Origin of the sequence: Azospirillum sp. A29, assembly GCF_042604625.1 — a bacterium.
Lineage (GTDB): Bacteria > Pseudomonadota > Alphaproteobacteria > Azospirillales > Azospirillaceae > Azospirillum > Azospirillum palustre.
This window is the reverse complement of record NZ_CP170466.1, coordinates 844,545-1,065,655: the sequence shown is the minus strand read 5'-3', so window position 1 is coordinate 1,065,655 and position 221,111 is coordinate 844,545. Positions and strand designations below refer to the sequence as shown.

General features: G+C 67.5%; 218 protein-coding genes, 2 tRNA genes, 1 other RNA gene and 2 pseudogenes (2 of these 223 cut by a window edge). 117 read left to right on the top strand and 106 right to left on the bottom strand.

Annotated features, from left to right (window positions below; translation table 11 throughout):
• Positions 1-1,267, bottom strand: partial view of a flagellin gene (locus tag ABNQ38_RS19890; RefSeq protein ID WP_377809870.1) — the 5' portion only. Its footprint begins 596 nt before the window's first position; 1,267 of the gene's 1,863 nt are visible here — the first part of the coding sequence; it begins with the start codon at positions 1,265-1,267; the stop codon falls past the left edge of the window.
• Positions 1,268-1,633: 366 nt separating this feature from the next.
• Here ABNQ38_RS19890 and ABNQ38_RS19885 point away from each other — a divergent pair, with 366 nt between their 5' ends.
• Together ABNQ38_RS19885 and ABNQ38_RS19880 are read left to right on the top strand one after the other, a co-directional pair.
• The gene (locus ABNQ38_RS19885) at positions 1,634-2,101 is read left to right on the top strand and encodes a RidA family protein (RefSeq protein ID WP_098740384.1); all 468 of its coding nucleotides are present in this window, start codon (positions 1,634-1,636) and stop codon (positions 2,099-2,101) included.
• A gap of 107 nt (positions 2,102-2,208) precedes the next feature.
• Positions 2,209-3,372 (top strand): GNAT family N-acetyltransferase, encoded by a 1,164-nt coding sequence (locus ABNQ38_RS19880; RefSeq protein ID WP_377809869.1) that lies wholly within the window; start codon positions 2,209-2,211, stop codon positions 3,370-3,372.
• Between the two features lie 22 nt (positions 3,373-3,394).
• Here the strand turns inward: ABNQ38_RS19880 and ABNQ38_RS19875 are convergent, their stop codons facing one another.
• The 5 genes from ABNQ38_RS19875 to ABNQ38_RS19855 all read right to left on the bottom strand — a co-directional run bounded on the left by ABNQ38_RS19875 (position 3,395) and on the right by ABNQ38_RS19855 (position 9,632).
• Positions 3,395-4,507 carry a CaiB/BaiF CoA transferase family protein gene (locus ABNQ38_RS19875; RefSeq protein ID WP_377809868.1) on the bottom strand — a complete coding sequence of 371 codons (1,113 nt, stop codon included), beginning with the start codon at positions 4,505-4,507 and terminating at the stop codon, positions 3,395-3,397.
• Positions 4,508-4,556: 49 nt separating this feature from the next.
• A complete protein-coding gene (moaA, locus tag ABNQ38_RS19870) occupies positions 4,557-5,597 on the bottom strand; it encodes a GTP 3',8-cyclase MoaA (RefSeq protein ID WP_377809867.1) in 1,041 nt (346 codons plus the stop codon).
• Positions 5,598-5,730: 133 nt separating this feature from the next.
• Positions 5,731-7,785: a 4Fe-4S dicluster domain-containing protein gene (locus tag ABNQ38_RS19865; protein ID WP_377809866.1), complete on the bottom strand. Its 2,055-nt coding sequence runs from the start codon at positions 7,783-7,785 to the stop codon at positions 5,731-5,733.
• Positions 7,786-7,957: 172 nt separating this feature from the next.
• Complete coding sequence (locus tag ABNQ38_RS19860; protein WP_377809865.1) at positions 7,958-8,815, bottom strand: substrate-binding domain-containing protein; 858 nt, start codon at positions 8,813-8,815, stop codon at positions 7,958-7,960.
• Between the two features lie 115 nt (positions 8,816-8,930).
• Positions 8,931-9,632: an ABC transporter permease gene (locus ABNQ38_RS19855; protein ID WP_377809864.1), complete on the bottom strand. Its 702-nt coding sequence runs from the start codon at positions 9,630-9,632 to the stop codon at positions 8,931-8,933.
• An 86-nt stretch (positions 9,633-9,718) separates the two neighbouring features.
• Between ABNQ38_RS19855 and fdhD the strand changes: the two genes are divergently transcribed.
• The 11 genes from fdhD (at position 9,719) to ABNQ38_RS19800 (ending at position 19,274) form a co-directional block, all read left to right on the top strand.
• Positions 9,719-10,600: a formate dehydrogenase accessory sulfurtransferase FdhD gene (gene fdhD / locus ABNQ38_RS19850; RefSeq protein ID WP_377809863.1), complete on the top strand. Its 882-nt coding sequence runs from the start codon at positions 9,719-9,721 to the stop codon at positions 10,598-10,600.
• Positions 10,590-11,228 carry a molybdenum cofactor guanylyltransferase MobA gene (gene mobA, locus ABNQ38_RS19845; protein WP_377809862.1) on the top strand — a complete coding sequence of 213 codons (639 nt, stop codon included), beginning with the start codon at positions 10,590-10,592 and terminating at the stop codon, positions 11,226-11,228. The genes fdhD and mobA overlap by 11 nt, the downstream gene beginning before the upstream one ends.
• Positions 11,225-11,734: a DUF3305 domain-containing protein gene (locus ABNQ38_RS19840; RefSeq protein ID WP_377809861.1), complete on the top strand. Its 510-nt coding sequence runs from the start codon at positions 11,225-11,227 to the stop codon at positions 11,732-11,734. The genes mobA and ABNQ38_RS19840 overlap by 4 nt, the downstream gene beginning before the upstream one ends.
• The gene (locus ABNQ38_RS19835) at positions 11,731-12,258 is read left to right on the top strand and encodes a DUF3306 domain-containing protein (RefSeq protein WP_377809860.1); all 528 of its coding nucleotides are present in this window, start codon (positions 11,731-11,733) and stop codon (positions 12,256-12,258) included. Before ABNQ38_RS19840 ends, ABNQ38_RS19835 begins: the two co-directional genes overlap by 4 nt.
• Before the next feature lie 452 nt (positions 12,259-12,710).
• Positions 12,711-13,337, top strand: coding sequence for a molecular chaperone (locus ABNQ38_RS19830; protein ID WP_377809859.1), 627 nt, complete (start codon positions 12,711-12,713; stop codon positions 13,335-13,337).
• A gap of 16 nt (positions 13,338-13,353) precedes the next feature.
• Positions 13,354-13,605 (top strand): formate dehydrogenase, encoded by a 252-nt coding sequence (locus ABNQ38_RS19825; RefSeq protein ID WP_247873215.1) that lies wholly within the window; start codon positions 13,354-13,356, stop codon positions 13,603-13,605.
• Between the two features lie 13 nt (positions 13,606-13,618).
• Positions 13,619-16,519 (top strand): formate dehydrogenase subunit alpha, encoded by a 2,901-nt coding sequence (locus tag ABNQ38_RS19820; RefSeq protein ID WP_377809858.1) that lies wholly within the window; start codon positions 13,619-13,621, stop codon positions 16,517-16,519.
• Between the two features lie 18 nt (positions 16,520-16,537).
• Complete coding sequence (gene fdh3B, locus ABNQ38_RS19815) at positions 16,538-17,215, top strand: formate dehydrogenase FDH3 subunit beta (RefSeq protein ID WP_377809857.1); 678 nt, start codon at positions 16,538-16,540, stop codon at positions 17,213-17,215.
• 8 nt (positions 17,216-17,223) lie between these two features.
• Positions 17,224-17,412 carry a hypothetical protein gene (locus tag ABNQ38_RS19810; RefSeq protein WP_377809856.1) on the top strand — a complete coding sequence of 63 codons (189 nt, stop codon included), beginning with the start codon at positions 17,224-17,226 and terminating at the stop codon, positions 17,410-17,412.
• A 25-nt stretch (positions 17,413-17,437) separates the two neighbouring features.
• Positions 17,438-18,481: a formate dehydrogenase subunit gamma gene (locus ABNQ38_RS19805; protein WP_377809855.1), complete on the top strand. Its 1,044-nt coding sequence runs from the start codon at positions 17,438-17,440 to the stop codon at positions 18,479-18,481.
• 103 nt (positions 18,482-18,584) lie between these two features.
• A complete protein-coding gene (locus ABNQ38_RS19800) occupies positions 18,585-19,274 on the top strand; it encodes a class II aldolase/adducin family protein (protein ID WP_377809854.1) in 690 nt (229 codons plus the stop codon).
• Between the two features lie 23 nt (positions 19,275-19,297).
• Here the strand turns inward: ABNQ38_RS19800 and ABNQ38_RS19795 are convergent, their stop codons facing one another.
• The 10 genes from ABNQ38_RS19795 to ABNQ38_RS19750 form a co-directional block, all read right to left on the bottom strand.
• Positions 19,298-21,301, bottom strand: a complete 2,004-nt coding sequence (locus ABNQ38_RS19795) for a sensor histidine kinase (RefSeq protein WP_377809853.1) — start codon at positions 21,299-21,301, stop codon at positions 19,298-19,300.
• 199 nt (positions 21,302-21,500) lie between these two features.
• A complete protein-coding gene (locus tag ABNQ38_RS19790; protein WP_377809852.1) occupies positions 21,501-22,316 on the bottom strand; it encodes a DODA-type extradiol aromatic ring-opening family dioxygenase in 816 nt (271 codons plus the stop codon).
• Positions 22,317-22,478: 162 nt separating this feature from the next.
• Positions 22,479-22,958 (bottom strand): F0F1 ATP synthase subunit B, encoded by a 480-nt coding sequence (locus ABNQ38_RS19785; protein ID WP_377809851.1) that lies wholly within the window; start codon positions 22,956-22,958, stop codon positions 22,479-22,481.
• Positions 22,955-23,605, bottom strand: coding sequence for an ATPase (locus ABNQ38_RS19780; protein ID WP_377809850.1), 651 nt, complete (start codon positions 23,603-23,605; stop codon positions 22,955-22,957). The genes ABNQ38_RS19785 and ABNQ38_RS19780 overlap by 4 nt, the downstream gene beginning before the upstream one ends.
• Before the next feature lie 94 nt (positions 23,606-23,699).
• On the bottom strand, positions 23,700-23,924 hold the full coding sequence (locus ABNQ38_RS19775) for an ATP synthase subunit C family protein (protein ID WP_012973363.1): 225 nt from the start codon (positions 23,922-23,924) through the stop codon (positions 23,700-23,702).
• Positions 23,925-24,002: 78 nt separating this feature from the next.
• Positions 24,003-24,746, bottom strand: coding sequence for a F0F1 ATP synthase subunit A (locus ABNQ38_RS19770; RefSeq protein ID WP_098740366.1), 744 nt, complete (start codon positions 24,744-24,746; stop codon positions 24,003-24,005).
• A gap of 12 nt (positions 24,747-24,758) precedes the next feature.
• Complete coding sequence (locus ABNQ38_RS19765) at positions 24,759-25,127, bottom strand: AtpZ/AtpI family protein (protein ID WP_377809849.1); 369 nt, start codon at positions 25,125-25,127, stop codon at positions 24,759-24,761.
• A gap of 252 nt (positions 25,128-25,379) precedes the next feature.
• Positions 25,380-25,994 carry an SCO family protein gene (locus ABNQ38_RS19760; RefSeq protein ID WP_098740364.1) on the bottom strand — a complete coding sequence of 205 codons (615 nt, stop codon included), beginning with the start codon at positions 25,992-25,994 and terminating at the stop codon, positions 25,380-25,382.
• An 86-nt stretch (positions 25,995-26,080) separates the two neighbouring features.
• The gene (locus tag ABNQ38_RS19755; protein WP_377809848.1) at positions 26,081-28,303 is read right to left on the bottom strand and encodes a bacteriohemerythrin; all 2,223 of its coding nucleotides are present in this window, start codon (positions 28,301-28,303) and stop codon (positions 26,081-26,083) included.
• A 227-nt stretch (positions 28,304-28,530) separates the two neighbouring features.
• Complete coding sequence (locus ABNQ38_RS19750) at positions 28,531-29,286, bottom strand: PhoH family protein (RefSeq protein WP_377809847.1); 756 nt, start codon at positions 29,284-29,286, stop codon at positions 28,531-28,533.
• A gap of 833 nt (positions 29,287-30,119) precedes the next feature.
• Between ABNQ38_RS19750 and minC the strand changes: the two genes are divergently transcribed.
• The 8 genes and pseudogenes from minC to dgcA all read left to right on the top strand — a co-directional run bounded on the left by minC (position 30,120) and on the right by dgcA (position 38,427).
• Positions 30,120-30,887: a septum site-determining protein MinC gene (minC, locus tag ABNQ38_RS19745; protein WP_377809846.1), complete on the top strand. Its 768-nt coding sequence runs from the start codon at positions 30,120-30,122 to the stop codon at positions 30,885-30,887.
• A gap of 94 nt (positions 30,888-30,981) precedes the next feature.
• Entirely contained in the window at positions 30,982-31,797 is an 816-nt protein-coding gene (gene minD, locus ABNQ38_RS19740; RefSeq protein WP_014247062.1) for a septum site-determining protein MinD, read from the top strand.
• A pseudogene (gene minE / locus ABNQ38_RS19735) lies at positions 31,794-32,042 on the top strand (cell division topological specificity factor MinE); the annotation flags it as partial. The gene minD and the pseudogene minE, both read left to right, overlap by 4 nt.
• A 403-nt stretch (positions 32,043-32,445) precedes the next feature.
• On the top strand, positions 32,446-33,831 hold the full coding sequence (locus tag ABNQ38_RS19730; RefSeq protein WP_377809845.1) for a CRTAC1 family protein: 1,386 nt from the start codon (positions 32,446-32,448) through the stop codon (positions 33,829-33,831).
• A gap of 230 nt (positions 33,832-34,061) precedes the next feature.
• On the top strand, positions 34,062-34,586 hold the full coding sequence (locus tag ABNQ38_RS19725; protein ID WP_109450527.1) for a PAS domain-containing protein: 525 nt from the start codon (positions 34,062-34,064) through the stop codon (positions 34,584-34,586).
• Positions 34,561-35,919, top strand: a complete 1,359-nt coding sequence (locus tag ABNQ38_RS19720) for a methyl-accepting chemotaxis protein (RefSeq protein ID WP_377809844.1) — start codon at positions 34,561-34,563, stop codon at positions 35,917-35,919. Before ABNQ38_RS19725 ends, ABNQ38_RS19720 begins: the two co-directional genes overlap by 26 nt.
• Positions 35,920-36,297: 378 nt before the next feature.
• Positions 36,298-37,344, top strand: coding sequence for a methyl-accepting chemotaxis protein (locus ABNQ38_RS19715; protein WP_377809843.1), 1,047 nt, complete (start codon positions 36,298-36,300; stop codon positions 37,342-37,344).
• 90 nt (positions 37,345-37,434) lie between these two features.
• The gene (gene dgcA, locus ABNQ38_RS19710) at positions 37,435-38,427 is read left to right on the top strand and encodes an N-acetyl-D-Glu racemase DgcA (protein WP_377809842.1); all 993 of its coding nucleotides are present in this window, start codon (positions 37,435-37,437) and stop codon (positions 38,425-38,427) included.
• 28 nt (positions 38,428-38,455) lie between these two features.
• Here the strand turns inward: dgcA and ABNQ38_RS19705 are convergent, their stop codons facing one another.
• Positions 38,456-38,866 carry a 4a-hydroxytetrahydrobiopterin dehydratase gene (locus tag ABNQ38_RS19705; protein ID WP_377809841.1) on the bottom strand — a complete coding sequence of 137 codons (411 nt, stop codon included), beginning with the start codon at positions 38,864-38,866 and terminating at the stop codon, positions 38,456-38,458.
• Positions 38,867-39,021: 155 nt separating this feature from the next.
• Between ABNQ38_RS19705 and ABNQ38_RS19700 the strand changes: the two genes are divergently transcribed.
• A complete protein-coding gene (locus ABNQ38_RS19700) occupies positions 39,022-39,627 on the top strand; it encodes a uracil-DNA glycosylase family protein (protein ID WP_109450519.1) in 606 nt (201 codons plus the stop codon).
• Positions 39,628-39,647: 20 nt separating this feature from the next.
• Here ABNQ38_RS19700 and ABNQ38_RS19695 read toward each other — a convergent pair whose 3' ends face one another.
• Positions 39,648-40,307, bottom strand: coding sequence for a class I SAM-dependent methyltransferase (locus tag ABNQ38_RS19695; RefSeq protein ID WP_377809840.1), 660 nt, complete (start codon positions 40,305-40,307; stop codon positions 39,648-39,650).
• Between the two features lie 208 nt (positions 40,308-40,515).
• On the opposite strand from ABNQ38_RS19695, the gene ABNQ38_RS19690 reads away from it, so the two are divergent.
• Positions 40,516-41,295: a CHAP domain-containing protein gene (locus ABNQ38_RS19690; RefSeq protein ID WP_377809839.1), complete on the top strand. Its 780-nt coding sequence runs from the start codon at positions 40,516-40,518 to the stop codon at positions 41,293-41,295.
• A gap of 113 nt (positions 41,296-41,408) precedes the next feature.
• On the opposite strand, the gene ubiA is transcribed toward ABNQ38_RS19690, so the two are convergent.
• Positions 41,409-42,356 (bottom strand): 4-hydroxybenzoate octaprenyltransferase, encoded by a 948-nt coding sequence (gene ubiA / locus ABNQ38_RS19685; RefSeq protein WP_109050541.1) that lies wholly within the window; start codon positions 42,354-42,356, stop codon positions 41,409-41,411.
• A 220-nt stretch (positions 42,357-42,576) separates the two neighbouring features.
• On the opposite strand from ubiA, the gene ABNQ38_RS19680 reads away from it, so the two are divergent.
• The 3 genes from ABNQ38_RS19680 (at position 42,577) to ABNQ38_RS19670 (ending at position 45,332) form a co-directional block, all read left to right on the top strand.
• Entirely contained in the window at positions 42,577-42,960 is a 384-nt protein-coding gene (locus tag ABNQ38_RS19680; protein ID WP_377809838.1) for a response regulator, read from the top strand.
• 179 nt (positions 42,961-43,139) lie between these two features.
• Positions 43,140-43,919, top strand: a complete 780-nt coding sequence (locus ABNQ38_RS19675; RefSeq protein ID WP_377809837.1) for a 16S rRNA (uracil(1498)-N(3))-methyltransferase — start codon at positions 43,140-43,142, stop codon at positions 43,917-43,919.
• Positions 43,920-43,967: 48 nt separating this feature from the next.
• The gene (locus ABNQ38_RS19670; protein WP_377809836.1) at positions 43,968-45,332 is read left to right on the top strand and encodes a glutamate--cysteine ligase; all 1,365 of its coding nucleotides are present in this window, start codon (positions 43,968-43,970) and stop codon (positions 45,330-45,332) included.
• Between the two features lie 43 nt (positions 45,333-45,375).
• Here the strand turns inward: ABNQ38_RS19670 and fdxB are convergent, their stop codons facing one another.
• The 6 genes from fdxB to nifE are packed head-to-tail and all read right to left on the bottom strand — an operon-like array spanning position 45,376 to position 49,660.
• Complete coding sequence (fdxB, locus tag ABNQ38_RS19665; protein WP_377809835.1) at positions 45,376-45,669, bottom strand: ferredoxin III, nif-specific; 294 nt, start codon at positions 45,667-45,669, stop codon at positions 45,376-45,378.
• A gap of 56 nt (positions 45,670-45,725) precedes the next feature.
• Positions 45,726-45,926 (bottom strand): CCE_0567 family metalloprotein, encoded by a 201-nt coding sequence (locus tag ABNQ38_RS19660; RefSeq protein ID WP_377809834.1) that lies wholly within the window; start codon positions 45,924-45,926, stop codon positions 45,726-45,728.
• A gap of 32 nt (positions 45,927-45,958) precedes the next feature.
• Entirely contained in the window at positions 45,959-46,414 is a 456-nt protein-coding gene (locus tag ABNQ38_RS19655; RefSeq protein WP_377809833.1) for a NifX-associated nitrogen fixation protein, read from the bottom strand.
• A 2-nt stretch (positions 46,415-46,416) separates the two neighbouring features.
• Positions 46,417-46,815, bottom strand: coding sequence for a nitrogen fixation protein NifX (gene nifX / locus ABNQ38_RS19650; RefSeq protein WP_377809832.1), 399 nt, complete (start codon positions 46,813-46,815; stop codon positions 46,417-46,419).
• A 38-nt stretch (positions 46,816-46,853) separates the two neighbouring features.
• A complete protein-coding gene (gene nifN, locus ABNQ38_RS19645; RefSeq protein WP_377809831.1) occupies positions 46,854-48,236 on the bottom strand; it encodes a nitrogenase iron-molybdenum cofactor biosynthesis protein NifN in 1,383 nt (460 codons plus the stop codon).
• A gap of 5 nt (positions 48,237-48,241) precedes the next feature.
• On the bottom strand, positions 48,242-49,660 hold the full coding sequence (gene nifE / locus ABNQ38_RS19640) for a nitrogenase iron-molybdenum cofactor biosynthesis protein NifE (RefSeq protein WP_377809830.1): 1,419 nt from the start codon (positions 49,658-49,660) through the stop codon (positions 48,242-48,244).
• Positions 49,661-49,887: 227 nt separating this feature from the next.
• Between nifE and ABNQ38_RS19635 the strand changes: the two genes are divergently transcribed.
• The gene (locus ABNQ38_RS19635) at positions 49,888-50,415 is read left to right on the top strand and encodes a hypothetical protein (protein ID WP_377809829.1); all 528 of its coding nucleotides are present in this window, start codon (positions 49,888-49,890) and stop codon (positions 50,413-50,415) included.
• 168 nt (positions 50,416-50,583) lie between these two features.
• Here the strand turns inward: ABNQ38_RS19635 and nifK are convergent, their stop codons facing one another.
• The 3 genes from nifK to nifH all read right to left on the bottom strand — a co-directional run bounded on the left by nifK (position 50,584) and on the right by nifH (position 54,710).
• Complete coding sequence (nifK, locus tag ABNQ38_RS19630) at positions 50,584-52,143, bottom strand: nitrogenase molybdenum-iron protein subunit beta (RefSeq protein WP_377809828.1); 1,560 nt, start codon at positions 52,141-52,143, stop codon at positions 50,584-50,586.
• 31 nt (positions 52,144-52,174) lie between these two features.
• On the bottom strand, positions 52,175-53,614 hold the full coding sequence (gene nifD, locus ABNQ38_RS19625) for a nitrogenase molybdenum-iron protein alpha chain (RefSeq protein WP_098740340.1): 1,440 nt from the start codon (positions 53,612-53,614) through the stop codon (positions 52,175-52,177).
• 199 nt (positions 53,615-53,813) lie between these two features.
• The gene (nifH, locus tag ABNQ38_RS19620) at positions 53,814-54,710 is read right to left on the bottom strand and encodes a nitrogenase iron protein (protein WP_098740339.1); all 897 of its coding nucleotides are present in this window, start codon (positions 54,708-54,710) and stop codon (positions 53,814-53,816) included.
• A gap of 481 nt (positions 54,711-55,191) precedes the next feature.
• Here nifH and ABNQ38_RS19615 point away from each other — a divergent pair, with 481 nt between their 5' ends.
• The gene (locus tag ABNQ38_RS19615) at positions 55,192-56,058 is read left to right on the top strand and encodes a hypothetical protein (protein ID WP_377809827.1); all 867 of its coding nucleotides are present in this window, start codon (positions 55,192-55,194) and stop codon (positions 56,056-56,058) included.
• 118 nt (positions 56,059-56,176) lie between these two features.
• Here the strand turns inward: ABNQ38_RS19615 and ABNQ38_RS19610 are convergent, their stop codons facing one another.
• Positions 56,177-57,475 carry a hypothetical protein gene (locus ABNQ38_RS19610; RefSeq protein WP_377809826.1) on the bottom strand — a complete coding sequence of 433 codons (1,299 nt, stop codon included), beginning with the start codon at positions 57,473-57,475 and terminating at the stop codon, positions 56,177-56,179.
• Positions 57,476-57,660: 185 nt separating this feature from the next.
• On the opposite strand from ABNQ38_RS19610, the gene ABNQ38_RS19605 reads away from it, so the two are divergent.
• The 5 genes from ABNQ38_RS19605 to ABNQ38_RS19585 all read left to right on the top strand — a co-directional run bounded on the left by ABNQ38_RS19605 (position 57,661) and on the right by ABNQ38_RS19585 (position 61,629).
• Positions 57,661-58,551, top strand: a complete 891-nt coding sequence (locus ABNQ38_RS19605; protein ID WP_377809825.1) for an NAD(+)--dinitrogen-reductase ADP-D-ribosyltransferase — start codon at positions 57,661-57,663, stop codon at positions 58,549-58,551.
• A 76-nt stretch (positions 58,552-58,627) separates the two neighbouring features.
• Positions 58,628-59,536, top strand: a complete 909-nt coding sequence (draG, locus tag ABNQ38_RS19600) for an ADP-ribosyl-[dinitrogen reductase] hydrolase (RefSeq protein WP_377809824.1) — start codon at positions 58,628-58,630, stop codon at positions 59,534-59,536.
• A gap of 2 nt (positions 59,537-59,538) precedes the next feature.
• The gene (locus ABNQ38_RS19595; protein ID WP_377809823.1) at positions 59,539-59,958 is read left to right on the top strand and encodes an ArsC/Spx/MgsR family protein; all 420 of its coding nucleotides are present in this window, start codon (positions 59,539-59,541) and stop codon (positions 59,956-59,958) included.
• A gap of 130 nt (positions 59,959-60,088) precedes the next feature.
• Positions 60,089-60,859, top strand: a complete 771-nt coding sequence (locus ABNQ38_RS19590) for a class II glutamine amidotransferase (protein ID WP_377809822.1) — start codon at positions 60,089-60,091, stop codon at positions 60,857-60,859.
• Between the two features lie 146 nt (positions 60,860-61,005).
• Positions 61,006-61,629: an FMN-dependent NADH-azoreductase gene (locus ABNQ38_RS19585; RefSeq protein ID WP_109050556.1), complete on the top strand. Its 624-nt coding sequence runs from the start codon at positions 61,006-61,008 to the stop codon at positions 61,627-61,629.
• Between the two features lie 52 nt (positions 61,630-61,681).
• Here the strand turns inward: ABNQ38_RS19585 and ABNQ38_RS19580 are convergent, their stop codons facing one another.
• From ABNQ38_RS19580 to ABNQ38_RS19540, 9 genes are all read right to left on the bottom strand, one after another.
• Positions 61,682-63,190, bottom strand: coding sequence for an AMP nucleosidase (locus tag ABNQ38_RS19580; protein ID WP_377809821.1), 1,509 nt, complete (start codon positions 63,188-63,190; stop codon positions 61,682-61,684).
• Positions 63,191-63,310: 120 nt separating this feature from the next.
• Positions 63,311-64,645 (bottom strand): signal recognition particle-docking protein FtsY, encoded by a 1,335-nt coding sequence (gene ftsY / locus ABNQ38_RS19575; RefSeq protein ID WP_377809820.1) that lies wholly within the window; start codon positions 64,643-64,645, stop codon positions 63,311-63,313.
• Between the two features lie 22 nt (positions 64,646-64,667).
• Positions 64,668-65,936 (bottom strand): tRNA (N(6)-L-threonylcarbamoyladenosine(37)-C(2))-methylthiotransferase MtaB, encoded by a 1,269-nt coding sequence (mtaB, locus tag ABNQ38_RS19570; RefSeq protein WP_377809819.1) that lies wholly within the window; start codon positions 65,934-65,936, stop codon positions 64,668-64,670.
• Positions 65,926-66,207, bottom strand: a complete 282-nt coding sequence (locus ABNQ38_RS19565; RefSeq protein WP_377809818.1) for a DUF2442 domain-containing protein — start codon at positions 66,205-66,207, stop codon at positions 65,926-65,928. Before ABNQ38_RS19565 ends, mtaB begins: the two co-directional genes overlap by 11 nt.
• A gap of 4 nt (positions 66,208-66,211) precedes the next feature.
• Positions 66,212-66,472 carry a DUF4160 domain-containing protein gene (locus tag ABNQ38_RS19560; protein WP_174471694.1) on the bottom strand — a complete coding sequence of 87 codons (261 nt, stop codon included), beginning with the start codon at positions 66,470-66,472 and terminating at the stop codon, positions 66,212-66,214.
• A complete protein-coding gene (gene dapF, locus ABNQ38_RS19555) occupies positions 66,465-67,316 on the bottom strand; it encodes a diaminopimelate epimerase (RefSeq protein WP_377809817.1) in 852 nt (283 codons plus the stop codon). Before dapF ends, ABNQ38_RS19560 begins: the two co-directional genes overlap by 8 nt.
• Positions 67,317-67,407: 91 nt before the next feature.
• The gene (locus tag ABNQ38_RS19550; RefSeq protein ID WP_377809816.1) at positions 67,408-67,836 is read right to left on the bottom strand and encodes a GtrA family protein; all 429 of its coding nucleotides are present in this window, start codon (positions 67,834-67,836) and stop codon (positions 67,408-67,410) included.
• Complete coding sequence (locus tag ABNQ38_RS19545; RefSeq protein WP_377809815.1) at positions 67,836-68,909, bottom strand: glycosyltransferase family 2 protein; 1,074 nt, start codon at positions 68,907-68,909, stop codon at positions 67,836-67,838. Before ABNQ38_RS19545 ends, ABNQ38_RS19550 begins: the two co-directional genes overlap by 1 nt.
• 86 nt (positions 68,910-68,995) lie before the next feature.
• Complete coding sequence (locus ABNQ38_RS19540) at positions 68,996-70,636, bottom strand: hypothetical protein (RefSeq protein ID WP_377809814.1); 1,641 nt, start codon at positions 70,634-70,636, stop codon at positions 68,996-68,998.
• A 368-nt stretch (positions 70,637-71,004) separates the two neighbouring features.
• Between ABNQ38_RS19540 and leuD the strand changes: the two genes are divergently transcribed.
• The gene (gene leuD / locus ABNQ38_RS19535; protein ID WP_174471689.1) at positions 71,005-71,616 is read left to right on the top strand and encodes a 3-isopropylmalate dehydratase small subunit; all 612 of its coding nucleotides are present in this window, start codon (positions 71,005-71,007) and stop codon (positions 71,614-71,616) included.
• Positions 71,617-71,688: 72 nt separating this feature from the next.
• A complete protein-coding gene (gene leuB / locus ABNQ38_RS19530) occupies positions 71,689-72,804 on the top strand; it encodes a 3-isopropylmalate dehydrogenase (protein ID WP_377809813.1) in 1,116 nt (371 codons plus the stop codon).
• A gap of 105 nt (positions 72,805-72,909) precedes the next feature.
• On the opposite strand, the gene ABNQ38_RS19525 is transcribed toward leuB, so the two are convergent.
• Positions 72,910-73,200, bottom strand: a complete 291-nt coding sequence (locus ABNQ38_RS19525; RefSeq protein WP_109050568.1) for a general stress protein — start codon at positions 73,198-73,200, stop codon at positions 72,910-72,912.
• A 526-nt stretch (positions 73,201-73,726) separates the two neighbouring features.
• Between ABNQ38_RS19525 and ABNQ38_RS19520 the strand changes: the two genes are divergently transcribed.
• Together ABNQ38_RS19520 and ABNQ38_RS19515 are read left to right on the top strand one after the other, a co-directional pair.
• The gene (locus tag ABNQ38_RS19520; protein WP_377809812.1) at positions 73,727-74,122 is read left to right on the top strand and encodes a response regulator transcription factor; all 396 of its coding nucleotides are present in this window, start codon (positions 73,727-73,729) and stop codon (positions 74,120-74,122) included.
• A gap of 36 nt (positions 74,123-74,158) precedes the next feature.
• Complete coding sequence (locus ABNQ38_RS19515; RefSeq protein ID WP_377810101.1) at positions 74,159-75,580, top strand: hypothetical protein; 1,422 nt, start codon at positions 74,159-74,161, stop codon at positions 75,578-75,580.
• A 28-nt stretch (positions 75,581-75,608) separates the two neighbouring features.
• On the opposite strand, the gene ABNQ38_RS19510 is transcribed toward ABNQ38_RS19515, so the two are convergent.
• A complete protein-coding gene (locus tag ABNQ38_RS19510) occupies positions 75,609-76,478 on the bottom strand; it encodes an HpcH/HpaI aldolase/citrate lyase family protein (RefSeq protein WP_377809811.1) in 870 nt (289 codons plus the stop codon).
• A gap of 219 nt (positions 76,479-76,697) precedes the next feature.
• Here ABNQ38_RS19510 and pdxY point away from each other — a divergent pair, with 219 nt between their 5' ends.
• A complete protein-coding gene (gene pdxY / locus ABNQ38_RS19505) occupies positions 76,698-77,558 on the top strand; it encodes a pyridoxal kinase PdxY (RefSeq protein WP_377809810.1) in 861 nt (286 codons plus the stop codon).
• A 31-nt stretch (positions 77,559-77,589) separates the two neighbouring features.
• Here pdxY and ABNQ38_RS19500 read toward each other — a convergent pair whose 3' ends face one another.
• The gene (locus ABNQ38_RS19500; RefSeq protein WP_377809809.1) at positions 77,590-79,764 is read right to left on the bottom strand and encodes an ATP-binding protein; all 2,175 of its coding nucleotides are present in this window, start codon (positions 79,762-79,764) and stop codon (positions 77,590-77,592) included.
• A gap of 256 nt (positions 79,765-80,020) precedes the next feature.
• On the opposite strand from ABNQ38_RS19500, the gene zapE reads away from it, so the two are divergent.
• The 3 genes from zapE (at position 80,021) to ABNQ38_RS19485 (ending at position 83,931) form a co-directional block, all read left to right on the top strand.
• Positions 80,021-81,193 carry a cell division protein ZapE gene (gene zapE, locus ABNQ38_RS19495; protein WP_377809808.1) on the top strand — a complete coding sequence of 391 codons (1,173 nt, stop codon included), beginning with the start codon at positions 80,021-80,023 and terminating at the stop codon, positions 81,191-81,193.
• Positions 81,194-81,544: 351 nt separating this feature from the next.
• Positions 81,545-83,248 carry a methyl-accepting chemotaxis protein gene (locus tag ABNQ38_RS19490; protein WP_377809807.1) on the top strand — a complete coding sequence of 568 codons (1,704 nt, stop codon included), beginning with the start codon at positions 81,545-81,547 and terminating at the stop codon, positions 83,246-83,248.
• A gap of 221 nt (positions 83,249-83,469) precedes the next feature.
• Complete coding sequence (locus tag ABNQ38_RS19485) at positions 83,470-83,931, top strand: hypothetical protein (protein ID WP_377809806.1); 462 nt, start codon at positions 83,470-83,472, stop codon at positions 83,929-83,931.
• On the opposite strand, the gene lipA is transcribed toward ABNQ38_RS19485, so the two are convergent.
• From lipA to ABNQ38_RS19450, 7 genes are all read right to left on the bottom strand, one after another.
• The gene (gene lipA, locus ABNQ38_RS19480; protein ID WP_377809805.1) at positions 83,915-84,835 is read right to left on the bottom strand and encodes a lipoyl synthase; all 921 of its coding nucleotides are present in this window, start codon (positions 84,833-84,835) and stop codon (positions 83,915-83,917) included. The two genes, ABNQ38_RS19485 and lipA, sit on opposite strands and share 17 nt — an antisense overlap.
• A complete protein-coding gene (locus ABNQ38_RS19475; RefSeq protein ID WP_377809804.1) occupies positions 84,835-85,947 on the bottom strand; it encodes a 2,3-butanediol dehydrogenase in 1,113 nt (370 codons plus the stop codon). Before ABNQ38_RS19475 ends, lipA begins: the two co-directional genes overlap by 1 nt.
• A 52-nt stretch (positions 85,948-85,999) precedes the next feature.
• Positions 86,000-86,785 carry a glucose 1-dehydrogenase gene (locus ABNQ38_RS19470; protein WP_377809803.1) on the bottom strand — a complete coding sequence of 262 codons (786 nt, stop codon included), beginning with the start codon at positions 86,783-86,785 and terminating at the stop codon, positions 86,000-86,002.
• Between the two features lie 96 nt (positions 86,786-86,881).
• Complete coding sequence (locus ABNQ38_RS19465; protein WP_377809802.1) at positions 86,882-88,006, bottom strand: acetoin dehydrogenase dihydrolipoyllysine-residue acetyltransferase subunit; 1,125 nt, start codon at positions 88,004-88,006, stop codon at positions 86,882-86,884.
• 119 nt (positions 88,007-88,125) lie between these two features.
• Positions 88,126-89,157 carry an alpha-ketoacid dehydrogenase subunit beta gene (locus ABNQ38_RS19460; RefSeq protein ID WP_377809801.1) on the bottom strand — a complete coding sequence of 344 codons (1,032 nt, stop codon included), beginning with the start codon at positions 89,155-89,157 and terminating at the stop codon, positions 88,126-88,128.
• Positions 89,158-89,192: 35 nt separating this feature from the next.
• The gene (locus tag ABNQ38_RS19455) at positions 89,193-90,176 is read right to left on the bottom strand and encodes a thiamine pyrophosphate-dependent dehydrogenase E1 component subunit alpha (RefSeq protein ID WP_377809800.1); all 984 of its coding nucleotides are present in this window, start codon (positions 90,174-90,176) and stop codon (positions 89,193-89,195) included.
• A 32-nt stretch (positions 90,177-90,208) separates the two neighbouring features.
• On the bottom strand, positions 90,209-91,288 hold the full coding sequence (locus ABNQ38_RS19450) for an ATP-NAD kinase family protein (protein WP_377809799.1): 1,080 nt from the start codon (positions 91,286-91,288) through the stop codon (positions 90,209-90,211).
• A 345-nt stretch (positions 91,289-91,633) separates the two neighbouring features.
• On the opposite strand from ABNQ38_RS19450, the gene ABNQ38_RS19445 reads away from it, so the two are divergent.
• Positions 91,634-93,037, top strand: coding sequence for an FAD-linked oxidase C-terminal domain-containing protein (locus ABNQ38_RS19445; RefSeq protein ID WP_377809798.1), 1,404 nt, complete (start codon positions 91,634-91,636; stop codon positions 93,035-93,037).
• Positions 93,038-93,062: 25 nt separating this feature from the next.
• On the opposite strand, the gene ABNQ38_RS19440 is transcribed toward ABNQ38_RS19445, so the two are convergent.
• Entirely contained in the window at positions 93,063-93,542 is a 480-nt protein-coding gene (locus ABNQ38_RS19440) for a YaiI/YqxD family protein (protein WP_377809797.1), read from the bottom strand.
• A gap of 162 nt (positions 93,543-93,704) precedes the next feature.
• Between ABNQ38_RS19440 and ettA the strand changes: the two genes are divergently transcribed.
• Positions 93,705-95,381: an energy-dependent translational throttle protein EttA gene (gene ettA / locus ABNQ38_RS19435; protein ID WP_098740304.1), complete on the top strand. Its 1,677-nt coding sequence runs from the start codon at positions 93,705-93,707 to the stop codon at positions 95,379-95,381.
• Positions 95,382-95,475: 94 nt separating this feature from the next.
• Here ettA and ABNQ38_RS19430 read toward each other — a convergent pair whose 3' ends face one another.
• The 4 genes from ABNQ38_RS19430 to ABNQ38_RS19415 all read right to left on the bottom strand — a co-directional run bounded on the left by ABNQ38_RS19430 (position 95,476) and on the right by ABNQ38_RS19415 (position 98,936).
• Complete coding sequence (locus tag ABNQ38_RS19430; protein ID WP_377809796.1) at positions 95,476-96,660, bottom strand: YsnF/AvaK domain-containing protein; 1,185 nt, start codon at positions 96,658-96,660, stop codon at positions 95,476-95,478.
• A 5-nt stretch (positions 96,661-96,665) separates the two neighbouring features.
• Positions 96,666-97,118, bottom strand: coding sequence for a YsnF/AvaK domain-containing protein (locus ABNQ38_RS19425; protein WP_377809795.1), 453 nt, complete (start codon positions 97,116-97,118; stop codon positions 96,666-96,668).
• 19 nt (positions 97,119-97,137) lie between these two features.
• On the bottom strand, positions 97,138-97,278 hold the full coding sequence (locus ABNQ38_RS19420; protein WP_158280202.1) for a hypothetical protein: 141 nt from the start codon (positions 97,276-97,278) through the stop codon (positions 97,138-97,140).
• Between the two features lie 155 nt (positions 97,279-97,433).
• A complete protein-coding gene (locus ABNQ38_RS19415) occupies positions 97,434-98,936 on the bottom strand; it encodes a pentapeptide repeat-containing protein (RefSeq protein WP_377809794.1) in 1,503 nt (500 codons plus the stop codon).
• Between the two features lie 162 nt (positions 98,937-99,098).
• Between ABNQ38_RS19415 and ABNQ38_RS19410 the strand changes: the two genes are divergently transcribed.
• Entirely contained in the window at positions 99,099-100,382 is a 1,284-nt protein-coding gene (locus ABNQ38_RS19410) for an MFS transporter (protein ID WP_377809793.1), read from the top strand.
• A 61-nt stretch (positions 100,383-100,443) separates the two neighbouring features.
• Here ABNQ38_RS19410 and ABNQ38_RS19405 read toward each other — a convergent pair whose 3' ends face one another.
• Positions 100,444-101,118 carry a phospholipid-binding protein MlaC gene (locus ABNQ38_RS19405; RefSeq protein WP_377809792.1) on the bottom strand — a complete coding sequence of 225 codons (675 nt, stop codon included), beginning with the start codon at positions 101,116-101,118 and terminating at the stop codon, positions 100,444-100,446.
• Positions 101,119-101,275: 157 nt separating this feature from the next.
• Entirely contained in the window at positions 101,276-102,061 is a 786-nt protein-coding gene (locus ABNQ38_RS19400) for a VacJ family lipoprotein (protein WP_377809791.1), read from the bottom strand.
• Positions 102,062-102,516: 455 nt separating this feature from the next.
• Between ABNQ38_RS19400 and ABNQ38_RS19395 the strand changes: the two genes are divergently transcribed.
• The 9 genes from ABNQ38_RS19395 (at position 102,517) to ABNQ38_RS19355 (ending at position 111,536) form a co-directional block, all read left to right on the top strand.
• Positions 102,517-103,503, top strand: a complete 987-nt coding sequence (locus ABNQ38_RS19395; protein WP_377809790.1) for an ArsR/SmtB family transcription factor — start codon at positions 102,517-102,519, stop codon at positions 103,501-103,503.
• Positions 103,500-104,405: a methylenetetrahydrofolate reductase [NAD(P)H] gene (gene metF / locus ABNQ38_RS19390; protein WP_377809789.1), complete on the top strand. Its 906-nt coding sequence runs from the start codon at positions 103,500-103,502 to the stop codon at positions 104,403-104,405. The genes ABNQ38_RS19395 and metF overlap by 4 nt, the downstream gene beginning before the upstream one ends.
• 64 nt (positions 104,406-104,469) lie before the next feature.
• Positions 104,470-104,943 (top strand): DUF29 domain-containing protein, encoded by a 474-nt coding sequence (locus ABNQ38_RS19385; RefSeq protein ID WP_377809788.1) that lies wholly within the window; start codon positions 104,470-104,472, stop codon positions 104,941-104,943.
• A 57-nt stretch (positions 104,944-105,000) separates the two neighbouring features.
• Positions 105,001-108,492, top strand: a complete 3,492-nt coding sequence (gene metH, locus ABNQ38_RS19380; protein WP_377809787.1) for a methionine synthase — start codon at positions 105,001-105,003, stop codon at positions 108,490-108,492.
• A 67-nt stretch (positions 108,493-108,559) separates the two neighbouring features.
• Positions 108,560-108,892: a nucleotidyltransferase domain-containing protein gene (locus ABNQ38_RS19375; protein WP_377809786.1), complete on the top strand. Its 333-nt coding sequence runs from the start codon at positions 108,560-108,562 to the stop codon at positions 108,890-108,892.
• A 37-nt stretch (positions 108,893-108,929) separates the two neighbouring features.
• The gene (locus ABNQ38_RS19370; RefSeq protein WP_377809785.1) at positions 108,930-109,244 is read left to right on the top strand and encodes a HEPN domain-containing protein; all 315 of its coding nucleotides are present in this window, start codon (positions 108,930-108,932) and stop codon (positions 109,242-109,244) included.
• Positions 109,245-109,282: 38 nt separating this feature from the next.
• Complete coding sequence (locus tag ABNQ38_RS19365) at positions 109,283-109,786, top strand: thioesterase family protein (RefSeq protein ID WP_377809784.1); 504 nt, start codon at positions 109,283-109,285, stop codon at positions 109,784-109,786.
• A gap of 65 nt (positions 109,787-109,851) precedes the next feature.
• Positions 109,852-110,388, top strand: a complete 537-nt coding sequence (locus tag ABNQ38_RS19360) for a pentapeptide repeat-containing protein (protein WP_377809783.1) — start codon at positions 109,852-109,854, stop codon at positions 110,386-110,388.
• A gap of 119 nt (positions 110,389-110,507) precedes the next feature.
• The gene (locus ABNQ38_RS19355) at positions 110,508-111,536 is read left to right on the top strand and encodes a GGDEF domain-containing protein (RefSeq protein ID WP_377809782.1); all 1,029 of its coding nucleotides are present in this window, start codon (positions 110,508-110,510) and stop codon (positions 111,534-111,536) included.
• 22 nt (positions 111,537-111,558) lie between these two features.
• Here ABNQ38_RS19355 and ABNQ38_RS19350 read toward each other — a convergent pair whose 3' ends face one another.
• The 3 genes from ABNQ38_RS19350 to ABNQ38_RS19340 all read right to left on the bottom strand — a co-directional run bounded on the left by ABNQ38_RS19350 (position 111,559) and on the right by ABNQ38_RS19340 (position 115,365).
• Positions 111,559-112,638 carry an NAD(P)H-dependent flavin oxidoreductase gene (locus tag ABNQ38_RS19350; protein WP_377809781.1) on the bottom strand — a complete coding sequence of 360 codons (1,080 nt, stop codon included), beginning with the start codon at positions 112,636-112,638 and terminating at the stop codon, positions 111,559-111,561.
• Positions 112,639-112,750: 112 nt separating this feature from the next.
• Positions 112,751-114,373: an ABC-F family ATP-binding cassette domain-containing protein gene (locus ABNQ38_RS19345; RefSeq protein WP_377809780.1), complete on the bottom strand. Its 1,623-nt coding sequence runs from the start codon at positions 114,371-114,373 to the stop codon at positions 112,751-112,753.
• 104 nt (positions 114,374-114,477) lie between these two features.
• Entirely contained in the window at positions 114,478-115,365 is an 888-nt protein-coding gene (locus ABNQ38_RS19340; RefSeq protein ID WP_377809779.1) for a LysR family transcriptional regulator, read from the bottom strand.
• A 107-nt stretch (positions 115,366-115,472) separates the two neighbouring features.
• On the opposite strand from ABNQ38_RS19340, the gene ABNQ38_RS19335 reads away from it, so the two are divergent.
• Complete coding sequence (locus ABNQ38_RS19335; protein WP_377809778.1) at positions 115,473-116,702, top strand: MFS transporter; 1,230 nt, start codon at positions 115,473-115,475, stop codon at positions 116,700-116,702.
• Between the two features lie 60 nt (positions 116,703-116,762).
• Here ABNQ38_RS19335 and cysC read toward each other — a convergent pair whose 3' ends face one another.
• The 3 genes from cysC to ABNQ38_RS19320 are packed head-to-tail and all read right to left on the bottom strand — an operon-like array spanning position 116,763 to position 120,131.
• On the bottom strand, positions 116,763-118,631 hold the full coding sequence (gene cysC / locus ABNQ38_RS19330) for an adenylyl-sulfate kinase (RefSeq protein WP_377809777.1): 1,869 nt from the start codon (positions 118,629-118,631) through the stop codon (positions 116,763-116,765).
• Between the two features lies 1 nt (position 118,632).
• Positions 118,633-119,430: a sulfate adenylyltransferase subunit CysD gene (gene cysD, locus ABNQ38_RS19325; RefSeq protein ID WP_377809776.1), complete on the bottom strand. Its 798-nt coding sequence runs from the start codon at positions 119,428-119,430 to the stop codon at positions 118,633-118,635.
• Complete coding sequence (locus ABNQ38_RS19320) at positions 119,427-120,131, bottom strand: phosphoadenylyl-sulfate reductase (RefSeq protein ID WP_377809775.1); 705 nt, start codon at positions 120,129-120,131, stop codon at positions 119,427-119,429. The genes cysD and ABNQ38_RS19320 overlap by 4 nt, the downstream gene beginning before the upstream one ends.
• Before the next feature lie 262 nt (positions 120,132-120,393).
• Between ABNQ38_RS19320 and ABNQ38_RS19315 the strand changes: the two genes are divergently transcribed.
• The 4 genes from ABNQ38_RS19315 to ABNQ38_RS19300 all read left to right on the top strand — a co-directional run bounded on the left by ABNQ38_RS19315 (position 120,394) and on the right by ABNQ38_RS19300 (position 123,616).
• Positions 120,394-120,951 carry a bifunctional precorrin-2 dehydrogenase/sirohydrochlorin ferrochelatase gene (locus ABNQ38_RS19315; protein WP_377809774.1) on the top strand — a complete coding sequence of 186 codons (558 nt, stop codon included), beginning with the start codon at positions 120,394-120,396 and terminating at the stop codon, positions 120,949-120,951.
• A 141-nt stretch (positions 120,952-121,092) separates the two neighbouring features.
• Positions 121,093-121,380 carry a DUF2849 domain-containing protein gene (locus ABNQ38_RS19310; RefSeq protein WP_377809773.1) on the top strand — a complete coding sequence of 96 codons (288 nt, stop codon included), beginning with the start codon at positions 121,093-121,095 and terminating at the stop codon, positions 121,378-121,380.
• A 57-nt stretch (positions 121,381-121,437) separates the two neighbouring features.
• Positions 121,438-123,129 (top strand): nitrite/sulfite reductase, encoded by a 1,692-nt coding sequence (locus tag ABNQ38_RS19305; RefSeq protein ID WP_377809772.1) that lies wholly within the window; start codon positions 121,438-121,440, stop codon positions 123,127-123,129.
• Positions 123,116-123,616 (top strand): DUF934 domain-containing protein, encoded by a 501-nt coding sequence (locus ABNQ38_RS19300; protein ID WP_098740282.1) that lies wholly within the window; start codon positions 123,116-123,118, stop codon positions 123,614-123,616. Before ABNQ38_RS19305 ends, ABNQ38_RS19300 begins: the two co-directional genes overlap by 14 nt.
• An 84-nt stretch (positions 123,617-123,700) precedes the next feature.
• On the opposite strand, the gene ABNQ38_RS19295 is transcribed toward ABNQ38_RS19300, so the two are convergent.
• Positions 123,701-124,450: a calcium-binding protein gene (locus tag ABNQ38_RS19295; protein WP_377809771.1), complete on the bottom strand. Its 750-nt coding sequence runs from the start codon at positions 124,448-124,450 to the stop codon at positions 123,701-123,703.
• Between the two features lie 308 nt (positions 124,451-124,758).
• On the bottom strand, positions 124,759-125,394 hold the full coding sequence (locus ABNQ38_RS19290) for a DUF882 domain-containing protein (RefSeq protein WP_377809770.1): 636 nt from the start codon (positions 125,392-125,394) through the stop codon (positions 124,759-124,761).
• 559 nt (positions 125,395-125,953) lie between these two features.
• Here ABNQ38_RS19290 and ABNQ38_RS19285 point away from each other — a divergent pair.
• Positions 125,954-127,261, top strand: a complete 1,308-nt coding sequence (locus tag ABNQ38_RS19285) for a pentapeptide repeat-containing protein (protein ID WP_377809769.1) — start codon at positions 125,954-125,956, stop codon at positions 127,259-127,261.
• A gap of 42 nt (positions 127,262-127,303) precedes the next feature.
• Here ABNQ38_RS19285 and ABNQ38_RS19280 read toward each other — a convergent pair whose 3' ends face one another.
• From ABNQ38_RS19280 to ABNQ38_RS19270, 3 genes are all read right to left on the bottom strand, one after another.
• Positions 127,304-129,022 carry an ATP-binding protein gene (locus ABNQ38_RS19280; RefSeq protein ID WP_377809768.1) on the bottom strand — a complete coding sequence of 573 codons (1,719 nt, stop codon included), beginning with the start codon at positions 129,020-129,022 and terminating at the stop codon, positions 127,304-127,306.
• A 122-nt stretch (positions 129,023-129,144) separates the two neighbouring features.
• Positions 129,145-129,741: a response regulator transcription factor gene (locus ABNQ38_RS19275; protein WP_109050605.1), complete on the bottom strand. Its 597-nt coding sequence runs from the start codon at positions 129,739-129,741 to the stop codon at positions 129,145-129,147.
• Entirely contained in the window at positions 129,738-131,915 is a 2,178-nt protein-coding gene (locus tag ABNQ38_RS19270; protein ID WP_377809767.1) for a PAS domain S-box protein, read from the bottom strand. Before ABNQ38_RS19270 ends, ABNQ38_RS19275 begins: the two co-directional genes overlap by 4 nt.
• A gap of 176 nt (positions 131,916-132,091) precedes the next feature.
• Here ABNQ38_RS19270 and ABNQ38_RS19265 point away from each other — a divergent pair, with 176 nt between their 5' ends.
• The 12 genes from ABNQ38_RS19265 to ABNQ38_RS19210 all read left to right on the top strand — a co-directional run bounded on the left by ABNQ38_RS19265 (position 132,092) and on the right by ABNQ38_RS19210 (position 144,984).
• Entirely contained in the window at positions 132,092-133,114 is a 1,023-nt protein-coding gene (locus ABNQ38_RS19265) for a TRAP transporter substrate-binding protein (RefSeq protein ID WP_377809766.1), read from the top strand.
• Between the two features lie 296 nt (positions 133,115-133,410).
• Entirely contained in the window at positions 133,411-133,980 is a 570-nt protein-coding gene (locus ABNQ38_RS19260; protein WP_377809765.1) for a TRAP transporter small permease, read from the top strand.
• On the top strand, positions 133,977-135,275 hold the full coding sequence (locus ABNQ38_RS19255) for a TRAP transporter large permease (protein WP_109050609.1): 1,299 nt from the start codon (positions 133,977-133,979) through the stop codon (positions 135,273-135,275). Before ABNQ38_RS19260 ends, ABNQ38_RS19255 begins: the two co-directional genes overlap by 4 nt.
• 173 nt (positions 135,276-135,448) lie before the next feature.
• Positions 135,449-137,500, top strand: a complete 2,052-nt coding sequence (locus ABNQ38_RS19250) for a molybdopterin oxidoreductase family protein (RefSeq protein WP_377809764.1) — start codon at positions 135,449-135,451, stop codon at positions 137,498-137,500.
• A gap of 102 nt (positions 137,501-137,602) precedes the next feature.
• Positions 137,603-139,399: a single-stranded-DNA-specific exonuclease RecJ gene (gene recJ / locus ABNQ38_RS19245; RefSeq protein WP_377809763.1), complete on the top strand. Its 1,797-nt coding sequence runs from the start codon at positions 137,603-137,605 to the stop codon at positions 139,397-139,399.
• A 109-nt stretch (positions 139,400-139,508) separates the two neighbouring features.
• Positions 139,509-139,584 (top strand) — tRNA-Glu (locus ABNQ38_RS19240).
• 97 nt (positions 139,585-139,681) lie between these two features.
• A complete protein-coding gene (locus ABNQ38_RS19235; RefSeq protein WP_377809762.1) occupies positions 139,682-139,972 on the top strand; it encodes a type II toxin-antitoxin system RelE/ParE family toxin in 291 nt (96 codons plus the stop codon).
• Between the two features lie 27 nt (positions 139,973-139,999).
• Positions 140,000-140,284 carry an addiction module antidote protein gene (locus tag ABNQ38_RS19230; RefSeq protein WP_377809761.1) on the top strand — a complete coding sequence of 95 codons (285 nt, stop codon included), beginning with the start codon at positions 140,000-140,002 and terminating at the stop codon, positions 140,282-140,284.
• Positions 140,285-140,338: 54 nt separating this feature from the next.
• Positions 140,339-141,352 carry a tRNA dihydrouridine(20/20a) synthase DusA gene (gene dusA, locus ABNQ38_RS19225; protein WP_377809760.1) on the top strand — a complete coding sequence of 338 codons (1,014 nt, stop codon included), beginning with the start codon at positions 140,339-140,341 and terminating at the stop codon, positions 141,350-141,352.
• 185 nt (positions 141,353-141,537) lie between these two features.
• Complete coding sequence (thrC, locus tag ABNQ38_RS19220) at positions 141,538-142,959, top strand: threonine synthase (protein WP_377809759.1); 1,422 nt, start codon at positions 141,538-141,540, stop codon at positions 142,957-142,959.
• Complete coding sequence (locus ABNQ38_RS19215; protein ID WP_377809758.1) at positions 142,956-144,215, top strand: M16 family metallopeptidase; 1,260 nt, start codon at positions 142,956-142,958, stop codon at positions 144,213-144,215. Before thrC ends, ABNQ38_RS19215 begins: the two co-directional genes overlap by 4 nt.
• A gap of 178 nt (positions 144,216-144,393) precedes the next feature.
• Positions 144,394-144,984 carry a GNAT family N-acetyltransferase gene (locus tag ABNQ38_RS19210; RefSeq protein WP_377809757.1) on the top strand — a complete coding sequence of 197 codons (591 nt, stop codon included), beginning with the start codon at positions 144,394-144,396 and terminating at the stop codon, positions 144,982-144,984.
• A 30-nt stretch (positions 144,985-145,014) separates the two neighbouring features.
• On the opposite strand, the gene ABNQ38_RS19205 is transcribed toward ABNQ38_RS19210, so the two are convergent.
• The 6 genes from ABNQ38_RS19205 to efp all read right to left on the bottom strand — a co-directional run bounded on the left by ABNQ38_RS19205 (position 145,015) and on the right by efp (position 150,392).
• A complete protein-coding gene (locus ABNQ38_RS19205; RefSeq protein ID WP_377809756.1) occupies positions 145,015-145,284 on the bottom strand; it encodes a hypothetical protein in 270 nt (89 codons plus the stop codon).
• 68 nt (positions 145,285-145,352) lie between these two features.
• The gene (locus ABNQ38_RS19200) at positions 145,353-146,747 is read right to left on the bottom strand and encodes a peptidoglycan -binding protein (RefSeq protein ID WP_377809755.1); all 1,395 of its coding nucleotides are present in this window, start codon (positions 146,745-146,747) and stop codon (positions 145,353-145,355) included.
• Positions 146,748-146,783: 36 nt separating this feature from the next.
• Positions 146,784-147,977: a flagellar motor protein MotA gene (locus ABNQ38_RS19195; protein ID WP_098740267.1), complete on the bottom strand. Its 1,194-nt coding sequence runs from the start codon at positions 147,975-147,977 to the stop codon at positions 146,784-146,786.
• A gap of 51 nt (positions 147,978-148,028) precedes the next feature.
• Positions 148,029-148,811 carry an OmpA family protein gene (locus ABNQ38_RS19190; protein ID WP_377809754.1) on the bottom strand — a complete coding sequence of 261 codons (783 nt, stop codon included), beginning with the start codon at positions 148,809-148,811 and terminating at the stop codon, positions 148,029-148,031.
• A gap of 115 nt (positions 148,812-148,926) precedes the next feature.
• Complete coding sequence (locus ABNQ38_RS19185) at positions 148,927-149,724, bottom strand: inositol monophosphatase family protein (RefSeq protein ID WP_109048865.1); 798 nt, start codon at positions 149,722-149,724, stop codon at positions 148,927-148,929.
• Between the two features lie 101 nt (positions 149,725-149,825).
• Positions 149,826-150,392, bottom strand: a complete 567-nt coding sequence (gene efp / locus ABNQ38_RS19180) for an elongation factor P (RefSeq protein WP_109048864.1) — start codon at positions 150,390-150,392, stop codon at positions 149,826-149,828.
• Between the two features lie 369 nt (positions 150,393-150,761).
• Between efp and epmA the strand changes: the two genes are divergently transcribed.
• Positions 150,762-151,829 carry an EF-P lysine aminoacylase EpmA gene (epmA, locus tag ABNQ38_RS19175; RefSeq protein WP_377809753.1) on the top strand — a complete coding sequence of 356 codons (1,068 nt, stop codon included), beginning with the start codon at positions 150,762-150,764 and terminating at the stop codon, positions 151,827-151,829.
• A 66-nt stretch (positions 151,830-151,895) separates the two neighbouring features.
• Here the strand turns inward: epmA and ABNQ38_RS19170 are convergent, their stop codons facing one another.
• From ABNQ38_RS19170 to ABNQ38_RS19145, 6 genes are all read right to left on the bottom strand, one after another.
• Positions 151,896-153,224: an OmpP1/FadL family transporter gene (locus tag ABNQ38_RS19170; protein WP_377809752.1), complete on the bottom strand. Its 1,329-nt coding sequence runs from the start codon at positions 153,222-153,224 to the stop codon at positions 151,896-151,898.
• 257 nt (positions 153,225-153,481) lie between these two features.
• Positions 153,482-154,288 carry a TSUP family transporter gene (locus tag ABNQ38_RS19165; protein ID WP_098740261.1) on the bottom strand — a complete coding sequence of 269 codons (807 nt, stop codon included), beginning with the start codon at positions 154,286-154,288 and terminating at the stop codon, positions 153,482-153,484.
• A 145-nt stretch (positions 154,289-154,433) separates the two neighbouring features.
• Positions 154,434-155,105 (bottom strand): thiamine phosphate synthase, encoded by a 672-nt coding sequence (gene thiE / locus ABNQ38_RS19160; protein WP_377809751.1) that lies wholly within the window; start codon positions 155,103-155,105, stop codon positions 154,434-154,436.
• A gap of 3 nt (positions 155,106-155,108) precedes the next feature.
• Positions 155,109-156,038 carry a class I fructose-bisphosphate aldolase gene (locus ABNQ38_RS19155; protein ID WP_174471628.1) on the bottom strand — a complete coding sequence of 310 codons (930 nt, stop codon included), beginning with the start codon at positions 156,036-156,038 and terminating at the stop codon, positions 155,109-155,111.
• Positions 156,039-156,205: 167 nt separating this feature from the next.
• On the bottom strand, positions 156,206-156,442 hold the full coding sequence (locus ABNQ38_RS19150; RefSeq protein ID WP_377809750.1) for a hypothetical protein: 237 nt from the start codon (positions 156,440-156,442) through the stop codon (positions 156,206-156,208).
• Between the two features lie 110 nt (positions 156,443-156,552).
• Positions 156,553-157,002 (bottom strand): hypothetical protein, encoded by a 450-nt coding sequence (locus ABNQ38_RS19145; RefSeq protein ID WP_377809749.1) that lies wholly within the window; start codon positions 157,000-157,002, stop codon positions 156,553-156,555.
• A gap of 230 nt (positions 157,003-157,232) precedes the next feature.
• Here ABNQ38_RS19145 and ABNQ38_RS19140 point away from each other — a divergent pair, with 230 nt between their 5' ends.
• Positions 157,233-157,577 carry a type II toxin-antitoxin system HicB family antitoxin gene (locus ABNQ38_RS19140; protein ID WP_377809748.1) on the top strand — a complete coding sequence of 115 codons (345 nt, stop codon included), beginning with the start codon at positions 157,233-157,235 and terminating at the stop codon, positions 157,575-157,577.
• A 162-nt stretch (positions 157,578-157,739) separates the two neighbouring features.
• Positions 157,740-159,428, top strand: a complete 1,689-nt coding sequence (locus ABNQ38_RS19135) for a methyl-accepting chemotaxis protein (RefSeq protein ID WP_377809747.1) — start codon at positions 157,740-157,742, stop codon at positions 159,426-159,428.
• Between the two features lie 69 nt (positions 159,429-159,497).
• Here the strand turns inward: ABNQ38_RS19135 and gap are convergent, their stop codons facing one another.
• The gene (gap, locus tag ABNQ38_RS19130) at positions 159,498-160,505 is read right to left on the bottom strand and encodes a type I glyceraldehyde-3-phosphate dehydrogenase (RefSeq protein ID WP_200198011.1); all 1,008 of its coding nucleotides are present in this window, start codon (positions 160,503-160,505) and stop codon (positions 159,498-159,500) included.
• A 59-nt stretch (positions 160,506-160,564) separates the two neighbouring features.
• Positions 160,565-162,559 (bottom strand): transketolase, encoded by a 1,995-nt coding sequence (gene tkt, locus ABNQ38_RS19125; protein ID WP_377809746.1) that lies wholly within the window; start codon positions 162,557-162,559, stop codon positions 160,565-160,567.
• 398 nt (positions 162,560-162,957) lie between these two features.
• Here tkt and ABNQ38_RS19120 point away from each other — a divergent pair, with 398 nt between their 5' ends.
• The 19 genes and pseudogenes from ABNQ38_RS19120 (at position 162,958) to ftsH (ending at position 178,414) form a co-directional block, all read left to right on the top strand.
• Positions 162,958-163,182: a hypothetical protein gene (locus ABNQ38_RS19120; RefSeq protein WP_109448310.1), complete on the top strand. Its 225-nt coding sequence runs from the start codon at positions 162,958-162,960 to the stop codon at positions 163,180-163,182.
• A 4-nt stretch (positions 163,183-163,186) separates the two neighbouring features.
• Complete coding sequence (locus tag ABNQ38_RS19115; protein WP_098740243.1) at positions 163,187-163,495, top strand: cell division protein ZapA; 309 nt, start codon at positions 163,187-163,189, stop codon at positions 163,493-163,495.
• Positions 163,496-163,509: 14 nt separating this feature from the next.
• Positions 163,510-163,673, top strand: a non-coding RNA gene (ssrS, locus tag ABNQ38_RS19110) — 6S RNA.
• A gap of 65 nt (positions 163,674-163,738) precedes the next feature.
• Complete coding sequence (locus tag ABNQ38_RS19105) at positions 163,739-164,329, top strand: 5-formyltetrahydrofolate cyclo-ligase (RefSeq protein ID WP_377809745.1); 591 nt, start codon at positions 163,739-163,741, stop codon at positions 164,327-164,329.
• Between the two features lie 22 nt (positions 164,330-164,351).
• Positions 164,352-165,188, top strand: a complete 837-nt coding sequence (locus ABNQ38_RS19100) for a YmdB family metallophosphoesterase (RefSeq protein ID WP_377809744.1) — start codon at positions 164,352-164,354, stop codon at positions 165,186-165,188.
• Positions 165,189-165,361: 173 nt separating this feature from the next.
• Positions 165,362-166,114: a YebC/PmpR family DNA-binding transcriptional regulator gene (locus tag ABNQ38_RS19095; RefSeq protein ID WP_098740241.1), complete on the top strand. Its 753-nt coding sequence runs from the start codon at positions 165,362-165,364 to the stop codon at positions 166,112-166,114.
• Between the two features lie 81 nt (positions 166,115-166,195).
• Positions 166,196-166,663: pseudogene (gene ruvC / locus ABNQ38_RS19090) on the top strand (crossover junction endodeoxyribonuclease RuvC); the annotation flags it as partial.
• A gap of 6 nt (positions 166,664-166,669) precedes the next feature.
• Entirely contained in the window at positions 166,670-167,239 is a 570-nt protein-coding gene (locus ABNQ38_RS19085) for an endonuclease domain-containing protein (RefSeq protein ID WP_377810100.1), read from the top strand.
• Between the two features lie 3 nt (positions 167,240-167,242).
• Positions 167,243-167,869: a Holliday junction branch migration protein RuvA gene (gene ruvA / locus ABNQ38_RS19080; RefSeq protein WP_377809743.1), complete on the top strand. Its 627-nt coding sequence runs from the start codon at positions 167,243-167,245 to the stop codon at positions 167,867-167,869.
• Positions 167,866-168,939, top strand: coding sequence for a Holliday junction branch migration DNA helicase RuvB (gene ruvB / locus ABNQ38_RS19075; RefSeq protein WP_377809742.1), 1,074 nt, complete (start codon positions 167,866-167,868; stop codon positions 168,937-168,939). The genes ruvA and ruvB overlap by 4 nt, the downstream gene beginning before the upstream one ends.
• Positions 168,932-169,411: a tol-pal system-associated acyl-CoA thioesterase gene (ybgC, locus tag ABNQ38_RS19070; protein WP_377809741.1), complete on the top strand. Its 480-nt coding sequence runs from the start codon at positions 168,932-168,934 to the stop codon at positions 169,409-169,411. Before ruvB ends, ybgC begins: the two co-directional genes overlap by 8 nt.
• Positions 169,412-169,484: 73 nt before the next feature.
• Positions 169,485-170,219: a protein TolQ gene (gene tolQ / locus ABNQ38_RS19065; RefSeq protein ID WP_377809740.1), complete on the top strand. Its 735-nt coding sequence runs from the start codon at positions 169,485-169,487 to the stop codon at positions 170,217-170,219.
• A 3-nt stretch (positions 170,220-170,222) separates the two neighbouring features.
• Positions 170,223-170,705, top strand: coding sequence for a biopolymer transporter ExbD (locus ABNQ38_RS19060; RefSeq protein ID WP_085088826.1), 483 nt, complete (start codon positions 170,223-170,225; stop codon positions 170,703-170,705).
• A gap of 16 nt (positions 170,706-170,721) precedes the next feature.
• On the top strand, positions 170,722-171,960 hold the full coding sequence (locus tag ABNQ38_RS19055; protein ID WP_377809739.1) for a hypothetical protein: 1,239 nt from the start codon (positions 170,722-170,724) through the stop codon (positions 171,958-171,960).
• Between the two features lie 2 nt (positions 171,961-171,962).
• The gene (gene tolB / locus ABNQ38_RS19050; RefSeq protein WP_109051799.1) at positions 171,963-173,315 is read left to right on the top strand and encodes a Tol-Pal system beta propeller repeat protein TolB; all 1,353 of its coding nucleotides are present in this window, start codon (positions 171,963-171,965) and stop codon (positions 173,313-173,315) included.
• Between the two features lie 149 nt (positions 173,316-173,464).
• Positions 173,465-173,935 (top strand): peptidoglycan-associated lipoprotein Pal, encoded by a 471-nt coding sequence (pal, locus tag ABNQ38_RS19045; RefSeq protein WP_098740232.1) that lies wholly within the window; start codon positions 173,465-173,467, stop codon positions 173,933-173,935.
• 249 nt (positions 173,936-174,184) lie between these two features.
• Positions 174,185-175,039, top strand: a complete 855-nt coding sequence (gene ybgF, locus ABNQ38_RS19040) for a tol-pal system protein YbgF (RefSeq protein WP_377809738.1) — start codon at positions 174,185-174,187, stop codon at positions 175,037-175,039.
• On the top strand, positions 175,027-176,394 hold the full coding sequence (gene tilS / locus ABNQ38_RS19035) for a tRNA lysidine(34) synthetase TilS (protein ID WP_377809737.1): 1,368 nt from the start codon (positions 175,027-175,029) through the stop codon (positions 176,392-176,394). The genes ybgF and tilS overlap by 13 nt, the downstream gene beginning before the upstream one ends.
• An 82-nt stretch (positions 176,395-176,476) precedes the next feature.
• Entirely contained in the window at positions 176,477-178,414 is a 1,938-nt protein-coding gene (gene ftsH, locus ABNQ38_RS19030; RefSeq protein WP_377809736.1) for an ATP-dependent zinc metalloprotease FtsH, read from the top strand.
• A gap of 78 nt (positions 178,415-178,492) precedes the next feature.
• Here the strand turns inward: ftsH and ABNQ38_RS19025 are convergent, their stop codons facing one another.
• Positions 178,493-179,581, bottom strand: coding sequence for a hypothetical protein (locus ABNQ38_RS19025; protein ID WP_377810099.1), 1,089 nt, complete (start codon positions 179,579-179,581; stop codon positions 178,493-178,495).
• Positions 179,582-179,817: 236 nt separating this feature from the next.
• Positions 179,818-180,666, bottom strand: coding sequence for an enoyl-ACP reductase FabI (gene fabI / locus ABNQ38_RS19020; protein ID WP_377809735.1), 849 nt, complete (start codon positions 180,664-180,666; stop codon positions 179,818-179,820).
• A 118-nt stretch (positions 180,667-180,784) separates the two neighbouring features.
• Between fabI and ABNQ38_RS19015 the strand changes: the two genes are divergently transcribed.
• Positions 180,785-182,155 carry a YihY family inner membrane protein gene (locus tag ABNQ38_RS19015; RefSeq protein ID WP_377809734.1) on the top strand — a complete coding sequence of 457 codons (1,371 nt, stop codon included), beginning with the start codon at positions 180,785-180,787 and terminating at the stop codon, positions 182,153-182,155.
• 66 nt (positions 182,156-182,221) lie between these two features.
• Here the strand turns inward: ABNQ38_RS19015 and ABNQ38_RS19010 are convergent, their stop codons facing one another.
• Together ABNQ38_RS19010 and ABNQ38_RS19005 are read right to left on the bottom strand one after the other, a co-directional pair.
• Positions 182,222-183,181: a DnaJ C-terminal domain-containing protein gene (locus tag ABNQ38_RS19010; protein ID WP_377809733.1), complete on the bottom strand. Its 960-nt coding sequence runs from the start codon at positions 183,179-183,181 to the stop codon at positions 182,222-182,224.
• 51 nt (positions 183,182-183,232) lie between these two features.
• Positions 183,233-183,706: an RT0821/Lpp0805 family surface protein gene (locus ABNQ38_RS19005; RefSeq protein ID WP_098740225.1), complete on the bottom strand. Its 474-nt coding sequence runs from the start codon at positions 183,704-183,706 to the stop codon at positions 183,233-183,235.
• A 187-nt stretch (positions 183,707-183,893) separates the two neighbouring features.
• On the opposite strand from ABNQ38_RS19005, the gene pdxH reads away from it, so the two are divergent.
• From pdxH to ABNQ38_RS18980, 5 genes are all read left to right on the top strand, one after another.
• Positions 183,894-184,526 carry a pyridoxamine 5'-phosphate oxidase gene (pdxH, locus tag ABNQ38_RS19000; RefSeq protein ID WP_377809732.1) on the top strand — a complete coding sequence of 211 codons (633 nt, stop codon included), beginning with the start codon at positions 183,894-183,896 and terminating at the stop codon, positions 184,524-184,526.
• A gap of 99 nt (positions 184,527-184,625) precedes the next feature.
• Positions 184,626-185,549 carry a cation diffusion facilitator family transporter gene (locus ABNQ38_RS18995; protein WP_377809731.1) on the top strand — a complete coding sequence of 308 codons (924 nt, stop codon included), beginning with the start codon at positions 184,626-184,628 and terminating at the stop codon, positions 185,547-185,549.
• Positions 185,550-185,795: 246 nt separating this feature from the next.
• Positions 185,796-187,187, top strand: coding sequence for a methyl-accepting chemotaxis protein (locus tag ABNQ38_RS18990; RefSeq protein WP_377809730.1), 1,392 nt, complete (start codon positions 185,796-185,798; stop codon positions 187,185-187,187).
• Between the two features lie 104 nt (positions 187,188-187,291).
• A complete protein-coding gene (gene hypD / locus ABNQ38_RS18985; RefSeq protein ID WP_377809729.1) occupies positions 187,292-188,404 on the top strand; it encodes a hydrogenase formation protein HypD in 1,113 nt (370 codons plus the stop codon).
• Between the two features lie 220 nt (positions 188,405-188,624).
• The gene (locus tag ABNQ38_RS18980; RefSeq protein ID WP_098740221.1) at positions 188,625-189,446 is read left to right on the top strand and encodes a universal stress protein; all 822 of its coding nucleotides are present in this window, start codon (positions 188,625-188,627) and stop codon (positions 189,444-189,446) included.
• Between the two features lie 53 nt (positions 189,447-189,499).
• On the opposite strand, the gene ABNQ38_RS18975 is transcribed toward ABNQ38_RS18980, so the two are convergent.
• From ABNQ38_RS18975 to ABNQ38_RS18955, 5 genes are all read right to left on the bottom strand, one after another.
• Positions 189,500-191,185 (bottom strand): methyl-accepting chemotaxis protein, encoded by a 1,686-nt coding sequence (locus tag ABNQ38_RS18975; protein WP_377809728.1) that lies wholly within the window; start codon positions 191,183-191,185, stop codon positions 189,500-189,502.
• Positions 191,186-191,557: 372 nt separating this feature from the next.
• The gene (locus tag ABNQ38_RS18970; protein WP_377809727.1) at positions 191,558-192,040 is read right to left on the bottom strand and encodes a GNAT family N-acetyltransferase; all 483 of its coding nucleotides are present in this window, start codon (positions 192,038-192,040) and stop codon (positions 191,558-191,560) included.
• A 7-nt stretch (positions 192,041-192,047) separates the two neighbouring features.
• On the bottom strand, positions 192,048-192,458 hold the full coding sequence (locus ABNQ38_RS18965; protein WP_377809726.1) for a hypothetical protein: 411 nt from the start codon (positions 192,456-192,458) through the stop codon (positions 192,048-192,050).
• 56 nt (positions 192,459-192,514) lie between these two features.
• The gene (locus tag ABNQ38_RS18960; RefSeq protein ID WP_377809725.1) at positions 192,515-192,934 is read right to left on the bottom strand and encodes a hypothetical protein; all 420 of its coding nucleotides are present in this window, start codon (positions 192,932-192,934) and stop codon (positions 192,515-192,517) included.
• Between the two features lie 126 nt (positions 192,935-193,060).
• Positions 193,061-193,573: a ferritin-like domain-containing protein gene (locus ABNQ38_RS18955; protein ID WP_377809724.1), complete on the bottom strand. Its 513-nt coding sequence runs from the start codon at positions 193,571-193,573 to the stop codon at positions 193,061-193,063.
• A gap of 169 nt (positions 193,574-193,742) precedes the next feature.
• Here ABNQ38_RS18955 and ABNQ38_RS18950 point away from each other — a divergent pair, with 169 nt between their 5' ends.
• Entirely contained in the window at positions 193,743-193,973 is a 231-nt protein-coding gene (locus ABNQ38_RS18950; RefSeq protein WP_377809723.1) for a DUF6898 family protein, read from the top strand.
• Positions 193,974-194,369: 396 nt separating this feature from the next.
• Positions 194,370-194,897, top strand: coding sequence for a hypothetical protein (locus ABNQ38_RS18945; RefSeq protein WP_377809722.1), 528 nt, complete (start codon positions 194,370-194,372; stop codon positions 194,895-194,897).
• A gap of 128 nt (positions 194,898-195,025) precedes the next feature.
• On the opposite strand, the gene ABNQ38_RS18940 is transcribed toward ABNQ38_RS18945, so the two are convergent.
• Positions 195,026-195,469 (bottom strand): MucR family transcriptional regulator, encoded by a 444-nt coding sequence (locus ABNQ38_RS18940; RefSeq protein WP_014247241.1) that lies wholly within the window; start codon positions 195,467-195,469, stop codon positions 195,026-195,028.
• A gap of 585 nt (positions 195,470-196,054) precedes the next feature.
• Between ABNQ38_RS18940 and rpiB the strand changes: the two genes are divergently transcribed.
• The 3 genes from rpiB to nrdR all read left to right on the top strand — a co-directional run bounded on the left by rpiB (position 196,055) and on the right by nrdR (position 198,455).
• The gene (gene rpiB, locus ABNQ38_RS18935) at positions 196,055-196,492 is read left to right on the top strand and encodes a ribose 5-phosphate isomerase B (protein ID WP_109095413.1); all 438 of its coding nucleotides are present in this window, start codon (positions 196,055-196,057) and stop codon (positions 196,490-196,492) included.
• A gap of 159 nt (positions 196,493-196,651) precedes the next feature.
• Positions 196,652-197,953 carry a serine hydroxymethyltransferase gene (gene glyA / locus ABNQ38_RS18930; protein WP_098740214.1) on the top strand — a complete coding sequence of 434 codons (1,302 nt, stop codon included), beginning with the start codon at positions 196,652-196,654 and terminating at the stop codon, positions 197,951-197,953.
• Between the two features lie 34 nt (positions 197,954-197,987).
• Positions 197,988-198,455 carry a transcriptional regulator NrdR gene (gene nrdR / locus ABNQ38_RS18925; RefSeq protein ID WP_098740213.1) on the top strand — a complete coding sequence of 156 codons (468 nt, stop codon included), beginning with the start codon at positions 197,988-197,990 and terminating at the stop codon, positions 198,453-198,455.
• 58 nt (positions 198,456-198,513) lie between these two features.
• Here nrdR and ABNQ38_RS18920 read toward each other — a convergent pair whose 3' ends face one another.
• From ABNQ38_RS18920 to ABNQ38_RS18880, 9 genes are all read right to left on the bottom strand, one after another.
• Entirely contained in the window at positions 198,514-200,616 is a 2,103-nt protein-coding gene (locus ABNQ38_RS18920) for a sodium-translocating pyrophosphatase (RefSeq protein WP_377809721.1), read from the bottom strand.
• A gap of 245 nt (positions 200,617-200,861) precedes the next feature.
• Positions 200,862-201,320: a hypothetical protein gene (locus tag ABNQ38_RS18915; RefSeq protein ID WP_377809720.1), complete on the bottom strand. Its 459-nt coding sequence runs from the start codon at positions 201,318-201,320 to the stop codon at positions 200,862-200,864.
• A 91-nt stretch (positions 201,321-201,411) separates the two neighbouring features.
• The gene (gene thiL / locus ABNQ38_RS18910) at positions 201,412-202,404 is read right to left on the bottom strand and encodes a thiamine-phosphate kinase (RefSeq protein ID WP_377809719.1); all 993 of its coding nucleotides are present in this window, start codon (positions 202,402-202,404) and stop codon (positions 201,412-201,414) included.
• Between the two features lie 171 nt (positions 202,405-202,575).
• Positions 202,576-203,166, bottom strand: coding sequence for a transcription antitermination factor NusB (gene nusB, locus ABNQ38_RS18905; RefSeq protein WP_377809718.1), 591 nt, complete (start codon positions 203,164-203,166; stop codon positions 202,576-202,578).
• Positions 203,167-203,201: 35 nt separating this feature from the next.
• Positions 203,202-203,666 carry a 6,7-dimethyl-8-ribityllumazine synthase gene (gene ribH / locus ABNQ38_RS18900; protein WP_098740208.1) on the bottom strand — a complete coding sequence of 155 codons (465 nt, stop codon included), beginning with the start codon at positions 203,664-203,666 and terminating at the stop codon, positions 203,202-203,204.
• Between the two features lie 21 nt (positions 203,667-203,687).
• Positions 203,688-204,827 carry a 3,4-dihydroxy-2-butanone-4-phosphate synthase gene (gene ribB / locus ABNQ38_RS18895; protein ID WP_109051778.1) on the bottom strand — a complete coding sequence of 380 codons (1,140 nt, stop codon included), beginning with the start codon at positions 204,825-204,827 and terminating at the stop codon, positions 203,688-203,690.
• Positions 204,824-205,411, bottom strand: a complete 588-nt coding sequence (locus tag ABNQ38_RS18890; RefSeq protein WP_377809717.1) for a riboflavin synthase — start codon at positions 205,409-205,411, stop codon at positions 204,824-204,826. The genes ribB and ABNQ38_RS18890 overlap by 4 nt, the downstream gene beginning before the upstream one ends.
• A gap of 78 nt (positions 205,412-205,489) precedes the next feature.
• Entirely contained in the window at positions 205,490-206,593 is a 1,104-nt protein-coding gene (gene ribD / locus ABNQ38_RS18885) for a bifunctional diaminohydroxyphosphoribosylaminopyrimidine deaminase/5-amino-6-(5-phosphoribosylamino)uracil reductase RibD (RefSeq protein ID WP_377810098.1), read from the bottom strand.
• A gap of 65 nt (positions 206,594-206,658) precedes the next feature.
• Complete coding sequence (locus ABNQ38_RS18880; RefSeq protein ID WP_098740204.1) at positions 206,659-207,153, bottom strand: outer membrane protein assembly factor BamE; 495 nt, start codon at positions 207,151-207,153, stop codon at positions 206,659-206,661.
• A 156-nt stretch (positions 207,154-207,309) separates the two neighbouring features.
• Here ABNQ38_RS18880 and ABNQ38_RS18875 point away from each other — a divergent pair, with 156 nt between their 5' ends.
• From ABNQ38_RS18875 to ABNQ38_RS18840, 8 genes are all read left to right on the top strand, one after another.
• Positions 207,310-207,867 carry a ubiquinol-cytochrome C chaperone family protein gene (locus ABNQ38_RS18875; RefSeq protein ID WP_377809716.1) on the top strand — a complete coding sequence of 186 codons (558 nt, stop codon included), beginning with the start codon at positions 207,310-207,312 and terminating at the stop codon, positions 207,865-207,867.
• A 167-nt stretch (positions 207,868-208,034) separates the two neighbouring features.
• Positions 208,035-208,622: a YceD family protein gene (locus ABNQ38_RS18870; RefSeq protein WP_377809715.1), complete on the top strand. Its 588-nt coding sequence runs from the start codon at positions 208,035-208,037 to the stop codon at positions 208,620-208,622.
• A 190-nt stretch (positions 208,623-208,812) separates the two neighbouring features.
• A complete protein-coding gene (gene rpmF, locus ABNQ38_RS18865) occupies positions 208,813-209,001 on the top strand; it encodes a 50S ribosomal protein L32 (protein WP_012973646.1) in 189 nt (62 codons plus the stop codon).
• An 82-nt stretch (positions 209,002-209,083) separates the two neighbouring features.
• Positions 209,084-210,136, top strand: coding sequence for a phosphate acyltransferase PlsX (gene plsX / locus ABNQ38_RS18860; protein WP_377809714.1), 1,053 nt, complete (start codon positions 209,084-209,086; stop codon positions 210,134-210,136).
• Between the two features lie 3 nt (positions 210,137-210,139).
• Entirely contained in the window at positions 210,140-211,111 is a 972-nt protein-coding gene (locus ABNQ38_RS18855) for a beta-ketoacyl-ACP synthase III (RefSeq protein ID WP_377809713.1), read from the top strand.
• 157 nt (positions 211,112-211,268) lie between these two features.
• Positions 211,269-211,601: an integration host factor subunit alpha gene (locus ABNQ38_RS18850; RefSeq protein WP_098740199.1), complete on the top strand. Its 333-nt coding sequence runs from the start codon at positions 211,269-211,271 to the stop codon at positions 211,599-211,601.
• 103 nt (positions 211,602-211,704) lie between these two features.
• Positions 211,705-212,181 carry a MerR family transcriptional regulator gene (locus tag ABNQ38_RS18845; RefSeq protein ID WP_377809712.1) on the top strand — a complete coding sequence of 159 codons (477 nt, stop codon included), beginning with the start codon at positions 211,705-211,707 and terminating at the stop codon, positions 212,179-212,181.
• A gap of 94 nt (positions 212,182-212,275) precedes the next feature.
• Positions 212,276-212,352 (top strand) — tRNA-Pro (locus tag ABNQ38_RS18840).
• Between the two features lie 255 nt (positions 212,353-212,607).
• On the opposite strand, the gene ABNQ38_RS18835 is transcribed toward ABNQ38_RS18840, so the two are convergent.
• Entirely contained in the window at positions 212,608-213,006 is a 399-nt protein-coding gene (locus ABNQ38_RS18835) for a hypothetical protein (RefSeq protein WP_377809711.1), read from the bottom strand.
• A gap of 117 nt (positions 213,007-213,123) precedes the next feature.
• Between ABNQ38_RS18835 and ABNQ38_RS18830 the strand changes: the two genes are divergently transcribed.
• The 3 genes from ABNQ38_RS18830 to ABNQ38_RS18820 all read left to right on the top strand — a co-directional run bounded on the left by ABNQ38_RS18830 (position 213,124) and on the right by ABNQ38_RS18820 (position 214,818).
• Complete coding sequence (locus ABNQ38_RS18830; RefSeq protein ID WP_012973667.1) at positions 213,124-213,543, top strand: organic hydroperoxide resistance protein; 420 nt, start codon at positions 213,124-213,126, stop codon at positions 213,541-213,543.
• Between the two features lie 141 nt (positions 213,544-213,684).
• The gene (locus ABNQ38_RS18825; protein ID WP_377809710.1) at positions 213,685-214,143 is read left to right on the top strand and encodes a MarR family winged helix-turn-helix transcriptional regulator; all 459 of its coding nucleotides are present in this window, start codon (positions 213,685-213,687) and stop codon (positions 214,141-214,143) included.
• 72 nt (positions 214,144-214,215) lie between these two features.
• Positions 214,216-214,818 carry a GNAT family N-acetyltransferase gene (locus ABNQ38_RS18820; RefSeq protein ID WP_377809709.1) on the top strand — a complete coding sequence of 201 codons (603 nt, stop codon included), beginning with the start codon at positions 214,216-214,218 and terminating at the stop codon, positions 214,816-214,818.
• Here the strand turns inward: ABNQ38_RS18820 and ABNQ38_RS18815 are convergent.
• The 3 genes from ABNQ38_RS18815 to arsC all read right to left on the bottom strand — a co-directional run bounded on the left by ABNQ38_RS18815 (position 214,809) and on the right by arsC (position 217,278).
• A complete protein-coding gene (locus ABNQ38_RS18815) occupies positions 214,809-215,789 on the bottom strand; it encodes an alpha/beta fold hydrolase (protein WP_377809708.1) in 981 nt (326 codons plus the stop codon). The genes ABNQ38_RS18820 and ABNQ38_RS18815 overlap by 10 nt on opposite strands.
• 146 nt (positions 215,790-215,935) lie before the next feature.
• Complete coding sequence (gene prmB / locus ABNQ38_RS18810; RefSeq protein WP_377809707.1) at positions 215,936-216,868, bottom strand: 50S ribosomal protein L3 N(5)-glutamine methyltransferase; 933 nt, start codon at positions 216,866-216,868, stop codon at positions 215,936-215,938.
• A gap of 68 nt (positions 216,869-216,936) precedes the next feature.
• Positions 216,937-217,278 carry an arsenate reductase (glutaredoxin) gene (arsC, locus tag ABNQ38_RS18805; protein ID WP_377809706.1) on the bottom strand — a complete coding sequence of 114 codons (342 nt, stop codon included), beginning with the start codon at positions 217,276-217,278 and terminating at the stop codon, positions 216,937-216,939.
• Between the two features lie 224 nt (positions 217,279-217,502).
• Between arsC and serA the strand changes: the two genes are divergently transcribed.
• Positions 217,503-218,747: a phosphoglycerate dehydrogenase gene (gene serA, locus ABNQ38_RS18800; protein ID WP_377809705.1), complete on the top strand. Its 1,245-nt coding sequence runs from the start codon at positions 217,503-217,505 to the stop codon at positions 218,745-218,747.
• Positions 218,748-218,867: 120 nt separating this feature from the next.
• A complete protein-coding gene (locus tag ABNQ38_RS18795) occupies positions 218,868-219,590 on the top strand; it encodes a hypothetical protein (protein ID WP_377809704.1) in 723 nt (240 codons plus the stop codon).
• Between the two features lie 9 nt (positions 219,591-219,599).
• Here the strand turns inward: ABNQ38_RS18795 and ABNQ38_RS18790 are convergent, their stop codons facing one another.
• From ABNQ38_RS18790 to carA, 3 genes are all read right to left on the bottom strand, one after another.
• Entirely contained in the window at positions 219,600-219,962 is a 363-nt protein-coding gene (locus ABNQ38_RS18790; RefSeq protein WP_377809703.1) for an HNH endonuclease, read from the bottom strand.
• A gap of 79 nt (positions 219,963-220,041) precedes the next feature.
• Positions 220,042-220,914, bottom strand: coding sequence for an EamA family transporter (locus tag ABNQ38_RS18785; RefSeq protein ID WP_377809702.1), 873 nt, complete (start codon positions 220,912-220,914; stop codon positions 220,042-220,044).
• Between the two features lie 101 nt (positions 220,915-221,015).
• A protein-coding gene (gene carA / locus ABNQ38_RS18780; protein ID WP_376958762.1) for a glutamine-hydrolyzing carbamoyl-phosphate synthase small subunit crosses the window boundary here: on the bottom strand, positions 221,016-221,111 show its 3' end. 1,077 nt of this gene lie beyond the right edge of the window; only the last 96 of its 1,173 coding nucleotides appear in the window; the start codon falls outside the window, past its right edge; it ends in the stop codon at positions 221,016-221,018.

Genomic DNA, 221,111 nt, shown 5'->3' with positions numbered 1-221,111 from the left:
AGTTGGTGACCTGGATTTGCAGGTCGACCTTCTTCTCGATGGTCGAGACGCCGTTGCCCTGGTTGTTGGCCGATTCCAGCAGGCGGCGGTCGACCGTGAAGGACACGATGGTGCCCGACGCGAAGCTTTCCGAGATCTTCTTGGTCAGCGCGTTGGTGGCGCTGGTCGTCACCGTCATTTCGCGCACCGCGCCGGCCGTGGCGTTGCCGGTGAGGGTGATCGTGCCGGTTGCGGTGACGGTGGCGGAGGCGACGTCCTTGCCGACCAGGCGGCCGGTACCGGTGAGGGCCGTGCTGATCGAGGCCCTCAACTGGGTGGCCACCTGGGCCGAAGCGTTCTGGCCGACGGCGACGTCGCCCTTCGTCGCGGTGTAGCTGAAGGACTGACCTTCCACCGTGATGGTGAAGATATCGCCTTCTTCGATCGTCCCGCCCACATTCACCGTCGACACCTGCGCCGAACCGGTCTTGGCGGCCGTCGTCAGCTTCGCTTCGATGGTCTGGGTGTTGTCGAAGTAGGAGATCGTGCGGCTCTCGTCGCCGTCCGACACGATGAAGTCGCGGGAACGGCCGTTGGCGCCGCGCACCTCGATCTGGACGTCGGAGAAGCTGCCCAGCGAGCCGGACATCGTGCCCGACAGCTTCAGGCCAATGAAGCCGTGCGCATTCTCGGTCTTGGAGATGTCGGCGGTCTTGCCTTCGATCGAGCCGTCGCCCTTGACGCGGATCGAGTAGGTGTCGGCCGAGATGACGTTGGTAACGCGGGCGTTGTCGACACCGGTCATGCTGTTGACGGCGGCACGGGACGCACTGGTGCTGTCCATGCTCATGCCGTTGCCATTGATCAGGTTCTTGCCCTGATAGCCGCTGTCGGCAGCCAGCTTGTCGATCTGGTCCTTCAGCGTGTTGAACTGGCTGGCCAGCGCCTTGCGGGAGGCGACGGAGGCGGCGTCGTTGCCGAGTGCCGCGTAGGCGGCGGTGGTCAGGCCCTTGGCCTGGTCGACCAGCGAGTCGATCGAGGTCAGGCCCTTGTCGGCGGCCTGGATGGTGCTGATCGACTGGCCCATCGCGTCCTTGAGCGAGGACAGGTCGCCGGCGCGCTGGTTCAAACCCTTGGCGGCGAAGAAGGCGGTAGGACCATCGAGAGCCGAATTGATCTTGTTGCCCGTCGACAGGATGTTCTGCTTCTTGTCGATACCGGCCTGCGTGTTCTGCAGCTGCAGCAGGTTGGTGCGCATCGAAGCGGTCAGGGTCACATTTCCGGCCATGGTCCTAGTCTCCTTCTGAGGCTGTCCCCGCCCCTGGTCATTTGACCGGCGAGGCAACGTGCGTTTTCCTGACACCACTCTTTCAAGCGCCGTGCCAACTGCTCCGATGTGCCATAAGTGACTGAATTTGCTATGAAATAAAAATAGGTCGGCAAAAAGGGCAGGGTTGGGCCCAAAGGTTCGGGCCGGGCGTCCGAAAAACTTTCCCGGAATCTTTTGCCGATGACGGACGGTTCTGCCGGGATGCCGGGCGGCAAGAATCTTCCCACCGCCCCGCCGGCAAGGGCTATGGTCGGGCTCCAAACCACGTCCCAATCATCGAACGCATGGCCCGTCATGGGTCAAAGCAGGGAAGGGAGAAGCATCATGACCGGTCGGATCGACGCACGCCTGGCGGAGCTGGGCATCGAGTTGCCGCAGGCCGCCGCCCCGGTGGCCGCCTATGTGCCCTACACCCGTTCGGGCAACACCCTTTACATCTCGGGCCAGGTGACGGTCTGGAACGGCGAGCGCAAGTTCGTCGGCAAGGTCGGCCAGGACTTCACGGTAGAGCAGGGCAAGGACGCCGCGCGCCTGTGCGCGCTGAACATCCTGGCCCAGGCCAAGGCCGCGCTGGGCGGCGACCTCGACCGCGTCACCCGCGTGCTGCGGCTGGGCGGCTTCGTCAACTCCGGCCCTGACTTCCACGACCATCCGCTGGTCATCAACGGCGCGTCCGAGTTGATGCGCGACGTCTTCGGCGAGGCCGGCCAGCATGCCCGCGCCGCGGTCGGCGCCCCGTCGCTGCCCGGCAACGTCGCGGTCGAGGTCGATGCGATCATCGAGGTGGCCTGACGGCAGCGGCCCGATGGGCGCCGGGGCGATGGCCAGGGCGGTGGCGGTGCCTTGCTGTCTTGCGGCATGAAGCCTACCTCCTTGCCATCGCTCAAGGAGACGCATGCATGCCCGACGGCAACGATGCCATCACCGTCAAGGTTCTGACCGGGATCGACGAGGCGGACCAGCAGGGCTGGGACGCCTGCGCCGGTCCCGGCAACCCGTTCCTCTCCCACGCCTTCCTCCTGGCGCTGGAGGAATCGGGGTCGGCGACCGGCAAGTCCGGCTGGCAGCCCAGCCATCTCGCCGCCTTCGACGGGTCCGGCCGCATGGTCGGCGCGGTGCCGGCCTATCTGAAAAGCCATTCCTACGGCGAGTATGTGTTCGACCATGCCTGGGCCAATGCCTTCGAGCGGGCGGGCGGCAGCTATTACCCCAAGCTTCAGGTGGCGGTTCCCTTCACACCGGTGCCGGGTCCGCGGCTGCTGGTGGCGCCCGGACCGCAGTCCGAGGCCGTCGCCGATGCGCTGGTCGCGGCACTGGAGCAGGTGGTGGAGCGCTATGGCGTCTCCTCCGCCCACGTCACCTTCCCGGAGCGGGCCGATTGGGACCGGCTGGGCACGGCCGGGTGGCTGCAACGGCTTGGCGTGCAGTACCACTGGCACAACCGCGGCTACGGCAGTTTCGACGAGTTCCTGGAGGCGCTGAACTCCCGCAAGCGCAAGGCGATCCGCAAGGAGCGGCGCGAGGTCGCCGAAAGCAGCGTGCGGCTGCATACCCTGACCGGCGACGACCTGAAGCCGGAGCATTGGGATGCCTTCCACCGCTTCTATCTGGAGACCGCCGACCGCAAATGGGGCGGCGGCTATCTGAACCGCCGCTTCTTCGACCTGCTCGGCCGGACCATGGCCGACCGGGTGGTTCTGGTGATGTGCGAGGATGGCGGGGACTGGGTGGCCGGTGCGCTCAACCTGCTGGGCGACGATGCGCTGTATGGCCGCAACTGGGGCTCCGACGGGAGCTACCGCTTCCTGCATTTCGAGGCGTGCTATTACCGTGCGCTGGATTTCGCCATCGAGCGCGGGCTGGCGCGGGTCGAGGCCGGTGCGCAGGGCGAGCACAAGATCCAGCGCGGCTATCTGCCGGTGCCGACCTACAGCGCGCACTGGATCGCAGACCCCGGCTTTCGCCGCGCGGTGGACCGCTATCTCAAGCAGGAACGCCCGGCGGTGGAGGCGGAGATCGACGCGCTGGACGAGGAATTGTCGCCCTACCGGCGGGAGGGCTGAGCCCTAGCGGGAAGGCTGAGCCCTATTCCCAGGCGGCCAGCACCGCCGCGGCATCGCTCTCCTGCAAAGGCGCGCGTGCCGGCGGCGGGGCGCCGTCGACCCGCAGGCCCATCAGCGTCTCCACCAGCGGCTCCGGGCCGGACGAGACGCGGACCTGCCCGCGGGCGGCGATGTGCGGATGGTCGTGGACCTCCGCCAGTTCCGGCACGGCCTCGAAACAGCAGTCGACCGGATCGAGCAGGGCCTTCCAGTCCGTCAGCGTCCGGCTGGCGAACAGCGTCTCCAGCTCCGCCGTCAGGGCGGTCTGGGGCAGGGGATCCTCCTGCCGGGCGATCCAGTCGGGACGGCCGACCGCCTCGCAGAAGCCGGCCCAGAACTTGGCCTCCAGTGCCGACAGGGTGATGAAGCGGCCGTCGGCGGTGCGGTAGATGCGGTAGCAGGCGGCCCCGCCCGACAGCAGAGCCTCGCCGCGCTTCGGCAGGGTACCGCGCGCCGCCGCGGTGAGGGTCATGCCCTGCCAGCCCAGCACCGATTCCATGATCGACAGGTCGAGGAAACAGCCCTGTCCCGTCCGCTCCCGCCCCAGCAGCGCGCCCGCCACCGCCAGCGCCGTCTGCTGGGCCGAGGCGAAATCGGCGACCGGCAGATAGCTGATCACCGGCCGGTCCGGCAGTCCGGAGGCGTCCAGCCCGCCGCCGACCGCCATATAGTTCAGGTCGTGCCCGGCCCGCGTCGCATAGGGGCCGTCATAGCCCCAGCCCGACAGGCTGGCATGGACCAGCCGCGGGTTGATCTCCCGCAGCCGCCCGCGGCCCAGCCCCAGCTTGTCCATCACGCCCGGCCGGTAGCTCTCGATCAGCGCGTCGGCGTTCGCCAGCAGCCCTTCGAGCGCCGCGCGTCCCTCGGCCGATTTCAGGTCGATGCGGATGACGGTCTTGCCGGCGTTCAGCAGCTTGTAGGCGGCGGTGGTGCCGTCGCTGTCGGCGGGTCCGAGCCGGCGTAGCGGATCGCCCCCCGGCGGCTCCACCTTCACCACCGTGGCGCCCAGGTCGCCGAGAAGCTGTGCCGCATAGGGGCCGGGCAGATATTGCCCGAGGTCGATGACGCGCAGTCCGGTCAGGAAGGGCAGGGGCATGGCGGTGCTCGCTCTTGGTTGCTGATCGGACCTGCGGGATTTCAGTCCCTCACCCCCCGGTGACGCTCATGTGCCGCCCGACGGCCGGCCCCTGGTGGCGGCGGTCGATGATGAAGTCGTGGCCCTTGGGCTTGCGGGTGATCGCCTCGCGCACCGCGTCGATCAGCGGGCCGTCCTCGTCGCTGACGCGCAGCGGCGTGCGCAGGTCGGCGGCGTCCTCCTGGCCCAGGCACATGTAGAGCGTGCCGGTGCAGGTCAGCCGAACGCGGTTGCAGCTTTCGCAGAAATTATGGGTCAGCGGCGTGATGAAGCCGACGCGCTGGCCGGTCTCCTCCACCCGGACATAGCGGGCGGGGCCGCCGGTGCGGTGGTCGCTCTCGGTCAGGGTCCAGCGCGTCTGCAACTCGGCTTTCAGCATGGTCAGCGGCCAATACTGGTCGAGACGGGCGCCCTCGCCGATGTCGCCCATCGGCATCACCTCGATGAAGGTCAGGTCGAAGCCCTGCTCGCCGCACCACGCCACCATGCGGTGGATCTCGTCGTCGTTGACGCCCTTCAGCGCCACCGTGTTGATCTTGATCTTCAGCCCGGCGTCCTTCGCTGCCTGGATGCCGCCCAGGATCTTGTCCAGCTTGCCCCAGCGGGTGATGGCCTGGAACTTGTGCGGATCGAGCGTGTCGAGCGACACGTTGATCCGCCGCACCCCCGCCTCATACAGCCCGGCGGCATGCTTGAACAGCATGGTGCCGTTGGTGGTCAGCGTCAGTTCGTCCAGATCGCCCGACTTGACGTGGCGGCCCAGCGAATGAATCAGCCGCATCACGTCGCGCCGCACCAGCGGCTCGCCGCCGGTCAGCCGCAGCTTGCGCGTGCCCAGCTTGACGAAGGCGCTGCACAGCCGGTCCAGCTCCTCCAGCGTCAGCACCTCCGCCTTCGGCAGGAAGCTCATGTCCTCGGCCATGCAGTAGACGCAGCGAAGGTCGCAGCGGTCGGTCACCGACACGCGCAGATATTCCACCTTGCGGCCGAACGGATCGACCAGCGGAGCGACGGCGGCTGACGGCAAGGCTTCGGACACGGGGTTGGTCATCGCTGGACTCCAGGGGCGGCCGCTGACGGGCCACCACAGTATATGTTCGTCACACGTACGATGTGCAACGGTGACGGGAGCGTATTCCACATCACGGTATGCCGACTTTGACGGCGATCAAGGGGTCTCGGCGTCACATCAGCTTTTGCCGCACCGCCGCCGGTTGTGCCTGCCGTTGGGCTTCCTCGCGTTCGCGCAGGTCGTCGTCGGTGGTGCGCGGCACCGGCCGCTGACCCAGGGCGAAGGGCTCGTTGCCGCGTTCGAACTGGTCGCGGACCCGGCAGTCCTCGCACATGCGGATGCGGTTGGCGGCCTCCGGCGTGGCGAACATCCAGTGCTTGCCCGCCAGCGTCGTCACGATCTTCTCGATGGAGGATTTGGTGGCGAAGGGCTTGCCGCAGGACACGCAGCAGAAGGGCTCCTCCTCCTTCACCACCGCGGCACCGCGGGCCTGGTCGCGGAAGTCGATCTCCGGCACCAGGGAGATGACCTTCTCCGGGCAGGTGGTCTTGCACAGGCCGCACTGCACGCAGGCGTCCTGGGCGAAGGACAGCATCGGCTTGTCGGCATTGTCGAGCAGCGCGCCGGTCGGGCAGGCGCCGACGCAGGACAGGCACAGCGTGCAGCCCTCGACATCCACCGACACCCGGCCGAAGGGCGCGCCCGGCGGCAAGGGCAGAACCTCCACCGGAGCCGGGGCGGCCCTATGCAGATGGCGCAGCGCCAGCATGGTGACCGTGCGCTTCGGCCCCATCGGCAGGAACATCCCCGCCTCGACCGCGTCGGCCGGCAGGGCCCACAGCTCGTCCGCCACCGCGTCGGGATCGGCGGCGTCGATCGTCGCCACCCGGCCGGAGCCGTAGCCGAGTCCGCTGAAGGCGGCCTCCGCCAGCCCGATCTGCGAGGCGAGGCCGGCGGTCTCGCCTTCATTCTCCGGCCCGGTCAGCAGGCGGACATGGGTGCAGCCATAGGCCAGCGCCAGGGCGAACAGGTCGAAGCCGACCTGCGTCACCTCGTTCAGCGCGAAGGGCAGCACGCGGGCCGGCAGACCGCGGCCATGCCGCGCCATCATGCCGACCAGCGCGTCGCCATGGCGCGGATCGTGGAGCAGCAGCGCCGGAGCGGCGCCGCCGGCCTTGCGGTAGGTGGCCAGCAGCGTGCGCAGCCGCTCATAGACGGTGGCGGCCGGCGGCAGGGCGTAGGTCGCGGCACCGGTCGGGCAGACCGCGGCACATGATCCGCAGCCGGCGCAGACATGCGGGTCGATGGCGACATGGTCGCCGTTCGGCGTGATCGCCCCGGTCGGGCAGACGTCCAGGCAGCGGGTGCAGCCGGTCTTGCGGCTGCGCGAGTGGGCGCAGAGATCGGCCTTGAAGTCGACGAAGCGCGGCTTCTCGAACTCGCCGACCAGATCGGCGATGTCCAGCAGCGCCTTGGCGACCTGCGCCGGGCTGTTGGGGTCGGGCCGCAGATAGCCGTCGCGGCGCTTGTGGTCGGGGAACAGCGGCGTGCCGCCGGTCAAATCGAGGATCAGGTCGCAGCGGGCCGACGCTCCCTGCCGCACCGGCTCGAAGCCCAGAGCGCCGCGGGAGGAGGGCAGGGCCGGGGCATAGTCGTCCACCACGATCTCGAAGGCGCCGACCCAGCCGCGGGCGCTGCGGATTCGGCCGCGGAAGATCGCCGCGTCCATCACCGGCGGCGGCGGGATGTCCCTGGCACTGGTCAGCAGAACGGTGACGTCCAGCCGCTTTGCCAGTTCCCGGCCGGCCTCGATGGCGCGCTCGTCGTTGCCATAGACCAGACAGGTGCCCTGGGAGGTCAGGGTCAGCGCACCGGTGGGCGGGATCGGCAGGGCGGCCTCGGCCAGCAACGCCGCGATCTTGGGCAGCGCCTGGGCGCCCTCGTCCGACCAGCCGGCGCGCTCGCGGATGTTGGTGAAGGTCAGGGAGGTGTCGGGTGCCACTTCCGACGCGATCTCGGCAAACAGCGGCGCTTCCTGGGTGCAGGCGACCAGCAGCGGCTGTCCGGTGGCGACCGCCGCCTCGAAACGGTCGAGCTGCGCCCGGCAGAGCTGGGTGTGCACGGTGGGGGTGCCGCCCTCGCCGCAAGCCTTGCCCAGCGCCGTCCCGTCCAGCGCGATGCTGTGCGCACAATCGCAGACGAGCACCGTCCGTTCGCCGATCTTCATCGTCCCCAAAACTCCTGTCGCTTGGGGCTGACGCCCCTGGCCTGAGGACACTCATATGGGGGAATGCAGGGCGATGGGAATGGGAATCTTGTCAGGGGCGGTCCGGACAAACGCTGGCTGGACGGTTCCCGCGACCCTTCCGGACGGCAGGATCGCAGGAACGCACAACTCCTTACGCCCCGGGTTCGTTGGCGTTCGGGAAGAACAGCTGCTCGCCGTTGATCTGGTAGTCGGCGATGGCCTTCTGCCCCTCGGCGGAGACCAGCCAGTCGACGAAGGTCTGGCCGTCGGCCGCCTTGACGTGGGCGAACTTGGCCGGGTTGACCAGCATCACGCCATACTGGTTGAACAGGCGCTTGTCGCCCTCGACCAGCACCGTCAGCGGGCCGCGGTTCTTGAAATTCAGCCAGGTGCCGCGGTCGGTCAGGGCATAGCCGTTCATCGCGGCGGCGGTGTTCAGCGTCGGCCCCATGCCCTGGCCGATGGAGCGGTACCAGCCGCCCTCCGCCTTGGCCGGGTCGAGGTTGGCGGTCTTCCACAGCGACAGTTCGGCCTTGTGCGTGCCGCTGTCGTCGCCACGCGACACGAAGGGCGCCTTGGCCCCGGCGATCTTCGACAGCGACTGGGCGACGTCCTTGCTGCCCTTGACGCCGGCCGGGTCGCTGGACGGGCCGACGATGACGAAGTCGTTGTACATCACCGGCTTGCGCACGGTGGCGAAGCCCTCGGCGACGAACTTGTCCTCCGACGGCTTGTGGTGGACGAACAGCACGTCGGCGTCGCCGCGCTTGGCGAGGTCGATGGCCTGGCCGGTGCCCTTGGCGACGACCCGCACCTCGATCCCGGTCTTGGCGGTGAATTTCGGCAGGAGCGAGCCGAACAGGCCCGAATCCTCGGTCGAGGTGGTGGAGGCCACCGTGATGAAGCGATCGGCGGCCAATGCTGCCGACGGGGCGGCGGCCTGGACCAGACCGGCCACGGCCACGGCCACGGCGGCGGCAAAGCCCAGCACGAATGAACGGCGCAGCATCCCTCAACTCCTCCCATATCGTTGTTGCTTCGCTGACATAGCGCAGTCGGGCCGCGGGTGCAAAGGTCTGGCCGATCTTTTCCAATCCATGGCCGGGCGATTGCCGGGCCGGGGCTCAGGCCGGTCTGGCCGCCGTCTCCTTCAGCAGCGATGCCGTGAGGTTTACCGCCAGCGACAGGGTCATCAGCACCAGCCCCAGCCCCAGCGCCATCGGCAGGTCGCCCTTGCTGGTCTCCAGCGCGATGGCGGTGGTCATGACGCGGGTGACCTGCTCGATGTTGCCGCCGACGATCATCACCGCCCCGACCTCCGCCGAGGCGCGGCCGAAGCCGGCCAGCACCGTGGTGACGAGGCTCCAGCGCGCTTCCGCCAGCAGGGTGGTCAAGCGCCTCAGGGGACTCGCTCCGGTGACGCGCAGCAAATCGTCATACTCGACCAGCAGATCCTCCACCGTCTGGCGTGCAAGCGACGCGACGATGGGCACGATCATCACCGTCTGGGCGACGATCATCGCCGTCGGCGTGAACAGAAGGCCCAACACCCCGAACGGGCCGGAGCGCGACAGCAGCAGATAGACCACCAGCCCGACCACCACCGGCGGCAGGCCCATCATGGTGTTCAGCGCGACGGCGACGACACGGCGGCCGGGAAATCTGAGCGCCGCGACGGCGGCACCCAGCGGCAGGCCGATCAGCGTGGCGACGGCGACGGCGGACAGGCTGACCCGCAGCGACAGGCCGACGATCCGCATCAACGCGCCGTCCATCGACAGGATCATGGAAAAAGCCACGGCCAGGGCTTGGGAAAAATCCTGCATGAAGTCCAAATCACTGTTCGAATAGCTTCGGCGAGGGCTTGTCCGACGGACGCCGCTCGCCCACACTCGCGCGCATGAGCCCGACCATGAGCCTGAAGACCTTCACCATAGCGCCGGACCCGGCGAATCCCAAGCTGACCGAGCGCGTCCGCGGCCTGGACCAGGACGGCCGCGAGATCGAGACCGCCGTGACGGTCGAACGGCCGCTGACCCTGTACCTCAACGGCCAGGAGATCGTCACCATGATGACGATCGGCGACTATCCCGACTGTCTGGCCGTCGGCTATCTGCTGAACCAGAACATGCTGCGGCGCGACGACCGCATCACCGGCATCGACGTGGACGAGGAGACCGACACCGTCGTCGTCCGTACCGAGCGCGCGACCGATTTCGAGGCCAAGCTGAAGAAGAAGACGCTGACCTCCGGCTGCGCCCAGGGGACCGCCTTCGGCGACGTGATGGAAACCTTCGAATCCGTCCGTCTGCCGGCCGACGTGCGGCTGCGCACCTCGTGGATCTATGCGCTGTCGAAGCAGATCAACCTGCAGCCCAGCCTGTATCTGGAGGCCGGCGCCATCCATGGCAGCGTGCTGTGCCAGGAGGACAGGCCGCTGGTCTATATGGAGGATGTCGGCCGCCACAATGCGGTGGACAAGGTCGCCGGCTACATGCACCTGAACGGCATTTCCGCTTCGGACAAGATTTTCTACACCACCGGCCGCCTGACCTCCGAGATGGTCATCAAGACGGTGCAGATGGGCATTCCGATCCTGGTTTCGCGCTCCGGCTTCACCGCCTGGGGCGTGCAGCTGGCGCGGCAGGCCAACCTGACGCTGGTCGGCCGGGCCAAGGGCAGGCGCTTCATCGCGCTGGCCGGCACCGACCGGCTGGTGTTCGACACCGACGCCGCGGGAGCCGACGACGAGGATCGCCGGCATGGACGCAAGGGAAGCCGCGATGACGACTAATTCAACTCATCCCGACATCGGCGGTGTTCTGCTGGCCGGCGGCCTGTCGCGCCGGATGGGCGGCGGCGACAAGTGTCTGCGCCCGCTGGGCGACCGCAGCATCCTGGAGCGCATCGTCGCCACCGTCCGGCCGCAGGTCGGGCCGCTGGTGCTGAATGCCAACGGCGATCCGGCGCGCTTCGCCCATCTCCATTTGCCGGTGGCGGCCGATGTGGTGGAGGGCTATGCCGGCCCGCTCGCCGGCGTGCTGACCGGCATGGAGTGGATGCGCGGCACCGCCCCCGGCATCGGCTGGGTCGCCAGCTTCGCCACCGACGCGCCCTTCATCCCGCGCGACCTCATCACCCGCATGGTGGCGGCGCTGGAGCATGAGGGCGCCGACCTCGCCTGTGCCCGGTCGGGCGGGCAGGAGCATCCGGTCTTCGGGTTGTGGCCGATCCGCTTGGCCGGCGATCTGCGCCGCGCCATGGTGGAGGAGGGCGTCCGCAAGGTCGATGCCTGGACCGCCCGCCACCGGCTGGCCGTCGCCGACTTCGCCGTCGATCCTGTCGATCCCTTCTTCAACACCAACCGGCCGGAGGATCTGGCCGAGGCCGAACGCCTGCTGGCGTCGGGACATGCGTCATGACGGACAAGCCCGTTACCCAAGCCCTTGAGCGCATCGAGACCATGCCGCTGGGCATCGTGGTGGAGCGTCGCCGCGGCGTCACCGCCTGGGCCGACTGGAGCTGGCGCCCGGTCTCGGTCATTCCCGGCGCCGGCCCGGTCGAGCCGCCCGGCCGCCTGCTGATGGAGGGCGACGGCTGGAGCCACAGCCACGCCGCCACCCTGACGCTGGAGCTGTTCCGCACCGACACCGAGGGCTACCGCCTGAACCTGTCGCAGGACCCGCCGCGCCTGTGGGTCGTGATGCGTCCCGGTGGAGACGGAGAGGAGCTGGTGCCTTTCACGGTCACTGCGTCGGCCCATGAAGGGGAGGGCTATCAGATCGGGGCCGACGTGGTGGAGACGGTGCCGATGCCGGCGGAGGTGATCGCGCTGGTCCGCGACTTCGTCGAGCAGCACCATGTGGACGTCCCCTTCCACAAGCGCGAGCGCAAGCGCCACTTCGAGAAGGAGGAGGGGCGGCGGTGAGCGGCGAAGCCTTCCTGTCGCGCTGGTCGCGTCTGAAACGCACGGCGGTCAAGCCGGAGCCAGCCCCGCCGGAGGTGCCGCCGGCCGTTGCGCCGGTGGAGGAGGCTGCGGAGCTTCCCGTCACTGCCGTCGAGGGGAGCCCGACCGATGCTGCCTCACCGGAAGCCGGGACCGACGATCCGCTGAAGGATCTGCCGGCGATCGAGGACCTGACCGGCGAGTCCGACTTCACCCCCTTCCTGCGCGCCGAGATCCCGGAGGATCTGCATCGTCAGGCCCTGCGCAAGCTGTGGACTTCGGACCCGATCTACGCCAACGACGACGGGCTGAAGGACTACGCCGACGACTATGCCAGCCTGTTCACCGGCGGGGTGCCGGTGAAGACCCTCTACCGCGTCGGCAAGGGCTTCCTCGACACGCTGGACGAGGAGGCAGAGGGGGCCGAAGTCGAAGCTGAACTCGTCGTGGAGGACGCTCCCTCTTCCCAACCGCCAATCCCCTCTCCCCCCCGGGGAGAGGGTTAGGGTGAGGGGGACGCACAGCGAGACCTTATTTTTCCGCGCACAGTCCCCAATTCCCCATCTCTCCATGCCATGCATCCCCCTCACCCCGACCCTCTCCCCAGGGGGAGAGGGGGCTTGCCCTCAAAGCAAGTCCCCCCTCACAAATTCACTCCCGAAATGCGACGGATCGCTGCGCCGGCGCGGACCCCCTTAAAACAAAGGGGCGCTCTGTTACCGCGAGCATAGCGGCGCGATAAAGATTCATTTGTCCCCACTTCCGGGTGCGTCCTTGGTTGACAAAAGGATAGGTTCAGTCCTTCTATTGTCAGTCTGCGGATTGCTAAGCCACTGTAAGGCAACAGTTTTTCGCAGGTGCATCAAAAGGGGTGCAAGGGGCGGTTCCAAAAACGGCGCGCGGCGTGACCGCGGACGCCGACGCCCCTGTCTTGCGTTCCGGGAGGAGTTTGCGGCACGTGTCCAGCGCTGTCGATCACATCGTCCCCCCCGCGGTGGCGGAGGAAGAACTGTTCCGCGCGCAGGTCTATGCCCTGCTGGCGCGCCTGTTCGCGCGCCCGCCCGATGCGGCGTTCCTGGCCGCGCTGGGCGGGCTGGCAGGGGAGGGCGGCGAGTTCGGCGCGGCTCTCGACCGGCTGGCCGAAGCGGCACGCGACAGTGACCCGGCGGCGGTGGAGGAAGAGTTCACCACCCTCTTCATCGGCGTCGGCGGCAGCGAGCGCACCCCCTATGGATCCTTCTACCTGACCGGTTTCCTGAACGAGAAGCCGTTGGCGGAGCTGCGCGTCGCCATGGCGCGGCTGGGCATCGCCCGCGCCGACGGCGTGACGGAGCCGGAGGACCACATCGCCGCCCTGTGCGAGATGATGGCCGGCCTGATCGGCGGCGAGTTCGCGCCGGAGGACGGCGACACCGTCGGTCTCGATGGGCAGCGGGCCTTCTTCGACCGCCACATCGGTTCCTGGGCCGGGCGGTTCTTCGCGGATTTGGAGACCTCGCCGTCGGCCCGCTTCTATCGGGCGGTCGGTGCGGTCGGACGGAGTTTTCTGGCGGTCGAGGCGCGCGCCTTCGACCTTGCGGCCTGAAGTGAGGAGCGAAGCCATGACGCGGAACGCGGTCAAAGCCACTGATGAAGCTGTCAAACAGGGCAAGGATACGCAGGGCACGGACAAGGGGCTCGCCCGTCGTGACCTGTTCCGCGCCGCCGGCCTCGGCGTCGGCGCGCTGGGTGCCGTTGCGGCCGGCGTGACCGCCACCGGCGGAACGGCCGAGGCCGCGCCGGCAGAGACGACCTCCACGGGCTACCGTGAGACCGACCATGTCCGGAAGGTCTACGAAGTCAGCCGCTTCTAAGAGGAACGCCCCGATGCTCATCAAGAAAAGCTCGGCCACCTCCGGCGGCCGCCACCTCGCCCGTACGCTCACGCAGACGCTGGCCACCGCCACCGGCGTCACGGTCGACCGCCGCGCCTTCCTGCGCACTTCCGGCATCGCCGCCGGCGGCGCCGCGCTGGCCTCCGCCATGCCCTTCGGCATGGTGAAGAAGGCCGACGCCGCCACCGCGGCGGCCGTCGCCGGGGCGCCGGTCAAGCAGGTCAAGTCGGTCTGTACCCATTGCTCGGTCGGCTGCACCGTGGTGGCCGAGGTGCAGAACGGCGTCTGGATCGGGCAGGAGCCCGGCTTCGACAGCCCGATCAACCTCGGTTCGCACTGCGCCAAGGGCGCCTCGGTGCGCGAGCACGCCCATGGCGAGCGCCGCCTGCGCTATCCGATGAAGATGGTCGACGGCAAGTGGACCCGGATCGGCTGGGACCAGGCCATCGAGGAGGTCGGCTCCAAGCTGCTGTCGATCCGCGAGCAGTCCGGCCCGGATTCGGTGTTCTGGCTCGGCTCGGCCAAGCACAGCAACGAGCAGGCCTATCTGTTCCGCAAGTTCGCCGCACTCTGGGGCACCAACAACGTCGACCATCAGGCGCGCATCTGCCACTCCACCACCGTGGCCGGCGTGGCGAACGTCTGGGGCTACGGCGCCATGACGAACAGCTACAACGACATCCAGAAGTCGAAGGCGCTGTTCTTCATCGGCTCCAACGCCGCCGAGGCGCACCCCGTCGCCATGATGCATGTGCTGAAGGCGAAGGAGCAGAACGCCGCTCCGCTGATCGTCGCCGATCCGCGCTTCACCCGCACCGCCGCCCACGCCAACGAATATATCCGCTTCCGTCCCGGCACCGACGTGGCGCTGGTCTGGGGCATCCTCTGGCACGTTCTGCAGAACGGCTGGGAGGACAAGGACTACATCGCCAAGCGCGTCTACGGCTTCGACGACATCCGCGCCGAGGTCGCCAAATGGACGCCGGAAGAGGTGGAGCGCGTCACCGGCGTTCCGGGCTCGCAGCTGCACCGCGTCGCCCGCACGCTGGCTTCCAACCGTCCGGGCACGCTGGTCTGGTGCATGGGCGGCACCCAGCACCACATCGGCAACAACAACACCCGCGCCTATTGCGTGCTTCAGCTGGCGCTGGGCAATGTCGGCGTGTCGGGCGGCGGGACCAACATCTTCCGCGGCCACGACAACGTCCAGGGCGCGACCGATTTCGGCGTCACCTCGGACAGCCTGCCCGGCTATTACGGCCTGGCCGAGGGCGCATGGCGCCACTGGGCGCGCGTCTGGGATCTCCCCTATGACAGCATCCTGAAGCGCTTCGGCTCCAAGGCGCTGATGGAGAGCACCGGCATCCCGGTGTCGCGCTGGTTCGATGGCGTGCTGGAAGCCAAGGAAAATCTGGACCAGCCGAACCCGGTCAAGGGCATGGTCTTCTGGGGCCACGCGCCGAACAGCCAGGTCCGTCTGCCCGACATGAAGAAGGCGATGGAGAAGCTGGAGCTGCTGGTCGTCGTCGATCCGTACCCGACGATGACGGCGGTGCTGCCCGACCGCAAGGACAACTTCTACCTGCTGCCGGCCGCGACCCAGTTCGAGACCTCCGGCTCCGCCACCGCGTCCAACCGCTCGGTCCAGTGGCGCGACAAGATCATGGAGCCGCTGTTCGAATCGAAGACCGACCACGAGATCATGTATCTCTTCGCGAAGAAGTTCGGCTTCGCGGAGGATCTGGTCAAGAACGTGAAGGTCAACGGCAACGAGCCGTCGGTCGAGGACATCACCCGCGAATGGAACCGCGGTATGTGGTCGGTCGGCTATACCGGCCAGTCGCCGGAGCGCCTCAAGCTGCACATGCAGCATCAGGGCACCTTCGACAAGACGACGCTGCGCGCCGTCGGCGGCCCGTGCGACGGCGATTATTTCGGCCTGCCCTGGCCGTGCTGGGGCACGCCGGAGATGAAGCATCCGGGCTCCGCCAACCTTTATGACACCTCGCTGCCGGTGGCCGAGGGCGGCGGCGCCTTCCGCGCCCGCTTCGGCGTCGAGCGCAACGGCGTGACGCTGCTGGCCGAGGGTTCCTATCCGGAAGGGTCGGAGATCAAGGACGGCTATCCGGAAGTCACCATGGCGATGCTCCAGAAGCTGGGCTTCGACGCCGACCTGACGCCCGAGGAACTGGCGGTCATCCAGAAGATCGGCGGCGACAAGATCGGCGCGGTGTCCTGGACCACCGACCTCTCCGGCGGCATCCAGCGCGTGGCGATCAAGCATGGCCTGAACCCGCCGGGCAACGCCAAGGCCCGCTGCGTCGCCTGGAACTTCCCGGACCCGGTTCCGATCCACCGCGAGCCGCTCTACACCCCGCGCCGCGATCTGGTCGCCAGCTATCCGACCTACAAGGACACCAAGTCCTGGCGCGTGCCGACGCTCTACAAGTCCATCCAGGACCGCGACGTGTCGAAGGAGTATCCGATCATCCTCACTTCCGGCCGTCTGGTCGAATATGAGGGCGGCGGCGACGAGACACGCTCCAACCCCTGGCTGGCCGAGCTGCAGCAGGACATGTTCGTCGAGATCAACCCGTTCGACGCCAACAATGCCGGAGTCAAGGACGGCCAGCTGGTCTGGGTCGAGGGTCCGGAAAAGGGCAGGGTGAAGGTCAAGGCCATGGTGACCGAGCGTGTCGGCCGCGGCGTCGCCTTCATGCCCTTCCATTTCGGCGGCGTGTATCAGGGGCAGGATCTGCGCTCCAAATACCCGGCCGGGGCCGACCCGATCGTGCTGGGCGAGGCCGCCAACACGGCGACCACCTACGGCTACGATTCGGTAACCCAGATGCAGGAAACCAAGACCACCCTTTGCCGCATCCAGGCGGCCTGACGCGCAGGAGTTTGAACCATGGCCCGGATGAAATTCCTGTGCGACGCCGAGCGCTGCATCGAGTGCAACGCCTGCGTCACCGCCTGCAAGAACGAGCATGAGATCCCCTGGGGCATCAACCGCCGCCGTGTCGTGACCATCAACGACGGCAAGCCGGGGGAGCGGACGATCTCGGTCGCCTGCATGCATTGCTCCGACGCGCCGTGCAAGGCGGTCTGCCCGGTCGACTGCTTCTACCAGACCGACGAAGGCGTGGTCCTGCACAACAAGGATCTGTGCATCGGCTGCGGCTATTGCTTCTACGCCTGCCCGTTCGGCGCGCCGCAGTATCCGCAAGCCGGCAACTTCGGCACCCGCGGCAAGATGGACAAGTGCACCTTCTGCTCCGGCGGTCCCGAGACCGACAATTCGGAGGCCGAGTTCAAGAAGTACGGCCGCAACCGTCTGGCCGAGGGCAAGCTGCCGCTCTGCGCCGAGATGTGCTCAACCAAGGCGCTGCTGGCCGGCGATGCCGACAAGGTGTCGGACATCTACCGCGAGCGCGTCGCCGCCCGCGGCTTCGGTTCCGGCGCCTGGGGCTGGGGCACCGCCTACCAGACCAAGTCGGGCCAGGAGCGCGGCCAGCCCGGCGGCTCGCTGTTCCAGGGCACCGGCGGTCCGGCCGGCGGGGGCCCCGTGCAGAAGCAGGGGCTGTGACGGTGGCCTTGAGCATCGTTCGGACGGCTCTGCTGGCGTTTGGTGCCGTCGTCCTGCTGGCCGGCTGCCAGGAGGACGGGGCGCCGCGCCCGGTCCATCTGGACAAGGGCGTCTACCGGGGCGCGGCCGACACGCCGTTGAGCGCCGAACAGGTGCGGGCGCTGCAACAGCGCACCGCCTATCAAGGTGTGCGATAGGGAGCGTCCGATGGAAGGTCATCGCATGAAGACGGCTGCCGCCGCTCTGCTGCTCGGGATCGGGCTTGCCGGCGGTTTCGCGCTGCCGGCCGCCGCCCAGTCCAGCGTCCGGATCGGCGGGCCGGCGGCGGAGCAGCAGGTCGACCGCGACGGGCCGATGGTGCCGACCCAGATCCCGGGCCAGAGCCGCGGCGACAGCTGGCACGCCATCCGCCTGGGTGAGCAGGGCACCGTCTCGATTCCCAACAAGCAGGCCGGCGTGCTGATCCAGTCGGAAGGCGAGGCGTGGCGCGCGGTGCGCAACGGTCCGCTCAGCCAGTACGGGTCCTGGGTGCTTGGCGGCATCCTGGCCCTGCTGGTTCTGTTCTTCCTGGTCCGCGGCCGCATCCGCATCGATGGCGAGAAGACCGGCCGTACCATCCAGCGCTTCAACGCCTTCGAGCGCGGCGTGCATTGGATGACAGCCGGCAGCTTCGTCGTGCTCGCCATTTCCGGCCTGAATGTGCTGTACGGCCGGCACACGCTGCTGCCGCTGATCGGGCCGGAGCCCTTCGCCGCGCTGACCCATTACGGCAAGCTGGCGCACAACTACCTGGGCTTCGCCTTCATCCTGGGGGTGGCGCTGATCTTCGTCCTGTGGGTGCACCACAACATCCCGTCGCGCCATGATCTGACCTGGTTCCTGAAGGCGGGCGGCCTGTTCTCCAAGGGCGTCCACCCGCCGGCGCACAAGTTCAACGGTGGCCAGAAGGTGATCTTCTGGTCCACCGTCGTCGGCGGTGCGGCGTTGGGCTTCACCGGCGTGCAGCTGATCTTCCCCTTCAGCTTTGCCACGCTGGAGGAGATGCAGCTCTACCAGCTGGCCCATGCCGCGATTGCCGTGATCATGATCGCCATCATCCTGGCGCACATCTACATCGGCTCCGTCGGCATGGAGGGCGCCTTCGACGCCATGGGCGACGGGCAGGTCGAACTGCAATGGGCGCGCGAGCACCATTCTCTGTGGGTCGAGGACGTGACCGGCGAAAAGGTGCGCCACGGAAATCACCACGGGACGCCGGCGGAGTAGGGCAGGGGCGGGGGGATAGTCCACGGTTCCCTCCGCTCCCCCCTTGACCCTGTCGGCACTCCATGGCCCCTTGGGCGCTCCCGCTTTTCCGGACGCTCCCGCCATGACCAGCCATCTTTCCGAACGTCAGGCCGTCATCGACGGTTGCCTCGCCATGAACCGGTTGGGCATCAACCAGGGCATGTCGGGCAACCTGTCGCACCGGATCGACGGCGGCTTCCTGGTCACGCCGACCAGCACGCCCTATGACGCGATGACCCCGGCCGACATCGTCGAGATGGGATTCGACGGCACCTATCTCGGCGACCGCCGGCCCTCGTCGGAATGGCGCATCCATCGCGACATCCTGCGGGCGCGGCCGGACGTGACGGTTGTCCTCCATGCCCATCCGGCCTTCGCCACCGCGCTGGCGGTGCATGGCCGCGGCATCCCGTCCTTCCATTACATGGTGGCGCTGGCCGGCGGCGATTCGATCCGCTGCGCCCCTTACGCCACCTTCGGTACGCAGGAGCTGTCCGATCACGCCCTGGCGGCGCTGGACGGGCGGCTCGCCTGCCTGCTGGCCAATCACGGCATGATCGTGCTGGGGAGCAACGTGGCGGGGGTTCTGGCGCTCGCGGTCGAGGTCGAGACGCTGGCCCGCCAGTATCTCTATGCCCAGCAGTTTGGCGAGCCGGTGATCCTGCCGCCCGAAGAGATCGCACGGGTGGCGGAGAAGATGCGGCGGATGAAATACGGCCAGCCGATCGACGACAATGACGCGCCCGAGGATACGGCGCGCCCGCGCTCCTGATCGGTTGCTGCGATCCTTCGGCCTTATGGGCCGATCTGTGTCATCGAGGTGGTGGTGGCCAGATGCCCGGCCGGCTTGAGGGCGGCGACCCGCAGCAGCGGCTTGGCATTGCCGACCGCCTCGACCTGAAGCGGGCGTTCTTCGGCCGGCGGTTCATAGACGGCGGGCAGGGCGATGGCGATGCGGGTGCCCAGGCCGGGCTCGCTCGCCACCTCGATGTCGCCGCCCAGCATGGCGGTGTAATGGCCGACCAGCGTCAGCCCCAGCCCGGCGCCGCGCGGCTTGCCCTGGCCGCGGGTCGCCACGGCTCCATTGCCGGCGCCCTGGACGAAGGGCTGGAACAGCCGGCCGGTCTGCGCGGTGGCAAAGCCGCGGCCGGTGTCGGCGACGGTGAAACGGTACCAGCGGGCGCCGTCGCGCTCCATCCGCTCGGCCGACAGGGTGACGGTGCCGTCCTGGGTGAACTTGCAGGCGTTGTCCAGCAGGTTCAGCAGCGTCTGCCGCACCTTGGTGAAATCCGAATGCATCTGGCCGAGCGCGGACGGCGCCGACAGCTCGAGCGCGTTGCCATAGAGATCGGCGGCCGGCATCGACCGCTCGCGCGCTTCGGTCAGCAGCCGGTTGACGTCGAAATCCTGCAAGCAGACATCCATTGCCCCGGCTTCGACCTTGGCATAATCGAGGATGGCGTCGACCAGACCGGTCAACTGCTCGCCGGTCCACTGGATGTGTTCGACGTCGGTCGCCAGCTCGTCGACGCCCAGCCGGTGCAGATCGGTCATCAGCGCCTGGGTCGCGTTGACGATCTCGGTCAGCGGACCGTGCAGTTCATGGCCCATGTTGACGAGGAAATCGCTCTTGGCCCGGCTGGCGGCGTCGGCCATCGCCTTCTCGCGCAGCAGGCGGGTGTGCTCGACCTCCGCCTCGCGGCGCTCGCGTTCGGTATCCTCGGCGGTGCAGCGCAGGGCCTCCACCGCGCGGGCCATCGTGGCGATCTCGTCCTGCCCGGTCAGCGCCGGCAGCGTCAGGTCGGTGCGGCCGGCGGCCAGCGCCGTCATCGCGGTCGCCATCGTCTTCACCGGACCGGCGACGCTGCGCTGGACAAGCCACAGCGCCACGAGCCCGGCCAACAGGACCAGCCCGCCGATCCACAGCGCGACGCTGGTGTAGCCCGACAAGCCGTTGGTCAGCGTGCCGCGCAGCGCCTGGGTTCCGGCCTCCGCCCGGCGGCGGATCTCGCCCAGATTGGCGGCGATGCCGGCGGCGTTGGCCGCCATCGCCTCGGCGCGCAGATTGTCCTCCTCGACCACCGAGCCTTCGATGGCGGACAGAACGCCGCCGGCCTTCGCCAGCAGGGCGGTGACCTCGTCGATCGACTGCTTGGTGCCGGGGACCCACAGATAGCGGTTCATCTCAGCCAGCCGATCCCGGGCGGCGGCAAGCTGGGTGCGCATCGCCTCCGCATCCTGCGGATCGCGGCGGTCGACGTAGCGGGTCAGATGCTCCTGCATCAGCAGGGTGGCGATGGCTGCATCGCTGGCGAGTGCGGTCGAATCGACGCCGCCGGCATTCTTGAGCTGGTCGAGCTTGCGGCGGGTTTCAGCGACCAACGGTTCCAGAACGCCGGTCATCTGGCCGTTGCGGTCGCTGCGCAGCGCGATCAGCTTCTGCACCGCCGCCCAGTAATCCTCCAGCGCGGCGCGGGCCTTGTCGACGCCCTGGCGATCCGCGGTTTCGACCACGGTCTTGGACAGCGCGTCGAGCCGGTCGCGCAGCGTGTCGTGCCGCCAGGAGGCGTCGAGAAGACTCTGGTCGTCGCCGTAGGTCAGATGGTCGCGCACGGCGACTTCCATGTCGCGCAGGCTGACGTCGGCGTCGGCTGCCACCTGCGACAGGTCGGCGCGGCCGGAGAAGGCGCCGATGTCGCGCGACACCGCGTAGAACCAGCCGAGCCCGACCAGGGCCAGCAGGACCACCAGCCCGAGGGCGATGCCGAAGCCAGCGCCCACCCGCGCCGACACGGTCATATCGCGGAATCGGGTCCGGCGGCCGCTCCGGGACAGAATGCCGTTCCGCTTCACACCGACTCCCGCTCGCGCTGTGCCTGACGATTCCCGCATCCGACCGGCCACAACCATTGAGCGGGCCGGTCGCCGCGCGCGCGGATTGTAGCTTGGCTATCCCCCCAGGCAAACAGACAAGTGTGCGACGGAGTACCGCCAAAGGTCAGGCGGCATCGGCCTCTGCGTCAGCCCCGGCCTCGATTTGCGCGCTGGTGAAGGCGTAGGCGTGCATGCCCAGGCTGCCGTGTTCGAAGCCGGCATGCAGCCGTTCGGTCTTCGGCCGCGGCCCGGCGGCCCCCAGCGCCACCGGCAGCGGCAGGAAATGCTCGTCGGTCGGGTGGGCGCGGCGGGCGTCCGGGCTGGCGTCCAGCCAATTGCCAACTGCATCGGCGTCGCCGGCCTCCAGCGTCCTGTCCAGCCAGCCGGCGAAGCCTGTGGCCCAGGGGGCGGCGCTGTTGCCGCCGAAGCGGAACTCCCGCAGGTTATGGACGGCGCCGCCGCTGGCGAGGATCAGGACGCCGTCGCGCCGCAGCGGCTCCAGCAGGCGGCCGAGCGCGATGTGGTCGGCGGCGCTGCGGTGGGGCATCACCGACAGCTGCGCCACCGGGATGTCGGCCTCCGGATACATCAGCATCAGCGGCACCCAGGCGCCATGGTCGAGCCCCTGCGACGGATCGACCACGGCACCGGTAATCTCCGCCACCCGGGCGGCCAGCGCCGGAGCGCCGGGAGCGGCATAGCGCATGCGGTAGAGTTCGTCCGGGAAGCCATAGAAATCGTGGATGGTCTCGGGCGCCGTCGCCCCGCTGACCGCCGGCACCCGCGTGGTCCAATGGGCGGAGACCGCCAGGATGGCGCTCGGCCGGCCGAGCTTGCGGCCCAGCCCGGCGAGGAAATCGCGGCCGGCGCTGGTCTCTAGGATCAGCGTGGGGGCGCCGTGGGAAACGAAGACGGAGGGGAAGGGGGCGGTGTCGGACATCGGTGAACGGAACTCCGGCCGGGCGATGGGGGAGGGCGGTGGAGAATTACGGGGCCGTTCCATTCGACCAAAGAAAAACCCCGGCGCCAAGGCCGGGGTTTTTCTAAAGTCCGTTGCTCACGCCGCAACAATCGATGCGACGGAGCTGGGTAGGCGTACCGATCAGTGCAGGTGCTTCGGCAGTTCGCCGATCGACTGCTCGATCAGCTTGTCGGCCTGGGCCGGGGGCAGGCCGCCGGCCAGGACGCGCCGGCTGGCGCCGATGGCGACGTCGACGGTCAGGTTGCGGACCTCGGCCAACGCCGCGGCTTCCGCCTGGGCGATGCGGTCCATGGCCTGGGCCTCGCGACGCTTCAGCGACGCTTCCAGGTCGGAACCGGCCTGAGCCTGCAGACGGGCGGCTTCCTCACGGGCGTGGGCCAGGAGAGCCTCCGCATCCTTCCGGGCGTCGGCCAGACGGCTCTGGTAGCCGTTCAGCAGGGCCTGGGCGTCCTTGTGAAGACGCTCGGCCTCGTCCAGTTCGGAGCGGATGCGCTCGGCGCGGCCGTCCAGAGCGGTGCCGATGGTGGCGGACGCCTTCTTCCAGACCAGGGCCATGAAGATGACGAAGGCGACGAAGACCCAAAATTCAGGTGCGTTCATCCCCGGCGCTCCTCAAGCACGGCCGCGACGGCGGCGTCCGCCTGGGCCTGATCGACGTCGACGCCGGCCAGACGGCCGGTGATGTCGCGAACGATGCCGGCCGACTCGGCGCGGATGTTGGCCAGGGCCTGTTCCTTCGCCGCGGCGATGGAGGCCTCGGCGGTGCGCAGGCGTTCGGTGATGTCGGCGTTCAGCTGGGCCTGACGGGCCTGATTGTTCGCCTCGATCCCGGCGGCGGCCTGGGCGATGACGCCCTGTGCCTCGGCGCGGGCGCCGGCGAGGGACTTCTCGACCTGGGCCAGGATGGCCTCGGCCTCTTCCTTCAGCTGGGCGGCCTTCGCCAGATCGCGCGAGATGCGCTCCTGACGCGCTTCCAGAACCTCGGCCACGCGCGGGAGCGCCTTCTTGGACATGAGGTAGTAGAGAACGCCGAAGGTCAGAGCCAGCCAGAAGATCTGGGTCGGGAAATTGGCGGGATTGAGCTGCGGCAGGCCGCCGGAAGCGTGCTCGCCGCCGTGCGCCGCGTTCGGAGCGTGCTCCGCCGCGGCCGCCAGGACGGTGCCGGCCATCGTGGTGAGGGTAGCGAGCGAAGCGCCCGCCACGCCCGACCAGCGGGCCAGCCGGCCTTTGGCCAACAGGTTCGGCATGATCGGTCCCCCTAGGCAAAGGAGCGGCGCCGAAACTTCGATGAAGAAGCCCGGCGCCGCGTCAGAGCTGTTTTTTTTGAAAGCCGCTCTGGCCTTAGGCGAACAGGATCAGGAAGGCGATCAGCAGGGCGAACAGCGCGACGGCTTCCGTCAGCGCGAAGCCCAGAATGCCGATCGGGAAGACCTTCGGCTGGACGGCCGGGTTGCGGGCGATCGAGCCGATCAGCGTCGAGAAGATGTTGCCGATACCCAGGCCGACACCGGCGAGGGCGATAACGGCAAGACCGGCACCGATGAACTTGGCGGCTTGAGGATCCATAGTACTCTCTTCCTCTAGGTAAGGGTGAACTTGTTGGAACTGTTGGTGGACTTAGGTCCGACGACTGTCAGGCGCTGCTTAGTGCAGTTCCAGGGCGTCGCGGATGTACAGGCAGGTCAGGATCGAGAAGACGTAGGCTTGCAGGAAAGCCACCAGGAACTCGAAACCGGTCAGGGCGACGTTGATCGCCAGCGGGATGAGGCCGGTGACGAAGCCCAGCGCGCCGAGACCGCTGATCATCATGACCGTGAAGCCGGCAAAGACCTTCAGCATCGTGTGACCGGCCATCATGTTGGCGAACAGTCGGATCGAGAGGCTGACGGGGCGCATCACGTAGGAGATCACCTCGATCGGGATGAGGATCGGGGCGAGCGCGATCGGAGCGCCATGCGGCATGAAGAAGGAGAAGAAGTGCAGGCCATGCTTCAGCAGGGCCAGGATGGTCACGAACACGAACACCGTCGCCGCCAGCGCGAACGTCACGATGATGTGGCTGGTGAAGGTGAAGGTGTACGGGATCATGCCGATCATGTTGCCGATCAGCACGAACATGAAGATCGAGAACACGAACGGGAAATAGGGCTTGGCGTCGTGGCCGGCGTTGTCGCGCACCAGATTCGCGACGAACTCGTAGAACATCTCGGCCAGCGACTGCAGACGGCCCGGAACCATCGACTTGTTCGCCACGCCCATGACCAGCAGGGCGTAGATCGCCGCCACGGCCACGACCATGAAGAAGGCCGAGTTCGTGAAGGACACGTCGTAGCCGCCGAGCACGATCTGGAACAACGGGTTGATTTGGAACTGGTGCAGCGGATCCAAGGTCGTCCTCGCTCAGTGTGCGTCGCCGTCTTGGCGCTCGTTATCGTCCCCAGGGGGCCGGCGGTAGCCGGCGGCGATGCCGAAGCCGGTGACGGCCCGGTAGACGTTCAGCACTCCCGCCGCAGACCCCAGGAAGAACATGACGATCAGTCCCCAGGGCGCGGTGCCGAGCCAGCGATCGAGCAGAAGCCCGCCGCCGACGCCGACGATCATGGCGGCAACCAACTCCGTCCCGATGCGCCAGGCGGTGCCGAGAGCGCCCTGCGGCGGACGGTGGTATTTACTACCGGGTCCGCCCGACCAGCCGCGTTGTCCCTCACGCGCCTTCCGCAACCGGGCTTCGAGGTCATCCAAGGGATCGGGGGGCGATTTGTCGGTCATTCCGCCTCTCAATCACGCTTGGCTCGCAGCCATGCGAAAGCGGCGAGACCATACGGTCGGGGCGTTACCCTGTCAAGTCGCAAAACCTGTGGTGTAAGTCATTGAAAAGAATAGAAAAGAGCGGAAAAGTCATCGTTTTTGCCGCGCTGCGGCGCGTTGTCCCGCTCCAGCATGCGAAAAAACCCGGTGGTATGACCGCTTTTCAGGGTTTTTTCGCCGCTTTTCACCCGGTCCGCGGCCGGTCCGCCCCCCTCAGCCCGCGATGCGCCCGGACAGATCCTGCACGATCTTGTCGGCACCGGTGCCGCCCGGATACACCCCGACGAATTTCCCGTCGGGACCCATCAGGTAAATAAAGCTAGAGTGATCCATCAGGTACTCGTCCGGTTTTCCGTCCTTTTGCGGCGCCTTGGCATAATAGACGCGGTAGGCGCGCGCGGCGTCCCGGACCTGCTCCGGCGTGCCGGTCAACCCGACCATCCGCGGGTGGAACAGCGCCACATAGTCCTTCATGTGCGCCACAGTGTCGCGGTCCGGGTCGATTGTGATGAAAACCGGCCGGACCTGCTCCGCTTTCGGCCCCAGCTGGTCGAGCGCCTGGGTCATCACCCCCAGTTCGGTCGGACAGACGTCGGGGCAATAGGTATAGCCGAAATAGATCAGCATATACTTGCCGCGGAAGTCGGCGTCCGTGACCGTCTTGCCCTGATGGTCAGTCAGGGTGAAGGGACCGCCGATGGGAACGGCGGACTTCGTGCCGCTCTCCACCGTGGTGGTGGCGCTGCGCACCTGCCACCAGGCGATACCGGCGGACACGGCGATGGCGAGGACGGAGGCGGCGGCGATGCGCAGGAGTCGTGTCTTCATGGTCCGTCAGGAATGGGGCTGCCCGCCGCCCAGGTCAAGAGGTGAGGTCAAGAGACGAGGCATCATCGCGTAGCGTCCCGTGCCGCTCAGGCCGCACGCGCAGCGACAGTTCCGCCCTGTGCCCCGCTCTTTGCCGCCAGATGCTCGCCGATGCGTTTGTCGGCGCGCTGGATGTGCTCGAACAGCCATTCGCGCACCAGCGCCAGCAGTTCGTCCGCCACGGAGTCGCCGGCGTCCAGGCGGCGGCGCAACTCACCGGCACGGGCACGCAGAGCCTCGTGCTGCGCCTTGTGGGCCCTGGCATCGGGATAGCCGCACCGCTCCATCAGCCGTTCCTCCTCCTCGAAATGCAGGGCGGTGTAAGCGAGGAGCCGACCAACGGCATCGCCCGGCGCCTGGGCCGACGCCCGGCGGTCGCCGCCGCTCCGGCCGGCCTGTCCGGCCAGGGATGCCGCTTCGTTCATCAAGGCGATCAGAGTCATGTGGTCGGTGTCGATGCCCTCCTCGCCCACCACCAGGGCATCGGTCCAGGGCATGAAGATCGCGGACCCTTCCGAGTTTCCGGCCGAATCTCCGCGGGACGGCGTGTTGTGCAGATCGGCGAGCGGGGCGGCGTTGATCGCCCCGACATTGACCAGGAAGGAATCGACCATGCCGCGCAGTCCCTGAGCCTGCCGCGACAGCCCGCCCGCGGCGTCGAGCAGGGCGTCGGCCGACCGTTCGGTCTCGCGGGCGGCGTCGGACACGGCGTCGATGCTGGTGGAGACCTGACGGGTGCCATCCGCCGCCTCGCCGGCGCTGCGAGCGATCTCGCCGGTTGCCGCACCCTGCTGCTGGACCGCGGCGGCGATGGAGGTGCCGATCTCGTCGCTGCGGGCGACGATGGAGCCGATCTCGCGGATCGCCGTCACCGCGGCGCGCGTGGCCTCCTGCACGTCGGCGATGTGGCGGGCGATCTCCTCGGTCGCCTTGGCGGTCTGGTTGGCCAGGGTCTTCACCTCGCCCGCTACCACGGCGAATCCCTTGCCCATCTCGCCGGCGCGGGCGGCCTCGATGGTGGCATTGAGGGCCAGCAGGTTGGTCTGGCCGGCGATGCCGGCGATCAGGTCGGCCACCTCGCCGATCTTCTGGGCGGCCTGGCCAAGCCCGTCGATCCGCTCGCCCGCCTTGTGCGACGCCTCCACCGCCTGGGTGGAGATGGTCGAGGAGGTCACCACCTGCTCGCCGATCACCGCGATCGAGCCGGTCAGCTGCTCCGCCGCCGAGGCGACGGTCTGCACGCTGCTGGACGCCTGCTGCGATGCGCTGGCGACGGAGGTCGCCTCGCGCCGGTTGCGGTCGGCGGTTGCGGACAGGGCGCGGGCGGTGGTTTCCAGCGTGGCGACGGCGGCGCCGACGGTGCGGATCGTCTCGGCGATGGTGGCGTCGAAGCGGTCGGTCAGGCGCTTCAGGGCACCGGCGCGCTGTTCGGTGACCCGATGCTCGATCTTCTGCCGTTCCCAGTGTCGGGCGAGGTCGATCTGCTGGACGCGGAAGATCTCGACGGTGCGGGCCATGACGCCGATCTCGTCGCCGCGGCCCAGCCCGGGAACCGCGACCGCGCTGTCGCCGCCGGCCAGATCCTCCATGACGCGGCCCAGCCCGTCCAGCGGCCGGACGATGGCCCGGCTGACCAGCAGGGCCAGCAGCACGGCGGCCAGCCCGATCAGCAGCCCGGTTCCGGCCAGCCGCAGCGTGGCCTCGCGGAACGCAACGTCGACATCGTCGATGTAGATGCCGGAGCCGATCAGCCAGCCCCAGGGGGCGAAGCCCTTGACGTAGGACAGCTTCGCCACCGGTTGCGCCGACCCCGGCTTCGGCCAGAGATAGTCGACGAATCCGGCGCCCTCGGCCTTCACCACCCGGACGAACTCCTGGAACAGCAGCTTGCCGTTGGGATCGGCGTTGCGCGACACGTCGGTGCCGTCCAGTTCCGGCTTGATCGGGTGCATGATCATGCGCAGCGCGAGGTCGGTGATGAAGAAATACTCCTCGCCGTCGTGCCGCAGGGACTTCAGCGCCGCCTTGGCCTGCGTCTGGGCCTGGACGCGGGGCAGGGTGCCGGCGCGTTCCTGCGCCTCGAAATGGGCGATCAGGCTGTGGGCGACCTCGACGACGTTGCGGGTCTTGTCCTGGCGGTCGGCCATCATCTCGGCCCGCAGGCTCATCAGGCTGACCGCGGCGACCAGGGCCAGCCCAAGGCCGGCTGCGGCCAGGATCAGGGCGATCTTGCCCTTGATGCTGATGCGTTCGAACAAGGCAACGGTCACGGCGGCGGTCCCCTCCGGCAACGAAACGGGGATATCCCCAAATTTTTCAGGACTTTTGCCGTGCCGCAGCCGAAGGTCAAGATTATTGTTCGTGTATCCTATGTTCTGCTCAACGAAATGTCATAATTGCAACCATAGCAGGGTGTGTCCGGCGAACTCAGCCGATACGGCTCGCACGAGGAGCGGCGACCGCTCCTCGCACGCAAGCCGCCGCTGAATTATGCCGCTCAGAGCACCGTCAGCATGCTGGCGACCAGCGGATGGCGGACGATGTCCTTTTCGGTCAGTCGGGCGACGGCGATGCCCTCCACCGCCTCCAGCCGGCGGGCGATATCGGCCAGCCCGGACAGATTGTCCAGCAGGTCGGTCTGGTCGGGGTCGCCGGTCACAACCATGGTGGAATGCCAGCCCAGCCGGGTCAGCAGCATCTTGATCTGGGCATAGGTGCAGTTCTGCGCCTCGTCGATCACCACGAAGGCGTTGTTCAGGGTGCGGCCGCGCATGTAGCCGACCGGGGCGATCTCGATGGTGCCGTCGGCCATCATGGTACGCAGCCGCTTGGAGCCCAGACGGTCGGTCAGCGCGTCGTAGAGCGGGCGCAGGAAGGGCGCCATCTTCTCGTGCATGTCGCCGGGCAGGTAGCCGATGCTCTCCCCCGCCTCGATGGCCGGGCGGGACAGGACGATGCGGTCGACGCTGCCCGATTCCAGGGCCTCCACCGCCGACGAGATGGCGATGTAGGTCTTGCCGGTCCCCGCCGGGCCCAGCGCCACCACCAGATTGTGCGTCTTGATGGCGTCCATCAGGAGCTTCTGGTTGGGGTTCTGCGGCTTCACCTTGCGGAGATAGCTCTGGTCGCGGCGATCCTCGCTCCCACCGAGCGGGTCCCAGCCGAAGGCGGCGGGGGCGTTCATACCGGGGAACAGCGGGTGGACGGTGGAGTCGCCCGCGTCAGCGATGCCTTTGCTCGAACGCTTGGCCATGTCGCATCTCCTCGAATGGTGGGGGTGGAGCCGATTTCCGCAAGCAAGACGTCTGGGCACAAAAAAACCTCCCGCAGGGGGAGGTTCGACCGGTCGCATGGGTGCGTGCTGATGAGTGCTTCGCCGGGGGCTGCTGCCGGGCGCCGTGCCGGATCCCAACATGCCGAATTCGGACATGCCCGATCCGGACATACGGCTGCGGGCCGACTGGGAGGGTGTTCGGTGGGCGAAGCAAGGTGCAAGAGAACCTCGTCGTCGTTGGAAGCCACGCAACCTGACTGTACCGCTCATAACGCGCCGCGTCAGGCAAAATTGCGGCCGACGCAAAATATTCATACCAGATGTGGTGTGGGTGCCGCAGGAAAGCCGCCAGAGCGGGTTTGGTAACCCTTTCCGCCGAGCCGGTCCGGCCGGTGGCTTAGCCTTCCGACTGAGACGGCCGAAAGGCTTTGCCGCTGCCGCGGGCTTTCATTACTATGGTCGACCACGGGGGAAATCGAAAGACATGTTGCAACCCTGGCCTGTCCCCTTCCGGGGCGGGCTGCGATCTCAGGTCGTCGTGCCTGACGTCCCCGGACGTCGTGGCCGCCGATGGCCGGAGACGGCGGGTGTTTGCCGAAGGGCAGGCGGCGGCACGGCTTCGGATTGTCACCCGTGCCGGCGGGGAATCTCTTGAATCCGACCGGTGTGGACGGCTAGAAGGCGCTGATTGGCTGGCTCGATGCCGGGACTGCGCAACGGCGGTTCCGGGGCGGGACCGGGCACTCGGGTGAGCCGGATGCGGTGAACCCGATGCACGGCACGGGACGGCAGGAACGAACGGGAAGGCTACGGTGAGCAGCGCCAGTCAGGTCGCCGAACGGGATGTGCCGTTCCAGTTGCGTGGCAACTCCTTCACCATGATGGTGCTGAAGGTTTTCGCCCCGACATCGCCGAATTTCTTCACCCAGCTGAACGTCAAGGTGCGGCAGGCGCCCAACTTCTTCCACAACGCGCCGGTCGTGCTGGACTTCGACGATCTGCCGGAAAGCATCGTCTTCGATCTGGGCGCCTTCGTGGCGCAGGTGCAGGCGCTGCATCTGCTGCCGGTCGGCTTCCAGGGAGGGCCGCAACCGGTGCGCGAGGCGGCGATGGCCGTCGGGCTGACGCCGATGCCGTCGGGCCGCGCCGCCAAGCTGGAAGAGGTGGTGAAGGCTCCCGATCCGCGCCAGTTGGATCAGCAGAGCCCGATCCCGGCGCCGCAGGTGCTGATCGAGGTCGTCCACCGTCCGACGCAGGTGGTGACGGAGCCGGTGCGCTCCGGCATGCGGGTCTATGCCGAGAAGACCGACCTGATCGTCACCAGTTCCGTTTCTCCGGGGGCGGAGCTGCTGGCCGACGGCAACATCCATGTCTATGGCGCGCTGCGCGGCCGGGCGCTGGCCGGTTTCTCCGGCGACACCAACGCCCGTATCTTCTGCCACAGCCTGGAGGCCGAAGTGCTATCGGTCGCAGGCAATTATCGCGTCAGCGAAGACATCGGCAGTGACTTTTATAAGAAAGCCGTGCAGGTTTTCCTGCGCGACGGCGTCCTCAGCATGGATCTGCTGAAGACCGCCTGAGGAGTGTAGCGGCGGAATCTTGTCCGGAGGCGGCAATCTTCGGACGGTGTTCGGTATCGGTGACGGCAACTTTGGGATTATGGGAGAGGCTCCGTTGAGCAAGATCATCGTCATGACCTCCGGCAAGGGCGGTGTCGGCAAGACGACCTCGTCCGCGGCCTTTGCAACCGGGCTGGCGCTTCGCGGCTTCAAGACGGTCGTCATCGATTTCGACGTTGGCCTGCGCAACCTGGACCTGGTGATGGGTTGCGAGCGCCGGGTGGTCTTCGACTTCATCAACGTCATCAACGGCGAAGCGAAGCTGAACCAGGCGCTGATCAAGGACAAGCGGATCGAGAACCTCTACATCCTCCCGACCTCGCAGACGCGCGACAAGGACGCGCTGACCCGCGAGGGCGTGGAGAAGGTGCTGAACGAACTGTCCAAGGACTTCGACTACATCCTGTGCGACAGCCCGGCCGGCATCGAGCGCGGCGCCCTGATGTCGCTCTATTTCGCCGACCACGCGATCATCGTCACCAACCCGGAAGTCTCGTCGGTGCGCGACAGCGACCGCATCCTGGGCGTGCTGAACTCGCGCTCCCGCCGGGCGGAGCAGGGGCTGGAGCCGGTGACGCAGCAGCTGCTGCTGACCCGCTACGACCCGGAGCGCGTCGAGAAGGGCGAGATGCTGAAGGTCGACGACGTGCTGGAGATCCTGGCGATCCCGCTGCTCGGCGTCATTCCGGAAAGCCAGGCTGTGCTGCGCGCCTCCAACGTCGGCATGCCGGTGATCCTGGACGAGGTTTCCAACGCCGGTCTGGCCTATTCGGATGCGGTCGGCCGCTTCCTGGGCGAAGACATCGAACACCGCTTCGTCACCCCCCAGAAGAAGGGCCTGTTCAGCCGGCTCCTGCGGAGGAGCGCATGAGCATCTTCAACTTCTTCCGCGCGGCCCCCCGCGCGTCGGCCGTCCAGGCCAAGGAGCGTCTGCAGATCGTCATGGCGCACGAGCGCGCCGGGCGCAGCGGCCCCGACTATCTGCCGATGCTCCAGCAGGAACTGCTGGCGGTCATCGCCAAATACGTCAACATCGACGAGAACAAGGTCGAGGTGAAGCTGGACCGCGGCGGCGACTGCTCGACGCTGGAGGTCAATATCGAGCTTCCGGCGCGCGAGCAGGCCAAGGCCGCCGCGGCGGCCAAGCCGGCGGAGAAGTCGGCCGGCAACGACGCCGGCGCGGCCAAGCGCCCAGCCGGCGGCGCCGTCGGCAATGGCGGCGCGAAGAAGCGCATCTGAAGCCAACCCGTCGTTCGAACGGTTCAAGCCCCTCCGGCGTCCTCACGCCGGAGGGGTTTTTCGTTCCGGGCCGGGCGCCGTCCGCCGCGGATTCGGGATGCGGCATCGGACATAGGCCGTCCCTGATCCTCCGTCCGGGTTTACGGCCGGGCGGGGACGGGGTATCAACAGGGATACGCCGCACGAAAGCCCAATGGCTCCAAAGGTCTGTCCTGAACGGCCTTCCTTGAACGGACAGTTGGGCGACGGGGTGGACCGACCACGGGACAAGAGGCTGCCGATGTTCCTCGATTGCTCGTCGCTGATCGCCGAGAACCCGCCGCGGCCGTCGAACGGGATTGCGGTCACGGACATCGACGGCGACGGCGCCTTCGAGCTGGTCGTGGCCGGCTACCGCTCCGCCAATCTCGTCCTGAAATGGGTCGATGGCCGTCTGGTCGACATCGCCAACCCGCTGCTCGCCGATCCCGCCGGCCCGGCGCTGGGGCTGGCCGCCGCCGACATCGACGGCGATGGGCGGGAGGAGCTGTACATCGTCAATTCCGACCGCGCCACCGGAGCCAAGGACATGGCCGACCGGCTGTTCGCCTGCTTCGGCAATCATTGGCTCGACCTGTTCGCGCAGGCCGAAAATGCCGGGGCGGCCAACCACACCGCCGCGGGCGCGGTGGCGGCGATCGACCGCTGGGGCCATGGCCGCTATGGCTTCCTGGTGGCGACCGACGGCGGTCCCTTGCGCCTGTACGAGCTGACCCGGCGCGGCCGGCTGGAGGATGGCGCGGAGGAGGCGGGGCTCGACTCCATCGGTGCCGCGCGCGGCGTCACGGTTCTGCCCATCGTGTCCGATCATATGGATGTGGTGACGGTCAACGACGGCGGTCCCAACCAGCTGTTCCGCAACCTGGGCGACGGCAATTTCGAGGAGATCGCCGAGGAGCGCGGCATCGCCGATTCGCGTCCGTCCGGCCGTGCGGTCGCGGCGCTGGATGTCGATGGCGACGGGCTGTTCGATCTGGTCGTCGGCACCTGGGACGGGGCGCAGCGCCATTTCCACCAGCGCATGGGCGGCGCCTTCGTCGAATCGGCCGGGGCCGACCTGTCGATGCCCGGCCGCATCTTCACCGTCGTCGCCGCCGATTTCGACAATGACGGCTATGAGGAGCTGTTCTTCCACGCCCATGGCGAGCCCAACCGCCTGTTCGGCTGGCGCAACGACCAGTGGCAGGAGCTGGAGCTTGGCGACGCGGCCGAGCCGAAGGGGCTGGGCACCGGTGCGGTCGCGGCCGACATCGACGGCGACGGGCGCCTGGAGCTGGTGCTGGCGCACGGCGACAGCCATGGCGTCCACGACGGAGCGGGGCAGCCGCTGTCCATCTACCGCCCGGCGGCCTCCAACAATGGCTGGCTGCGTGTCCAGCCGCTGACCCCCTTCGGTGCTCCGGCCCGCGGCGCGGTCGTCATCCTGACCGCCGGCGGCCGGCGCCAGCGCCGGGCGGTCTGCGCCGGGTCCGGCTATCTGTGCCAGGGCGAACCGGTCGCCCATTTCGGGCTGGGGCCGCTGCACGAGGTGGAGCAGGTCGAGGTGCGCTGGCCCGACGGCACCGTGGTGACGGTGGACAACCCGCCGGCCGACCGGTCGCTGACTGTGCCCTATCCGCCGGAATGAGCGGAATTTCATCCATCCGGATGATGGTCACCCAAATATTTCGGCCTCGCAATGGGTAGGGTCTTTCCTGTCGCCTTCCGTCACATTAGAGTGCATTTCGTTGCGGCTCCCGTATTGCGGGATATCGTGCGGCATGCCGATCCGGACATATTCCGTTCCTGCCGCCGAAACCTGCTGCAATCGGGCGCTTGAGACCGTGCGGGTTTGGGAAGCGGGAGACCGGAAGGCACATGGCACGACGCGACGTCCCCCTGACGGGGGTGGAACGCTTCTTCGACCCGGATGAAGTCATCGTCTCCAAAACCGACCTGAAGGGGCGGATCACCTACGCGAACCGGGTGTTCCAGCGGGTCGCCGGCTATGACGAGGCCGACCTGATGGGGGCGCCCCATTCCATCGTCCGCCATCCGGACATGCCGCGCTGCGTCTTCAAGCTGCTGTGGGACACGCTGGCGGCGGGGAAGGAGATCTTCGCCTATGTGGTCAACCGTGCCCGCAACGGCGACCATTACTGGGTCTTCGCCCATGTCACCCCCAGTTTCGACGCCGAAGGGCGGGTGATCGGCTACCATTCCTCCCGCCGGGTGCCGGAACGGGCGGCCCTGGACAAGGTCATCCCGCTCTACCGCCAGCTTCTGGACATCGAGAACAGCCATGCCGACCGCAAGCAGGGGATGGAGGCGGGCTTCGCCGCCGTCCTCGCCCTGCTGGCGGAGAAGGGGATCGGGTATGACGAATTCGTCTTCTCCCTCTAAGCCGTCCTCCTCTGGGCCGTCCTCGTCCGGGTCATCGTCGCTGGCGCGGGCCGGCGGGCTGGCCGTGCTGGCTGGCGTGGCACTGGCGGCGCTGCTGGCTGCCGATCTGCTGCAAATGGGCGGGCTGGCTCTGCGCGCCGGTCTGGCGGTGGCCGGTCTGGCGGCGCTGGGCGGGGCGCTGCTGTTCCTGCGCCGTGCCGGCGCGGCAGTCGATCGGCTGACGCGGGTGAACCGCGCCGTCGCCGCCGGAGATTTCGAGGCGCGGGTGATTGGCATCCGCGAGGGCGGGGCGCTGGGTGAGCTGATGCACGCCACCAACGACGCCATCGATCGCACCGACGCCTTCGTGCGCGAGGCGACCGCCTCGATGCATGCGGTGTCGGAACACAAGTATTTCCGCCGCATCGTGCTGCGCGGCATGCAGGGCGGCTTCCTGCACGCCAGCCGCACCATCAATGCGGCGACGGAGAGCATCTCGCAGAAGGTTGCCGGCTTCGCCGGCGTGACCCAGCGTTTCGAAGGCCAGATCCAGAGCGTGTGCAGCGAGGTTGCCGATACCGCCCACCGGTTGGAGGTCTCCGCCCGGACCATGGAGACGGACGCGACACAGGCCACCGGCAAGGCGTCGTCGGTCGCGGCCTCCGCCGCGCAGACCGGCAGCAATGTCGGCAGTGTCGCCGCCGCGACGGAGGAGCTGTCCGCCTCCATCGCCGACATCTCCCGCCAGATCGGCGATGTCGCCCGTGTCGCCGAGACCGCGGTCGGCGAGGCCGAACGCTCCAACGCGCTGGTCGGCACCCTGTCCGGTGCGGCGCGCACGGTCGGCGACGTCGTCACCCTGATCAACGACATCGCCAGCCAGACCAACCTGTTGGCCCTGAACGCCACCATCGAGGCGGCGCGTGCCGGCGAGGCGGGCAAGGGCTTTGCCGTGGTGGCGCAGGAGGTGAAGCGGCTGGCCGATCAGACCGCCAAGGCCACCGGCGACATCGCCGCGCAGATCTCGGCCATCCAGTCCTCCACCGACGAGGCGGTGACCTCCATCGTCGGCATCGGCCACACCATCCAGTCGATCAACCGGATCGCCGCCGGCATCAGTGCCGGGATCGAGCAGCAGGGCTCCGCCGTGCGCGAGATCGTCGTGAACATGGAGCAGGCCGCCGCCGGCACCCGCGCGGTGTCCGACGACATCCGCGACGTCACCGACGCCGCCGGCCGCACCAGCGGCACCGCGCACGAGGTGTTCGCGGCATCGGGGCGCATGGCCGCGGAGGCGGACCGCCTGACCCGGGAAGTCCAGCATTTCCTGGACGAGATGCACCGCGTCGCCTGAGGGGGATGCTGCGGTGCATCGGTGCGCGCCGCATCAACTGCCCGGCGAATGTGCACGGAATGTGGATGGCCTTTTTGCAATGCGGAATTGATCTGGCGTTTGGCGGCACGGATAAGAATTTTTATTGCGAATTCGTGGCAAATTCGTGTTACGTCTCCGCAACAAGACTGCCGCGCCTATGGCAAGTTCGCAACCTGTTGAGCAACCGGACGCCAGTATGCCTGCTGTTTCAGCAGCTTAACCTTAAGCTAACCCTGATGAGACAGGTGACGGACTGTCGGCTGCGGCCAAGTGCCGCGGAATCCGTGAGGGCAGGCCGCTTACGGAGCGCCGGTGACCGTTGGCACGGCTTTTGATTTGGAGACTGCAGGGACGGTCATGACGGGGGACAAGACGATGAGCATGGCGGGCACCGATCTGTTCGAGCTGTCGCGTGGCGTGCTGGATGTTGCGTCGAAGAAGGTGTCCTTGATCGAGGACATCACCCGGCGCACCAAGATGCTGGCCATGAACGCCCTGATCGAGGCGGCACGGGCCGGCGACGCCGGGCGCGGCTTCGCCGTCGTCGCCAACGAGGTGTCGGAGATCTCGACCCAGGTCAACAGCATCACCAAGGAACTGCGGTCGGAAATCGTCGCCCGCGTCGATCACCTGACCACCACCGGCAGCGCCATGGTGCAGGAGATGCACGGCAAGCGGCTGGCCGACCTCTCGCTGAACATGATCGAGATCATCGACCGCAACCTGTATGAGCGGTCCTGCGACGTGCGCTGGTGGGCGACCGACAGCGCGGTGGTCGATTGCGCCGCCGATCCGACGGAGGAGGCGCGCCGCCATGCCTCGCGCCGGCTGGGCGTGATCCTGGAATCTTACACCGTCTATCTCGACCTCTGGATCGCCGACCGCAACGGCACCGTCATCGCCAACGGCCGGCCCGACCGCTATCCCGGCGCGCGCGGCGCCAACGTGTCGGACGAGCCGTGGTTCCGCCAGGCGCTGGCCACCCGCAACGGTGGCGAGTTCACCGTCGGCGACGTCGCCCGCAACCGCAGCCTGGACGACCGCGTCGTCGCCACCTACGCCACCGCCATCCGCCGCGACGGCGAGGCAGACGGCGACGCCATCGGCGTGCTCGGCATCTTCTTCGACTGGGAGCCGCAGGCCGCCGCGGTGGTCGAGGGTGTGCGGCTGGAGGCCGGCGAGCGCGAGAAGTCGCGGTGCCTGCTGCTCGACGCCCGCCATCGCATCATCGCATCCTCCGACGGCCGCGGCATGCTGACCGAGACGGTGCCGCTGCGTCGCGCCGCCGGCACCATGGGCCATTACATCGACGACAAGAACCGTCTGGTCGGCTACGCCCTGACGCCGGGTTACGAGACCTACAAGGGGCTGGGCTGGTACGGCGTCATCCTTCAGGAACGCTGAGGCCGCCAAGCCGTTCGCTTCAAGCCTGTCGCCTTATGGGACGGGGCCGGGATACACTCCCGGCCCTGTTCCGTTTCGGGGTTGCAGAGCATGTCCGCCCAACAGCTGACCGTCCGTCGCGAGAGTTTCCCCATCCGCGGCGCCTTCCGCATCTCGCGCGGGGCCAAGACCGAAGCCGCGGTGGTGGTGGCGGAGGTGACTGACGGTCCCCACCGCGGCCGCGGTGAATGCGTGCCCTACGCCCGCTATGGCGAAAGCGTCGACGGGGTCGCCGCCGCGCTGGAGGCGATGGCCGGTGTGGTTGCCGGCGGTCTCGACCGCGTGGCGCTGGGCCGGCTGATGCCGCCGGGTGCCGCCCGCAACGCGCTGGACTGTGCGCTGTGGGACCTGGAGGCCAAGCGCGGCGGCGTGCCGGCCTGGACACTCGCCGGGTTGGCCCAGCCGCCGGGGCCGCTCGTCACCTGCTACACGCTGAGCGTCGACGAGCCCGCCGCGATGGCCGCCGCGGCGCGGGAACGGGCGCCGCGTCATCCGCTGCTGAAGATGAAGCTGACGGGAGAGGGCGATCTCGACCGTGTCGCCGCCGTCCGTGCCGCCGCTCCCGCCGCCCGGCTGGTGGTCGACGCTAACGAGGGCTGGACGCTGGAGCAGCTGCACAGCTTTGCCCCGGTGCTGGCCGGGCTGGGCGTCGAGATGATCGAGCAGCCGCTGCCCGCCGGCCAGGACGAGGCGTTGCGCGGGGTCGATTGTCCGGTGCCGCTCGGCGCCGACGAATCCTGCCACGGGCTGGAATCGCTGGAGCGGTTGAGCGGGCTGTATCGGGTGGTGAACGTCAAGCTGGACAAGACCGGCGGCCTGACCGAGGCGCTGGCGATGACCGCCGCCGCCCACGCCATGGGCTTCGAGGTGATGGTCGGCTGCATGGTGGCGACGTCGCTGGCGATGGCGCCGGCCATGCTGGTGGGGCAGGGGGCGCGCTATGTCGACCTCGACGGCCCGCTGCTGCTCGCCCGCGACCGCGAGCCGGGGCTGGTCTATGACGGCGCGGTGGTGCAGCCGCCGGACGCGGAGTTGTGGGGGTAGGGCAAGGCCTTGCCCCCACCCGTGCTCCTCACGCCCCCTGCACATAGGGCGGCGGCGGGGTCCCGACCGATGCCGGCACATAGGGCGCGTCGGCCAGCCCGTTGACCTTCGCCGCCATGACGAAGTCGTTTTCGTGCAAGCCCTTGATCTTGTGGGTCCAGAAGGCGACGGAGCAGTGGCCCCAGCCGTAACGGATCTCCGCATGGTGGCCTTCCGCCTCGCACAGGTTGCCCACCTGATTGGCGAAGGCCTGGGCCTGGGCGAAGTCGGGGAATTTGAAGTCGCGCTCGATGCGGTCGGGGCCTTCCTTCAGGACCCAGCCCGGCACCTGCACCAGATAGGAGGCGGCCATCGCGCGGTCCATCGGCGGAATCCCGCCGCGGCAGGGTTCGCAGGTCTTGGCCGCGAGTTCCTGCGTCGTCGGCGCCTGTGGTGTCATCCCGGTCTCTCCCCTGTTGGTGGCCTTGGCTGGTGGTCTGCGCTAGAAGCGTACCGGCTAGAAGCTTGGGTTCCGGGCGGTGCTTCGGCAAGTCCGGCGCCCTATCTGCGCTCTCGCGATGCACTTTTGCCAGATGCACTATTGGAACCGATCCGATGACAGACCTGCGCACCGACATGCCTTTCGCCGACTACCAGTATCCGACCAAGCCGGTGGACGGGCCGCGGCTCGCCATCGTCGGCGAGGCGCCGGGGGCAGAGGAGGCGCGGCAGGGCACCCCCTTCGTCGGGCGCAGCGGCAAGCTGCTGGACGAATCGCTGGCCGCCGTCGGCATCGAGCGGGCGGAATGTCTCGTCGCCAACGTCTTCCGCTACCAGCCGCCCGGCAACAAGGTGGGGCACTTCTTCTCTTCGCGCGCCCGCGCCCGCAAGGAGGGGCGGGAGATCGACGAGAGCTGGGGCGCCTTCGGCACGTCGGACCGGCTGCTCGCCGAGTTCGCCGGCGAGATCGAGCATCTGCGTGCCACCCTGGCCGACTACCGCCCGTCGGTGATCGTGGCGCTCGGCCGGACGCCCACCTGGGCGTTGACCGGGGAGAACGGCATCCTGCAACTGCGCGGCACGGTGCTGCCCTGCCGCCTGCTGGATGGGGTTGAGGTGGTGCCGACCTTCCACCCCAGCTATCTGCTGCGCGGCCAGCTGGTGGAGCAGCCGACCTTCCTGGCCGACCTGCGGCTGGCCGTGTCGCGTCTCAATCGTTAGTAGGGATCAGGCGTTAGGCATCAAGCGTCAGGCAACAGGCGCCAGATGGCGGTTTCGCGCGCCTCCCGGTCCTCCAGCTCCAGCGAGGTCGGGACGGTGTAGGCCGCCAGCTTCTCGATGCCGCTTGCCGGGAAATAGGCGCGGCCGGGATCGCCCAGCAGCACCAGCGTTCCGGTGGCGGCGATCCCGCGCAGCCATGCGGTGACCCGCTCCGCCATCGGCCGCTCGTAACAGACGTCGCCGGCCAGGACCACGTCGATGCCCGGCAGCGGCCGGCCGACCAGATCGGCGCTGACCGGCTTGACCTCCACCCCGTTGGCTTCGGCGTTCAGCGCGATGGCGGCCAGCGAGAAGCGGTCAATGTCGCAGGACTGGACCCGCGCCGCCCCCGCCTTCATCGCGGCGATGCCGACCAGCCCGGTGCCTGCGGCAAAATCGAGCACCGACCTGCCGGCCACCAGCTCCGGCCGGTCGAGCACCAGCCGCGCCACAGCCTGTCCCCCCGGCCAAGCGAAAGCCCAGTATGGCGGTGGCAAATTCGTGGCGGCCAAGGTCTCCTCGGTTGCCTGCCAGAGTGGAGTGACTTCAGTGGCAAGATGAAGCTGGATTTCCGGCAACAGCAGCGTGGTCGTCAGCGTCGTGTTATCGCGGACGAAATCTGGCGGGGATGCATTGTTCATACGAGGTTTCCCAAGGGGCTCCGCTGTTGGGAGGAAGGCTGGCGGTGGCTTATGAATGTTACATAATTCAAACGGTGTAGACACAGCCGCGAACCCGTGTTACCCGTTTCCACCAGGGGAAAACAGAGGGATTGGGGGAGTCATGCGGCAGAGGGGAACCGCCATCGGCCTTTCGTTTGCGGCTTTGATCGCGCTGAGCCCCCTTACCGTGTCGACGGCTGCCGCACAAGACGGCGATTGCGTTCGGACGGTCCGCTCCATCTCCGACTTCACCATACGCGGCGACGCCTGGACCTGGTGGGATCATGCCGCCGGCCAGTATGACCGCGAACACCGCCCGGCCATCGGCTCCGTCCTCGTCTTCAAGCGCACCGGCCACATGCGCCGCGGTCACGTTTCGCTGGTCAGCGCGGTGATCGACCGCCGCACCATCGAGGTCGACCACAGCTGGATCGACGGCGACGGTCTGCGCCGCGGCATGCGGGTGGTCGACGTGTCCCGCAACAACGACTGGTCCGCCGTCCGCGTCTGGCACGAGCCGACCGACCAGATGGGTCTGCGCGTCTACGCCGCCTACGGCTTCATCCTGCCGGAAGGCGAGTCCGATGATTCGCGTGGCGGCCGGATGCTCGATGCCGGCGACCGCGGCATGGACCAGGGCTTCGCCAGCAGCCCGCGCGGCCGTGCCAAGGCCAACGGCCCGCGCATGATGGAAGCCTCCCTGCATCCGCAGAAGAACCTCAGCGTTTCGGTCCCCGGCCGCAAGCCGCAGACCCTGGCCACGACCGCCGTCGCCTCCCAGACGCCGCAGAAGCCGCAGCGCATCGACGTTGCCGTGCTGCCGTCGCGCAAGCCGGCCAGCGCGCAGTCCGCCCCGGTCACGGTCGCCGAGCTTTCCGGCCCCGGCAGCCACCGCACCGTCGCCCCCGGCCGCAAGCCCGGCTCCGGCAACGCCGTCGCCCAGCTGGCCGACACCAGCGAACGCTGAGCGGCATAGCGTCAGGTTTTCAGGAAGGGCGGGGCTTGGCTCCGCCCTTTTCGTTTGCCCTCTTGCCTGTGCCGGTATGCCGGCATCGCGGCCCACACCGGCAGAGCGCCTGCTCAGATCTTCCCCGCCAGGATGGCCGCAAGCACCAGCCAGCCGAACCAGCGGTTGGACTTGAACTTGTCCAGGCAATCGCCCTGGTCGTCCGGCCGCCAGGTCGCGACCTGCCAGGCCAGCTGCAGTGCCGCCAGCGACAGCACCGGCAGGAACAGCCCGCCCAAGCCTGCCAGACGACCGGCGATGCCGATGCCGACATAGGTCAGGGTGTAGAAGCCATAAATCCAGATCTTGCTCTGGTCGCCCAGGCGCAGCGCGGTGGACTTCACGCCGATGCGGGCATCGTCCTCCTTGTCCTGATGGGCGTAGATGGTGTCATAGCCCAGCGTCCAGGCGACGCCCGTCACATAGAGCGCCAACGCCGGCCAGCCGACATCGTTCTGAACCGTGGCCCAGCCCATCAGGGCGCCCCAGTTGAAGGTCAGCCCCAGGAAAGCCTGCGGCCACCAGGTGATGCGCTTCATCAGCGGGTAGGTGAAGACCAGCAGCAGCGACAGCACCCCCAGCCCGATGGCCGTCGTCCCCAACTGGACCAGGATCAGCAGCGACACCAGAAGCTGGGCGACGAGGAAGGCCAGGGCCTGACGCACCGTCACCTGACCCGACGGGATCGGGCGGGAACGGGTGCGCTCCACCATCGCGTCGAATTTGCGGTCGAGGATGTCGTTGACGGTGCAGCCGGCGCCGCGCATCAGCACCGCGCCGACGCCGAACAGCGCCATCAGCCACAGCAGCGTCGGCCAGTCACGGAAGGGCTGCGGCATGGCCAGCGCCACGCTCCACCAGCAGGGGAACAGCAGCAGCCATGTCCCGATGGGACGGTCGAGTCGCGCCAGCGTGACATAAGGGCGCACGCGGGGCGGGAGCTTCCGCGCGATCCAGCCGTCCTGGCGGATGTCGGTGAAGCCGGACTCGGGCAGAGTGGGGCCGGTGGAGGCAGTGGGCATGACGGCGGCGGTTTCGCTGTGCTATGAGAATGTCTGAACAGCCTGTCAGGGCCATGATTCAGGCGAAGGTATCGGGCTGTCATCCGTGCGGCAAGCGCGGTGCGGCAAATCACCCGAGCCCAAGCTATGGAAAATTGCAGCCTGTGATCTTGCGCTCGCCAAAATCGTACCAATACTGTTTCTTTGTCATAACCTCAGCGGCCTGCAATCGCAAATGGACATGAGCACAACACCGGACCGTTTCGCCGTCGTCATCGACGACGAGTCGATCATTCTGGCCGGGATGGAGATCATGCTGGACACCTGGGGCTATCAGGTGCTTGCCGCCGAGGATGTGGAAACCGTCCTGGCGAAGCTGCCCGGCTGCCCGCTGCCCAACGTGATCCTGTCCGACTACCGGCTGCGCGACGGCTGGTCGGGCATCACCGCCGTGCGGGCGGTGCGCGAGGCCTGTGGCGTCACTGTGCCTGCGATCATCCTGACCGGCGACACCGGGACCGAACTGATGGCCGCGGCCAAGGCGGACCAGATCCGCATCCTGCACAAGCCTGTTCAGCCCAACGACCTGCGCCGGCAGATCGACTCCCTGATCGCCGTCGGCTGAGGCCGGTCTCCAGCCTGGGTTCGGCCTGTGCATCCGCGTCCGCTTGAAGGTTCATTGCGTCCATCGTGAAGCGCATGACCCTTCGTCGCTGAGTTCGACGGCCGGATCCGCGCTTCAAATCTGGTCCGGTTTCACGCGATCCGCTCTATAGTCTCCACCGCCCCGCGGAGACGAATGCCATGGCCGACCCGATCAAGACCCGCCTTTTTGTCGACAGCCCGCTGGCCGAAGGCCAGTCGGTCGGGCTCGACCATGAGCGCGCCCATTTCCTCCGTCACGTCCTGCGGCTGGATCGCGGCGACTCCGTCGCGGTGTTCAACGGCCGCGACGGCGAATGGCGGGCGGTCATCGACGGTTTCGGCAAGGGCTGGTGCTCGCTGACCGTGGCGGAGCAGCGGCGGGAGCAGGACACCACCCCCGACCTGTGGCTGGTCTTCGCCCCTCTGAAGAAGGGCCGCATCGACTTCGTCGCGGAAAAAGCGACGGAGATGGGGGTGTCCCGCCTGTGGCCGGTCTTCACCCGGCGAACCGACCCCAACCGCGTCAACCTCGACCGGCTGCGCGCCAACGCGGTGGAGGCGGCCGAGCAGTGCGAACGCCTCAGCGTGCCGGAGATGGGCGAGGCGGTGCCGCTGGACCGCGCGCTGGCCGGCTGGCCGGCCGACCGCAGGCTCTATCTGTGCGCGGAGGCCGGGGCCGCCCGTCCGGTCGCCGAGGTGCTGCGCGATGCGCCGCCGGGGCCGGCCGCCTTGCTGGTCGGGCCGGAGGGTGGCTTCGACCAGTCGGAACTTGACGAAATCACCAAACTTCCCTTTGTTGTTCCGGTGGGATTGGGTCCGCGCATCCTGCGGGCCGACACGGCGGTGGTGGCGGCGTTGGCTTGCTGGCAGTCCTTGGCCGGGGATTGGACTGCCGGGGGAAGCGACCGGCGTCCGCCTTTCCGCGCGCCGATCCCGTAACCGGCCGTCACCCGGCCGATCCTCCGTCCACTTCCCGCGAGAGACTTCATGTCCGCACCCCCGACAACGCGCGGCGAACCCATCACCGACCGCCGCCAGCTTGCGGCCTATCTCGAATCCGGCTGCAAGCCGGCACCCGACTGGCGCATCGGGACCGAGCACGAGAAATTCGCCTACCGCACCTCCGACCTGCGGCCGCTGCCCTATGACGGGCCGGACGGCATCCGCGAGCTGCTGACCCGCATGACCCGCTTCGGCTGGCAGCCGGTGGAGGAGAAGGGCAACATCATCGCGTTGGTCCAGGACATGGCCAACATCACGCTGGAGCCCGGCGGGCAGGTCGAACTGTCCGGTGCCCCGCTGGAGACCCTGCACCAGACCTGTGCCGAGGTGCATCGCCACCTGCGCCAGGTGAAGGAGGTCGGGGGCGAGCTGGGCATCGCCATGATGGGGCTGGGCTTCCAGCCGAAATGGACGCGCGACGACATCCCCTGGATGCCGAAGGGCCGCTACAAGATCATGCGCGACTACATGCCGAAGGTCGGCTCGCTCGGCCTCGACATGATGATGCGGACCTGTACGGTGCAGGTGAACCTCGACTTCGCCTCCGAAGCCGACATGGTCAAGAAGTTCCGCGTGTCGCTGGCGCTCCAGCCCATCGCCACCGCCCTGTTCGCCATGTCCCCCTTCACCGAGGGCAAGCCGAACGGCTTCCAGAGCTTCCGCAGCCACATCTGGACCGACACCGATCCGGACCGCACCGGCGACATCCCCTTCGTGTTCGAGGACGGCTTCGGCTTCGAACGCTATGTCGACTATCTGCTCGACACGCCGATGTACTTCGTCTACCGCGACGGCACCTACATCGACGCGGCCGGCCAGTCCTTCCGCGATTTCCTCGACGGCAAGCTGCCGGCGCTGCCGGGCGAACTGCCGCTGATCACCGACTGGGCCGACCACACCACCACGGCCTTCCCGGAAGCGCGTCTGAAGAAGTATCTGGAGATGCGCGGCGCCGACGGCGGCCCGTGGCGCAGCCTGTGCGCCCTGCCGGCCCTGTGGGTCGGACTGCTCTACGATCAGGTGGCGCTGGATGCCGCCTGGGATCTGGTGAAGGACTGGACGACGGCGGAGCGGGCGCATCTGCGCGCCGAGGTGCCGCGGTCCGGCCTGCGCACGACGTTCCGTACTGGGACGGTGCGGAACGTGGCGCTGGAGATGCTGGCGATTGCCCGCGACGGTCTGGCCCGCCGCGCCCGCAACGACAATTGGGGCGACGACGAGACCCACTTCCTCGACACGCTTCAGGTCGTCGCCGAGACCGGCCGCAGCCCCGCCGACGAGCTTCTGGAGAAGTTCAACGGTCCCTGGGGCGGCAGCGTCGATCCGGTGTTCAAGGAATACGCGTACTGAGAAGGGTGGGGGCTGGCGCCTGTGCGTCAGCCCCCACCCGTGTTTACGCCGCCACCGGCGCATGGGTGATGCAGCTCTTCGAGCAGACCTTGGAGCAGCTTTCGCAGCCGATGCAGTTGGCCGCTTCCTTGACCGTCATGATCTTCTTCTCGGCCTCGTCGTCGAAGGCGTCGACGATGTCGCCATCCTCGGTCAGGCCGATCATGTCGAGCACGTCGCGACCGCACACCTTGAAGCAGCGGCCGCAGCCGATGCACTGTTTCCGGTCGATGGATTGGACGAATTTCGGGGTCCAGCTCTGACCACCGCGGGTGGTGCCGGTCAGGAACTCAGCCATGGGAATGCTCCTCTCGGGAAAGGGTGCGCCTAAGCTTTTCGTTGGAAATGGAGGGGTTACGCCGTCTCCAGCGCCTTCAGCGCCGCCCGCTTCTCGGTCAGGGTCTTGAAGGCGTCATAGGTTTCCTGTGCCACCGTCAGGATGGTCTGCCAATTCTGCGGAAGCTCTTCCGACAGGTCGTGCAGATCCATCTTCTTCTGGGTGGCGCGGGCGTTCAGCTTTTTGATCTCGTCCTTCAGGGCGTCGATCTCGCTCATGGTCGTGGTCCCATGTGGCAAAGGTCCGGGGCTCAGAGATTCGCGACGTCGGGATATTCCCGGATCAGCGCCACGGCGTCCTCGACCAGCTTGGCGCCGTCGGCGGCGAGCTTTTCGATGGTGGGGAAGCCGAAACGGTGGACGTCGCGCAGCGACTTCGACACCACCACCAGCCGGCCGGTGGTCAGGATCATGCGGCCGAAGCCCTCGTGGCTCATCTTCATCATCGGCGAGGCCATCAGGCCGGTCTGCTTCTCCACCATCAGCCCGACCGCCTTGTAGAACAGCTCCAGCCGCCACAGCGTGTCCGGGTCGGGATCGCCGATGATCGGGATGGCGGCGCGCGCCTCCTTGTCCAGCACGAAGGGGGCGAGCAGAGCCTCGTCGGGCTTGCCCTCCCAGGCGCCATAGCTGTCCTCGGCACGGAACAGCAGGACCAGCGTCTTCACGAACTGGTCGGCGACGGACACTTCAGCCACCTCTGACATGCTCAGACCTCCTCCTCGTCGAAATGGAATTCGGGCGTTTCGCCCATCGCCTTGCGCAGCCAGGGCGGCGGATTGCCGTTCAGCGTCTGGACCAGCCGGTCGAGCAGGGCGGGGATGGTGTCGGTGGCCTCGACCTTCACCGGATGGATCTTCTTCGCCACCACGCGGGCGGCGGCCGTTGCGCCGATGGCCGACAGATAGACGATGGCGACGTCGGCCAGCGCCTCCAGCTTCGGCACCAGCTTGTCCTCGTTGCCGTCCTCGAACATCGAGCCGCCGAATTGGAAGGTCTCCAGAAAGGCATGACCCTGGCGGTCGACCCGATAAACGGCGATGTTCTTGGCCCAGCCGAAATGCGCATCGACGTGCTGCATGTCCTGGGTGCAGAAAGCGACCTTCATCGATCCTCCTTTGGTCGGGCGTGGGTCCTGCACCACGCTCAGACGGCGTTGCATCCGCATGATCCGCCTCCACAGCCGTGGGATTCCCCGTGGTCGTGGCTCTCGTGCCCGTGCTCGTGGTCCATCTCGCGGGCGAGGAACAGGTTGCCGATGTCGCACAGCAGCTCCCGCGTGCCGCGATAGCCGACCTGGACGCGCAGGCCGGCCCCCAGCCGGTCGAACAGCGGCAGGCCCATGCGGTGCAGCGCCACGCCGATCCGCGCCGCCCCCTGCCGCCCGTGCGAGTTGGAGACGATCAGGTCGGCGTCGCGGGCCAGCGTCTCCACGTCGGAATGATCGCCGACCATGATGGTGGCGGCCTTCAGCCGCTCCAGCACCGGGCTTTGCGTCGGCGACACCGCGGCGATCACCTCGGCCCCCATATCGGCAAGGAAGCCGGTGACGGCATAGAGCAGGTCGGGCTCCAGCGCGACGGCGATGCGCTTGCGGCTGTAGAAGAAATGCCCGTCCAGCATGGTGTCGACCAAGCTTTCGCGCTGGCGCCGCAGCCGGGCGGGCGCCGGCTTGCCCGACAGCTCCGTCAGCAGCCGGACCAGCTTGTCCGTCGCCTCCAGCCCGGTCAGGCGGTTGAAGAAATGGCTGGGCACGTCGGTCTTCAGCTCCAGCGCGTTGCCGGCCACCCGCATATGCTCGCCGACCACGATGGTGACGGCCGAAGCCCCCATGGCGCGGATCTGATCGACCGTCACGCCGCCCAGCGAGGTGGCGGTGAAGTCGGCCGGCTGGCGGCCCGCCATCGACAGCGACAGGTCGGGCAGGAAGATCGGCGACAGGCCGAAGCCCTCGATGATGTCGCGCAGCTCTTCCACGTCGCCGGGTGACAGGTGGCAGCCGGCCAGCACATTGACCTGGGTCGGGATGCGCACCGGCGACGGTTCGACCAGCCGCTCGACCATCGCGGTGACCGCGGCGGCGAAGCCGTCCTCGAAACCGCCGGCGAAGTCGGGGGTGTTGGCGAAGACCAGTGCGGTGTCGGCCAGATCGGGGTTGCGCTGGCGGAACAGCGTGTATTGCCCGCCCATGTCCTCGCCCTTGGTCTCGGTGACGCCGGTGGTGGCGACGCCGATTATGGCGGGCTGGTTGCGCTCGACGATGGTGCGGATCGCCTGCTCCAGATTGTCGTAGCCGCCGAGGATGGTGGCGACCTGATCCATCGCCGTGGTCTGCAGCGGGATCGCCTCGCGGAAATGGCGCACCAGCAGGACCAGCCCGAAGGCGGTGCAGCCCTGCGAGCCATGGAACAGCGGCAGGCAACGGTCGACGCCGAGATAGGCCAGAGCCGCCCCCAGCGGCTGGCTCATCTTCAGCGGGTTGGTGGAGGCGGCCTTGGCGGCGGAAGGGAAGCGCTGGATGTGGGACATCGCCGTCACTCCGCCGCCATGGAGGATGCCAGCAGGGCGGAGGACGGGCCGGACTCCCAGGGCGCCGGCTGGCGAACCTGACGCCAGATCGGATTCGACAGCGTCTTGTCGATCTCCTCGCAGAGATTGACGATGCCGTCATAGCCGGCATAGGCATGGTGGCGCTCCTGGTTGATGTCGAGCCAGGGAACCTTGGCCTTCAGCGAGATGAACTGCGAGCGGCCGCCGGACATCATGATGTCGGCCTGATCGTCGGCCAGCATCCTGTAGATGTCGCGCGGCTTCAGATCGTCCCACTGGTGGAACTCCTCGCCCTTCATCTTCTTGATGCGCTCCTTGTCCTCCTTGGTCGATTTCTTGGTGGAGGTGCCGAGGATGGTCAGCCCGGCCCCCTCCAGCGCGCTGACCATCGACCAGCTCTTGACGCCGCCGGTGAAGAGGAGGACGCGCTTGCCGTCGAAGCGCGGCTTGTAGGGTTCCAGCCGGCGCCAGACCCGGCTTTCTTCCCGCGCGATCACGCCCTCCGCCCGGTCGATCAGGCCCTTGTCGGCGCCGCGCTCCACCAGCATGCGGGTCATGGTGCGCAGCGTGTCCGACATGTCGGAGACGCCGTAGAAGGACCCCTCGAAATAGGGGATGCCGTAGCGCTCCTCCATCTTGCGGCCGACATTCACCAGCGCCTGGCTGCACACCATCATGGTGACGCGGGCGCGATGGGCCTGGGCGACCTCCTTGTAGCGGCCGTCGCCGGAAATGCAGGACAGCAGGCGGATGCCGATCTCGTCCAGCAGCGGCTTGACCAGCCACAGCTCGCCGGCGAGGTTGTATTCGCCGATGATGCAGACGTCGGTCGGGGTGGTGTAATCCGGCTCCACCGTGCCGATGACATGCTCCAGCAGGGCTTCGCCGGCCAGTTTGTTGCCGAGATTCTTCGATCCGACGAAGCCCGGTGCCTCGACCGGGATCACCGGCTTGCCCAGCTTCTGCGCCGCGAACTTGCAGACCGCGGCGATGTCGTCGCCGGTCATCGCGGGCACGCAGGTCTGATAGACGAAGACGGCCGGCGGGTCGTATTGCTGAACGATCTCCTTGATGGCGCGGTAGAGCTTCTTCTCGCCGCCGCCGATGACGTCCAGTTCCGACAGATCGGTGGTGAAGCCGGTGCGGTAGAGCTGCGAGCCCGAGGATTTGGAGCCGCGGTTGTCCCAGCCGTTGCCGAGGCAGGCGATGGGGCCATGGACCAGATGGGCGGCGTCGGCGATCGGCTGGAGCACGATCATCGCCCCGTCATAGGCGCAGCCGCCGGCTGCCGCCCCCGGTTTCAGCGACTTGGTGCAGCCCTTCTTCTTCTCCTTCGCCGACTTGGCCTGGTTGGTCGCGCAGCCCGGTTCGTTGAAGACATCCTGGATCTTGTCCTGGAGCATGCCCGCTCTCCCATCCTGGCGCCGGAAATGGCTTTGCATCGGTGTGATGCAGGGGGCGTGCCAGTGATTAAGTCTTTGGCAAACAACGATTGTCTGGTTTTCCAACCCTGTCCGATAGCTGACAATCGGCGACTCCGCTCCGGGGGCTTGTCGGGTGTCGCACATGTCGCGCAGGGGGTGGGGAGGGCCGGCCGTATCAGGACGGTTCGAACGGGTGGAAAACAACGATGCGACGGATCGGCAGGCGCTGGCGATATGCGGCCGCGATGATGGCGGCGCTGGCGGCAGTCCCCGCCGCGGCGGCACAGGACGGCGCGGTGATCCGGCTGGCCCAGGAACCGGGGGGTGAGATCGGCGTCGCATGCCGTTTCCTCGACCTCGACCGACGCCCGGTTCCACCGGAGGCCGGGATGCTGTGCGATGCCGCCGCCGATCTCGTCGGCTGGAAGGCCGGCGGTTACGGCAAGGCGGTGGTTCGCCTCGGCCTGCGCGCGGTAACGCCCGATGCCGAACCGGCGGAGACGCCGCCTGCCGTCGATGGCCCGATCCTGCTGGTCGTCCTCGAAGGCCGCCAGGACTGGACCGACGGCGCCCACCACCGCCTGCTGCTGCGCGCCCGTCCGGTCCGCGACGGCATGGCCGTCCCGTCGGTCGGACTGCCGCCGGCTTCGATCGAGCTGGGCGGCGAAGGCTGGCAGGCGGCGGCCGACCGTGCACTGGAGCGGGTGGTCGGCTTCGCGCTGCGGGATGGCTGACCCATGAACAAAAGAAACATATCGACAAAAGAAACCCGGAGCGCGCCGTTGCCGACGCTCTCCGGGCTGGGGAGGTTGCCGCCGGGCTGGGGGATGGAAATCCCGGCCCGGCGGTTTGGCTGAACCGATGCCTTTAAAACGAAACCTGAAGCGCCGGCGGCGTGCCGGTCAGCGGATCAGGTCGAACGAGTAGTCGGTCTGGCCGACGATGTTGGTGTTGGCGTCGATGTCTTCGAAGATCCGGTCCAGGATCCGCACCAGCACGTTCAGCGCGCCCTGGTAGCCCCAGGTCGGGTAGCGGTGGTGGTGATGGCGGTCGAAGATCGGGTAGGTCAGGCGGATCAGCGGAACCTTGGTGTCGCGCTCCAGATACTTGCCGTAGCTGTTGCCGATGATGTAGTCCACCTTGTCGGTGAAGATCAGCGAGCGCAGGTGCCACAGATCCTTGCCGCCATGGGCTTTGCCCGAGGCGCCGAAGGGCGAGCCGTCCAGCACCTTCTGGACCTGCTTCTCCCACTTCTTGGAGCCCGACGTCGACAGGATGTGCACCGGCTCCGCACCCAGCTCCAGCAGGAACTTGGACATGCCCAGGCAGAAGTCCGGGTCGCCGTAAACGGCGAAGCGCTTGCCGTGCATGTGGGTGTGGCTGTCGGCGATGGCGTCGACCAGACGGCCGCGCTCCAGCTTGAGGCTAGCCGGGACCGGCTTGCCCGACAGTTCGGCGAGCTTCAGCAGCAGCTCGTCGGTGCCGGTGACGCCCATCGGGTAGTTGAACTTGGCGACTTCCTGGCCCTTCTCCTTGCAGAACTGCAGGGTCTGGGTCGTGTTGTACTCCTGCATGGAGATGGTGGCCTTGGCGTGCAGGGCCTCCTTGGTCTCCTCGATGGTGGTGCCGCCGTCATACATGCGGTACTCGCCATCCATCGGCGTGTCGAAATTGTCGGACACGTCGGACAGGATTTGCAGCTTCACGCCGAATTCGCCGGCGATGCGCTTCAGTTCGCGGTTGTTGCCGACCGCGAAACCGTCGAAGCCGGGGATCAGGTTGATCTGCTCGGTCTTGGGCGTGTCGAAATTCTCCAACGTGCCCCAGAAGTTGGTCAGGATGCCCTTGATCATGTTGTCGTAGCCGACGATGTGGCTGCCGACGAAGGCCGGGGTGTGGGCGTAGGGCACCGGGAAGTCGGCCGGAACGCTGTCCTTGTTCTTCGCGTTGGCGATGAAACCCTGGAGATCGTCGCCGATCACCTCGGCCATGCAGGTCGTCATCACCGCGATCATCTTCGGCTTGTAGAGCGCATAGGCGTTCGCCAGGCCGTCGATCATGTTGTTCAGGCCGCCGAACACCGCCGCGTCTTCCGTCATCGACGAGGAGACCGCGCTGTTCGGCTCCTTGAAGTGGCGGGTCAGGTGGGTGCGGTAATAGGCGACGCAGCCCTGGGAGCCATGGACGAAGGGCAGGGTGCCTTCGAAGCCCTGGGCGGCGAACATCGCGCCGATCGGCTGGCAGGCCTTGGTCGGGTTGATGACGACCGCTTCACGGGCGAAGTTCTTCGCCTTGTACTCTTCGGACTTAGTCCATTCGGAAACGCGGGCGACTTCCTCGTCCGAATGGCCGTACTCGAACTCGGTCTTCTTCTTCTCGAACATCGCCGCGTATTCGGGCTGCCGGAAGAGGGTGTAGTGGTCGAGGACCTTGTCGGCGCTCTGCGAAAGCTTGTCGGTCATTCTCAAATTCTCCTGTTCCAGAGGCCGATGGTCAGAACGGGGCCTTCATCACGCCCCAGACGGGGTTGTTGATGGCCAGGTCCATGTCGCGGGCGAAGATCGCGAAGCCGTCATAGCCGTGGTACGGGCCGGAATAATCCCAGCTGTGCATCTGGCGGAACGGCAGGCCCATCTTCTGGAACACGTACTTTTCCTTGATGCCCGACGCGACGAGGTCGGGACGCATCGCCTCGACGAACTTCTCCAGTTCGAACGCGGTGACGTCGTCGTAGATCAGCGTGCCTTCCTTCACATAGTGCTGCGTGCGCTGATAGTCGTCGTTGTGGGCGAACTCGTAGCCGGTGCCGGTGATCTCCATGCCCAGGTCATGGTAGGCATCGACGACGTGGCGGGGACGCAGGCCGCCGACGTAGATCATGACCTTCTTGCCTTCGAGCCGCGGCTTGTACTTGGCGATGACCGCATCGACCATCGGCTGGTAGCGGGCGATGACCTTCTCGGCGTTCTCCTTGATCTTGTCGTCGAAGAGAGCGGCGATCTTGCGCAGGGATTCGGCGATCTGGCTCGGGCCGAAGAAGTTGTATTCCATCCACGGAATATTGAACTTCTCTTCCATGTGGCGCGCGATGTAGTTCATCGAGCGGTAGCAGTGGATCAGGTTGACCTTGGCCTTCGGCGTGTTCTCCAGCTCGGCGAGCGTGCCGTCGCCCGACCACTGGGCGATCACGCGCAGGCCGATCTCCTCCAGCAGGATGCGGGACGACCAGGCGTCGCCGCCGATGTTGTAGTCGCCGATGATGGTGACGTCATAGGGGGTGGAGACGAAGCCGGCCTTGGGCTCCGTCTTCTCGAACACCCAGTCGCGGATGGCGTCGTTGGCGATGTGGTGGCCCAGCGACTGGGACACGCCGCGGAAGCCTTCGCAGCGCACGGGGATGACCGGCTTGCCGATTTCCGCCGACTTGGCGCGGGCGACAGCCTCGATGTCGTCGCCGATCAGGCCGATCGGGCATTCCGACTGGATCGAGATGCCGTTCACCAGCGGGAACAGCTCGTTGATTTCCTCGATGACCTTGTGCAGCTTCTTGTCGCCGCCGAAGACGATGTCCTTCTCCTGGAAGTCGGAGGTGAAGTGCATCGTGCCCCAGCTGTCCACACCGGTGTCGCCGATGTAGTAGTTGCGGCGGCCGGACCAGGAGTAGTAGCCGCAGCCGACCGGACCGTGGGAGATGTGGATCATGTCCTTGATCGGACCCCACACCACGCCCTTGGAGCCGGCATAGGCGCAGCCGCGGATGGTCATGACGCCGGGGATGGACTTGACGTTCGACTTGACGCCGCAGTCCTTGGCCTCGGCCTCCAGCACGTTCAGGTGCTTGGCGCGGCGCTTGCGGGATTTTTCGGGATAGGCTTCGAGGACTTCGTTGACGAGGTTCTTGACGTCGACCGTGGTGTTCTCGGACAGGCTCATAGCCGGCCTCCTGCTTGAATATTCCGCGCCACTTCAGCGCGTGACCGAGCCCCTCCCTCCCACGCCGTCGCCCCTGGGCATGCCCATCGGGGATGTCTTGGGTCGGCGTTGTGCGGGGCTGGGGATGGGGCCAGTGTTCAGGCGGTCCCCCCTGCACGGCGGCAGGGGGGCCGGTAGGCAACCGTCGCTACGCCTGGGGTCAGGCGCCGGCCTTCGCCGCTTCCTTGGCGGCCAGCTCGGCGAGCTGCTGCTCCTCGGTCTTCATGATGCCGAAGTCCATCAGCATCTCTTCCAGCTCTTCCATGGTGATCGGGGTGGGGATGCAACCCTGGCCGGAATTCGCATGGATCTTGTTGGCGAGCGCGCGGTATTCGCCGGCCTGCTTGCTGTCCGGGGCGTACTCGATGACCGTCATGCGGCGCAGCTCGGCGTGCTGGACGATGTTGTCGCGCGGCACGAAGTGGATCAGCTTGGAGCCCAGGCGCTTGGCCAGCGCGTCGGCCAGATCCCATTCCTTGTCCGTCTGGCGCTCGTTGCAGATCAGGCCGCCGAGACGGACGCCGCCGCTGTGCGCGTACTTCAGGATGCCCTTGGCGATGTTGTTGGCGGCGTAGAGCGCCATCATCTCGCCGGACATGACGATGTAGATTTCCTGGGCCTTGTTCTCGCGGATCGGCATGGCGAAGCCGCCGCACACCACGTCGCCCAGCACGTCGTAGGACACATAGTCCACGTCGTCATAGGCGCCGTTCTCTTCCAGGAAGTTGATCGAGGTGATGACGCCGCGGCCGGCGCAGCCGACCCCCGGCTCCGGACCGCCGGACTCGACGCACTTGATGTTCTTGTAGCCGATCTTGAGGACGTCCTCGAGCTCCAGATCCTCGACCGAGCCGGCCTCGGCGGCCAGATGCAGGACGGTGTCCTGGGCCTTTGCGTGCAGGATCAGGCGGGTCGAGTCGGCCTTCGGGTCGCAGCCGACGATCAGGATCTTCTGATCCAGCTCGACCAGCGCGGCCAGCGTGTTCTGAGAGGTGGTGGACTTGCCGATACCGCCCTTGCCGTAAAAGGCGATCTGACGCAGAGGCGCTTTGGCCATGTGGGTCGCTCCTGTGCTTGGGTCGTGGAGGTTTGCTTCGATCCGGTGCGGCCGGTTCGTGGCCGCTTCGGATTTCATGGATTGCACGACCCGTGCCAGAATGTGGTTATTCAATAAGTAATTGATAAATATAAGATTATTTAAGGGTGTGAAGGGTGCGGGGGTTTGTCGTGGTCCCGACACACACGACAAAGCCCGACATTTTGTCGGGACTCTCGCGAAGGCCGGACGCCTGTGGGGCGAAGAGGCGATCACTGGCGGATTTGATGGCCTTGCGACGGATGCGACATCGGTTGTGATGGCGGCAATACCTCGTGAATTACGGAGCTATCCTTCCGCATGCCTATATCCCGGCTATGGGGATGGATGGTCCCTGCAACTGAATCACACATGACTGTGCACGCAAAACGTGAAAAAACATTCCCGGGCGGCGATCTGTCCGCGCACGAGAATGGACACGTCTGGGGTGGAAGGGGCAGTTATGGCGAATGGAATCGGCATCGACATTGTCATCATCAAGAAGAACGGCACCGCCGACGTTGGCGCCAGTGCTTTTGCGGAGGTCGCGGAAACGATGTGCTTCGCGTTGCGCCGTCTGGGGGCCGATGCGGAGATCGTCGTCAACAAAATCAAGCGCCAGCGGCGCGCCATCATTCTGGGCGCCATCGACCTGACGCCGGAGGAAGGCAGCCGCTTGCCGGACACGTGCATCCTTTACAATCTGGAACAGATCCGCACGCTGCACCCGCGCAACGCCCATTACTTGGATCTGCTGCGCCGATGCCCGGTTTGGGACTACAGCCTCCGCAACATTGCCGATCTGGCCGGGCTGGGCATCCATGCGCGCCATGTTCCCATCGGGCATATGGACGAGATGAGCCGGATCCCGAACAGCCCATCCCCCAGCATCGATGTGCTGTTCTATGGTGCCGTGAACCAGCGCCGCAGCGCGATCCTCGACGCGCTGGGCAGGCGTGGCCTGACCGTGGTCAGCCTTGAACATTATTACGGGGCTCTCCGCGACCAATTCGTCGCCGACGCGAAGCTGATTCTGAACCTGCATTACTATGAGGCGGGCATTTTCGAGAACGTGCGCGTCTCCCATATGCTGTCGAACCGCAAGGCGGTGCTGACCGAACGCCATCCCGACACCGAGATAGACCCCGACCTGCTGGGCGGCCTTGCCTTCGCCCCTTACGAAGGGCTGGTCGAGGCGGCCTGCGGGCTGATTGCCGATGACGCGCGGCGGGAATCCCTGGCGGAAGCGGGATGGCGGTGCATGCGGCGACGCGACGCGGTGGAAACCATGCGGGGGGTGGTGGAGGGGTTGGAACTTGCGTACGTTTAGATCCGATCGCCGAACATAAGGCCATGGCGCCTTGAAGAGCGGTCGCTCATTCCCCGCCGTGCCTTTCGCGAACCGGCCGACATGCCGCGGTGGAAGCCAGCTGCAGATACCGTGCGTGTCAGCCGTTGTGCGCCAGCGCCTCGCTGGCCATAACCAGATGCATGGCCAGTTCCTCCACCGCCTCGTCGCGGTTCATGTCGTAGAGCAGCTGGGCCAGCAGACGGCCGCGCGCCAACAGCCGGCGGGCGAGGGCAGGATCGGCGGGCTTCGCCAGCAGCGCCTCGACCAGACGCTCGCCGGTTAGGCGGGCCAGCGCATCGCAGCGGTCGACCAAGCGCTGCTTCAGCGTGTCCACGGCAGCCGGGCGGCCGGCGTGGGTCAGGTCGGCGCAGAAGTGATGCAGGCTGCGCAGTTGCCGCAGCAATGCCGCGAACAGCAGATCGTCCAGCTCGCCGCCGGCCGCGGCCTTGCCGACAAGGTCGAACAATGTGTCGGAAAGGCGCCATGCCGCCGACAGCCAGTCGTTCATCGCCTTGCGGTCGGCCGGCTCGACGAAGGGGCCGGACTCCTCTTTCGTCTCCTCCTGGTCGTCCAGGTTGCGCAGCGCGATGACGATCAGCCCGTCGGCCTGGGCCAGGGTGGCGAGGCTGGCATGCAGCGTCTTCAGCCCGCGGTCGGCGACGAACCCCTCGATAGCCTCGGTGGCGCGGCGCAGGGAATAGCGGGCCAGCCGCCGCGATTGATAAATGACGTCCTGCAAGGCGCCGGCACCCCCCAGCGCCTCCAGCGCCATCCGCCGCACCTCGAAACGCAGCAGGGCGCGGGCCAGCCGGTCGATGCCGCCGACGTCGATGGGTCGGCTGTCCCTGGTCAGTGCGTCGGCGGTGGCGCGGGCATCGGTCCCGATGGCAACGACGACGGCCTGGAGATGGCCCTTGCCGGCGCCGCGCATCCGGCCGACCAGTGCCCGCATCGCTTCGGCAAGGTCGACGGCGCCCGGCAGGCTGTCCTCATGGTCGGTGCGGCCGGCCACCAGCCGGTCGATCAGGTGGTCGCGCACCCCCGGCAACAGCACGTCGGTGACGATCTGCCCGATCGGCCGCAGCAGCGCGTCGACCATCTGCCCCTGCGGCTTGCCGACCAATGCCGGCAACGGGTTGACCGGCTTGGGCACCAGACGCGGCCGGTGCGGTTCCAGGATTTCCAGCACCGTGTCGCCGCGCAGGGGGGTGATCGTCCCGCGCAGAAGCTGGGCCAACCGCAAGGCGGTCCGGGCCTCCGCCACGCCGCGCGGCGGACCGCCGGCGGGCAGGGTTTCGGCGGGCGTGCGGGCAGGCACCTGGGCAGGCACTTGGGTGGGCAGCGGCGGAGTGCGCCGGCGCCGGCTGTCGTCGTACTTGGTCGGCCAGAAGGCCATGCGGGTGCCGCCGGATCGTAAGCGTCGCTGTACAGAGTATGGGGACGGATCGTTCGGCTTCAAATGGACAATGTTGCGACATGCGGCGACACGCCTTCGCCGGTTGCGTCGGTGAAGGCTTGGCACGCGCCGGCTTATGCAATATCCATATAAGAAGTAATGATATTCAGGCGGAGCGGATCGGCGTGGCGGACGGGGTGGTGACGAGCGATGCGAAGGGGCGGGCACCGGAGCCCGGCATGCCACCCGATTCGCCGCTGGCGTTGCACGCCCACCGCACCAACCTCGTCAATGTGCCGGCCGCCGCCCTGTGCGGCGAAGCCTACAATGACGAACCGCGGCGCCTGCGCATCGGCGCCACCCGCAGCGAACATGCCGCCTTGTTCGAAGCGCTGGACGAGTGCCGCGACGCGCTGACGGCCTCCGATATCTTCCAGCGCCATATGGCCGGGGTGTTCGGGGTGAATCCCGACTTCTCCGGGGCCGAGGGGCCGGACGGCCGGCGGCGTTTCCGCGCCAGCTACCTGCGTCTGCTGAAAGGCTGGATGTTCGACAGCAATCGGGCGGAAGGGGCGGTTCTGAAGGGCTGGGTGGAGAGCCGCTTCGGCCTGCTGCCGACCTTCCATGGCGAGCCGATCCGCCGCTTCGCCTCCGAGGCCTGGGCGGCCTACGGCGAGCAGAAGCAGTCGACCCGCTTCCACAACAACAACATCCACCTGCAGCTCGACCTTCTGTACGAGTTTTGCCAGTGGACGATCCGCCGCGGCTGGCCCGACGCGCCGATGCCCAACTGGGCCTCGCACATCCGGCTCTACCGCGGCGTCAACGATTTCGAGGAGCACCACATCGTTGCCCGGCCGGACAAGCGCACCGCGGTGCTGCGGCTGAACAACCTGTGTTCCTTTTCCATCCACCGCGACATCGCCGGCCAGTTCGGCGACTACATCCTCGATGCGTGGGTGCCGCTGTCCAAGGTCGTCTTCTTCCGCGACATCCTGCCGCGCTACCCTTTCCAGGGAGAAGGAGAATATCTGGTGATCGGCGGGGACTATCGCGTGGGTGTGTCGCTTCTCTGACAACCTCACGTCCGGCGGCGGCTTGCGGGCCGTCCGCGGGATGCACCAGGAAGGGACGGACCCTGTGCCCGACGGCATGACCGATCCGACGAGTCTGACGCCTGACATCCGCTCCAGGGCGCTCGGCGCCTATCTCGGCCTCGCCTGCGGCGATGCGCTGGGGGCGACGGTGGAGTTCCTGACCAAGGGCGAGATCGCCCACCAGTATGGCGTCCACAAGCACATCAAGGGCGGCGGCTGGCTGAAGCTGGCGGCTGGACAGGTGACCGACGACACCGAGATGTCGCTCCATCTCGGCCGCGCCATCCTGTCCGGGCCGGAGTGGGAGGCCCGCCGCGCCGCCGAGGAGTTCGCCATCTGGCTGAAATCGGTGCCGGTCGATGTCGGCGACACGACACGCCGCGGTATCCGCCGCTTCATCATGAACGGCACGCTGGAGGAGCCGGAGTCGGAATACCATGCCGGCAACGGGGCGGCGATGCGCAACCTGCCAGTGGCGCTGGCGACGCTGGGCGACGATGCCGCCTTCGAGCGCTGGTCGGTCGAGCAGTCGCACATCACCCACTGCAACCAGCTGTCCGATTCCGCGGTGATCGCGCTGGGCCGGATGGTGCGGCGGCTGGTGCTGGGCGGCGGCATCGTCGCCGCGCGGGAGGAGGCGAATGCCCTGATCGCCAGGCATCGCCAGTTCAAGTTCGAACCCTATCGCGGCCTGTCGACAGCCTTCATTGTCGATACGATGCAGACCGTCTTTCACTATTACTTCCAGACCGATTCGGTCGAATCCTGCGTGGTGGAGACGGTCAACCAGGGCGGCGATGCCGACACCACCGGCGCCATCGCCGGCATGCTGGCCGGGGCCACCTATGGCGTGGAGTCGATCCCGCCGCGCTGGCTGCGCAAGCTGGACCGCGAGGTCCATGATGAGATCTGTCAGCAAACCGACGCGCTGCTGGCCCGCGCGCCGCTGTTCGGAGGGAAATGACCATGGCCGACGTGATCTTCTTCGAAAAGCCCGGCTGCGGCGGCAATGCCCGGCAGAAGGCCCTGCTGGAGCAGGCCGGCCATCGTGTGCTCGCCCGCGACCTGCTGAGCGAGCCCTGGACGCCCCAGACGCTCCGCCCCTTCTTCGGCGACCGTCCAGTGGCCGACTGGTTCAACCGCGCCGCTCCCGCGGTAAAAAGCGGCGAGGTGGTGCCCGAGACACTGGACGAGGCCGCGGCGCTGGCCGCGATGGTCGAACGCCCGCTGCTGATCCGCCGTCCGCTGATGCAGGTCGGCGACCGCCGCGACTGCGGGTTCGAGACCGACCGGGTCGATGCCTGGATCGGGCTTGGCGAATTCAGGACGGAGGGGACGATGGACGGGTGCCTGCGGCCGGACATGCCGCCGTGCCCGAGGCCGTAAGGCTCAAGACCGCAAAACCCAAAACCCTGACTTGCACGTCGCCTCCGGCCATGTCCGCGCGTGACCTTGCGCACGGCCTGTCGTAGCTTGTCGCTCCCTAGGGCGACGACAAGCGGCAGACGAGGACATCATGTGCGAACTCCTGGGCATGAGCGCCAACGTGCCCACGGACATCTGCTTCAGCTTCGCCGGCCTGATGCGCCGCGGCGGGCAGACCGGGCCGCACCGCGACGGCTGGGGCATCGCCTTCTATGAAGGGAAGGGCTGCCGCACCTTCCACGATCCGGCCCCCAGTGCCGAGTCGGAGATTGCCCGGCTGGTCAGCCGATATTCGATCAAGTCCTGCACGGTGATCTCGCACATCCGCCGCGCCAACCGCGGCCGGGTGTCGCTGGAGAACACCCACCCCTTCACCCGCGAGCTGTGGGGGCGGATGTGGACCTTCGCCCACAACGGCCAGCTGAAGGGCATCAAGGATCGCATCCTGACCTTCTACGAGCCGGTCGGCAGCACCGACAGCGAGCATGCCTTCTGCTGGCTGCTCGACCAGATCCGCATGCAGTATCCGGAGCCGCCGAAGACGACCACCGGGCTGATGAAGCTGATCCGCCATCTGGCCGCCGATCTGGGCACGCTGGGCGTCTTCAACATGCTGCTCAGCGACGGGCGGTATCTGTGGTGCCACTGCGCCACCAACCTCGCCTGGCTGACCCGCAAGGCTCCCTTCGGTGCCGCGACCCTGCTCGATGCCGACATGAGCGTCGATTTTTCCCAGGAGACGACGCCCAACGACGTCGTCACCGTCATCGCCACCCGGCCGCTGACCAGGAACGAGGCCTGGACGGTAATGCAGCCGGGCCAGATGGCAGTCTTCCGCAGCGGGGCGCTGGTGACGCGCTGATCCGGTTGAAGTCGGTCGATTGTTGCTTCTCCGGAGACGATCTATCGCGCAGAACCCGGCTTAACCGCTGGAAAAGTTAGGGGCATCTTGGGCGTCAGAACCCGGCCGGAGAAGACGGCCGCAACAACCAAGAGGCTCCTTCCGTCATGACCACGATCCTGCATGTCGACTCCAGCCCGCTCGGCACCTTCTCCGTCACCCGCCAGCTGACCGCCTCCATCGTCGAGGCTCTGGTGAAGGCGGACCCGGCCGCCACCGTCGTCACCCGCGACGTCGCCGCCAACCCGCCGGCCCATCTCGACGGCGAACTGCTGCCGGTCCTCAAGCTCGGCGTTGTGGATGGGCTGAGCGAGCGTCAGCGCGAAGAGCTGGCCCTGACCAATGTCCTGCTCGACGAGTTCCTGGCCGCCGACGTCGTCGTGGTCGGCGCGCCGATGTACAACTTCTCCGTCCCGACCCAGCTGAAGGCCTGGATCGACCGCCTCGCCCAGGCCGGCCGCACCTTCCGCTACACCGAGAAGGGTCCCGAGGGTCTGGCCGGCGGCAAGCGCGTGATCGTGGCCTCGGGCCGTGGCGGCGTCTATTCGACCAACCCGGCGCTGGCCGGTCTGGACCATCAGGAGGCTTATCTGCGCTCGGTGTTCGGCTTCTTCGGCATCACCGACGTGACCTTCATCCGCGCCGAGGGCGTGAGCATGGGTCCGGAAGCCAAGGACAAGGCGCTGGCCGCCGCGACCAAGGAAATCGAGAGCCTGCTGGCCGCCGCCTGAAACCTGAGGCTAAGACTAAGATAGGGGCGGGTCTCACACCCGCCCCCATTCGTTACTGGAACGCCACTTCCGCCAAGCTGCGCAGCTTGCGGGAGTGCAGCGTTTCCATCCCATGCTCGCGCAGCAGTTCCATCGCCAGCACGCCGATCTTCAGATGCTGGTCGACCCGCTCGCGATAGAAGCGGTCGGCCATGCCCGGCAGCTTCAACTGCCCATGCATCGGCTTGTCCGACACGCACAGCAACGTCCCGTACGGCACGCGGAAGCGGAAGCCGTTGGCGGCGATCGTCGCGCTTTCCATGTCCAGCGCGATGGCGCGGCTCTGGCTGAACCGCATCAGCGGCTCGCGGTGGTCGCGCAGTTCCCAGTTCCGGTTGTCGATGGTCGCCACCGTGCCGGTGCGCATGATGCTCTTCAGGTCGAAGCCCGACAGCCCGGTCACCCGCTCCACCGACGTTTCCAGTGCGCGTTGAACCTCCGCCAGGGCCGGCACCGGCACCCATAAGGGCAGGTCGGCGTCCAGCACATGGTCCTCGCGGACATAGCCGTGCGCCAGCACGTAATCGCCCAGCCGCTGGGTGTGCCGCAGCCCGGCGCAGTGGCCCAGCATCAGCCAGGCATGCGGGCGCAGCACCGCGATGTGGTCGGTGATCGTCTTGGCGTTCGACGGACCGACGCCGATGTTCACCAGCGTGATGCCGTTGCCGTCCGGCCGTTTCAGGTGGTAGGCCGGCATCTGCGGCATGCGCATCAGCTTGGCCGCCGGGGCATCCACCGTGCCGCCCAGATTCTGGTTGGTGGTGACGATGTCGCCGGGCTCGACGAAGCTGTCATACTGCGCGCGGTAGGCTGCCAGATCGGCGTCGCCGGTCGGCTCCATGATCTCCCGCGACAGCCGGATGAACTCGTCGACATAGAACTGGTAGTTGGTGAACAGGACGAAGTTCTGGAAATGCTCCGGCGCGGTCGCCGTGTAATGGCGCAGCCGGTGCAGTGAGAAATCCACCCGGGGAGCGGTGAACAGAGCCAGCGGCTTCACCGCGTCCGGTCCGCCGTCGAAGGTGCCGTTGACGATGGTGTCGTCCATCCGCGCCAGATCGGGCAGGTCGAACAGGTCCGGCAGCTTGGTCAGCCGGTCGGGCGGCAGGTCGCCTTCCACATACATGCCGTTGGGAAAGGCAAAGTGGATCGGGATCGCCTCCTCGCTGACGCCGACCTCCAGCGGGACGCCGTGGTTGCGCAGCAGAAGCGTGAACTGCTCCAGCAGATAGCGTTCGAACAGGTCGGGCCGCGTCACCGTAGTGGAATGGACGCCGACCCCCTCGACGAAGCCGTAGGACAGCCGGGTATCGACACCGGCCCCCGACACGGCGGTCAGCCGCACATAGGGGTAGTAGGCCCGGTTCCGCCCGCCTTCCTCATCGCCCTGTGTATAGGCGGCGAAGCGGTCGCGCAGGTAGGCGGTGTTGCGCTCGTAAATGTCGCGCACGCAGGCCAGTGCTGCTTTGGCATCGGTGAAGCGCCCGGCCGAACCGGGCTGGAACGGGGCTTTATCAGTCATGTCGACAAAGATGGGGTACGAACGACCGGCTGGGAAGGCCGAATTTCGGCCAACCCCCGGTGCTTACCCATTCAGGCCGATCCAGGGCCAGTCAGGCCCCGTCGGAGAGGCCCCCGCCGGTCAGTCGGCGCTCAAGCCCATCAGCGACTTGGCGAAGGCATCGGCATCGAACGGCCGCAGGTCGTAGACGCCCTCGCCGACGCCGATGGCGTGGACGGGAATCTTGAACTTCTCGGCCAGCGAAACCAGGACGCCGCCACGGGCGGAGCCGTCCAGCTTGGTCAGGATCAGGCCGTTGACGTTGACCATGTCGCGGAAGATCTCGACCTGGCTGTGCGCGTTCTGGCCGGTGGTGGCGTCCAGCGTCAGCAGGGTGGTGTGCGGCGCCGTCTCGTCCAGCTTCTTGATGACGCGGACGATCTTGCGCAGCTCTTCCATCAGGCCGGTCTTGTTCTGCAGCCGGCCGGCGGTGTCGACCAGCAGCACGTCGACGCCTTCGGCCTTCGCCCGCTCCAGCGCGTCATAGGCAAGTCCGGCGGCATCCGCCCCGGTGTCGCGGGCGACAACCGGGCAGCCGGTGCGCTCGCCCCAGATCTTCAGCTGGCTGACCGCGGCGGCGCGGAAGGTGTCGCCGGCGGCCAGCATCACGCTTTTGCCTTCCGCCTTGAACTGCCGGGCCAGCTTGCCGATGGTCGTGGTCTTGCCGGTGCCGTTGACGCCGACGACCAGGATGACATGCGGTTTCAGCGCCGGGTCCAGCACCAGCGGCTTGGCGACGGGGGTGACGATCTTCGACACCTCGGCCGCCAGGGTGGTCTTGACCTCCTCCGGCGAGACCTCCTTGCCGAAGCGGGTGCGCGCCAGCTCCGCCGTCACCTTCGCCGCGGTGGCCGGGCCGAGGTCGGCGGTGATCAGCAGCTCCTCCAGCTCCTCCAGCGCCTCGTCGTCGAGCTTGCGCTTGGTGAAGATGCTGGTGATGCCGTCGGTCAGCTTGGACGAGGACTTGGACAGCCCTTCCTTCAGCTTGGCGAACCAGCCCTTCCTGGTCGGCGGCGCTTCCTCGGCGACCGCAGGCTCAGCCATGGCAACAGGAGTCGGGGCCGGCGGTAGTTCCGGAACGGGCTCCGGCTCCGGCACCGGGGCAGGGGTGACCGGTGCGGGCGGTTCGACCGGCGCGGCGGGCGCCGTGACCGGCGGCGGGGTCACCCGAATCGGTTCGACCGGTGCCGGCTGCATGGGGCGAGGTTCGGCGGCCGGCGGGGCTGGCGCCAGTTCCGGCAACGGTTCGGCTTCCGGCTTGGGCGCAGGTGCGGCGGCAGGCGGCTCCGGCGCCTTTTCCGGCTCCGGTTCCGGCGCGGTGGTGGAAGACTCCAGGGTGACCGATTCGTCCTTTGCCGCCTCGTCCTTGGGCGCGGTCTCTTCGGGCTTCTTGCGGCCGAACCAGCGGAAAATCATGGAGTGTCCACTATAAGAGGGGTCAGAGCGGGGTGCCCGTCAGCACGCCGTCCTTGATGCCGGTGATGGCGGCGGGCACCAGCGAGCCGGGCGGGAAGGTCCGGCCCAGGCGGATCGCGGCGAAATGCTCGGTGCGGCCCAGATCGTCCTTCTCCACCAGCACCGTGGCGGTGCGTCCGACCAGTCCTGCCAGGGTACGAGCCTCCGCCGCTTCGCCGACGGCGCGCAGACGGGCGGCGCGTTCCTTGCGGACGGCGCCGTCGACCTGCGGCATGCGGGCGGCCGGCGTGCCGGGGCGCGGGCTGTAGGGGAAGACATGCAGCCAGGTCAGGCCGCACTCCTCCACCAGCCGCATGGTGTTCTCGAACATCTCCTCGGTCTCCGTCGGGAAACCGGCGATGAAGTCGGCACCGAAAACCACGTCGGGGCGGACCGAACGGACCCGCTCGCAGAAGGCGATGGAATCGGCGCGGCCATGGCGGCGCTTCATCCGCTTCAGCACCATGTCGTCACCGGCCTGGAGCGACAGGTGCAGGTGCGGCATCAGGCGCGGCTCATTCTCGATCAGGCGCCAGAGATCGTCGTCCATCTCGATGCAGTCGATGGAGGACAGGCGCAGCCGCGACAGTTCCGGCACCAGCGCCAGCAGCCGGCGCACCATCTGCCCCAGCGACGGCGAGCCCGGCAGGTCCGGGCCGTAGCTGGTGATGTCGACGCCGGACAGCACCACCTCGTTGTAGCCGGCCTTCACCAGAGCCTGGACCTGCTCGACGATGCCGCCGATGGGAACCGAGCGCGACGGACCGCGGCCATAGGGGATGATGCAGAAGGTGCAGCGGTGGTCGCAGCCCTGCTGGACCTGGACGAAGGCGCGGGCGCGGTCCTCGAACCCGCCGATCAGGTGACCGGCGGTCTCCTTGACCGACATGATGTCGTTGACCAGCACCTTCTCGGCCGGTGGCAGGCCCCAGCTTTCCGGCTGGAGCTTTTCCTGGTTGCCCAGCACCTGATCGACCTCCGGCATCGCCGCGAAGCGCTGCGGGTCGATCTGCGCGGCGCAGCCGGTGACGACGATGCGGGCGTCCGGCCGCTCGCGGCGCAGCTTGCGGATGGTCTGCCGCGCCTGCCGTTCGGCTTCCGACGTCACGGCGCAGGTGTTGACGATCACCACGTCGTCCAGCCCGGCGCTGCGCACATGGTTGCGCATCACCTCGGACTCGTAGGTGTTCAGGCGGCAGCCGAAGGTGACGATCTCGGGGCCATCGGTCTTCAGGACGACATCATCGGGCATGCTGAGCCCCTCCTATACCGGGCAGCGGCGCACCGGTAACCGACGAATAAAGAACGGCGGGATCGAGATCGGCCCCGTTTGGCCAGACCACAGTTCCAAGCTCCGGGTCGACGCGAACTGCAGCGAAGGTCTCAGGGTCGCGCAGCACGGCAAACACTCCGGTGAAAGGAACCAGGGCGGACACATCGACACTACCCTCCGCACCATCCTCGAATCGGAGGTGCAGGCGGTAGCCGTCGAGCGGCTTGGCGGCGACAATATCCTTCAGCATCGGTTCATTCCAGAGGAGCAATCTGAGTCAGAGGCGCATGCAAGCGTGCCAGTTCCCAGTCGTTCTTCAACTCTTCCCTATGTAGGGCAGCCCACTCCATGACAAGCCCCAAAGCTCTCGGGGAAAGTTCGCCTTCCATGATCCCAAGCGTTGTGATGTCGATCGCGGCTTTCTGGTTGCCATACCGGACATGGAAATGCGGAGGCGCGTGATCGTTGTAATACATGGCTATGATGATGCCGAAAAATCGGCAGATTTCAGGCATCGACCTGTCCGCCAGAAACCAGTTCCGCCGACAGCCGGCCGCTGAAGGTGAGCGCCACCGGGCCGGTCATCAGGACGCGGTCGTCCTCGGTCCATTCGATGGTCAGGGTGCCGCCGTCCAGGATGATGTCGGCCTTGCGGTCGGTCAGTCCACGGCGCACCGCGGCGACCAGCGTGGCGCAGGAGCCCGACCCGCAGGCCTGGGTGATGCCGGCGCCACGCTCCCACACCCGCATGCGGATGGCGGTGGGCGACAGTACCTGGGCGAATTCGATGTTGGCGCGCTCGGGGAAGGCCGGGTGGTTCTCGAAAACCGGGCCGACCTCGTCCAGCGGCACCGCTTCAGCATCGTCTACGAAGAAGACGGCGTGCGGGTTGCCCATGTTCACCGCGACCGGGGCGGCGAAACCGCCATGCTCCACCGTCTCCACCCGCAGCGTGTCGGTGGGGGCGGCCAGCGGAATGGCGCTCCAGTCCAGCCGGGGCGCGCCCATGTCGACGGTGATGCGGCCATTGTCGGCGCGGCTTGCATGCAGCAGACCCGCGGCGGTCTGGAAGCTGGCACGGTCGCGCCCGCTCTCTTCCATCAGCAACCAGCCGACGCAGCGCGACGCGTTGCCGCAGGCGGCGGCCTCGCTGCCGTCGGCGTTGCGGATGCGCATGAAGGCGTCGGCGCCCGGCGCGTCGGTCTTCTCCAGTACGATGAACTGGTCGCATCCGACGCCCATCCGGCGGTCGGCGATGGCGCGCACCTCCGCGCCCGAGGGGCGGTAGGATTCGGAACGGGCGTCGATCACGACGAAGTCGTTGCCGAGGCCGTGCATCTTCAGGAATTCGCGGGTCATGGCCGCCGTTATATGGCGAGCTGCGGGGATAAGTCCATAAGGCGCCGCGCAAGGCAGAATCGCGGGCGCCGTCAAAGGGCGCGGCCCTTTGCTACGCCCCCTTGAACACCAGATGCTTCGATGCCGCGAAGTTGAAGAACATGCCGGCGATGGAGCCGGCGGCCACCGCCAGGAACGGGTGATCGGCGACCATCTGCACGCTCGATTCCAGCCCGACCGACACGCCGTAATTCACCACGCCGCCGATGGCGTTGGCGGCGATGAACTTGGCCCACTGGCGGTGCAGCGGTTCGTCCGCAGCGCCGCGGAAGGTGAAGGCACGGTTCAGCGCCCAGGTCGCAGTCGCCGCTGCGAAGAAGGACGGGACGCGGGCGGCGAAGAACTGGAGGCCCAGCGCCAGGCCGGCGTAGAGCACGACCGTGTCCACCACCAGCCCGACGATGCCGACCGCGCCGAACTTGGCGAACTGCACCCCCAGCCGCCCAAGCCGGCTGTCCAGAAATCCCGCGACCGATGCCATCACCGGCGCCCGTCCTCGCAGGTGCCGGCCCCGCGCTCCGCCGCCAGCGGTCGGTGGTGGCCCGGTGCGCGCAGCGACAGGTAGCTCATGCGCTTGGCCTCGCGGCGGCCATGGGTGACGGTGTCGAGGATCAGGCCGCAGGTCAGGCTGAGGAAGGCCAGCAGCATCAGCCCGGTGGCGAGCAGGGCGGTGGGGAAGCGCGGAACCAGCCCGGTTTGGAAATATGTCGCGATCACCGGCACGCCCAGGATCACCGACAGCAGCGCCAGCAGCCCGAAGGCGGCGGAGAAGAAGGGCAGCGGCCGCTCTTCCTTCACCAGGATGATGATGGTGCGCAGGATGCGGATGCCGTCGCGGATGGTGTTCAGCTTGCTGTGCGACCCGGGCGGACGGTCCTTGTAGGGGGTCTTCACCTCGGCAATCGGCATGCGCAGCTCCAGCGCATGGACCGTCAGCTCCGTTTCGGTCTCGAAACCGCTGGCCAGCGCCGGGAAGGACTTCACGAAGCGGCGGGAGAAGACGCGGTAGCCGGACAGCATGTCGCCGATGCGGCTGCCGAAGATCTTGGCGACCATGCCGGTCAGCACGAGGTTGCCGAAGCGGTGGCCGGGGCGGTAGGCGGCGACGATCTCCGTCACCCGCGCGCCGTTGACCATGTCCAGCTGCTCGTCCCACAGGCGACTGACCAGTTCCGGCGCGCTGGCGGCGTGATAGGTGTCGTCGCCGTCGACCAGCACATACACGTCCGCCTCGATGTCGGCGAACATGCGGCGCATGACGTTGCCCTTGCCCTGCAACGGCTCGCTCCGGACCACGGCGCCCGCGGCACGCGCGACCTCCACCGTCCTGTCCTTCGAATTGTTGTCGTAGACATAGACGATGGCGTCGGGCAGGGCCGCGCGGAAGTCCTGCACCACCTTGCCGATCGCCGCCTCCTCGTTATAGCAGGGGATCAGCACCGCGATGGTGGGGGCCGGGCCGACCGCCGCGGCCGCCGAAGGCGTTCCGGAAGCGCCGGCATCCGGGGTGAAGGCGGGGCGGTCGGCAGGGCGGCCGAGGGTCGATACGGTCATGGCGCTGGCTTCTGGCTGGAGACGGGACAGATCGGGCTGTCGGCAGATCGGACTGTCTGCGGCGATAAACAGCACAAACGCCGCGATTATTCCACTGTCTCCCTTTTGCCGCCCTCGCGGTCAACGGCGCATAGGTTCAGGGCCTCACCCAGATTGTTGGGGATCGGCCGGCAGCGCTGCGGGTCGAGCCGCAGGCCGAGCAGCTCCGCGGCCTTCGCCGCGCCGGGCGTGTCGGGGATCGTGCTCAGCATCAGGAAGGGGCCGCGGTGGGAGGCCACCTTGTCCTTCAGGATGGCGAGATAGCCGTTGCCGACGGAATCCGGCTGCAGGAAGTTCGACTGGATGCGCACGAAGGTGACCCGCGCCGGGAAGGACGGGATGACGTGCGAGATGGCCCAGTAGCCGGCCATCAGCACCATGGTGTCGTCCGGATCCGCGATGGCCGGGACGTCCGCCTCGACCCAGCGGTCATCGGTGCCCGTTGGCCAGGCGACGCGCCCCCAGTCGGCCGGCTGCACCGTCAGCTGCACCACGGCCAGCAGCGCCACCGCCAGCCCGATGCGCAGCCGGCGGGCCAGCGGCAGCAGCCCGACCGCCATCACCAGCGCCAGCGGCGCCAGCATCTCCAGCGGCACCAGATAGCGGTAGATGCAGAACATCGCCACCCACAGCGCGTAGGTGACGGTCATCGCCGTCAGCAGGAGCCGCGTCGCCGGCACGGCGGTCAGCCACTCGTTCCGCTTTCCCAACATTCCCGTGGCGACCGCGCAGACGACTCCGACCGGGACCAGAACGAACAGCGCCAGCACCCGCAGGTCGAAGAACGGCACCTCGCCCACCGTCAGGGGGGAGAAGGTGAAGACGAAGGGGAAGAACAGCCGCTGCCACAGGCCGGGCGGGAAGAAGCTGACATTGACGTAGTCGGACAGCGCGGCGAAGGGCGACTTGAAGATGTGGTTCATGTGCGGGAAGACCGGGTTCCCGTAATCGTGCCAGAGATGCGCCATCCAGACGCCGCCGCCCAGCCCCAGCCCAACCAGCACGCCGATGCCGAAGAAGAAGGCCAGCCACAGGCGGCGCCACGGCCGGGCCGGCAATGCCAGGAATCCCAGGCACAGCCCGACCGCATAGATCACCGTCGGGTTCTTCAGCCCCATCGCCGCCCCGGCCAGCAGCCCGGCCGCCGCGACCCGCGCGAAGCTGGGCAGCGGCCGGCCGTCGAGGATGCCGGGAAGGCTGCCGGCAATGACCGCCGCAGCGCCCAGCACGCCCAGGCTGACCACATTGTCCTGGAAGGTGGTGCCGATCAGACCCAGCGTTCCGCCGCCCAGCCCGCCTGCGACTGCCAACGCCATGGCGGTCAGCGTCCGTTTCAGGGCCGGAACGTTCCGGAGAGAAAATGATGCCAGCAGATACAGCAGCGACAGGTTGATGCCCTGAAGCGTCCCCCACACGAATCCGGCCGCCCGCGCCGGCAGATGGGTCGCCAGCCAATAGAAGGGCACGTCCAGGAAGGGGCTATAGAAGGTCGGCATCTGGGCGGCCAGCAGATCGCGCCCGATCCGCCCGGTCAGCATCGCGTAGCCGTTGTACCAGTGGTAATTCCGCAGGTCCCAGTTCGCATCCATCCCGAAGGCCAGCGTCAGCAGCCCATAGGCCGGCGGCGCCAGCAGCAGGAAGGCGATGCCGATCAGGCGGGCGCTGCGGTCGTCGTCATGTGTCGGCATCGGATCGGGTGGGCCTTCGTTGGTTCGGGTGGGCCGTACGGGTGGGCATGTCGGCTTGCTGGGCGACTTGGTAGGCGGGCGAGGCGTCCGCCGCAAGGGGTGGTCGCCCATCCGCCGCCCGATGAACAACGGGGGCCTCGGCGCTATTCCCGCCCCGCGATCCCCAGCGATCGCAATCGGGCCTGACCGCGACGATCTGCAACCCTGCGCGCAACAATGATGCGTGCCGGTGCATTCGCGCATGCCTGTTCGCTCGTTGCGTGCCGGGAAAAGGGCAAGCTTCCTCTGGCAATGGCTTGTTCGGTCTGCTATTCACCACGCTCTGCATGCGCACGCTTGCGCTTTCTTGCGCGACAGGATTTCTGGCGATGGAAAAGTTCACGGTTCTCACCGGCGTTGCGGCGCCGCTGCCGATGATCAACGTCGACACCGACATGATCATCCCGAAGCAGTTCCTGAAGACCATCAAGCGGACGGGGCTTGGCAAGCATCTGTTCGACGAGATGCGTTACACCCCGGACGGGCAGGAGATCCCGGACTTCGTCCTGAACAAGCCGGCCTACCGCAAGTCCAGCATCATGGTGGCGGGCGACAATTTCGGCTGCGGCTCGTCGCGCGAGCATGCGCCGTGGGCGCTGGCCGATTTCGGCATCCGCTGCATCATCGCCCCCAGCTTCGCCGACATCTTCTACAACAACTGTTTCAAGAACGGCATCCTGCCGATCAAGTTGCCGAAGGAGCAGGTCGACCTGCTGCTCGACGACGCGTCGCGCGGGTCGAACGCCGTCATCACGGTCGACCTTGAGAAGCAGACCATCACCGGCCCGGATGGCGGCACCATCTCCTTCGAGCTGGACCCCTTCCGCAAGCATTGCCTGCTGAACGGCCTGGACGACATCGGCCTGACCCTGCAGCAGTCGGCCCATATCGACGGGTACGAGGGCAAGCAGCGCGCGGGCCAGCCGTGGATGTGGGGCTGAGCGCCTCCATCCTCCCCCGATCCTCTTCAACTTCTGTCTTCTTGACGTCTGACATTTGGGAGTGCGCCCGCCATGGCCGCCAATAAGAAGCTTCTGTTCCTCCCCGGCGACGGTATCGGCCCGGAGGTGATGCGCCAGGTTCGCCGGGTCGTCGACTGGATGGACCGCAAGCGCAAGATCACCTTCGACGTGTCCGAAGGGCTGGTCGGCGGCGCGGCCATCGACGCCCATGGCGTTCCGCTGTCCGACGCCACCCTGGCCGAGGCGCTGGCGGTGGACGCGGTGATGCTGGGCGCCGTCGGCGGTCCGAAGTGGGACAACCCGACCGACTACACCAAGCGTCCGGAAGCCGGCCTGCTGACCCTGCGCAAGGAACTGGGCCTGTTCGCCAACCTGCGCCCGGCTGTGGTGTTCGACGCGCTGGTCGATGCCTCGACCCTGAAGGCCGACGTCATCCGCGGGCTGGACATCCTGATCGTGCGCGAGCTGACCGGCGGCGTCTATTTCGGTGAGCCGCGCGGCATCACCGAGATCGGCGACGGCGAGCGCCGCGGCGTCAACACCCAGGTCTACACCACGTCGGAAATCCGCCGCGTCGCCCGCGTCGCGTTCGAGCTGGCCCGCAAGCGCGGCAACAAGCTCTGCTCGATGGAAAAGGCGAACGTCATGGAGTCCGGCCTGCTGTGGCGGCAGGAAGTGACCCGGCTGCACCAGGAAGAGTTCCAGGGCGTCGAGCTGAGCCACATGTACGCCGACAACGGCGCCATGCAGCTGCTGAAGAACCCGAAGCAGTTCGACGTGATCGTCACCGACAACCTGTTCGGCGACATCCTGTCGGACGAGGCGGCGATGATGACCGGCTCGCTCGGCATGCTGCCGTCGGCCTCGCTGGGTGCCCCGGATGCCGAGGGTAACCGCAAGGCGCTCTACGAGCCGGTGCACGGGTCCGCCCCGGACATCGCCGGCCGCGATCTGGCCAACCCGTGTGCCACGCTGCTGTCCTTCGCGATGTGCCTGCGCTACTCGTTCAACCTGGACGAGGATGCCAAGCTGATCGAGCGAGCCATCCAGAACGTGCTGGGCGGCGGCATGCGCACGTCCGACATCATGGCTCCGGGCATGGCGCGCTGCTCCACCACCGTGATGGGCGACTCGATCCTGCGCGAGCTGGACAAGCTGGCCTCCTGACCGGTCACCCGGCAGCACTGTTGATTGCGCTGAAAGAAAAGGTCCCCGTCCGCAAGGACGGGGGCCTTTTCATCTGCACGATACCCAACTCTTCACTCTCCCCGGTCAATCGCCTCCGGCCGGCCGGTCGGCCGTGCGGCCGCCATGGCTTGCCTGCCCGCCCTTGCGGCCGGCTTCGGCCGCCAGGGACGGGTTCTTGGAGAAGCTGCGCGAGGATGCGGGCACGCTGCGCCCGCCCTTGCGTCCCGCCTCTGCCGCGAGTTCCGGATTCTTTGAAAAGCTGCGTTTGTCAGCCGGTACGCTTTCACCGCCTTTGCTGGCGATCTGGCGTTGCCGATCCGGGTCCATCGACGCGAAGCCGCGGCCCGACGTACGATTGCTCTCTTTCGAGGCCATAACCAACCTCCGACTGTGCCTTGCTGAATCGACAACCAATCGGCCGGAGGGTGGTTCCCACTTCGACTTATAAAAACTGTCCTTATGGCCTGTGGAGTGAGGCGCCGGTTTGCCGGAGCCTGCTTTTCGATCTACGGAAAGATTGTGCTGAGCTATTTTTTTTCACGTATGGGAGGCAGTTCAAGGAATTTATCGCGCCTGAGGTGATGTGGAGTGAATTAATGCGGGCACAGGTGATGCGGACGCCAAGAAACAGTGGGAGAAATTATTTCTTGGTCTTGAAAAGATAACTTTGAATTATAGAAGCAACTCTGTGGCATTGAATTGCTCTTTATCGTAGATGACGCGTATGTTTGGTGGAAAAATTCCAATATCTTATACCACAATTATTCGGAATATCTAAAAGTCCAAAGTATTTTTTGGATTATCGATGGTTATATTAAGAAAGTGGCAATGCATGTCGGAGCCTGATTGCGGATACGACGGATTTCATGCCGGGCCGGCTCCATGTGGACAGGAGGGGAAAATGCCAACCGTGCTTGTGGTTGACGATGATCTCACTCTGCGTTTGACGCTGCGTCGCCTCCTTGAAAAAGCCGGGGTGGAGGTTGTCGAAGCCGAGGATGGCCAGGAGGCCATGCGCCTGTTCCGGGCAAATCGGCCGGATCTGGTGATCTGCGATCTGGTGATGCCGTTTGCCGATGGTCTCCAGACCATCATGCGCATGCGGCGGTTGGCGCCTGCGGTCAAGATCATCGCCATTTCCAATGGCGGACGCAGCAAGGCAATGGACCTGCTGGCGGTCGCCCGGCAAATGGGCGCCGATCATGCGTTGGCGAAGCCGATTGAACGCAGCCACATCGATCTTATCGTCGATTTCTGCGGCCGCGGATCCGGTGGTCCCGCGCCGCGCACCCCCTGACGCGCCGGGAGTGGCGGGAGGAGTTGCGGTATCGTGATGCTGACGATCTCCTCCATGGGGCGTCTGCTGCGCCGGTGGTTCAGCCAGACCGGAGCAGCCGGTTCTTCGCCGAACGCTGCCGGCCGCCCCAGCGGTGCCGGCAGACCGCCACCGGCATCGGCGCTGGAGAACGGAGAGGAGCTGCGCGCCTTGGAACAGCGGCTGTGGCGGCTGCTGATGCAACCGGCGATCGCCTCGACTGGCCGGGTTCACCTGCTCGATCTCGGCTTGATGCGGGATCGCCTGGGAACCGGCTGGCCTGCTCTGCGCCCGCGGGTTCTGGCTGCCGCGGATGCGATCATCGACCGTTGTCTCACCCGCAACGACATCCGCTTCAAAACAGAGAGCGACGATTTCATCCTGGTATTCGCGACGCTCGACCGGCACGCCGCTGACTTGGTCTGCGCAAGGATCGCACAGGAACTGTTGCAGCTTTTTCTCGGTGACGACCGGGCGGCCGACCTGCGGATCTCGACCGCCGTTGGTGTGGCGGACGGGCAAATTCAGTTCGAGCATGCTCTTGCCAAGGTTCTGCTGGCGCAAGCGCGGCCGGACTCTGCGGCCGTCCAGTCGGCCGACGGTTCTCCGATGATGTCCGGCCTAGGCATTCACGCTGACGACGGTGGCGGCAAGGTTCGGCCTGTCCTGCGTCAGTTGCAGCTCTCCCCCGAGGATGCTGGCCAGTTCGGCATTCGTTACCGGCCGGTCTGGGACATCGGCAAACTGGTCATCTCGACCTATATGGGCACGCCGGTACGCATCTTTCCCGACGGTTCCTTCCTGGAAGGGACGGCGGCGCTGAATTCATTGACGGATCCCATGGAAATCCTGCGGCTCGATGCGGACGCGCTGGTCGAATCCGTGGAAATCCTGAACGGGCTGTTCCGCAACAGGTCGCGGCTGATGATGTCGGTGCCTGTCTGCTTCGAGACGCTTGCGGCCCGCCGCACCCGGCTTCCCTTCCTGGAGATCTGCCAGTCGATTCCCGACTATCTGCGCCGCTTTCTCATCTTCGAGCTCCTGCGCTTCCCGCCTGGGGTGCCGACCGGGCGGCTCAACGAACTGTTGCATGAGGTCAGGCCCTATTGCCGTTGGACCTTCATGCGGATCGAGTTCAAGTTGCAGAGCTTTTCCGGATTTTCCGGCAACGGTCTGAGCGGGATCACCATGGCGATGCCGGCAGACCGCTCGGCCGAAGCCCGGTTGATGGAGGAGATGAACGGCATCGTCACCGCGGCGGAACGCGCCGGCCTGATGATCTGCGTCACCGGGCTGTCGACTGCCAGCATGGTGGTGGCGGCGCGGGCATCGGGGGTCAGGCTGGTCGCCGGAAACCGCATCGGCCCGCCGCAAGACCGGCCGCGGTCGATGATCCGCTTCGACTGGCCCGACCTGTACCGCGATGGGGAGGAAGGGTGAAACTGTCGGTCAGACGGTTCGGCCCGCCTCAGAGCGCGTCGATCGCCTCGGCCAGCGTCACCAGCCGGCGGGCGTTCTCGACATGCAGGTTCTCCACCAGCTTGCCGTCGACCAGCACCACCCCCTTGCCGGCGGCTGCCGCCTCCGCATGGGCGGCGATGATGCGGTGGGCCTGGGCGATCTCATCGGCGTCGGGGGCGAAGGCGGCATTGCAGGCGGCAATCGTCTTGGGGTGGATCAGCGTCTTGCCGTCGAAGCCCAGCTCGCGCCCCTGCCGGCAGGAGGCGGCGAAGCCGTCGTCGTCGTTCAGGTCCAGATGCACGCCATCCAGCACCGCCAGCCCATAGGCCCGCGCCGCCAGCAGGCACAGCCCCAGGCTGGTGATCATCGGCAGCCGCTGCGCCGTGTGGGCGGCGTGCAGGTCCTTGGCGAGGTCCGAGGTGCCGAGCACAAGCCCGCCGACGGCGGGGGAGGCGCCGGCGATCTCCTTGGCGTTCAGGATGCCGAGCGGCGTCTCCATCATGCACCAGATGGTCTGTCCGGCCGGCGCCCCGGCTGCATGCAGCACCGCCTCGGCCTGCCGCACCGCGTCGGCACTCTCCACCTTCGGCAGCAGCACGGCATCGGCGCCGCTGGCCGCCGCCATGCGCAGATCGTCATAGCCCCAGGGCGTGTTCAGCCCGTTGACCCGAACGATCAGTTCCCGCCCGCCATAGCCGCCGGCGGCCAGCGCGCCGGCGATGGTGTCGCGCGCCGTCGCCTTGGCATCCGGGGCGACCGCATCTTCCAGATCCAGGATCAGCCCGTCCGCCGGCAGGCTGCGCCCCTTCTCCAGGGCGCGGGCGTTCGAGCCCGGCATGTAGAGCACGCTGCGGCGGGGGCGGACTGTGGTGGCCATGGCGGTATCCCGGAAATGCGGATGATGGAAGGGGCCAGCTTTAGCCGCGCGCCCTGATCCTGTCCATGAGTCGTGTCCATGGGGCGACACCCGTGTGCCACACGGCCGCAGCATCCGCGTTTGCCGGGATTGGCGCATGGCAGCCATGCCACGGTCCCCGCCCGTTGCCGCGGAGTCGGCGGCTTTACGCCCGGCGGAGCGTCGCTTACGCTTGCGTCCATGAAAAGCGTCCTCACCATCCAATCGCACGTCGCCTATGGCTATGTCGGCAACCGCGCCGCGGTGTTTCCGCTGCAGCGGCTGGGGATCGACGCCACGGCGGTGAACACCGTCCAGTTCTCCAACCACACCGGCTATGGCGCCTGGACCGGGCAGGTCTTCACGGCCGAGCATATCGCCGACATCGTCGACGGCATCGCCGCCCGCGGCGTGCTGCCGGCGCAGGATGCGGTGCTGTCCGGCTATATGGGCGCGGTCGAGCTGGGGCAGGTCATCGTCGAGACGGCGGCGCGGGTGAAGGCCGCCAATCCCAAGGCGATCTACTGCTGCGATCCGGTGATGGGCGACGTCGGCCGCGGCTTCTTCGTGCGGCCCGGCCTGCCGGAGTTCATCCGCGACCATGCGGTTCCCGCCGCCGACCTGATGACGCCGAACCAGTTCGAGCTGGAATATCTGACCGACCGCAAGGTAGCGACGCTGGACGACGCGCTGGCCGCCACCGCCGCGCTGCGCGCCCGCGGGCCGCGCCTTGTCCTGGTCACCAGCCTGACCCGCAGTGATGCCGATCCCGACAGCATCGAGATGCTGGTGGACAGCGCCGACGGCGCCTGGCTGGTGTCGACGCCGCGCCTGACCTTCGACCCGCCGCCCAACGGGTCGGGCGACGCGGTGGCGGCCCTGTTCCTTGCCCATTACCTGACCGCCTTCGACCCGGCCGATGCGCTGGAAAAGGCCGCGGCGGCGATCTTCGCCATCTTCGAGACGACGCAACGGGTGGGCACGCGCGAGCTTCAGCTGATCGCCGCGCAGGACGACTTCGTCAATCCGCCCCGGCGTTTCTCCGCAACGCGCCTGAGGTAAAACGGCCCGAGGCCGCCTGCGTAAAACCGCCTCAGGCCGCCGGAGCCGGGTCGTGGCTGCCGATGCGGCTGGGCTGTTGGATCACCCGTCCGGCCGGCAGCCGCACCGTCATGGTGGTGCCGGCGCCCGGCGTGCTGCGGCAGGTCAGCGTGCCGCCATGCAGGCCGACGAAATTCTTCGAGATCGACAGGCCCAGTCCGGTGCCCTCGTAGCGGCGGTTGGCGGCATTCTCCGCCTGACGGAAGGGCTGGAACAGGTCGGCCATGAAGTCGGGCGGGATGCCGATCCCGGTGTCGGCGACGGCCAGTGCGAAGCCGCGATCCGGTTCCATCCCGGCCGTTATGGTGATGCTGCCGCCGCCGGGCGTGAATTTCACCGCGTTGGACAGCAGGTTCAGGATCACCTGCTTGAAGGCACGGCGGTCGACCCAGAGAGTTGCGATGGCGGCCGTCACCTCGTTGCGGATGGCGACTCCGCTGGAGGCGGCGCGGTCGCGCACCATCATCAGGCATTGGCCGACCGCCTCATGCACCTCCACCGCCTCCTCGCACAGCTCGAACTGGCCGGCTTCCAGCTTCGACATGTCCAGCACGGTGTTGACGATGTCCAGCAAATGCCGGCCGCTGTCGTGGATGTCGGTGATGCAGGACTTCTGCCGCTCGTTGACGGTGCCGAAGAATTCGCTGTCCAGCACCTCGGCGAAGCCGATGATGGCGTTCAGCGGGGTGCGCAGCTCGTGGCTCATGTTGGCCAGGAATTCGCTCTTCGCCCGGTTCGCCAGTTCGGCCTGGGTCTTGGAGGCGATCAGCTCCGCCTCCTGCTGCTTGCGGCGCGTCATGTCGCGGATGACGCCGACATGGATGCGCGGTTCGTCCGGACGCACAGCACCGGTCCCGCCGCCCAGCCGCAGGTCGCTGACGGTGAAGCCGACCGGAAAGGCATGGCCGTCGTGGCGCAGCGCGGTCAGGTCGCGGTCGTTGGCGCCGCCGCGCCCGTCGGGGATCAGCGCCTCGATCGGCTGGCCGATCATCTCCCGCTCCGGCACGGCGAACATCATCTCGGCTGCGCGGTTGAAGGTGACGATGCGCCCGGCGGTGTCGAAGGTCACAACCGCATCCAGCATCGAATCGAGAATGCCGCGGATGCGGCGCGAGGCGCGGGCCAGCCGGGCCTGATCCTCGTCCCGCCGGGCATGCTGGCGGATGACGAAGGCGGTCAGCAAGGCGATGGCGATGGTCATCACCGTGCCGATGGAGGTCCAGGCCGCCGTGTCGCGCCGCCATTCGGCCAGCGCCGCCGCCACCGGCAGGGTCGCGACGATCACGAAGGGATAGCCCTGCACCCGCCGCACGCTGACCAGACTGTCGGTGCTGCCCCCAGGTCCGGGCGCCGCGTCGCGTATGGTGGCCTCGTCATGGGTGGCAAGCGCAGTCCACACCGCCGGCCAGTCGGTCAGCCGTCCCGGTCCGCCGTGATTTCCACCATGCCCCTGCGGCCGTTCCAGCAGGATGGTGCCATCCCCCAGCGCCAGGATCACGCTGCCCTTGCGGTCGATATCGCGCGATTCCAACGTCGCCGCCAGACGTGTCGGATCGACCATGGCGACCAGCACGCCGCGGAAGCCGCCGTCGGTATCCAGCCAGCGCCTGCTGAACGGGATGATCTGCGTGCCGGGCCGCACCCGGCTGGTGATGGCGGCTCTGACATGCAGATCCTGGCCGCCGTCACGCGGCCCGGTGAAATAGGCGCGGTCGGACAACGGAACCGTCGGCAGCGGCAGTTCGGCCGAATGATGGAGGGCGAGGCCGTCGCCGTCGACCACCACCAGATCGGCCAGTTCGGCAAAATTGTCGCGCCGCTGGCGCAAATGGTCGTGGATCGCCGTGCTGCCGCGGCGGGGGCCGTCGGGAAGCGTGTCGAGTGCGAAGGACAGGTCGCGCAGCAGCTGGTCCACCGCGAAAGCCGTCCGTAGCGTCTGCGATTCCAGCATGCGGGCAAGATCGCGGGTCGCCCGCTCCCCGGCATCCAGCGCCTCGCGCCGGCCCTGGAGGATGCCGTAGCCGATCAGCGTGTTCACCACCAGGATGAAGGCGAGGCCGGACGCGGTCATCAGGAAGCGCACCGATCCCAGCCGGCCACGCAACGCTCCCGCCAGACCGGCGGTGGAGCGGGGCGGCGGCGGGGAGGCGGACCCGGGAACGGGCATCGGCGTCGTGATTTCCTGTGGCGGTTGCGGCCGGACGGCCTGCCCTGATTGATCGCGCCGACATCTTAAAGAAAGTGTAACCAAACGGAAATACTGGGTTTTCCACTGCGCGCAGATGTCGCGCCGCTCATGGCGCGCAACTTGAGTGTGGGCGCGATCCTGCCATTCCTTGACGGTCCTCCCGTCGGCGGTTGCCGTAACTGGCGCCATCCGTTAGGTAAGGAGCCATCTTGGCAGCCGGATCGCGCATATCCCCATGACCGACGGACCGCTTTCGCTCTACCGCGCCCGCCGCGGCAGCGGCACTCTTCGCCCCGATCCCGACCAGGAACTGGCGGCGGAGAAGTTCCAAAGCCTGTATCAGGCGTTGAAGGGCTATCGGCCGCAGCCCGTCGGCGACGACAAGCCGGCAGGGGGAGGGTGGCTGGAGCGCTTTGGTCTGGGTCGCCGCCGCGCCGCGCCGCCGCCGCCGGACATCGCCTCCACCGCGCCGCAGGGGCTGTACATCTACGGCAGCGTCGGCCGCGGCAAGTCGATGCTGATGGACCTGTTCTACGAGACCGCCCCGGTCAACAAGAAGCGGCGCGTCCATTTCCACGAATTCATGCTGGAGATCCACCAGCGCATCCACGATCACCGTCAATCCGGCAAAGGCAAGGGCGACGGCCCGGACGAGGCGCTGCCCGAACTGGCCCGCGCGCTGGCCGACGAGGCGTGGCTGCTCTGCTTCGACGAGTTCCACGTCACCAACATCGTCGACGCGATGATTTTGGGCCGGTTGTTCACCAACCTGTTCGACCTTGGCGTGGTGGTGGTGGCGACCTCCAACTGGCCGCCGGACATGCTGTACAAGGATGGTCTCCAGCGCGAGCTGTTCCTGCCCTTCATCGCCCTGCTGAAGGAGAAGCTCGACATCCTGTCGCTGGACGGCCCGACCGACTACCGGCTGGACCGGCTGAAAGGCGTGCCGATCTACCATCACCCGCTGGGTCCGGCCTCGGACGCCGCCCTTGCGAAGGCCTTCTCCGACCTGACCGGCGGTGCGGCGGGCGAGCCTTGCAGCCTCACGGTTCAGGGACGGCGGGTGGACATCGCGCGTGCCGCCAAATGCGTGGCCCGGGTCGATTTCTGGGACCTGTGCGGCAAGCCGCTGGGGGCGGCCGACTATCTGGCGATCGCCACCCATTTCCACACGGTGCTGATCGACCATGTGCCCACGATGAAGGACGAGCTGCGCAACGAGGCCAAGCGCTTCATGACGCTGATCGACGCGCTGTACGAGCACAAGGTCAACGTCGTCATCGCCGCGGAGGGGCCGCCCGAGCGCCTCTACCCGGAAGGCACCCACGCTTTCGAGTTCGAGCGCACGGTCAGCCGCCTGATGGAGATGCAGAGCGAGGACTATCTGCAACGGCAGCATTTGACCTGATTGCGGCGCCGGATCAGTTCTCTCGGCCGGGTTTCGCCGCCTTGTCCGGGCTGTCCAGGGCTGGACAAGGCGGCGATATTTTCCTTGCTTGGGCAAATAAAAGAATGTCTCAGCAAGGATAATATAAAAATGCTCCTCCGATAAATTGATATAGGTAGAATTATCGTAAGCACGATAGGGGAGAGTAAGGTACGCCTCGGCGTTGTTAGGTTGTCTTTTGACAATGAACATTTCATTGTTATAACATTTATCTGGGAAACCCATTATTGATTGGTGTGGCCAAAGACTTACCGTAATTCCAAAGCGGGTATCTTGATCCTGCTTGGGATTGCGGCCTTTGGGGGGTGGTGGATGTTGGTATGGTTCAGCAACCAGAAGATGATCGTCAAGATTCTCGCGCCGGTAATTCTGCTGCTGATTTTCATGACGGCGATTGCGGTGACGGCGCTCCAGCGGCTGGAACTGGTTCAACGGGTCTCGGAGTATGCGCTGACCGTCGAGGCGGCGCGTCGTGCGACCATTCTCGACGTCGGCCGCCATCTCAATGCGGCGACCGTGGCTGAAAAGAACGCCATCATCGAAAAGAGCGTCGATGAAATGCGGCGCTTCTCCACCATGTTCAACGAAGCAATGGCGCTGGCCGACAAGGCCATCGCCGACCTCGCCCTCACCGCGGACAGCGACATCCGCCGTGAAACCGGCGTGAAGATCAAGGCGCTGGTCGATGCCTACCGGCAGAACGCTCTCAAGGTCATCGAGTTGACCCTGCAGGCCAAGGATGACGAGGCGTTCGCCCTCAGTTCCGGCGAAGGCGAAGGCGCGAAGGCGCGCCACGCGGCGTCGACCCTGATCGACGAGCGGGTCGAAGTGAACCGCAAGGGTGTCGAGAAGGCCGTACAGGAAGCCAGTGCCGCCGCGGAGCAGACCCGGACCGTCGTTCTGGTGCTGTCCATCGCCGGCATCCTGCTGGGGCTTGGGTTGTCCTTGGCCGTCGTGGTGCTGATGATCACCCGTCCGATGACGCGCATCATCGCGTCGATGACCCGCGTGTCGCAGGGCGAGCTGGACTTCGCCATCGATGGAACGGAGCGCCGCGACGAGGTCGGCACGCTGGCCCGCACCCTGGACGTCTTCAAGAGCAGCGCCCTCGAAGTGCGGCGCCTGACCGCCGAGCAGGAGGCCCAGAAGGCGCGCGCGGACGCGGAACGCAAGGCGGAGATGCGCCAACTTGCCGACCGGTTCGAAGGCAGCGTCAGCGCCATCGTCCAGAATGTGTCGTCGTCCGCCATCCAAATGCAGGGGGCTGCCGGAACCCTGTCCTCGACCGCGACCCAGTCGACCGCGCAGGCGACCGCCGTCGCGGCGGCGTCGGAGCAGTCAAGCGCCAACGTGCAGACGGTCGCCGCGGCGACCGAGGAACTGGCCGCCTCGATCCTGGAGATCGGGCGCCAGGTGTCGAACCAGAGCGCCATTTCGGCAACCGCGGTGCAGGAAGCCGACCGCACCAACGCCAGCATGCAGCTTCTGGTCGAAACCGCCAACCAGATCGGTGCCGTGGTCGATCTCATCAACTCCATCGCCGGACAGACCAACCTGCTGGCGCTGAATGCCACCATCGAGGCCGCCCGCGCCGGCGAGGCCGGCAAGGGCTTTGCCGTGGTCGCCAGCGAGGTGAAGGCTCTGGCCAGCCAGACGGCGAAGGCCACCGACGAAATCCAGACGAAGGTCAAGCAGATCCAGGGCGCCACCTCCGGTGCGCGGGAAGCGGTTGCCGGCATTGCCGGGATCATCGGCCGGATGAGCGAAATCTCGTCGGCCATCGCCGCTGCCATCGAAGAGCAGAATGCGGCGACCGCCGAGATTTCCAACAATGTCGCCCAGGCGGCGCGCGGCAGCGAGCAGGTGTCCACCAACATCGTCGGCGTGACCAGGGCAGCCACCGAAACCGGTGCCGCCGCCGATCAGGTTCTGAGCACCGCCAACGGACTGGCGAAGGAGGCGGATCGGCTGAAGGCGGAGGTCGGCAACTTCATCGCCATCGTCCGCGCCGCCTGACCGTACCCGCATCCGCACCCGCGTTCGTTGTCCTCAACCCTCCCGTCGAACCGGCCCGGCATCATTGTTGGTCCGGACCGGCGGGCGGATTTTCTTCGTCTCCGGATTGTGGCTGCTACGGCCCAGAAACCTTTTTTGCGAATCCTGCGCCGGGAATGGATGACTTCCTCTGGCTTGGCTGTTCATGCCAGGTAACGTCATTCCAGGGCGGGGCATCCACGATGAAGACGCGTTTAGTTGTGCTCGGCTGCCTGCTGGCGGCCGCGATGGCCGGCTGCACCCCAACTCCGAATTTACAGACGAGGACGACCACTTTTATGCCGGCAAGCGACGCTGGAAAACGCTGTGTCGCCCAGTGCCAGCAGACGAAGCAGCTATGCAACGCCGCGGTCGAATTGGGGTATCAGACCTGCATGGCCGAAGGGCTGACCCGTGCGCATGCGGCATATTACGAGTACAAGAAACATCTCCCCAAAGGCGCGAAGCATGAAAGGCGAATTGGGGACTTTGAAAGTGAAATTCATTGCTACCGATTGAGCAGCTGTTCCCAGGATTACGATGAGTGTTTTGTGAGCTGCGGCGGTCGCATGGAGATGCAGACCTATTGTGTCAGCAATTGCAAGCTGATGAAGCCGCCGCAGTCGGATGGGTCCAAGGTGGGGCCGGTCAGGGTGGTGCAGTAATCGCCGCCCGCCGCCGCAGCTCTTCGAAATCGCGGCCGGCATGGTGGGAGGAGCGGGTCAGCGGCGTCGCCGACACCATCAGGAACCCCTTCGCCCGCGCCACCGTACCGTAGCGCTCGAACTCGTCGGGCGTGACGTGGCGGGCGACCGGATGGTGGGTGGGGGTGGGGCGGAGATACTGGCCGATGGTCAGGAAATCGACGCCAGCCGCCCGCAGATCGTCCATCACCTGCAACACCTCCGCCGGCTCTTCGCCCAGCCCGACCATGATGCCGGACTTGGTGAAGATGGTCGGGTCGCGCTCCTTCACCCGCTCCAGCAGGCGGAGCGAGCCGTAATAGCGCGCCCCCGGCCGCACATCGGCATAGAGCCGCGGCACGGTCTCCAGATTGTGGTTGTAGACGTCGGGGCGGGCATCGGCGACCGCCTCCACCGCCCCCGGCTTGTTGCGGAAATCGGGGGTCAGCACCTCCACCGTCGTGGCCGGCGCGGTCTCGCGCAGGCGGCGGATGCAGCGGGCGAAATGCGCGGCCCCGCCGTCGGGCAGATCGTCGCGGTCGACCGAGGTGATGACGACATGGGCGAGGCCCAGTTCGCCCACCGCCCCGGCCAGCCGGTCCGGCTCGTGGGGGTCGAGCGCATCCGGCCGGCCGGTGGCGACGTTGCAGAAGGCGCAGGCCCGCGTGCAGACGCTGCCCAGGATCATCACCGTGGCGTGCCGCTTGCTCCAGCATTCGCCGATGTTGGGGCAGGCAGCCTCCTCGCAGACCGTGTTCAGGCCGTGACGGCGGACGAGCGACCGGGTGTCCTCGAACGCCACACCGGCAGGGGCGCGGGCACGGAGCCAGGCCGGCTTTTCGGCCCGGTGTTCCGGGCGGGGGGCATGCAGCGCGGGCAGGGCCATCAGTGGACAAGCTCCGGCTGTTCGGCTGCCGCGGCGATTGTCTGCGGCTGCACGATGATCTTCACGTTGCGGTCCTTGTGGGCGACCAGTTCCTCGAAGCCGCCGCTGACAATGTCAGTCAGGGTAATGCGGCCGGTGATCAGCGGCTGCACGTCGATGCGGCCGTCCGCGATGAAGCGGATGACGTCGGCGAACTCGCCATTGTAGGCCAGCGAGCCGATGACCTGCTTCTCGGTGGCGACGATCTCGAAGAAGTTGAAGGCGCTGGGTTCCTCGAAGATGCCGACCAGCACCGTCTTGCCGGCCTTGCGGATGACGTCGATGGCGAGCTTCGCCGTGTCACGATGGCCGATGCACTCGAACGACACGTCGGCACCGTAGCCGCCGGTCAGCGCCTTGACCTCCGCCACCGCGTCGCACTCCTTGGGGTCGAGCACGATGGAGGCGCCGACCTCCAGCGCCTTGGCCTTGCGGGCGGCCGACATCTCCAGAACGATGATCCGGCCGGCGCCGGCCGCCTTCGCGCACATGATGGTGCAGAGGCCGATGGTGCCGGCGCCGACCACCACCACCGTCTCGCCGACGATGCTGCCGGCCTTCTTCACCGCATGCATGCCGACCGCCAGCGGCTCGATCAGCGCGCCGGCCTCGGTCGGGAAGCCGTCGGGCAGCTTGTAGAGCAGTTCGGCCGGGACATTGACGAGGCTGGCGAAGGCGCCGTTGTTCATCAGGCCGGTGAAGGCCAGCTTCTCGCAGATGTTGTACATGCCGTGCTTGCAGTAATAGCACTCGCCGCAATGCTGGCAGGCGTCGGCCGCCACGCGGTCGCCGACGCTGAACCCGGTGACGCCCTCGCCCAGCGTCGCGATCTCACCGCTGAACTCGTGGCCGAGGATGCACTGGCCCTTCAGGCCGGTCAGCGGGTGGGGCGTGTCGACGGGGATGAAGACCGGCCCGGCGACATACTCATGCAGGTCGGACCCGCAGATGCCGCACCAATGCACCTTGATCTGCACCCATCCCGCGGGCGGAGCGCCCGGCAACGGCACGTCTTCGACCCGGATGTCCTTGCGGCCATGCCAGACGGCGGCCTTCATCGAAGTGGCACTCATGGTGTTGTCCTCCGGTTTTATCGTTATGGGCTTGGGCACACGGCCGGGACGGTCAGGCGAACACCATCCCGCCATCGACCAGCAGGGACTGGCCGGTCATGAAGTCGCTGTCGGACGAGGCGAGGAAGCGGGCGACGCCGACCAGATCGTCGGGACGCGACGGCCGGCCCAGCACGGCGCCGGCGGCGAACATGTCGAAGGCCTCGTTCTCCGACTTGGTGATGCCGGTATCGCGGAAGCCCTGGTCGATGATCTTCCACATCTCGGTCGCCACCACGCCGGGGCAGATGGCGTTGGCGGTGATGCCGTCCTTGCCGAAGCCGCGGGCGGCGGCCTGGGTCAGGGCCACGACGGCGAACTTGCTGGCGGAGTAGTGGGCCAGCGGCTCGTAGCCCTGCTTGCCGGCGATGGAGGCGGTGTTGACGATCTTGCCGCCGCCGCCCTGTTTGCGGAAGGTCTTGATGGCTTCCTGCATGCCGATCAGCACGCCCAGCGCGTTGACGTCGTTGACCGTGTGCCAATCGTCCTCGGTGATGTCGAGGAAGGGCTTGGTCTGGGCGATGCCGGCATTGTTGAAGAGGACGTCGAGCCGGCCGTGGGTCTTCACCGTCTCGTCGATCATGCGGCGGACGGCGGTTCGGTCGCGGACATCGACCGTCACGGCGATGGCGCTGCCGCCGGCCGCACGGATGGCTTCGGCGACCTGTTGGGCGTCGGCCGCGTTGCGGTCGGCGATGGTCAGCTTGGCACCGTCGGCGGCCAGCGCGCGGGCAATGGTGGCGCCGATGCCGCGGCCGGCACCGGTGACGATGATGCACTGGTCCTTGAGATCGGGCATGAACGGTCTCCTGCCGGCGCGCTGGCGGACAGCCTTGCGCGCCGGTGGCGAGGGGTTCGGGAACCGGGAAAAGGGGCGGGAAGGGGGCTGGCCTCCTCAGTCCGCCTTGGCGATGTGGTCCTTCAGCAGCGCGTTCACTTTGCCGGCCGCCTCCATCTGCACCATGTGGCCGGCGCCGGGGATGACGGCGACCTGGGCCGTGTTCGCCAGTGCCTGGGCGTGGTCGGCGGGGATGACGCGGTCTTCCTCGCCCCATACGACCAGCGTCGGCGTCCTGGCGTCCGCAATCCCGGAAGCGAGCACGCTGGCCTGCCGGCCCTCGGCGAACAGCGAGGCCGACAGCGCCCGCAGCGCCTCGTCCACGCCGTCCAGCCGCTTGTACTTCAGGAGGTCGTCAACCATCTGGCGGCTGACAAGGCCACGGTCGGCGAACAGCGTCTCCAGGACCGGTTTCAGGTCGCGGCGCGATGTCGCACCGACGAAACCCTGGATGTAGCCATGGTCGATCTGCTCGCCGAGGCCGGCCGACGCGATCAGCGACAGCGACGCCACCCGCCCCGGCGCGTCGAGCGCCGTGCGCATCGACACCGCCCCGCCCATGGAATGGCCGACGAAATGGGCGCGCTCCACCCCGACCGTATCGAGGAAGCCCAGCACAGCCTTCGACAGGCCGGACAGGCTGGGGTCGGCGATCTGCTTGTTCGACTGGCCGTGGCCGGGCAGGTCGAGCGCATAGACGGTGGCCTTCTCCGCCAGCGCGTCGATGGTGAACAGCCAGTTGTCGAGATCGCCGCCGAAGCCGTGGACGAGCAGGACGGTCGGCCCGGCCTCGCCGCGCTTGGCATAGCGGATGGTGCCGGCCGGCGTTTCCGCGGTGTGGTATTGCGGACCCGCCTCGGCCTCGCCGTCGTCTTCGCTGGCCGGGACGGCATAGGCGCTGATGAAGGCGTCGATGTCGTCGTCGGGCACATCGGGTTCGGCCAGCACGGCGATCAGCGCCTTGACCGGATAGACGGTGCCGGCTTCGCCCAGCACCCGGCGCAGCACGCCGGTTTCGCCCGCCTCGACCACATTGGTGATCTTGTCGGTCTCGACCTCCAGCAGTTCATCGCCGATGGAGATGGTGGATCCCGGCTGCTTCAGCCAGCCGGTGACCTTGCCCTCCGACATGGACAGGCCCCATTTCGGCATGACGATGGGCTTGATGCGCTCGTTCAACATGGAACTCGGTCTCCTGGGGAATGCTTTTTTGATTGGCGCACACCCCTCCCGTCACTCCCGCTGAGGCGGGAATCAGGGAGAGGGGTGGCTTGTGCGTGCTGTGTGGTGACGCCGGTCCGTTACGCCGCGATGCTGCGCGCCCCCTTGGGCGACAGGGTGCGCTTCACGGCGCTGGCGATGCTGTCGGCGCTGGGGACGTAGAGATCCTCCAGCGATGGTGCGAAGGGCACCGGCGTGTGCGGCGCCGTCACCATCTGGATGCCTGCCTTCAGCGCGCCGAAGGCGTTCTGGCCGACGAAGGCGGCGATGTCGGTGGCGAGGTTGCAGCGCGGATGCGCCTCGTCCACCACCACCAGCCGACCGGTGCGCTCGACGCTCTCGACGATGGTGTCCCAGTCGATGGGCGACAGGGTGCGCAGGTCGATCACCTCGGCCTCGGTGCCATCCTTCGCCAGCGTCGCCGCCGCCTCCATCGCGCGGTGGACGGTCAGGCCATAGCTGACGATGGTCACGTCGTCGCCGTCGCGCAGCACGTTCGCTTCGCCGAAGGGGATGGCGTAGCTCTCGGCCGGAACCTCGCATTCCATGCCGTAGAGGTTCTTGTGCTCGCAGAAGATGACCGGGTCGTTGTCGCGGATAGACTGGATCAGCAGGCCCTTGGCGTCATAGGCGTTGCTGGGGCAGACCACTTTCAGCCCCGGAATGTGGGTGAACAGCGGGGTGAGCATCTGCGAATGCTGGGCTGCGGCGCGGAAGCCGGCGCCGACCATGCCGCGGATCACCACCGGGGTCTCGGCCTTGCCGCCGAACATGTAGCGGAACTTGGCGGCCTGGTTGAAGATCTGGTCGAAGCAGACGCCCATGAAGTCGAGGAACATCAGCTCGGCCACCGGCCGCAGCCCGCAGGCGGCGGCGCCGACGGCCGCACCGATATAGGCGGATTCCGACAGCGGCGTGTCCATCAGCCGGTCGCCATGCTTGGCGTACAGCCCCTTGGTGACGCCCAGCACGCCGCCCCAGGCGTCGTCCTCGCCCTGGGCGCCGGTGCCGCCGACGATGTCCTCGCCCATGACGATGACGGTGGGATCGCGACGCATCTCCAGATCCAGGGCCTCGTTGATCGCCTGCTTCATGCTGATCTTGCGGGACATGTGTTTCCTCCGCGTTTGGCGTTTCTTGAATGGGCTCAGTAGGAGACGTAGACGTCGCGCAGCAGGTCTTCCGGTGCCGGCAGTGGGGCGGCCTTGGCGGCGCGCGTGGCGTCCTCGATCAGCGCGTTCACCTCGCGGTCGATGGCCTGCAGCTCGTCGCGGCCGACCACCCCGGCCTCGATCACCCGTTCCGACAGGATGGTCAGGCAGTCGCGGGACGCGCGGATCGCCTCCAGCTCGCCCTTGGCGCGGTAGGTCTGGGCGTCGCCCTCGAAATGGCCGTAGAAGCGGACCATGTTGCATTCCAGCAGGGCCGGGCCGCCGCCGTCGCGGGCGCGGCGGATGATCTCGCCCGCCGCCTCGTACACCGCGAAGAAGTCGGTGCCGTCCACCGTGACGCCCGGCATGCCGAAGCCGGTGGCTCGGTCGACGTAGCTGTCGCAGGACACCGCCCATTCCATCGCGGTGGATTCGGCATAGCCGTTGTTCTCCACCACGAAGACCACCGGCAGGTTCCACACCGCGGCGAGGTTCAGGCTTTCCAGGAAGGTGCCCTGGTTGGACGCGCCATCGCCGACGAAGGTGATGCCGACGCCGCGGTCGCCGCGCACCTTGGCCGCCAGCGCCGCACCGCAGATCAGCGGCGCGCCGGCGCCGAGGATGCCGTTGGCGCCCATCATGCCCTTAGACAGGTCGGCGATGTGCATCGACCCGCCCTTGCCCCGGCAGGCGCCGGTGCTGCGGCCATAGATCTCCGCCATCATCGCGTGGACATCGACGCCCTTGGCGATGCAGTGGCCGTGGCCGCGGTGGGTGGAGGCGATGCGGTCGTTGTCGTTCAGGTGCATCATAATGCCGGTGGCGCAGGCCTCCTCGCCGGCATAGAGGTGGACGAAGCCGGGGATGTCGCCCTTGGCGAAATCGACGTGCAGCCGCTCCTCGAACTCGCGGATCGTCCGCATGGTGCGGTAGGCCTTCAGCAGCTCGTCCTTGCCGAGGGGAAAGGGATTCTGGGCCATGAGGTGTTTTCTCCCTGGAGTGTGTTTGATGTTTAAAAGACGGCCGTGACGGGCACCGGGGTGCCGGTCAGCAGCCGGTTCTGGCCGGCGTGCCGCATCACTGCGGCGACGTTGACCGTGCGGAAGGCGTCGTCCCTGAGCGTGAGGGACAGACGGTCGCGTTCGCTGAAGGACAGCTCGCGCTCGCCATCCAGCGCGACCGAGCCGGCTGAGACCTCCGGCACGAAGGCCACGCCGGCCGGCATGCGGCGCCAGTCGGTGATGCCGACCCGGGCCATCATTCCCGGCGCGATGGGGGCGTTGAGGGTGGTGATGCCCTTGCGGCAGTCGCCATCCGGTGACAGCCGCACCATCAGGCCGCCGCTCTCGTCGCGGCCGACGGGTTCCAGCAGACCGGCGATGGCCGACATGCCGATCACCTCGGGGTCGGCGAAGGTGACGTAGAGTTCGCGGAAATTCTCGGTCCGCCACAGGGCGCGGGCGCCGATGTAGCGTTCCGTCACCAGGGCGACATCGACCAGCGCCATCTCGGTGACGGTGGCGCCGGTAGCCCCGTTGTCGAGTGACACGTCGATCCGCTTGTTGGCGGCGAAGGCGATGTGCGGCGGCACCCGGCCGGTGACCGCCAGCCCGGTGGCGAGCCCGGTGATCGTCGGCTCGCGATGTTCGGGGAAGGCGTTGTTGGTCCCGGTGGAGATGCCGGCGATGGGCACCGTCCCGCATTCGGCCGCCACCGCCCGGTGGGTGCCGTCGCCGCCCAGCACCACCAGGGCCGAGACACCGGCCCGCCGCATCTCCGCGGTGGCGCGGTGGGTGTCGGCAACCGTGCCGGTGACCGGCATGGAGACGGTGTGGAGGGCGGGATAGATGTCCTCGCCGCGTGAGCCGCCAGTCCCCCTGGCCCGCATCAGGCCGCGTTCGACATGGGCGCGGATGCCGCCATTCTCCGGCATCATCAGCACGTCGCGGACACCGCAGGCGTGCAGCGCCGCCAGCACCCGCAGCAGGATGTTCGCGCGGTCGGCGATCTGCAGGCTGGTGGCGTTGGCGACGACCCGGCGGATATCGCGGGCTGAAACCGGATTGGCGACGATGCCGACGACCGGAGCCAAGATTGCACCTCCCCCTCGCTGATGCGCGCCGTTGATCGACGCGCGGTTCGAGGGAGTAAGAGCAACTGCCGTGCCAGATGGTCGGTTCAGCGGATTTTCTTGATTTTCAACGGTTCGGGGTGGTGCGGCGGGGTGAGGCGTTGCAACACCTGTTGCATGGAGTGTTGCGCCGCCGGTGCAACAGGTGTGGCGTCTCATGTATCGGGTCGGGGCCAACCCGCCGCGCTCCGGCATTCCACCCCTGCGCGGCGCCCGTCTTGCCAAGGGCTTGCCTGCCGCTTTAGCCTCCCTTGGTCATACCAATGAACCATCCGAATGATTCTTCGACCGGGGAGGACAACACCCATGACCGTCATCGCCACCACCCAGCCGCGCGCGGCCCTGACCGAGGAGGCCCGGGCCGAGCTGTCGGCTCTGCTGGGCGACCGGTTCACCACCTCCCTGCCGGTGCGCGAGCATCACGGCAAGGACGAGTCCTATCACACGCCCTTCCCGCCGGACGGCGTCGCCTTCGCCAATTCGACCGAAGAGGTCAGCGCGATCGTGAAGATCTGCGCGAAGCACAAGCTGCCGATCATCCCCTTCGGCACCGGCACCTCGCTGGAGGGCGGTATCGCCGCACTGGCCGGCGGCATCACCGTCGACCTGTCGGGGATGCAGCAGATCCTGCGCGTCAGCCCGGAGGATCTGGACGTCACCGTCCAGGCCGGCGTGACCCGCAAGCAGTTGAACGAACACCTGCGCGACACCGGCCTGTTCTTCCCCATCGATCCCGGTGCCAACGCCTCGCTGGGCGGCATGTCGGCGACCAGGGCCAGCGGCACCAACGCCGTGCGCTACGGCACCATGCGGGAGAACGTCCTAGGCCTGACCGTGGTGCTGGCCGATGGCCGCGTCATCAAGACCGGCGGCCGCGCGCGCAAGTCGGCGGCCGGCTATGACCTGACCCGGCTGTTCGTCGGCTCCGAAGGCACGCTCGGCATCATCACCGAGGTGACGCTGAAGCTCTACGGCATTCCGGAGGCGATCTCGTCCGCCGTCTGTGCCTTCCCGACCATCAAGGGCGCCGTCGACACGGTGATCCAGACCATCCAGGTCGGCGTGCCCGTCGCCCGCATCGAACTGCTGGACGAGGTGCAGATCGACGCCGTCAACAAATACTCCAAGCTCGACTACGCCGTCGCCCCGACCCTGTTCTTCGAGTTCCACGGCACCGAGGCCGGGGTGAAGGAGCAGGCGGAGATGGTGGCCGCCATCGCCGCCGAGCATGGCGGCCTGGAATTCGCCTGGGCCACCCGGCCAGAGGACCGCTCGAAGCTGTGGCAGGCCCGGCACGATGCCTATTATGCGGCGCTGGCCCTGCGTCCGGGGTCGAAGGGCTGGCCGACCGACGTCTGCGTTCCGATCTCGCGGCTTGCCGACTGCATCCTGGAGACGAAGCAGGATCTGGCGGAGTCCAACATGCTGGCCCCGATGGTCGGCCATGTCGGCGACGGCAACTTCCACCTCGTCTATGTCCTCGACCCGGAGAATCCGGCCGAACTGGCCGAGGCGCAGCGCCTTGCCGACAAGATGGTGACCCGCGCCCTGGAGATGGGCGGCACCTGCACCGGCGAGCATGGCATCGGCTATGGCAAGATGGCGTTCCTGGAGCAGGAGACCGGCGAAGCCTTCGGCGTCATGGGCGACCTCAAGCGCGCCTTCGATCCGGACAACCTGCTGAATCCGGGCAAGGTGGTGCGGGTGTAAGGGGGCTTCGGCCCCCTCCTTCCGCTCACCGGAATTTCGGCCGCCGCCCTGCCTTCAGCGCCTGGACCGCTTGGTCCAGCGTCTGGAGGAACTGCGACTTGTCGCGCTGGCTCATCGGGGCGTTGCCGCCGCTGACCACGCCCATGTCGCGCAAATCCTGCATCAGCGCACGGGTCGCCAGCGCCGAGCCGACGCTGTCCGGCGTGAAGGGGCGTCCGGTCGGGCCGATCACCACCGCGTTGCGCTTCACGCAGCGGTCGGCCAGCTGGATGTCCGCCGTCACCACGACGTCGGTCGGGCCGGCATGGTCCGCGATCCAGTTGTCGGCGGCGTCGAAGCCGTCGCTGACCACCACCAGTTCCGCCATGCACTCCGTCGGCAGGCGCAGCGGCGCGTTGGCGACCAGCCAGACCTTGGAGCCGGTGCGGCCGGCGACCTTGTAGACCTCTGCCTTGACCGGGCAGGCGTCGGCATCGACGTAGATTTCGACCTTGGGACTGACCAATCCTGTTCCTCCTGTCGCCGCCCGGCCCCCGCCGGGTGGCTCAACAAGGTTTCATGCAAGGCCCTTATGCGCTAAAACCAGTCCCTAGCGACAGGGTGCCGTAGAACCATCGGGATGGGGCGGCGCCAATTCTCACATTTTTTCGGAAGGTCGGAGCGGCGCATGGCGTCCTACCAGTATGTCTATGTCATGAAGGGCCTGACCAAGGTCTATCCTGGCGGCAAGAAGGTTCTCGACAACGTCTGGCTCTCGTTCCTGCCGGGTGTGAAGATCGGCGTGCTCGGCGTCAACGGTTCCGGTAAGTCGACCCTGATGAAGATCATGGCCGGGCTGGACAAGGACTACTCCGGCGAGGCCTGGGTGGCCGAGGGCGCCAAGGTCGGCTACCTGCCGCAGGAGCCGCAGCTCGATCCGACCAAAAACGTCCATGAGAACGTCATGGAGGCGCTGGGCGAGACCAAGGCGCTGCTCGACCGCTTCAACGAAGTGTCGAACCTGATGGCCGATCCGGACGCCGACTTCGATGCGCTGCTGGCCGAACAGGGCGAGCTGCAGGAGAAGATCGACGCGGCGGACGCCTGGGACATCGACCGCACGGTCGAGATCGCCATGGACGCGCTGCGCTGCCCGCCGGGCGACGCCGATGTGACCAAGCTGTCGGGCGGTGAGAAGCGCCGCATCGCGCTGTGCAAGCTGCTGCTCGAGAAGCCCGACCTGCTGCTGCTCGACGAGCCGACCAACCATCTCGACGCCGAATCGGTCGCCTGGCTCCAGAAGCATCTGGAGGACTACAAGGGCACCGTCGTGCTGGTCACCCACGACCGCTACTTCCTCGACAGCGTCACCGGCTGGATCCTTGAACTCGACCGCGGGTCGGGGATTCCGTGGGAAGGCAACTACTCGTCCTGGCTGGAGCAGAAGCAGAAGCGTCTGGAGCAGGAAGGCCGCCAGGAAGAGTCGCGCCAGAAGCAGCTGGCCACCGAACTGGAATGGATCCGGCAAAGCCCACGCGCCCGTCAGGCCAAGAGCAAGGCGCGTATCACGGCCTACGAGACCTTGCTGGCCGAAAGCGGCAAGGAACAGTCCGGCGAGACCCGGATCGTCATCCCGGTGCCGCCGCGTCTCGGCAACGTCGTCATCGAGGCGGAGAGCATCGCCAAGGGCTTCGGCGACCGCCTGCTGATCGACGGCCTGTCCTTCCGCCTGCCGCCGGGCGGCATCGTCGGCGTCATCGGCCCGAACGGCGCCGGCAAGACCACGCTGTTCCGCATGATCACCGGGCAGGACGGGCCGGATGCCGGCACCTTCCGCGTCGGCGACACGGTGAAGCTCGGCTATGTCGACCAGAGCCGCGACAGCCTCGACGCCAAGAAGACGGTGTGGGAGGAGATCTCCGACGGGCTGGATCTGGTCGAGCTGGGCAAGAAGACCATGCCCAGCCGCGCCTACGTCTCCAGCTTCAACTTCCGCGGCCCCGACCAGCAGAAGAAGGTCGGCCAGCTGTCGGGCGGTGAGCGCAACCGCGTCCACCTCGCCAAGATGCTGAAGTCCGGCGCCAACGTCCTGCTGCTCGACGAACCGACCAACGATCTCGACGTCGATACGCTGCGGGCGCTGGAAGACGCGTTGCAGAGCTTCGCCGGCTGCGCCGTGGTCATCAGCCACGACCGCTGGTTCCTCGACCGCATCGCCACCCACATCCTGGCCTTCGAGGGCGAAAGCCACGTCGAATGGTTCGAAGGCAATTTCCAGGATTACGAGGTCGACAAGAAGCGCCGCCTGGGCGCCGATGCCGACCAGCCGCACCGCATCAAGTACAAGCCGCTGGTGCGCAGCTGATCTTGTAGGCTGCACAGAAAAGGCCGCCCCTTCCAGCTGAAGGGGGCGGCCTTTTTCATGCCCGCGAACGGGCAGGGCCCTTCAGCCGAGCCGGTCAGCGGGTGACGTCGTCATCCGTCCGGTCGGAGAGCGGCCGGTCCGACAGCGGATTGCGGGTGCTCTTGTCCCGCGTGTCCTCGATCTCCACTTCGGTGCGGCGGACGGTGTCGCGGACGCTCTGGGCGCGTTCCTCGACATCCTTGCGGACCACGACGGTTTCGCGGACATGGGCGGTCTTGCTGACCACCGCTTCCTCGTCGGTCTCCGTCACCTCGATGGTGCGCTCGCGGAAGGCGTCGGCCGGAACCTCGCTGCTGCCCCCGACCATGCCGCCGGGGCGGCGCTCGACGGTGACGGTCTCGTCGCGCAGGCGGACCTGTTCCTCGACCGGCGTCTCGACGACATAGCTGCGGACGCGGATGCCGCCGCGCTCGACGCTGCGCTTGCCGATGTTGACCTGCTCCTCGACAATCGGGATCTGCTCTTCCCGCTCGGCGCTGCCGGTCCGGGTGCTGTCGGTGTTCACGTCGCGCATGGCGGCAGCGGCGCCCGTCAGTCCGGCTGTCGTGCTGCCGGTGGTGTCGATGGCGGTGCGGCCCGGCGAGTAGCGCACACGCTCCTCCTCCGCCGACTGCTCGTCATAGTAAGCGGCGGTCTCGTCGTAGCCGGTCCAGCCGGTTTCGCGATAGGCGCTGCCGCGTTCCTCGACATCCACCACGTTGCCGCGCTCCAGCACGTCCATGGCGCGGTCGACATCCTCCTCTTCCAGCCGCAGCTTCAGCAGCGATCCGCCGCGGCGCACGCCTTCGGCATAAACCTGCGCATCCTGGTTCGGGATGCCCCAGCCGGCCAGCCGGGTCAGCATGCCGCCGGTTCCGCTGCCGGTCATCACGCCACCGGCCCCCATCGTGCCCATGCCCGTCCCGGCGCCCAGGCCGCTTTCCGTGCCAAGCCCTGAACCGGTGCCGGGCACCGTGTTGGGCGAGGAGACATAGCCGGTGGACAGGTCGGTGCGGGCCATGCCGCTCGCCGCGCCGATCGAGCTGTCGCCGGTCAGGGAACCGGCGGCGGTTCCGGTGGGGGAGCCGCTTAGATCCCTGTCGCCCCAGCCGCCGCTGGACAGATCGCTGTGCGACAGGATTTCGATGACGCTGGACTCGAACCCGGCAGCCTGCAGATCGCGGGATGCAGTTTCTGCGTCGGATCGGTGATCGTAAAGGGCAACGATGGTTTTGGTCATCGGTCTCACTCCTCGGGCGAAGTCTGATTGGGGGATCGGACGGGGGAGGGCGGGGCTGTCACGCGCTCCACCACCGCGTCTTCGGAACGCAGGGTGACGGGCTGCTCGACCTCGACGGTCCGCCGGCTCTTGCGGATGTGCAGCTCCTCGCGGAGCACCAGGCGCCTCTCCACCACCAGCACCTCCTCCACCAGCGGGATCACCGTAACGTCTCCCTCCTGGCGGATGCTGGGGTGGGCGTCGATCTCGCGGTCGATGGGGACGCGGGTGACGGTGGCCTCCTCATGTTCCAGCGCTTCGCGGACGATCTGCTCGCGTTCGGACACGCGGGTGGTGACGCGGACGCGGCTTCGCTCCACCCGCTGCTTTTCGACGGTCACCGACTCGTCGTGCAGGGGAATGACCGCATCGCCGCCGTCGCTGCTCCGGGCGGGAGGCGGGCTGTTGTCGGCCGTCATGGCGGCAGGGGCCGCCGGGTCAGCGGAACAGGAGATAGAGGACGATCGCGACCACGATCAGTCCGAGGATGATCCACATCCAGTTCATGCCGGAACTGCCGGCCCCGCCATCGGCGCCGTCATACACGCCAACTTTCCTGGGCTTCTGCTCGTCTGCCATGGGAGCCTCCTTCCGGGGATGGACCGGAGGGTTGTGTCCCCGTCCGGTGTGCTCCCTTCAAACAGGAGGTCTCTTGGATCGTTCCGCTCTCGTTTCGGGGAATCAACGATCCTGTGTAATCAAACCGTTTGGCGGCGTGCCGGACGGCCGCCGGTTCAGCCCGCCATCTTCTGATGTTCCAGGAAGGCGGTCTTCAGCAGCGCCTTCAGATCGTCGCCATACTGGTGGAAGCGGACGGACAGCTGCCCGCGCTCCTCGTCGCGGTGCAGGACGACGAGGTTGGCGACGGCGGCGACCTCCTGCCGGTCGGCCAGCACGACGCGGGCCTGGAAGGTCTGGCCGCGCTGATAGGGCTGGTTGACTGCCAGCAGACACAATCCGCCGACCGACCAGTTGCGGGCGGGGAAGCTGCCATGGTCGGTGTGGACGACCATGCCGGGCCGCACGAAGCGCTTCTGCCGCCGCCGTTCTTCCGGCGGGGGCGGGGGGAAGGGGCTGGAGGCGCCGGCGATGTCGATGCCGGAGCGGTCGGTCAGTGCCTTGGTGAACACCGCACCGCGCACGATTGCCGGTCCCATGGTGGAATCGCGCAGGTCTGCGTCGGAGAAGTCGGCGCCCTCGAAATTGGCCGGCCAGTCGCGGCCGCCGGCCAGCGGCACCGGCCGGGCATCGACCCCGCTCATCAGCGTGTGCGCCAGATAGGCGCGGCGCAGGGTGGCGCCGCGCAGCACGGCGTCGCGCAGGTCGGCCTCGTCGAGGTCGATGTAGGACAGCTCCGCCATCTCCAGGCTGGCCTTGGTCAGACGGGCGCCGGGCAGGCGGCAGCGGCGCAGGCGGGCCGCGGCCAGCGTCCGTCCATGCAGATCCGCCCCCGCCACCGACACGAGGTCGAGGTCGAGGCGCGCGCCCTCCACTCCGCCGCTGTCGACCCAGCGCTCGTGCCGCTCCACCAGCTCCAGGAACTCGGCGACCGGCATCGCGCTGTAGCTGGGGCGGACGATGGCGTCGGGCGGCAGGGCGAAGGGGATGAAGGTGCGGGTCAGGGTGGCGTGGTCCATCACCGTGTTGCCGAACACCGCCCCGTCCAGGTTGGCGCCGCAGAAATCGGTACCCATCAGCACGGCGGAGGTCAGCTCCGCGCCCGTCAGGTCGGCGTCGTTCAGATCGGCGCCGGTCAGGTCGCAGCCGGAGAAATTGGCGCCGGCCAGGATCGACCGCTCCATCTTCGCTTCGGTCAAACGGGTGGTGCCGGTGCCGCGGGTGGAGGTCTGGCCACCGTCCTGGCCGCCGCCGCTGTCCACCAGCTCGCCCGCGCGGAAATCGGCGCCGCGCAGGTTGGCATCGGTCAGCAGGGCGCGGTGCAGGTTGGCGCCGCGCAGGTCGGCACCGGTCAGGACGGCGCCGGTCAGGTTCACCGCCTCCATGTCGGCGCCGAACAGGTCGGCCTGCGACAGGTTTGCCTTCACCATGCGGGTGTTGCTGAGGTTGGCCCCGGCCAGCTTGGCGCCGGCCAGCGACACGCGCTCCAGGTTCAGCCGCGAGAGGTCACGGAAGCTGAGATCGGCGCGCCGACCGCTGGACGGCCGCTTCAGCCATGCCTGATGCGCCTGGATGATCGTCCGGAGTTCGTCGATCTCTTTCGGATCGCGTTCGGCCATGGCGTCGGGTTCCCGGATCCAACCGTATGACGAAAGACAGCAATATCGTCGCAACGATAGCCCGTTCGGACAGGCACGTCACGGGTTCTGAAGGCTCTGGACCAAATCGCTTCAATGGGCGTTCTGTTGCCGCAGCTCCATCGGGGGCGGATTCCCTGCAGGATGACAGACGTGGCCGGACCGAACCGTTCTCTCGATCTGCTGAACTTTTTCCTCGCCGACGTGCGGGACGGGCTCGGCCCTTATCTGGCGATCTATCTGCTGACCGTCCAGCATTGGAACGAGGCGGACATTGGGCTGGTGATGACGCTCGCCGGGCTGGCGGGGATCGCCGCACAGGTGCCCGCCGGGGCGCTGGTCGACGGTACCCGCTATAAGCGCGCGGTGATCGTCGTCGCAGCGCTTCTGGTGACGGTGGGGTCGCTGACCCTGCCCTGGCTGAACAGCTTCACCGTCGTCGCCGTTCTGCAATCGGCGGTCGGCGCCGCCGGGGCGGTCTTCCCGCCGGCCATCGCGGCGATCACGCTGGGGATGCTGGGGCCGCGCGCCTTCGTCCGCCGGGTCGGGCGCAACGAGTCCTTCAACCATGCCGGAAACGCGGTGGCGGCCCTGCTGGCCGGTCTGGCGGCCTATGCCTTCGGACCCGTCGCGGTGTTCTGGCTGATGACCGCGATGGCGCTGTGCAGCATCGCCGCGACAGCCGGCATTCCCGCCAATGCCATCGACCATGCGGTCGCCCGCGGGCTGCATGGCGGCAACCATGACGGCAACCATGGCGGGGGCCGCGAGGCGCCGTCCGGTCTGTGCGTCATCCTGGGCTGCCGTCCGCTGCTGATCTTCGGCGGATGCGCCGCCCTCTTCCATTTCGCCAATGCGGCGATGCTGCCGCTGGTCGGCCAGAAGCTGGCGATGAAGGATCCGGCGCTGGGCACCAGCCTGATGTCGTTCTGCATCGTCGCGGCACAACTGGTCATGGTGCCGATGGCGATGCTGGTGGGCGCCAGGGCCGACCGCTGGGGGCGCAAGCCGCTGCTGCTGGCCGCTTTCCTGGTCCTGCCCGTGCGCGGTGTCCTCTACACCCTGTCGGACAACTCCGCCTGGCTGGTCGGCGTCCAACTGCTGGACGGGGTGGGAGCCGGGCTCTTCGGTGCGCTGTTTCCGCTGGTGGTCGCCGATCTGACCGAGGGGACCGGGCGCTTCAATGTCAGCCAGGGCGCCATCGCCACCCTCCAGGGCATCGGCGCCTCGCTCAGCACCGCCGCCGCCGGACAGATGGTGGTGCGGGAGGGGTACAGCGCCGCCTTCCTGATGCTGGCCGCGGCTGCGGGGGTGGCCCTGCTGCTCGCGGCGCTGCTCCTGCCGGAAACCCGCAATGTCGGCGCTGCGGAGGCCGGTGAGGACGACATGGCATCGGCCGACGCCGCAAAGGCCGCATCGGAGGCCTGAAACGACGAAGCCCGGCTCCAATACGGGGCCGGGCTTCGCGGTAGGGGATGCTGTGGATCGGTCAGCCGGTGCGGCCGACCTTCTGGCGCAGCGCCTGGATCAACCCGTCAACGCGGCCGCCATTCTGTTCGATGACGGAGGCGAATTCCTGCCGCTGGGTCACGCCCATGCTGACATTCTCCACCACCACGTCGATGATCTTGTAGTCGGCGCCGCCCTTGCGGACACGCCAGCTGACATTCACCGGCGGGCCGTTGGGACGGACGATCTGCGTCGTCACCATGCTGTCAGCTTCGCCGGCCGGGCTAACGCCGGCGATCTTGAACGTCTCGCCGGAATACTCGACGAAGCGCTCGGCATAGGTGTTGACGATCAGCTGTTCGAACAGCTTCTGGTATTCGGCCCGCTGCGCCTCATTGGCGCTGTTCCAGTAGCGGCCCAGCACCCAGCGCCCGATGTACGGCACGTCGAAGCCGGCGTACAGCAGCGTGCGGAAGCGCTGGATCGCCTGATCGCGCGACAGGCTCTTGTCCGAGAAGGTTGCGATGGCGTCGTTCCCCAGCTTCTGGATGAACGCGCTTGCCCCCTGGTCCGCGGTCTGCGCGGCTGCGGGAGAGATGAGAGAGTGCCCGGCCCAACCGCTCACCGCGAGCAGGGCAGCGGACGCGACAAACTGGCGGCGTGTCAGCATGATGGGGCGAAAAGTGGCTGTTGCGGGAGCTTTGTCAACGGTCATCTGGCCTTTGGGCTGCCGCCGGGTGCTTTTGGAGGAGGCTTTCGGTCCGTCTCCCGCTTCCCGGCTCCGCCCGCCGACGCGACCGCCGCAGCCGTCCCCGGAGGGTGGCGTGCGATGGTCGCGATGGGCAAAAAGCCGCAAAGGCGTCGGGAACGGATCAGGGCTTCGGCGCGGTGGTGAAATCCGGGAATTCCGGCGTCGTGCCCGTCTTGTTGTTGCTGATCGCCGCCCGGCGCTGCTGCTGGTACAGGCTGCGCACGGTGGCGTAGAAGTCCAGCGAGTTGCGGCGCAGGTCGTCGACCTCCTTCAGAACCTCCGACCGGCGGTCGACGGCGCTGACGATGCCGCGCGTCATATAGGCGCCCTTGTGGTCGTTGGCGTAGGCCCAGATGCGGATCGGGTCGCCCACGGTGTCGACGGCGTAGCCGGCGGTGTCGCGCAGGTTCGACGGACCCAGCAGCGGCAGGACCAGATACGGACCGTCGCCAACGCCCCACACCGCCAGCGTCTGGCCGAAATCCTCCGGCGCTTGCGGGATGCCCGCCTGCGACGCGACGTCGGCGATGCCGCCGGCGCCGAGAATGGTGTTGGTCAGGAAGCGGCCGGTGGCGTTCGTCGCCCCCTCCACATTGCCCTGCAGCAGGTTGTTGGCGATGTAGAGCGGCGACATCAGGTTGTCGATGAAGTTGTGGATGGCGTCGCGCACCGGATCGGGCACGACCCCCACATAGACCTCGGCAGCCGGGCGGATCACCAGCACGTCGGCCGCCTCATTGGCGGCGAAGACGAAGCGGTTGGGGATCTCCAGCGGATCGCTGACCTGATAGGCCGCATCCGTAGCACCCGAGTCGCCCGGGTTGGTCGCGCAGGCCGTGGCCGTCAGGGCGAAGGCCACCACGGTGGCCGAACGGAGGAGGGAGCGGGAAAGGCTGGCCAGCTTCATGTGCGACGGCTCTTTATCTGTGGGCTCGACTCGGTGCGGGTCGCGGCATCTCCTGTCCACAACCGAAGACCCCGATGGCTGGAGTCCTCAACCCTGGCAAGGTGGCTACGCGGTCCGGAGGAAGATTGGGCGAGATATCGCAGAATTTCCACCGTTTCCTGACCTAACACAGGCTTCGCCTTTTGACCAGCATGCGCCGGCATGGCGCCGGAGAGGCCGCGGCGACTGTGTCGGCTTTGCCGCAATGCGGCGGGAGAGCTTGCATCCTGCCGCTTTTTGCCACGGACTGCCGGCACCGGGTCCGGCCGGCGCGGCCCGGTCGCGGGTGTTGGCGCGAGCGGCTGAGAAAAGCGGTTTACGACGCATAAAGATATCTTTATATCTGTATTCAGGCCGGCGGGGCGGGGTGTCCCGGCCGGCCGGCCCCTTTCCTGGCCCGAATCGGACGTGAGGCGATGGACGATCTGCTTGCGACGCTGAAGGCGGCGGCCGAAACGACGCGACTGCGGCTGCTGGCACTCTGCGCGCATGGCGAGCTGACGGTGACCGAACTGACCCAGATCCTGGGCCAGAGCCAGCCTCGCGTCTCGCGCCACCTGAAGCTCCTGTGCGACGCCGGCCTGCTCGACCGCTTCCGCGAGGGGACCTTCGCCTTCTACCGGCTGGCCGAGAAGGGGCAGTCGGCCGAGCTGGCGCGCGTCCTGGTCGACGCCATCCCCGCGGACGACGCCACCCTCATCCTCGATCTGGAGCGGCTGGACGCCATCAAACGGTCCCGCTCGGAAAGCGCCGCCGCCTATTTCCGTGAGAATGCCGCGCGCTGGCACGAAATCCGCTCCCTTCACGTTGCGGAAGGCGAGGTCGAGGCCGCTCTGCTGCGCCTGTTCCCGAAGGAGGGGGTGGAGGAGCTGCTGGATATCGGCACCGGCACCGGACGGATGCTGGAGGTGCTCGCCGGGCGCGTCCATCGCGCGATCGGGGTAGACCAGTCGCGCGAGATGCTGGCCGTCGCCCGCAACCGGCTGGAGGAGGCGGGGCTTCGCCACTGCCATGTCCGTCAGGCCGACATGTACCAGCTGCCGTTCCCCTCCGGCTCATTCGACGCCGCGGTGATCCATCAGGTGCTGCACTACACCGAATCGCCGGCTGGCGTGCTGGCCGAAGCGGCGCGGGTCCTGCGCCCCGGCGGGCTGCTGCTGATCGTCGATTTCGCCCCCCATCATCTGGAAGCCCTGCGCGAGGAGCATGCGCACCGCCGCCTGGGCTTCTCCGATGCCGAGGTCGCCGGCTGGTGCCGCCAGTCCGGCCTCGACTGCGGCCCGGTGGTGCAGCTGCCGGGCGACCCGCTGACCGTTTCCGTCTGGCCGGCCACCCGCCTTGCGGCCGGCGCCGCCATTTCCTTCCCGAAGACCGCCCACTCGCTCAGCGGAGTTCCGTCATGACCGCGCCCACCTCTGCGCTGCCGTCCATCAGCTTCGAGTTCTTCCCGCCCAAGTCGGAGAAGATGGAGCAGAGCCTGTGGCAGTCGATCCGGCGGCTGGCCCCGCTGTCGCCCAGCTTCGTGTCGGTGACCTACGGTGCCGGCGGATCGACGCGCGAGCGCACCCACGCCACCGTCTGCCGCATCCAGGACGAGACCGGCATCCCGGCCGCCGCCCATTTCACCTGCGTCGGCGCCACCCGCGACGAGATCGACGCCATCGCCCGCACCTATTGGGATGCCGGCATCCGCCATCTGGTGGCGCTGCGCGGCGACCCGCCGGAGACCGCGGGCGGTGTCGGCGGACGGTACGAGCCGTTCCCCGGCGGCTACGCCTATGCCGCCGATCTGGTGGCGGGGATGAAGCGCATCGCCGACTTCGAAATCTCGGTCGCGGCCTATCCCGAAAGCCATCCGGAGGCGCCCAACGCCCAGTTCGACCTGGACAACCTGAAGCGCAAGGTCGACGCCGGCGCCACCCGGGCGATCACCCAGTTCTTCTTCGACAACGACGCCTATTTCCGCTTCCTCGACCGCTGTGCGGCGGCCGGCATCCATGTGCCGATCGTCCCCGGCATCCTGCCGATCACCAATTTCGCCCGCGCGGTGGAGTTCGCCGGCAAGTGCGGTGCCTCGATGCCGGCGAAGCTGGCCGAGACCTTCGAGGGGCTGGACGACGATCCGGAAACCCGCCAGCTCGTCGCTGCGACGGTGGCGGCGGAGCAGTGCCAGGCCTTGCAGGCGCAGGGCGTGAACGACTTCCACTTCTACACGCTCAACCGGTCGGATTTGACCATCGCCATCTGCCGCATGCTGGGCGTGAAGGCGAAGGCCGCTCCGGCCGCGGCAGCGGTGGCGGGGTAGGGCGCCGGCCACCACGGTTTCATGCTAGACTGGCCGCACATACGCGGAAGAGGGGCATCGCGCCATGGACAGCCGGATCGGATACGACACCGACTTCCTCGCCTGGACCGAGGAGCAGGCACGCCTGCTCCGCGAGGCGGCGCGTGAGCGCATCAACACGCCCATCGACTGGGAGAATGTCGCGGAGGAGATCGAAAGCATGGGCCGGTCAGAGTTGCGCGCGGTCGAAAGCGCGCTGGTCCGTGTGATCGAGCATCTCCTGAAGCTTGAACACTCCCCCGCGGCCGATCCGCGCGGTGACTGGAAGGTTTCCGTTCTCGAACACCGCGACCGTGTTGCCCGCGACTTGTCGGCCAGTCCCAGCCTTCGCGGGCGGATCGACACCGCCGACATCTACAAGTCCGGTCGTAAGATCGCCGCTCTCGGTCTGGAGCGCGACGGCCTTCGTCCAAGCGACTTGCCGCCCGATTGCCCCTATTCCCAGGACCAGCTTCTCGACGAGGACTGGTGGCCGTTGAACCGCCACGGCCTGACCTGAGACCTGACCCTGCCTTTCTGCCCCGAACCCGCCAAATAACGGACAAGACGCATTCCCATGGCCCACATCCTCGACACCCTGCGTGACCGTGTTCTGCTTTGCGACGGCGGGTTCGGCAGCCGCATCCAGGCGCTCGACCTCGACGTCGAGAAGGATTACTGGGGGCACGAGAACTGCACCGACATCCTGCCCCTGTCGCGCCCGGACATCGTCCGCGACATCCACCGCGGCTATTTCGAAGCCGGGGCGGACATGGTGGAGACCGACACCTTCGGCGCCTCGCCGGTGACGCTGGGCGAGTTCGGCATCTCCGAGAAGGCGTTTGAGATCAACCAGCGCGCGGTCGAACTGGCGCGCGAGGCGGCGGAAAGCTTCAAGGACGGCCAGCCGCGCTTCGTCATCGGCTCCATCGGGCCGGGCACCAAGCTGCCCAGCCTGGGCCACATCGCCTATCAACCGGCGGAGGACAGTTTCTATGTCCAGGCCGCCGGCCTGATCGCCGGCGGCGCCGACGCCATCCTGGTCGAGACCTGCCAGGACCCCTTGCAGATCAAGGCCGCCGTCAACGGCATCAAGCGCGCCCGGCTGGAAGCCAACAGCGACACCCCCGTCTTCGTCCAGGTGACGGTCGAGACCACCGGCACGCTGCTGGTCGGCACCGACATCGCCGCGGCGGCCACCGTCATCCAGGCGCTGGACGTGCCGCTGATGGGGCTGAACTGCGCCACCGGCCCGCTGGAGATGAGCGAGCATGTCCGCTGGCTGTCGCAGAACTGGCCGGGCCTGATCTCGGTCCAGCCGAACGCCGGCCTGCCCGAACTGGTCGACGGCAAGACCCACTACCCGCTGCGCGCCGACGACTTCGCCCATTGGCTGGAGCGCTTCGTTGGCGAGGACGGGGTCAACCTCGTCGGCGGTTGCTGCGGCACCAACGTCCCGCACATCGCGGCGGCGAACCAAATGCTGCGCAAGCTTGCCCCGGCCGGCTCGCACCGCCCGGCGCCGAAGGGCCGCACCGTCCATTGGGTGCCGGCGGTGGCCTCGCTCTACTCCCAGGTGACGCTGCGCCAGGAGAACGCCTTCTTCGCCATCGGCGAGCGCTGCAACGCCAACGGCTCCAAGAAGTGGCGCGAGTTGCAGGAGAAGAACGACTGGGACGGCTGCGTCGAGATGGCGCGCGAGCAGGTCAAGGAGGGCAGCCACTCGCTCGACGTCTGCACCGCCTTCGTCGGCCGTGACGAGGTGGCGGAGATGAACGCGGTGATCTCCCGCTTCTCCGGCTCGGTGACGGCGCCGCTGGTCATCGATTCGACCGAGTACAAGGTGCTGGAACAGGCGCTGGCGCTCTATGGCGGCAAGGCGATCCTGAACTCGATCAACTTCGAGGACGGCGAGGAGCCGGCAAGGCTGCGTCTGGCGCTGGCCAAGAAGTTCGGCGCCGCCGTCATCGCGCTGACCATCGATGAAGAGGGCATGGCGAAGACGCCCGACCGCAAGCTGGAGGTCGCCAAGCGGCTCTACGATCTGGCGGTCAACGAGTACGGCCTCGCCCCGTCCGACCTGCTGTTCGATCCGCTCACCTTCACCATCGCCACCGGCAACGAGGACGACCGCAAGCTCGCCATCTGGACCTTGGAAGGCATCGAGGCGATTGCCCGCGAGATGCCCGGTTGCCAGATCATCCTGGGCCTGTCCAACGTCTCCTTCGGCCTGAACGCCGCGGCGCGCCATGTGCTGAACTCGGTCTTCCTCGACCATGCGGTGAAGAAGGGGATGACGGGCGCCATCGTCCATGTCTCCAAGATCCTGCCGCTGCACCAGATCCCTGAGAAGGAGGTCAAGACCGCCGAGGATCTGATCTTCGACCGCCGTGCGGAAGGGTACGACCCGCTCCAGGCCTTCATCGCCCTGTTCGAGGGGCGCAAGGCGGCCGACGCCAAGAAGAAGGCGCGGGCCGAGACGGTGGAGGAACGGCTGAAGGAGCGCATCGTCGACGGCGACCGCACCGGGCTTGAGGACGATCTGGCCGAGGCGATGAAGAGCCATCCGCCGCTGGAGATCATCAACACCTATCTGCTCGACGGCATGAAGGTGGTGGGCGAACTGTTCGGCGCCGGCAAGATGCAGCTTCCCTTCGTGCTTCAGTCGGCGGAGACGATGAAGACCGCCGTGGCGTGGCTGGAACCGCACATGGAGAAGATCGAGGGCCAGCAGAAGGGCACGCTGGTTCTCGCCACCGTGAAGGGCGACGTCCACGACATCGGCAAGAACCTCGTCGACATCATCCTGACCAACAACGGCTACAAGGTGGTCAATCTCGGCATCAAGCAGCCGGTGACCGCCATCATCCAGGCCGCCAAGGAGCACAAGGCCACCGCCATCGGCATGTCCGGCCTGCTGGTGAAGTCCACCGTGGTGATGCGCGAGAACCTTGAGGAGATGACCCGCGAGGGGCTGGAGGTTCCGGTCCTGCTCGGCGGTGCCGCCCTGACCCGCGCCTATGTCGAGGGCGACTGCGTGGCCTCCTACGGCTCGGGCCGCGTCGCCTATGCCGGCGACGCCTTCGACGGGCTGACCCTGATGGACAAGGTGGTGGAGGGCAGCTTCGACCAGCAGCTCGCCATCCAGCAGGCCAAGCGCGCCGGCAAGGCGACCAACCGCCGCCGCGTGCTGGGGCAGGCGACCAGCGCCGCCACCGGCCCGGTGGACAAGGACGCCGTCCGCGCCCGCCGCCACCGGCTGGCCGAGGGCGTTCCGGTGCCGACCCCGCCCTTCTGGGGGCCGAAGCTGATCGACCATGTGCCGCTGAAGACTCTGGTCACCTACCTGAACGAGCGGATGCTCTATCAGCTGCAATGGGGCTACCGGAAGGACGGCAAGTCCTTCGAGGAGTTCAAGGAGTGGGCGAAGAAGGAGCTGCGGCCGGTGCTCGACCGCATTCTCCAGATCGCGGCGAAGGAGGAAATCCTGCGTCCGACCGCCGTCTACGGCTATTGGAAGGCGGCGGCCGACGGCAACGACGTCATCCTGTTCGAGGAGGACGGCATCACCGAGGCCGCCCGCTTCTCGCTGCCGCGCCAGGGCAAGGAGGACGGCGAGTGCATCGCCGATTTCCTGCGCGACGTGACCGATCCGGAGCGTGACGTGCTCGGCCTCCAGGTCGTCACCATGGGCCAGCATTGCGCCGAGGTGGCGCGCGAGTGGTTCGCCGAGAACCGCTATCAGGACTATCTCTACCTGCACGGCCTGTCGGTGGAGATGACCGAGGCGATGGCGGAATATGTCCATGCCCGCATCCGTGCGGAACTGGGCTACGGCGCCGAGGACAGCCGCGACAAGGAGAAGCTGTTGCAGCAGTCCTACCGCGGCAGCCGTTATAGCTTCGGTTATCCGGCCTGCCCGAACCTGAAGGACCAGGAACAGCTGCTGAAGCTGCTGGACGCCGGCCGCATCGGCATCGAGATGTCGGACGAGGACCAGCTCCATCCGGAGCAGAGCACCTCCGCCATCGTCCTGCACCACCCGCGGGCCAAGTACTTCTCGGTGTAAGGCCTTCGGTCCATGGGATGATCCTCCGCCGCCTGTTCCGTGTTAGGATGGGTGGCGGAGGCACCCCATGGCTGCGGTCGACACGCGGAACGACGAGAAGCTGCAAATCCTGCTGGACCGGATCGTCCCGGCCCTGGAGCCGGAAGCCGTCTACCTGTTCGGCAGCCGGGCGCGCGGCGATTTCGACGAGGACAGCGATTACGACCTGCTGGTGATCGTCCCGGACGATGCGCCGAAGGAACGGCGGTCGATCCATTATGCCTATGCGTCCAAGATCGGCACCGGCATTCCCGCCGACATCATTCCCTGTACGCGCACCAATTACGAAGCGTCCAAGGATGTCGTGGGCACCTTGAGTTACGAGGTCAAGCGCCGGGGGCTCCGGGTTTATGGAGCGTAGGGAGGTCCAGGGATGGCTGGTTGTTGTGGAGCGCGACGTGAAGGCGATCCGCAACAACCTCTATGGTCCCGAACCGGAGCCAAATATGGCGGCCTATCATTGCCAGCAGGCGGTCGAGAAGCTCGCCAAGGCCCTGCTTGTGGCGGCCGGCACGATGCCGCCCAAGTCCCACGACATCGACAGTCTGGTTGCCCGGCTTCCAGCCGGGCATCCGATGGCGCTGCGCATCGCCGCGTTGGCTCATCTCACCGCATTCATCAGTGCGCCGCGTTATCCGGGAGCCGGTATCTTCGACGACCCTCTGCCCGACCTGCCGGTTTCGGAGGTCGTCGGCTGGCTGGCGGAGATCTAGACCCTGCGAACCGACATCATCCGCTTTCTTGGAATGCCATGACCACCGATGCCCCCGCCCCCTTGACCCTCCACCGCGAAACCGTGCGTCCGGAGTGGATCGACTACAACGGGCACATGAACGTCGCCTATTACCTGCTGGCCTTCGACCATGCGACGGATGCCGTGCTGGACCGCTTCGGGATCGGCAAGGCGTATGTCGCGGCGGAGAACCGGTCGGTCTTTGTCGTCGATGCCCACCTGACCTATGCCCGCGAGGTGACCGAGGGTACGCCGCTGCGTTTCGACTCGCTGCTGCTCGGCGCCGACGCCAAGCGGCTGCACCTGTTCCACGAAATGCGGCATGCCAAGGAGGGCTGGCTGGCGGCGACGGCCGAGTTCATGCTGCTGCACGTCGATCTCGGCACGCGGAAGACCGGCCCATTCCCGTCGGCCGTCGCGGCTGCGCTGGCCGGACAGGCGGCTGCCCATGCCGTCCATCCCCAACCGCCGCAGGCGGGGCGTGCGGTTGCCCGGTTGGACGGTTCCCGAACCGCCGGATAACCGCAAGCCCTGCTTGCAACGGCCCGGTGGTTGAGTTGAGCGGCGGTGCCCCCATCTATCGAGGGATGAGAACCGCACCCGTCCCGCCGCTTCGCTTGCGCATCCGTTCCGGCATTCTTGCCGCCGCCGCGGCCGTGCTGACCGTCCTTTCCGTGGGCCCGGCGCTGGCCGATTGCACCGAGGCGGCGCAGCCGAAGGTCAATTGGCGGCGCTGCTCGCTGGAGGGGCAGACGCTGACCGGTGTCGATCTCAGCGGCGCCATGCTGCGCGATGCGACCTTTCAGCGCACCAGCCTGGGCGAGGCGAAGCTGACCGATGCCGACGGCTACCGGGCCAAGTTCATCAGCGCCACCGCCCCCGGCGCGGTCTTCGACAAGGCCCGCCTGATCGAGGCGGACTTCACCCGCGCCGACCTGACCGGCGCCAGCTTCCGCGAGGCCGACCTGCGCAATGCCAAGATGGTGGGGGCGTCGCTGGCGCGTGCCGACCTGACGGGAGCGAAGCTGTCCGGCACCGACCTGCGCCATGCCGACCTGTCGGGGGCACGCTGGACCGACGGTACGCATATCTGCGCCGAGAGTTCCGTCGGACAATGCAATTAATCGGATAGTGCACAACCAGGGCGGTTGTAACATCTCGTCCTGTTCCCAAAAACCTTCTTGCCGTAAGGGCTTGTGCCGCGTACCGTTCGAAATCGAATGATTTTGGACGGACGGCGGTCGTGGCAACTGCGGAGGATTTCGAGCGTTCCAGCGGCCTTGCCGCGAAGGCCATGGAGCGGATGCTGTCCGACCGGCTGGCGGCCACCCCGGAAAACTTCACACTTTGGTATGTCTATTACAGCGGCAACAACCCGGACCTGACCCGCGCCATCGATCTGGCGCGCCGCGATGGGCTGGCCGCCTCGCAGACGCTGTGCGACGAGCTGTACAAGCGCTTCTTCACCATGGACGCCGAAGCCCAGGCGATCCGTGAGACCTCCGACAAGGCCCGTTATGCCCTGGGGCGCATATTGGAGCAGCTGGGCAATGTCGGGTCGGAGACGGAGCGCTACGGCAATGCCCTGTCCGGCTTCCGGGAAGAGCTGGACCAGCCGCTCAGCCTGTTGGAACTGCGCGCCATGGTCGCCGCCATCGCCGCGGAGACCAAGGAGATCGTCGACCGCCAGACGGCGCTCCAGCTGCAACTTCAGGAATCGAGCCAGCAGCTGGCGGAGATGCGGGTCAGCCTGGACAGCGCGCGGCGCGAGGCATTGACCGACGGGCTGACCGGCATCGGCAACCGCAAGGCCTTCGACCTGATGCTGGAGGAGGCGATGGAGGCGTCGGTGCGCGACGAGCAGCCGCTGTCGCTGCTGATGGTCGACATCGACCATTTCAAGAGCTTCAACGACACCCACGGCCATCTGGTCGGCGACCATGTGCTGAAGCTGGTCGCCCGCATGCTGACCGAATGCATCAAGGGCCGCGACACCGCCACCCGCTATGGCGGGGAGGAGTTCGCGATCATCCTGCCGCGCACCAGTCTGGAGAACGCCACCAGGCTGGCGGAGCAGGTGCGGGTCTTCGTCGGTGGCCGCCAGATCGTGAACAAGGCGCGCAATGCCAATTACGGCACCGTCGCGCTGTCGGTCGGTGTCGCCCAGTTCCGCCCCGGCGAACCGGCCCTGACGCTGGTCCGCCGCGCCGACCAGGCGCTCTACGCCGCCAAGCGCAGCGGCCGCAACCGGGTGACGGCCGAGGCGGTCTGAGCAGGCCGGCCCGTTTATCCGGTCAACCGGCAAGCCTGCGCCGCACCTCCTCCGTCCCGCGCAGCAGCTCCGCCACCAGTTCCCCCGCCGGGCGCCGATGCGCCAGTGTCAGCCCCTGTCCGGCCCACAGCGACAGGAACTCCGCCCGGCCGGCCTTGCCGGCGGCGGTGCGCAGCGGGCGGGTCAGTGTATTCTGCAAGGGGAAGGGCAGCACCGCCTCGGGCGCCTGCGGGTCCTCCACCGTCTCCATGAAGCGGTTGACGATGCCGCGTGCCGGCCGGCCGGAAAAGGCGCGGGTGATGCGGGTCTGGTCCTCGCGCGCCGCCAGGATTGCGGCCTTGTGCGCCTCGGGGATGCCGGCCTCGCCGGTGGTCAGGAACACCGTGCCCATCTGCACCGCGGTCGCGCCCAGCGCCAGCGCCGCGGCGATGCCGCGCCCGTCCATGATGCCGCCCGACGCGATCACCGGCACGCCCACCGCATCGGCCACCTGCGGCACCAGCGCCATCGTGCCGACCAGATTGGCGGCCGGATCGCCGATGAAGCTGCCGCGATGCCCGCCGGCCTCGCTGCCCTGGGCGATCACCGCATCGACGCCGGCCTGTTCCAGGGCCACCGCCTCCGCCACCGTGGTCGCGGTGCCCAGCACCCGCATGCCGCGTGCCTTGGCCGCCGTCACGCTGTCGGCGGGCGGCAGCCCGAAGGTGACGCTGTAGAAGGCGGCGCCGCTGTCCAGCAGGGCGGCGATTTGCCGGTCGAAGGCGTCGCCGCCATAGGCGGGCTCTTCGGCCTCCGGCAGGCCAAGCTCGGCATGGAAGGGCCTCACGCGGGCCATCGACTCAGCCATCATTGGCGCCGGTCCGGGGGCCGGCGTCGGCGCGAACAGGTTGATGCCGAAGGGCAGGGCGGTGCGCTGACGGATGGCGAGCGCTCGCTCCGCGATCTGCTCCCCGGTCAGGTAGGCGGCGCCGACGAAGCCCAGCCCGCCGGCCTCGTTGACCGCGGCGACCAGGGCCGGCGTGTCGCCGCCCCCCGCCATCGGCGCCTGGATCACCGGCGACCGCAGCCCCAACAATTCAAGGGAATCCGGATGAGAGGGCATGTTCGCCTCCGCTGCCTCGACAACGCAGGCGATGCTACGCCTCGGCGGACTTCACGACCAATGACTTGTTCTGAAGGGGCCGTTCACTTGGAGTGATGGGAAGGGCAGAGGCTCAGCTGTGCAGCCCCGGCGCCTCCTGTCCGGTGCGCTCGACATACTCGGTGTAGCCGCCGCCATACTGGTGGATGCCCTCCGGCGTCAGCTCCAGCACGCGGTTGGAGAGGGCTGCCAGGAAATGACGGTCGTGCGACACGAACAGCATGGTGCCCTCATAGGCCGCCAGCGCCTGGATCAGCATCTGCTTGGTGTCGAGGTCCAAGTGGTTGGTCGGCTCGTCGAGCACCAGGAAGTTGGGCGGGTTGAACAGCATGATCGCCATCACCAGCCGCGCCTTCTCGCCGCCCGACAGCACGCGGCACCGCTTCTCCACATCGTCGCCGGAGAAGCCGAAGCAGCCGGCCAGCGCCCGCAGCGAGCCCTGGCTGGCCTGCGGGAAATGCGCCTCCAGCGCTTCGAAGATGGTCTGGTCGCCGTTCAGCAGCTCCATCGCATGCTGGGAGAAATAGCCCATCTTGACGCTGCCGCCGACGGTGACGGTGCCGCTGTCGGGTTCGGTCGTCCCGGCGATCAGCTTAAGCAGGGTCGATTTGCCGGCGCCGTTGACGCCCATCACGCACCAGCGCTCCTTGCGGCGGATGGTCAGGTCCAACCCTTCATAGATGGAGCGGCTGCCATAGCCCTTGTGGACGTTCTTCAGCACCGCCACGTCGTCGCCGGAGCGCGGGGCCGGCGGGAAGTCGAAGGTCACGACCTGGCGGCGCTTGGGCGGCTCGAAGCGTTCGATCTTGTCCAGCTTCTTCACCCGGCTCTGCACCTGGGAGGCGTGCGAGGCGCGGGCCTTGAAGCGCTCGATGAACTTGATCTCCTTCGCCAGCATCGCCTGCTGGCGTTCGAACTGCGCCTCCTGCTGCTTCTCCTTCAGCGCCCGCTGCTTCTCGTAGAAGCCATAGTCGCCGGAATAGCTGGTCAGCGTGCCGCCATCGATCTCGATGATCTTGGTGACGATGCGGTTCATGAACTCGCGGTCGTGCGAGGTCATCAGCAGGGCGCCCTCGTAGCCCTTCAGAAAGCCTTCCAGCCAGATCAGGCTTTCGATGTCCAGATGGTTGCTCGGCTCGTCGAGCAGCATGGCGTCGGGGCGCATCAGCAGGATGCGGGCCAGCGCCACGCGCATCTTCCAGCCGCCCGACAGGCCGCCGACGTCGCCGTCCATCATCTCCTGGCTGAAGCTCAAGCCCGCCAGCACCTCGCGCGCCTTGCCTTCCAGCTCATAGCCGCCCAACTCGTCGAAACGGGCCTGCACCTCGCCGTAGCGCTCGATGATGGCGTCCATCTCGTCGGCGCGGTCAGGGTCGGCCATGGCGGCTTCCAGCTCCGCCAGCTCGGCGGCGACGACGCTGACCGGCCCGGCGCCGTCCATCACCTCCGCCACCGCGCTGCGGCCGGACATCTCGCCGACATCCTGGTTGAAATAGCCGATGCTGACCTGCTTCTCGATCGCCACCTGACCGCCGTCCGGCTGCTCCTCGCCGGTGATCATGCGGAACAGGGTGGTCTTGCCGGCACCGTTCGGACCGACCAGCCCGATCTTTTCGCCCCGGTTGAGCGCCGCGGAGGCCTCCAGGAACAGGATGCGGTGGCCGTTCTGCTTGCTGACGTTATCGAAGCGGATCATGGGCGGCAGGGGTCCTTGGGGCGTGATGCGCGAAAGCGTGATGGCGGCCCCTTATGCCACAGGATGTGCGCCGCAGCAGAGTCTTGATCGATCCAACCTCTCTCCTACGGTCCGCTCTCCCGCGCGAGATCCAGGAAGCCGGCGATGTAATCGACCGTCTCCTCGCCGCGGCGGACGCCGAGATGGATGCTCTTGCCGATCCCGTTGGTGCCGAGCCGCAGTGTGCGGACGGGCAGGCCGGCCCCGTCCTCCCGCACCAGCCAGTCGGGCAGGACGGCGACCCCGCGCCCGGCGGCGACCAGTTGCAGCATCAGGTCGGTGGTCTCCGCCGTCCGGTGGCTGCGCGGCCGGCACTGGGCGGGAACTAGGAAGCGGGTGTAGATGTCCAGCCGGTCCAGGCTGACCGGAACGGCGATCAGTTCCTCGTCCAGCAGGTCCTGCGGCTGCACGATCCCGCGCACGGCCAGTGGATGAGCCTCATGCACCACCAGCACGAGGTCGTAATCGAAGACCGGCGTGAACAGGACGTCCGGCCGGTCGACCGGGTCGGGGGTGATCAGCAGATCGATTTCGTTGTCCACCAGCGCCGCAACGCCGTCGAAACGGAATTCGGTGCGCAGGTCGAAATCCACTTCGGGCCAGCGCGTCAGATACACCCCCGTCATCCGCATCAGCCAGCGTTCGCAGGGGTGGCATTCCATTCCGACCCGCAAGGTGCCGCGCCGGCCCGACGCGAAGTCGGCCAGCACCCGCTCCGCATGCTCGAACTGCGGCAGCACCCGCTGGGCCAGCGCCAGAAGATGGTTCCCCGCCTGGGTGAAGCGGAGGCTGCGCCCCTTCTTCATCCAGATCTCGATGCCGTGGCGCTCCTCGAACCTGGCGATGGTGTGGCTCAGCGCCGACTGGCTCAGGTTCAGCCGGCCAGCGGCGGCGGTGACGCTGCCCGTCCGGTCGACCTCGCGCAGGATCGCGAGGAACTGGCGATCGAGCATCCATGACTCCTGTTCATCGAACCATGAGAACAAACCATTTCCGCTCATAGTGCCGGGTCGCTAAGCCTTGCTCAACCATTCGCCTTCAAATCGTCCCGGAGAGTCCCATGCCGCAAGCCGAAGCCACTGCCAGGAACGAACCGGCGTCCGCGGTCTCCCATGCGCATGAGGTGAGCAACGTTGCCCGGCTGGTCATCGCGCAGGCGCTGGCCGGCGCCAATGCGGTGGTCGTCTATGCCACCGGCGCAATCGTCGGCAATGCGCTGGCCCCCAGCCCGGCGCTGGCGACCCTGCCGATCTCCATCTTCGTGGTCGGCATGGCGATCTGCACCCTGCCGGCCGGCAGCATCGCCCGGCGTTTCGGCCGGCGCGCGGCGTTCCTGGGCGGGACCGGATGCGGCGTCCTCGTGGGTCTGCTTTCCTCGCTGGCTCTCCTGCTCGGCTCGTTCTGGCTATTCTGCGCGGCGATGATCCCCGGCGGAGCCTATGCCGCGGTGGTGCTGTCCTTCCGCTTCGCCGCCGCCGACTGCACCGGTCCGGAGCGCCGGCCGCGCGCCATGTCCGCCGTGATGGCGGGGGGCGTGGTCGCCGGCATCGTCGGCCCGCAGCTGGTCACCCACACCATGAACTTGTGGCCGCCTCACCTGTTCGCTGCGACCTATCTGGCGCAGGCCGCCGTCGCCGCGCTGTCGGCCCTCGTCCTGCTCGGTGTCCGCCTGCCCAAGCCAACAGCGTCGGACGTCGCTGGCGGACGCCCGCTGGCCGTCATCCTGCGCCAGCCCCGCTTCATCACCGCGGTGATCTGCGGGGTGGTGTCCTATCTGCTGATGAATTTCATCATGACCGCCGCCCCGCTGGCGATGCGGCTGTGCGGACTGCCGCAGGAATCGTCCAATCTGGGCCTGCAATGGCACGTCATCGCCATGTACGCCCCCAGCTTCTTCACCGGGCGGCTGATCGGCCGCTTCGGTGCGCCGCGGATCGTCGCCGCCGGTCTGGCGCTGATCGCCGCATCCTCCGCGGTCGGACTGGCCGGGCAGGACATCGCGCATTTCTGGATCGGCCTGATCCTGCTGGGGGTCGGGTGGAACTTCGGCTTCCTCGGCGCCTCCGCCCTGGTGCTCGATTGCCATCGGCCGGAGGAGAAGACGCGGGTGCAGTCGCTGAACGACTTCATCGTCTTCGGCACCATGGCCTGCGGCTCCTTCGCCTCGGGCAGCCTGCTGACCAGCTACGGCTGGGATGCCGTGCTGAGCATCTCCTTCGTCCCGCTGGCGCTGGCGACCGCGGCGCTGATGGTGACGGCGCTGTATCGCAGCGAGAGGACGGCAGCCTGAAAAACACGTTGGGCGCGGTCTTTCCCCCGCGCCCGTCGTTTCACCCTATAAAACCGACCCTCAGATCACATAGGTCAGCTCTTTCTCCGACTTCAGGCTGTTCTTGCCCAAGGTCTCGTCGACATAGTCCAGCAGCTGGGCCAGTGCCTCGCTGCGGCTCAGCGCGTCGGTGTCGATCAACAGTTCGGGCTGGTCCGGCGCCTCGTAGGGGGCCGAGATGCCGGTGAACTCGGCGATCTCGCCGGCCCGCGCCTTCTTGTAGAGGCCCTTCGGATCGCGCTCCTCGCAGGTGGCGAGGTTGGCGGCGACATGCACCTCGTGGAAGCGCTCGCCGCCGATCACCCGCGCCCGTGCCCGGTCGGCCTTCAGCGGCGAGATCAGCGAGGCGATCACCACCATGCCGGCGTCGGCGAACAGCTTCGCCGTCTCGGCCACCCGGCGGATGTTCTCCGCCCGGTCATCCGACGAGAAGCCCAGCCCGGCGTTCAGCCCGTTGCGGACATTGTCGCCGTCCAGCACGAAGGTCTGCCAGCCGCGGTCGAACAGCGCGCGTTCCAGCGCCATCGCCAGCGTCGACTTGCCGGCACCCGACAGGCCGGTCAGCCAGATGACGCCGCCCTTGTGGCCGTTGGCCTGGGCGCGCTCCTCCAGCGAGACGGTGTGCGACACCTCGGTGATGTTGGCCGCGGCGGCGTCCTCGATCTCCACCACCAGGCAGCCGCCGACCACGTCGTTGCCGTCGATCAGCGCGCCGCGGCCGGTGCGCGGCAGCTCCGACGCCAGATCCAGCGCGATGGGCGAGCGGGAGCGCAGGACGACCTCCGCCACCTCGTTGCGGCGGACCGCCTTGCCGGGGGTGCTGGACAGATCCTCCACATTGATGACCGCCGTCACCTGCTCCACCGTCACCCGGTGTTCGGCGGTGGCGATCTTCAGCGTGTAGGTCTTGCCGACCACCAGCGGATCGGACACCAGCCAGAACAGCCGCACGCTCAGCCGGTGGGCCAGCGTCGGGGCGTCGGACTGGTGGTGGGCGAGATGGCCGCGCTCGGCGAAGATGCGCTTGTCCAGCGTGATGCCGATGCTTTGCCCGGCCTGGGCCGACAGTACCGTCTCCGGATGGTTCCACGCCTCGATGCTGACGACTTTGGCGCTGGCGCCGGTGGGCGAGAAGTGCAGGGTGTCGCCGACGCGCAGGCGCCCGCTTTCGATGCGGCCGGCCAGGATGCGGCGGTCGTCCGGCTTGTAGACGTCCTGCAGGGGCAAGCGCAGCGGCTGGTCGGGCGAGGTCTGCTGCGGACGGAAGGCGTCGAGCTGCTCGATCACCGTGGGCCCCAGATACCACTCGGCCTGCTCGCTGCGGCTGACGATGTTGTCGCCATTGCGGGCGGAGACCGGGATCACCGCCTTGGGCTGGAGACCCAGCTCGGCCAGATAGTCCTTGATCTCCTGCGCCACCGCCTCATAGCGGTGGCTGGAGAACTCGACCTTGTCCATCTTGTTGACGACGACCGCGACCTGACGCACGCCCAGCAGATGCAACAGGAAGGCGTGGCGGCGCGACTGTTCCAGGGCGCCCTCGTCGGCGTCGATCACCAGCAGAGCGGCGTCGGCCTGGGAGGCGCCGGTCACCATGTTCTTCAGGAACTCGGTGTGGCCCGGCGCGTCGATGATGACGTAGGGACGCTGCTTCGTCTTGAAATGGATCTGCGTGGTGTCGATGGTGATGCCCTGGTCGCGCTCGGCCTGGAGCGCGTCCATCACGAAGGCCCACTCGAACGGCATGCCGCGCTTGCGGCTCATCTCGCGGACCTGCTCGACCTTGCCGTCCGGCAGGCTGCCGGTGTCGTTCAGCAGGCGGCCGATCAGCGTGGACTTGCCATGGTCGACATGGCCGACGATGACGATGCGGAGTTGAGAATGCGGCATCTTACATGTACCCCACGCTGCGCAGGCGTTCGAAGCTGTCTTCGGATTCGTTGTCCATCGCCCGGCCGGCGCGTTCCGGCACGCGGGTCACCTGAAGCTCGGCGATGATCTCGTCGATGGTGGACGCGGTGCTGTCGACCGGGAAGGTGATGTTCTTCTCACCCAGCGAGCGGTAACGCTTGCCGTCGCGGGCGAAGTACAGCGGGACGATGGGGATCCCCTCGCGCTGCGAATAGCGCCAGATGTCCAGTTCGGTCCAGGCCAGCAGCGGATGGATGCGGACATGGACGCCTTCGGGGAAGCGCGTCTTGTAATGGTCCCAGAACTCCGCCGGCTGGTCCTTCACGTCCCAGTCGCCTTCCAGCGAGCGCGGCGAGAACACGCGCTCCTTGGCGCGGGTCGCCTGCTCGTCGCGGCGGATGCCGACCATCACGCCCTGATAGGCATTGTCGCGCAGCAGGTTCTTCAGACCTTCCGTCTTGCGCGCGGCGGCGCGGGTCAGCGGCGGCAGGGTCTGGTCCATCTCCTCCTCGGGCGGGCACTGCTCCACCTTGAGGTCGAGGTCCCATTCCTTGGTGATGCGGTCGCGGAACTCGTAGACCTCCGGCAGCTCCATGGCGGTGTCGAGCTGCACGACGGGGAAGGGAATGCGGCCGAAGAACGCCTTGCGGCAGAGCCACAGCAGCGCGTTGCTGTCCTTGCCGATCGACCAGAGCATCGCCAGCTTGTCGATGCGGTTGTAGGCTTCGCGCAGAATGTAGATGCTCTGGTTTTCGAGCTGGTCGAGATCGGCGCTCATCGGGCGGTTCCAATCATGGTGTGTATGCCGCATTCGGTCTTGGCGCTGCCGGCCCAGCGGCCGGAACGCGGGTCGGCACCGGGCGCCACTCGCTCGGTGCAGGTGTAACAGCCGATAGACAGGTACCCGTCGGCTTCCAGCGGGTGGCGCGGCAGGTCGCGCCGGGTGAACTCTTCCTCCAGCCGGGCCTTGTCCCAGTTGGCCAGTGGGTTGACTTTCACGCGGCCGCCCTCCGCCTCGAACAGGGGCAGGGCGGCACGGGTCGAGGACTGGAAGCGCTTGCGTCCCGTCACCCAGGCCTCCAGCCCGGCGGTGGCCAGCGCGCGGTCCAGCGGCACCGTCTTGCGCAGATGGCAGCAGGCGTCGTAATCGCGGGTGAACAGCATGCCGTCCTTGTCGCCGGCGGCGAGGTCGTCGGCGGTCGGCCCGATCTCCCGCACATCCCTGAGGCCCAGCCGCTTCACCAGCTCGTCGCGGTAGCGCAGGGTCTCGCCGAACAGCTTGCCGGTATTCACAAACAGAACCGGGAAATCCGGCGTCGCTTCGGCGGCGAGCGCCAGCAGCACTGCGGATTCGGCCCCGAAGGACGACATCAGCGCGATCCGTCCGCCGAACAGCTCATGCATGGCGGCGAGCAGCGGCGCGCCTTCCAGCGTGCCGTGGCTGTCGGTCAGATGCTTCACCCGTGTTTCCGCGTCCATCGTCGGCTGCCTTTCGCGGTGGCCTTTAAGTATACTAAATATGTAGGTTTAATGACTGTGTTTGCACATTAACACCGGCGGAAAACCCGTGCAACGTAAATACATTCTCTACTTGTTTAATAGGTTTGTGCTGCGCTGCAAATCGTTGTGTGAAATATGTTGATTGTCGTGCGGCAGCCGGGCTAAATACCGCCATGCACAGGACCCCGGTTATAGGCGCCGCAGCCGCCCGCCCGATTTCGCCCGTTTCGGTGAGGCCGGCATGATTCCGCTGGCGCTCGACCCGGCGCGGGTGACGATTGCGCTTGCCGGCAACGGCCCGCTCGCGGTGCGCCGTCTGACGCAGCTTCGCGAGGGCGGGGCCGATCCGCAGGTCTTTTCACCGGAACCGGATGGGGAATTGGCGGCTCTCGCCGGCGACCGTCTGGTGCGGGCTCTGCCGGAGGCATCCGATCTCGACAAGGTCGGCGTGCTGTATGTGATGGGGCTGGGGACGGAGACCGAGACGGCGCTGGCAGACCTGGCACGGCAGCGCCGGGTGCTGGTGAATGTCGAGGACGTCATTCCCTTGTGCGATTTCCACTCGCCCTCCGTGGTGCGGCGTGGCGATCTGGTGATGACGGTCTCCACCGGCGGCCGCAGCCCGACGCTCGCCAGCCTGCTGCGCCAGCGGCTGGAGGCCCTGTTCCCGGACGACTGGGCGGAGCGGCTGCGCACCATCGCCGAGCTTCGCAACCGCCGCCGGGCGGAGGGCGCGTCGATGTCCGAGGTCGCCCGCGAAAGCCGCGACCTGATCGACCGGGAGAAGTGGCTGCCGTAACGGCCCGCCTCCCGCGAAACCCATTCTATCGCGAATTCACTGCCGGACCGCCGACGGTTCGGGTTAAGACACCAAACGCGTTCGAGAACGACCAGCCAGGAGAGCCAGATGTCGGCCAAGGATCGATCGAAGGAAGGATCGATGAAAGCCATCACCGCCAACCGCCTGCGCGACGGAGAAGTCGTGTTCCTGGGCGACGGCGGCCGGTGGGTCGAGTCCTTTGCCGAGGCTGCGCTGTTCCAGCGCTCCGAGGCGGATGCCGTGCTGGCCGACGCCAAGGCGACGGCGGAGCGCGAGCAGTTCGGCGTTGACATCTACGCCTTCGAGGTGGTGGAGGAGGATGGCGTCCCGGTCCCGGCGACGATGCGCGAGCGTATCCGCACCGCCGGCCCGACCGTCCGTCTGGATCTGGGCAAGCAGGCCGCCTGAGTGGCTGTTCGAGTGAATGAACGTCGGCCGTTCCGGCGGCCCTGAGGGTTGATCGACATGAACCACATCGCGCCCGGCGCCCGTGCCGGCATCTACCACTATGACGAGATCGACCGGCAGTTCGTCGCCGAGCGCGTCGAGCAGTTCCGCAAACAGGTCGAGCGCCGGCTGTCCGGCGAGCTGACGGAGGAGGAGTTCAAGCCGGTCCGGCTGATGAACGGCCTCTATCTCCAGCTCCACGCCTACATGCTGCGCATCGCCGTGCCCTATGGCGTGATGTCGGCCACCCAGCTGCGCAAGCTGGCGGAGATCGGGCGCAGGTACGACCGCGGCTACGGCCATTTCACCACCCGCCAGAACCTGCAATACAACTGGATCAAGCTGGAGGACACCCCGGCCATCCTGCATGAGCTGGCCGAGGTCGACATGCACGCGCTGCAGACCAGCGGCAACTGCGTGCGCAACGTCACCACCGACCCCTTCGTCGGCGCCGCCAGGGACGAGGTGGTGGACGGCCGCGTCTATGCCGAGATCCTGCGGCAGTGGACGACGATGCACCCCGAGTTCACCTATCTGCCGCGCAAGTTCAAGATCGCCATCTCCGGCGCCGAGAGCGACCGCGCCGCGGTGCGCATCCACGACGTCGGCCTGCTGGCCCGGCGCAACGACAAGGGCGAGGCCGGCTTCTCCTTCTATGTCGGCGGCGGTCTCGGCCGTTCGCCCTTCGTCGGCAAGCTGGTGCGCGAGTGGGTGGCCGAGGAGGATTTCGTCGCCTATCTCGAAGCCATCCTGCGCGTCTACAACCAGTACGGACGCCGCGACAACATCTACAAGGCGCGCATCAAGATCCTGGTGCATGAGCTGGGGCTGGAGAAGTTCACCCAGGAGGTCGAGGAGGAGTTCGCGCGGCTGCGCGGGCCGAAGTACCGCCTGGATCCGGAGATCGTCGAGGGCGTCCGCCAGCATTTCGCCCCGCCGCCCTTCGAGGAGCTGCCCGACCATTCCGAAGCGCTGGAGCGCGCCAAGGCGTCCGATCCGGCCTTCGCCAACTGGCTTGAGGTGAATGTCGCGGAGCACAAGGCGCCGGGCTACGCCATCGCCACCATCTCGCTGAAGCCGGCCGGCGGCATCCCCGGCGACGCCACCTGCGACCAGATGGACCTCGTCGCCGATCTGGCCGAGCGGCACAGCTTCGGCGAGCTGCGCGTCACCCATGTCCAGAACCTCGTCCTGGCGCACGTCAAGAAGGACGAGCTGTACGACCTGTGGCAGCAGCTCGACGCCGCCGGCCTCGGCAGTGCCAATGCCGGGCTGATCGGCGACATCATCGCCTGCCCGGGCCTGGACTACTGCGCGCTGGCCAATGCCCGCGCGATCCCGCTGGCCCAGGCGATCTCCGCCCGCTTCGCCGATCCGGTCCGCCAGCGCACCATCGGCGAGCTGGGGATCAAGATCAGCGGCTGCATCAACGCCTGCGGCCATCACCATGTCGGCGCCATCGGCATCCTCGGCGTCGACAAGAAGGGCACCGAATATTACCAGATCACCGTCGGCGGCGACCCGACGCTGACCACGGAGATCGGCGACATCCTCGGCCCGGCGGTGACCGAGACCGAGGCGGTGGACGCCATCGAGGCCATCGTCGACGTCTATCTCGCCAACCGCACGGGCGAGGGCGAGCGCTTCATCGACACGCTCAAGCGCGTTGGCCATGCCCCGTTCAAGGAGAGAATCTATGCCGCTGATTGAGAATGGGCGCATCGGCGAGGACGCCTGGAGCTTCATCCCCGATGGTGAGCCGGTTCCCAACGACCGCCCGGTGATCATCAGCTTCGAGCGCTGGCAGGCGGAGCGTGACAGCTTCGAGGGCCGCAACGCCCGGCTTGGCGTGCGGCTGAAGAGCGGCACGCTGGCAGGATCCATCGCCGCCGACCTCGACCGTTTTTCCCTGGTGGCGGTGGAGTTCCCGAAGTTCCGCGACGGTCGCGGCTTCTCCACCGCACGCGAGCTGCGGGAGCGCTACGGCTACACCGGCGAGATCCGCGCTGTCGGCCATGTCATCCCCGACCAGTACCTGTTCCTGGTCCGCACCGGCTTCACCTCGGTCGAGGCGCCGGAAGGCACCAATCCGGAAAGCTGGGACAACGCGCTGAAGGAGGTCACCATCGCCTTCCAGCCCAGCCTGGACGACACCGCACCGCTGTCGCTGCTGCGCCGCAAGCTGAAGGTGGGGTAGGGCGGTCTTCATCCGCCCAGGAGCAATGGGAAAGGCGCCGTCCCTGCCGGGGACGGCGCCTTCCTCATTTCAGAGGGCGGTGAACTAGGAACTCGACACGTCCTGGGCCATCACCCCGGAGAGGGTGACCGTCGACGCGCTGCCGAAGCCGGAAATGTCGAGAACAGCCTCGCCCTGGGCGTTGGCGCTCACCGTGTAGCTCTGGTACGTGAACAGTCCGATCCGGTCACCCTCCGCGGCGTCGAAATCGCCCACGACGTCGTTGCCGCCGCTGCCGCCGAAGCTGACCGAGAAATCGAACAGGTCGGCGCCGGCCCCGCCTTGCAGCACGTCGTCACCGCCGCCGCCCCGCAGCCTGTCGTCACCGGTCCCACCGGACAGCGTGTCGTTGCCGGAACCGCCGGTCAGCACATCGTTGCCGTCCTCGCCGGCCATCGTCACTGCCGAGTAGGAGTTGGCCGCCGTCACGGTGTCATTGCCGACCCCGCCGATGACATGCTCGATCGAGTTGGAGATATTCAGGTCGACACCGCCGGCGTAGCGGACAAGGACCGTGTCGTCGCCATCGCCGCCGAAAAGGCGGGCCGCGGTCGCAGTGTCGAGATAGAAGCTGTCGTTCCCGGCGTCGCCGAACAGCACATTGTCGCCGGCCCCGCCGATCAGGACATCATCCCCGTCACCGCCGAACAGGGTGTCATTGCCTGCTCCCCCGACCAGAACATCGTTCCCAGCACGGCCGAACAGAGTGTCGTTGCCGTCGCCGCCATCCAGCGTGTCGTCGCCATAATCTCCGAGCAGCGTGTCGTCGCCGGGTCCACCAAACAGGTATCCCATATGCTTGCCCCCCCCATTTGCAAAACAGAGCGTTTCAAAAATTGTGAGAGATGGATGATAAACAATTCAAGGGTCAAAGAAATCAGAGAAATCTACCATAAGGTGTGGTAACAAGTCGCAATCGGCCTTGTTCGAAAAATGCGGGAAGGGGCATTCGCCGGGAGGACTCCCACGGCAGGCCCGACGGGCCGGGTGAAACAGGAGATGCCCCGAAAATGACTGTGGCGCCGAAGCCCGTCTGGACTTGGCGCCACATCGTACTGAACGTTCAAGCGATGGGGACGACCCTGTATCGGTGGTCCGGCCGCTCACCAGTGGCGGAGCGGGCCGACGTCGACATGGACGAAGTTGCTGTCCGGGTAATAGCCGACCCCGCCGCCGCGCAGGCTGAGCGCCGCACGCTGGAGCTGGCGGGTCGACAGGCCCTGGACCCGCAGGTCGATTGCCATGCCGCGCATGTGATAGCTGTTCTGCGCCACGCCGCTGCCGTCGGCTTCCCGCAGCATCGCGTTAGTCTCCGGCGAGCGGTAGCCCGAGACGATCTCGATCGGGCCGCGCCGGCCGATCTTGCGGCTCAGCGAGTGGACCAGATCGATCAGCTTCGGATCCATCGCATGGACTGAATTGTTGTGGTGGTCGCGCAGAACGCGGTTCAGGGCGCGCATCGCGTCGCGGACATACTTGCCCCGCGACCAGTATTCGGCGCTGACGCGCTCACCGGTGTGCAGGTTCACCAGGGACAGCACCCGCGGCGGAGCGCGGAGCGCCGCAGCTTCCGCCTCTTCGCTGGTAAACAGGGTCCCGCCGGCAGAGGCGACCGCCGCCAGACCGAGGCCGGCGCGCAGAAGATGGCGGCGATCAAGATGATGGCGTTCGGTGGCGTGGCTCTCGCCGACGCTCGGGCGTGCGGTCGTGATCGACCGGGCGTCCGCATCCTTCATCATTCTTCCTTCATATCCCGTTTTTCCGCTCCGGCAGCCGGAATCCATCGTCTGGACCCCGCCGTCCCGGTTACGGCCAAAGTCACACCCTGGCTAAGGTCAAGGCGTGCTGCGGTGCGTTTATCCGAAAGGTGGGACACTTTTAGGATGCCCGTGGCCTTTTCTGTCAAGAAACCATTGCTTAACCGATGCTGTTTTTTGGGGGAGTCGAGGGATTCCGCGGCCTCGCCCGGAACAGGGGCGGGAAGCCGGGTCGGGGCTGTTCGCGACCCGTTCGCAACCGGTTCGATTACAGAACCGTAACGTGCGCGACTCGGGACCGACGCGGTAAAGTCACAGCGATGGAGGTGCCGGGGCCTATGGCCGTTGCTATGGCCAAGCTTCCGTTTTTCCTATCCATCCCGGCTGGAATCCCCGTTTTCCCGCCGATGCGCCATGCCGGCGGGCCGCCGAACCGCATCCTCCGAAAGAGGGTGCGCAAAAGGGGGATTCATTCAGCCTTCGGTAAGGAATGAACCGCATGATTGTCGCGATGTAACCATTTCACGGCGTCGAGTTGTCCGTGCCAACCGCCACCACCCCGACCGCACAGTCCGTCTCCTTCTTTCGGCCCGACCAGCTGGCCGAGGTGCTGGAGCGGCACGCCCGCTGGATCAAGGGCCAGCCGGGCGGCGCCCGCGCCAACCTCGCCATGGCCGATCTGGAGGGGGTGGACCTGTCGCAGCGCGACCTGCGTGGCGCCCGTCTGGTCGGGGCGCGGCTGGCGCGCGGGCGGCTGAACGGAACCAATCTGGCCGGCGCCGACCTGTTCGGCGTCGATCTGCGCGATGCCGACATCAGCCGCGCCAACCTGATGCAGACCGACCTGCGTGGCGCCCGGCTGCGCGCGGCCGACTTCTCGAACGCCAATTTGAAGGGCGCCGACCTGCGCGCCGGCACGCTGGAACCGGGCGGCACCGCCCGCCGCGGCACCGGCCCCGATGCGCAGGACGCCGAAAGCGCCCGCCAGATCCACAAGGCGGCCCTCTCCCGCCTCCAGAACGGCATGATGGCGGAGGGCGGCATTCCCACCGACCTCACCGGCGCGGTGCTGCGCGGCGCCAACCTGTCCGACGCCGACCTCAGCGGTGCCATGTTGCAGAACGCCGATCTTTCCGGGGCGGTGCTGACCGGGGCGGACCTGACCGGCGCCCGGCTGAACGGCGCCAACCTGTCGGGGGCGGCGCTGGACGGCACCCGCTTCGACAAGGCCGACATGGTCGGCACGCGGATGGCCGACTGCGACCTGTCCTCCACCCGCATCGCCACGGCGCAGATGACCCGCCCCATCGACAGCATGGGGTCGGAAATCCAGCGCGCCATCTTCGACCATGAGCGCTGGATCGACAGCTTCGGCCAGCGCGGCCAGCGGGCCGATCTGGACGGCGCCGACCTCAGCCGTGCCGATCTGCGCAACGTCAACCTCAGCGCCGCTTCGCTGCGGGGGGCCAACCTGTCGGCGGCGGCGCTGACCGGCGCGCGGTTGATGATGACCGATCTGTCGGGCGCCAATCTGGAGGGCGCCAACCTGATGGGCGCCGACCTGTCGGGCGCCAACCTCAGCTACGCCGTGCTGACCGGCGCCGACCTGACGCGAGTGCGGCTCGGCCCGGCGGCGATCAAGGATCCGTCGGGCCGCCCCACCGGCCGCTCCTGGGCCGCCAATCTGATGGGAGCCGACATGCGCGGCGCCCTGCTGGTCGGCACCTGTCTGGTTCAGGCGAACCTGTCCGACGCCAATCTCGACAGCGCCGACATGGACGGTGCCGACATGGCCGGCGCCAAGCTTCAGCGCGCCACGCTCCCCGGCCGTCCGCCCCGCCGGGGTTAAAGGCGGAACTCCACATCCCGACTTAACCTCCCGCTGCCTTCCTTACGGCAGGATGATCGTCACCGTGGTGCCGGTGCCCGGCTTGCTGTCCAGGGTCAGGGTGCCGCCATGGGCCTCGACGAAGCGGCGGGCCAGCGGCAGGCCCAAGCCGGTGCCGGCCTCCGCCTTGGTCAGATAATTGTGGACCTGACGGAACGGCTCCATCGCGATCACCAGTTCGTCTGCGCTCATGCCGACGCCGGTGTCGGCGATCACGATGACGGCACCGGTTCCGCCGGGCCCGGGCTTGGCCTCCACCCGCACGGCACCGCCCGACGGGGTGAATTTGATGGCATTGGACAGGACGTTCAGCACCGCCTGCCGCATGCGGACCCCATCCACCGTGACCTGAAGATCGGACGCGATGGCGCCGCTGGTCAGCACCACCCCCTTGCGCAGGGCCAGCGCCTCCATCAGCGACAGGCAATCCTCCAGCAGCTCGCCCAGCGCGACGCAGGCGGGGAACAGTTCCAGCCGTCCGGCCTCGATCTTCGCCATGTCCAGAAGCTCGTTCACCAGATCCAGCAGAAGGCGGCCTGACTGGTGGATGGCGGTCAGATATTCGACATGCTTGGGCGGGGAGGGGCCGAAGATGCCGGACATCAGAGCCTCGGCGAAGCCGATGATCGCGTTCAGCGGGGTGCGCAGCTCGTGGCTCATGTTGGCCAGGAAATCGCTCTTGGCCCGGTTCGCCGCCTCGGCATGCTCCTTTTCCGATTGCAGCCGGCGGCGCTGCTCGATCAGCACCGCCTCGCGGGCGCGCCGCACCTCCTCCTCGGCGCTGCGGCGGCGGCGGTAGGCGCGCGACACCAGCAGCGCCAGCATCAGCGTCGCCGCGCAGGCGGCGGCCGCTCCGCCGACCACCGTCATGCGGGTGGCGTTCAGCTTCTGCTGCACGAGGGCCGACGGCACGCCCAGCACCACCGCCCAGCCGGTTTCGGGTGAGCGGTGTATGACAGAGTGGACCTCGACCCCGTCCCTGGTCTGGCCGAGGAACATGCGGTTGCTGCCGGTCCGGATCCGCGCCTCCAGCGATGCGTAGACCTTCTGGCCCAGATAGGCCGCCGCATCGCGCGAGCGGGCGGCGATCAGCATGGTCGGATCGATGACGGTGACCGTCCATTCCGGCGGGGTGTCGCGGGTCCGCAGGGCGCTGGACAGCCCCTCCAGCCCAAGCGCCAGCGACAGGATGTAGCGCACCCGGTCGTTCTGGCGGTCCGGGTCGAACTGGAGGATCGGTGCCCGCAGGATCAGCGACGGCCGGCCCGGCGGTCCGCCGGGCGGCAGCACGCCGCCGATGGTCGCGCGGCGGCTCTCGATGACATGGCGGGTGATCTCGTCCAGCCGGGGCGGCGGCAGCGGCTGGACGCCCAGCGGGTAATGGGTGTGGAAGACGAAGCGGCCGGTGTCGGCGTCGACCATCCCCATCGCCAGCCAGCCGGGTTGGCTGTGGGTGGCGGTGGTGGTCTCCTGGTACAGGGTGCGCAGATCGTCGGCATTGGGCTGGAGCAGCGACGCCAGCAGTTCGAGCGGCCGCAGCTGGCTCGCCAGTTCACGGTCGACCGCCAGCGACAGCGACTGCGCCACCGATTGCAGCGCATCCTCCGTCTCCGCCCGGTCGCGCGCATCGAGCTGCCAGACCATCACGGCGCCGAACAGCAGCAGCGGTGCCGTCACGGCCAGACCGATGGCGAGGATGGAACTGGGTAACCGAAACCTCAACCGCTGATGCTCCAGACCGTCGGGGACGACCACCGGAGTGGTGCGAACAGACTAGTACGGGACAGGTGGGGACTCCAGGCACCTCCGTCGTCCCCTGGGTTTTCCCTTATCGGCGGGAGCAATCAGGCCGCACCCGTCAGCAACCGCGTCAGCTCCACCGCCGTCTTCACCCGCATCTTCTCGAACACATGGCTGCGGTGGACCTCGACCGTGCGCATGCTGATGCCCAGCTCGTCGGCGATCACCTTGTTCAGGCGGCCGGCGACGACCAGCTCCATCACCTGCCGTTCGCGCTGGGTCAGGGTGGCCAGACGGGCGGCCAGCCCGGCCTGACCGGCCTCGCGCTCGCGCTGTTCGGCGTCGAAGGCCAGCGCGTCGATCACCCGGTCGACCAGCTCGTTGTCGTTGAAGGGCTTCTCCACGAAATCGCGGGCCCCCTTCTTCAGGGCGCCGACGGCGATGGGCACGTCGCCGTGGCCGGTCAGGAAGATCACCGGCATGCGGCAGCCCTTGGACAGTAGCCGGTCGAACAGCTCCAGCCCGCTCATCCCCTCCATGCGAATGTCCAGCAGGAGGCAGCCTGCGGTGTCCGGCCGCCACGACTCCAGGAAGGATTCGGCCGACGGCCAGCCCGCCACCGGGACGTTGCGCGACTGAAACAGCCAGCCGAGCGCGTCGCGGATGGCCTCGTCGTCGTCGACGATGTGGAGCGTGGTCATTCGGCAGCCTCGGCGGTGTGATCGGGATGTGGGCCGGCGGGATGTGGGCCGCCGGGATGCGGACCGGTCGTCCGGTCCGGCGTGCGGGCATGGACGGGCAGGGTGAACAGGAAGCGCGTGCCGGCGGCGGCGGCTCCCGTTGCATCCCCGTTTCCATCTCCCTCCGGCGCCAACGTCTCGAACCACAGCCGGCCGCGGTGGTGTTCGACGATGGACCGGCAGATGTTCAGGCCCATGCCCATACCTTCGCGCTTGGTGGTGAAGAAAGGGGAAAACAGGCGGTCGGCCACGTCGGGGGCGACGCCGCAGCCATGGTCGCGGATCTCGGTCAGCAGCAGGCGGGCGCCATCCTTGCCGTCCTCGCCGCCATCGCAGTCGGTCTGGCGGACGGTGACGGTCAGGCGGCGGTCGGCGCGTGGGGTGCGGGCCATCGCCTCGATCCCGTTGCGCATCAGGTTCAGCACCACCTGTTGCAGCAGGATGCGGTCGCCGGTGACCGGCGGCAGATCGGCCGGGGCATCCAGCTCCACCCGCACGCCCAGCCTTGCGGCGTCGCTGCCGGCCAGCCCGACGCAATCCTCCAGCACCTCGGCCAGCGAACAGGGGGCGACCCTGGGATCGCGCTTGCGTACGAAGTCGTGGATGCGGCGCACCACCAGCCCGGCGCGCTTGGCCTGGGCGGCCAGCTTCTCCAGCGCCGCCGCCACCTCCTGCGTGTCGCAGCGGTCGGAGCGCAGCCGGTTCAGGCAACCGGTGCAATAGCTGGCGATGGCCGACAGCGGCTGGTTCAGCTCATGCGCCAGGGTGGAGGCCATTTCGCCCATGGTGATCAGGCGGGAGGTCTGTTGCAGCCGCTCCTGCTGCTGGCGCGCCAGCTCCTCGGCGCGCTTGCGCTCAGTGATGTCGAGGACGGAGCCCATCCAGCCGGTCTGCCGGCCGTTGGCGTCGATCAGCGGCGCCTCGTAGATCAGCGCCTCGAACCGCTCGCCGTCGGCGCGCTGGAAGCGCATCTCCAGCCCGCTTTCCGGCGCCCGGCCGGCCAGCACGTCCTGGAAGGCGGCCTCGGCCCGGTCGATCTCCTCTGGCAGCCAATAGGGCGCCGGCGGGCCGCGCCCGATCAGATCGTCCGCCTCCAGCCCAACCATCCGGCAGAAGGCCGGGTTGACGTAGGTGATGCGCCCTTCCAGGTCGCGGGCGCGCATGCCCACGGTCAGGCTGTCCTCCATCGCCTTGCGGAAGGCATGTTCCTCGCGCAGCGCCTCCTCGGCGCGCAGGCGGCCGGCGATGTGCCGGCGCAGCGACCACAGGCTCCACAATGCCGATCCGGTCAGCGCGAAGATCGCCGCCACCAGAACTGTGCGGGTGACGTTGGAGTCGGTGGGGTAGGCGGTGGCGACCAGGGCCATCCCATGGCCGGGCGGATCGAACGGGATGAGGTGGCTGCGCGCGGGGTCGGGCGCCGGTCCTGCCATGGATCCCGGCACCGACATGCGCGACTTCGATCCCAGCACCGTGCCGGTGGCGTCGACCACCTCCAGCTGGTAGCGCTGGGCGAACCACCAGGGGACATGGTGGGTCAGCATCGCCTCGAAGGAGAAGACGCCGACCAGCGTGCCGGCGAAGGCGCCGTCGCGGAACAGCGGGAAGGCGGCGTCGAAGCCGCGGTCGGTGGCGTCGATCCGGTAGGGCGCGCCATAGGCCCGCAGGCCGGAGGACCGCGCGATCCGCACCGCGTCGTCGCGTGCCATCCCCTCCGCGCCGGCCGGCTCCGAAGGTGTATCCGTTCCGCCGTTCCCCGGCAGCGGCGGCTCGGCCAGCAGGGTGCGGCCCTGGGCGTCGAGCCACAGCACCCGCTCGATCGCCGGATTGGTGTTCACCACCAGCCGGGCCATTGCGCCGAACTGCCGCAGGTCCACCTCAACCCGGCCCAGCGTTTCTGCCAGCCTCTCCAGCTTGTCCTCGTCCGACGCGAGCTGGAAGTGCAGGTTCTGCTCCACCCACAGGGCGTCCTTGATCAGCGCCAGCGCCTCCTCCTCCCGCTCGTTGCGCTGCAACAGCCACAGGAAGGCGCCCAGCAGCACCACGACCAGCGCCATCGCCACCACCGGCATGGCGTGCGGCACCGCCCGCCCGATGCGGACGGCAGGACTGGATGTGCGGGATGGCTTCGGCATCGGTGTGGACACGAAAGTGTGGGGGCAGGGGATGGCGGGACCGTACGAAAGTGGAATAGGCCGACTCTGCGGATATCCACAATAGCCGCAATTCGTCCGATCATGAACAATGCGCAACAAGTACGGGGCCGAACAGTCAGTCTCGTCTACAATGAATACCAGAGGGGGACGCACCTATGAAACTCGTGAAGCTCCTGTGCGCGGCGGCGGTCGGCTGCATGATGTCGGCGCCGATGGCGATTTCGACGGCCTGGGCCCAGGACCAGATCGTGATCAAGTTCAGCCACGTCGTCGCGCCGGAGACGCCGAAGGGCAAGGGTGCCGAGAAGTTCAAGGAGCTGGCCGAGAAGCTGACCGCCGGCAAGGTGAAGATCGAGGTCTACCCGAACAGCCAGCTCTACAAGGACAAGGAAGAGCTCGAGGCGCTGCAGCTGGGCGCCGTGCAGATGCTGGCCCCGTCGCTGGCCAAGTTCGGCCCGCTGGGCGCCAAGGAATTCGAGGTCTTCGACCTGCCCTACATCTTCCCCAGCAAGGAGGTGCTCCAGCGCGTCACCAAGGGCGAGATCGGCAAGAGCCTGTTCAAGAAGCTGGAGTCCAAGGGCATCGTCGGTCTGGCCTATTGGGACAACGGCTTCAAGATCATGAGCGCCAACAAGCCGCTCATCAAGCCGGAGGACGTGAAGGGCCTGAAGATGCGCATCCAGTCGTCCAAGGTCTTGGACGCCCAGATGCGGGCGCTGGGCGCCCTGCCGCAGGTGATGGCCTTCTCCGAAGTGTACCAGGCGCTGCAGACCGGCGTCGTCGACGGCACGGAGAACCCGCCGTCCAACATGTACACCCAGAAGATGCACGAGGTTCAGAAGAACGCCACCCTGACCGACCATGGCTATCTCGGCTATGCGGTCATCGTGAACAAGAAGTTCTGGGAAGGCCTGCCCGCCGACGTCCGCGGCAAGCTGGAAGAGGCGATGAAGGAGGCGACCGACTACGCCAACGACATCGCCCAGAACGAGAACGACGTGGCGCTGGCCCAGATGAAGGCCTCCGGCAAGACCGAGTTCCACACCCAGACCAAGGAAGAGCGTGAAGCCTGGGTCAAGGCCCTGAAGCCGGTCCACAAGGACGCCGAATCCCGCGTCGGCAAGGACCTGATCGAAGCGATCTACAAGGAATCGGCCGCGGCCGGCTTCAAAATGTGATTTGAGCCGTCAGGCGGATTTCCCTCTCCCCTCCGGGGAGAGGGTCAGGGTGAGGGGGCAGCACAGGCGGAAGCCTGTGCCAAGGGATTGCCAAGGGGCAGCATGCCCCTTGGCGGCGCGCAGAGCGCGCCGGCCCCCTCCCCCTCCCCACCGCTGCGCGGCGGGTCCCCTCCCTCTCCCCGGGGGAGAGAGGACATTCACCGCTGACGGAAGCGTCGATCCTTGGCTCTCTAGCAGGGAGCAGGACGACTTAACAAACGCGAAATCATCTCCGCCGACCGGGAGATCCCCCCGACATGTTTATGAAAATTCTCGACCGGCTTGAGGAGACGCTGATCGCGTCGCTCATGGCCGGGGCGACGCTCGTCATCTTCGCGTCCGTCGTCCACCGCTATTTCTCCGGCGTTCCCTACATCCAGGACTATGTGCTGCACTGGAACCTCGCCTGGGCGCAGGAGCTGTGCATCTACATGTTCGTGTGGATGGCAAAGTTCGGTGCCGCCTATGGCGTGCGCACCGGCATCCATGTGGGCGTCGACGTCATCATCAACCGGATGGAACCGCACCTGCGTGCCAAGTTCGTGCTGTTCGGGCTGGGGGCCGGCGCGCTGTTCACCGGCATCGTCGGGTCGCTGGGCGCCCGCTTCGTCTGGCACATGTCGGAAACCGATCAGGTGTCAGCCGATCTGGAATGGCCGATGTGGATCATCTATCTGGCGGTGCCGCTCGGCTCCTACCTGATGTGCTTCCGCTTCCTCCAGGTCGCCTGGACCTTCGTCCGCACCGGTGAACTGCCCCACCACGACCATGCCCAGGTCGACGGCATCGACCCGGTCGAGGCCGCCAATGAAGGAGGTCCGGCATGAACGCCGCCATCATCTTCGGGCTTCTGCTGGCCCTCATGCTCACCGGCATGCCGATCTCGATCTCGCTCGGCCTGACGGTGCTGTCCTTCCTGTTCTTCATGACCGACGTGCCGATCGACGCCGTGGCCCTGAAGCTGTTCACCGGCATCGAGAAGTTCGAGATCATGGCGATCCCGTTCTTCATCCTGGCCGGCAACTTCCTGACCCATGGCGGCGTCGCCCGCCGCATGATCAACTTCGCCACCTCGATGGTCGGCCACTGGCACGGCGGCCTCGGCCTTGCGGGCGTGATGGCCTGCGCGCTGTTCGCGGCGGTGTCGGGCTCCAGCCCGGCCACCGTGGTCGCCATCGGCTCGATCATCCTGCCGGCCATGGTGGCGCAGGGCTTCCCGAAGAATTTCGGTGCCGGCATCATCACCACTTCGGGCGCGCTCGGCATCCTGATCCCGCCGTCCATCGTGATGGTGATGTACTGCGTCGCCACCACCGGCCACCCGCAGGCCGCCTCCATCGGCCAGATGTTCATCGCTGGCGTGGTGCCGGGCATCCTGCTGGCCTGCTTCCTCGGCTTCACCACCTGGTTCCGCGCCCGCAAGTTCGGCTATCCGCGCCTGCCCAAGGCCAGCTTTGCCCAGCGCATGCATGCCCTGCGCGAAAGCTTCTGGGGCCTGCTGCTGATCATCGTCGTCATGGGCGGCATCTACAGCGGCATCTTCACCCCGACCGAGGCGGCGGCGATGGCCGCGGTCTATGCCTTCTTCGTCGCCGTCTTCATCTACAAGGACATGCCGCTCCGCCGCGTGCCGAAGGTGCTGCTGGACAGCGCCAGCATGTCGGCGATGCTGCTCTACATCATCACCAACGCGGTGCTCTTCTCCTTCCTGATGACGTCGGAGCAGATTCCGCAGAACATGGCGGCTTGGATCCTCGACCAGAACATGGGCGTGTGGGTCTTCCTGCTGGTGGTGAACATCATCCTGCTGGCCGCCGGCAACTTCATGGAGCCGTCGTCCATCGTCCTGATCATGGCGCCGATCCTGTTCCCGGTCGCCATGAAGCTGGGCATCGACCCGGTGCATTTCGGCATCCTGATCATCGTGAACATGGAAGTCGGCATGTGCCACCCGCCGGTCGGCCTGAACCTCTACGTCGCCTCGGGCATCACCAAGATGGGCATCACCGAGCTGACGGTGGCGGTGTGGCCGTGGCTGCTGACGATGCTGATCTTCCTCGGCCTCGTCACCTATGTTCCGGCGATCACGCTGTGGTTCCCGCGCCTGCTCGGCTTCATGTAAAGCCGCAAGTCGTCAGGGGACTTTCTCGCTGAATCGGCAGGGGCCGCGAAGTCCGGACAAGGGATTTCGCGGCCCCGCTTTTTTGTACCCATACATTGTTGCGCATTGAAGCCGGCGCGGGGCAGGGCCTAAACTTCGACCTTCCCCGCCGCCAGCCAGACCAGAGGTTAGCCTTGTCGGCCCAGTTCCTGCCCACCGCCTGTCCGCACGATTGCCCCAGCACCTGCGCGCTGGAGGTGGAACGCCTCGCCCCCGACCGCATCGGCAAGGTGCGCGGTGCCGCCGAGAACAGCTACACCGCCGGCGTCATCTGCGCGAAGGTCAGCCGCTATGCCGAGCGCGTGCATTCGTCGGACCGGTTGAAGACCCCGCTGCTGCGCACCGGCCCCAAGGGCTCCGGCCAGTGGACGGAAATCGGCTGGGACGAGGCGCTGGACCGCATCGCCGACGCCTTCCTGACCGCCGAGCGGACCTATGGCCCGGAAGCGGTCTGGCCCTATTTCTACGCCGGCACTATGGGTCTGGTGCAGCGCGGCGGCATCCAGCGCCTGCGCCATGCCAAGGGCTATTCGCGCCAGACCAGCACGGTGTGCGACACGCCGGCCAACATGGGCTGGCTCGCCGGCTATGGCGACATCCGCGGCGCCGACCCGCGCGAGATGGCGGAAAGCGACCTGATTGTCAACTGGGGCGGCAACCCGGTGGCGACCCAGGTCAACGTGATGACCCATGTCAGCCGCGCCCGCAAGGGCCGCGGCGCCAAGCTGGTCACCATCGACCCCTACCGCACCGGCACGGCCGAGGTCTCCGACCTGCACCTGATGCTGCGGCCGGGCACCGACGGGGCGCTGGCCTGCGCGGTGATGCATGTGCTGTTCCGCGACGGTTATGCCGACCGCGCCTATCTCGACCGTCTCGCCGGCGACACCGCGGCGCTGGAGGCACATCTCGCCAGCCGCAACCCGGAATGGGCAGCATCCATCACCGGCCTGACCGTGGCGGAGATCGAGGAGTTCGCCCGCCTCTACGGTACCACCAAGCGGAGCTATCTGCGCGTCGGCTACGGCCTGTCGCGCGCCCACAATGGGGCGGCGCAGGTCCACGCCGTCTCCTGCCTGCCGGTGGTCACCGGCGCCTGGCAGCACAAGGGCGGCGGCGCGCTCTATTGCTCGTCCGGCATCTACAAGCTGGACAAGACCCTGTCGGAGGGTCTGGACCGCCTCGACAAGTCGGTGCGCAGCTTCGACCAGTCGCGCATCGGCGCGGTGCTGACCGGCGACCCGCGCGACCTGACCAGCGGCCCGCCGGTGACGGCGATGCTGATCCAGAACACCAACCCGGTGACGATCTGCCCGGATTCCAACCGCGTCCGCCAGGGCTTCCTGCGCGAGGATCTGTTCGTCGCGGTGCATGAGCAGTTCATGACCGACACGGCGAAGCTGGCCGATCTGGTGATCCCCGCCACCACCTTCCTGGAGCATGACGACATCTACCGCGGCGGCGGCCAGATGCACATCCTGATCGGCCGCAAGGTGATCGAGCCGCAGTTCGAGGCGCGCGAGAACCATTGGGTCATCAGCGAACTCGCCCGCCGCGTCGGCGCCGAGCATCCGGGATTCGGCATGACCGCGCTGGAGATCATCGACGCCATGCTGAAGGCGTCCAACCTCGGCGACGCGGCGACGCTGAGCGAGCAGCGCTGGATCGACGCCCAGCCGGACTTCGAGACCTCGCATTTCCTCAACGGCTTCGCCCATCCGGATGCCAAGTTCCGCTTCGCCCCCGACTGGGCGGCGCTCGGCCCCTATGGCGGCATGCCGGAGCTGCCCGACCATATGCCCCCCGCCCGCGATGCCGATGCGGAGCACCCGTTCCGCCTCGTCACCGCCCCGGCCCGCCAGTTCCTCAACACCTCCTTCACCGAGACGCTGACCGCCCAGAAGCGTGAAGGCCGTCCCACCGCGCTGATCCACCCGGACGACGCGGCCGGGCTGGCTCTGGCCGACGGCGACGCGGTGCGGCTGGGCAACCCGCAAGGCAGCGTGGTAGTCCATGCGAAGTCCTTCGCCGGTGTGCCGCGCGGCGTGGTGATCGTCGAAGGTATCTGGCCCAACAGCGCCTTCGTCGAGGGCATGGGCATCAACAGCCTGACCTCGCCGGAACCGGTGCCGCCGGCCGGCGGTGCGGCGTTCCACGACACGGCGGTGTGGATGCGGGCGGCGTAAGCCCCCGCACTCATCCCACCCCTGCCCATACCCACCCGTGCGCCGCGCGCCCATCTCTGCTATGGCTGTGCCCCCATCCCAGAGAGACCGTGCAGCACCGTCATGACCGAGCCCGCCGCCTTCCTCAACGTCGCCAACTCCCTGTCCGGCAAGCGCTGGCAGGCGCGGCCCTGCGACGAGCGGCAGGCGCAGGCGCTCACCCAGGGGCGCGGGCTGCCGGAGATCGTCGGCCGGGTGCTGGCCGCCCGCGGCGTCACCGAGGACAGCTGCGAAACCTTCCTCAACCCGACGCTGAAGGCCCTGCTGCCCGATCCGTCCCGCTTCCGCGACATGGACCCGGCGGCCGAGCGCATCGCGCGCGCCATCCGCGACGGCGAGCCGGTGGCGGTCTTCGGCGACTACGACGTGGACGGCGCCACCTCCGCCGCGCTGCTGCGCCGCTTCTTCCGCTCGCTCGGCGCCGACATCCGCGTCTATGTCCCCGACCGCATCACCGAGGGCTACGGCCCCAACGCCCCGGCGCTGCTTCGCCTGAAAGGGGAGGGGGTGCGGCTGGTGGTGACGGTCGATTGCGGCATTTCCGCCTTCGCGGCGCTGGAGGCGGCGGCCGAGGCCGGGCTGGATGTCGTCGTGCTCGACCACCATGCCGCCGAGCCGCGCCTGCCTCCCGCCGTAGCACTGGTCAACCCCAACCGGCTGGACGAGGACGGCGCCTACCGCACGCTCTGCGCCGCCGGTGTCACCTTCATCACCATCGTCGCCATCAACCGCGTGCTGCGGACAACCGGCTTCTACCGCGACCGGGCGGAGCCCAACCTGATGGAATGGCTCGACATCGTGGCGCTCGGCACGGTGTGCGACGTGGTGCCGCTGACCGGGCTGAACCGCGCGCTGGTGGCGCAGGGGCTGAAGGTGATGGCGCGGCGCGCCAATCCCGGCCTCGCCGCCCTGTCCGACGTGGCGGGGGTGAAGGAGAAGCCTGACGCCTACCATGCCGGTTACGTCCTCGGCCCGCGTGTGAATGCCGGCGGCCGGGTGGGGGCGTCCGACCTCGGCGCCCGCCTGCTTTCCACCGACGATCCCATCGAGGCGATGGAACTGGCCCAGCGGCTGGAGGGTCACAACGCCGAACGCCGCACCATCGAACAGGCGGTCCTCGACGAGGCGCTGGAGCGCGTTGCCGCCGAGGCCGGGCGCACGACCGATCTGGTCTTCGTCACCGGCGTCGGCTGGCACCCCGGCGTCATCGGCATCGTCGCCGCCCGGCTGAAGGAGCGCTACAGCCGCCCGGCCTGCGTGGTGGCTCTGGAGGAAACCGCCGATGGCACCGTCATCGGCAAGGCCTCCGGCCGTTCGGTGCGCGGCGTCGATCTCGGCGCGGCGGTGATCGCCGCCCGGCAGGAAGGGCTGCTGCTGGCCGGCGGCGGCCACCGCATGGCGGCGGGCTTCACCGTTGCCGGCGACAAAATCGACGCGTTGCGCGACTTCCTGCACAGCCGCATCTCCGAACAGGTGGCATCCGCCCCGCTGGTGCCGACGCTGGAACTGGACGGCGCCCTGTCGGTCGGCGGCGCCAGCGTCGGTCTGGTGACGACGCTCGACAAGCTCGGCCCCTACGGCACCGGCAACGCCGAACCGCGCTTCGCCATCGCCGACGCCCGCATCGTGCGCGCCGACGTGGTGGGCGCCAACCATGTGCGCTGCATCCTGCAAGGCAACGACGGTGCCCGGCTGAAGGCCATCGCCTTCCGCGCGCTCGACAGCGACATGGGCCAAGCCCTGCTGACCGGCCGCGGCACCCCGTTCCACCTTGCCGGCGTGCTGCGCATCGACCGCTGGAACGGCTCGGAAGGTGTCCAGCTGCTGATCGACGACGCGGCACCGGCGCGCTCGGCCTGAGCGTTGGCGGGGCGTTGGGCGGGCAGGACGCAAAAAAGTATCGGGGGATGCGAAAAAGCGCTTGCGCTCCGCGGCCCCGATCTTTAGAAAGCGCGTCACCGCGAACGACGTCCCCGTCGTCTAGAGGCCTAGGACACCGCCCTTTCACGGCGGCGACACGGGTTCGACTCCCGTCGGGGACGCCATCTTCTCGGTTCATGACTTAAGCCCCGCCTTGTGCGGGGCTTAGTCGTTTTTGGGCCGACGGCTTGACAAGTTGTCTCCTGCGGAAGACATTGCTGGATGATCGAGATCCGTCAGACCGACCGTTTCGCCGCTTGGATAGAGAGCTTGCGGGACGTTCGGGCTCGCATGCGGATTGAGGTGCGTATCCGCCGCCTTCAACTTGGCAATCCTGGCGATACCAAGCCGGTGGGGGAAGGTGTCAGTGAACTGCGCATCGACCACGGCCCCGGCTACCGCGTCTATTTCATCCAGCGTGGCGACACACTGATCGTGCTGCTGGCCGGTGGAGACAAGCGGTCCCAGGACCGCGACATCGCAACCGCCATTGCGATGGCACGGGATCTCTAGACGTGCAGCCCGACAAAGGAGGGGAGCATGGCCCGAACCGAAACCCGTCCCTGGGATATCGTCGACAGCCTGGACAGCGACGAGCGCATCGCCGCTTACCTAGATGCGGTGTTGGAGGACGGCGATCCACAATTGATCGTCGCGGCACTCGGCGACATCGCCCGCGCCAAGGGAATGACGGAGGTCGCCCGTAATGCCGGCCTCGGCCGCCAGAGCCTCTACAAGGCATTGTCGCCGGACGGAAATCCGGAATTTGCGACGGTCTTGAAGGTCATCAAGTCTTTTGGCCTCCGCCTGACCGTCAGCCCATAGCGCCTTGCCCGCTGCTTACCGCTTTCCTGTTCCACTGTACCGGCTCCATTCGACATGACCACCTCCACCATCCCCCTCAGCGTCGCGCCGATGATGGACTGGACCGACCGGCATTGCCGGTACTTCCACCGTCTGCTGTCGCGCTCGACCCTGCTCTACACCGAGATGGTGACCACCGGCGCCGTGCTGCATGGCGACCGCGAGCGGCTGCTGGGCTTCGATGCGGCGGAACATCCGGTGGCGCTCCAGCTCGGCGGCTCCGATCCGGCGGACCTTGCCGCCTGCGCCCGCATCGCCGAGGAATGGGGCTATGACGAGGTCAACCTGAACGTCGGCTGCCCGAGCGACCGTGTGCAGTCCGGTCGTTTCGGCGCCTGCCTGATGGCGGAGCCCGATCTGGTGGCCCGGCTGGTCGGCGCCATGCGCGAGGCGGTGTCGATCCCGGTCACCGTCAAGTCGCGCATCGCCATCGACGAGATGGAGGAATGGCCGACGCTCGACCATTTCATCCACACCGTCACCGCCGCCGGCTGTACCCATTTCATCGTCCATGCCCGCAAGGCCTGGCTGAAGGGCCTCAGCCCCAAGGAGAACCGGGACATCCCGCCGCTGCGCTACGATCTCGTCCACCGGCTGAAGGCGGAATACCCGCATCTCGCCATCGCCATCAACGGCGGCATCAAGACGCTGGACGAGGCTTCGGTGCATCTCGGCACGCTCGACAGCGTGATGATCGGCCGCGCCGCCTACGAGACGCCCTATCTACTGGCCGACGCCGACCGCCGCCTGATGGGCGGGCAGCCCGGACCCGACCGCCATGCCGTGATCGCGGCGATGCTGCCCTACATCGAGGCGCGGATGACGTGCGGCACGCCGCTGTCGTCCATCACCCGCCACATGCTGGGCCTGTTCCAGGGGCTGCCCGGCGCCCGTTCCTACCGCCGCCACATCGCAGAGAACGCCCACCGCCCCGGCGCCGGTCCGGAGGTGCTCGAACGTGCCGCCTCGCTGGTTCGTCGTCGGGGTGCCGACGAGGGGGCGGATGAGGCGGTGGGGGAGGCCGCGTGAGCGGCGCCGGCCCGGATGGAACATTGAACACCGCCGGGAAAACTGTTTCACGCTGTTCCAAACGTTCGATCCGAAGCCGCGAAGCCGCCCCAACCGGACGGAATATGCGCCGTGCGTCCCGCACCGCTTGCGTGCGGGCAGGGTCCTCGCTAACTATGCCCACTTCATCGGACGGAGTGTAAGCGGTGCGGTACGTCAGCACGCGGGGCGCGGCCCCGGTCTTGGGTTTCGAAGACGTCCTTCTGGCCGGGCTGGCGCGCGACGGCGGCCTCTATGTGCCGGAGACCTGGCCGCAGTTCACGGCCGACGACATCCGCGCGATGCGCGGGCTGCCCTACAGCGAGATCGCCGTCCGGGTGATGCTGCCCTTCCTGGGCGGTTCGATCGCCGAGGACGAGTTCCGCGCCATCGTCCGTGACGCCTATGCCAGCTTCGACCACGCCGCTGTGACCCCGCTGGTGCAGGTCGACCCGACCACCTGGGTGCTGGAGCTGTTCCACGGGCCCACGCTCGCCTTCAAGGACGTGGCGCTGCAACTGCTCGGCCGCCTGTTCGACCATGTGCTGGCCAAGCGCGGGCAGCGGGTGACCATCGTCGGCGCCACCTCCGGCGACACCGGCTCGGCCGCCATCGAGGCCTGCCGCGACCGCCAGAACGTCGACATCTTCATCCTGCACCCCAAGGGCCGCACGTCCGAGGTGCAGCGCCGGCAGATGACCAGCGTGCTGTCGTCCAATGTCCACAACATCGCGCTGGACGGCACCTTCGACGATTGCCAGGACCTCGTGAAGGCGATGTTCAACGACGGCGCCTTCCGCGACCGGATGGGGCTGTCGGCGGTGAACTCGATCAACTGGGCCCGCATCATGGCCCAGATCGTCTATTACTTCACCGCCGCGGTGGCGCTGGGCGCGCCGGACCGCAAGGTCGCCTTCACCGTGCCGACTGGCAATTTCGGCAATGTCTATGCCGCCTACGGCGCCCGCTCCATGGGGCTGCCGATGGAGACGCTGGTGGTGGGATCCAACAGCAACGACATCCTGGCGCGCTTTTTCGCCAGTGGAAGCATGGTCGCGGCGCCCGTCGTGCCTACCTTGTCTCCCAGTATGGACATCCAGATCTCTTCCAACTTCGAACGGCTGCTGTTCGACCTGCTCGACCGCGACGGCACCGCGGTGACGGAGGCGCTGAACCGCTTCCGCACCGAGGGCAAGTTCGCGGTGACCGATGCGCAGCTCGCCCGCGCGCTGGCCATCTTCTCCGGCCACCGGGTGGACGAGGCCGCCACCATGGCGACCATCGCCGAGGTGTGGAAGGACAGCCTCTATCTGCTCGACCCGCACACGGCGGTCGGAATCGGGGCGGCCAAGGCGGCGGTTGCCGCCGGCCGGGTCGATCCGGCCGTTCCCATGGTGGTTCTCGCCACCGCCCATCCCGCCAAGTTCCCCGACGCGGTGGAAAAGGCGACCGGCCGCCGGCCGGACCTGCCGCCGCGCCTGTCCGATCTTTATGTGCGCGAGGAGCGCCTGTCCGACCTGCCGAACGATCTGGCGGCGGTCCAGGACTTCGTCACCAAGCGCGCCCGCGCCGCCCAGGAGGCCGCATGAGTTCCATTCGTGTGACGACGTTGCCCAACGGGCTTCGCGTCGCGACCGACACCATGCCCGACGTGCAGTCCGTTTCGCTCGGCTGCTGGGTCGGGGTTGGCACCCGCAACGAGGCGGCGAGCGTCAACGGCGTCGCCCACCTCGTCGAGCATATGCTGTTCAAGGGCACCAGCCGCCGTTCGGCCTTCCGCATCTCCGAGGAGATCGAGAATGTCGGCGGCCAGCTGAACGCCTATACCACCCGCGAGCAGACCGCCTATTACGCCAAGGTCCTGCACGAAGATGCGCCGCTGGCGCTCGACATCCTGTCCGACATGATCCAGCACTCCACGCTGGACGCCGAGGAGCTGGTGCGCGAGCGCACGGTGGTGTTGCAGGAGATCGGCCAGAGCGCCGACACGCCCGACGACATCATCTTCGACCATTTCCAGTCCACCGCCTATCCGGGGCAGGCCATCGGCCGTCCGGTGCTGGGCTCGGCGGAGATCGTCGGCGCCCTGCCGCGCGAGGCGCTGGTCGACTACATCGCCGGCCATTACGGCGCCCCCGGCATGGTGCTGAGCGCCGCCGGCCGGATCGAGCATGACCGGATGGTCGATCTCGCGTTCAAGGCATTTGGCGACCTGCCGAGCGGCGCCCCGCCGAAGCCGGAAACCGCCAGTTATACCGGCGGCGACTTCCGCGAGGACCGCGATCTGGAGCAGATGCACCTCGTGCTCGGCTTCGACGGGGTGGGGGTGCACGATCCGGACTTCTACGCTCACTCAGTGCTCTCCACCCTGCTCGGCGGCGGCATGTCGTCACGCCTGTTCCAGGAGGTGCGGGAGAAGCGCGGGCTGGTCTATTCCATCTACACCTTCACCGGCGGCTACCATGACGGCGGCCTGTTCGGCGTCTATGCCGGCACCGGTGAGGACGAGGTGGCGGAACTGGTCCCCGTCGTCTGCGACGAGATCGCCAAGGTCGGCGCCGACGTCACCGAGGACGAGGTTGCCCGCGCCCGCGCCCAATTGAAGGCCGGGACGCTGATGGCGCTGGAAAGCACCATGTCGCGTTGCGAGCAGCTGGGTCAGCAGATGCTTATCTACGACCGTCCGGTTCCGGTGGAAGAGATCGTGGCGAAGATCGACGGCGTCGATCGCGAGTCCGTGGTCAAGGCGGCGTCCCGCCTGCGCGCCAGCCGTCCGACCGTGGCCGCTCTCGGCCCCATCGCCAAGCTGGAAAGCTACGACCGCATCGCGGAGCGTCTCGCCTGACGATGAAGACGGTGGCGGCCACACCTCCCCCCCCGCAGTTTTCCCCCTCTCCCCCCTGGGGAGAGGGCAGGGGTGAGGGGGATGCACTGCGTGGATCGTTCGGGTTGCGAATCCCCCTCACCCTAACTCTCTCCCCGGGGGGAAGAGGGAATGGAAAGGTGGGGAGGGCTCCGCGCTCATGATCCGCCTTCTCGGCAGCGGCCTCATCGGCCCTCCTGCGATCCGGCTCGACGGGCCGCGTTGCTACATCCGGCCGCCGCTGCCCCGCGATTGGCGGGAATGGGCCGATCTTCGTGCGACCTCGCGCGGATTCCTGACGCCGTGGGAGCCCACTTGGCCGGCCGATGCCCTGACGCGCACCGCCTTCGCCCGGCGGCTGCGGCGGCAGGCGCAGGAATGGCGGGACGATCTTGGCTACAGCTTCCTGATCTTCGACCGGGGGACCGACGCGCTGGTCGGCGGGCTCGGCCTCACCAACATCCGCCGTGGCGTGGCGCAGATGGGAACTCTCGGCTATTGGGCCGGGCAGCCCTACGCCCGCAACGGCTATGTCTCCGGCGGCACCCGGCTGGCCCTGGAGTTCGCCTTCGGTCAGCTCGGCCTGCACCGGGTCGAGGCTGCCTGCCTGCCGACCAACCTGCCGAGCCGCGGCCTGCTGGAAAAGGTCGGCTTCACTCACGAAGGCTATGCCCGCGGTTACCTGCGCATCGACGGCGCATGGCGCGACCATGTCCTCTACGCCATCCTGCGGGAGGAGTGGCAGGCCTAGACCGGGCCGCTCCATCCCGCTCGGCATCGCTCACTTCGACGGCTGGTTGTTGCCGTGCTGGTCCTGCTGCTGCTCGGCCTGCTTCTTGGCCGCCTCATCCTTCTTCTTGGCTTCGTGATGGCCGACCGCGCAGCCGAGTGCGGCGCCGGCCACCCCGTGGCCCGATCCGACCATATGGCCGGCGACGCCGCCGACGGCCGCACCCTTCACGCATCCCTTCGCCTCGGCTGGGTGGGGCAGGGCGGCGATGCCGCCGGCCAGGACCGCGACCGAAAAGGCGGCAAAGACAGTCTTCATCATGGCTGATTCCTCACGTCGACAAGAGCGTCGATGGAAGGAAAACAGCCTTCCGCGCGGCGGGGTTCCGCTCAGCGCTGGTCCAGCTTGATCTCGATGCGGCGATTCCTCGCCAGTGCCTCGTCCGAGGTGCCGGGGTCGATGGGCTGGAACTCGCCAAAGGCGGCGGCAGCCAGCCGCTCCGCCGGGATGCCCTGGTCGATCAGGAACTTGACCACCGACAGCGCGCGGGCCGAAGAAAGTTCCCAGTTGGAAGCGAACTGGAAGCGCACCGGCTTGATGTCGGTATGGCCGTCCACCCGCAGGACCCAGTTGATGTCGGAGGGGATCGCCTTTCCGATCTCGATCAGGGTGCGGGCGAGGTCGGCCAGCCGCTGCTTGCCGGCCTCCTCCAGCGTGGCGGACCCGGACGGGAACAACAGTTCCGACTGGAAGACGAAGCGGTCGCCGACGATCCGCACGTCCGGCCGGCTGCCCAGCGCCTCGCGGACGCGGCCGAAGAACTCAGACTTGTAGCGGGCGAGGTCCTGGACCTTGGCGGCGAGCGCCTGATTGAGCCGGGCGCCCAGCTCGGCGATCTGCACCTTCTGCTCCGCCGACGCCTTCTCCGACGTCTCCAACGCCGCACCGATGCGGGCGAGCTGGTCGCGAAGCGCCAGGAGCTGCTGGTTCAGCAGGTCGATCTGCTGCTTGCTCTTTGTGCCTTCGGCCTGTTCGCCGGTCAGGGACGCCATCAGGTCGCGGATGCGCAGGTCGCGCTGCTCCAGGTCCTTTTGCGCCTGGGTGCGGCTGCCGGCCAACTGCGACTCCAGCCCCTTCAGGCGGATGTCACGCTGGTCGATCTCCTTCTGCGCCAGCATCGTCTTCTCTGTGGCCGATGCCAGTTCCGATTCCAGGGCCTTGGCCCGGTCTCGGGTGGTGCCGAGTTCGGCCAGCAGGGCTTGGCGTTGCTGTTCGGTCAGCTTGGTGGCGGCCATGGCGGCGGCCAGTTCGCCTTCCAGCTTCTGCCGGGCATCACGCAGGGCCTTGATGTCGGCCTGGAGGCTGAGGATCTCCTTCAGCTTGAGGTCCAGCGTCTCGCGGTCGACGCGGACGTTGCGCTGGAGTTCCTCAAGCGTGCGGGTGGTGCGGTCGCGGTCCTCCTGAACCTGGCTCAGCTTCAGGGTCATGTCGTCGCGGGTGGTGACCGAGGTCTGCAACTCGGTCGACAGCTGGGTGATGTTGACGCGCAGGTCGGCGTTGGCGTCGCGCTCCATCGCCAGCAAGTCGTTCATCTCCGCGATCTTGTGGTTCAGCGCGGTCAGCTGCTCGTCGCGGCCGGTCAGGGCGGTGGCGAGATAGAACTGCGCCACCACGAACACCATGAGCAGGAAGATGACGACCATCACCAGCGACGACAAGGCGTCGACCCAGCCGGGCCATGCGCTGGCGTCGCGGTGGCCGTTGCGGCGGCTGATGCTGGCCATGGGTGCTCCCGGCGTTGGCCTGTGGTGGTCTGGGTATCAGCGCGGCTGCTGGTCGGCTTCTTCGGCAAGCGCGGCGATGGTGCGGGCCAGCAGCTTGATTTCGCTGCGGATCTCCTGCACCGCCTGGACCCGGCCGTTGGAGGATTCCTCAACGATGCGGGCGAGGTAAATGTCCATGTTGCGCAGATGCTGGCGCGAGGCGTCGTCGAATCCGGCGCCGGAATTCTCCGCCAGCCGGTCGAGCAGCCCCTTCACCTCCAGCTGGTTCTCGCCAAGGCGCAGGAGAAGCTGCTGTTCGGCCCGCATATGGTCGGTCAGGCTCGACAGCCGCTCGGTCAGCGCCATCAAATTGGCATTGGCGGCGCGCCGGCCCTCTTCGGCGGTGGCGACGGTGCGCTGGAGCGAGTCGAGATTCTCGGCGGTCTGCTCCAGCAGGGCGGTCAGATAGGCCGACGCGGCATGGTCGCCCGATTCGAGTCCGCCGGCGGCACCGCTCGACAGGCGGGTGGCGCTGGACAACCAGTCCTCCAGATCCTGGAAGAAGCGGTTGTGGGCCTGGCTGGCCTGGAGTTCGAGGAAGCCCAGCACCAGCGATCCGGCCAGACCGAACAGCGAGGAGGAGAAGGCGGTGCCCATGCCGACCAGCGGCGCTTCCAACCCCTGTTGCAGCCGGGAGAACATGCTGCCGACGTCGCCGCCCTGCACCGACAGGCTGCCGATGACTCCGCCCACCGACTGCACGGTGTGCAGAAGGCCCCAGAAGGTGCCGAGCAGGCCGAGGAAGATCAGCAGGCCGATCAGATAGCGCGACAGCTCCCGCGATTCGTCGAGGCGGGAGGCGATGCCGTCCAGCATCGAGCGCATCGACAGGGCCGACAGGGTCAGCCGGCCGCGCCGCTCGCCCAGCATGCGGGCCATCGGCGCCAGCAGCACCGGCTCCTGCAGGGAGGCCGGGGCGACGCCGCTCTGGTACTGCTCCAGCCACGCCACTTCGGGGCGGAGCATCAGGACCTGCCGGAAGATGAAGGCGATGCCGGCCAGCAAGGTCGCCAGGATGACGCCGTTCAGCGGCGCGTTGTTGAGGAAGGCCGAGCGCAAGGCGGGGAACAGCAGGCCGGTCACCGCGCAGACCACGACCAGGAACAGGATCATCCGGGTCAGGAACCGCTCCGGGCGTGTCATGAGGGCGGATACCTCCTGCGGTCGGGTCGTCGGGATTATGGCGGTCATGATGCTCCGAAGGGGTGTTCCGATCAGACCTCGCGCACGGTGTGGGCGCTGCTACTCGTTCAGAAAGACGGCGTCGATGCGGTCGGAAACCCCACCGCCCTCGTCCAGGCCCAGCGCACGGACATCGACGCGGGTGCTGCGGATTCCGAAAGCGGTCAGCCGCTCGCGCAATGCCAGCGCCCGGGCCAGCGCCCGCTGCCGCGCCTCGCGCGCCGTATCCGGCGTGCCGCTGGCGTAGGAGCGAAGCTGGAGCCTCGCGGTATCGCTGGCGCGCAACCGCTCGACGATCCGGTCGACCACGGCGTCCGCCGCATCCGGCAGATTGGTGGCATCGGCGGGGAACACAAGGCTCAAAACGCTCGAAGGTGGCAGGCTAGCCGCAGGAGGTGCCGCCTCCGGAGGAGGGGGTAGTGCCGCCGTGTCGGTCCGCGGTGTGACCGGAGCCGGAGTGGCGGGCGTCCCCTGCGTAGCGGGCTGCGGCGGCTGGGCGGGAGCCGTGGCCGGAGGCTGGCTCTTGGCGGTGGTGGCCCGCGGAGTCGGCTGGGCCGGACCTTCGGTCAATGCCGGCGGCGGCGGGGCTTCGAGCGGCTGCGGCAGGGTGAGGCGCGGCGGCGCCTTGACCGGCGGCGGGGTGCGCAGGCTCGGGCGCGGCGGGATCGACAGGGGAACCGCATTCTCCAGCGTCAGGCCGGCAGGCGTCGCGGCGGCATTGGTAGCCGGGGTGGTGGCGGTGGCCGGGGTGGCCGCCGACAGGGCAGCCGGAGAGAGCGTCCAGACCGCGCACAGAGCGGCGGCGGCAAGGTGCTTGCGGTCGGCGTGTCCCCAGCGGCGCAAAACGATGTGTCCCGTTAAACCTTTGTCCCGCAAACCATAGCCTATCGATCGCTCCAGCCACAACCGCTCATCCGCCGTCTCCGTTCGGGAGGGCGGCGGACGAGCGGGCCGGAGGTCAGCCCTTGGCGCCCTTCAGCAGGCGGGCGACCGGGACCTGGAGGTGGCTGTTGGCGGCGAGCACGTTGCCGGTGAAGACCGGGTTGCGGCCGCCCTCGATCTCGCCGACGAAACCGCCGGCCTCGGTGACCATCAGCACGCCGGCCGCGCAGTCCCAGGGAGCCAGGCCGCGTTCCCAATAGGCGTCGAATCGGCCGGCGGCGGTGTAGGCGAGGTCGAGCGAGGCGGCGCCGAAGCGGCGGATGCCCGCGACCTCCTTCATCACCGCTTCCTGTTCCTTCAGGAAGGTGGCGTGGTCGCCGCGGCCCTTGAACGGGATGCCGGTGGCAATCACGCAATCCTCCAGCCGGCGGCGTTCGGACACGCGCAGGCGGGTGTGGTTGACGTATGCGCCGACCCCCTTCTCGGCCCAGAACAGCTGGTCGCCGATGGGGGCGTAGATCACGCCGGCGACGATCTCGCCGTTGCGCTCGGCGCCGATGGAGATCGCCCAGTGCGGCAGGCCGTGCAGGAAGTTGGTGGTGCCGTCGAGCGGATCGACGATCCAGCGTGCCTCGGCATCGCTGCCCTTGGATGCGCCGCTCTCCTCCATCAGGAAGCCGAATTCGGGCCGCGCCTTCTGCAATTCCTCGCGCAGGGTGCGTTCGGCCTTCAGATCGGCGGCGGACACGAAGTCCGCGGGCCCCTTGCGCGACACCTGGAGGTGTTCGACCTCGCCGAAGTCGCGGACGAGACCCCGGGCGGCCTTTTCGGCGGCGCGGACCATGACGTTGATGAGAGCGGAGCGGGTGGCCATGGGTGTTGGTGTACCGTTTCGTGCAGCAGGAACCAGAAAACAATACACCGGCCTCCGCGCATGGCGAAGACCGGTGATGGCAGGACGGACCTTGGAAAGGATCAGTCCTTGGCGCGCTCGACGTATTCGCCGCTGGCGGTATCGACGACGACGCGGGTCCCGGCCTCGATGTGCGGCGGAACCAGGATCGACACGCCGTTCTCCAGCTTGGCCGGCTTGTAGGACGAAGAAGCCGTCTGGCCCTTCACCACCGGGTCGGACTCGGTGATCAGCAGCGTGACCTTGCCGGGGATCTCGACGCCCAGCGGCGAACCTTCGTGGCTCTGCACGGTGACTTCCATGCCGTCCTGGAGGAAGACGGCCGGTTCGCCGATGATGTCGCGCGGGATGGCGACCTGCTCGAAGCTTTCCTTGTCCATGAAGGTGAAGCTGTCACCTTCGGCGAAGAGGAAGGTCATCTCATGCTCGTCCAGGCGAGCGCGCTCAACGGTCTCCTGGGTGCGGAACCGCTCGATCGACTTGTTGCCGGTGCGAACGTCCTTCATTTCCAGCTGGATGAAGGCGCCGCCCTTGCCAGGCTGCACGATGGCGGTTTTGGTGATGACCCAGAGCTTACCGTTGTGCTCCAGCACATGGCCGGGGCGCATCGTGTTGGCATTGACCTTCATGGCTTACTCATGACTTCCGGAAATATGGGCGGCGCGGACCCTACCAGCTTGACCGCCGGTAGGCAACGGCGCGGAACGATAACCGCGCGCAATCCGGCCGGTTGACGGGCGATTCTTCGCCAAACCGGTCCGCAGAATTTAGAACGGCTCCAGCAATGGGACGTTTGGAACGTTTGAAACGCTTTTGCCGACCCTGTTCAGTGTTCCATCCGGCCCGACCCTGCGGCCCGGCCCTGCGGTTCGACGGCGATGGGCGGAGTTTATCACAGGCGGCGGCTGTGACCAATCCCAAGCCGGCTTGAGTACGCCGGCCGTGGATGCTCTGATGCGGCCGCACCCCTTTCGACTGCCTATCAAGAGCGCGCCGACATGTCCGCCTCCATCCGATCCGCCGAACTCCCCCCCTGGCATCCCGAGGCGCTGGCCCGCCGCCGGCCCTATCTGGCGGCGCGCGGCCGGGTGCTGAACGCCGTCCGCCGCGTGTTCGAGGAGCTGGCCTTCATCGAGGTCGACACGCCGGCCCTTCAGGTGTCGCCGGGGATGGAGCCGCATCTCCAGGCCTTCGCCACCGAACTGCGGGGACCGCACCCCGACGACAGCCGGCCGCTCTACCTGCACACCAGCCCGGAATTCGCCATGAAGAAGCTGCTGGTCGCGGGCCTGCCGCGGCTGTGGCAACTGGCGCACGTCTACCGCAACGGCGAACGGTCGGGGACGCACGCGCCGGAATTCTCGATGCTGGAATGGTATCGCGCAGGCGAGGGCTATCGCACGCTGATCGACGATTGCCGGGAACTGCTGTGCGCCGGGGCCGAGGCCGGCGGGCGGCGGAGCTTCGACTTCCGCGGCATGACCTGCGATCCCTTCGCGCCGTGGCGGGTTCTGACGGTGCCGGAGGCGTTTCACGAGTATGCCGGCATTGACCTGATGGCGACCTGTGACGGCAGCCACGATCCCGACCCGGCCGCCCTGGCGGCGGAGGCGGCGCGCATCGGCATCGCGCCGCATCATGGCGACCGCTGGGAGGACATCGTCTTCCGCATCATGTTCGACCGGATCGAGCCGCATCTGGGCGAGGGCGTGCCGTGCGTGCTGACCGACTATCCGCTGTGCATGGCGGCGCTGTCGCGGCCGAAGCCGGAAGACCCGCGGCTGGCGGAGCGCTTCGAGCTGTATGCCTGCGGGTTGGAACTGGCGAACGCCTTCGGGGAACTGACCGATCCGGCGGTGCAGCGCGCCCGCTTCGAGTCGGACATGGCGCTGAAGGAACGGCTCTATGGCGAGCGCTTCCCGGTGGACGAGGATTTTCTGGCGGCATTGGAGCATGGCATGCCGCAGAGCAGCGGGATCGCCATGGGCTTCGACCGGCTGGCGATGCTGTGCAGCGGCGCCGAGAGCATCGAGCAGGTGCTGTGGCTGCCGGTCGCGGGGGTGTGAAATGACAAAGCCCCTCTCCGGTGAGAAGGAGAGGGGCTTTGCGAGCGAGCGGTAAATTGGGGCTGCTTAGAACGTGAACTTCGCCTGCAGGCCGATCAGGTCGATGCTGCTCTTGTAGTCGACGTTCAGGTTGCCGCGGCCAGCTTCGGGGCCGGTCAGGTCGTCGGTGAGGGCGACCGAGGTCTTCGGGATGAAGACGTGCGAATAGGCGGCGTCGACGCGCAGATTGTCGGTCACCTGATAGCCGGCGCCGGCCGACAGCCAGTAGCGGTTCTGCTCCGGAATGCGCGGCGTGCGGTACTCGACGTCGACCGAACCCTTGTCGAAGGCGGCGCCGGCGCGCAGCGTCAGCTTGTCGGTCACCTTGTAGGAGGTGCCGAGCGCGTAATACCAGCTGTCCTTCCAGTGCTCTTCCGTCACGGAGTTGAGCGCCGGGTTGGCGACATTGACCCGCAGCTCGCGGAACCGCGACCAGTTGGTCCACTGCACGTCGGCCATCACCGCCCAGCGGTCGGTCACCTCGTGGTACAGGCCGATGGAGGCGATGTCCGGCGTGGTCAGGTCGGCGTTGATGCTCTGGCTGGGCAGGGCGCCGGCGAGCGAGGCCGGCAGGCCGGTGAAGGAAATGGTGCCGGTCAGCGTGTGCTTCACCGCCGAGCGGTAGGCGAGACCGACGCGGGTGCCCTTCACCGGTTCGATGAGGGCGCCGAGCGTGAAGCCCCAGCCCCAGTCGTCGCCGGTCATGTCGCTTTTGACGTCGAGCGAGCCGGGGCGGCCGAGGCGGCTGGCACCGAAGTCGGACGACTGCGACAGCTTGGCCTTCGCATACTGGACCTGCACGCCGCCGCCGATGGTGATCATCGGGTTGATGCGGTAGGACACCGACGGCGCGAAATTGTAGGTGCGCAGATCGGAGCGGATGCCGTGATAACGGCCGATCCAGCTGTCGCCGTAATCGGTGACCAGACCCCAGGGGCCGTTGGCCGAGATGCCGACCTTCAGATCGTCATCGATCGAATAGACGAAATAGCCGGCGGGAACCAGCGCGTCCTGGGCGATGTCGCCGGGCGAGGCGTTGCCGCCGATCGAGGTGCCGCCCAGCCGCCGGGCGCGGTTGGCGCTGGCGCTGTCGACCTTCGACTTCACGATGACGCCGGTGGCGGTCTGCACCGCCTCGATCCCGGTCACCAGCCCCATGGTCGCCGGATTGTAGAACATCGAGCTGGCATCGCCGTTGCCGCCGGCGGTCACGCCGGCATAGGCGGTGCCCTGACCCGATACGCTCTGCTCCTTCAACGCGAAGCCGGCGGCGAAGGCCGTGGAAGCGGTCGCCGCGGTGACGGCAATGGCGGCGGCGGCGGTCAGCAGGCGTGTCTTGAGCGTCGTCGGAGACATTCGTTCCTTCCCCCAATTGTGTTATTGACGCAATGATACACGAACTGACGCTTACGTAAAGGGACTCCCACCACTTTTTGTTGGCTCTACGAACAGCTTTGCGGAGCCTGCTGAAATTCGGAAGGGGAAAAGATGGGCGCGCATGTGCGAACGCCGCCGGATGGGGGTTAACCCCGACGGCGGCGTTCGAAAGACGGTCGAATATCGGCGGAGATACGCAGGCTCAGGAGCGGCGGAGGCTGCCCATCAGGCGACGGTCAAGCGACCCAGGCGGCTGCGGCGCTGAACAGTTCGCGCAGGATGTTGTGCTCGTCGGTCCAGACCAGCTTGGCGGTGATGACGATGGAGGCGACGACCAGCATCGGGCGCACGACTCGGGCGCCGTTGCGGATCACCATATGGGCGCCGGCCTGGGCACCGATATACTGCGCGACGCCCATCACCAGCCCGACCGTCCACAGCACATGGCCGCCGGCGATGAAGAACAGCAGCGACGCGAGGTTGCTGGTCAGGTTCAGCACCTTGGTGTGGGCGGTCGCCTTGCGCAGGTTGTAGCCGAGCAGGGAGACGAAGGCGATGGCGAAGAAGGTGCCGGTGCCCGGCCCGAAGAAGCCGTCGTAGAAGCCAATGCCGGTGCCGATGCTGAGCGCGAAGGCATGCTCGCCGATGCGCTGGTGGGCATCCACGTCGCCGGCCTTGGGCGACAGCAGCAGATAGAGGGCGATGCCGATCAGCAGGATCGGGATGACGTCGCGCAGGAAGCTGGGGTCGAGCATCTGCACCAGCGTCGCGCCGGCACCGGCACCGACGAAGGTGCAGAGGATCATCGTCCGCATCGACGCCGGATGGACCTCGCCGCGGCGGACGAACTTGATGGTGGCGGACAGCGATCCGAAGCTGGATTGCAGTTTGCCGGTCGCCAGCGCCTCGGCGGGGGACAGGCCGGCGGCCAGCAGGGCCGGAATGGTCAGCAGGCCGCCGCCGCCGGCAATGGAGTCAACGAAGCCGGCCAGCAGGCCGACGGCGAACAGGATGCCCAGCGACTCGGGCGTCAGAAGGTCCATGATTGTGTGGAAACCCGCGTAGATGCACCGCCGGCGGAGCCGGCCTATCCGTAAATCGGCGGAGCCGGCATACTATGATTCGGCGGAGCCTGCATGCTGTGTTTCAGCATGGCCGGTACACACACACCCGGCCGGCCTCTCAATGTCAGCCGGCCGGACCGGCGAGGGCAGCCTCGATGGCGGCGTTCAGCGCCCGGACCCCGGCGCCCGGCCCCTGGGGATGGCCCCAGACGGCGTTGACCACGGCCAGGAAATCGGCGCCCGCGGCGACCAGCGGCGCACAATTCTCGGCGGTTATGCCGCCGATGGCGACGCAGGGCACCTCCATCAGCTCCGACCACCAGCTCAAGAGCTCCGGCTCGGCCTTGTATTCGGCCGTCTTGGTGGCGGTGGGGAAGAAGGCGCCGAAGGCGACGTAATCCGCTCCTTCCTCGCCGGCGAGCATGGCGAGATGGCGGCTGTCGTGGCAGGTGACGCCGACTATGGCGTCGTTGCCCATGATCTTGCGGGCGTCGCGATAGGGCGTGTCGGTCTGGCCGACATGCACGCCGTCGCAGCCGGCTTCCCGTGCCAAGCGCGGATGGTCGTTCAGGATGAAGGCGACGTCACGCTCCTGCGCGATGGGGCGCAGCACGTCGCAGGCGCGGCGGATGTCGTCCTCGGAGCAGTCCTTCAGGCGAAGCTGCACGCAGGCGACGTCGCCCGCATCCAGCGCTTCCGCCAGAATCGGCGCGAACGCCGCCGGCTCCAGGGCCGGCGGCGTCACGAGGTACAGTCGGCAGGCAGGTTCCGCCTGCGTCGGCTTTCCCTTGGCCAAGTGTTACTCCCGACCCTGGTAGATCTTCATGATCCGGTCGAGCAGCTTGAGGGCGTCCTCACGCGGCCGCTGGAAGGCGTTGCGGCCGATGATCGAGCCGTTGCCGCCGCCGTCGCGGATGGCGCGGGCGTCTTCGAACACCGCATCCTCACCCTTGGTGGCGCCGCCGGAGAAGACCACGATGCGGCGGCCGTTGAAGGCGCACTGCATGATGTGCTTCACCCGCTCCGCCTGGGTGGCGATGGGGATGTTCTTCGACTCGTAGATCTTCTTGGCTTCCGGCTGCTCCAGCGTGGCCGACGGCAGCTTGACCTTGATGATGTGGGCGCCCAGCAGAGCGGCCATGTGGGCGGCGTAGCCGATCACGTCGATGGCCAGTTCGCCGTCCTTGGTGACGGCGCCGCCGCGCGGGTAGGACCACAGCACGGTGGCGAGGCCGTAGGACTTGGCCTCCTTCGACAGCTCGCGGAACTCCTCGTACTGGGCGTACATGGCGTCGGAGCCGGGATAGATGGTGAAGCCGATGGCCGACGCGCCGATGCGCAGCGCATCCTGGACCGAGGCGGTGACGGCCTGGTCGGCGGCTTCCTTCTGGGTGGACAGCGAGTTGGCGCTGTTCATTTTCAGGATCAGCGGGATCGAGCCGGCGAAGGTGCCGGCGCCGGCTTCCAGCGAGCCCAGGGGGGCGGCGTAGGCGTTGCAGCCCGCGTCGATGGCCAGCTGGTAATGGTAGTGCGGGTCATAGCCGGCATCGTTCGGGCCGAAGCTGCGGGCGGGCCCGTGCTCGAAGCCCTGGTCGACCGGCAGGATCACCAGCTTGCCCGTACCGCCGAGCTTGCCTTCCATCAGGATGCGGGCGAGGTTCGCCTTGGTGCCGGGATTGTCGCTCTCGTAGTTGGCGAGAATGTCTTTGACGCGGCGCGTGAGCTTCATTGTGGCTCTTCCCCTGGGGCATTCTTGGAAATGGCGCCGTCTTAGCCCGTATTGGGCCGCTTTGCAACGGCGGGAGGGGCATAAAGCGGCCATTTGCCACGCCTGAACGGCCTAGGGCCTGCGGTCGGGGAGGGCCCTTGCGGGGGGCATGAGCCCGTCCGAAGGGGTTAGGGCAGAAGGGATCCTGCCAGCGTGTAGAGACCGTATCCGGCCCCGCCGAGCACCGCCCAGGACCCCACGGTGAGTCCGACCCAGACGGCGACCAGCTTGAGGCCGCGCATCTTCTCCGGCCCGGGTGCCGGTCCGTGTCCCATCCGTTCGGAGTACCGGCCGCCGGTGGCCTGCCCCGGACGGTGTGGTTGCGCGATCGTCTGATCCGGCGTGGTGAGGGAGGTGATGCTCATGGGCGGGTCATCCGGCATCGGAGGGAGGGTGGCGTGTCACAAAAATATCCTAAGGTGACGTTACACCACCTTTGCGCGGAGAGGCTGTGCGAAAAAGCGGTAGTGGGACCCTATCCTTCGGCCCGCGCCAGCCAGTCACGGCATAGGGCCTCCAGCCTTTCGGCGCGGTCGCTCCCCCGACCTTCGGCCGCGAGGTCGAGCAGCGGCGGGCATCGGGTCAGCAGGACGGCGCCACGGGCGGCGGCGATTGCCGCAAGGCGGTCCGCCGCCTGCGGATGGCCGGTGAACAGCAAGGCCGGCACGCCGGCGGCAAGCGCCCCCTGCGCCTCGCCGGCGCGGTCGCCGCAGTCGAGCAGGCCGGTCGATGCCAGTCCGGGGTGGGACTTGCGCACCCGCTCCAGCACGCCGAGCAGCCAGAGCGCTCCCCCTGCCGGCGGCGCCATCAGGGTCAGGCCGGTGCCGGCCGACTCGGCCGCTCGCGCCGCGGCCAGCGCGTCGCCGAGGCTGCGGATCAGGATGGGCCGGGCCGGAACCGGAGGGACTGATAGCGATGCGGTCATGGGGCGCGCCAACGGGGGAAGGGCCAAGCGGCCACTGTAGCCGGGCCTGCCGGACGGCTCAAACCCCGCAGCCGGTCCGCAGTCGTCCCACAGCCGTCTCCCGGCCGGTTGAGAGAATTGAGGCAGGTCAAACCCTGCGGTCGCCGTCCCGGAGTATGGTCAGTCACAGAGGGTGGGGGCCGGAGCGCCGGCGCCCGTTTCATTGGAATACCTCTCCCGGGAATGCCGCGATGATGGAATACAAGGGTTACAAGGCCCAGATCGACTTCGACAACGAAGCGGGCGTCTTCGTCGGCGAAGTCATCAACACACACGATGGCATTACCTTTTCCGGCCGGTCTGTGGACGAGCTGCGGGAATCTTTCCGGCGGGCGGTGGACGATTATCTCGACCTGTCCTGCGATATGGGCGGCGACGGCGAGCAGCCCTTCTCCGGTCGTCTCGCCATCCGCATCAACCCGATCCTGCACCGCGCCGTCGCCGACTGCGCCGCGCGGGAAGGCAAGAGCCTGTCCGCCTGGATCGCCGAGTGCCTGGGCCGGGCCGCCGGGGTCACCGACCTCAAGGCCGGGTGAGAATTCGCAAAATGCGATGCCGATTGCGCATGCTGCATGGGCTGATTGGCAGAATGCCGAATGGATTGCCTCATGGACGGTTCGCCACACCCGGTGCCGACACACCTTTAACTGGCATCGTATTTGCTCAACGTCCCCCGAACGATTTAGGGGGGATGCCTTATGAGCGGACCGAAGATGACTTTGCGTGCGAAGCTGTGGGCACTCGTAGCGCTGGCCGGCGCCGTGTCCATCGCCATTGCCGCCGCCGCCCTTTGGCTCGACCAGCGCAACATGCTGGAGGAGCGGAAGGAGACCTTGCGCTCCGTCGTGCATACCGCCCATGGACTGGCCACCGGATATGAAGCTGAAGTCAAGGCCGGGCACCTGACGCGCGAACAGGCGTTCGAGCGGTTCAAGTCCAATCTCAACACCATGTTCTACAATGGAAAAGACTATATCTTTGTCCAAAACCTGAACTACCAGACCGTCGTTCATCCGGTCCGGCCCGATGTCATCGGCAAGGACCAGCGTGACAACAAGGACTCGAACGGTGTGTTCTTCGTCCGGGCGCTGGTCGACACCGCGCGCACTAAGGGCGACGGCTTCGTGGACTACATGTATCCCAAGCCGAACACCGAGGTGCCGCTGCCCAAGCTCAGCTACGTCAAGATGTTCGAGCCCTGGCAGCTGCTGATCGGCACCGGCGTCTACATCGACGATCTGGACGCCCGCTTCGCCAGCAGCCTGTGGACCATGGCGGCCATCGTCGGCGGGCTCGCCCTGCCGGTGGTCGGGCTGATTGCGCTGGTCGGCAACTCGATCAGCCGGCGCATCCGCCGCCTGTCCGATGCCATGCGGGCGCTCGCTGACGGCAACCTGTCCGTCACCGTGCCGGAGACGGAAAACGGCGACGAGCTGGGCGACATGGGCCGTGCGGTCCAGGTGTTCCGGGACAATGCCGAGGCGAGCCGCCGGCTGGAGGCCGAGCAGGCCGAAGCTGCCCGCCGGGTGGAGGAGGAAAAGCGCCAGTCAATGGACCGGCTGGCGGCGCGCTTCGAAGGGACGGTGGGCGGCATGATCCGCTCCGTCTCCACCACCACCGACGCGCTGGGGCAGAAGGTGCGGGCGATGTCGCAGGCGGCGGAGCAGACCAGCCAGCTGGCCGGCATCGTCGCCAGCGCCAGCGACGACACCGCCGCCAATGTGCAGACCGTCGCCGCCGCGTCGGAAGAGCTGACCGGCTCCATCGTCGAGATCGGCCGGCAGGTGTCGGAAGCCAGCCGCGTCGCCGGCGAGGCGGTCGGCATGGCACAGGAGGCCACCGGCCGAATCAGCAGCCTGGCCGAGGCGGTCGAGCGAATCGGCACTGTGGTCGGGCTGATCAACTCCATCGCCGGCCAGACCAACCTGCTGGCGCTGAACGCCACCATCGAGGCGGCGCGGGCGGGGGAGGCCGGCAAGGGCTTCGCCGTCGTCGCCAGCGAGGTGAAGGCGCTGGCCAACCAGACGGCCAAGGCCACCGATGAGATCGGCGGCCAGATGAGCGGCATCCAGACGGTGACCGGTCAGGCGGTGACGGAGATCCAGAAGGTGGCGGCGGTGATCGAGCGGCTCAGCGGCATCGCCACGGCGATTTCCGCCGCGGTCGAGCAGCAGAACGCCGCAACCGCGGAGATCACCCGTTCGGTCCAGCAGGCCGCCGCCGGCACCGGCGAGGTGTCGAGCAGCATCTCCGGCGTCACCGCCGCGTCCGACGAGAGCGGCCGCACCGCCCGCGAACTGGTCGATGCGCTCGGCAAGCTGACCGGCGAGGCCGCCGGGCTGACTGCGCAGGTCGGCGACTTCCTGGCGACGGTGCGGGCGGCCTGAGGGCCGGTTGCCTCAAAGAAAAAAGGCGCCTTCCGCGAGGAAGGCGCCTTTTTCTTGCAGACGCGAGGCTTACTTGGCGTTCGCCATGGCGACGGCGGTGTCGCTCATCCGGTTGGAGAAGCCCCACTCGTTGTCGTACCAGGTCATAATGCGGACGAAGTTGCCGTCGATGACCTTGGTCTCGTTCAGCGCGAAGATCGAGCTGTGCGGGTCGTGGTTGAAGTCGGTCGAAACCAGATCCTCGGTGTAGGCCTCCAGCACGCCCTTCAGCGGGCCGTTGGCGGCGTCGGAGATCGCTTTGGTGATCTCCTCGACCGAGGTGGCGCGCTTGGACGTGAACTTGAAGTCGACGACCGACACGTTCGGGGTCGGAACGCGCATGGCGGTGCCGTCCAGCTTGCCCTTCAGCTCCGGCAGAACCTTGCCGACGGCCTTGGCCGCACCGGTCGAGGTCGGGATCATGTTCAGGGCCGCGGCGCGGGCGCGGTGCAGGTCCTTGTGGTTGGTGTCGACGATCCGCTGGTCACCCGTGTAGGAGTGGATCGTCGTCATGAAGCCCTTTTCGATGCCGACGAGGTTGTTCAGCACGAAGGCCACCGGGGCCAGGCAGTTGGTGGTGCAGGACGCGTTCGAGACGATCTTGTGCTCGGCGGTCAGCTTGTCGTGGTTGACGCCGTAGACGACGGTGATGTCCTCGTCGGTCGCCGGAGCGGAGATCAGCACCTTCTCGGCGCCGGCTTCCAGATGCTTGGCGGCATCGGCGCGCTTGGTGAAGATGCCCGAGCATTCCATGGCGATCTGGACGCCCAGATCCTTCCACGGCAGCTTGGCCGGGTCACGCTCCTGCACGACCTTGATGGAGTGGCCGTTGACGATCAGCACGCCGTCGCCGGTCTCGATGGTGCCGGGGAAGCGGCCGTGGACGCTGTCGTACTTCAGCAGGTGGGCGTTGGCCTTCAGATCGGCGAGGTCGTTGATCGCCACGACCTCCACGTCCTTGCGGCCGCTCTCGTAGATGGCGCGCAGAACCAGACGGCCGATGCGGCCAAAACCATTGATCGCTACCCGTACAGCCATGACTTCCTCCAGTTGGATGTGGGGCGTCCGAATTCGGCTGGACGCCCCTTCGGCTTCTCTCAGAGACGCGCCTTAACGGCGTCCACGACCGCTTCGGCGGTGATGCCGAAGTGCTTGTACAGTTCCTGGTAGGGGGCCGATTCGCCGAAGCCGGCCATGCCGACGAAGGCGCCCTTGTCGCCCAGCCAGCGGTCCCAGCCCAGACGGATCGCCGCCTCGACGCCGACGCGCACGCCGGTGCCGAGCACGGACGCCTTGTAGGCGTCGTCCTGGCGTTCGAACAGTTCCCAACTCGGCATAGACACAACGGCGGTGCCGATGCCCTGGGCCTGCAGGGACTTGCGGGCCTCAACCGCCAGCGACACTTCCGAACCGGTGGCGAGGATGGTGGCCTTGCGCTCACCCTCGGCCTCGACGATCACGTAGGCGCCGCGGGCCGACAGGTTCTCGGCGGTGTGCTCGGTGCGCAGCGTCGGCACGTTCTGACGGGTCAGCGCCAGCACCGACGGGGCGCCGGTGGCCTCCAGCGCGATCTGCCAGCATTCGGCGGTCTCGACCGCGTCGGCCGGGCGCAGGACCAGCAGGTTCGGGATGGCGCGCAGCGCGGCCAGATGCTCGACCGGCTGGTGGGTCGGGCCGTCCTCGCCGAGACCGATCGAGTCGTGGGTCATCACGAAGATGGTGCGCTGCTTCATCAGTGCGGCCAGACGGATCGCCGGGCGGCAATAGTCGGCGAACTGCATGAAGGTGCCGCCGTAGGGAATGATGCCGCCATGCAGCGTCATGCCGTTCATCAGCGTCGCCATGCCGTGCTCGCGCACGCCGTAGCGGACGTAGCGGCCGGCGAACTCGCCCTTGCCCTTCACGTCGGCGGTGTTCTTGACCTTGGTGTTGTTCGACGGGGTCAGGTCGGCGGAGCCACCGACCATCTCCGGGATCGCCGGCACCAGCACTTCCAGCGTGTTGCCGGAGGCGACGCGGGTCGCCCAGCTCGGCTTCTCGGCGCTGATCTTCTGCTTGAAGGCGACGATGGTGTCGGTCAGCGCGCTCGGCACGCCATGGCTGAACGCCTCGTCGAAGGCCTTGCCGGCCTCGGCGCTCAGGGTGGCGCGGCGGCTGCTCCAGGCGTTGTACGCCTCGACGCTGCGGGTCCCGGCGGCCCGCCAGGCGGACAGCACCTCGTCGGGAACGACGAAGGGCTCATGGGTCCAGCCGATGGCGGTGCGGGTCGCGGCCACCTCGTCGGCGCCCAGCGGCGAGCCGTGGCAGGCGTGGCTGTTGGCCTTGTTCGGCGCACCCTTGCCGATGATGGTACGGCAGGCGATCAGCGTCGGCTTGTCGGTGGAGGTGCGGGCCTGGGCGATGGCCTTCGACACCGCGTCGGTGTCGTGGCCGTCGACGGCGATGGTGTTCCAGCCGTAGGAGCGGAAGCGCGCCTGGGTGTCGTCAGTGAAGCTGAGGTCGGTCGTACCGTCGATGGAGATGTGGTTGTCGTCCCACAGCACGATCAGGCGGTTCAGCCCGAGATGGCCGGCCAGCGAGCAGGCCTCGTGGCTGACGCCCTCCATCAGGTCGCCGTCCGACGCGATGACGTAGGTGTAGTGGTCGATCAGCTCGTCGCCGAAGCGGGCGTTGGTGATCCGCTCCGCCAGCGCCATGCCGACGGCGGTGGAGACGCCCTGGCCCAGCGGGCCGGTGGTCATCTCGATGCCGAGGCTGGGGTCGACTTCCGGGTGGCCGGGGGTCAGGCTGTGCAACTGGCGGAAGCGCTTGATCTCGTCGATGGTCATGCGCTCGTAGCCGGTCAGGTAGGCCAGCGAGTAGAGCAGCATCGAGCCGTGGCCGGCCGACAGCACGAAGCGGTCGCGGTCGGCCCAGGTCGGGTTCTTCGGATCGAACTTCAGGAACTGCGTGAACAGGACCGTGGCGACGTCGGCCATGCCCATCGGCATGCCGGGGTGGCCGGACTTCGCGGCCTCGACCGCGTCCATGGAGAGCGCGCGGATCGCGCTGGCCATCGTGTGGAGGGAGGGCTGGGCGGAGTCAGCGGACATCTGGCGTTTCCTGCGGGTCGGGCGCGGTTGCGGCGTCGGCAACGGTGGTCGCGCGGTCACCCCAAAAGGCGCCGCGAAACGGGCGCACCATGCAGAACCGCCGTCCGCAGGTCAACATGGGATTGGGGTAGGGAATGGCATGGCAGAGGCCTCTCGTCCGTGTGGGAAGCCCTGCGCCGGTTAAAGGTTCGACACTGATGCATCGGTTGCGACGTTCCGTCACGCCCCGGTATTCAGTATGGGCATTCGGTGGAAGAGTCCGTCGTGACGGTTGACGCGGTCGGTGTGCCGGCCCAAGTCTAGGCGCTCCGATAAGGCAGCGGCTCGGCTTGGCGGAAAGCCGGTCCGGGTCCGCCGGCCATCGAACATGACGTGCCCACAGGTCGAGGTTGACGTCCATGGATTCCCTGAAAGCCGCACTCGACCGCCTCGGCCGTGCCGTGGAACGCCTCGACCATGCGGCAGCCGCCCGCGAGGAGCGGGTCGTCCGGCGTGAGCAGGACCTGTCGCAGGCGCTGGAAACCGCGCGGGCCGACCGGGCGACCGCCCAGGCCACCGCGGAAGCGGTGTCGCAGCGTCTGGAGGTCGCCATCGCCCGCCTGCAACACGTGCTGGAGAGCTGACGCCATGGCGCAGGTCGACATCGAAGTGAACGGCCGCTTCTACCGCATGCTGTGCGAGGACGGGCAGGAGGGCCGGCTGCGCGAGCTGGCGGCCTATGTGGACGACCGCCTGCGCCGGCTGACCGGCGGCGGGCGCAGCGGGTCGGAGGCGCAGATGATGCTGATGACCTGTCTGGTACTGGCCGACGAGCTCCAGGACGTGATGTCCGGCAAGGGCATCGCCCCCGCAATCGACGAGGCCGCGGTGGCCGGCGAACTCGATCGTGTCGCAAAACGCATCGAAGAGGTTGCCGCGCGGCTCGAGCGCGCCTAGATTGGTACACGGAAGGAGCGCTGCCTGGTTCGACAGGCTGCAATAATCCCCAGGGCCGATAACCTTGAACTCTAGGGAGCTGTCCCTGTCCGGCCCATCGGGCCGGGTACACGGCGCCCACCTGCTCATGCAGGCCATGGAGGATAGGCATATGGCCACCGGCCGAGGCGGCACCTTCCACCTTATTCCGGGGCCACCCTGTTCCAGGGTTGCTCCGTTCCCTCCCGCCGCACGCAGTCCGCGATGACCGATCCGCAAGCCAAGGACGCCGCCCGCCGCGAGGCGCGCGCCCGGCGCGACGCCATCGCCGACCGCGACCGCTCCACCGCCTCCGACGCCTTGCGCGACCGCATCGCCGAACTGGCGCGCGACGGCCATCTGCCGCGCGGTGCCGCCGGGGGATATTGGCCGCTGGGCTCGGAACTCGACGCGCGGCCGGCTTTGCTCCATCTTAAAGAACTCGGCCATCCGGTCGGGCTACCAGTCTCCGGGCCGCGCGGCACCGCGCTGCTGTTCCGTGACTGGGACCCGCAGGCGCCGATGACGGCCGGCCGCTACGGCATCCGGGAACCGGCGGAAGGGCGTGCGGTCCTGGTGCCGTCGCTGCTGCTGGTGCCGCTGCTGGCCTTCGACCGCTCCGGCCACCGGCTGGGCTATGGCGCCGGCTATTACGACCGGACGCTGGACGGCCTGCGGGCCGGCCGGGCGGGCGCGGTGGTCGCTGTCGGCGTGGCCTTCGCCGCGCAGGAGATGCCGGCGGTTCCGGTGGACGGCCATGACGAGCGGCTGGACTGGATCGTGACGGAGCGCGAGACGCTCCGCATTCACAAGTAAGTTATACGGGAAGGTTGGGGCGATGCGGATTCTGTTCTTCGGCGATGTGGTCGGCCGGTCCGGGCGCGAGGCTGTACTGGCGCATATGCCGATGCTGCGCGAGAAGCTGGACCCCGACCTGACGGTGGTGAACGGCGAGAATTCGGCCGGCGGCTACGGCGTCACCGTCAAGATCGCCGAGGAGTTCTTCGAGGCCGGTATCGACGTGGTGACGCTGGGCAACCATACATGGGACCAGAAGGAACTGGTTTCCACCATCGAGCAGCAGCCGCGCATCGTCCGCCCGGTGAACTACCCGGAGGGCACGCCGGGCCGTGGCTATGTGCTGCTTCAGGCGCGCGGCGGGCGCAAGGTGCTGGTCGTCAACGTGCTGCTGCGCCTGTTCATGGAGCCGATGGACGATCCGTTCGCGGCGGTGGACCGTGTGCTGAAGGCGCACCGGCTCGGGGCCGGCCAGGGAGGGGGCGGCGTCGATGCCGTGCTGATCGACATGCACGGCGAGGCGACCAGCGAGAAGATGATCATGGGCCATTTCTGCGACGGCCGTGCCTCGCTGGTGGTGGGCACCCACAGCCATGTGCCGACCGCCGACCACATGGTCCTGCCGAAGGGCACCGCCTACCAGTCCGATGCCGGCATGTGCGGCGATTACGACAGCGCCATCGGCATGAAGAAGGAGGTGGCGCTGGCCAAGATGGTGCGGAAGCTGCCGACCGAGCGGCTGTCGCCGGCGGAAGGGGAAGGCACCGTCTGCGGCTGCTACGTCGAGACCGACGACCGTACCGGGCTGGCGGTCCGCATCGAGCCGTTGCGCATCGGCGGGCGGCTGAGCCCGACCTTGCCGGAACGGATGCAGTAAGGCCGTCACGGCCGCGGCTTCGGCCGTGCCGCAATCTCGCCATATTGACTTTCTAATCCCGTGGGTGTCGTCTCCCGCGCCGAAAAGGTGCGGTGGGGCGGCAGACCTGTTACATGTGTCGTGCGCTTAACCCCGCCCGATTGACCAATTCCGTTTCGAGGCTCGTTCGACCCATGGCCGGTCATTCCCAGTTCAAGAACATCATGCACCGCAAGGGCGCGCAGGACGCCAAGCGGTCCAAGATCTTCAACAAGCTCGCCCGCGAGATCACCGTCGCCGCCAAGAGCGGCCTGCCGGACCCGGCGGCCAACCCGCGCCTGCGCGCCGCCATTCTGGCCGGACGCGCGCAGAACATGCCGCGCGACCGCATCGACCGCGCCATCAAGCAGGGCACGCCCGGCGGCGGCGACGACGCCAACTACGAAGAGGTGCGGTACGAGGGCTATGGCCCCGGCGGCGTCGCCCTGATCGTCGAGGCGCTGACCGACAACCGCAACCGCACCGCCGCGGAAGTGCGCTCCAGCTTCACCAAGTATGGCGGCAGCCTGGGCGAGACCAACTCGGTCAGCTTCATGTTCAGCCGCATCGGTGCGATCTTCTACCCGGCCGCCGCCGCGGATGCGGACGCCGTGTTCGAGGTGGCGCTGGAGGCCGGTGCCGACAACGTCGAATCCGACGAGAACGGCCACGAGGTCACCACCACGGTGGAGAATTTCGGCATTGTGCGCGATGCGCTGGAGGCCAAGTTCGGCGGTGCGGAGAGCGCGCGCCTGACCTGGCGTCCGCTGAACACCGTCGCGCCGAGCGAGGATGCCGCGGCCAGCCTGCTGAAGCTGCTGGACGTGCTGGAGGACAACGACGACGTCCAGGTGGTCGAAGGCAACTTCGACATCTCCGACGAGCTGATGCAGAAGCTGACCGCGTAAGCTGAACGCGGGTCTTGCAAGCGGAGAGCGGGTGCCGTGTTTGCGCGGGCAGGACGAAGTGAGGCGACGGTGCCTTCGCCGGTGCGGCTGCTGGGGATCGACCCCGGCTTGCGCCACACCGGCTGGGGCATCATCGACGTGGCGGGCAACCGCCTGAGCCACGTCGCCGACGGCGCGGTGCATTCCGACGACCGCTGCCCGCTGGCCGAGCGTCTGGTGCAGCTCCACGACGCGCTGTCGGCGGTGGTGGAGCGCTACCGCCCCGACGAGGCGGCGGTGGAGGAGACCTTCGTCAACAACAACGCGGTCTCCACGCTCAAGCTGGGGCAGGCCCGCGCCGTGGCCCTGCTGGTGCCGGCCCAGGCCGGGCTGGCTGTGGCGGAATACGCCAACAACATGGTCAAGAAGGCGGTCGTCGGCCAGGGCCGCGCCGAGAAGGCGCAGGTCCAGACGATGGTGCGGCTGCTGCTGCCCGGCTGCGAGATCGCCTCGCCGGACGCCGCCGACGCCCTCGCCATAGCGATCTGCCATGCACACCACCGCGCCAGCTGGACGATGTGGCGGCGGGGGGATATCTCGTCACAACGGGCGCAAAGCGCCCTCTCCCGTCCCGGGAGAGGGAGGGGACCCGCCGCAGGCGGGGAGGGTGAGGGGCTATCCGTCACGGATGTCTCCATCCAAGCCAAGCGTCTCCCAACTCCTCAGGAATCCGAACGAACTCGCGTGCTTCGCCGCGATTCCACGGAAGTGGAAAAAATGCTGTGGCAGAAGCTGCGGAACGGCCAGTTGGGGGCGAAATTCCGCCGTCAGGAACCTATATTCGGCTTCACCGTCGACTTCGTCTCGCACGATCACCGGCTGATCATCGAACTGGATGGCGGCCAGCATGCGGAGCAGCGCGCCTCTCACGATGAACGGCGCACCAGGATGCTGGAGCAGGCCGGTTTTCGCATCATGCGGTTCTGGAACAACGATGTCGGCGACAACCTCGACGGTGTCCTGACGACGATCAAGGCGCGCCTGGACGAAACCTCCGTCCTGAGGCGGCCGGTCGCCGTGGCGAACCCCTCACCCGGCCCTGCGGGCCACCCTCTCCCGGGGCGGGAGAGGGACTCGGAGTCCTGATCCATGATCGCCAAGCTGACCGGCATCGTCGATTCCACCGGCACCGACTGGGTCGTGCTCGACGTGAACGGCGTCGGTTACCTGCTGTCCTGCTCCAACCGCACGCTGTCGCGTCTGGCGGTGGGGGAGCGGGCGTCGCTGGTGGTCGAGACCTTCATCCGCGAGGAACGCATCGTCCTGCACGGCTTCGGCGACCAGGCGGACCGGGAATGGTTCAAGCTGCTGACCACCATCCAGGGCGTCGGCGCCCGGCTGGCGCTGTCGATTCTGGGCGTGCTCGACCCCGACCAGCTGACCCGCGCCATCGCCTCGCAGGACAAGACCGCGCTGGTGCGCGCCGACGGCGTCGGGCCGAAGGTGGCGGCGCGCATCCTCAACGAACTCAAGGACAAGGTCGGCAATCTGGCGCTCGGCCCCGCCGCCAGCGGGGGCGCGCCAGCCGGCAAGGGCGCCCCCGCCGCCGTGCCGGGAGCCACCCCGGCTCTGGCCGATGCGGTGTCGGCGCTGGTCAATCTCGGCTATGGCCGGTCGGAGGCCTTCGGCGCGGTCGTCGCCGCCGGGCGCGTACTGGGCGATGACGCCGGCGTATCCGATCTGATCCGCCAGGGCCTCAAGGAACTGAGCCAATGAGCGACCCCAACTCCGACCGTCTGGTCCAGCCGGGCCAGGGCCACGGCGATTCGGCCGAGGCGTCGATCCGCCCGCTGTCGCTCGCCGAGTTCATCGGTCAGCGCCAGGCGCGCGAGAATCTGTCGATCTTCATCCAGGCCGCCCGCTCCCGCAACGAGGCGCTGGACCATGTGCTGCTGTTCGGGCCCCCCGGCCTGGGCAAGACCACGCTGGCGCAGATCGTGGCGCGCGAGCTGGGCGTCGGCTTCCGCGCCACCTCCGGCCCGGTCATCGCCCGGGCCGGCGATCTGGCGGCGCTGCTGACCAACCTGCAGCCGCACGACGTCCTCTTCATCGACGAGATTCATCGCCTTAATCCCGCCGTGGAAGAGGTGCTCTATCCCGCCATGGAGGATTTCCAGCTCGACCTCATCATTGGCGAAGGCCCGTCGGCGCGGTCCATCCGGATCGACCTGCCGCCCTTCACCCTTGTCGGCGCCACGACGCGCAGCGGCCTGATCACGCGCCCCTTGCGCGAACGCTTCGGCATTCCCGTGCGCCTGCAATTCTACGAGCCGGACGAGCTGGAGCTGATCGTCCGCCGCGCCGCCGGCGTGCTCGGCATGGGCATCACGCCGGAGGGGGCGCGCGAGATCGCCAACCGGGCGCGCGGCACGCCGCGCGTGTCGGGCCGGCTGCTGCGCCGGGTGCGCGATTTTGCCGCAGTGGCCGGGGTGGAGGAGGTCGACAAGCGCGTCGCCGATGCCGCGCTGACCCGGCTGGAGGTCGACCGGCTGGGACTCGACAGCATGGACCGCCGCTATCTTGGGCTGGTCGCCAACAACTATGGCGGCGGGCCGGTCGGCGTCGAGACGCTGGGTGCGGCGCTGGGCGAGCAGCGCGACGTGCTGGAGGAGGTGGTCGAACCCTACCTGATCCAGCAGGGCTTTTTGCAGCGCACGCCGCGCGGGCGCATGCTGACCGACCAGGGCTTCCGCTATCTCGGGCTCAACCCGCCGAACGCGCCGCTCCGGCAGCTCGACCTGCTGGACCGCGTTCCCGACCCGACGGAGGGGGAGGGGGATGAGTAACGCTTCCGCCCATTCCGGATGGTTCGCGGAGGACGGCACGCACCGGTATCCGCTGCGGGTCTATTACGAGGACACCGACGCCGGCGGCATCGTCTACCACGCCAATTACCTGCGATTCGCGGAGCGGGCGCGCACGGAGATGCTGTACCTGATGGGCTTCCGTCAAAGGGAGATGGCCGGGGGTTTGGGCGATGTCACAGGTGTGTCATTTGCGGTACGGCGCCTGACCATTGATTTTGACGCCCCTGCCAAGCTGGAGGACACGCTTGAAGTGGAAACCCGAATCGTCGATATCCGCGGTGCCTCCTTCGCACTTGCACAAGTCATCCGCCGTGACGGTCGCGTGCTGGCGCGCGCCGACCTGCAGCTGGTGACGATCAACCGGGCCGGGCGGGCAGTGCGCCTTCCAGATCCGGTGAAAGCGGCGATGGAGACGCTGCATGCAAAGCAAAACGCCTCTTCTCCCGCTTGACCCGCCTGCCTGATCGTATCGACCGTTTCCTTCCACTCCCCGTGCCAACAGCGCAAACGCGAGACTGACAGCGATGGACGCCCTGCAAACCGCCCAACTGGCCGGCAATGCCGCCGCCACGACGGCACATGAGATCACGATCCTCGGCCTGTTCTGGCAGGCCGACGCGGTCGTCAAGATCGTGATGATGATGCTCGTCGTCGCCTCGATCTGGTGCTGGGCGATCATCATCGAGAAGCTGATGCGCATCCGCCGGCTGAACGCCCAGGCCGACTCGTTCGAGGAGGCCTTCTGGTCCGGCGGGTCGCTCGACGCGCTGTACGACCGCATCGGCCAGAGCCCGGCCGACCCGATGGCCGCGACCTTCGCCGCCGGCATGCGCGAATGGCGCCACGCCGCCGACCGCGGCATCGGCGGCACGATGAAAAGCTCGCTGCAGCAGCGGGTCGAGCGGGTGATGGCGGTGAGCATCGGCCGCGAGATGGCGCGGGCCGAACGCTACATGACCTTCCTGGCTTCGGTCGGGTCGACCGCCCCCTTCATCGGCCTGTTCGGCACGGTGTGGGGCATCATGAACTCCTTCACCTCGATCGCCGGCTCGGGCAACACCAGCCTCGCCGTGGTGGCGCCGGGCATCGCCGAGGCGCTGTTCGCCACCGCCATGGGCCTGCTGGCCGCCATCCCGGCGGTGCTCTCCTACAACAAGTTCTCCACCGACCTCGGCCGCTACGCCGACCGGTTGGACACCTTCTCGGGCGAGTTCTCGGCGATCCTGTCCCGCCACCTCGAGGAGCGGGGAGCCGCCTGAACCATGGCCGGACAACTCGCAGGCAAATCCCACGGGCGCGGCAAGCGCCGGGGCTATCGCGCGATGGCCGAGATCAACATGACGCCGTTCATCGACGTCATGCTGGTCCTGCTGATCGTCTTCATGGTCGCCGCTCCGATGCTAACCGTCGGCGTGCCGGTCGACCTGCCCAAAACCAATGCCGCTCCGCTGGAGCAGCAGAAGGACCCGCTGTTCGTCACCGTGCAGACCGACGGCCGCGTCTTCGTCCAGGAGACGCCGGTCGAGCTGACCAACATGGTGCCGCTGCTGATCGCGGTGACCAACAACAACCCCGAGGCCCGCATCCTGGTCCGCGGCGACGCCAAGATCGCCTATGGCAAGATGCTGGAGGTGATGGGCACCATGAGCGCCGCCGGCTTTAAGAAGGTCGGTCTGGTCGCCGAGATGCCGAACGGCCCGACCGCGTCCAGCGCGCGGGTCGGCGCGCCCAAGCCGGCGCGTTGAGGCGGGCGGAACTCCCATGCGCAAGCCCCTGATCGCCTCGGCGGTGCTGCACGTCGCGCTGGTCGCGCTGATGGTGCTCGGCATGCCGCCCAGCGATCGCAAGCTCGAAATCGCCTCCTCGATCCCGATCGAGATCGTCGACATCGGCGAAGTCACCCAGGCCGCCCGGACCGAGAAGGGCGAGCCGAAGCCGGCCACCGCCGCGCGTCCGCCGATGCCCGAGGCCAAGCCCGCCCCGCCGGCGCCGGAACCGCCGGACGAGGAGGACGAGCCGCCCCCGCCCCCGCCGCCGCCTGCCAGGACGCCGGAGCCGCCGAAGGTTGCTCAGGTGCCGCCGCCCCCGCGCGAGCCGACGCCGCCGCCCAAGCCCGCTCCGACGCCCCCGCCTCCTCCTCCGCCGCCACCCCCGCCGCCTCCGCCCCCGGATCCGGCGCCGTCGCCGACTCCGAAGCCGCCGGAGCCTCCCAAGCCCGAGCCGCCGAAGCCGGAACCGCCCAAACCGGAACCGCCGAAGCACGAGCCCAAGCCTGAGCCTCCGAAGCCGGAGCCGCCCAAGCCTGAGCCGAAAAAGCCCGAGCCTCCCAAGCCGGAACCGCCGAAACCGGAACCGCCCAAGGCGGAACCGAAGAAGCCGGAGCCGCCGAAGGAGCCTGCCAAGGAGGTCGCGAAGGCCGAGCCGGCGAAGGATGCCAAGGCCGAGGCGAAGAAGGCGGATGCGCCGGCCAAGCAGCCGGAGAAGCCGTCGGCCAAGGCCGACCCGCTGTCCGATCTGCTGTCGAACGTCGGTAAGATCAAGCCGTCGGACAACCCGAAGGCTGACGGCAAGGCATCGGCCAGCGCCAACAGCGACGCCAAGCCCAGCCAGAAGACCGCGTCCGCGGCTCCGGCCGGAGCGGCCAAGGCAACAAACGGCCCCGACAAGCCGTTCAAGCCGTCCGGCCGTGCGCTCGACGCCATCCGCGGCCAGCTGAGCAAGAACTGGAACTTCGACAGCGGCCGCAAGGACGCAGGCTCGATGCAGATCGAGATCCATGTGGAGGTCGGCCGCGACCACAGCGTGGTTCGCGCCTGGATCGACGACAAGTACAGGTCGCGCTACATGTCGGATGCCGCCTTCCGGGCGTCGGCCGACGCGGCGGTGCGCGCGGTCAAGCGGTCCAGCCCCCTGGAACTGTTGACCAGCGAGTTCACGCCGCAGACTTATGAAGATTGGCGCTTCATCGTGTTCAATTTCGACCCGAGGGACATGTTCTGACCATGACGACGAAGACGAGGCTTCTGTTGAAGCTGGCCGGGGCCACCGGCGCGCTTCTCCTCTCCCTCGGCGTTGCCGCTCCGCAGGAGGCGCGCGCCGAGTTGCGCATCGACATCACGCGGGGCGTGTCCGAGCCGCTGCCCATCGCCATCACCAGCTTCGCCGGATCGGGCGGGCGCGATGTGCAGATGGGCGCCGACATCTCCAAGGTGATCTCCGACGACCTGGAGCGGTCCGGCCTGTTCAAGCCGCTGGACCCGCGCGGCTTCCTGCAGACGCCGGACCAGCTGCGCAGCGGCGAGCCGCGCTATCAGGACTGGAAGGCGCTGGGCGCCCAGGCCCTGGTCGCCGGCAACACCACCACGGGCGCCGACGGCCGCATGAAGGTCGATTTCCGCCTGTGGGACGTCGCCGCCGGCCAGTACATGCAGGGGCTGAGCTACAGCGCCTCGCCGCAGGAATGGCGCCGCATCGCCCACATCGTGGCCGACGCCATCTATAAGCGCCTGACCGGCGAGGACGGCTATTTCGACACGCGCATCGTCTATGTCGCCGAATCCGGCCCGGCGAACGCGCGCAAGAAGCAGCTGGCCATCATGGACCAGGACAGCGCCAACCATCAGTTCCTGACCGACGGACAGACCCTGGTCCTGACGCCGCGCTTCTCGCCGACGTCCCAGGAAATCACGTACATGTCGTACTTCAACAAGAAGCCGCGCGTGTACCTGTTTAACATCGACACCGGCCGCCAGGAGGTCCTGGGCGACTTCCCCGGCATGACCTTCGCCCCGCGCTTCTCGCCGGACGGCAACAAGGTCATCATGTCGATGGCGCAGAACGGCAATACCGACATCTACACGCTGGACCTGCGCACCCGCCGCCAGACCCAGCTGACCGATGCGCCGGGCATCGACACCGGCCCGAGCTATTCGCCGGACGGCCAGCGCATCGTCTTCGAGTCGGACCGCGGCGGCACCCAGCAGCTCTATGTCATGGGCGCCGACGGCTCGGGCGTGAAGCGGCTGACCTTCGGCGAGGGCCGCTACGGTACGCCGGTGTGGTCGCCGCGCGGCGATCTGATCGCATTCACGCGCCAGCGTGGTAGCAGCTTTGCAGTTGGCGTAATCCGTCCGGATGGGACGGGGGAGCGGATCCTGACCGAAGCCTTCCACGTCGAGGGTCCGACCTGGGCTCCCAACGGCCGAGTTATCATGTTCTTCAAGGACTTGCCGTCGGGTGACGGGCGTGGCCGCAACGCAAAGCTGTACAGCATCGACATCACCGGCGCCAACGAGCGTCGCGTGAGCACCCCGGTCGACGCGTCGGACCCCGCGTGGTCGCCCTTGATTCCCTAGTGGAGTAGCCCTATTTTGCGGCCACGCGGGAGCAATGCTCAAGACAAAGGTCGAACGTCGTCTTTTCGTCGGGGATTGGCGGAAAGAAGCGGCTCCCGTGCAGACAAAGTTCGGCCATCAAACAAGTTTCGTTCAAGGGGTCCCTGAACATGCGTATGAAGTTCCTCGCTCTCGCCGCGGTTGCTCTGCTCGCCGCTTGCGAATCCACTCCGAACGACGCCGCCAACGGCGCCAACACCGGTGCCCAGCAGTCGTCGGTCCGTCCGGGCTCGGCGGAAGATTTCGTCGTCAACGTCGGCGACCGCGTCTTCTTCGGCCTCGACCGCTTCGACCTGTCGCCGGAGGCTCGCGCCACCCTCGACCGTCAGGCCAAGTGGCTGCAGACCTACGGCTCGGTCACCGTCACCGTCGAAGGCCATGCCGACGAGCGCGGCACCCGCGAGTACAACCTCGCCCTGGGTGAGCGTCGCGCCAACTCGGTGAAGAACTACCTGGCCGCCAAGGGCATCACCCCGAACCGCGTCAACGTCGTCTCCTATGGCAAGGAGCGTCCGGCCGTCGTTGGTTCGAACGAGGCCGCCTGGTCGCAGAACCGCCGTGGCGTGACCGTCGTCAACTGATGACGCCGGTCCCCGCCTGACGGGGAACAGGGAAGGGCGCCGCCGCCGGGCAACCGGGGGCGGCGCCTTTTCTTTTTGGCGACATCTTTTCGGCGATATGTTTTTTGGGGCCGGGAAAATCCGGCGAGGTCGGTTCTTTGCGCGGACGCGCAAGTTCTGCTAAACAGCGGCCATCGCGTCGCCTTTATCGTTCGCCATGGTCGCCGTGGGTGCTCCCCCGGCATCAGATCTCCTCAGGATCCCACGCGCATGACCAACATCCGTCCCGTCGCCGCCCTGCTGCTGGGTGGCATGCTCGCGGCAACCCCCGCCCTGGCCCAGTCGAAGGGGCAGATCGAGCGGCTGCAATCGCTGGAAACGCAGGTCGCCGCGCTGGGCGGTCCGGTGGAGGTGGCGCAGCTGTCGCCCTCCGTCGCCGCCGATTTCGAGATTCGCCTGCAAAACCTCGAACGCACCATCCAGGATCTGACCGGCAAGTACGAGGAGTCGAGCTATCAGGTCACCCAGCTGCGCGAGCGTCTGGAGAAGGTCAATTCCGACGTCGATTTCCGGTTGAAGGAGCTGGAGAAGGGCGGCGGGACCGCCGGGGGCGCCATGGGTGGCGCGATGTCCGATGCCGCGCCGACCAAGCCGTCGAAGGCTGCCGCTTCGGACGACAAGAAGGCCGACAAGCCCGCGCAGACCGCGGCGGCCAATCCGCCCTCGACTGCCGGCCTGTCGCCGGAAAAGCAATATGAGCAGGCGTTCGAACTGCTGCGCAACTCCGACTATGACCGGGCGGAGAAGGCGTTGCAGGAGTTCATCGTCAAGAACAAGTCGCACGCCTATGCCGGCAACGCGCAGTATTGGCTGGGCGAAAGCTATTACGTCCGCAACAAGTTCCCGGAAGCGGCCCAGGCCTTCGCCGAGGTGCTGTCGAAGTACCGCACCAACCCGAAGGCGGCCGACAGCCTGCTGAAGCTGGGCATGACCCTGCAGCAGATGAACAAGAAGTCGGACGCCTGCACCGCCTTCGGCCAGCTGCTGACCAAGTTCCCCGAAGCCTCGGCCAGCGTGAAGCGCCGCGCCGATACGGAGCGCAAGCGCATCAATTGCCCGGCCTGATGGGTGGCGACTCCGGAGACGGCAGGCCGGTATCGCCGAAGGAGTTCGTCCGTGCCCTGGCGGCGCTGGGCGGATTCGAGCCGGCGCCGGCCGTCGCCGTCGGGGTTTCCGGTGGCGGCGACAGCGTGGCGCTGGTCCTGCTGCTGCGGCATTGGGTCGCAGAGCGGGGCGGAAGCCTGCTGGCACTGACCGTCGATCATGGGCTGCGGCCCGAGTCCGCCGGGGAGGCGGCAGCGGTCGGGCGGGCGATGGTCCGTCTCGGCGTTCCCCACCGCATCCTGCGCTGGGACGGGGCGAAGCCGTTGGCCGGCGTGCAGGCGGCGGCCCGGACGGCGCGGCACCGGCTGCTCGGCGCGGCCTGCGCCGAAGCCGGCATCCTTCATCTGGCGCTCGCCCATCATCGCGACGATCAGGCCGAAACGGTGCTGCTGCGCCTGGCCCGCGGCTCCGGCATCGATGGGCTGGCCGGGATGGCGCCCGTCCGTGCCGATGGGGCGGTGCGGGTGATCCGGCCGCTGCTGCGCTTTTCCCATGACCGGCTGCTGGCGACCTGCCGCGCCGGAGGCGTGGACTGGATCGAGGATCCCTCCAACCGAAACCCGCGCTTCGCCCGTGCCCGGCTGCGCGCCGCCCGCGAGAGCCTGGACGGGGAGGGGCTCGATGCCGGCCGGCTGGGCGAGGTCGCCCGGCGGGCGGGCCGTGCCCGGGCGGCGCTGGAACAGGCGACGGCGGCGCTGCTGGCGGAGGCCGCGACCGTTCATCCGGAGGGCTGGATCACCCTGGCGCCGGCGCCTCTGCACGCCGCACCGCTGGAGATCGCGCTGCGGGCGCTGGGCGCCGCACTGGCGGCGGTCGGCGGGCCGGCGCATCCGGTGCGCGACGAGGCGCTGGAGCGGCTGCTCTACCGGTTGTCGGAAGGGCAGGGCGGAACCTTGGGCGGCTGCGTCGTTCGGATGCGGCGCGGCGCCGTCATGGTGGCGCGCGAACCGGCGGCGGTGACGGAGCGGCCGACAGCGGCCCCCGGAGAGGCAATCCGTTGGGACGGCCGATTCGACCTGAGGGTGTCGTCCAGCCATTGCCGCCCTGTCATGGTCGCGGCGCTGGGGGCCGACGGCTGGCGCGAATGGGCAGGTCGGCAGGCGCCGAAGGGGGTGCCCGACCTGCCGGTTCCGGTGCGGGAAACCTTGCCAAGCCTTTGGGCCGGCGCGGATTTGCTTGGTGTGCCGATGATCGGTATGTGCTACGGGTTCGGCGCGGATGGACAGCACCCGGTGGACCGCGCAAGGTTTTGTCCACTTTCGTCGTTGGGAAGACCAGCTTTTACGGTTGTTTCGGACCGGGACGGCATTATTTAATCAGGGAACGTGCCCGTAGGAGACCGGGGTGCGGCCTTGTCGGCGCACCGCATGGCGATGGGTTCGCAGAAAGGCGTGTGACGTGAACAATTTCGGCAAGAACCTCGCTCTCTGGATCATCATAGGGCTGCTCCTCGTGGCCCTGTTCAACCTGTTCCAGAGTTCCTCCACCCGCAGCCCGCAAACGACCGTTCCGTTCAGCGAGCTTCTCGCCGAAGTGGACCGGGGCCAGGTCGCCGACGTGACGATCAAGGGCAACCAGGTTTCGGGCCATTTCTCCGACGGCCGCTCCTTCAGCACCTATGTCCCGCCCGAAGCGGGCCTGGTGGAGCGCCTGACCAACAAGAACGTCCGGATCAACGCGGTCCCCGACGACAGCAACGTGCCGTCGCTGTTCTCGGTGCTGCTGTCCTGGTTCCCGATGCTTCTGCTGATCGGCGTCTGGATCTTCTTCATGCGCCAGATGCAGTCCGGCGGCGGCAAGGCCATGGGCTTCGGCAAGTCGCGGGCCCGCCTGCTGACCGAGAAGGTCGGCCGCGTCACCTTCGACGACGTCGCCGGCATCGACGAGGCCAAGCAGGAACTGACGGAAATCGTCGAATTCCTGAAGGACCCGCAGAAGTTCCAGCGGCTGGGCGGCAAGATCCCGAAGGGCTGCCTGCTCGTCGGTCCTCCGGGCACCGGCAAGACGCTGACCGCCCGCGCGGTGGCCGGCGAAGCCAATGTGCCGTTCTTCACCATCTCCGGTTCGGACTTCGTCGAAATGTTCGTCGGCGTGGGTGCGTCCCGCGTCCGCGACATGTTCGAACAGGGCAAGAAGAACGCTCCCTGCATCATCTTCATCGACGAAATCGACGCGGTCGGCCGCCATCGCGGTGCCGGCCTGGGCGGCGGCAACGACGAGCGTGAGCAGACCCTCAACCAGCTGCTGGTCGAGATGGACGGCTTCGAGGCGAACGAGGGCGTGATCCTGATCGCCGCGACCAACCGTCCGGACGTTCTCGACCCCGCTCTGCTGCGTCCGGGCCGCTTCGACCGTCAGGTCGTGGTGCCGAACCCCGACGTGCTGGGCCGCGAGAAGATCCTCAAGGTCCACATGCGGAAGGTCCCGCTGTCGCCGGACGTCGACGCCAAGGTCATCGCCCGCGGCACCCCCGGCTTCTCCGGCGCCGATCTGGCCAACCTGGTGAACGAGGCTGCCCTGCTGGCCGCCCGCATCGGCAAGCGCGTCGTCGGCATGTCCGAGTTCGAGAACGCCAAGGACAAGGTCATGATGGGTGCGGAACGCCGCTCCATGGTGATGACCGAGGACGAGAAGAAGCTGACCGCCTACCACGAGGCCGGCCACGCCATCTGCGCCATCCACTGCGCCGACAGCGACCCGGTCCACAAGGCCACCATCATCCCGCGCGGCCGTGCGCTGGGCATGGTGATGCGCCTGCCGGAAGGCGACCGCATCAGCCTGTCGCAGGCCAAGCTGCTGGCCGACCTGACCGTCGCTATGGGCGGCCGCATCGCCGAAGAACTGATCTTCGGCAAGGAGCGGGTGACCACGGGCGCCTCGGGCGACATCAAGATGGCGACCGAGATGTCGCGCCGGATGGTGACGGAGTGGGGCATGAGCGAGAAGCTCGGCCCGCTGCTCTACGGCGAGCCGACGCAGGAGGTGTTCCTGGGCCATTCGGTGACCCAGCACAAGAACATGTCCGACCGCACCGCCCAACTGGTCGACGAGGAAATCCGCCGCATCGTGGACGAATCCTACGACCGCGCCCGGACGATCCTCACCGAGAACATCGACCAGCTGCACACCCTGGCCAAGGGCCTGCTGGAGTACGAGACGCTGAGCGGCGACGAGATCAACCGTCTGCTGCGCGGCGAACCGATCCTGCGCGACGACGAGCGCGAGACTATGGCCGTCCCGCCGCGTCCGACCACCGGCTCCGGCCGCCGCTCCTCCGTTCCGCCCAGCACCGGGCAGGAAAGCGGTGGCATGGGTCCGGAACCGCAGGGCACCTGAGGGCTTCGGGTTCGGAAATGAAGAAGGCGGCGCTGCGAGGCGCCGCCTTTTTTCTTTGGCAGGTTTGGGCGGAAACCCTCAGAGCGCGCCCTTCTGCTCGCGGCGGCGGTCGAGCGCCACGTCGAACTGGCGCAGCAGCTTCTGCATGCCTTCGAAGTACAGCTTGCGCGACGGCGTGTTCTTCATGCAGCGGGCGTCGAGATGGGCGACGCTGGTCAGGGCGGACACGCAGTAGCCGAGCAGCCAGTAGCGCGACCGGATGCTGCGCAGATAGTCGCGGAACGGCTCCGGCTGGCCGGCCATGAAGCTGCTGAAGGAGGTCTCGTAATCCGACAGGATGGTGCGGATGTCGAGCAGCGTCATCTCCAGCAGCTTGCCCACCTTCTCGATGTGCATCAGCAGCTGGGTCTCGTAGGGCTTGTGCATGCGGATGTCGACCGGGATGCACTCACGCGACTTCAGCCAGGTCAGGATGGTGCGGGCGCGCGGGGCGATGCGGCGCAGCTGGTACTCGTAGAAGGTCGTGCCCTTCCACGCGCTGAAGATGGTGTCGGCTTCCGACCGCTCGATGCCGAAGGCGGAGACGAACAGGCCGGCCTCTTCCAGGTTGGGGTTCCAGATCGCCTCCAGGAAGCGTTCGACGCTTCCGGCGCTGCCCTGGCTGCCCGACAGCGCCTTGCGGACGATCGGCTCGATGCGGGCGCGGATCAGGCGGCGGAGCTGGTGGTCCTCCTCGTTGGAGATCAGCCAGTGGCGCGGATCGACGTTGATCTTCTCCGCCTCGAAGCAGGTCTTCAGCAGGAAGGCGTCGAGCGACGGCACGTCGTCGATCATCTGGAGCATCTTCATGTCGCCGATGATGCCGTTTTCCTGCGGCCCGTGCTTGATGCCGAACTGCTCTTCCAGCAGGGCGGCACTGTTGCGGCCGCGAAGATAGACGGCGACGCCCCCGCCCTCCGGCGCCCTGGCGTTGTGCGGCACATAGATCCCGGTTTCGACCGGGCGCTCGCCGCCCTCCAGTTCCTCGTCCTCGGCGATGGGATCGCCACCGTCGTCGTCGCGGTCGTCGAAGTTCGGGTACTTGAACAGGATGCAGTTGTTCAGGCCCTGAGCCTTGAACATGCGCTGCTCTTCCGGAATCTCGCGCGTGATGGCGATGAGATTCATCGACACGCTGGACCCGCCATAAAGGATCTGCTCAAGGATCGGAGAAACCGAGTCCATTTTCTTGCGAGCGCGCATGAATATTACCTAATCCCGCGAATATTTCTCAAATCATAAACGCCGCATTCGCAAACGCAAAGAGGGATCGGCGGACCGATCCCTCTCATCACCATGCGATTGCGCGCACCTTGCGGCCGCTCAACCAAATGGGTCAACCGACCGGGCCGGCCGCCTAGGCCTCAGCCAGCCTTCGGCATGCCGCCCAGCGAGCCGAGCAGGCTGGCGACTTCGGCCGCCTCGTCCACCGCGACCATGCCGACGGTGTGGTAACCGCTGTCGACATGCATCACCTCGCCGGTGACGCCGCTGCCCAGGTCGGACATCAGGAACAGGCCGGCGCCGCCGACCTCCTGGATGGTGACGTTGCGCTTCAGCGGGGCGTTCAGCTCGTTCCACTTCAGGATATAACGGAAGTCGCCGATGCCGCTGGCGGCCAGAGTCTTGATCGGACCGGCGGAGATGGCGTTGACACGGATGTTGCGGCCACCCAGATCGACGGCAAGGTACCGCACGCTGGCTTCCAGCGCGGCCTTGGCGACGCCCATCACGTTGTAATGGGGCATGACGCGCTCGGCGCCATAGTAGGATAGGGTAAGCAGGCTGCCGCCGTCCTTCATCAGCGGCACGGCGCGCTGCGCCACCGCGGTGAAGGAGTAGCAGGAGATGTCCATGGTGCGCAGGAAGTTGGCCCGCGTGGTGTCCAGGTACAGCCCGTCCAGCTCGTTCTTGTCGGAAAAGGCGATGGCATGAACCACGAAGTCCAGCTTGCCCCATTCCTGTTCGATGGCGGCGAAGGTCGCGTCGATGCTGGCCTCGTCCGTGACGTCGCAGGGCAGGACCAGCTTGGCGCCGACCTGCTCGGCCAGCGGCTTCACCCGCTTCAGCAGCGCATCGCCCTGATAGGTGAAGGCAAGCTCCGCCCCGTGCTGGGCCAGGGTGGAGGCGATCCCCCAGGCGATCGAACGATCGTTGGCCACGCCCATGATCAGGCCACGCTTGCCGGCCATGAGCGGCATCGGATTGGACATCGGAACCTCGTGAACGACGGATGTGCTGCGGCTCCAGCCGCGAAAAGTGGGGCGCATCCTACACGAAAGCGCTCAACGGTCAAACCGACGCGGGCTGTCTTGCCGCAGGAGGCGTCGCATGTCTCATCCTAAGGACAATCCTGGCCGCGAGGAGGAGGAGCGCAGCCGCATTCTGACTGGCCTGCGGGAGCTTGGCGGCTTCTTCGGTCATTCCATGCTGCGCTTCTACAACGACAACTGCTTCCAGACCGCCGCGGCGCTGACCTACACCTCGCTGCTGGCCATTGTGCCGATGATGACCATCGGTTTCGCCATCTTCTCCGCCTTCCCGGCCTTCAGCGCCTTGCAACTGCGGATCCAGACCGCGCTGGTCAAGAATCTGGTGCCGGAGATCGGCGACGCCATCCTGGAATATCTCGGCCGCTTCATGGCGAACGCCGGTCAGATGCCGATCTTCGGCGTGATCGGGCTGGCGGTGTCGGCGGTGCTGCTGATCTGGACCATCGAGGGGTCCTTCGCCACGGTCTGGCGCGTGCGCGAGCCGCGGTCCTACGTGACGCGCATCCTGTCCTTCTGGGCGGTGGTCTCGCTGACCCCGCTGTTCGCCGGCGCCAGCCTGTCCCTGTCCAGCACGCTGTGGACGGCGCTGGAGGTGGCGCATCTGGAGGGGGTCGTCCATCCGCTGGCGGGGATCGGCATGCTGCTGCCCTTCGCCTTGCAGCTGGTCGGCTGTTCGCTGCTGTATCTGGTGATTCCGAATCGGGATGTGTTCTGGCTGGACGCGCTGTGCGGCGGGGCCATCGGCTCGATCCTGCTGGAAGGGTCGAAGGCGATCTTCGGCTGGTACATGCGCGAATATCCGGCCTACCAGACCATCTACGGCGCCCTGTCGGTGGTGCCGATCTTCCTGTTCTGGCTCTACATCGCGTGGTCGACGGTGCTGTTCGGCGCGGTGGTCGCCGCGTCGCTGCCGGAATGGCGGGCGGGCAAGGTTACCCGCGGCGGCATGGAGGGGCTGCTGCCGGCCCAGCGGCTGGCGCTGGCGCTGGCCGTCCTGCATGAGCTGATGGAGGCGAGCCGGCTCGGTGTCGGCATGCGCCGCCGCACGCTGGTCGGGCGGGTGCCGGTGGGCACGCTGCTGATCGACGGCATCCTGGAACAGCTGCGCGACGCCCATTGGGTCGCCCACACCACCCGCGACGCCTGGGTGGTCACCCGCGACATGGGCGAAGCGACCCTGCTGGAGCTGATGAAGGCGCTGGGCATCGGCATGCGCGGCTCCGTCCATGGCCTGGGCGGCCTGGATCTGCCCTGGCAGGAGCGCACCGCCCGTCTGCTGGACGCCGCCGAGGCGCGGCAGGGCGATCTGCTGAACGTGCCGTTGAAGACCCTGCTGAACGACGATCTGCCGCCGGAAGGTCAGCCGGCGGGGCAAGGGGCGGGACAGGCAGGCACCGGGCCGGTGCCGCTGCGGGCGGTGAAGAAATAGGGGCAGAGTGGTGGCGGGCCGAAGCGGTTCTGCGCCCCGAGGGAAAGGGAAACCCTGCGTCGGCGGTTACTCCAGCCCGGCCTTCTTGCGGACGTCGTAGCTGCGGGTCTTCGCCCATTCCTCGACGAACTTGACCAGCTCGCCGTCGGGCGGGTCGGGGAGGACGACCTTCAGCTTCACATACTGGTCGCCCGGCTGCTTGGTGGCCTGGTTGACCACGCCCTTGCCGCGCAGGCGCAGGACGGAGCCGGTGTTGGCGCCCGGCGGCACCTTCACCGCGACCTTGCCGCTGATCGTCGGGACATTGACGGTCGCACCCAGAACCGCCTCGTTCAGGGTGATCGGCACCTCGACATGGATGTCGCCGTCCTGCCGGGTGAAGAAGGGGTGGGATTCGACATGCACCTCGACGATGGCGTCGCCGTTGGGCATGCCGCCCATGCCGGGCAGGCCCTGGCCCTTCAGGCGCAGTTTCGACTCGTTCTCCGTCCCCGGCGGGATGGCGACGTCGATGCTCTTGCCGTTGGACAGGTTGATGCGGCGCTTCGATCCGTTCGCCGCCTCCACGAAGGGGACGGTGACGGAATAGGAGATGTCGCTGCCCCGCACCTTCGGTCCGGCGGAGCCGCCGGCCCCGGCTCCGGCACCCGGCCCGCCGGGGCGGCGCTTGCCGCCGCCGAACAGGTCGGAGAACCAGTCGTCGCCGCCGCCGAAGAAGCTGTCGTCGGCGGTGCTGCTGTATGCCTTGCCGCGGCTGCCGGCGGTCCGGCCGCGCGAGCCGAAGCCCGCGTGCCGTTCCTGCCCCGACGGGTCGATCTCCCCGCGGTCGTAGCGGGCGCGCTTCTCGGCATCCGACAGCAGCGTGTAGGCGGCCGAGATTTCCTTGAACCGCTCCTCGTTGGCGGCGTCGCCCGGTTTCAGGTCCGGGTGATGCTGCTTGGCGAGCTTGCGGTATGCCTTCTTGATGTCGTCGGCACTGGCGGACCGGCTGACGCCGAGAACGCTGTAGGGATCGCGCGTAGCCACGGGCAGAGATTTCCCGCCCCAGGGGGGCTCAAAGGTTGCGGGTCGGCGGTGTTACGAGTTGCCGATGATCTTCCACGTACCGTCGGCCTGTTTGCAAGCGGTTCCGTAGGCCTGCTCCGTCCGCCCCTTGACCACGATGGTCTGTTGGAACTCGCGGCAATAGGTGCCGCTGTTGCTGTAGCCGTCGCGGGTGGTCACGATGGTGCCGGAATTGCCCGACTGCGGGTTGTTCCAGTTGATGCGGTCGCCGACCGGAGCGGCATAGGCCTGACGGGCCGCGGTCTCGGCATAGCCGGCATCGGCCTTGTCGAGCGAGCCGCCGATCTCCTTGCCGATGAAGGCGCCCAGCAGCGTGCCGACGCCGGTCGCCACCAGCTTGCCCGTTCCGCCGCCGATCTGCGAACCGATCAGGCCGCCGGCGACCGCACCGCCGACCGTGCCGACCGTTTCCTTCTGACCGCCCGTCTGGCACCCGGCCAGCAGGCCCACGACGATCACGGCCGGAACGACTTTCTTCACGAACATCCTTGCGCCTCGAAAAGGTTGGTTGCCGCGGCAGCCAATCGGTGGCTTCGCGGTGGACAGTGATATAAGCGACCCTATGCTTGCTGTGAATTGTGATGAGGCTGTGACCCTTACGCTTTTGCACGGAAGCCCGCTCCCGCACCGGCCGCCGGGGCCGTGCGGGACCCATCGAGACAGGACCACAGGAATGACGGACAGCAACGACCGCAATCCCCGCTCCCCCTATGACCTCTTCGCCGAATGGATGAAGGAGGCGGAGCAGAGCGAACCGAACGACCCCAACGCCATGGCGCTGGCCACCGCCGACGCCAGCGGCATTCCGTCGGTGCGGATGGTGCTGCTGAAGGGGATCGATCCGCGCGGTTTCGTCTTCTACACCAATACCGAGAGCCGCAAGGGCACGCAGCTGCTGGCGAATCGGAACGCCGCCCTGTGCTTCCACTGGAAGAGCCTGCGCCGTCAGGTGCGGGTCGAGGGGGCGGTCGAGATCGTCACCGATGCCGAGGCCGACGCGTATTTCGAGAGCCGCCCGCGCGAGAGCCGGATCGGCGCCTGGGCGTCCCTGCAGTCGCGCCCGCTGGAAGGGCGGTGGGAGTTGGAGAAGCGCGTCGCGCAGTTCGCCGCCAGATACGCCATCGGCACGGTGCCGCGGCCGCCGCACTGGACCGGCTTCCGCGTCCTGCCGTCGCGGATCGAGTTCTGGCGCGACCGCCCGTTCCGCCTGCACGACCGGCTGGTGTTCCAGCGGGCGGAGGGCCAGCGGGCGGGGGGAACGGACGCCGATGCGCCGGGTTGGACGACCGAGCATCTGTTCCCGTAAAGGGGATGTCAGACCGGTGCGGGCCGTAAGCGACCTGTAAGGACGGGCCGCTACGGTCGCGCCGGCCATGCCGGCCGGCTTTGCGGAGTGGGGGAACCAGTGAGCGACAATGCGGGAAACGCGGCATCGGCGGATCGCCTGCGCCGTTATGCCACCTATGCCAGCGTGTCGGTGGCCTCGACCCTGATCGCGGCGAAGCTGGGCGCCTATCTCCTGACCGAGTCGGTCAGCATCCTGTCCTCGCTGATCGATTCCTGCACCGACCTGATGGCCTCGGTGGTGACGCTGCTGGGGGTGCGCCATGCCCTGCGCCCGGCCGATGCCAACCACCGGTTCGGCCATGGCAAGGCGGAGGCGCTGGCGGCGCTTGCCCAGGCCGCCTTCATCGGCGGCTCCGCCGTGCTGCTGAGCATCGAGGCGGTGCGGCGGCTGGTCCGGCCGGAGCCGATCGCCGAGGGGACGATGGGCATCGCGGTGATGCTGCTGTCGATCTTGCTGACCGCAGGGCTGATCACCTTCCAGCGCCGGGTGCAGGCCGTCACCGGCTCCGTCGCCATCGGGGCGGACCGTCTGCATTATTCCGGCGACCTGCTGATGAACGGTGCCGTCATCGTCGCCATCCTGCTGACCGAGGCCACCGGGCTGACCGTGGTCGATCCGCTGTTCGGCATCGGCATCGCCCTGTTCCTGCTGAACGGCGCCCGCGGCGTGGCGCGCGACGCGCTGGACGTGCTGATGGACCGCGAACTGGCGGAAGAGGAGCGCGGCCGCATCGCCGAACTGGCATTGGCCGAGCCGGGGGTGCGCGGCCTGCACGACCTGCGCACCCGCAATGCCGGCACCGGCTGCTTCATCGAGCTGCATCTGGAACTGGACGGCGGCCTGACCCTGACCGCCGCGCACGAGATCGCCGACCGGGTGGAGACGCGGCTGCGCGACGCCTTCGCCAACGCCGAGGTGCTGGTCCATCAGGAGCCCGCCGGTCTGGTCGACGAACGGCTGGACCACCGCATCGCCGGCTAACGGCAGAAAAGTTGTGCGAGGCAGCCCCGTGATACGGATCCGCATTGCGGGATAACCCCCATATCGCGTTCAACTTTTGTCATCGCACAATCACTGGGCGCAGCTTCTCCTTAAGGTATCCTACCAATGGACAGGGGGACCGGGTTCGACCCGGTCACCCCGTTCGTTGCGAATCTGTATCAAAAGCGCAATAATAGTTCCCGGGAGAAAGCGCTCGGTTATAAAACAGCAAGAATGGTGGATATAATGGATGGTGGCTATGGGCTTCGTCCGCATCTGATCGCGGACATCGCGGAAGAGGCTGGCAATCTCGGTATCGAGATCGCGGATATCGCCGGCCACATCGAGGATGTGAACGCCCGCGTCACCCACCAGTCGGAGGTGTTCACCCAACTGCGCGACACCGGCGCCAAGATGTCGCGCAGCACGGACCGGATTTCCCAGGCCTCCGCCATCGCGCGCTCGGTCACCGAACAGGCACGGCAGGAGGTCGAGAGTTCGCACGACCGCGTGCAGAAATCCTTGTCCGACATCCATTCCCTGGTGTCGTCGGTGACGGGGATCGAAGGGCAGATCGCCGGGCTGCGCGACGCGCTCGACCGCGTCGGCAAAGTCGCCAAGGAGATCTTCACCATCGCCAAGCAGACAAACCTGCTGGCGTTGAACGCCACCATCGAGGCGGCACGCGCCGGCGATGCCGGGCGCGGCTTCGCCGTGGTGGCGAACGAGGTGAAGTCGTTGTCCACCAAGACCAGCGAGGCGACGACCGAGATCGATGCGACGTTGAAATCCCTGAACGAGCAGGCCCAGCGCCTGATGGTCGAGAGCGCCGCCAGCGCCGCCAAGGCCCGCGCGGTCAGCGAGGGGACCACCGCCATCGGCACGGTGATCGAGACGGTCGGCCGCGCCATGCGCGAGCTGAACGGCGAGACCGACAAGATCGACGCCGCGTCGGCCGAGATCGGCGGCAATTGCGGCGAGCTGGAGCGCGAGATCGCCGATCTGGCGGTGGGCGTGAAGCTGTCCAGCGAGAATCTGGCCCAGGCCCGCGACCGGGTGAACAATCTGGTCGGGATGAGCGAGCGGCTGATCGGCGTCACCGCCGAACTGAACATCGAGACGGTCGACACCCCCTTCATCGCCGCGGTGAAGGATGCCGCCACGAAGGTGTCCGCCGCCTTCGAGGATGCGCTGGCCCGCGGCGACATCAGCGAATCCGACCTGTTCGACCGCCAGTACCAGCCGGTCGCCGGATCGGATCCGCAGCAGGTGATGACCCGCTACACCCAGCTGTGCGACCGCGTGCTGCCCGGCATCCAGGAGCCGGTGCTGTCGGCCAACGGCCGCATCGTCTTCTGCGTGGCGGTGGACGAGAACGGCTATCTGCCCACCCACAACCGGCAGTTCAGCCAGCCTCAGGGCCGCGACCCGGTCTGGAACGCCGCCAACTGCCGCAACCGCCGCATCTTCAACGACCGCGTCGGGCTGGCCGCCGGCCGCAGCACCAAGCCCTTCCTGTTGCAGACCTACCGGCGCGACATGGGTGGCGGGAAGTTCGCGCTGATGAAGGACGTATCCGCCCCCGTCACCGTGCGTGGACGCCACTGGGGCGGGCTGCGGTTGGCCTACAAGGTGTGAATGGTTAAGGTCTGGGCGAGACGATTTCCCGGACTTCCCTCTTGATCCGTATCAACGCATACGATCAGCCTTGCAGGTGAAATGGCGGGGCAGAGGGAGCGATCATGAAATACGTCGAAGAGTTCCGCGATCCGGTTCTTGCCCGCAACGTCGCCGCCGCCATCGCGCGGGAGGTGCGGGCCGACCGCTCCTATCACCTGATGGAGTTCTGCGGCGGCCACACCCACGCCATCTCCCGCTATGGCATCCCCGACCTGCTGCCCGGCAATGTGCGGATGATCCACGGGCCGGGTTGCCCGGTCTGCGTCCTGCCGGTCGGGCGGATCGATGATGCCATCGCGCTCGCCCGCCGGCCGGAGGTGACGCTGTGCACCTATGGCGACGTGATGCGCGTGCCGGGATCGGGGCGGCTCAGCCTGCTGAAGGCCAAGGCGCAGGGGGCCGACGTGCGGATGGTGGTGACCGCCGATGCGGCGGTGCGCATCGCCGCCGAGAATCCGGACCGGCAGGTGGTGTTCCTCGCCATCGGCTTCGAGACGACGACCCCGCCGACGGCGCTGGCCGTCCGTGCTGCCGCGGCGCAGGGGCTGACCAACTTCTCCGTCTTCTGCAACCATGTGCTCACCCCGTCGGCCATCCAGGGCATTCTGGCCGGGGCCGATGAGGGGCTCTCGCTCGACGGGTTCGTCGGGCCGGCCCATGTCTCGGTCGTCATCGGGTCGGAGGCCTACGCCCCGGCCGCGGCGGAGCATGGCAAGCCGGTGGTGATCTCCGGGTTCGAGCCGCTCGACGTCCTGCAATCCATCCTGATGCTGGTCCGCCAGATCAACGACGGGCGGGCCGAGGTCGAGAACCAGTTCACCCGCGCCGTCACCGCCGACGGCAACCGCAAGGCCCAGGCACTGGTTCTGGAGATTTTCGAGACCCGGCCGTCCTTCGAATGGCGCGGGCTGGGCAGCATCCCGCACAGCGGGCTGAAGCTGCGCGACGCCTATGCCGCCTTCGATGCCGAACGGCGCTTTCCCATCGCCGGGGCCAGCGTTGCCGACCACAAGGGCTGCGATTGCGGCGCCATCCTGCGTGGGGTGAAGCGGCCGGTCGACTGCAAGCTGTTCGACACCGTCTGCACCCCGGAAAACCCCATGGGATCCTGCATGGTCTCGGCCGAGGGCGCGTGTGCCGCGCATTACACCTATGGACGGTTCCGCGACGCCTGACTGGTTCCCGGATCGGTTTCCCGGACAGCCAGCTCGCCCCCTTGCGACCTCTCGCCGCAGGCCGGCAGAACGCTGCTGGACGAACGCCGTCCGGCTGAACATGATGCATCTGAAACAATCCGCCAGCCTGCCGACCGTCCCGCAGATCGCCCGCGTCGGCCGGCCCGGCGGAGAACCGCAGACGTCATAAGACTTCGCATTTCATACCGGGAGGACCCGCATGACCTACAAGCACATCCTCGTCCATCTCGACAGCAGCCCGCATGTCGAGGCGCGTCTCGATGCCGCCGTCGCGCTGGCCCAGCGTCATGGCGCCTTCCTGCGCGGCCTGTTCGCGCAGGGCGACCGCAACGCCACCAGCGTGATCGCCCGCCGGTCCAGCGACCATCTGGGCGACGCCGCGGCCCGCAGCGAGGCGCTGTTCAAGGAAAAGCTCGCCGCGTCCGGGTTGCAGGGCCATTGGCACGGCCTGACCCATGGCGAGTACAACCATGTCATCCGCGAGGTCATCATCTGGTCGCGCTTCGCCGACCTGACGGTGCTGGGCCAGTATGACCGCGAGGCGGGATCGCAGGCGGCGCCCGAGGAGTTGAACGAGCAGGTGGTGCTGAATTCCGGCCGCCCGGTGCTGGTCATCCCCTATGCCGGCCGCTTCGCCACCATCGGCCAGCGCGTGGCCGTCGCCTGGAATGCCGAGCGCGAGGCTGCCCGCGCCCTGTCCGACGCCATGCCGATGCTGGAGAAGGCCAAGGAGGTGACGGTCATCACCGTGCTGACCCAGGCCTCCTCCTCCGCGTCGGAAGCGCCACGGGTCGGCGTGCTCGACCATCTCGCCTTCCACGGCGTGACGGCGGAGCAGACCCACTTCACCGTGAGCGACATCGGTGCGATGGACGCCCTGCTGGCCCGCGCCATGGACACCGGCGCCGACCTGCTGGTGATGGGCGCCCACGGCCATTACGGCTTCCCGTTCCTGCACCGCGGCAGCGGGACGCGGCATGTCCTGCGCACCTGCCCGGTGCCGCTGCTGCTGTCGCACTGACGAATGGGGCAGGGGGGCGCCGGGTCGCGCCCCCCTGGTTCGTCACGCCGCCGTCACGCCGCCTTCACGCCGGTGAGGAAGCTTTCCACCTCCTGGCGCAGGCGGGTGGATTCGCCGGTCAGGTGATCGGCGACGCTGCGGACTTCGCCGGCCGCGCGGCCGGTGTCGCCGGCGGCGCGGGTGACGCCGACGATGTTGCTGGTCACCTGCTGCGTGCCCTGGGCCGCCTCCTGGACATTGCGGCTGATTTCCTGGGTCGCGGCGCTCTGCTGTTCCACCGCCGAGGCGATGGTCGCGGAGATCTGGCTGATCTCGGTGATGATGCGGCCGATCTCCTCGATGGCGGACACCGCCTCGCGCGTCGCGCCCTGGATGGTGGCGATCTGGCCGGTGATGTCCTCGGTCGCCTTGGCGGTCTGGTTGGCGAGGCTCTTCACCTCGCTCGCCACCACGGCGAAGCCCTTGCCGGCCTCGCCGGCGCGTGCCGCCTCGATGGTCGCGTTCAGCGCCAGCAAATTGGTCTGCGCCGCGATGTTGTTGATGAGGTCCACCACCTCGCCGATCTTCTGCGCCCCTTCGGCGAGGCCCGACACCACGCCGTTGGCGCGGTTGGCGCCGCTGACCGCCTGTTCGGCGACGCGGGTGGACTGGGAGACCTGACGGCCGATCTCGGCGATGGAGGAAGAGAGTTCCTCCGCCGCGGCGGCGACGGTCTGGACGTTGGCGGACGCCTGCTCGGCGGCCGACGCCACCGTGGTGCTCTGGCGGTTGGTCTCGTCGGCGGTGCTGGTCAGCGCGCCGGCCGACTGCTGCATCTGGGTCGCGGCACCCGACAGGCTCTGCACCACCGCGGTGACGTTGCCCTCGAAGGTGCGCATCAGCTCCTCCAACCGGGTGGCACGACGGGCTTTGGCTTCCTCCTCGGCGCGCTGGGCGGCGGCAAGGCGGTCGGCTTCGATGGCGTTGCGCTTGAACACATCCACCGCTTCGGCCATGGCACCGACCTCGTCCCTGCGGCCGACGCCGGGCACCTCGACCGCGCGGTCGCCGCCGGCCAGCCGACCCATGGCGGCGGTCATGGCGACGATGGGCGTGGCGATGGACCCGCGCAGCACCAGCCCGGCGGCCACGGCGACCAGAAGGGAGATCAGCGCACCGGCGATGGCGGTGACGTAGCCGGTCGAGAAGGCGGTCTTCTGTTCCGCGTCGCGCGCCGTCAGCAGCGCACGCTCGGCGTCCTCGATCTGCCGGACCAGGGCGCGGATGCTGTCCATCGCCGACTTGCCGAGCGCCTTCGCCTCCATCGCGCGGGCCTCCTCGCGCGTGTCGGCCTTGGACATCAGGGCGATTTCCTTTTCCGCCACCGTCTCGCGCCAGGTGGCGGCGTGCCTGCGCAATTCCTCCAGCCGGGCCTGCTGCTGCGGGTTGTCGGCGGTCAGCGACTTCACCTCCGCCAGGGCACGGTCGAACGCCTGCGCGCCGGAGCGGTAGGGCTGGAGAAAGGCCGGATCGCCGCTGACCAGATAGCCGCGCAGACCGGTTTCCTGATCGACCATTGCCGTCATCGCCGCATCGGTGGTCTGGATCACGCGGTAGGTGTGGATCGTCCAGCCGATGGAGGACTGGATCGACGATAGGGTCAAATAGTTGGCAATGCTGATTGCGCCAATGATGACGATCAATGCAGAAAATGCCGTCAACAGCTTTCCGCCGATGCGGAGATCGGTGAACCAGGACATCGTCTTGCCCCTCATGTAACCGGACAGGCCTTTGATTCGCGGGGACAGTCGCCTCGCCTTCGGAGTTGCATACGAAAGGGTGAATGCCTCACCCCATCGAATGCGAGAACTGATACGTCAACGATTTCGATTTCGATCATCGAAAATTCTACGTATGACGAAATCATCGGTCTGTTACGTAAGGCTTATGCCTCGCCGGCAGATGAAGGAATAACAATGCCCGTTGTCTTCCCAGGGTTGCGGACAGCCGCGGGCAGCAATGCCCCCGTATGCATGGGGCATTGTGTCGCATCGCCGTGCTGGCGACGGCGGGCGGCTGTAGGGGAGGTGTCTCGACGCAGGTTCAGCGGCGGATCGCCGACAAGGAAAGCGTCAGCGCCGCAGCCGCATGTCGATGTGGGGAATGCCGAAATCGTCGTACGGGTCGGTGTCCCGGACGAAGCCGAAGCTGCCGTAGAAGCGTTCGAGATGTTGCTGCGCGCCGATGACCACGTCGCGGCCGGGCCAGCGCTCCGCCAGCACCGTCAGCGACTCCGCCACCAGCGCCCGACCCAGCCCGGTGGAGCGTTGCGACGGATCGACCGCCAGACGGCCGAAGGAGACCGGCGCGTCCGGATTTGCCCCATCCGGGCCATCTTCGTCAGGGCCGAGGCAGCGGGCGCAGCCGACGATGGTGCCCGCCTCGTCCAGCGCGATCAGGTGAAGCGCGCCGGGATCGCGGCCGTCGATGTCGGGGTAGGGGGAGGCCTGCTCGACCACGAACACGCGGCTGCGCAGGGCCAGCATGTCGTGCAGGTCGCGTAGCGTCAGGGCGTCGAAAGCGACGCGGCGGATGGGCGGCGGGGCGGTCTTCACGGGATGCTCAGGCAATCGCGTTGCGGATCATGTAGTCGGCGATGTCCTTGGGCTTCACCTTGACATCGGTGAGCGGCTCGTCGGCGGTCATCGCCTTGGCGACCAGCAGGCTGTTCTGCACGTTGGTCAGGGTGATGCGGTACACGCCGGCCGCTCCCTTTAACCGCGGGTAATAGGTGGGGTCGATCGCCTTCTCGCGCCGGCCGAGCCGGGCCAGCGCGGCTTCCTCGTCCAGCTCATCGACCGGCTTGGTCTGGATCAGTTTCCAGTCGGACTCGCCACCCCAGCCGGCGGCGACCGCCGCCTTGACCGCGGCCTCATCCTCCGCGATGCCCAGCTTGTAGATGTGCTTTCCCTGTCCGACGTCGGACGCCCATTTGCTCAGGGCGGCGCTGCGCGCGACATAGACGAGGGGCATGACGAGTCGATCCTTAAGCATGGAGCCTGGAATTACGCAGCTTCTCGGGGAGCAGTCTATTGCAGCGACGACTGCCGCGCGATGGGCGTGATGAGGATGCGGCTGACCACGTCCTTGCCGAACATGGCGATCACCGATTCGTCGATGCGGCGGCGCAGGGCGGGGACGTTCGCGATGTTGCCGCGGACGATCCAGCCCTCGTCCACGCCCTTGTAGATGGCGGTCAGGATGGCGTCGTGCAGGCGCGGGATGCTGAGCTGCACCTCGCCCAGCTTCAGGGCGTCGCCGATCTCCAGGTTCACTTCGACCTGGGTGTATTTCTCGATCCGTCCGGCATTCACCACCGGGACCATCAGCGGCTTGATCCGCACCGACGGCGGCAGGGCGCCCGGCGCCCCTTCGTTCGCAATGGCCGATGGCGCCGACGGCAGCGTCAGGAACAGGGCAAGGCCGAAGGCACACAAAAGGCGACGCATGACCGAACACCGCGAAGGACCGGAAAGCGGGGATGCTATCGGTCCGACGCGGCGCTTGCAACCGGGGTCCGGCCCTTATGCAGGGCCGGGGACGATCGGTCACGGAAGACTTGAGGGATTATGGGATCAGGCGGCTTTCCTGCCGCTGGCCGCCATCGCCTTCTTGTTGACGTCGCTGATCGCCAGCTTGTTCAGCAGCGTGTCGGTGTCCTTTTCCTCCTGCAGCGTCTCGTCCAGCAGCTGGGCGACCCTGTCGAGGCCGCAGGCGGTGGCGAAGGCATGCAGCGTGCCGTAGCTGGCGATCTCGTAATGCTCCACCTTCTGGGCGGCGGCGATCAGGGCGGCGTCCTGCACCTCGGGCGCCAGACCCATCTCCAGGATTTCCTGGGCTTCGCTGATCAACCCCTCCATCGCGTCGCAATGCTTGCCGCGCGGACGGGTATCCAGCTCCTCGAACACCTGCTGGAGCCGCTCGATCTGCCCGTGGGTCTGTTCCAGATGGGTTTCGAACGCCTGGCGCAGCTGGTCGGAGCTGGCGGCCTTGGCCATCTTGGGCAGGGCCTTCGCGATCTGCTTCTCGGCGTGGTAAATGTCGCGAAGATCTTCGATCAGCAGATCCTGCATCGTCTTGGCGGCCATTTTGGTGGTCCTTCCTCGCAGTGGGGGTTGGCGGAGCGGGGCTCCTGCGCGCCGAATGGCTGGGTGGACAACAGCGACGGCTGCCGGGTGTTGCGGTCTCGAACGGGGACTGACCTTAGGGTAAGGAAGGCCGGGCGATGTGGAACCGGGCCAAGGGAGGGCATTGGGCATGACCGACGGTGACGTGCTGTTCGAATTCCAGCGGGTCGGCAGCTATCTGCGGGTAACCGCCATCGATGCCAGGACCGGCGTCGAGGTGACGGTGGCCGGTCCGGCAACCGGCAGCCAGGAACTGCTGAAGCGGACGGCGATCAACAAGCTGCGCTTCGTGCAGAACAAGGGCGTCGGAGCCGCTGCGCCGGCCAAGCCGGGGCCGAAGCGGGGCGGCGGACTTTACTGACCGAGCCGCAACACTCGATAGTTGCTTATCTGGCGCCAATTGCTCGTATCCGCAAGGTGCGAAAAGAAAACGCGCCGCCGGACGGGGCCGGGCGGCGCGTATCGAAGTCTGGCTTTTGCTGATGGTGAGCGCCGGCATGCCTCCGCCGGCGGCCCCGACGCTGGGTCGGCCCGCCGGTCGTAGAGCGAACCGCTCGACCCCGACAGTAGACCTATGCCTGCCCGTTGACACTGGCGCAGGGGGTGTAACGCTTGTAGAACCGCGCATCTCTGAACGAATGGTGCATGAGGAAATCCCCTTTTCCTGCGCCGTTCAGCCGGTTAAGCCGGGTGTCGGCCGGGCCGTTTTCCGTGCCGGCCTTCGGGCAGACAAATGAAACGCCAGAGGATCGAGGCCATGTTGGGTTTTAAGGCGGCGGGTTTCAGGACGGCAGGCTTCAGGACGCTGGGCGTGACGGCTTTCCTGCGCGTGTCGCTGATGTCGGCGGCGTTGACGGCCACCGCTTCGGTTGCAACCTTGCCGGTTCTGGCGATCCCGCAAGTGGCGCTGGCCGCGTCGTCCCAGCCGACCCAGAAGCCGGGCCATGGCGCGCAGGACCATGGCGGCCGTCAGTCCGCCCCCGGCGCTGCCGGTGCCGCTGGCGGGACGGCAAACGGTGGACCGCCCTCGACCGCCCCGCAACCGACGATGCCGGCCGCGGGCTGCCTGAAGCCGGGTGTGCCGCTGTGCATGGACGATCAGGCGACCTTCCTCAGCGCCGACAAGATGTCGTCCTGTCAGGGCGAGGTGAAGGATTACGTCGACAAGTCGATGAGCTATCTGACCTGCCTGAACGAAGAAAATGTGTCGACAGGGCGCGAATTGAGTCGAAATGTCGACCGTTTCAACTGCCGCCTGTCGGGGCGCAAGGGGTGCGCCAACTAAGGCTTGCGGCCCTTGGAATGCAACCGATTCGCAGCTTCAACCAATAGGATGGCAGGGCCATCGACCGGACACGCACACGGGCCGACTCCTGGGTGGATCGGCCCGTGTTGCATACGGACTTTACTCGATCAACCGGCCTTGCGGCGGGTCTGGCGGCCGGAACTGCGGCCCAGGCCGATGCGCTTGGCGAATTCCGAACGCTGCGCCGCATAGTTCGGTGCGACCATCGGATAGTCGGGCGGAAGTCCCCAGCGTGCGCGATACTCATCCGGCGACATGTTGTAGGTCGAGCGAAGGTGCCGCTTCAGCATCTTCAACTTCTTCCCGTCTTCCAGGCAGACGATGTATTCGGGCGTCACTGACTTGCGAATCGGAACGGCCGGCTTCAGCGGCTCCGCCGCGACCTCACGGGGCTGACCATTCAGACCGGTCAGCGACGAGTAAACCGTATTGATCACGTCGGGGATTTGCTGAGCAGGCAACACGTTCTTGCTGACATACGCCGATACGATGTCGGCGGTCATCCGCAGCAGCGCATTGTCCGGTACATCGGCGCGAAGCTGGTCGCTCATTGCACTGTGTCCTGGTTTTTCATTTGTCCGTACGAACCAAGTTGCATACCGTGATTTGGGTGTCAATATAATTTCGGCAAGCATCAAATTAGTTGCTCTTGTCGGCCAGAACAAAGGAACGCCGCGTAAATCAGCCTTCGCTGAAAATCGTTGCACGGTTGTGGCTGTGCCGCGGCTTTAAGGGGCGTCTAGTAGGCGGCGGCTTACGATTTTCCCCCGGCTCCGTTGCGGCAATTGCCGGATTTCCCCCGCATATAACGAATCGGCTATCTCCCTTGTTTTGCCCCTTCGGCAACGAAGAGGTGAAAACAGAGACCGAACTTTCGCGGTGGTAGGCGCCGGAGCCGCTCCGGCTGCGCGCCGGCCGATCACGGGCCGGAGATCGACCGCCAAACCGACCGCCGCCGGTCGGTGTTGGGTTTAGCTATGCATCCACGTCATGGTGTGGCTGTGGCGGTTGGCACCGACATCTGGTAGGGTGCCGGCGTCTTTTGCCCGATTGCAGGCCGCTTCGCCGGCCCGGTTGCCGCCTGTGCATCCGTACTGCCCGTATCCGTTACCGACCGCACCGGAGTTTCCGCCGTCATGACCGTCCGCACCGTGGCACTCGCTTCCGATCACGCCGGCTATGAGCTGAAGGCTCAGATCGCACGGCAGCTTGAGGGCGCCGGCTACACCGTCCTCGATCTCGGTACCGACGGTCCGGCCTCGGTCGATTACCCGGACTTCGCCGCGGCGCTGGCCGCCGCCGTTACCGACGGCCGGGCGCAGCGCGGCGTGCTGGTCTGCGGCAGCGGCATCGGCATCAGCATCGCCGCCAACCGCCATCCCGGCATCCGCGCCGCCCTGGTGCACGACGTGACCACGGCGCGCCTGTCGCGCGAGCACAACGACGCCAACGTGATCGCGCTCGGCGCCCGCATCGTCGGGCCGGAGATCGCCAAGGATTGCGTTGAAATCTTCCTCAAGACCGACTTCGAAGGCGGCGAGCGCCACAGCCGCCGCATCGCCAAGATGGGCTGAGCGCGTCTTCGCGCCGCTTTTCCTGGCCCGTTGCTTGGCCCCATATTTGGCCGTGAAGGCCCGCAACCGGGACGCGACAGAGTCCGGAAAGACCCGACGAAAGCGGGCGGGCCGTGCGCCCGTCCTGCTTGACGCCCCTTCGATGAGGAACCTCCCGCCATGACCAGCAGCAACACCGCAGAGATCGGCCGCTTCTTCGCCGCCTCGCTTGCCGAGACCGATCCCGAACTGGCCCGCGCGGTGCGCGACGAGCTGGTCCGCCAGCAGGAGCAGATCGAGCTGATCGCCTCCGAGAACATCGTCTCCCAGGCGGTGCTGGAAGCGCAGGGCTCGGTCCTGACCAACAAGTATGCCGAAGGCTATCCGGGCAAGCGTTACTACGGCGGCTGCGAATTCGTCGACGTGGCGGAGAACCTTGCCATCGAGCGCGCCTGCAAGCTGTTCGGCTGCGATTTCGCCAACGTGCAGCCGAACTCCGGCTCCCAGGCCAACCAGGCGGTCCTGCTGGCCCTGCTGCAGCCGGGCGACTGCGTGCTGGGCATGTCGCTGGCCGCCGGCGGCCACCTGACCCACGGCGCCGCCCCCAACATGTCGGGCAAGTGGTTCAAGGCGGTACAGTACGGCGTGCGCAAGGACGACCACCTGATCGACTTCGATCAGGTCGAGGCGCTAGCCCGCGAGCACAAGCCGAAGCTGATCATCGCCGGCGGCTCCGCCTATCCGCGCGTCCTGGACTATGAGCGCTTCCGCGCCATCGCGGACGAAGTCGGCGCGATCTTCATGGTCGACATCGCCCACTATGCCGGCCTGATTGCCGGCGGCGTCTATCCGAACCCGTTCCCCTATGCCGACGTGGTCACCACCACCACCCACAAGACGCTGCGCGGCCCGCGCGGCGGCATGGTGCTGACCAACAAGGAAGACATCGCCAAGAAGATCAACTCGGCCGTCTTCCCCGGCCTACAGGGCGGCCCGCTGATGCATGTCATCGCCGCCAAGGCGGTGGCCTTCGCCGAGGCGCTGCGTCCGGAGTTCAAGACCTACGCCCAGGCGGTGGTCGACAACGCCCAGGTGCTGGCCAAGACGCTGATCGCCGGTGGGCTGGACATCGTATCGGGCGGCACCGACAGCCACATCGTGCTGGTCGACCTGCGTCCGAAGAACCTGACCGGCAAGGCGGCGGAAGCCAGCCTCGAGCATGCCGGCATGACCTGCAACAAGAACGGCGTGCCGTTCGACCCGCAGAAGCCGATGATCACCTCCGGCGTCCGCCTGGGCAGCCCGGCGGCGACCACGCGCGGTTTCGGCACCGCCGAATTCAAACAGGTCGGCGAAATGATCGTCGAGACGCTGGACGGTCTGGCCGCCAGCAACTCCGGCGACAACACGGCGGTCGAGGCGGCGATGCGCGAGCGTGTGCGCGGCCTGTGCCGTCAGTTCCCGATCTATCCCACGCTGTAATTGCCCACGCTGTAATTAACGGGGAATCCACCAGATGCGCTGCCCGTTCTGCGGAAACGAGGACACCCAGGTCAAGGACTCGCGCCCGACCGAAGACAACTCGGCAATCCGCCGGCGGCGCTTCTGTCCCAGTTGCAGCGCCCGCTTCACCACCTTCGAACGCGTCCAGCTGCGCGAGCTGACGGTGGTGAAGAGCAACGGCCAGCGCGAAGGCTTCGACCGCGAGAAGCTGCTGCGGTCGATGAGGATCGCGCTGCGCAAGCGCCCGATCGACGCCGACCGCATCGACCGGGTGGTGAACAGCATGGTCCGCCAGCTGGAATCCTCCGGCGAGAGCGAAATCCCGTCGAAGCAGATCGGCGAGAAGATCATGGAAGCGCTGCAGACAATGGATCAGGTGGCGTATATCCGCTACGCCTCCGTCTACAAGGACTTCCGCGAGGCGTCCGACTTCAACGAGTTCGTGGAAACTCTGGCGCCGGAAGCCTCGCCGGGACTGTAAATGCGTCGGTGCGGGGCAGGCGGTTGTCCTGCCCCGCACCGGTCGCCCACCCGAACTCTCATCCGATCTGTGCGAGGATCGCCAGCAGCAGGATCGCCACGATGTTGGTGATCTTGATCATCGGGTTCACCGCCGGGCCGGCGGTGTCCTTGTAGGGGTCGCCGACGGTATCGCCGGTCACCGCCGCCTTGTGGGCGTCGGAGCCCTTGCCGCCGTGATTGCCCTCCTCGATGTACTTCTTGGCATTGTCCCAGGCGCCGCCGCCCGACGTCATCGAAATGGCGACGAAGATGCCGGTGACGATGGTGCCCAGCAGCATGGCGCCCAGCGCCGCGAAGCCTGCCGCCCGCCCGCCGATGGCGGCGATCACCAGATAGAGGACCACCGGGGCCAGGACCGGCAGCAGCGAGGGGATGATCATCTCCTTGATCGCCGCCTTGGTCAGCATGTCCACCGCACGGCCGTAATCGGGCTTGGCGGTGCCCTCCATGATGCCGGGGATTTCGCGGAACTGGCGCCGCACCTCCACGACGACGGACCCGGCGGCGCGGCCGACGGCGGTCATGCCCATGGCCCCGAACAGATAGGGCAGCAGGCCGCCCACCAGCAGCCCGACGACGACGTAAGGATCGTTCAGCCGGAACTCGACCGGAATGTTCGGGAAGTAATGGCCCAAATCCTGGACATAGGCAGCAAAGAGAACCAGCGCCGCCAGACCGGCGGACCCGATGGCATAGCCCTTGGTCACCGCCTTGGTCGTGTTGCCGACGGCGTCCAGCGCGTCGGTGGTGACGCGGATGTTGGCGGGCATATCCGACATCTCGGCGATGCCGCCGGCATTGTCGGTGACCGGCCCATAGGCGTCGAGCGCCACCACCATGCCGGCCAGCGCCAGCATCGTCGTCGCGGCGATGCCGATGCCGAAGACGCCGGCCTGCCCATGGGCGATCAGGATGCCGGCGCAGATGACGATCACTGGCAGGGCGGTCGATTCCATCGACACGGCAAGGCCCTGGATGACGTTGGTGCCGTGCCCGGTCTCCGATGCCTTGGCGACGCTGCGCACCGGGCGGAAGGCGGTCGAGGTGTAGAACTCGGTGATCCAGACCAAGAGGCCGGTGACGCCCAGCCCGACCAGCGCCGAGACCAGCAGGTTGAAGCCGGTGATCGACACGCCGTCCGTCATGGTGATGGCGCGGGTGAAGCCGAACAGGATCGCGGTGACGATCACGATCAGCACAAACGAGATGCCGGCCGCGACGGCCAGCCCCTTGTAGAGCGCCTTCATGATGTTGTTGTCGGGGCCGAGCTTCACCGCGAAGGTTCCGGCGACCGAGGCCAGGATGCAGACGGCGCCGATCAGCAGCGGATAGACCAGCATCATCCGCAACACGCCGCCGGTAAAGAAAATCGCCGCCAACAGCATGGTGGCGACGATGGTGACGGCGTAGGTTTCGAACAGGTCGGCGGCCATCCCGGCACAGTCGCCGACATTGTCGCCGACATTGTCGGCGATGACCGCCGGGTTGCGCGGGTCGTCCTCCGGGATGCCGGCCTCCACCTTGCCGACTAGGTCGGCGCCGACGTCGGCGCCCTTGGTGAAGATGCCGCCGCCCAGCCGGGCGAAGATCGAGATCAGCGAGGCGCCGAAGCTGAGCGCCACCAGCGCCTCCAGCACGGTGCGGACCTCGACAGGATCGTTGACGCGGTAGACCAGGGTCAGGATGCCGAAATAGCCGCCGACCCCCAGAATCCCCAGCCCGACCACCAGCATGCCGGTGATCGCCCCCGACTTGAAGGCGATGTCGAGTGCCGGCGCCAGACCGCGGGTGGCGGCCTCGGCGGTGCGGACGTTGGCACGGACCGAGACGTTCATGCCGACATAGCCGGCGCTGCCCGACAGCACGGCGCCGATCAGGAAGCCTAAGGCCACCGGAAAGCCCAGCGTCACCCATAGGATGACCAGCAAGACGGCGCCGGCGATGGCGATGGTGGTGTATTGGCGGTTCAGATAGGCGCGCGCCCCTTCCTGCACCGCGGCGGCGATGGCCTGCATCCGTTCGGATCCAGGCGACGCGGCCATGACTTCTTTTCCGGTACGAAAACCGTAGGCCAGCGCGAGCAGGCCGGCGGCGATGATGACGATGAACGCTAGAGCCATCGCATCCCCCGATTGATTTTAAGGTCGCGCCCCGGAAAGGCTGGTCCCACCACGGTGGTCAAGTGGGGGAGAAGTCGGGCGCAAGTATTATCGGGAAAAGCATGCGCCCGGTCCCGTCGCTTTGCAACCGCCGCACGGGGCGGCGCGACGCGGCGAAATGGCCGGGGGTACCCCTGGCCTTTATGGGTAGTGTCGGGATAATGCACCGCAAAATGGGTGCGAGTTGCGGGTGCTGCGGGCGGCGGTCAGAGATTGCGCTGCGTAACCGCCTGGACCAGCACGTCATAGACCGCGTCCTTGCCGACGACTTTGCCGGCGGCCTCCACCAACTTGGCCTTTACGGCAGGAATATTGACCAAAGCCCCGTTCAGGATCGATTTGTCGGCGATGCCGCCATAGAGCGCGGTCAGGAACGCATCGGTCAGGCGCGGCTGGTTGGCCTGGACCATCGGCTGTTTTTCCAGGAGCACTTCCACTGCGACCACGACGGTCACGAACTGCTCGACTCGGGTCGGGCCGATCATCGGCACCACCAGCGGGGGAAGACGGACGAAGGCGGTCGGCGGCTTGGGTGGCGGCTCCACCTTCTTCGGCGGTGCGTCGGGATGTTCGGTGAAGTATTTCTGATAGACGAACCAGCCACCGAAGCTGGCGCCGCCCAGCAACACGATGCCGAGAACGAGGACGATCAGAGCCTTGACCACGGCAACACACCTTGCGCAAACGGCGAATCGCCGAACCCTGCGCTGGCGATGCTTTCGATTGTCTTAAGCGCCGGGCGTCGGAACCGGGCGGTCAGAAATGGTCCCAGCCGCGCCGGGTCAGCGGCAAGGGCGCGCCGGCACCGTCCAGCACCGCGACCTCGCCGGGTGTGCCGGGGCGGAGTTCGCCGATCTCGGTGATCGCGACCCCGCATTCGGCGGCCAGGGCGGTGAGGGCATCACGGGCCGATGGCGGGGCGGTGAACAGAAGCTCGTAATCGTCGCCGCCGGTGATGGCGAGAGCAAGCCTCATCGGATCGTCGTCGATGGCGCCGCGGGCGGCCTCCGACAGCGGGACCGCATCGGCGTGGAGCAGGGCGGCGCAGCCGGATTCCTCGCAGAGATGGCCAAGGTCGGCGACCAGCCCGTCCGACACGTCCATCGCACCGCTGGCCAGCCCGATCAGCCGCGGCCCGACGCCCATGCGCGGGTCGGGCCGGCGCATGCGGCGCAGCAGATGGGCGCGGGTGTCCTGGTCCGGGATATCGAGACGGCCATAGGCGACCTCCAGCCCGAGCGCGGCGTCGCCGATGCTGCCGGTGACGAAGACGCGGTCGCCCGGCTGCCCGCCCCAGCGCGGCAGGGCGCGGCCGGTGGGGACCAGCCCGAAGGCGGTGACCGACAGGGTGATGGGGCCGCTGGTGGAGACCGAATCGCCGCCGGCCAGCGCGATGGCGAACTGCCGCTGCTCCTCGCCCAACCCGGCGGCGAAGCCCTCCAGCCAGGACTCGTCCAGGCCGCGGGGCAGGGCGGTCACCAGCGTGTAGGCCAGCGGCTCCGCACCCATGGCGGCGAGGTCGGACAGGTTGCTGCGCATCAGCTTGGCGGCGATGTCGGCCGGCGCATCGTCGGGGAAGAAATGCACCCCGGCGACCATGGCATCGGTGGTGACGACCAGTTCCCGTCCGTCAGGCACGCCGAACACGGCGGCATCGTCCCGCAGGCCGCGGGCACCGGGAAAACCGGCGGCCAGCGGCTTGAAGAAACGGGTGATGCGGCCGAACTCGCCGAGGGTGGGGGTGGTCATCGGGGGCGCCTTCACGCTCCCTCTCCCGCCCCGGGAGAGGGAAGGGGCCCAAGCGGAGCTTGGGAAGGGTGAGGGGTTCGCAAGGATCAAAGGGGATCAATGTCCGGACCGCCCCTCACCCTCCCGCCTTCGGCGGGTCCCTCCCTCTCCCGGGGCGGGAGAGGGTCTCTGTTACTCCTCAGCCGCGCTGCGGCCGGGGTCGGGCTTGGCGAGGTCGTCGGCGCGCAGAGCGCGGGCGACATGGTCGAGCACGCCGTTCACCATCGCCGGCTCGCGGCCGGAGAAGAAGGCGCGGGCGACGTCGACATACTCGCTGATGAGGATGCGCGGATGGGTGTCGGTATGCACCGCGATCTCATAGGCGCCGGCGCGCAGGATGGCGCGCAGCAGCAGCTCCAGCCGGTCGAGCGGGAAGCGCGGGTCGAGGGCGGCGCCCAGCACCCCGTCGACCTCGGCGCGGCGGTGGATCGCGCCGCGGACGATGTCGGCGAACAGCTGCGGATCGCCGGCGACGAACTTGTCGCCATCGATTTCCTCGCCCAGCCGGTGGGCGACGAACTCGCCGACGACATTCTCGACCGGGGCCTGGGCCAGATCGATCTGGTACAGCGCCTGGGCCGCGGCCAGACGCGCGGCCTTGCGGCGCGCCTTGGCGGAGCCGCCGCCGGTCTTGTTCTTGCGGGACTTCGATTTGCCCTTGGAGTCGCCGCCCTTGGGGGCGTGATCGGGTGTCACGGGGCTGCCCGCGTCGTCGTTGCTCATGATCTGCAGTCGCTAAAAGAGAGGAGATGTCGGGGTCAGCGCGGATAGAGGCGGAATTTGCGCTTCAGGTCAATCATGTCAAGACAGGCCCGTGCGGCGCGCCCGCCGGTATTGACCGATCCGACATTGGCCCGCGCCCAGGCCTGCTCGCGGTTTTCCACCGTCAGGATGCCGTTTCCAACCGCCAGACTGTAGCGCAGGGCCAGATCCTGCAGGCCGCGGGCGCTTTCGGCACAGATGGTGTCGTAGCGCGTCGTCTCGCCCCGGATCACGCAGCCGAGCGCGACGTAGCCGTCGAAACGCTTGCGGGCGGTGAAGAAATCCATGGAGCGGATGGCGTACATGATCGCCGCCGGAAGCTCCAGACAGCCGGGCACGCCATAGCGGATGTGCGTGGCCCCGGCGCGGTCGAGTTCCGCGACGGCGCCGCGCGCCAGCTCATCGGCGATGTCCTCGTGGACGCGGGCGTCCACGACCATGATGTGGGGCGTGTCGGTCATCCGGCGGAGACCTGTTCCTTCTCAGTCCTCACCGGGGTCGGCGGCGCCCGGGTTGATGGCGCGGTGGCCGACCACGGTCAGGCCGTAGCCCTCCAGCCCGATGATCGGCTTCTTGCGGTTGGAGATCAGGGTCATCTTGCGCACGCCGAGATCCAGCAGGATCTGCGCGCCGATGCCGTAGTCGCGCAGCTCCGGAACGCTGCCGGCCTGACCCTCCAGCCGCGCCTTCAGCACGGTGGAAAGGCCGTTCGGGTTCGGCTCGCGCAGCAGCACGACGACGCCGCGGCCTTCCTTGGCGATCAGCTCCATCGAGGCATGCAGATCGTTGTCGCGGCCGGAGTTGCGGTCGCCCAGCACGTCGTCCAGCACCGACTGGGCGTGCATGCGCACCAGCACCGGCTCGTCGCCGGAGATGTCGCCGCGCACCAGCGCGATGTGCTCCGCATACTGGATCTTGTTGATGTAGACGTAGGACTGGAAGCGCCCGCCGTAGCGGCTGTCGAGATTGCCGGCCAGAACCTGCTCGACGATGGTCTCGGTGCGGCGGCGATAGGCGATCAGGTCGGCGATGGTACCGACCTTCAGCCCGTGGAACTGGGCGAACTGCACCAGGTCCGGCAGGCGGGCCATGGTGCCGTCGTCGTTCATGATCTCGCAGATCACCGCGGACGAGGAATGGCCGGACAGCCGGGCGATGTCGACCGAGGCCTCGGTATGGCCAGCGCGGACCAGCACGCCGCCGTCACGCGCCAGCAGCGGGAAGATGTGGCCGGGGGTGGCGAGGTCGTGCGGGCCGGACGCCGGGTCGATGGCGACGGCGATGGTGCGGGCGCGGTCGGCGGCGGAGATACCGGTGGTCACGCCTTCACGCGCCTCGATGGAGACGGTGAAGGCGGTCTGGTGGCGCGAGGCGTTCTGCTGCGCCATCAGCGGCAGGCGCAGCCGTTCGATATTCGGCCGGTCCATGGTGAGGCAGATCAGGCCGCGCCCGTGCTTGGCCATGAAGTTCACCGCTTCCGGTGTGGCGCAGGAGGCGGGGATCACCAGATCGCCCTCGTTCTCCCGGTCCTCGTCATCGACCAGGATGAACATCCTGCCCTGACGCGCCTCTTCGATGATCTCTTCGGCCGTCGACAGGTAGTGGTGAAACTCGGACGTCATTCCTGCCCCGCGAGCCGGGCGACATAGCGCGCCAGCATATCGATTTCGAGATTGACCGCATCGCCCTCGGTCAGCCCGCCGAAGGTGGTGGCGGTCTGGGTGTGGGGGATGATGTTGACGCCGAAGCGGTTGCCTTCGACCTCGTTGACGGTCAGCGACACGCCGTCGATGGCGACCGAGCCCTTGGGCGCGATGTATTTGGCGAGTGTGGCCGGCGCCTCGAAGGTCAGGCGCAGCGATTCGCCTTCGGGGCGGACCGACAGCAGCCGGCCGACGCCGTCGACATGGCCGGACACGATGTGGCCGCCCAGCTCGTCGCCGACCTTCAGCGCGCGTTCCAGGTTGACGCGCGTGCCGGCCTCCCAGCCGCCGAGCGTCGTCTTCGACAGGGTTTCCCCCGAAGCCTGGATGACGTAGGCCCCCGGTCCCTTTTCGATGACCGTCAGGCAGACGCCGTTATGGGCGATGGACGCCCCGATCGCGATCGTCTCCGTGTCGAAGGCGGTCTCGATGGTGAACCGGGTGTCGCCCTGCCGCTCCACGGCCCGGACGCGCCCGACATCGGTGATGATTCCGGTGAACATGCGGGGGAATTTAGCAGGTTTCGCGGCCAGGGGAAGCGGGCGCGACACCGCAAGCGGCGCAACGGTCTGTTGCGCGGGCTAGATCGACGCTGCGGAGGCTTTCCGGCGGTAGCTTTCGGCCAGATCGGCGCCGGTGCTGCGGACGGCGGTTCTGTCGAACCGTGCCATCGCGGCCAGCGCCTCGACTCCGAAGCCGGCGACCGCCGGCAACCCGTCGCCGCCGATCAGCGAGGCGGCGCGGAACCATTCCAGCCGGTCGACCAGACCGGCACCGAGCAGAGCGCCGGCCATCGACGCTCCACCCTCCACCAGCACGCGGGTGATGCCGCGGGTGGCGAGGGCCGTCATCGCGGCGGCGGGATCGACACGTCCGTCGGGCCCGGCGGCGACCGGGAGCAGCTCGACGCCGAGCGCCGTCAGAGCCTCGGCCCGGGCAGAATCGGGAGTGGGGCCGGTGACGACCCAGGTCGGGATGCGGGCGGCACCGGTGGCGAGCTTTGCCGTGGGCGGCAGGCGCAGGCTGCTGTCCACCACAACGCGCACCGGGCTGCGGTCTTCCAGGCCGGGCAGGCGGCAGCTCAGCTCGGGATCGTCGGCCAGGGCGGTGCCGATGCCGACCAGGATGGCGTCATGGCTGGCGCGCAGCCGGTGGCCCCAGGCGCGGGCGGTGGGGCCGGTGATCCACTGCGACTCGCCGGTGGCGGTGGCGATGCGGCCGTCCAGCGTGCTGGCGACCTTCAGCGTGACCAGCGGGCGGCCCAGTGTGATGCGGTTGAAGAAGCCCTCGTTCAGGGCCAGCGCCTCGGCCTCGCAGACGCCGGTGGTCACCGCGATGCCGGCATCGCGCAGCCGGGTCAACCCACCGCCGGCAACCCGCGGGTCGGGGTCCTGGCAGGCGACGACGACCCGCGCCACCTTCGCCTCGACCAGGGCCAGGGCGCAGGGCGGCGTCTTGCCATAATGGTTGCAGGGCTCCAACGTGACGTAGGCGGTGGCGCCTTCCGCTCCGCCGGACAAGGCGCGGGCGCGGGCCAGCGCCTCCGTCTCGGCATGGGGGCGGCCGCCGGGCTGGGTCCAGCCGCGGCCGATCACGGCACCGTCGCGGACCAGCACACAGCCGACCGCGGGATTGGGCCAGGTCCGCCCCAGCCCGCGCGCCGCGAGCGACAGGGCGGCGCGCATGTGGCGCAGGTCGATGTCGGTATCGGAAGGAGCGGGCACGGCGGTCCGGGCTATCGGCCGGCCGATCAGCTGCCGGGGCCCTTGCCCTTGGTGTCCTTGGCGGAGAAGCGGCCGACGTTGCCCATCATCTGTTCCAGGAAGCCCATCTCGCGGCCGGCGGTCGGGGTGGTGCGCTCCACCAGATCGATGTCCTGGCCGTTCGACTTGTCGAGCGTCTTGATCTCGCGCAGGACGCCGTTGTCGTCGAAATGGGCGACGACGACGCGGCGCTCCGTCACTTCCGGCTCGAAGAAGGCGGTCTTCTCGGTCTTCTGCCCGATATAGTACCAGACGTTCGGATCGAAGGTGCCGACCGAGGTTGGCGTGCCCAGCACCGCGGCGACGTCGTCGCGCCGGCTCTGGCCCGGTTGCAGTTCCGCCACCAGCTGCGGGTCCGTCAGGTTGCCGCGGGTGGCGACGGTGGGCGAGCAGCCGGTCGCGGCGAGGCCGGCGAGCAGGACGCTGCCCAGCAGAGCGGTGCGAATGACGGTGCGGGGGGCGGAAAAGTTCGATCTGGTCATGGTGCTCGGGCTATGATGGAGCCGGCGGGGCAGCGAGGCCGTTCACGGCTGTGGACAGTCTCCGGGCGGGACAATCGCACCGGCTGCTTCGCCCTGTCAACGAGACTCCGAGTCGGGGAAGGGTTGCCGTTCGTGTCAGGAAGCTTTATCGGCCGTTTGCTGGGCCCTCTCTCGGGTCGTGTCGGGGGCGGAGACCGCGCCCGCACCGCCGCCGCGGTGGGCGGCCTGTTCACCGCCATCGTCGGGCAGGCCCGCGAACCGGGCTTCTACAGCGCGCTTTCCGTGCCCGACAGCCTGGACGGACGGTTCGAGATGGTGGCGCTGCACATGCTGCTGGTGATGCGCCGGCTGAAAGGGCAGGGGCCGGAGGCGGGCAAACTGTCGCAGCGCCTCTACGAGACGATGGTCGACGATTTCGAGAAGTCGCTGCTGGAGATGGGGGTCGGCGACAGCGGCATCGCCCGGCGTGTGAAGACGATGGCGCGCGGGATGGCCGGGCGGATCCGTGCCTATGACGAGGCGCTGGCCGACTCCGACGGCCGCAGGCTGGAGGTGGCGCTGGACAACAACCTCTACGGCACGGTCGACCCGGTGCCGGACGGGGCGCTGCCGACCATGGCCGCCTATGTCCGCAGCTGTGCCGCGACGCTCGACGCCCAGCCGCTGGAGTCGCTGATGCGGGGCGAGATCCGCTTCGCACCGGTGCCGGCCTGAGCGCTTCCCTATATATGAAGAGTCGCCCTGGAATATCTTGAGTCCCGCCGACGCCTGCCGCCGCGTCTGGGGGCTTGCCTTTCCAGGCCGCGGGTTGCATGTGACTCGGGTGTCGCCGGGCGTTCGCCGCGCCGGCCGTTTTGGTTTTCGATCGGAAAGTCTTTGCCATGAGCCCTGCCAACGGCGCCCTGCCGGCCCCGGAATTCTCGCGCGTCGTCAATGCCGACACGGTGCGTCGTGCCGAGGTGAGCGAAACCATCGAAGCGACGGAGAAGGAGCGCCGCGCGCTCGCCGAACGGCTGGAGCTGGAGGCGATCGGCAGCCTGACCGCCACGGTGAAGCTGCGCGCCGTGCGCGGCGGCCAGATGATCCGGGTGTCCGGACAGCTGGAGGCCGACGTGGTCCAGACCTGCGTCGTGACGCTGGAGCCGGTGCCGGCCCATGTCAGCGAACGCTTCGAGGCGCTGTTCGCTCCGGAATCGATGATCGAGGATCCGGGGCTGGAGATCGATTTCGACGCCTCCCTGTCCGACGAGGACGTTCCCGAGCCGATGGAGAACAACCGAATCGACATCGGCGAGCTGACGGCGCAGCACCTGTCGCTGGGGCTCGACCCCTATCCGCATGCCGAAGGCGTGGACTTCGAGGGCTACCGCGAGCATGAGGAAGGGGAGGCGGTGGAGGAAGAGGCTGCCGCGGAGTCTGAAAAACCCAATCCCTTCGCCGTCCTGCAGCAGTTGAAGCCGCGGGACTGATCCGGCTGTTGCTTTCTCCGCCGCGTCTTGTATAAGGGCCGGCACTTCCACCCCCACCAATGAGCGGCCCGGGGTTGCGAAATGGGGGTTGTTCGGGCTTGCCCTTTTGGGGCATTTGCCTTATTGAATGCCGCTCGCGCTGGGCGGCCCCTGTTCGGGCCGCCCTTTCCAATGAAGAGAGTTTACGGTCATGGCTGTTCCGAAGAAGAAGACCTCCAAGTCGCGGCGCAACATGCGTCGTTCGCACCACGCTCTGCCGACTTCGGCCTACAACGAGTGCCCGAACTGCGGTGAGCTGAAGCGTCCGCACCACGTCTGCGGGTCTTGCGGCCATTACGACCAGCGTGAAGTGGTTCAGAGCGGCACCGCGGCCGCTTGATCCGCATCGCGTTGTCTGAGGTCCCGTTGATCGGGGGCGCCCGTCGCCCCTGCCGGGGTCCAAGCCGGGGAGCCTGTTCGCGGTGAGCCAGCGCCTGACCATCGCCCTGGATGCCATGGGTGGCGATCACGGTCCCGACATGGTCATTGCCGGGGCGGACATCGCGCGGGAACGCCATCCCGACGTGCGTTTTCTGCTGTATGGCGACCAGCAGCGGCTTGAGCCGCTGCTGAACCAGCGGCCTGCGTTGAAGGCTGTGGCGGAAATCCGCCACACCGCCGACTTCGTGGCCGGGGACGCCAAGCCTGCGGTTGCGCTGCGTGCGGGTCGCCAGTCCAGCATGAGGCTTGCCATCGACGCCGTTGCGGCGGGCGAGGCGGCCTGCGTGGTGTCGGCCGGCAACACCGGCGCCCTGATGGCGATGGCCAAGTTCGTGCTGAAAACGCTGCCGGGCATCGACCGGCCGGCGATGGCCTCCTTCTTCCCGACGCAACGGGGCGAGAGCGTGATGCTGGACCTCGGCGCCAATGCCGAGTGCCAGCCTGAAAACCTCGTCCAGTTCGCCGTGATGGGGGCCGTCTTCGCGCGTGCCATCCTGGGCCTGCCGCAGCCGTCGATCGGCGTGCTGAACATCGGCTCGGAAGACATGAAGGGCAACGAGGTGGTGCGTGCCGCAGCGGCCAGCCTGCGCGACATGCCGCTTCCCGGCCGTTTCCATGGCTTCGTCGAAGGCACCGACATCGGGCTGGGCACGGTGGACGTCATCGTCACCGACGGCTTCACCGGCAATGTCGCGCTGAAGACGGCGGAGGGGACGGCGAAGCTGTTCTCCGAATTCCTGCGCCGCACCTTCGCGACGTCCTTCCTGGCACGGATCGGCTATCTGCTGGCCCGCGGCGCCTTCAAGCGCTTCCGCGAGCGGATCGACCCGCGCCGCTACAACGGCGCGATGTTCCTGGGCCTGCGCGGCGTCTGCGTGAAGAGCCATGGCGGCACCGACGCGGTCGGCTTCGCCAATGCCGTGGCGGTCGCCATCAATCTGGCGACGCACGGCTTCAATGATCGCATCAAGGAAGAGATGGCGCGCATGGCCGACGCGCACCCTCTTCCCGACACGAAAGCGGCGGCGGGCTGAACAATGGTCATGCGTTCCCGAGTTCTGGGTTGCGGTATCTTCCTGCCGTCCAACGTCGTCACCAACCAAGATCTGGAACAGCGGGTCGACACGACGGACGAATGGATCGTCCAGCGCACCGGCATCAGGTCCCGCCACATCGCCGCCGAGGGAGAGAAAACCTCCGACCTCGCCATCGCCGCGGCGACGCGGGCGCTGGAGCATGCGGGCGTGCCGGGCAGCAGCATCGACTGCATCATCCTGGCCACCACCACCCCGGACAACACCTTCCCGGCCACGGCCACCAAGGTGCAGGCCGCGCTGGGCGCCGCCGGTTTCGCTATGGATATCCAGGCGGTCTGCGCCGGCTTCGTCTATGCCATGTCGGTGGCCGACAATTTCCTGCGCAACGGTCAGGCGCGCCGCGCCCTGGTGATCGGTGCGGAGACCTTCTCCCGCCTGCTGGACTGGAACGACCGTACCACCTGTGTTCTGTTCGGTGACGGCGCCGGCGCCATCGTCATGGAAGCCTACGAGGCCAAGGGCGATTCGAGCGACCGCGGCGTGCTGTCCACCCACCTGCATTCCGACGGCAACCAGTACGACCTGCTCTATGTCGATGGCGGCGCGTCCTCCACCGGCACCATCGGCCATGTCCGCATGCATGGGCAGGAAATCTTCCGCCATGCCGTGTCGAAGCTGTCGGCGGTGGTCGAGGAGGCCCTGGCCGCCAACGGCTTGGAGTCGACCGACATCGACTGGATGGTGCCGCACCAGGCGAATCGCCGTATCATCGACGGGCTGGCCCGCAAGATGAAGCTGTCGCCGGAAAAGGTGGTGCTGACGGTGGACCGCCACGGCAACACCTCCGCAGCCTCGATCCCGCTGGCCCTGGGCGAGGCGGTGGCGGACGGCCGCATCAAGCGCGGCGACCTGATCCTGATGGAAGCCATCGGCGGCGGCCTGACCTGGGGGTCGGCGCTGGTCCGCTGGTAAGGCGGCGGCGTCCTCCGCATATCGCACTTCCGTCATGCTGCGCTGCACGCCCGGCCGGGCTTCGGCCGGGCCGTATGAAGCTGCCAAGCTTTTGAATTGACGGACCTTCTTTCGCCGGATTACCGTCTTTGCAACGGTTGCGGGGGGAGGTCTGACAATGTCGCAAAATACCGTAACGCGCGCCCAACTGAGCGAAGCCGTCTACCAGGAAGTCGGACTTTCGCGCAACGAATCGGCCGATCTGGTCGAAACGGTGCTCGACGAGATTTCCGATGCCCTGTCCCGGGGGGAGATGGTCAAGATCTCCTCCTTCGGCAGTTTCCAGGTCCGCCAGAAAGGCGAACGGGTCGGCCGCAACCCCAAGACCGGGGAAGAGGTGCCGATTCTGCCGCGCCGTGTTCTGGTGTTCCGTGCCAGCCATGTGCTGAAACACCGAATCAACGAGGTTCAGGAGGGTGGGGCACCGACGCCTGCGCGGGCGCTGTCCTGACGCCGGTCGCTAGCGATGACCTCTCCGCCTTGCCTGTCGCCGTGCCGTGCCTTACCGCGGATCGCCGCTGGCGGCTTCTGCCGGACGGCGGCCTGACCGCGCCATGAAATCCGCCACGGCCTATCGTACCATCAGCGAGGTGTCGACCGACCTCAACGTGCCTCAGCATGTGCTGCGGTTCTGGGAAACGAAGTTCCCCCAGATCCGTCCGCTGAAGCGCGGTGGCGGCCGGCGCTATTACCGGCCTGAGGATGTCGAACTCCTGCGGCGGATCCAGGCTCTGCTGTATGAGGACCGCTACACCATCAAGGGCGTCCAGCGTCTGCTGAAGGAAGGGCGCATGTCCGACCCGACGCCGCCGCTGCCCGAGGATGCCGACGATGGTGGCGGGCCGGTCGATGCGGAAGGCTTCGGCGGCGACGTCGCCGACGATGACAGGGATGACGACAGGGACGGGGGCGAGGATCATCCGCCGCTGTCGGACGCGGTCCGGCACGAGATCACCATGGTTCTGGACGAGCTGAAATCGCTGCAATCGATGCTGTCCCGCCTGTCCGAAATTGGGGGCAAAAAAAGCTGAAAAATCATCACGGGAGATGTTGCATCGGCGAAAGCCCGCGGCTATAGTCCCGTTCCCTTCCGGAGCCAAGCCGCAAGCACTGCGGTGATGTTGACGGAGCGTAGCGCAGCCTGGTAGCGCATCAGACTGGGGGTCTGGGGGTCGCAGGTTCGAATCCTGTCGCTCCGACCAGTTCCGGAGGGAGCGAAAAAGCCTTGGAACCTAAACGGTTTCAAGGCTTTTTCTTTGCCCGCGTCCTGGGAAGCCGGCGTGTCTTCTGTCGGCGCCGCTTGGAAGTCTTGGGTGGGAGGACGGACGCACGGGGCCGGCCGGCAAAGCGCTTCGTTGAAGAGTTGGGCCAACCATTCCGAACCGGACAGGAGCCGGTGCAATCGGAGTGTCCGGAAGCGAAGCGGGACCGAGCACGCTCTCTGCGGCGTTCACGCTTCACAGTGTCCCACAGAGGCCATCATGCTCCAACTCAATCCGCCGCTTCCCATGGATACCCCGAAGGGTCCCGCCCTCGCACATTTCCTCATCGACTATGGCGCCGAGCATGATTTGTGCTGGGTCTGCTTCCAGGATGAGACGGGCGAATGCTGGACATGGCGGAACCGTGACGTGCGGGCGCCCAAAAACATCACCATGGGTCGCAGGACCGACGACCGGCGCGGCAAAGTCGACCTCAGGGTTGCGGAATAAGAAGCCATTCACGTCGCTGAAGGCGCCGCGGTCGGAGAAGCCGGGCAGAGCGAGCGCTGCTCGCGCCCGCGCCGCCTCGACCCCCGTGCTGTGCCATGCGCCAGATGCATTGCGAGCAATTGAATAACGCACAATCAAACGCATTGCGCGCAATTCGATTGTGCGTCATTGTTCCTCTCACAAGATCACGGGGGCCGGTTCGAGCCCGCTGCCCAGGAAACCAAACTCCGCCACTCGGCGATCAATGAAGGAGCACACGTCATGAAGACCCTGTATTCGACCAAGGTGACCGCCACCGGTGGCCGTGACGGCAAGGCCGTCAGCGAGGATGGCCTGCTGTCGGTCGCGCTGGCCGCGCCGAAGGAACTGGGTGGCCAGGGTGGTGCCACCAACCCCGAGCAGCTGTTCGCCGCCGGCTATTCCGCCTGCTTCATCGGCGCCATCAAGTTCGTCGGCAACCGCGACAAGATCGCCGTCCCGGCCGATCTGACGGTGAACGCCACGGTCGGCATCGGTGCCCGCGACGATGGCGAAGGGTTCGGCCTGACGGTCGATTTCGTGGTTTCGCTGCCGGGCATGGACAAGGCCGCCGCCGAGGATCTGCTGGCCCGCGCCCATAAGGTCTGCCCGTACAGCCACGCCACCAAGGGTAACATCCCGGTCACCACGACCGTTGCCTGAGCACCGGGCCTGAGACCATCGCCTGAAGCGAAAAGTCTTCGGCATTGCGCCGCCGGGCTGTTGCGCGCGATTGTGCAGTCCGCACGATCGACCGACGCGTGGCATCCCGGCGGCGCGCCGTCTTTTCAAGGTTCAGACATCATGGCAGCCGACAGGGACGATCCGCTTCTGCTTTCCAATCAGGCGTGCTTCGCGCTCTATTCCGCCAATCTGGCGATGAGCCGAGTCTATCGCCCGATGCTGGAGCAGCTTGGCCTGACCTATCCGCAGTATCTGATCATGCTGCTGCTGTGGGAGGAGGACGGCCAGTCGATGAAGCTGCTCGGCGAGCGGCTTGGGCTGGACAGTGGCACGCTGACCCCGCTGCTGAAGCGGATGGAAGGGCAGGGCCTGCTGACCCGCGGCCGCGATCCGCAGGACGAGCGGCTGGTCCGCATCGGCCTGACCGCCGAAGGGGCGGCCTTGCGGACGCAGGCCGAATGCCTGCCGACGCGAATCGCCGCTGCCGCCGGCTGCTCCGCCGCGGAGCTGATGTCGCTCCGCGATGCGCTGCTGCGGCTGCGCGACGATTTGAACCGGGCGGCCGATCAGGACAGATAAGATTGGGACTGGAAATCGTCGGCGGGAGAGCCTTTTCTATCCAGCCGCTTTCCCGATCCAAGGGTTCCGCCCGTGAGTTCCGTACCGATTGACGACCGCCTCCGCCTTCGCTCCGCCGATGCCGACGACGCACCGGATCTGGCACGGCTGATCGACATCGCCGGCGGCGGCGTCTACGAATTCCTGCTCGACGGGCTGGTGCCGGGGATGACCGCGGCGGAGATGCTGGTGCCCGGTCTGGCCGGGCGCAGCGGGTCGCTGTCGCATCGCCAGAGCGGTGTCGCCGAACTGGATGGGCAGGTGATCGGCATCGCCCATGGCTATCCCACCGACTGGATCCGGACAGAGGATTACAGCGGCCTGCCGCCCGACCGCGTCGCCCATATGGGCGCATTCCCCGAAACGCTGGACTGGGGCAGCTATTTCCTGTCCGCCCTGGCGGTCGATCCCGCGCACCGGCGCCACGGCATCGCCGGCCGGCTGCTCGGCTGGTTCTACGAGCGGGCACGCACCGGCGGATTCGACCGCGTCACCCTGCATGTCTGGGCCGACAACGAGCCGGCCCGCCGTCTCTATGCCGGCGAGGGGTTCGAGGAGATCGGCAGCGCCGCCATCCCCTGGCACCCCCGGCTGCCGCACCAGGGCGGCAGCATCCTGATGCGGCGCTATCTATGAGCGACGATCCGCGGAGTCGCCTCCAGGGCTGACAGCTCCCCGATCCGGCGCACGACCAGCTCCGGGTCGGCATAATGGACCATGTGGCCGGAGTCCGGCACCCAATGCAGGGTGCTGTCGGGCAGCACATGATGCAGCCGGCCGCTCTGCTCCTCCTGCTCGACCACGCGGTCGTGGTGGCCGGCGAAGATCGCCACCGGGACGGTCACCTCGGCGTAACGGTGCTGCAGGCGTTCGGCGGCGGGCGCCATGGTCACGCCATCCTGGGCGTTGGCGCGCATCTGGCCCGGCCGGACGGTCAGGGCGGCGGGGAAGCTCTCGGTCAGATGGTCCGGGACCGGACGGGGCGAGAACAGCGTCTTCAGCAGCCCCGGCATCATCGCCATCGAAACCGGCGGCGACAGGGTGTGGCGCAGCAGGTCGCCCAGCACCGGCGTCGCCAGCGGCGCCACCAGAACCGCATCGACCCGCTTGGTCGGGAAATAATAGCCGGCCATCAGCACCAGACCCTTCACCGTCCGCGGATGGTCCAGAGCCAGGGCCAGCGCCACCAGCGTGGCGTAGGAATGGCCGACCACCACCGCCTTTTCGATCCCCAGCAGGCCGAATGCCTGGGCCAGCAGGTCGGCCTGATCCTCCGGCGTCCAGGCGCGATCCCGCGGCCGGTCGCTGTGGCCCATGCCGGGCCGGTCGAAGGCGATCACCCGGTGGGTCCGGGCCAAACGCTGGAACAGCCCGCTCGCCAGCGAATCGCCGAGGGCGGAGACATTGCCGTGCAGCAGCACGACCGGCGGGCCTTCGCCGGCCTCCATGTAATGCAGCCGGACACCATCGACGGTGAGGAAGCGGCCTTCGGGCGGATAGCGCCGTTCGGCCGCGCGGGCGGCAAGCGTGTTGGCGACGGCCAATCCGCCCAGGGTCAGCGCGGTGAGGCCCAGGGTCTTGAGGAGTGTAGAGCGGCGGTCGGTCATCGGCGGCGTCCTCTCGGGGGTGCTGCGGTGCAACATCGTGAGAGGACAACCGGCGGGCGGGAGAAGGGTTCCTGGAAAGTCAGGCTCCCACCCGGCCCTCCCCGGATGGGGAGAATCGGGTGGGGCACTCTCACCCTACCTTCGGCTCACTTTCCAGCCTTCAGCTGGTCCCGTGTCAGCCAGAACACCTCGCCGAAGCTGTTGGCGGTTTGCAGCCACAGGAAGTCCAGATGGGGATAGTCCGCCTCCAGAATCTCGCGGCCGGTGCCGAACTCGCAGAGCAGGCCGCCTTCCGGCGTCAGGTGCTTGGGCGCTTCCTTCAGGATGCGGCGGACGATGTCCAGCCCGTCGTCGCCGCCGGCCAGCGCCAGTGCCGGCTCGGCCCGGAATTCCGGCGGCAGGGCGCTCATCGCCTCGGCGTCGACATAGGGCGGGTTGGTGATGATGACGTCGTATTTGCGCGTCTTCAGCGGGGCGAACAGATCGCCCTGATGCAGGGTGATGCGGTCCTCGAAGCCGCTGTCGGCGACGTTGCGCTTGGCCACCTCCAGCGCGTCGGGCGACAGGTCCACCGCGTCGACCTGGGCCTCCGGAAAGATGCGGGCGGCCAGGATGGCGAGGCAGCCGGAGCCGGTACACAGATCCAGCACCCGCTCGACCGAGGTCGGATCCTCGACCAGCGTGAAGTCGTCGCCGCCGAACATGTCGGAGAACAGCAGCTCGCCGATGTAGGAGCGCGGGACGATTACCCGCTCGTCCACATAGAAGGGGATGCCCTGGATATAGGCCTTGTTCAGCAGATAGGGCGCCGGCTTGCGGGTGTCGATGCGGGCATGGAGAATGCCGGCCACCGCCTCGCGCTCCGCCGCGGTCAGCCGGGCGTCCATATAGGGGTCGAGCTGGTCGACCGGCAGGTGCAGCGACTCCAGCACCAGGAACACCGCCTCGTCGAAGGCCGTGGTGGTGCCGTGGCCGTAATCCAGATCGGCCTCGTTGAAGCGGCTGACGCCGTAGCGCAGGAAATCGCGGATGGTCGACAGCTCAGCGGCGGCGGATGCTGCGGTGTGCTTGCTGGTCACGGGCGGCGGGCTCCGGTGAAGGGGCGGGGGTTGAGGGGGCAGCGCAAGTCAAAGCGGATCGAAGCGGATCAGAACAGGTCCAGCACCGACTCCGGCGGGCGGCCGACGCGGGCGCGGTCGCCCTTGACCACGATGGGGCGTTCGATGGCCGCCGGATTGGCGGACAGGGCGGCGACCAGCGCCGCGCCGTCGAGGTCCTTCGCGATGCCGGCCTCCGCCGCTTCCTTGGCGCGGGTGATGTCGCGCGGCCCCTTGCCCAGCTTGGTAAGGATGGCCGACAGCTCCGCCGGGGCCGGCGGGGTCTTCAGATACTCGATCACCGTCGGCTCGACGCCACGGGAGCGCAGAAGCTCCAGCGTCTCGCGCGATTTGCTGCAACGCGGGTTGTGATAGATCGTCACGTCGCTCATGACAGGGGTTCCAGGTGTGGAGGGCGGTCAGACTGATACACCCAACCCGCGCTGCGCGCCAATCCGGCATGCGGAAACGGACGCCGCGGCGCAACATCCGTCAGGTGACAAGGGCTGCCTTTGGTATTATTTTGCGCGCTCGCTTTTCCGAAAGGCCCTACGCGCCGTATCCCGGTGGGCTGGCCTTGCGGGACAGAACCGATGCCCAGATACGGAAGCCGGCCGTGACCAAGCTCTCGCTCTCCAAGGACAAGATCAACATCCTTCTGCTGGAAGGTGTTCACGACAACGCCATCGACGAGCTGGCCCGCGGCGGTTATGCCTCCGTCGAGCGGCTGCCGCGCGCGCTGGACGAGTCCGAGCTGCTTGAACGCATCGGCTCGGTCCACATCCTGGGCATCCGCTCGCGCACGCACCTGACCGCCAAGGTGTTCGAGGCAGCGAGCAAGCTGATCACCGTCGGCTGCTTCTGCATCGGCACCAACCAGGTCGACCTGAAGGCGGCGCGCCGCCACGGCGTGCCGGTGTTCAATGCCCCCTATTCCAACACCCGGTCGGTGGCGGAGCTGGTGATCGGCGAGATCATCATGCTGATGCGCGGCATCTTCGAGAAGTCGCAACTGGTGCATGGCGGCGGCTGGATGAAGTCCGCCAAGGACTCCTACGAGATCCGCGGCAAGACGCTGGGCATCGTCGGCTACGGCCACATCGGCACCCAGGTGTCGATCCTGGCCGAAGCGATGGGCATGCAGGTCCGCTTCTACGACACCGTGCGCAAGCTGGCGCTCGGCAATGCGCGGGCCTGCGACTCGCTGGAGGAGCTGCTGTCGGTGTCCGACGTGGTGACCCTGCATGTGCCCGACACCCCGCAGACCCGCGACATGATCGGCGAGCGTGAGCTGGCCGCCATGAAGAAGGGCAGCCACCTGATCAACGCCGCCCGCGGGCAGGTGGTGGAGATCGAGGCGCTGGCCGCCGCGATGAACTCCGGCCACATCCTGGGCGCCGCCATCGACGTCTTCCCGGTCGAGCCCGGTTCCGACAAGGAAGAGTTCCAGAGCGCGCTGCGCGGCATCAAGACCGCTATCCTCACCCCACACATCGGCGGCTCGACGATGGAGGCCCAGGCCAACATCGGCACCGAGGTGGCGCAGAAGCTGCTGGAGTATTCGGACAACGGCTCCACCGTCGGCGCGGTCAACTTCCCGCAGGTGGCGCTGCCGGTTCAGGCCGGCTGCACCCGCTTCCTGCACGTCCACGAGAACCGTCCGGGCATGCTGCGCAAGGTGAACGAGGTGTTCTCCGGCCGCGACCTGAACATCGCCGCCCAGTATCTCCAGACCGATCCGGAGCTGGGCTATGTGGTGGTCGACGTCAACGGCGACGTCGAAGAGCTGGAGGTCGTCAACGACCTGCGCGCCATCGAAGGCACCCTGAAGGCGCGCTTCCTGTTCCCCTCCCAGCGTTAAGGGCAGCATCGGGGGCCGCCGCCGGAGACCTGCGGTGGCGGCCCTTCCATATCTCTTGCCGCCAAATCTCTTGCCGCCAAATCTCTTGTAGGAGAACGGTTTCCCGGTAACAGTGCTGGGATGACCGTTCGCCTCCTGTTCCTTGCCCTTCCGGCAATTCTTCTGTCCATGTCGCCGGCCGCGGCGCAGTCGAACGGCTGCACCGGATTTCCGCCGGCCACGCTGGACCTCGACACCGTGCTGGCGCCGATCCAGCGCGACGATGCGCTGTCGATCACGCAGCTCACCCGCCTGCCGGGACGCACGCCGGGGCCGGTCAGCACCGCCGACAGCCATGTGCTGGGGCTGACCCAGGCGCGCTACGGCGAGCAGTCCCAGGTGTCGGCCCTGTTCAAGACGATGGGCGACGGCACCTATTGCGCCTCGGCCAGCAAGCTTGCCATCAGTTTCGGCTTCCAGCAGCGCATCGTCCATGTCGCCCGGGAAATCCCCGCCGGCTCCTGCCTGCATGGCGAGGTGCTTGCCCACGAGATGCGCCATGTCGCGGTGGACGAGGCCCTGCTTCAGGAGATGATTCCGCAGATCCGCAGCCGGCTGGATCAGGTGATCGCGGAGATGGCGCCGGTGCGGTCGCGCAGCCAGTCGCAGGCGATGGCGGCGGTCCGCCGGCCGCTCGAATCGGCGATGCGGCGGATCATGCAGGAGTTCGGCCGCGAGCGCGACCGGCGGCAGGCCCAGGTCGATACGGTGGAGGAGTATGAACGGGTCAGCCGGGTCTGCAACGGCGAGGCCCGCAATTACCTGCCGAAACCCGCCACGCGGCGGACAGTCCGCCAGGGCTGACGACAGCGTTCAGCGCATGCGCCGCCGGTCTCTGGTCTGGCGGTCGGTGGCATGGCCGTCGTTGAATTCCGGCGGCTTGCGGCGGACCCAGCGGATGAAGGCGGCGAGGTCGGGATGGCCGCGCAGGGCGTCGATCTCGTGATACTGGTCGCGCAGCTGCTGCTCGGTCAGCACCGCATGGATCTTCGCATGGCAGATCCGGTGCATCGTCACCGTCTCCCGCCCGCCATAGGTGCGGGGGATCAGGTGGTGTTCGTTCAGGCTGGCACCCGGCACCATCGGCCGGCCGCAGAGCGGGCAGGCGGAACGGTCCTCGTCATGTCGGGTGGCGGCTATGGCGATTGCGATGGGCGGGGGCGGCAGGCGGCGCATGATGTCTGGGGCAGGGGCGGACGGGGCGTGCCGGGGGACTTGATGATATGGCGCGATCCCGCCATCCGGAAAGACGCCTTCAGCCTCGCACGTTTGCCGTCGCCGGCGCCGCCTGGGCGCGCTGGCCGACCCAGACGCTGCCGAGCGCCAGCGCCATGCCGGCAATCTGGAAGCCGGTCAGCGACTGGCCGAGGAGCGCCCAGCCCAGCACCACCGCCATCACCGGGCTGAGGAACCCCAGCGGTGCCACCGCCGACGGCTCCAGCCGCGACAGGCCGCGGAACCACAGGATATAGGTCATCGCGGCGCCGATCAGGCCGAGATAGACGAAGCCCAGCAGGTTGGCCGCCGTCGGCACCGGCAGCGCCGGTTCCAGCAGAAGAGCCACCGGCACCAGCAGAACGCCGCCCGCCGTCAGTTGCCAGGCGGTGAAGGTCAGCGGCGACACCGGCGGACGCCAGCGCCGGCTGAGCACCGTTCCCGCAGCCATCGACCCGGCACCGGCCAGCGCCGCCAGTACGCCGATGCCATCCAGCGCGGCGCTGGGCTTCAGCACCAGCAGGGCGACGCCGCCGATGCCGGCCATGGCAGCGGCGACCGCCAGCGGACGGATCGGCGAGCCCAGAAGCGGGCGCGACAGGGCGATGACGATCAGCGGCTGCACCGCGCCCACCGTGGCGGCGACACCGCCCGGCAGGCGATAGGCCGAGACGAACAACATCGCCCAAAAGAAGGAGAAGTTCAGCGCCCCCAGGATCAGCGAGCGCGCCCACCAGCAGCCAAAGGGAAGCCGGCGGACCAGCAGCAGCAACAACAGCCCGGCCGGCAGGGCGCGGAGCAGGGCGACCGTCATCGGGTAGCCCTGCGGCAGCAGCTCGGTGGTGACGATGTAGGTGCTGCCCCAGATCGCCGGGGCTATGGCGGTCAGCAGCAGGTCGGTGGACCGGGCCATGTTCCGGTTCTTCCTCGTTCGATGTCGGGTCCCGGATACCGGTAAAGAAAAAGGGCGTCCCACCGGGACGCCCTTTTCGTCATGGCTGCCGTTCGTAAGCCTCAGGCCGCCTTCTTCTCGGCGATCAACTGGACGAAGCGGTCGAACAGATAGTGGCTGTCCTGCGGGCCGGGCGAGGCCTCCGGGTGGTACTGCAC

Excerpts from the sequence above, each read along its gene's own strand:
- ABNQ38_RS19885 (WP_098740384.1), top strand. The coding sequence starts at position 1,634 with ATGACCGGTCGGATCGACGCACGCCTGGCGGAGCTGGGCATCGAGTTG.
- ABNQ38_RS19880 (WP_377809869.1), top strand. The coding sequence starts at position 2,209 with ATGCCCGACGGCAACGATGCCATCACCGTCAAGGTTCTGACCGGGATC.
- ABNQ38_RS19875 (WP_377809868.1), bottom strand. The coding sequence starts at position 4,507 with ATGCCCCTGCCCTTCCTGACCGGACTGCGCGTCATCGACCTCGGGCAA.
- moaA (WP_377809867.1), bottom strand. The coding sequence starts at position 5,597 with ATGACCAACCCCGTGTCCGAAGCCTTGCCGTCAGCCGCCGTCGCTCCG.
- ABNQ38_RS19865 (WP_377809866.1), bottom strand. The coding sequence starts at position 7,785 with ATGAAGATCGGCGAACGGACGGTGCTCGTCTGCGATTGTGCGCACAGC.
- ABNQ38_RS19860 (WP_377809865.1), bottom strand. The coding sequence starts at position 8,815 with ATGCTGCGCCGTTCATTCGTGCTGGGCTTTGCCGCCGCCGTGGCCGTG.
- ABNQ38_RS19855 (WP_377809864.1), bottom strand. The coding sequence starts at position 9,632 with ATGCAGGATTTTTCCCAAGCCCTGGCCGTGGCTTTTTCCATGATCCTG.
- fdhD (WP_377809863.1), top strand. The coding sequence starts at position 9,719 with ATGAGCCTGAAGACCTTCACCATAGCGCCGGACCCGGCGAATCCCAAG.
- mobA (WP_377809862.1), top strand. The coding sequence starts at position 10,590 with ATGACGACTAATTCAACTCATCCCGACATCGGCGGTGTTCTGCTGGCC.
- ABNQ38_RS19840 (WP_377809861.1), top strand. The coding sequence starts at position 11,225 with ATGACGGACAAGCCCGTTACCCAAGCCCTTGAGCGCATCGAGACCATG.
- ABNQ38_RS19825 (WP_247873215.1), top strand. The coding sequence starts at position 13,354 with ATGACGCGGAACGCGGTCAAAGCCACTGATGAAGCTGTCAAACAGGGC.
- ABNQ38_RS19820 (WP_377809858.1), top strand. The coding sequence starts at position 13,619 with ATGCTCATCAAGAAAAGCTCGGCCACCTCCGGCGGCCGCCACCTCGCC.
- fdh3B (WP_377809857.1), top strand. The coding sequence starts at position 16,538 with ATGGCCCGGATGAAATTCCTGTGCGACGCCGAGCGCTGCATCGAGTGC.
- ABNQ38_RS19805 (WP_377809855.1), top strand. The coding sequence starts at position 17,438 with ATGAAGACGGCTGCCGCCGCTCTGCTGCTCGGGATCGGGCTTGCCGGC.
- ABNQ38_RS19800 (WP_377809854.1), top strand. The coding sequence starts at position 18,585 with ATGACCAGCCATCTTTCCGAACGTCAGGCCGTCATCGACGGTTGCCTC.
- ABNQ38_RS19795 (WP_377809853.1), bottom strand. The coding sequence starts at position 21,301 with ATGACCGTGTCGGCGCGGGTGGGCGCTGGCTTCGGCATCGCCCTCGGG.
- ABNQ38_RS19790 (WP_377809852.1), bottom strand. The coding sequence starts at position 22,316 with ATGTCCGACACCGCCCCCTTCCCCTCCGTCTTCGTTTCCCACGGCGCC.
- ABNQ38_RS19785 (WP_377809851.1), bottom strand. The coding sequence starts at position 22,958 with ATGAACGCACCTGAATTTTGGGTCTTCGTCGCCTTCGTCATCTTCATG.
- ABNQ38_RS19780 (WP_377809850.1), bottom strand. The coding sequence starts at position 23,605 with ATGCCGAACCTGTTGGCCAAAGGCCGGCTGGCCCGCTGGTCGGGCGTG.
- ABNQ38_RS19775 (WP_012973363.1), bottom strand. The coding sequence starts at position 23,924 with ATGGATCCTCAAGCCGCCAAGTTCATCGGTGCCGGTCTTGCCGTTATC.
- ABNQ38_RS19765 (WP_377809849.1), bottom strand. The coding sequence starts at position 25,127 with ATGACCGACAAATCGCCCCCCGATCCCTTGGATGACCTCGAAGCCCGG.
- ABNQ38_RS19760 (WP_098740364.1), bottom strand. The coding sequence starts at position 25,994 with ATGAAGACACGACTCCTGCGCATCGCCGCCGCCTCCGTCCTCGCCATC.
- ABNQ38_RS19750 (WP_377809847.1), bottom strand. The coding sequence starts at position 29,286 with ATGGCCAAGCGTTCGAGCAAAGGCATCGCTGACGCGGGCGACTCCACC.
- ABNQ38_RS19730 (WP_377809845.1), top strand. The coding sequence starts at position 32,446 with ATGTTCCTCGATTGCTCGTCGCTGATCGCCGAGAACCCGCCGCGGCCG.
- ABNQ38_RS19725 (WP_109450527.1), top strand. The coding sequence starts at position 34,062 with ATGGCACGACGCGACGTCCCCCTGACGGGGGTGGAACGCTTCTTCGAC.
- ABNQ38_RS19720 (WP_377809844.1), top strand. The coding sequence starts at position 34,561 with ATGACGAATTCGTCTTCTCCCTCTAAGCCGTCCTCCTCTGGGCCGTCC.
- ABNQ38_RS19715 (WP_377809843.1), top strand. The coding sequence starts at position 36,298 with ATGACGGGGGACAAGACGATGAGCATGGCGGGCACCGATCTGTTCGAG.
- dgcA (WP_377809842.1), top strand. The coding sequence starts at position 37,435 with ATGTCCGCCCAACAGCTGACCGTCCGTCGCGAGAGTTTCCCCATCCGC.
- ABNQ38_RS19705 (WP_377809841.1), bottom strand. The coding sequence starts at position 38,866 with ATGACACCACAGGCGCCGACGACGCAGGAACTCGCGGCCAAGACCTGC.
- ABNQ38_RS19700 (WP_109450519.1), top strand. The coding sequence starts at position 39,022 with ATGACAGACCTGCGCACCGACATGCCTTTCGCCGACTACCAGTATCCG.
- ABNQ38_RS19695 (WP_377809840.1), bottom strand. The coding sequence starts at position 40,307 with ATGAACAATGCATCCCCGCCAGATTTCGTCCGCGATAACACGACGCTG.
- ubiA (WP_109050541.1), bottom strand. The coding sequence starts at position 42,356 with ATGCCCACTGCCTCCACCGGCCCCACTCTGCCCGAGTCCGGCTTCACC.
- ABNQ38_RS19680 (WP_377809838.1), top strand. The coding sequence starts at position 42,577 with ATGAGCACAACACCGGACCGTTTCGCCGTCGTCATCGACGACGAGTCG.
- ABNQ38_RS19675 (WP_377809837.1), top strand. The coding sequence starts at position 43,140 with ATGGCCGACCCGATCAAGACCCGCCTTTTTGTCGACAGCCCGCTGGCC.
- ABNQ38_RS19670 (WP_377809836.1), top strand. The coding sequence starts at position 43,968 with ATGTCCGCACCCCCGACAACGCGCGGCGAACCCATCACCGACCGCCGC.
- fdxB (WP_377809835.1), bottom strand. The coding sequence starts at position 45,669 with ATGGCTGAGTTCCTGACCGGCACCACCCGCGGTGGTCAGAGCTGGACC.
- ABNQ38_RS19660 (WP_377809834.1), bottom strand. The coding sequence starts at position 45,926 with ATGAGCGAGATCGACGCCCTGAAGGACGAGATCAAAAAGCTGAACGCC.
- ABNQ38_RS19655 (WP_377809833.1), bottom strand. The coding sequence starts at position 46,414 with ATGTCAGAGGTGGCTGAAGTGTCCGTCGCCGACCAGTTCGTGAAGACG.
- nifX (WP_377809832.1), bottom strand. The coding sequence starts at position 46,815 with ATGAAGGTCGCTTTCTGCACCCAGGACATGCAGCACGTCGATGCGCAT.
- nifN (WP_377809831.1), bottom strand. The coding sequence starts at position 48,236 with ATGTCCCACATCCAGCGCTTCCCTTCCGCCGCCAAGGCCGCCTCCACC.
- nifE (WP_377809830.1), bottom strand. The coding sequence starts at position 49,660 with ATGCTCCAGGACAAGATCCAGGATGTCTTCAACGAACCGGGCTGCGCG.
- ABNQ38_RS19635 (WP_377809829.1), top strand. The coding sequence starts at position 49,888 with ATGCGACGGATCGGCAGGCGCTGGCGATATGCGGCCGCGATGATGGCG.
- nifK (WP_377809828.1), bottom strand. The coding sequence starts at position 52,143 with ATGACCGACAAGCTTTCGCAGAGCGCCGACAAGGTCCTCGACCACTAC.
- nifD (WP_098740340.1), bottom strand. The coding sequence starts at position 53,614 with ATGAGCCTGTCCGAGAACACCACGGTCGACGTCAAGAACCTCGTCAAC.
- nifH (WP_098740339.1), bottom strand. The coding sequence starts at position 54,710 with ATGGCCAAAGCGCCTCTGCGTCAGATCGCCTTTTACGGCAAGGGCGGT.
- ABNQ38_RS19615 (WP_377809827.1), top strand. The coding sequence starts at position 55,192 with ATGGCGAATGGAATCGGCATCGACATTGTCATCATCAAGAAGAACGGC.
- ABNQ38_RS19610 (WP_377809826.1), bottom strand. The coding sequence starts at position 57,475 with ATGGCCTTCTGGCCGACCAAGTACGACGACAGCCGGCGCCGGCGCACT.
- draG (WP_377809824.1), top strand. The coding sequence starts at position 58,628 with ATGACCGATCCGACGAGTCTGACGCCTGACATCCGCTCCAGGGCGCTC.
- ABNQ38_RS19595 (WP_377809823.1), top strand. The coding sequence starts at position 59,539 with ATGGCCGACGTGATCTTCTTCGAAAAGCCCGGCTGCGGCGGCAATGCC.
- ABNQ38_RS19590 (WP_377809822.1), top strand. The coding sequence starts at position 60,089 with ATGTGCGAACTCCTGGGCATGAGCGCCAACGTGCCCACGGACATCTGC.
- ABNQ38_RS19585 (WP_109050556.1), top strand. The coding sequence starts at position 61,006 with ATGACCACGATCCTGCATGTCGACTCCAGCCCGCTCGGCACCTTCTCC.
- ABNQ38_RS19580 (WP_377809821.1), bottom strand. The coding sequence starts at position 63,190 with ATGACTGATAAAGCCCCGTTCCAGCCCGGTTCGGCCGGGCGCTTCACC.
- ftsY (WP_377809820.1), bottom strand. The coding sequence starts at position 64,645 with ATGATTTTCCGCTGGTTCGGCCGCAAGAAGCCCGAAGAGACCGCGCCC.
- mtaB (WP_377809819.1), bottom strand. The coding sequence starts at position 65,936 with ATGCCCGATGATGTCGTCCTGAAGACCGATGGCCCCGAGATCGTCACC.
- ABNQ38_RS19565 (WP_377809818.1), bottom strand. The coding sequence starts at position 66,207 with ATGCTGAAGGATATTGTCGCCGCCAAGCCGCTCGACGGCTACCGCCTG.
- ABNQ38_RS19560 (WP_174471694.1), bottom strand. The coding sequence starts at position 66,472 with ATGCCTGAAATCTGCCGATTTTTCGGCATCATCATAGCCATGTATTAC.
- dapF (WP_377809817.1), bottom strand. The coding sequence starts at position 67,316 with ATGACCCGCGAATTCCTGAAGATGCACGGCCTCGGCAACGACTTCGTC.
- ABNQ38_RS19550 (WP_377809816.1), bottom strand. The coding sequence starts at position 67,836 with ATGGCATCGGTCGCGGGATTTCTGGACAGCCGGCTTGGGCGGCTGGGG.
- ABNQ38_RS19545 (WP_377809815.1), bottom strand. The coding sequence starts at position 68,909 with ATGACCGTATCGACCCTCGGCCGCCCTGCCGACCGCCCCGCCTTCACC.
- ABNQ38_RS19540 (WP_377809814.1), bottom strand. The coding sequence starts at position 70,636 with ATGCCGACACATGACGACGACCGCAGCGCCCGCCTGATCGGCATCGCC.
- leuD (WP_174471689.1), top strand. The coding sequence starts at position 71,005 with ATGGAAAAGTTCACGGTTCTCACCGGCGTTGCGGCGCCGCTGCCGATG.
- leuB (WP_377809813.1), top strand. The coding sequence starts at position 71,689 with ATGGCCGCCAATAAGAAGCTTCTGTTCCTCCCCGGCGACGGTATCGGC.
- ABNQ38_RS19525 (WP_109050568.1), bottom strand. The coding sequence starts at position 73,200 with ATGGCCTCGAAAGAGAGCAATCGTACGTCGGGCCGCGGCTTCGCGTCG.
- ABNQ38_RS19520 (WP_377809812.1), top strand. The coding sequence starts at position 73,727 with ATGCCAACCGTGCTTGTGGTTGACGATGATCTCACTCTGCGTTTGACG.
- ABNQ38_RS19515 (WP_377810101.1), top strand. The coding sequence starts at position 74,159 with ATGCTGACGATCTCCTCCATGGGGCGTCTGCTGCGCCGGTGGTTCAGC.
- ABNQ38_RS19510 (WP_377809811.1), bottom strand. The coding sequence starts at position 76,478 with ATGGCCACCACAGTCCGCCCCCGCCGCAGCGTGCTCTACATGCCGGGC.
- pdxY (WP_377809810.1), top strand. The coding sequence starts at position 76,698 with ATGAAAAGCGTCCTCACCATCCAATCGCACGTCGCCTATGGCTATGTC.
- ABNQ38_RS19500 (WP_377809809.1), bottom strand. The coding sequence starts at position 79,764 with ATGCCCGTTCCCGGGTCCGCCTCCCCGCCGCCGCCCCGCTCCACCGCC.
- zapE (WP_377809808.1), top strand. The coding sequence starts at position 80,021 with ATGACCGACGGACCGCTTTCGCTCTACCGCGCCCGCCGCGGCAGCGGC.
- ABNQ38_RS19490 (WP_377809807.1), top strand. The coding sequence starts at position 81,545 with ATGTTGGTATGGTTCAGCAACCAGAAGATGATCGTCAAGATTCTCGCG.
- ABNQ38_RS19485 (WP_377809806.1), top strand. The coding sequence starts at position 83,470 with ATGAAGACGCGTTTAGTTGTGCTCGGCTGCCTGCTGGCGGCCGCGATG.
- lipA (WP_377809805.1), bottom strand. The coding sequence starts at position 84,835 with ATGGCCCTGCCCGCGCTGCATGCCCCCCGCCCGGAACACCGGGCCGAA.
- ABNQ38_RS19475 (WP_377809804.1), bottom strand. The coding sequence starts at position 85,947 with ATGAGTGCCACTTCGATGAAGGCCGCCGTCTGGCATGGCCGCAAGGAC.
- ABNQ38_RS19470 (WP_377809803.1), bottom strand. The coding sequence starts at position 86,785 with ATGCCCGATCTCAAGGACCAGTGCATCATCGTCACCGGTGCCGGCCGC.
- ABNQ38_RS19465 (WP_377809802.1), bottom strand. The coding sequence starts at position 88,006 with ATGTTGAACGAGCGCATCAAGCCCATCGTCATGCCGAAATGGGGCCTG.
- ABNQ38_RS19460 (WP_377809801.1), bottom strand. The coding sequence starts at position 89,157 with ATGTCCCGCAAGATCAGCATGAAGCAGGCGATCAACGAGGCCCTGGAT.
- ABNQ38_RS19455 (WP_377809800.1), bottom strand. The coding sequence starts at position 90,176 with ATGGCCCAGAATCCCTTTCCCCTCGGCAAGGACGAGCTGCTGAAGGCC.
- ABNQ38_RS19445 (WP_377809798.1), top strand. The coding sequence starts at position 91,634 with ATGACCGTCATCGCCACCACCCAGCCGCGCGCGGCCCTGACCGAGGAG.
- ettA (WP_098740304.1), top strand. The coding sequence starts at position 93,705 with ATGGCGTCCTACCAGTATGTCTATGTCATGAAGGGCCTGACCAAGGTC.
- ABNQ38_RS19430 (WP_377809796.1), bottom strand. The coding sequence starts at position 96,660 with ATGACCAAAACCATCGTTGCCCTTTACGATCACCGATCCGACGCAGAA.
- ABNQ38_RS19425 (WP_377809795.1), bottom strand. The coding sequence starts at position 97,118 with ATGACGGCCGACAACAGCCCGCCTCCCGCCCGGAGCAGCGACGGCGGC.
- ABNQ38_RS19420 (WP_158280202.1), bottom strand. The coding sequence starts at position 97,278 with ATGGCAGACGAGCAGAAGCCCAGGAAAGTTGGCGTGTATGACGGCGCC.
- ABNQ38_RS19415 (WP_377809794.1), bottom strand. The coding sequence starts at position 98,936 with ATGGCCGAACGCGATCCGAAAGAGATCGACGAACTCCGGACGATCATC.
- ABNQ38_RS19410 (WP_377809793.1), top strand. The coding sequence starts at position 99,099 with ATGACAGACGTGGCCGGACCGAACCGTTCTCTCGATCTGCTGAACTTT.
- ABNQ38_RS19405 (WP_377809792.1), bottom strand. The coding sequence starts at position 101,118 with ATGACCGTTGACAAAGCTCCCGCAACAGCCACTTTTCGCCCCATCATG.
- ABNQ38_RS19400 (WP_377809791.1), bottom strand. The coding sequence starts at position 102,061 with ATGAAGCTGGCCAGCCTTTCCCGCTCCCTCCTCCGTTCGGCCACCGTG.
- ABNQ38_RS19395 (WP_377809790.1), top strand. The coding sequence starts at position 102,517 with ATGGACGATCTGCTTGCGACGCTGAAGGCGGCGGCCGAAACGACGCGA.
- metF (WP_377809789.1), top strand. The coding sequence starts at position 103,500 with ATGACCGCGCCCACCTCTGCGCTGCCGTCCATCAGCTTCGAGTTCTTC.
- ABNQ38_RS19385 (WP_377809788.1), top strand. The coding sequence starts at position 104,470 with ATGGACAGCCGGATCGGATACGACACCGACTTCCTCGCCTGGACCGAG.
- metH (WP_377809787.1), top strand. The coding sequence starts at position 105,001 with ATGGCCCACATCCTCGACACCCTGCGTGACCGTGTTCTGCTTTGCGAC.
- ABNQ38_RS19375 (WP_377809786.1), top strand. The coding sequence starts at position 108,560 with ATGGCTGCGGTCGACACGCGGAACGACGAGAAGCTGCAAATCCTGCTG.
- ABNQ38_RS19365 (WP_377809784.1), top strand. The coding sequence starts at position 109,283 with ATGACCACCGATGCCCCCGCCCCCTTGACCCTCCACCGCGAAACCGTG.
- ABNQ38_RS19360 (WP_377809783.1), top strand. The coding sequence starts at position 109,852 with ATGAGAACCGCACCCGTCCCGCCGCTTCGCTTGCGCATCCGTTCCGGC.
- ABNQ38_RS19350 (WP_377809781.1), bottom strand. The coding sequence starts at position 112,638 with ATGCCCTCTCATCCGGATTCCCTTGAATTGTTGGGGCTGCGGTCGCCG.
- ABNQ38_RS19345 (WP_377809780.1), bottom strand. The coding sequence starts at position 114,373 with ATGATCCGCTTCGATAACGTCAGCAAGCAGAACGGCCACCGCATCCTG.
- ABNQ38_RS19340 (WP_377809779.1), bottom strand. The coding sequence starts at position 115,365 with ATGCTCGATCGCCAGTTCCTCGCGATCCTGCGCGAGGTCGACCGGACG.
- ABNQ38_RS19335 (WP_377809778.1), top strand. The coding sequence starts at position 115,473 with ATGCCGCAAGCCGAAGCCACTGCCAGGAACGAACCGGCGTCCGCGGTC.
- cysC (WP_377809777.1), bottom strand. The coding sequence starts at position 118,631 with ATGCCGCATTCTCAACTCCGCATCGTCATCGTCGGCCATGTCGACCAT.
- cysD (WP_377809776.1), bottom strand. The coding sequence starts at position 119,430 with ATGAGCGCCGATCTCGACCAGCTCGAAAACCAGAGCATCTACATTCTG.
- ABNQ38_RS19320 (WP_377809775.1), bottom strand. The coding sequence starts at position 120,131 with ATGGACGCGGAAACACGGGTGAAGCATCTGACCGACAGCCACGGCACG.
- ABNQ38_RS19315 (WP_377809774.1), top strand. The coding sequence starts at position 120,394 with ATGATTCCGCTGGCGCTCGACCCGGCGCGGGTGACGATTGCGCTTGCC.
- ABNQ38_RS19310 (WP_377809773.1), top strand. The coding sequence starts at position 121,093 with ATGAAAGCCATCACCGCCAACCGCCTGCGCGACGGAGAAGTCGTGTTC.
- ABNQ38_RS19305 (WP_377809772.1), top strand. The coding sequence starts at position 121,438 with ATGAACCACATCGCGCCCGGCGCCCGTGCCGGCATCTACCACTATGAC.
- ABNQ38_RS19300 (WP_098740282.1), top strand. The coding sequence starts at position 123,116 with ATGCCGCTGATTGAGAATGGGCGCATCGGCGAGGACGCCTGGAGCTTC.
- ABNQ38_RS19295 (WP_377809771.1), bottom strand. The coding sequence starts at position 124,450 with ATGGGATACCTGTTTGGTGGACCCGGCGACGACACGCTGCTCGGAGAT.
- ABNQ38_RS19290 (WP_377809770.1), bottom strand. The coding sequence starts at position 125,394 with ATGATGAAGGATGCGGACGCCCGGTCGATCACGACCGCACGCCCGAGC.
- ABNQ38_RS19275 (WP_109050605.1), bottom strand. The coding sequence starts at position 129,741 with ATGACCACGCTCCACATCGTCGACGACGACGAGGCCATCCGCGACGCG.
- ABNQ38_RS19270 (WP_377809767.1), bottom strand. The coding sequence starts at position 131,915 with ATGCCGAAGCCATCCCGCACATCCAGTCCTGCCGTCCGCATCGGGCGG.
- ABNQ38_RS19265 (WP_377809766.1), top strand. The coding sequence starts at position 132,092 with ATGAAACTCGTGAAGCTCCTGTGCGCGGCGGCGGTCGGCTGCATGATG.
- ABNQ38_RS19260 (WP_377809765.1), top strand. The coding sequence starts at position 133,411 with ATGTTTATGAAAATTCTCGACCGGCTTGAGGAGACGCTGATCGCGTCG.
- ABNQ38_RS19255 (WP_109050609.1), top strand. The coding sequence starts at position 133,977 with ATGAACGCCGCCATCATCTTCGGGCTTCTGCTGGCCCTCATGCTCACC.
- recJ (WP_377809763.1), top strand. The coding sequence starts at position 137,603 with ATGACCGAGCCCGCCGCCTTCCTCAACGTCGCCAACTCCCTGTCCGGC.
- ABNQ38_RS19235 (WP_377809762.1), top strand. The coding sequence starts at position 139,682 with ATGATCGAGATCCGTCAGACCGACCGTTTCGCCGCTTGGATAGAGAGC.
- ABNQ38_RS19230 (WP_377809761.1), top strand. The coding sequence starts at position 140,000 with ATGGCCCGAACCGAAACCCGTCCCTGGGATATCGTCGACAGCCTGGAC.
- dusA (WP_377809760.1), top strand. The coding sequence starts at position 140,339 with ATGACCACCTCCACCATCCCCCTCAGCGTCGCGCCGATGATGGACTGG.
- ABNQ38_RS19215 (WP_377809758.1), top strand. The coding sequence starts at position 142,956 with ATGAGTTCCATTCGTGTGACGACGTTGCCCAACGGGCTTCGCGTCGCG.
- ABNQ38_RS19210 (WP_377809757.1), top strand. The coding sequence starts at position 144,394 with ATGATCCGCCTTCTCGGCAGCGGCCTCATCGGCCCTCCTGCGATCCGG.
- ABNQ38_RS19205 (WP_377809756.1), bottom strand. The coding sequence starts at position 145,284 with ATGATGAAGACTGTCTTTGCCGCCTTTTCGGTCGCGGTCCTGGCCGGC.
- ABNQ38_RS19200 (WP_377809755.1), bottom strand. The coding sequence starts at position 146,747 with ATGGCCAGCATCAGCCGCCGCAACGGCCACCGCGACGCCAGCGCATGG.
- ABNQ38_RS19195 (WP_098740267.1), bottom strand. The coding sequence starts at position 147,977 with ATGACCGCCATAATCCCGACGACCCGACCGCAGGAGGTATCCGCCCTC.
- ABNQ38_RS19185 (WP_109048865.1), bottom strand. The coding sequence starts at position 149,724 with ATGGCCACCCGCTCCGCTCTCATCAACGTCATGGTCCGCGCCGCCGAA.
- efp (WP_109048864.1), bottom strand. The coding sequence starts at position 150,392 with ATGAAGGTCAATGCCAACACGATGCGCCCCGGCCATGTGCTGGAGCAC.
- epmA (WP_377809753.1), top strand. The coding sequence starts at position 150,762 with ATGTCCGCCTCCATCCGATCCGCCGAACTCCCCCCCTGGCATCCCGAG.
- ABNQ38_RS19170 (WP_377809752.1), bottom strand. The coding sequence starts at position 153,224 with ATGTCTCCGACGACGCTCAAGACACGCCTGCTGACCGCCGCCGCCGCC.
- ABNQ38_RS19165 (WP_098740261.1), bottom strand. The coding sequence starts at position 154,288 with ATGGACCTTCTGACGCCCGAGTCGCTGGGCATCCTGTTCGCCGTCGGC.
- ABNQ38_RS19155 (WP_174471628.1), bottom strand. The coding sequence starts at position 156,038 with ATGAAGCTCACGCGCCGCGTCAAAGACATTCTCGCCAACTACGAGAGC.
- ABNQ38_RS19150 (WP_377809750.1), bottom strand. The coding sequence starts at position 156,442 with ATGAGCATCACCTCCCTCACCACGCCGGATCAGACGATCGCGCAACCA.
- ABNQ38_RS19145 (WP_377809749.1), bottom strand. The coding sequence starts at position 157,002 with ATGACCGCATCGCTATCAGTCCCTCCGGTTCCGGCCCGGCCCATCCTG.
- ABNQ38_RS19140 (WP_377809748.1), top strand. The coding sequence starts at position 157,233 with ATGATGGAATACAAGGGTTACAAGGCCCAGATCGACTTCGACAACGAA.
- ABNQ38_RS19135 (WP_377809747.1), top strand. The coding sequence starts at position 157,740 with ATGAGCGGACCGAAGATGACTTTGCGTGCGAAGCTGTGGGCACTCGTA.
- gap (WP_200198011.1), bottom strand. The coding sequence starts at position 160,505 with ATGGCTGTACGGGTAGCGATCAATGGTTTTGGCCGCATCGGCCGTCTG.
- tkt (WP_377809746.1), bottom strand. The coding sequence starts at position 162,559 with ATGTCCGCTGACTCCGCCCAGCCCTCCCTCCACACGATGGCCAGCGCG.
- ABNQ38_RS19120 (WP_109448310.1), top strand. The coding sequence starts at position 162,958 with ATGGATTCCCTGAAAGCCGCACTCGACCGCCTCGGCCGTGCCGTGGAA.
- ABNQ38_RS19115 (WP_098740243.1), top strand. The coding sequence starts at position 163,187 with ATGGCGCAGGTCGACATCGAAGTGAACGGCCGCTTCTACCGCATGCTG.
- ABNQ38_RS19105 (WP_377809745.1), top strand. The coding sequence starts at position 163,739 with ATGACCGATCCGCAAGCCAAGGACGCCGCCCGCCGCGAGGCGCGCGCC.
- ABNQ38_RS19100 (WP_377809744.1), top strand. The coding sequence starts at position 164,352 with ATGCGGATTCTGTTCTTCGGCGATGTGGTCGGCCGGTCCGGGCGCGAG.
- ABNQ38_RS19095 (WP_098740241.1), top strand. The coding sequence starts at position 165,362 with ATGGCCGGTCATTCCCAGTTCAAGAACATCATGCACCGCAAGGGCGCG.
- ABNQ38_RS19085 (WP_377810100.1), top strand. The coding sequence starts at position 166,670 with ATGTGGCGGCGGGGGGATATCTCGTCACAACGGGCGCAAAGCGCCCTC.
- ruvA (WP_377809743.1), top strand. The coding sequence starts at position 167,243 with ATGATCGCCAAGCTGACCGGCATCGTCGATTCCACCGGCACCGACTGG.
- ruvB (WP_377809742.1), top strand. The coding sequence starts at position 167,866 with ATGAGCGACCCCAACTCCGACCGTCTGGTCCAGCCGGGCCAGGGCCAC.
- ybgC (WP_377809741.1), top strand. The coding sequence starts at position 168,932 with ATGAGTAACGCTTCCGCCCATTCCGGATGGTTCGCGGAGGACGGCACG.
- tolQ (WP_377809740.1), top strand. The coding sequence starts at position 169,485 with ATGGACGCCCTGCAAACCGCCCAACTGGCCGGCAATGCCGCCGCCACG.
- ABNQ38_RS19060 (WP_085088826.1), top strand. The coding sequence starts at position 170,223 with ATGGCCGGACAACTCGCAGGCAAATCCCACGGGCGCGGCAAGCGCCGG.
- ABNQ38_RS19055 (WP_377809739.1), top strand. The coding sequence starts at position 170,722 with ATGCGCAAGCCCCTGATCGCCTCGGCGGTGCTGCACGTCGCGCTGGTC.
- tolB (WP_109051799.1), top strand. The coding sequence starts at position 171,963 with ATGACGACGAAGACGAGGCTTCTGTTGAAGCTGGCCGGGGCCACCGGC.
- pal (WP_098740232.1), top strand. The coding sequence starts at position 173,465 with ATGCGTATGAAGTTCCTCGCTCTCGCCGCGGTTGCTCTGCTCGCCGCT.
- ybgF (WP_377809738.1), top strand. The coding sequence starts at position 174,185 with ATGACCAACATCCGTCCCGTCGCCGCCCTGCTGCTGGGTGGCATGCTC.
- ABNQ38_RS19025 (WP_377810099.1), bottom strand. The coding sequence starts at position 179,581 with ATGAATCTCATCGCCATCACGCGCGAGATTCCGGAAGAGCAGCGCATG.
- fabI (WP_377809735.1), bottom strand. The coding sequence starts at position 180,666 with ATGTCCAATCCGATGCCGCTCATGGCCGGCAAGCGTGGCCTGATCATG.
- ABNQ38_RS19015 (WP_377809734.1), top strand. The coding sequence starts at position 180,785 with ATGTCTCATCCTAAGGACAATCCTGGCCGCGAGGAGGAGGAGCGCAGC.
- ABNQ38_RS19005 (WP_098740225.1), bottom strand. The coding sequence starts at position 183,706 with ATGTTCGTGAAGAAAGTCGTTCCGGCCGTGATCGTCGTGGGCCTGCTG.
- pdxH (WP_377809732.1), top strand. The coding sequence starts at position 183,894 with ATGACGGACAGCAACGACCGCAATCCCCGCTCCCCCTATGACCTCTTC.
- ABNQ38_RS18990 (WP_377809730.1), top strand. The coding sequence starts at position 185,796 with ATGGATGGTGGCTATGGGCTTCGTCCGCATCTGATCGCGGACATCGCG.
- hypD (WP_377809729.1), top strand. The coding sequence starts at position 187,292 with ATGAAATACGTCGAAGAGTTCCGCGATCCGGTTCTTGCCCGCAACGTC.
- ABNQ38_RS18980 (WP_098740221.1), top strand. The coding sequence starts at position 188,625 with ATGACCTACAAGCACATCCTCGTCCATCTCGACAGCAGCCCGCATGTC.
- ABNQ38_RS18975 (WP_377809728.1), bottom strand. The coding sequence starts at position 191,185 with ATGTCCTGGTTCACCGATCTCCGCATCGGCGGAAAGCTGTTGACGGCA.
- ABNQ38_RS18965 (WP_377809726.1), bottom strand. The coding sequence starts at position 192,458 with ATGCCCCTCGTCTATGTCGCGCGCAGCGCCGCCCTGAGCAAATGGGCG.
- ABNQ38_RS18960 (WP_377809725.1), bottom strand. The coding sequence starts at position 192,934 with ATGCGTCGCCTTTTGTGTGCCTTCGGCCTTGCCCTGTTCCTGACGCTG.
- ABNQ38_RS18955 (WP_377809724.1), bottom strand. The coding sequence starts at position 193,573 with ATGGCCGCCAAGACGATGCAGGATCTGCTGATCGAAGATCTTCGCGAC.
- ABNQ38_RS18950 (WP_377809723.1), top strand. The coding sequence starts at position 193,743 with ATGACCGACGGTGACGTGCTGTTCGAATTCCAGCGGGTCGGCAGCTAT.
- ABNQ38_RS18945 (WP_377809722.1), top strand. The coding sequence starts at position 194,370 with ATGTTGGGTTTTAAGGCGGCGGGTTTCAGGACGGCAGGCTTCAGGACG.
- ABNQ38_RS18940 (WP_014247241.1), bottom strand. The coding sequence starts at position 195,469 with ATGAGCGACCAGCTTCGCGCCGATGTACCGGACAATGCGCTGCTGCGG.
- rpiB (WP_109095413.1), top strand. The coding sequence starts at position 196,055 with ATGACCGTCCGCACCGTGGCACTCGCTTCCGATCACGCCGGCTATGAG.
- glyA (WP_098740214.1), top strand. The coding sequence starts at position 196,652 with ATGACCAGCAGCAACACCGCAGAGATCGGCCGCTTCTTCGCCGCCTCG.
- nrdR (WP_098740213.1), top strand. The coding sequence starts at position 197,988 with ATGCGCTGCCCGTTCTGCGGAAACGAGGACACCCAGGTCAAGGACTCG.
- ABNQ38_RS18920 (WP_377809721.1), bottom strand. The coding sequence starts at position 200,616 with ATGGCTCTAGCGTTCATCGTCATCATCGCCGCCGGCCTGCTCGCGCTG.
- thiL (WP_377809719.1), bottom strand. The coding sequence starts at position 202,404 with ATGACCACCCCCACCCTCGGCGAGTTCGGCCGCATCACCCGTTTCTTC.
- nusB (WP_377809718.1), bottom strand. The coding sequence starts at position 203,166 with ATGAGCAACGACGACGCGGGCAGCCCCGTGACACCCGATCACGCCCCC.
- ribH (WP_098740208.1), bottom strand. The coding sequence starts at position 203,666 with ATGACCGACACGCCCCACATCATGGTCGTGGACGCCCGCGTCCACGAG.
- ribB (WP_109051778.1), bottom strand. The coding sequence starts at position 204,827 with ATGACGTCCGAGTTTCACCACTACCTGTCGACGGCCGAAGAGATCATC.
- ABNQ38_RS18890 (WP_377809717.1), bottom strand. The coding sequence starts at position 205,411 with ATGTTCACCGGAATCATCACCGATGTCGGGCGCGTCCGGGCCGTGGAG.
- ribD (WP_377810098.1), bottom strand. The coding sequence starts at position 206,593 with ATGCGCGCCGCCCTGTCGCTCGCGGCGCGCGGGCTGGGGCGGACCTGG.
- ABNQ38_RS18880 (WP_098740204.1), bottom strand. The coding sequence starts at position 207,153 with ATGACCAGATCGAACTTTTCCGCCCCCCGCACCGTCATTCGCACCGCT.
- ABNQ38_RS18870 (WP_377809715.1), top strand. The coding sequence starts at position 208,035 with ATGAGCCCTGCCAACGGCGCCCTGCCGGCCCCGGAATTCTCGCGCGTC.
- rpmF (WP_012973646.1), top strand. The coding sequence starts at position 208,813 with ATGGCTGTTCCGAAGAAGAAGACCTCCAAGTCGCGGCGCAACATGCGT.
- ABNQ38_RS18855 (WP_377809713.1), top strand. The coding sequence starts at position 210,140 with ATGGTCATGCGTTCCCGAGTTCTGGGTTGCGGTATCTTCCTGCCGTCC.
- ABNQ38_RS18850 (WP_098740199.1), top strand. The coding sequence starts at position 211,269 with ATGTCGCAAAATACCGTAACGCGCGCCCAACTGAGCGAAGCCGTCTAC.
- ABNQ38_RS18845 (WP_377809712.1), top strand. The coding sequence starts at position 211,705 with ATGAAATCCGCCACGGCCTATCGTACCATCAGCGAGGTGTCGACCGAC.
- ABNQ38_RS18835 (WP_377809711.1), bottom strand. The coding sequence starts at position 213,006 with ATGCGTTTGATTGTGCGTTATTCAATTGCTCGCAATGCATCTGGCGCA.
- ABNQ38_RS18830 (WP_012973667.1), top strand. The coding sequence starts at position 213,124 with ATGAAGACCCTGTATTCGACCAAGGTGACCGCCACCGGTGGCCGTGAC.
- ABNQ38_RS18825 (WP_377809710.1), top strand. The coding sequence starts at position 213,685 with ATGGCAGCCGACAGGGACGATCCGCTTCTGCTTTCCAATCAGGCGTGC.
- ABNQ38_RS18815 (WP_377809708.1), bottom strand. The coding sequence starts at position 215,789 with ATGACCGACCGCCGCTCTACACTCCTCAAGACCCTGGGCCTCACCGCG.
- arsC (WP_377809706.1), bottom strand. The coding sequence starts at position 217,278 with ATGAGCGACGTGACGATCTATCACAACCCGCGTTGCAGCAAATCGCGC.
- ABNQ38_RS18795 (WP_377809704.1), top strand. The coding sequence starts at position 218,868 with ATGACCGTTCGCCTCCTGTTCCTTGCCCTTCCGGCAATTCTTCTGTCC.
- ABNQ38_RS18790 (WP_377809703.1), bottom strand. The coding sequence starts at position 219,962 with ATGCGCCGCCTGCCGCCCCCGCCCATCGCAATCGCCATAGCCGCCACC.
- ABNQ38_RS18785 (WP_377809702.1), bottom strand. The coding sequence starts at position 220,914 with ATGGCCCGGTCCACCGACCTGCTGCTGACCGCCATAGCCCCGGCGATC.